The sequence below is a fragment of the Neobacillus sp. S1227 genome (assembly GCF_055385255.1).
Genome location: NZ_AP038276.1, coordinates 5,447,501 through 5,678,186, shown reverse-complemented (window position 1 = coordinate 5,678,186; position 230,686 = coordinate 5,447,501). Strand labels below are relative to the sequence as shown.

The following is a 230,686-nucleotide window of genomic DNA, read 5'->3' as shown; positions in this document are numbered from 1 at the left end:
TGTCCTCACCTTTTTGCAGGGCTGGCTGATGGCGGGGGTAGCCCAACGGATAGTGAAAGGATTACGAGATTCTCTTTTTCAAAAGCTGCAAAAGCTTCCTGTTGCCTTTTTTGATACTCGGACACATGGGGAATTGATGAGCAGGCTCTCAAATGATGTTGATAATATCAGTAATACGATATCACAATCGACGACACAGTTAATGTCCGGAGTCATCGTCATCCTAGGCTCGCTCATTATGATGCTGATTCTCAGCCCGATTCTCACGCTGGCCAGCCTGATTACCGTACCGCTTGTATTTTTGCTGACAAAAACGATTGCTAAAAGAACGAGCGTCCTGTTTAAAAATCAGCAAATCCAGCTGGGAAAATTAAATGGGCATATAGAAGAAACCATTTCTGGCATCGAGGTCGTCAAAGCTTTTAATCATGAAGAAAACGTTATCGAGGAATTTGAAAAGGTTAATACTAAGCTCCGCGAAGTCGGCCTCAAGGCGCAGATTTGGTCCGGTTTCTTGATGCCGATTATGAACGTTATCAATAACCTTGGCTTTGCGGTCGTCGCTATTGTCGGCGGCATTCTGGCTGTCAAAGGGCATATCACGGTGGGAGCGATTGCCAGCTTCATCACCTATTCGAGACAGTTTGTCCGGCCGCTCAATGACCTTGCCAATATTTTTAACATTCTTCAATCAGGTGTCGCCGGAGCAGAGCGGGTCTTTGAAGTCATTGATGAAGAGGAGGAACCTGCCGATTCCTCTAACGCAGTGCCGCTTAAGAATCCGAAAGGCCAAGTTGTGTTTGAAAATGTCAGCTTTGGGTACCGCACAGATGTGCCGATTTTAAAAAACATCAGCTTTGAGGCGGCGGCAGGAACCAGCACCGCCCTCATTGGCCCAACTGGTGCGGGAAAAACAACAATTGTTAATCTTTTGACGAGATTTTATGATGTGACTGGCGGAAGAATTCTTCTGGATGGCCGCGATATTCGCGACTACACAAGGGACAGCCTGCGGCGCAGCTTTGGCTTTGTGCTGCAGGATACCTACCTTTTTTCAGGGACAATCAAAGAAAATATCATGTACGGGAATCCGGCCGCAAACCAGGAAGAAGTGGAAACAGCGGCACGGATGGCGGGTGCCGAAGGGTTCATCAAACGTCTGCCTAAGCAATATGACACCCTCCTATCGGAAAACGGCGGTAACCTCAGTCAGGGAGAACGCCAGCTGCTGGCCATCGCCAGGGTTATTTTGGCAAGACCATCATTGCTGATTTTGGATGAAGCGACGAGCAGCATTGATACTAGAACAGAACTGCACATTCAGCGGGCTTTGTTATCTTTAATGGAAAATCGCACTAGTTTTATTATTGCTCACCGCCTAAACACCATTCGTGATGCCGACACCATCATGGTCATTGAACACGGAGAAATTGTAGAATCAGGCAGCCATGCTAAATTGATGGCGAATAAAGAGAGATATTTTACCTTATTTTCTAATCAATTTAAAAATGACGATGCCAATGAAGCGCAGCTTTGAGAAAATTTCAAACTGAGATTTTCTCTTTTTTTTGCTGACTGGTGTAAAGACATCTGTTAGAATTATGTCAGGACAGGTGCTAAAATAGTTCTTTCTTAAAAAGAAACATATTGGGGAATATTATCAGAAACTCTGAAAATAGAGGGGGGCTTATGATGGCTAACACAAATAGTGTTTCTGGCAGTGATTATCTTAAGATGAAAGCAGGAAAGAAACAGGAATTATCCAACACGAAACTGCTCGGCATTGCCGGGATGGGCTGGATGTTTGATGCCATGGATGTAGGAATGCTTTCCTTCATCATTGCAGCATTGGCGGCAGAATGGAGTTTAACTCCCGGACAAATGGGCTGGATTGGCAGCATCAACTCGATTGGAATGGCAGTCGGCGCACTTATTTTCGGCTTAATGGCTGACCGAATCGGACGGAAAAATGTTTTTATCATTACCTTATTATTATTTTCGGTAGGAAGCGGTGCATCGGCATTTGCAGGCTCTTTGACGGTCTTTCTAATTCTCCGGTTCTTAGTCGGAATGGGCTTAGGAGGAGAACTGCCGGTTGCTTCAACGCTTGTCTCCGAAAGTGTCCCGGCTGAAAAGCGCGGCCGGATCGTTGTTCTATTGGAAAGCTTTTGGGCCGGCGGGTGGCTGATTGCGGCGGTCATTTCCTATTTCGTCATCCCATCGATTGGCTGGCAGGCTGCGCTGCTTATCAGTGCGATTCCTGCCCTATATGCTTTATATTTGCGGATGGGGCTTCCTGACTCACCACGTTTTGCAGCAGTTAAAACGAAGGAAAAGAGTTCCGTCCTCGATAACCTCACTCAGCTATGGTCAAAAGAGTATAGCAGAAAGACAGCGATGCTTTGGGTTGTCTGGTTCTGTGTCGTGTTCTCCTATTACGGCATGTTCCTATGGCTGCCTAGTGTCATGGTGATGAAGGGCTTCAGTTTGATTAAAAGCTTTGAATATGTGCTGATAATGACGCTAGCTCAGTTACCTGGTTATTTTACGGCGGCGTGGTGCATTGAAAGGTTTGGAAGGAAGTTTGTCTTGGTTGTCTATTTAACCGGAACGGCTGCAAGTGCTTATTTCTTTGGAACCGCAGAATCTACGGCACTGTTAATGACAGCAGGAATTCTATTATCATTTTTCAACCTGGGCGCTTGGGGCGGGCTCTATGCCTATACCCCGGAGCAGTATCCAACGGTAATCCGCGGTACGGGTGCCGGAATGGCTGCTGCCATCGGCCGTATCGGCGGTGTGCTCGGCCCATTATTGGTTGGCTACTTAGTGGCTCAAAAGTATTCTGTTTCTACCATTTTTACAATATTTTGTATATCAGTTTTAATTGGTGCATTGGCAGTGTTTCTTTTGGGAAAAGAAACGAAAAAACAAGAATTGATATAATGATTTATCGGAAGGCCCTATTGAAGGGTCTTTTGCTTTTGGAAAATCGAGGAAACCATCCATATTTAGACAAAATAATTTATAAATAGTTTGCTTTTTAAAGTAAAAACAAATACTGTTATGCTTTAGTGGAATAACGCGTAAAAACGCCTAGAAATCAACTTTTGTTGTTATTTTCGAAATTATTTTGAAATAGTGGATATAGGTACTAGACGAACCCCTAATTATTATGTACAATGTTTTCAGAATATTATATGTTTTGGAAAGAATTGCACAATGGATTGGGGAACTTTTTAAAAAATGGGGGGTATTGTCATGAGAAAAAGAAAATTAGCAGGCGTGTTTGCTTCATTTATGCTTGCAGCAGGCGTAATGGCCGGCTGTGGATCATCCACATCCACTAGTTCAGGCGGCGGGGATGAAAAGGGCGGCGAAATCAAAATCGGTGCCAACCTTGAGCTTTCCGGCGGGGTAGCATCCTATGGCCAGTCTATTAAGGAAGGTATTGACCTGGCGCTAGAGGAAATCAATAAAGAGGGAATTGACGGCAAGAAATTGAAGCTGGTTGTCGTTGATAATAAGTCTGAAGCACCTGAAGCGATTAATGGTGCGACAAAGCTGATCAGCCAAGACAAGGTTTCAGCAATTATCGGGGCAGCAACAAGCGGAAATACAAAAGCGCAGATTGAAATTGCGCAAAGCAACAATGTACCACTCATCACGCCGACTGGTACGGCTGCTGACGTAACGGTAAAAGACGGAAAATTAAATGATTTTGTTTTCCGTACATGCTTCATTGACCCATTCCAGGGTACTGTCGCAGCGAACTTTGCGGCTAAAGAATTAAAAGTAAAAACAGCTGCTGTATTCATTGACAGCTCCAGTGATTATTCAAAAGGCTTAGCGGCTTCTTTTAAAGAAAAGTTTGAAAAGGAAGGCGGCAAGGTTGTCACTCAAGAAGCATATGTGGCAAAGGATACAGACTTCCATGCCCAATTAACAAATATTAAAGGGAAAAACCCAGAATTCGTTTTCATCCCTGGCTATTATGAAGAAGTTGGCTTAATTGTGAAGCAGGCTCGTGAATTAGGTCTTAACGCGCCAATGATGGGTGCTGACGGCTGGGATTCTCCTAAACTAGTAGAACTTGCCGGCAAGGATGCTTTGAATAACACATTTATTACAAACCACTATTCTTCTGGCGATTCTGACCAAAAGGTTCAAGAGTTTGTAAAAGCCTTTAAAGCAAAATACAAGGACAAGTCTCCAGATGCGTTTAATGCTTTAGGTTATGATTCTGCTTATTTCCTTGCTGATGCTATCAAACGTGCTGGCGGCGGAGATTCTAAGAAAATTCAAAAGGCTCTTGCAGAGACAGATGGTCTTGATCTAGTAACAGGCCAAATGAAGCTTGATAAAGACCACAACCCAATCAAATCAGCTGTTATCTTAGAGTACAAGGACGGCGAGCAGACATTTAAGACAAAGGTCAATCCGTAGTTGGAAAAGCAGAAGTGCCTTGACCAGGGGCACGAGCCTAGAAGGGCCGGCATGAAGGTTGCTGCTTTTTAACCTTCAGGACGGATTGGCTGTAGACCTGCGAGCCCCTAGGCGCTGGAGCTGGACAAATTTTATAATGATCAAAATGAATAGGGAGCATGTTGATGTTCCCTATTCCAATTTATAAGGATTAGGAAAAATTTCCTATTCCCACTGGAAGGAGTTGCGACATGGAACAACTAATACAGCAGCTAGTCAACGGCATTTCATTGGGAAGTATTTACGCATTGATTGCCCTTGGGTACACAATGGTTTATGGCATCGTCAAGTTAATTAACTTCGCCCATGGGGATGTCTTCATGGTCGGCGCATTTATCGGTTTTTATTCGATTACAGTTCTCCACTTAGGATTTTTCCCGGCATTATTGATTTCAATGGTAGCCTGCGCAATTTTCGGCGTATTGATTGAGCGGATTGCCTACAAGCCGCTTCGAAACGCTACCAGGATTGCGGCATTGATTACCGCTATCGGGGTCTCGCTTTTAATTGAATACGGCACCATTTATATCCGCGGCGCCCAGCCTGAGGCCTATCCATCCAATATCGTTCCATTAAAAAGTCTGGAGGTCTTCGGAGTAAAAATTAGCGGTCAGTCCATTCTAATTTTGGCTGTTTCCCTATGTTTAATGATTGTTCTTCAATTTATTGTTCATAAAACTAAGATTGGTAAGGCGATGCGCGCCGTTTCCCACGACCAGGATGCAGCCAAATTGATGGGAATTAACGTTAATAACACCATCTCTGCCACCTTTGCAATCGGTTCTGCTCTTGCCGGAGCAGCTGGAGTGGTATTTGGAATGTACTATACAAAAATTGAGCCATTAATGGGAATCATTCCGGGCCTTAAGGCTTTCGTTGCCGCTGTTCTAGGAGGAATTGGCATTATCCCTGGAGCAATGGCCGGGGGATTATTATTGGGTGTCATTGAAGCTCTTGTCAGCGCCGCCGGAGGTTCTCTATTCCGCGACGCCGTAGCCTTTGTTGTCTTAATTCTAATCCTAATTTTCCGCCCTGCTGGTCTTTTTGGCAAAAATGTCAGGGAAAAGGTCTAGGGGGTGCTTGGTGAAATGAATAAGTTAAATAACGCAAAAGGTTTTTGGGGTTCTATTATATTAGCAATCATTTTTGCAGTCGTTGTGCAGTTCTTGATTAATGGCGGGACATTAAACCCCTTTTATGTAAATGCTTTGTTTTCCATCGGCATTAATATCATTCTTGCCGCTTCGCTTCATCTGATTATTGGGATTACTGGGCAGTTTTCGATTGGCCATTCTGGATTTCTTGCCGTTGGGGCGTATGTATCGGCAATCATCACGATGAAATTAGCCCTTCCCTTCCCTGTGGCGATCCTTGCTGCCGGTGCTGCGGCTGCTGTTGCAGGGTTAGTCATCGGGGTTCCTACCCTGAGATTACGAGGCGACTATCTTGCTATTGCTACGTTGGGCTTTGCCGAAATCATGCGAATTGTGTTTTTGAACATTGATTATGTCGGCGGTGCTTCCGGGATGACGGTTTCCCACCTGATTACTTGGCCATGGCTGATTGCCTGTGTGCTAATCACAATTATCGTCATCGTTAACTTTACGAATTCCACCCACGGACGAGCCTGCATTTCGATTCGCGAAAATGAAATCGCTGCCGATGCGATGGGTATAAATACGACCTATTACAAAGTAATGGCGTTTATTATCGGTGCCTTTTTTGCCGGTGTCGCAGGTGCCCTGCATGCCCATAACTTTTACATTATCCAACCGACCAACTTTGGCTTTTTGAAGTCCTTTGATATTTTAATTTTCGTCGTACTTGGCGGATTAGGAAGTATGTCTGGTGCTGTACTGGCGGCGATTTTATTAACAATCATTTCAACGTTCCTAGCCAATTATCCGGAAGTCCGGATGGTCATCTACAGCCTTGTACTAATTGCGATGATGCTGTTCCGTCCGCAAGGATTGATGGGCACAAAGGAAATTACGTCTTTCTTCAAGTTGGGGAAATCCGCGCAAGGAGGGTCTCATGATGCGAACAAAAACACAGTTGCTTAAAGTAGAAAACGCAGGAATCCGATTTGGCGGTTTAAAGGCTGTATCCGAAGTCAACCTGGAGCTTATGCAGGGAGAACTCGTCGGATTGATCGGCCCAAATGGTGCTGGCAAGACGACCTTCTTCAACCTGTTAACTGGTGTTTATGTTCCAACCGAGGGGACGATTTCTTTGGCCGGTGAAAAATTAAACGGGCACGCCCCATATAAGATTACCAAAAAGGGGATCAGCCGGACATTTCAAAACATCCGCTTGTTTGGGGAATTATCGGTACTCGATAATGTTAAGGTTGCGTATCATTCACTTGCCAAGCATTCAATTCTCAGTTCGATCTTCCGCCTTCCTTCCCATTTTTCCGGGGAGAGAGAAATGGAAGAAAAGGCAATTGAGTTTTTAAAAATCTTTAAGCTGGATAACGTGATGCACGAAATGGCGAAGAACCTGCCATATGGACAGCAGCGCCGCTTGGAGATTGCCCGGGCATTAGCAGCAAATCCTAAGCTATTGCTTTTGGACGAGCCGGCAGCAGGGATGAATCCACAGGAAACAGATGAACTGATGAATTTGATTGCGTTAATTCGCGAAAAATTTTCGTTAACCATTCTTTTAATTGAGCATGATATGAATCTTGTCATGGGTGTTTGTGAAAGAATCTATGTATTGGACCATGGCCAGCTAATTGCCGATGGTACTCCGGAGGAAATCCGCAACAATCCAAAAGTCATCGAAGCGTACCTTGGCGAGGAGGTCTCTTAGTATGCTAAAAGTAAATGATATCAATGTCTATTACGGAAATATCCATGCATTAAAAGGAGTATCTCTCGACATCAACGAGGGTGAAGTTGTGACGCTGATTGGTGCGAACGGTGCCGGTAAAAGTACGCTGTTAAAGACCCTTTCCGGGCTTTTGAAACCGAAGACTGGCGAGATTGTGTTTGAAGGCGAGCATGTTGCCGGCAAGGTGCCGCAATCGATCGTAAAGCGAGGGATTTCGCAGGTTCCGGAAGGCCGCCGTGTGTTTGCTAATATGTCCGTTGAGGAAAATCTGGAGCTGGGCGCCTATTTGCGCACGGATAAGAAGGGCATCCAGGAAGATTTCGAAAAAATCTATCAGCTCTTCCCGCGCCTGTTAGAGCGCAAAAAGCAGCTGTCTGGTACGCTTTCAGGCGGTGAGCAGCAGATGCTGGCGATGGGCCGAGCGCTGATGGCGCGACCCAGGCTGCTTTTATTAGACGAGCCTTCTATGGGTCTTGCGCCGCTGCTGGTTAAAACAATCTTCCAGATTATTGAGGAAATCAATAAGACGGGAACAACGATCCTGCTGGTTGAACAGAATGCGAATATGGCGTTATCGATTGCTGATCGCGCCTACGTTATTGAGACTGGAAAAATTGTCGCTTCCGGTTCTGCTGAAGAATTGAGTGCAAGTGACCAAATTCGTAAAGCCTACCTCGGGGGCCATTAAAAAAGGTATCGGAGAGACTCCGGTACCTTTAAATTTTTTGCTGGTCGGAATCGGGCTTTAATTGAAAACGATGTTTAGGCTGTAAAGAATGCTTGATTTTGCTTTTGTATTCGACATACAATTGCTCGAACCCCACTAACGTTCCAAGCGTGAAGAAATTAGCAAAATTCTTTTGGACTTCCCGCTTTAACACGTTCTTGCCGCAAATGCTGTAATAGTTTAGTTCCTCAATTTCTTTTTACTATTATCGCTGTTTAATTTAGTTTACTATAATAGTCGTTCGCTAGAGTGGTATACAGGTGACAAATTTTGGTTGGTTTTGTGCCGGACAAATTTAATACAAAGGTAGTAGACAAGATTAATCCTTTAGCCAAATAGAAAACGCATTGCAGTTTATGACATAATAGTGAATATCAAACCAATCCGGTTTGCCGAGGATCTAGTCCGGTCAGTGTGATTCATTAGACCGGGTTGGGTCCTTATTTTTTACGGACGTTCAGCTGGCTGAACAGGCATTCATATTGTTTTCAATCTATAAATACATTAAACTGGAATAAACAGAAAATTATGTAAACCATCACAGATTTGGAGGAGAAGCTTTGGGCGATATCGGCATTTTGCAAAGAAAAGAGCAGCTATCAAGGCAATTCCTACTATTTATCACTGGCATTGGAGTGTTTATTTATTTTCAATTTGGTTTGTTTAATTTAACGGTACCACACGAGCCAATGATTTTGGCGCTGTTGGTGTTGTTCCTCTTTATTGTGGAGCTGTTTCCTGTTCCTGTCTGGAAAGGGCATATTACCATCTCTTTTCCATTGGTCTATGCCATATATCTCATGGATGGATTAGCCTATACAATTGTTTTTTATGGAATTATTGTTGCAGCAGTCAACATAATGAATAGGCGTCCGCTCCGAATTATTTTCTTTAATCCGGCCATGCAGGTCATTAGCTTTTTTATTGCCTATCTACTTTGCCAGTGGCTGTATCCGCAGATGCCAATCGAAGGGCAGTCAAGGGTGCTGCACGGGATTATCCATTTTAATTTGCTTATCATCCCTTTTTATTTCATGAATATTCTTATTGTAGATCTTGTTTTAGCTATCAGGCCACAAACCTATAATCTGAAAATCTGGAGGATGAAAGCCCTTTTTGAGGTTTATAGTTTTCTTATTTCCTATGGTTATCTTGTTTTGTTGCATGTTTTGGGAAATCAAAAGCGGGGAACGATTGATTTCTTTTCTTTTTTCTTCTTTTTTATCCCGTTAGTCTGTGTTGCGCTGCTTAGCTCAATTATTGCCAATTTAAAAAAGGAAAAGGCAAAGCTGAAGGCACTGTTCAGCATTTCATCAGAACTGAATAAAAAAATTGCCAGGTCTGATTGGTTAACTTTCTTAAAAAATAATCTTCAAGAATTTATCGATGTTGATGCATGGATTTTATGGAAACGTCCGCCGGAAGGATGGTTGTTCCGTTTTGCCACAGGCCCTGTTAAGGGGGATTTTACGATGTCAGCGGAAACGGCGGCCGCTCTTGATAAAATGAAAAATTTGACCGTTTATCATAATGCCAAAAGAGATCCTAGTCCGGCCGGAATCTTTTTTACAGAGGAAATAGGATCATTGCTGTATGCCCCGTGTATTCTGGAAAATGAGTTGGTGGGAATGTTTGTGTTTGGCAGAAGCCGGGCCCACAGTTTTAGCGAGGAAGACATGCGCTCTGCGGCTACCCTTGCCAATCAGCTAGCGGTTCTGATTAAAACAAGATGGCTGTTTGCCGAGCAGGAGAAACGGTTGATTTTGGAAGAACGGAACCGGATCGCCCGTGATATTCATGATGGGGTTGCCCAGTCACTCGCCGGTGCAATTATGAATCTTGAAACGGCGCAGCGGAAATTTGCGAAAATGCCGGAGGATTCTCTTCGGTTAATGGGCGAAAGTACCGAGAAACTGAGGAGGAGCCTGAAAGAGGTGCGGGAATCGATATATGCCCTAAGGCCATATCCAACGGAGAGGGTAGGCTTATTGTTGGCCATTACCGCAAAAATTGATGCAGTCAAGCGGGAACATAAGCTGGATATTCATTTGGAGACAAGAGGTCAGGAATTCCACCTGAGCTCGATGGTTGAAAAAATAATTTTCGATATTTGTCAGGAAAGTGTGCAGAATGTCGTAAAACATGCAGAAGCCTCAAAAATTGACATTATGTTAAGCTATCAAAAAGAAAATGTGCTTTTGAAGGTGAAGGATAATGGCAAGGGGTTTTCGCTTTTCCAGGCCATGATCAAGGCCCGGGAGCACCCGCATTTTGGAATATTACATATGAATGAATCGGCTGATAAAATTCAGGCTTCGCTGCAGGTAGACAGCCGAGAAGGTGCTGGAACAGAGATAACCTTAACGGTGCCAAAAATGGGGATTGAAGGGAGTGATTTGCGTGATCAAGCTTATGCTGGTCGATGATCATGCCGTGTTGCGGGATGGATTAAAGAATATTTTGGAGATGGAAACTGATATTGAGGTAGTAGCCGAGGCGATTAATGGCGATGAAGCAATCGAAAAAGTAAAGGATGCCCTGCCGGATGTGATTTTGATGGATATTAACATTCCTGAGAAAAACGGCATTCAAGCAACGAGTATAATAAAAAAAATGTACCCGTCTATTAAAGTTCTAATGCTTACGATGTTTGACCATGATGAGTATTTTATGTCGGCGATTCGCGAAGGGGCAGACGGTTACCTTTTGAAGGATGCCCCTTCACAGCATGTGGTTGATGCGATTCGCGCAGTGGCAAACGGGCAGTCGGTCATCCATCAATCGATGACGAAGAAGTTTTTGGGTTTTTCCCAGCCTTCGTCTAAACCGGAGCCAGCTGAGGAACAAAAGCCTGCGGATTCGACACTGACAGAGCGGGAGAAGGAAGTGCTTCTCTGCTTGGTTAAGGGCATGAATAACAAGGAGATCGCCCAAACCTTGTTCATCAGCGACAAAACGGTTAAAATCCATGTGTCCAACATTTTCAAAAAACTCGGCGTCAAAAGCCGCTCCCAGGTCGTCATTTATGCTGTACAGAATCAGCTGGTGCCGTTGACGTAGTGGTATAATTTATTTTTTCTGAGAACCAAGCCGGGGTGGCTTTGTTCTCTTTTTTTCGAAAAATCCGGTTGGAAAGTAAAGTGGTATTTTTGGAAAGTATTTTATAAGGTGTGGATAGTAAATTCGAAATATATGTAAGAATTTTAATAAAAAAGGAAAGTAATTCGAGCAAAAGTGTAAGTATTTCCAGAAAACTGGAGAACGAATCTTGTTTTTTTAAAATTTCCATCTTTTTTTGCTAAAATAAAAGAAAAATCAGAAGGATGATTAGGATGGCACAGGCCAAAACCAATGCAATGCGCATTTTGGACGCGCAAAAGATACATTATGAGGTGCTTACATACGAAAATAAGGATGGAAAAATTGATGGGGTGTCGGTTGCTGAGAAAATTGGCAGGAATCTGAAAGAGGTCTATAAGACACTCGTCACGCAAGGGGCAAGCAAAAACCTTTATGTGTTCGTTATTCCTGTTGCTGAGGAATTAAACCTGAAAAAGGCGGCTAAGGCGGCCGGGGAGAAAAACGTCGAAATGATTCCGGTCAAGGATATTCAAAAATGGACCGGCTATATACGCGGAGGCTGCTCGCCTGTCGGTATGAAAAAGCATTACAGAACTTTTATCGACCAAAGCTGCTCAGAAATTGACACAATCATTGTTAGTGCCGGAAAAATCGGCAAGCAAATCGTACTCACGCCCAACCAATTAAAAGAAATCACCAGTGCCGAGTTGGCTGATGTTATAAAGTAATCTTCCCTTTTTAAACATTCCTTTTTGTAACATTGTTGATTGGAGCGGAAGGGGCGAGACTCCTGCGGGAGTACGGGGCAGGGGAGACCCCGCAGGAGCTTTAGCGACGAGGCTCCCCGTACCGCTCGCGGAAAGTGAGCCCCTCGGGACAGGCAAAGGGCAGCCTGACCCTGCGATGATTATTCAAAGGAGCTTTCCTTAGTGGAGCGGAAATCAACACCCCATATTAAAAAAATCAGTTTTTTCCATAGGCATTCACCTATAAACAACAAAAGCATAAGATATGGTGATCTTAATCTTTGTGATTGAATTTGCCTAATGGCAATGTTGATTTTTTAAAAGGGAGTGTTAATGAATGGCAGGGAAAATTAAAAATTATTTTGCCGGCGGTAACACAGCCAGGGGATTTCATAATTTGTACGATTCCAACCTGCAGGGACTTGACCGTTTATTTATTTTAAAAGGCGGGCCTGGAACGGGCAAATCGTCGCTCATGAAAAAAATCGGCCAGGAATGGGTGGAAAAAGGCTATGATATCGAGCTGCTCCACTGTTCATCTGATAATAATTCCATAGACGGCGTAATAATTCCCGCTTTAAAGGTAGGGATTGTTGACGGAACTGCTCCCCATGTCATTGAGCCAAAAGCGCCGGGTGCGGTGGAAGAATATATTAATCTAGGTGAGGCGTGGGATGCTAAGGCGCTAAGTGCGCAAAAAAACACAATCAAAAAGCTGACCAATCAAATTAGTGAGGCCTTTGAGACAGCCTACGCTACTTTTAAGGAAGCACTTGAGATTCATGATGATTGGGAAAAAATCTATATAAACAGCATGAACTTCCAAAAAGCGGACCAATTGACCAAAAAGCTGATTGAAACTTTCTTTGGAAAAATGAGGTTAAGCAAACAAGCCGATGTTCGCCACCGTTTTCTTGGGGCCGCCACACCAAAAGGTGCGGTTGATTTTGTCCCTAATTTAACGGAGGACATTCAAAAACGCTATTTTATAAAGGGGCGCCCAGGCTCCGGCAAGTCCACGATGCTGAAAAAGCTGGCTGCAGCAGCAGAGGAGCGCGGCGTCGATGTAGAAATCTATCATTGCGGATTTGACCCTCATAGCCTCGATATGTGTATTTTTAGGGAGCTGGGGATTGCCATTTTTGATAGTACTGCACCGCACGAGTACTTCCCTAGCCGCGACGGTGATGAAATCATTGATATGTATGAAATTTTAATCGAGCAGGGAACGGATGAAATCTTTGCCGATTTTATCAGCAAAATATCCACCAAGTATAGAGCCAAAATGACAGAGGCCACTAGCTGGCTTGCCAAAGCGAAAGAGCTCCACGACGAGCTTGAAGCTATTTATATTTCCGCAATGGACTTCACAGTGGTCGAAAAAATCCAAACTAAAATTGCTGCTGAAATTAATGCATTAGCAGGGGTAAACGCTTAAAACCGAGGGCCTGATCCCTTACCTTAATAAGAGTTAAGGCGGCGGGGCCAGGCCCCCGCTGTGTTAATGCATTAACGACGGGGGTCAGGCCCTATTTCCGTTATGGGTGTGGTTTTGTTTTGTTTTGCTTTTCTGGTCTTTGTTACGCTTGTTTCCTTTGCTGTTATCGCCGCTTACGAATTCGGCGGCGAATTCAGCTTCAGCGTGACCAGCACGCGCTGAATTTTGGTTGCTGCTGCCTTTATTAAATTTCTTCGTCATCATCATCCCTCCTTCTGCACATGTTAGTTTGTCACTGCCTGCTAGTTTATACACGAGTTTCTTCGCCAAAAATAAGGTGAAAAGAAAGGATGACGTTTATTGAAAGAAATCGCACTCTTAACTGAGCTTTTTGAGAAGAACATAAATGAAGAAAATTCAGGGCCGATGGAAAAATATATGAAGGGGCATTTCCCTTTCCTAGGCATTAAGAAACCATTACGTTCAGAACTGGAAAAGCAATTTTTTAAAGAAACCGGTATTTTAAAGGAACCATTCAATCAAGAGTTTGTTTGGGGATTGTGGGAAAAGGAAGAACGGGAATATCAGTATACTGCGCTTGTTTATATGGAAAAGTCGCTAAATAAATTGGACAAGACGGATTTGCCATTTATGGAGCGCCTGATCATGACAAAATCGTGGTGGGATACGGTCGATGCGATTGCCCCAAAGCCAGTTGGAACAATTGCACAGGTCTTTCCAGAGGTGGTTGAAGAAACAATTAACGGCTGGGCAGTCCATGAGTACCTCTGGCTAAGAAGAGCAGCGATTCTTTTTCAATTAAAATATAAAGAGAAAACGGATAAGGAGCTGCTTTATCAATACATACGTGAGAACGCCTCAAGTAAGGAATTTTTTATTCAAAAAGCAATTGGCTGGGCGTTACGGGAATACTCGAAGACAAATCCGGAATCGGTAAGGCAATTTATTGGTGACTCCCAATTAGCACCGCTTAGCGTAAAGGAAGGCAGTAAGTATTTAAACTGAGCCTATTAGGAGAAAATACCAGTTGTTCATGGTAGAATGGCGATAATGAAAGTATTAAGGAGAACATCATGATAAAATGTATTGCGACAGATATGGATGGCACATTATTGAATTCTATGCAGGTTATTACCGAGGAAAATAAACAGGCCATTTTAAAGGCACAGGAAGCAGGGGTTGAGGTGGTGGTTGCCACCGGCAGATCCTATCAGGAAGCCACTTATGTGTTGAATGCGGCCGGGTTGAAATGTCCAGTCATTTGTGTGAACGGGGCAGAGATCCGCTCAATCGATGGTGAGATTATTTCTGCTGCACCGATTGCCAAACAAATGGCCAAGGATGCGGCAACAGTCCTGTACGAAAAGGATATCTATTTCGAGGTATATACGAATAAGGGAGCTTTTTCCGTCGATACCAACAAGGCTGTTTCGATTCTCGTGGATATCGTTATGAGTGCGAACCCTGAAGCAGACCGAGACTATGTCGTTCACGCGGCAGAAGGAAGAATAAGAGATGGATTGATTCATCCAATCGAAAATTATGAAATTCTGTTTGCAAGTGATGAGTATGAGATATATAAGTTCTTAGTATTCTCTTTTGATTTAGATAAACTTGGCGAAGCAGCCAGCGCCATAAAAGAGTTTAGCGAGCTTGAGGTCACGAAATCGGGAATTGAAAATATTGAAATTACCCATAAAGATGCGCAAAAAGGGATTGCCCTTGAGGCTTTTGTCGAGGCAAAAGGGATTGATTTGTCGGAAACAATGGCGATTGGTGATAATTTTAATGATGTGTCAATGTTTGAAAAGGCCGGCCGCGCGGTCGCGATGGGCAATGCCAGCCCGCACATTAAATCGCTGTGCGATATGATTACCGATACAAATGAAAATAGCGGTGTAGGAAAGGCGATATTGGAAGTTTTATAAAAGGAGGTTCCAGATGTACAAAGCTAGGTCCTTCGTGTTAGTTTTGATTTTGCTGCTTTCAGGATGTTCCTTTTTTGAAAAAAAAGAGGAGGAACAAGCGGGCGATGAAGCCATTGTCCGTCTGCCTGTTGTGGAGGTTGTCGCTGAGAATTTGTCTGTCCCATGGTCAATTGATAAAGCGAATGGAACTTTCTACATCAGTGAGCGAACAGGAAGCATTGCGAAAATTGAAAACGGCAAAATGGAACGGCAGCTGGTGGTTTTACGGAAACCGCTGGCTGAGGCGGCTGAAGCAGGGCTGCTTGGCTTTGTATTGGATCCGCAGTTTACTAAGAACCAACAGGCGTTTGCTTATTACACATACGCCGAAGCGGGACAGGGCCAGTTTAATCGGGTCGTCGTGTTAACTTGGAACGGTGCTGAATGGATTGAGGGGCGGATCCTGTTGGACCATATCCCGAGTGCAGCCTACCATCATGGCGGACGTCTGAAAATAGGCCCAGATGGCAAGCTTTATATTACTACGGGAGATGCCACTGTTCCGGAATCGGCGCAGAACAGGGCTTCCATCAACGGGAAAATTTTACGGATGAACCTGGATGGTTCTATACCGGCGGACAATCCGTTTCCGAATTCTTATGTCTACAGCTACGGCCACAGGAATCCGCAGGGGCTGGCCTGGATTGGTAAGACGCTTTATGCGAGTGAACATGGGCAGTCTGCGCACGATGAAATCAATCTTATTAAACCTGGGGAGAATTATGGCTGGCCGGTCATTCAAGGGACAGAAAAAAAGGCGGGGATGGTGACGCCGCTCTTTCAATCTGGTAATGAAACATGGGCGCCATCAGGGATAGCTGCTTCTGGCGGGAAGCTTTATGCGGCCGCTTTGAGCGGCAATGCAGTTCGTGAGTTCGACCTCGAGGCCGGCCGCACCACGGCGGTCATCACCGGATTGGGCCGTATCCGCGATGTGTTTGCAGATGGAGAAAGCCTTTATTTCGTCAGCAACAACACCGACGGCCGCGGTAAGCCGGACGAACAGGATGATAAATTGTACCGTGTTTTGTTGAGGGATTTGAAATAAATGGGGTAGTGTCAAGCACCATGTGGAAATTCCGGATGAAGGACATTTTTGATGATTCCGGGGCTGGAAATGTCCTTCATAGCTGTGATGAAGACCATTTTGAATGAATCTAGGGCGAGAAATGTCCTTCATAGCCGTGATGAAGACCATTTCGGATGATTCCAGAGCGAGAAATGTCCGTCATAAACCGATTGAAGGACATTTTCATGGCTCTCAACCATGAAATGTCCTTCATAAAACTCGTAGTGTCGGCGCCTTATAATATTTCAATCTTCAGCGAGTTAATTTGCGAGACAAGCAGGTCTTCATATTGTTTTTGTGCTTGATAGTAGATTTCCTGATCCCCCGCTTTTGGGTTTTCCTTTTTGGCTTGGTCAACTAGATCCTTTTGGACTTTCTGTGCCAAGACGATTAACTTATACTGCTGCTTTTCAGTTGCCCAGAATTTTTCTTCCCCATATTGTTGGATTAAAGCTTGCGCTGAGGCAAATTGCGCATATTGTCCGCGCACCTTTGCTACTGCCGCATCGACCTCTGCGGCCTCAGCCTTATGTCCTTTTTCCTCAGCGAGCAGGGCCATCGAGCGGAGTCGGATAATTTGCGTTAGCAATTTGTTTTGGTCATCAAGCACTTTTTCCTGTGAATTTAAATAGGCGAGTTCTTCCTCCAGCTGCGTGCCGCTATAATTCTTCCGGGCTGCATCGCGATTGATTTCCAGCTGCAGTTGATTAATAAATTTGTAAAAAGAAACATCTTGATCCGTGATCCACTGTCCATTTATTTTGGCAACACCTTCAGGCTTTGCCACATCGAACTCAATGACTTTTTCGGTTTTATCGCCATCCTTTTTCAAAAGGAATGCTGCCTCATACTTGCCGTTCATCGGCACCTTCACATCTGCAGCGTAAGTACCGTCTTTCCCTTCAGAAAACTTCACCTTCACCGTGCCGTGGTTCATAGTGACCATCGACAGGTCAGCTGTCACCGTAAGCCCTGTAACCGCCTTGCCAGCCTCAGTTACTTTAATTTCAAACGGCGATGCTTTATCCTTTTGATAATAAAGCTCCTTGGTGATGTCAATTTTATAATCAGACCCCGAGCTGCAGGCGGTCATGACAGCGGCGAAGACCATCATCATTAGCAGCAGCACTGCATGTCTCCAACGATTTCTCATGCCTCAATACCTCCTAATTGCTGTGTTGTTAAAAATTCATCTACCGTATATTTTTCAATCTTCCCTTCATCTAAAAAAGCAACGTGTGTACAAACCTGGCGGATTTCATCCAAATGGTGTGATGAGAGCAGGATGGTTTTGTTTTTTAACCCTCTCAAAACCTCCAAAATTTCCTTGCGGCCCATTGGGTCAATCCCGCTCGTTGGCTCATCGAGTATCAAAATACTTGAATCCTGATAAAGTGTAATTGCCAGCCCCAAACGCTGCAGCATTCCCTTTGAATATTTTTTCACGGGCTCACCACGGTCATCCCAAAGCCGGACAGACCGCAAAACCTGCTCCACCCGCTTTGCATCTGCCTTCCCCGAAACAGCCTCTGCAAAAAAGGTCAAATTCTCCAGTCCGGTCAGCATTGGATAAAGCATAAATTTTTCCGGCAAATAGGCAATCGCCTTTTTCCAGCCATGATTTTTCTTGGAGAACGCCACACCATTAATGGCAATCGACCCCCGTTTAACGGGAAGCAGCCCCAGCAAACTATTAATAAACGTCGATTTCCCGGCGCCATTCCGCCCGACAAGAGCGCAGATTTCATTCCGGCCGATATTTAGATCGACTGAGTCAAGCACTTGCTTCTTCCCGAAGGATTGGCATAAACCTTCCACTTTAATCATTCATAACCCTCCTTACGGTTGAACAGCACCGCCGCCCCAAATGATACAGCCAGCCAGAACACCCCATTACCAAGCATAAAGAATGAGGGCTTCGTCCACATAAACGACTGCAGCATCCGTGACATATGGCCGAACGAGTACACGCCCATGCCTGTTTCTAAAAACATCCGGACTGCTTGAAGCGGATTTAAAAAGTAGACAAGCGAAAATAATTTCACATTTTCATAGGTGACATCCGGCAAAAACGACAGCAGGATGAAATCGTGTAAGAAGAAAAAGTAAAACCAGACAAATATCGTATAGCCGATAATTTGCATCCGTGAGCGGCTAAAGCTGCCGATGGCTGCCCCCATTTGCAGGAAAATCACAGCCATTACGAGAATGCTTACCGTAAAAATGAGATACCCTTTAAAATCGAGGGCAAATTGAAACTTCAGCATTAATAAATATAGGAAAAACCAGGCAAGCAGCGGCAATAGAACAACAGCATAAAGCCCGGCGCTTTTTCGCATCAGAAAGCTCGGATAACTATCCCTTTTCGTTAACAGCATAATCAATGTCTTTTGCTCTTTTTCCTGGAAAACGGAAAACGCTCCGATAAATAAACACAAAATCGGGATAAAGTAAATAATCGTATCAAACAGATTGATTAATAGAATATAAAAGCCTTTTTCAAAAGTCAGGGAGGCGGAACGAACCAAAATACTGATTGAAATGAGTGCAATGATGCTTAGCGCGAGCCAGAGCCCTTTACCTCTAATATTTTCTTTCCATTCCTTCCAAATATAATGCATAGTATTTGTCTCCCCTTTATCAATATCAGCACCGCGATGATCCCGAGGGCAGCAAATAGAATGGAAGAATGGCTGCCGCCTTTATGCACCAATGGATGCGGATCGTTAAACATGATTTCGTCGTCGTTCAATGTGGCATTGATTTTTTCATAGATGCCCACTGCTGGGCTTTTTAAAAATAAATTCGTTAACTCCTGGTCCTCCAGCAGCTGGTGGAGGGAGGAGTGATAGGTTATTGGAAAATCCCCGATGCTGTCCTGGTTTAAATCGGTGAGCGGAAAGGCGCTGCCCCAGTCGTTGCCTTTGCCATGCTGACTCCAGGCATTGCCCTCGCCATTGCCGCCGATCGTGACAGCAGGGATGGTATTGTCGGATATTCGGTTTGATGTAAAGATCTGATCATTGGAACTGGCCCAAAGTTCAATACCAATTTGGTTTTGGATGATTCGGTTATGGCGAATCACATTGCGGGTCGCCTGATCGATGTACAAGCCCCGCTGGTTCATATAAAAAAGATTGTCTTGAATCGAGTTGTCATTTGCTTGTAAGAGTAATAATCCGAAAGATTGGTTTCCGTAGTTGACGATAAATTGATTGTCTTCTAGTGTTAGTCCGTTTGAATTCATGATGGCAGCGCCGCCCTGATTCATCGTAAAGGTATTTCTTTTAAAAATATTTTCATCGGAATACATATAGTGTAGACCGTACCGGGTATTGGCGATGGTATTGTCATAGCTTTTGTTATTGTTGGCATAGTCGAAAAACATCCCGTCGCGGGTGTCTTCGATTTTGTTGTGTGCCAATAGGTTGTCATTGGCGTAATAAACATGGAGCCCGTTCCCTTGGTCGGCAATTTCTCCCTCGCCCAATCCTTTAATGTCAGCATACTCAATTGTGTTGTGGTGGGCCTGGCTTAAATAAATGCCGTGAAAGGAGTTGCGGATCTTGACGTGTTCGATGATGTTATCGTTCGTATAAATTTTAATCGCCGCATATTCCTCAGCCGAGTTGCGGTCCATACTGCTTCCCGTTACCGTAAGATTTTTTAAATGAACGTTTGATGCCTTAACAGATATCACGTTTCCAGTTTTGTCTCCTTTGATCACGGTCTGTCCTGAGCCAATCATCGTCAACGGTTTGGTGATGACGAGATTGCCTTCATACGTTTTATTTTCAAGCTTCAATACCGCTCCCTCTTTCATGGAGTCGATCTTCGCTTGCAGACTTCCGTGTTCGGCTGCCATATATTCCTCAGGTTTGATAAACAACAAGAGAGAAAAGATGAAAGATAGGAGCGTTAATTTTTTCATTTTACTTTTCGGTCCTTCCATAACGGAATTAATAATAAAATAAACGCTGCAATAACAAAGTAGACACCTGTTCCCAAGATACTGTGGGTAATAAAGTTCGCCACAGTGTTTTCACCGATAATGGGTGGAACAAATGGATCCATATGAATCGGCGCCTTGGGGTCTAGATTCGAGCCGTATCTTTTAAGGGCGGAATAAAGATCCAAAATGCCTGCCGCACCGCCAATCATAAAGATGCCAATCAGTCCATAAAGGACTTTTTTATTGCGGAGGAGGGCTGTTATCAGGGTGAGCGCCGCCAAACCGCTGATAATGTAAATTAGGTAGCCCAGCTCAGGGAAATTTTCTTCACTGAAATTAGCCATGCCGATGTAGTGATTAAGCCCGTTAATGATATCAATTTCGCCTTCAAGTTTGTTTGGATAGACAATGATATTTAACCCTTCCGGATATTGTGGTGCGATAAATAGCATTTTCCACCAAGGGAAAAACATCGACACCACGATGAGGACGCCCGAAATACCAATCAGCAGTGCGGAGATAAGAGATAATCTATTTCCTTTCTTACTGTCATTCAAGTTAACCACACCTTTTATAGTAATTATTAAGTAAAAGGGGATGGGTACCAATATTCATTGATACCCACCACCAACTTTAAGCGCTATTGCTTTGGTTTGACTAGGAAGTAGCCGGTCATTTCTTGATGCAGGGCAGAACAGAAGTTTGTACAGTAAATCGGGTAGGTACCCGCTTTCTTCGCTGTGAACTTAACCGTGTTTGTCTGTCCAGGCTGCACTTCCATGTTCAGGTTGTAGCTGTTAATCGCAAAGCCGTGGGTGATGTCCTCATCGAAGTCGAGGTTGGTCAGGTGGATAGTCACCTCGTCACCTTCATTCACTTCAATGACGTCTGGGCGTTTTGCTTTGGAATCAAAAATAAACTTCGAGCGCATCGCGATGCCATAGACATCTACCTTATTGCCGTTACGGACAATTTTGGCTTCGTCCTTTTTATAAGTCGCCTCTTTATTGCTTTCATCCTTAGGATAAACTTCAATGGTTTTAATTTTATCGGCCTTAATCATCTGCGCATAGTGCGGCTCAGGGTTCACCGGCGATGATTGGATGACCTTCATTTTGCCGCTGATATCAATTAACTGCATCGATTCAGGGTGAGAAGGTCCGACAGATAAGTAGCTGTCTTTGGCAATTTTGTTTAAAGCAACAAGATATTTTCCATCAGGTGATACTGTGTCCCCTTCGGCAGCGACAGAGTGTCCTGGTGAATACTGGACTGGTACGCGGTCTAGCGTTTTACCAGTCTTCGGATCCCATTTCACAATTTCCGAAGAAATAAACATCGTTGTATAGGCCATACCTTTGTCGTCAAACTGAGTATGAAGCGGTCCAAGTGCGTTTTCTGGGTTCACTTCACGTTCCATCACAGATTTGTAGTTAATGATAGGAATGCCGTTTCTTTCACCAGCAAAGTCTTTGTTTTCAATTGCTTTAAATGCTTTTTCAAAAGAGAATACGGTCATCGCAGGAGCCAGCTTGCCGGAAGCGATGAAATACTTACCGTCTGGCGTAACGTCTACACCATGCGGTGATTTGGCAACAGGGACAAGATAAATGCCGCCCTTTTGTTTTTCAGGATAAATCATCTTTTGGCCGCCAACATCCTCGTACTTTCCTTCCTGTACCATTTTCTCAAGCTCTTTCCAGTTAAACAGGACGATGAAATCGCGGTCAGCCTGTGATGCGTTGATTTCAAGATTAGTGGTTGCTTCTTCGGTATTATAGGTGGTCATAACAGCCCAGTCTTTGGAGCTCTTTTTACCAGCATCGGAAAGGTCATAGGACCAAGGCGGCAGGGCTACCTGATAGGCAATGTTTAGCTTTGTATTTTTTTCATCAAAGGTAACGGCTGACATGACGCCGCGGTATTTCGTGCTGTAGTCATCAAGGGATTCATAGGCCTGCCCGAGTGGAACAGCAAAGCGGGTTGGCAGGAACATGTATTCCGTATTTTCGGTAACGAACGCCGCACAGTGCGGGCCGCTAGTATTAGGAACGTTCAAGATGTCTTTTACAGTAAAGGTTTTTAAATCCATGACGGCGGCGCGGCTGTTCCCGACGTCGGTGGCAAACATGTATTTACCGTCATAGTCACCATTTGTTTCAGAGAATGCCGGGTGGTGCAGGTCGCCCCACGTATAATCACCCATCATTTTCTTGGAGTGCTCATCAAAGCCGTAACCGGTTGCGGAATCCTGTGAGAAGACCGGAACGGTACGAATTTGGCGCATTGAAGGCACGCCGTAAATAAACATTTGGCCGGAGTGGCCGCCGGATGCAAATAGATAGTAGTCATCCTTTTTGCCAAAAGGAACATACACTTTTTCGGCATCGCTCTTGTTGTTTGAGGATGCCGTTTCCGTCGTCTTTGCGTTCGACGAGAAATCGGCGAATGAGATTGTTGCTGCGGCGAATCCGGCTAGTAGTCCGGACGCGATTGGTACCCATTTTTTCATTCGGTTAGCACCACCTTATTTTTCAGATGCCTGCTTGAGCAGGTCTAGTACTTGCTTTTCTTCTTCATCAGTTAATGGATTTTTGCCGATAACGCCTGACATGACGGCCGATGTCGGTGCTTTTAGAAATTCCTCAATTGGTTTGCCGTGCTTGCCCTCAACGTTTACAAAGGCTTGGGAAAGATCCGGTCCGACTGCACCGCCTTTTAGGTTGAGCGCTTCCACGCTATGGCAGCCAAGGCATCCCTTTTTATTGAGGATATTATCGTCATTTGCGCTGGAAGTGGCTGCTGTTTCTTTTGGCTTGCTGGAATCATCCGCTGCTTTTTCCTCTGAAGCAGCCTGGGCTGTTTCCGGCGCTTTCCCGGTGTCACTGGAGTTCCCCATGATGACATCAAATACTAGGTATCCAAGCCCGAAGCCGAGCACCAAGCTAATGGCAAAACTGATAAGAGCTTTTTTCAAATTTGTTCCCCCTCCTTTTTGTCAATTGAACAGCTTCATCCTAATCCATTAAATTTTGTGAAAATGTGACGCTCGTCACACGGAATGAAGGGTTTTTGAACGTTCTGTGAAAGGGCTCCAAAAGCTTATATTTAAAGCGTTTTTTTAAAAATGAACGTTCTGTGAAAACGAATTTCCCGTGTCGTTTTAGCGATTTAACTTTTTGTGAACATTGTCACTTCAATACTTAGGGAAATGACTTACAATTAGAGGAAAAAAATCGAGTAAAGGTGGTGGGGAGGTTGGAACGAGTCAGAAAAGTAGTGGAACCGAATTTAACTGTGATTCAGGAGGTACAAAAAGAGAGCTTGCTCCGCAAGATTGTCATTTTTAGGGATTTATCGCCAAAATCACTGAGCATTATTGAACAGAGGATCCTAACGCTAGAGGTGAAAAAAGGAGAGCGGATTATTAAAGAGGATGAACCGGCAAGAGGAGTCTTTTTTGTTCATACCGGGTCGGTAAAGCTCGCCAAGCAGGATGAGAACGGGAATGAAATGATTGTTTGTGTAAAGCAAAGAGGGGATATATTTGCTGAAGCATGTCTATTCACACAGAAGACAGAATGTTATCCGGCAACAGCAACGATGCTTGAGGATGGCAGATTGTTCTTTTTGGATAAGCAGGTACTCGAACAGGACCTTTACCAATATCCTGAGCTTTCTATGCAAATGATCCGCTATATGAGTGATGCCTTGAGGGAAATGACTGGTCAGTTAAGGGATGTGGCCCTGCTTGATGTGTATGCGAAAACCGTAAAGACACTGGAGCGGCTCGGGCGGAAATTTAACACGGACTTTAAACGCTGGGAGATTGAAATCCCTTTAACTGTACAGGAATTCGCCACCGTTGTTGGCACATCGCGCGAAAGCATCAGTCGTGTTTTCTCAAAACTAAAAAGGGAAGAAATGATTGATTTGAAATCAAGGAAAATCATTATTCTTGATTGGTGCAAGTTTTGTACGCTTTTGCATAAGGACTACTAACAACAAAGGGTTTGGCAAAAAATATGCCAAACCCTGTTTTATTAATGCGAATAGTTTGACTCTTTTAAATAATATTGACTGTATTCTAATATAATTATAAAATAGTACTGAAATAGATGATGGTTGGGTAAAGGATCAACTTAACCAGCTTGTTATTTCACTTTCAATGGAATGGTGTAACATTCTGCGTTTAATTAGTAAGATAAAAATTGCGTGAGTAATTATTGTAATATAATTACTTTATTTTCGAGTGTTTTTGAAAACGCTTCCATTTGATTGGAATTTAGGATGGAAAAACCACAATTGGGGATTTGTGGAGATCAAGACGGCGGATGTTTAGGCATTTTGAATGAAATTAGACTGCGCAGAGGGGGAAATAAGGTGTCAAACAAGGAATTGAATAGGGGTTTAAGTTCCCGCCATATTCAAATGATTGCTTTAGGCGGAACGATTGGTGTAGGTCTGTTTATGGGATCTTCCAGCACAATCGGCTGGACGGGCCCATCCGTCATGCTTGCTTATGGGATTACCGGTATTTTTCTATATTTGATTATGCGTGCCATGGGCGAAATGCTCTATTTAGAACCAAGTACAGGTTCATTCGCAACATTTGGCTATAAGTATATCCATCCTCTCGCAGGATATATGACGGCTTGGAGCAACTGGTTCCAGTGGGTAGTTGTCGGTATGTCTGAAGTTATCGCGATCGGCGCCTATATGCAGTATTGGTATCCGGATCTTCCTGCATGGATTCCAGGTCTTATCGCTATGGTAATTCTTGGAACAGCGAACTTTATTTCTGTTAAATCATTTGGTGAATTCGAATTTTGGTTTGCCTTGATTAAAGTAGTTACGATTGTATTAATGATTGTTGCAGGTTTCGGCTTGATTTTCTTCGGCTTTGGAAACGGAGGAGAAGCAATCGGCTTATCAAACCTTTGGAAAAATGGCGGCTTCTTTACTGGCGGCTTGAAAGGTTTCCTCTTTGCCTTAGCGCTTGTTGTTGGTGCATATCAGGGCGTAGAGCTGATCGGTATTACAGCTGGTGAAGCAAAAGACCCGCAAAAAACTTTAAGAAACGCGATTCAAAATACAATTTGGCGTATTCTTGTATTCTATATCGGTGCCATTTTTGTTATCGTTACTGTTTATCCTTGGGATAAATTGACGACAATTGGAAGCCCGTTCGTAGCAACTTTTGCAAAAATCGGGATTACGGCTGCGGCTGGAATCATTAACTTTGTTGTCATCACGGCAGCGATGTCTGGCTGTAACAGCGGAATCTACAGTGCAGGACGCATGCTGTATACGCTTGGAGTCAATGGACAGGCTCCAAAATCGTTTGCGAAGGTTTCTAAAAACGGAGTGCCTTTAGTCGGAACAATCGGCGTATTAATCGGTCTTGGCATTGGCGTTATCTTAAGCTATCTTGCACCAGAAAAGCTGTTCGTGTATGTATATGCGGCAAGTGTTCTTCCTGGGATGGTTCCTTGGTTTGTCATCCTGATCAGCCAAATCAAGTTCAGAAAGGTTCATGCTGATAAAATGGCCAGCCATCCATTTAAAATGCCTTTTGCACCTGTCACCAATTATCTAACGATTGCCTATTTGGTTGCGGTACTTGTCGGTATGTGGTTCAATGAGGACACTCGTGTCTCACTAGTTGCCGGTATTGTATTCCTAGCTATTGTGGCCATCAGCTATTATGCCTTTGGAATAAATAAGCGTGTTCCTGTGGATCTTCAAGAAGCTGAAAGGAAAGTAGGCTAAATCCACAATTAAAATAAGAAACAAAAACAGGGACATTTTTCATAAATGGTCCCTGTTTTTCTTTAGTTGGCAAACTTATATGTCCAGAACCGTTCGTTGTTGATCCAGACCATGATTTGCGGGTCTTGGTTTTTTAGTTTTTCAGACACGTCGGCAAACATTTGCTCCGTTTGCGAGCGGTGGGCCTTGATGGCGGCAAGCTTTATTTCAGCGACAGGGCTGATATTATTGATGATGTCAGCTTCACCTAGTTTTTCAATACAATCGTTCGAGAACGCAACGCAGTGTAAGGTTGGCCGTGCGGCTTCAGGCAGCCTTTCGACAGCGCGGACGACGGCCGCACCGGTGGCGTCATGGTCTGGATGCACTGCATAGCCGGGATAAAAGGTGATAATCAAGGAAGGATTCAGTTCGTCAATCAAGGCGGACATGACGTCAGCAAGCTTTTCTTCATCCTCAAATTCAACTGTTTTATCGCGATAGCCGAGCATGCGTAAATCTTGGATCCCTAAAGCGCGGGCAGCTGCCTTTAGTTCCTCTTTTCTGATTTTCGGGAGATTTTCCCGATTGGTAAATGGCGGATTGCCCATATTGCGGCCCATCTCCCCAAGGGTTAAGCAGGCGTAAGTAACAGGGGTGCCATTTTTGATATGGGTGGCGATTGTCCCGGATACTCCAAATGCCTCATCATCCGGATGCGGAAAGACAACTAGGACATGGCGTTCTTTTTCCATTTTACATTCTCCTTTCAGGACTGACGCATGAACCGCTATTCAAATGGGGTCGGGCTGATTTCCAATGCGACAGCTAGTTTCCCATCATTGTCATGGCCGGCAAGCAGCAGCCGTCCCAATTCATCGATTTCAAAATGAGTGATGCCTTCAGCGTAAATCCAGCCAAGGTTAATTTTTAAGCCCACCCGGTAAGGGCCTTTTCCGGTAATTTTCCCTATTTCATATTGGACTTTGGCATTGCGAATATATGCACCTGCCGAAAAAAATGATTGATCGCGATGTGAGGCGTAGGCACCGTTTGTGGTTTCAAGGTGAATATATACTTCTTTATTTACGAAGCTATTAATGGCTTCCTGTACTTGTTTGGTGTTCACTAGTTCCAAGCTGAGTCCTCCCTTCCCGTTATTTCTTATAAAAAATTGGATTTAGTCTACGAGATATTTTTCTTTAAGAATGTAACTATCATACTAAAATTGGATAAAAAATGCGAAATGAATGCTCGGTTAAAATATATGTTGATTTCCGCTCCACTAAGGAAAGCTTCCTTTGAATAATCATCGCAGGGACAGGCTGCTCTTTGCCTGTCCCGAGGGGCTCGCTTTCCGCGGGCGGTTCGGGGAGCCTCCTTTAGCGCCTCTGGCGCCTGCGGGGTCTACCCTGTCCCGTACTCCCGCAGGAGTCTCGCCCCTTCCGCTCCAATCAACTTGGTTGAACAACATTCAGCTTATTTATGAAAAAAGAGCTGAACGTTATGTTCAGCCCTTTATATTCCTTTATAAGTTACTCAGCGCAGTCATCACAATATTCGGTTTTGCTTTGTGAACCGCGGTAGGCGCCGTGCCAGGTTGGTCCCACGTATTCGTTTAGGCGGAAGCCCTGTTCGATCGCAGCTGCGATAAAGTCCTTCGCCACTTCGACTGCTTCAAAGACCGATTTTCCTTTCGCAAGTTCAGCTGTGACCGCGGATGAGTAGGTGCAGCCTGCGCCGTGCGTAAAGGTTGTATTATATTTTGGCGATTCATAAATTCTGAATTCCTTGCCATCATAAAGAAGATCAACAGCATTTTCTTCGGATTGAAGCTTGCTGCCGCCCTTGATGAGAACATTTTTTGCCCCCTGGTCGAAAATTTTTACAGCGGCTTCCTTCATTTCCTCTACTGTTCTCGGCGTTTTCATGCCGGCAAGCTGTCCGGCCTCGAACAGATTTGGTGTCACCACTAAACAGCGCGGCAATAAAAGCTCACGCATCGCATCGGTCGTTTCCGGATTTAACACCTCGTCTTCGCCTTTACATACCATGACAGGATCAATTACGACACGCTCTAGCTTGTGCGCATCAATGGTTTTTGCGGCAAGTTCAATTAACTCAACCGTTCCCAGCATACCTGTTTTCATGGCATCGATACCGACGGATAGAATGGTTTCCAGCTGCTTATCAAGAATATCCGATGCAATTGGGAACACGTTATGATGCCAATTGTCTTTAGGATCCATCGTGACGATGCATGTCAGGGCGCTCATACCATATACGCCAAGCTCCTGAAACGTCTTCAAGTCCGCCTGAAGCCCGGCCCCGCCGCTTGAATCCGAACCGGCGATTGTCATTACTTTCTTGATGCTCATTATGTACTCCTCCTAAGATACGCTGAATTTCACCCTATTATTATAATTCACCAGCACAAAAACAACCAAAAATTTCAATTGCACATCTACAACAAGTCCTTTTCGCCTATCGAAAGTGTTTGACAAACTAGTGAAATATCCGTCCTTTTTACTATTCTTGCGGATTTATTGTGATAAAAATTACTTTCTAAAAATTCATCCAAAAGTACGATTATTTATGAGAAATACTCTCCTAAAGGTGGTGGGAAACCAATGAACCACAAAAGTTGTCCCGACGAATATCCCATTTCATTAATGATTAACGGATACGAAATGGCAGTTTTCCAATTGACAAAATTTGACCTCGAGGATTGGACATACGGGTATTTGTTTTCTGAAGGATTTATTCAGGCTGCAAATGATATTGAGTCCATCGTCATCAATGAAGATATGGGAAGCATCCATGTCACATTAAGCGCAGACTTTAATGAAGAGCAGGTCTTTTTAAAGAAGAAGCATTACACAGCAGGCTGCGGCAGGGGCGTCACATTTTTTTCAATGACGGATGTTAAGAACTTCGAAAAGGTTACATCAAATCAAACCTATCAGCTTAGCTATCTTTTAAAAAAACGCAGCGAATTTGCTCAAAACTCCCGCTTTTATTTGGAAACAGGCGGCATGCATGGCGCCTGCATTGTGGATGAAGAGGGGAATATCACCATTCGTGAGGATATCGGCCGCCATAATGCCGTCGATAAGATTATCGGACACGCTTTGAGAAATCGCTTACAGCCTGACAGGCTTGTACTTCTTACAACCGGCAGGGTTTCATATGAAATGCTCTCAAAAGCAGCTAAATTTGGCTTTCCTGTTATCGGCTCGCGCACGGCTGCCACTAAGCAGGCCATTCAGCTGGCGCGGTACTTAAATATAGAAGTCATCGGCTATTTAAGGGGAAAAATGGCGATGGTCTATACTGCTGCAGGCAGGGTCGAAAATGATGTAAATCCAGAGCCGCTCTTGGATAGAAGCTTTGAAGGGGGGAATCAGCCGGTAGAACTATATAGATAAACATAAAAAATGGGATGTTCTATTCATTACTCTTGGGAAGGAGATTGGAAATGGTTGAAATGAACCTAAATCGCCGGCAATTTTTAAAGCTTTCCGGTGCAACCGCTGCCACACTAGCGATTGTTGAACTGGGCTTTAATGAGCAAAAAGCCTATGCGAAATCAAAAGAATTCAAAATTGCCAAAGCTGCTGTAACACCAACCATTTGCTGTTTTTGCGGCGTCGGCTGCGGAATTTTGGTCCATACAAAGGACAACACAGTGGTTTATACGGAGGGGGACCCGGATAACCCAATTAATGAAGGCAAGCTATGCAGCAAAGGAACAACACTCAGACAGTTATACACTTCCGAAAAGCGGATGACGAAACCGCTTTATCGTGCTCCTGGCAGCGATAAATGGGAAGAAAAAGACTGGGAATGGATGCTCGATACCATTGCCAAACGTACAAAAGAAAGCCGAGATAAGTCATTTATCGTTTCCGAAAATGGCGTCACTGTCAACCGGACAGAAAAGATCGCCAGCCTTGGCGGTGCGGCACTCGATAACGAAGAAACATATTTGGTTTCAAAATTGATGAGAGGGCTTGGCGTTGTCTATTTGGAACACCAGGCACGAATATGACACAGTTCAACGGTTGCCGGTCTGGCACCATCGTTTGGACGTGGAGCAATGACAAACCACTGGAATGACCTGCAGCATACAGATTGCGCGTTAATTATGGGCGCAAACCCTGCAGAGAATCATCCAATCAGCTTCAGATGGCTGACAAAAGCAAAAGAAAACGGCGGAAAAATCATCAGTGTTGACCCGCGTTATACTCGGACATCAGCGGTATCTGATATTTACGCCCCGCTTCGTTCCGGAACAGATATTGCGTTTCTTGGCGGAATGATTAAATATGCACTCGAAAATAATCTTATTCACAAAGAATATGTTGTTAACTATACAAACGCTTCCTTTATCGTTGCGGATGGCTACGATTTCAAAGATGGCCTATTCTCTGGTTATGACCAAACAAAACGCACTTATGATAAAACAAAATGGGCTCTTGCTGCAGGACCGGATGGAAAACCGGTAACGGATCCAACCTTGGAGAACCCTCGTACTGTTTTCCAATTACTGAAGAAGCATTATTCACGCTATGATTTGGATACGGTTTCATCTGTTACAGGAACACCAAAAGAAGATTTATTAAAGGTTTACAAGTCATTCTGTGAAACTAGCAAAGTCGGCAAAGCAGGAACCATTCTATATGCAATGGGTACAACCCAGCATACAGTCGGTTCGCAAAACGTCCGTGCTTATGCGATTATCCAGATGCTGTTGGGTAACATTGGCCTGCCAGGGGGCGGAATTAACGCGATGCGCGGGGAATCGAACGTCCAAGGCTCCACAGATTTTGGGTTATTATGGGATAACCTGACCGGTTACCTAGCCATTCCGAAAGCATCAGTACCTGAGCACGCGACACTTGACGGCTACTTGAAAAAAGAAACACCCCCTTCAGGCTATTGGAGCAACAGACCTAAATTCGTGGTCAGCCTGCTAAAGTCTTGGTACGCGCAAAATGCTACAGCCGAGAACGAATTTGGCTATCAATATTTACCTAAACCGGGGGCAAAGAACTACTCGCACATTTTCTTATTCAAAGCAATGTACAATAAAGAGCTTGACGGTGCATTCCTATGGGGGACAAATCCGGTTGTCGGCGGACCGAATGCCGGCAAGGAAAAAGAAGCACTTGGCAACTTAAAATGGCTGGTTGCTGTTGACCTTTGGGAAACAGAAACAGCGGCCTTTTGGAAAAAAGAAGCGGGCAGCGACCCATCGAAAATCAATACCGAGGTATTCCTGCTTCCAGCATCGGCATCATTTGAAAAGGAAGGGAGCATCTCCAACAGTTCACGTTGGATGCAGTACCGTTGGAAAGCCATTCAGTCAAAAGGAGAAGCCAGACCAGACCTTGATATCATTCACGAGCTCGCGCTTAAACTGAAAAAACTCTATGCCGGCGACACAAGTGCTGCGGCAGCGCCATTTTTGGCTCTTGATTGGAATTTTGGAACCGGTCCTGAATGTGACATAGACCTGGTTGCCAAGGAAATCAATGGTTGCGACCTGACAACTGGCAAGCTGCTTCCTGGTTTTGGGGCCTTAAAAGCCGATGGAACAACTACCAGCGGAAACTGGATTTATAGCGGCTTCTATCCTGAAGAAGGCAAGAACAAATCAAAAAGCCGTGACAATAAAGATACTGGCGGACACCACTATCTTAACTGGTCATTTGCTTGGCCAATGAACCGCCGTGTTCTATATAACCGTGCTGCTGCGGATCCGAGCGGTAATCCGTGGAGCAAGGAAAAGGCCATCATTTGGTGGGATGCCATCCAGAATAAATGGGTCGGCAACGACGTTCCAGACTTTAATGCAACATTAGCACCAACAGCACCAGGCGGTACTGGCGCAATCATGATGAATAAAGACGGTGTAGGGCTGATTTATGCACCAACGATGAATGAAGGTCCCTTCCCTGAACATTATGAGCCGTTTGAAAGCCCGGTTCCAAATGCCTTCTCATCTGTGGAATTAAACCCTGCCGTTGTGATTCATGATGGCGAATTCAACAAGAAAGGTTCAAAAGGAACTTACCCAATCATAGCGACAACCTACCGGGTATCTGAACACTGGCAGTCCGGTTCGATGACCCGAAATCAAGAATGGCTGTCAGAAATCTCCGGTTACATGTTTGTTGAAATAAGTGAAGAACTCGCAAAAGAAAAAGGCATCAACAACAAAGATAAAATCATTGTCAGCTCAGCACGCGGTGAAATCACTGCCTACGCAATGGTTACGAAACGGTATAAGCCTTTCAAAGTAAGAGGCAAAGTAGTGCACCAAGTGGGAATGCCATGGCATTTTGGCTATAAAGGATTTGTTACGGGAGATACAGCTAACCGCCTGACTCCGCACATTGGAGATGCTAACACGCAAATTCCAGAATACAAAGCATTCCTCTGTGATGTAAGGAGGGCTGACTAATGGCTAAAGAATATGTGAAATTCGTTGATGTGACCAAATGTGACGGCTGCAAAGCCTGCATGGTGGCCTGTAAAAACTGGAACGACCTGCCTGTTGAAGAGACAGCATTCCAGGGCAGTGCCCAGTCCCATCCAAAAACAACAGCCGATACCTGGAACGTCCTCCAGTACATCGAGCATGAGAATGCGGGAGGCGGTCTGGATTACTTGTTCCGCCACTCCTCCTGCTTCCATTGTACGGATGCGGCGTGTGAAAAGGTATGCCCTGAGAATGCCATTAGCTATACCGATTTTGGTTCCGTTGTCATCGACCATGACAAGTGTGTAGGCTGCGGCTATTGCGTCCAAAACTGTCCGTTCGAAGTAATTTCTCTAAAGGAATACAAAGATAAAAATGGTAAAGAGTACCGTAAAGCCCAAAAATGTACAATGTGTACCGACCGTTTGGAAGAGGGGTTGCAGCCTGCCTGTGTAACCACCTGCCATACGGGAGCAATGGAATTTGGCGATAAAGAGGCCATGATCAGAAAGGCTGAAAAGCGCGTCCAAGAAATCAAAAATCGATATCCAAATGCCCAGGTATACAATCCGCAAGGCGTTGGCGGCACACACACCGTTTATGTTTTAGCAGAAAAACCGTCTGTATACGGGCTTCCAGAAAATCCGAAAGTTCCAACCTCCGCAGTTGCCTGGAAGGATTACGCACAGCCAATTGGCAAGATGATGCTCGGTGCCACCACGATGGCTCTTGTCGGTGCGTTTGTGACAAACAAGTTGTTCAATAAAGAAGGCAAAGGTCACGAGGATGACGGAGGTGGAAGCCATGAGTAATCAGATAAAAGCTGATGTTAAAGTACGCCGCTTTCCAAAGGCGTTTGTATGGGCCCATGCAATCAATGGGATTTCCTTCTTTGCTTTGTACATTACGGCACTGCCGATGTATACCGAATTCTTTGACTGGCTGTATCCGGTGTTTGGCGGCCCGGCAAATGCACGGCTCCTGCACCGAATTTTTGCGGTCACATTCATTACGCCTACCTTCATCCTGTTGATTTTCAGCCCGCAGTTCCTGATGCTTTGGCTGAAGGAATTAATCACTTGGAAAAAACGCGATCTTGAATTTTTCAGCAGTTTCGTTAAAGAATTGTTCGGCTTTAAGTTTAAGCATATAAAACAAACCTTCTTCAACGCTGGGGAAAAAATCAACTCAATTCTGCAGATGTTCTGTGCAATTTTGGTTATTTGTTCAGGCTTCACGATGTGGTTCCCTGAGTATTTCCCGAGAGCTCTTGTGCAATGGGGCTACTTCTTCCACAACGTCGGCTTCGCTCTTGGTATGGCCGTTATTGTCGGTCACATTTACTTGAGCGTGATTCATAAAAACTCAAGACCAGGCTACTCCGGCGTCGTTACCGGTGAGGTTCCTGCTTGGTGGGCAAAGGATCACTACACTGAATGGTATGAAGAAGAAGTCAACAAGGGTAACTTCCCTGAGTTGGATGATCCGAAACATAAAAAAGGTGCGTAATTTTATGAGGAAAGGGGCTGGCTGTCTTTTATAAGGCAGCCATTCCCCTTTAAAAATGAGGAGAGGACTCGCCTTTTACAAGTAAGAGTGTGTCATCCGCAAGTTGTGGCGCGCCATCCGCAAGTTGTGGCAGGTTATGCGCAAGTAGGAGTGCCATCCGCAAGTTAGGGCAGGTTATGCGCAAGTAGGAGCGTGGCATCCACAAGTTAGGACCCATCATGCGCAAGTAGGAGCTCGTTATCCGCAAGTTGCTATTCGCAAATCCAAAAATCATTTTAAAAGAGGTGCAACAACAATGATTAAATCCGTTGTTTCAAAGGAATACCAGAACCTATGGAAGGAAATCGTTCAGCTTCAGGAAAAATGGAAGACGGGGATTGACCCAGACACGGTCATGCCCGATCTGGACAAGGCAGCGATGGCTGCAGGGGTGCCTGTTATTGATCTAACGGCTATTGACCTTGATATTTCATTATTCCAACAGTGGGTAGAGGATATAAATTCCGTACTCATAAAAGCAAGACCGGATCTTGAATCAATGCTTTCCGGCATCAGTAGTCTCCTTGACAAAGAGACGGTAATTCGCTGGATCGAAAATGCACAACTTTTAAATATGGATTATTTTCGTAGCTTTGCAGAGGAACATGGATTAGAAGAGTGGATTCCGCAATTCCTGGCTGAAATGATTTTCCGCCCCTACCTTCAAATGATTGCGGGAAAGGTCCAGGATTCTATTGAACATACCGTACCGTGGTCCGGCTGCCCAGTCTGCGGTGAGCCAGTTAGAATGGCAGTTTTAGAGGAAGATGGCAAGAAAGTTTGTCAGTGCCCGCGCTGTCTCGCTCAGTGGAAGGCGAAACGCCTGGAATGTTCGCATTGCGGCAATGAAGACTACCAAAAAATCAAATTTTTTTCGATTGAAGGGGACGCCGTTTCGCAAATACAGGTTTGCGAGGAGTGCAACGGCTATATTAAAATTATTGATACAAGGCAATATATAGAAAAACCGTCTGCTGCCATGATCGATTTAATATCAATCCATCTCGATTTTGTCGCGCAGGAAAACGGATTTAGCGCAGTGGGCGAGAAAAAAGTTACGAATTAAGAGGTACTGTCGATGAACGCTTCAGCAATTATTTTATCAGGCGGAAAATCCAGCCGAATGGGTACCAACAAGGCTCTATTAAAAATAAATGAGAAAACTAATATTGAAAGAATTAGAGACATACTTAAGCACTGTTTTAATGGTATAATTCTGGTAACCAATCATTTTGATGATTATGAATTTTTAGAACTGGAAATGGTTTCAGATGACTATCCCGGCATGGGGCCGCTCGCCGGACTTCATGCCGGTTTGAAAGCTTCCGAAAGCGATGTTAATTTTGTCGTCGCTTGCGACATGCCGTTTGTGTCCGGTGAGCTTGCCGAGACCATGGCGAAACTATGCGGCGATTATGATGCGGTCATCCCCGTAATCAACGGGAACCAGCATCCATTATTTGCTGTTTTTAAAAAATCAGCGGCGGCTGTGGCGGAAAGCTGTATTAGGGCGGGGAATCTCCGCATGAAACAGCTGCTAGACCGTCTAAATGTCCTTTATGTAACAGAAAAAGAGCTTGCAGGCTTTAGCCAAACAGAATTGGAGCGGGTCTTCTTTAACATGAACCACCCGGAGGAATACGAAGACGCGAAAAAGTGGGCCGAAAGCGAACTTTAGGGGGAAAAGAGAACCATGCAATTTTTCAAAGTAAAAACAGTGGAAGAAACATTTGCCTTGATAGACGAAATGATTCTGGCAACCCAACAAACAGAAGTAAGGGAGCTTTCCGAAGCCCTTCATTATATACTAGCCGAGCCGGTGACCGCGAAGGAGAATGTTCCCGGCTTTGACCGCTCGACCGTTGACGGGTATGCTGTCCGCGCGAAAGATACGTATGGTTCTTCCGAGTCCATGCCAGGCTTCCTGAACATTGCCGGGGAAGTCAAAATGGGCGAGGTCCCTGATGCAGCTGTCGGCTTGGGACAAGCTGTTTATATTCCAACCGGCGGGATGCTTCCCGCCGGCAGCGACAGCGTGTTGATGATTGAACATTGTGAGGATGTCGAGGGACTCCTCAATACATATAAACAAGTGGCGCCCGGAGAAAATGTTATCCGGGCAGGCGAGGATATCCGTGAAGGCGAGATTCTCCTTGAAAAAGGGATGAAACTCCGCGCACAGGAATTGGGCGCACTTGCCTCCTTGGGGATTACCCATGTCACCGTTTTTCGAAAAATTAAAGCCGGCTATCTGTCTTCAGGGGATGAAATTGTTCCCTATCAAACCGAAGCCTTAGCGGTTGGACAAATTCGCGATATTAACGGGTTGACGATTGCCGGACTGGCAAGCGATTGGAATGTCGAGGTTGTGTACGGCGGTATTGTCCGCGACGACTATGAGGAATTCAGCCAAAAAGCACGCGAGCTTTATGAGCAGGTGGACTGTTTGATTATGTCAGGCGGCAGTTCGGTTGGTGCGAAGGATTATACGACGGAGGTCATTCAGTCTTTGGGTGAGCCCGGCGTGTTTGTGCACGGTATTTCGATCAAGCCCGGCAAACCAACGATTTTAGCGGTGGCGGACGGCAAACCGGTGATTGGACTGCCTGGTCATCCAGCGTCGGCGATGATTATCTTCAAACTTTTTGGCGAGCGGATTTTAAAGAGGTTGTCTGGTGAAACTCTCGTGCCGAAGCCAGGGCATATTTTTGCAAAAATAACAAAAAACATCCCGTCGAGCCCGGGACGGTCAGATTATATCCGGGTCTGCTTGGAGGAAAGGGACGGCGAATGGTGGGCGGAGCCGATTATCGGCAAGTCCGGCTTGATTACGACGCTGGTGAAGAGTGACGGCATCGTGGAGATTAGTTCAGAAAAAGAAGGAGTTTCGCAGGGCGAGTATGTTCCTGTGATTCTATCCAGGTAAGGGGAGGACAGTCATGTACAAACGGAAAATTTACTTGGAAGATAAACCGCGCTTCGAGGCGCGAGATGAGATTCTTGCGGCTTTTGAGGCAACTCCGGAAGTTGAACTTGTTCCAACAGTTGAAGCCTTGGGCCGAGCAACGGCTGAACCGATTTTTGCGCCGGTATCGACGCCGCATTATCATGCTTCGGCCATGGACGGGGTGGCGGTTGTGGCGGAAAGCACGTACACGGCTCACGAGCAAAACCCCCTGCATTTAAAACTTGGTAAGCAGTTTGTTCACGTCGATACGGGAAATGCAATTCCGTCGCCGTTTAATGCGGTGATTATGATTGAGCATGTGCAGGTGTTGGACGAGGAGACGATTGAAATCATCGAGCCGGCGACACCGTGGCAGCATATCCGGCCGATTGGCGAGGATATCGTTCAGGAGGAAATGCTGTTTCCACAAGGGCATATTTTGCGGCCTGCAGATTTAGGGGTGCTCTTGGCATCAGGGCTGCTCGAGGTTCCAGTCGTGAAAAAACCGGTGGTAGCAGTGATTCCAACGGGAAATGAGTTAGTTGAGCCTGGCTTGGAAATGGCGCCTGGGAAAATAGTTGAATTTAACGGTACTGTGTTTGCTAACTTTATTAAAGAATGGGGCGGCGAACCGCGTTTGCATCGGATTGTCAAGGATGAGCCGGAGAAGATTAAGGCAGCGCTGCTTGAGGCAACTGAAACTTCGGACTTCATTGTCATCAATGCGGGGTCGTCGGCGGGACGGAGGGATTACACCGTCCATATAATTCAGGAGCTTGGTACGGTTTATACCCATGGCGTTGCGGCGCGTCCGGGCAAACCGGTTATTTTGGGTAAGATTAATGGTACGGTTGTGATTGGCGTACCGGGCTACCCGGTATCTGCGTATCTGGCGCTGGAATGGTTCGCGCGGCCGCTTGTCTGCAGGTACTTAGGTGTGCCGGAGCCAGAGCGGCAGAAGGTTACCGTCAGGCTTGGCCGGCGCATTGTTTCGTCAATGGGGGCTGAGGATTTTGTGCGAATGAATATCGGCTATGTGAATGGCCAATTTGTCGCTAATCCCCTGACAAGAGCAGCTGGGGTGACAATGTCTTATGTGCGGGCGGACGGATTATTGGTGGTGCCGCCGGATGTGATTGGCTATGAACAGGGCGAGCTGACGGAAGTGGAGCTGCTGCGGCCGCTGGAGGAAATTCGGAATGCCATTATGTTTACAGGCAGCCACGATTTGACGATTGACCTGCTATCATCGGCCTTGAAGCGGCTGCGGACGGAGATGAAAATCGTCTCCTCGCATGTCGGCAGCATGGCCGGGATTATGGCGATTAGAAAAGGCGAGGCCCATGTAGCGGGGATTCATTTGCTTGACCCTGAGACAAAACAATATAATATATCATATGTACGCCGGCTGTTGGCCGGGCAGGATGTTGTCTTGTATCCATTTTTGAAGCGCAAGCAGGGCTGGATATTGCCGAAGGGCAATCCGCTGGAAATAGGCGGCGTTCTTGATTTGGTGGAAAAGGGCGCGAACTTCGTCAACCGCCAGAAAGGCGCTGGCACGAGGATTTTGTTTGATATGCTGTTGGAGGAAGCGGGGCTTGAACCCGACGAGATAGCTGGCTATGACCGGGAGATGTTCTCTCATTTGGCGGTAGCGGCTGAAGTGAAAGGTGATGCCCGCGGCGCCGGCCTCGGCATTTATCCGGCGGCCAAAGCAATGGGCTTGGAGTTTGTTCCGGTTGCTGATGAGGAATACGATTTAGTTATGTCCAGAAGCTTTTACGAAAGTGAACAGTTCAAGCTGCTTGAGGAAATCATCCATTCTCCTGCCTTTAAGGCACAGGTGGAGAACATCGGCGGCTATCAAGTGGTGGAAAACGCCGAGCCAAAGGGCTTGGCTGAAGAGGTGATATAATTGAAGCTTTTCGAGATTTCTAAAGAACCGATTAATATACAGGAGGTCATTGACAAGGTGGTCCAGCGCGAAGCCGGCGCAATCACCACCTTTATCGGCACTGTCCGGGAATTGACCTATGGCAAAAAGACGTTATTTTTAATCTATGACGCATATGAGGCGATGGCTGTGAAAAAGCTGGAGCAGATTGGCCGCGAGATTGAAGAGCGCTGGGCGGGCTCTCGAGTGGCGATTACGCACCGGGTCGGACGCTTGGATATTACCGATGTTGCGGTTGTAATCGCGGTTTCTACTCCGCATCGGGCTGATGCCTATGAGGCGAACCGCTACGCAATTGAGCGGATTAAAGAGATTGTCCCCATTTGGAAAAAAGAGCACTGGGAGGATGGCGAGGAATGGGTCGGCAACCAGCTTGAAACAAAGGCCTATCCGAGCGGGAAGCCTGAGGAGGGTGATTTAAGTGAATAAAGTTTTGTTTTTCGCTCATTTGCGGGATGCGGTTGGCGAGGAGTTTCTGCAACTGGATGCCAGCGGAAAAACGGTGGCGCAGCTGAAGGCGGAGCTCGCTGAGAAGTACGACTTGCCGCGGATGGAAACGGTCATGACGGCCATTAATGAAGAGTTTGCTTCTAACGAAGAAGTGATTCAGGATGGTGACGAGATCGCGTTTATTCCGCCCGTTAGCGGGGGCTGAAATTAGATTCGCTAATAGAAGGCTTGAATTCGCTAATAGAACAGTGAAATTCGCTAATAAATAAAAAAATTTGTATGGGATAATAGCAAAATATAAATTAATGCCCTAAAAGCTCGCCCAAAAGGCGAGTTTTCTTCTAGAAAGGGGATCTTTATGAACGAACGCTACTCAAGGCAAGTCCTTTTTCCCGGCATCGGTAAGGAAGGCCAAGAAAAGATAAGAAATAAGCATGTGTTGATCATCGGCGCTGGGGCCCTTGGTTCGGGAAATGCGGAAATCCTGACCCGCGCCGGCATAGGCAGATTAACCATCGTCGATCGGGACTATGTAGAAACCAGTAATCTGCAGCGCCAGCAGCTTTATACGGAAGAGGATGTGGCTGAGAAATTACCTAAAGCTGCTGCTGCAAAAAAACGTCTTCAGGCAATTAATTCAGAGGTTGAAATCAATGCCATAATTGGTGACGCCACACCGGAACTCCTTGAAGCGCTAGCAACTGGTGTCGATTTGATGCTTGATGCGACCGATAATTTTGAAACGCGGATGGCGATGAACGATGTTTCCCAGAAATACAACATTCCTTGGATTTACGGGGCATGCGTCGGCAGCTATGGGATGAGTTTTTCCATCATTCCGGGGAAAACGCCGTGCTTAAATTGCCTGCTTAGGACCATTCCACTTCAGGGGATGACCTGTGATACGGGCGGCATCATTTCTCCGGCCGTGCAAATGGTCATCGCCCACCAGACTGCTGAAGCGTTAAAGATGCTGGCCGAGGATTGGGATGCAGTCCGCCAGACGTTTGTCAGCTTCGATCTATGGAGAAATCAATATACGAGTCTGAAAATGTCGAAGGCCAAACACACAGGCTGCCTATCCTGCGGAGAGGAGCGGACATATCCTTATCTCGACCGTGAGAATATGACAAAGACCACCGTTCTATGCGGGCGCGATACCGTGCAGATCCGCCCTGCCACACCTGGGGAAATTTCGCTGGAACAGCTCGCCAGCCAGCTTAGCTCGCTCGGCTATACGGTAAAAGGCAATCCATATTTAGTGTCAGTTGAAATGGGCGAGGAACGGATGGTCATTTTCCAGGACGGCCGCGCACTTATTCACGGGACAAAAGACTTGACTCACGCAAAATCAATTTATCAAAGAATATTAGGATAATATAAGGAACCCGCCCGTACCATGATTGGTGCGGGTTTACATATTTCAACAAGTTTCACGTGAAACATTTGAAATATGTCGAAAGGATGTGAAAGACTATTTTTTCGAAAAAAAGCCGATACTCATGTAGAATAGAACAGAGACCGAAAATGAGGAGTATTTGAACGTGAATATATCTGTCCAAAAATTATTAGCCAAAATGGAAGAAGAATTGAAGCAGGCACGGGCAAGCCATAAAGAAGAAAGCTTGCGGGAAAGGGTTTACTCTATTAAAATATTATGCGAATTGATATTGGAGGAGAATCAGTCCGGACGGAATGTACAGCCTGCAACGGCCGCTATTCAACAAGCGGCAGCAGCTCAAGTATTGCAGCAGGCAGCCTATCAGCCGGCCATTCCGGAGCCAATTTTTCAACAGCCGGCCATTGCTGCACCACAGCCGAAAAAATTGGAACTAGACGATGAGGCCAACGGCGATTCGCTGTTTGATTTTTAAATAGAAAAGCGGAAGCGCCTTGACCAGCCCCGACAAACATAAGACAAGCCTTCTTGACGGATTGGCTGTAGACCACAGAGGGGCTAGGCGCTGCAGCTAGACAAAAGGGGAGAATAACATGAAAACTTTTATTATCATCGGCGCCATTAATGCCTTTTTGGCAGTCGCACTTGGTGCCTTTGGGGCACACGGGCTAAAGGACAAATTAGATGCTCATTATCTTGAGATTTGGAAAACCGGCGTTACCTATCAAATGTTTCATGCAACCGGTATTTTAATCATTGCCCTGCTTCTTGGAAAAGCTGCGACCAGCTCTTTATTTACTTGGTCAGGCTGGCTGATGCTTGCGGGCATCATTTTATTCAGCGGAAGCTTGTATGTATTAAGCTTAACAAAAATTGGACCGCTTGGCGCCATCACCCCAATTGGCGGCGTTTGCTTCTTGGCTGCTTGGGTATTGATGATTCTCGGGGCAGTTAAAAACTTTTAAGCAGGAAAAAAGCATTGAGACATGAGCTCAATGCTTTTTTCCTCCGCCTAGCTCCAGCGCCCGCCTGGGGGCTTGCAGTTCATAAGCCCAATCCGCGTCAAGAAGGCTAAAGACAAGCCTTCTCGCCGGCTGGTCTGCAGCCTTGCGCCCCTGGACAAGGTGCTTTTCGCTTTTAATAGTTACCTCGGTGGGAAAGTACTTAATTGCTGTCCTCCGCCGAACGGATATTCATACTCGATTTCTTCAGAGAATGTGATGTAATCCACGGCCACCATCGGAATCAAGAAGCGGGTCCCTTGTTGCGGATCGCTTAAGATGACATGGTCACGGCCGGCTGCCTCGATAATTCCTCTAAATTCTTTCGCATTCCACTGTGAGTTGCCTTCAAATGTAGCAAATACAGATACAAGCTTGCCTTTGTTTAAGCGTAAAATATTCTCAATATACGATTGTTCAATTGGCAGCATGCCTGGAGCGGCACCTCCACCGACTGGCGGTGTTGACGGAACAGCTCCTCCTGGCGGAAATCCTCCCGGCGGAAATCCTCCGGACTGAGTGGGAATAAATCCCTGCCCGCCAGCGATTGGCTGGGCCCCTTGCATCCCGGCTCCACCAGTATAGGGCTGAAATCCTTGAGGATTGTAATATTGGCTCATTTTTTTCCCTCCTAAAATAAATAAATCAATAGCCCAACAATCTATACATACTCGGAAACCTATAATTGGTTCCTACTTCTCGCTGTTTTATTAGTATGAGGGAAAGTTAAGAGATATGACTTTAGGACGAGGCGCAAATGAAAAAAGCTCCCAGCTTTGAGTTGGGAGCTTTTAAACGAGTTATACGTGTAAGAAATTTGGAATGCGCTCTTCCTCTAACAGGCTGCCGACAAAGAATGCGCCAAATTCGCCGTAGCGTGCGCTGACTTCGTCAAAACGCATTTCATAAACAAGCTTTTTAAATTGCAGCACATCGTCCGCAAACAGGGTTACGCCCCATTCGTAATCATCGAAACCAACGGAACCGGTGATGATTTGGCGCACCTTGCCTGCATACTGGCGGCCGATCATGCCGTGACTGCGCATCAGATTGCGGCGCTCCTCCATCGGCAGCATGTACCAGTTATCATTGCCCTGGCGCCGCTTATCCATTGGATAAAAGCAGACATACTGTGTTTTTGGCAGAGTAGGATATAGGCGTGCCAAAATTTGCGGGTTCTGGTACGGATCCTCACCGGCTGGCAGGTAGTTGCTGAGCTCGACAACGGACACGTAAGAATGAGCCGGCACGAGGAATTCAGCAAATTTGGTTTTGTTGAATTCGGTTTCAATTTGGTTCAGTTCTTCCATCGTCGGACGCAAAATCATCATCATGAAATCTGCCTTTTGGCCTACGATTGTATATAAAGCATGGCTGCCTTCTTTTCGTTCTTGGGTGGTGTTCCATTTTTCAATCAGACTTAAAAACTCGTGAATCGCCGCTTGGCGCTCATCTTCAGAAAGCATCTTCCAGGTGGTCCAGTCCACAGTGCGGAAATCATGCAGGCAGTACCAGCCATCAAGCGTTTGTGCTGCTTCACTCATTAAAATCACTCCTATGTAATCATTCTACTTAAACAACCATAACTATACCATAGTTTGACCAAGGTTTCCCCAAATAAACCTTTTAAGGATATTTTTATGAAAAAAAGAGAATAGTAAAAAGTAGAGTGTCATTTTTTGAAAAAATAAATTTTTTTCGTGGAAACGCTGTCTGTGATTTACTTCGCTTGAAAAATATAATTGGTCAAGTATGCTGATTTTAAGGAGTTTTTTTAAAGGAGTGTTAGGTGTGGATTTGTTTGAAGGACTAAAGAAAAAAATTTCCGGACGCGGCTTGAAAATTGTTTTTCCAGAAGGGTTGGATGAGCGGATTGTCAGAGCGGCCGGCCGCTTAGCGGAGGAAAATCTGCTTTCACCCATCTTGGTTGGGAATATAGAGCAGGTTCAGGCAAAAGCGCAGGAGCTTAGCGTATCCTTGGATGCTGTCGAAATTTATGACCCGGCGAACTACGCGGGGATGGATGAGCTTGTGGCTGCGTTTGTGGAACGCCGCAATGGCAAAGAAACCGAAGAGGATGCCCGCAAGATTTTATTAGATGAAAACTACTTCGGCACGATGCTGGTATATACAAATAAAGCACATGGACTTGTCAGCGGTGCGGCCCACTCGACTGCCGATACCGTCCGCCCTGCCTTGCAAATCATTAAGACCAAGGCTGGCGTGAATAAAACCTCTGGCGTGTTTATCATGGTCCGCGAGGATGAGAAATATGTTTTTGCGGATTGCGCTATTAATATCTCACCTGACAGTATGGATTTAGCGGAAATCGCGATTGAAAGCGCGAAAACGGCGGAAAAGTTTGATCTCGAGCCGCGCGTTGCGATGCTTAGTTTTTCCACTAAGGGTTCGGCGAAATCAGAGGAAACGGAACGGGTTGTGGCTGCTGTAGAAGAAGCAAAACGCCGCGAACCGTCGCTGGTGCTGGACGGAGAATTCCAGTTTGACGCTGCGTTTGTCCCTTCTGTGGCAAAAAGCAAGGCACCTGGCTCCGTACTGCAGGGTGATGCAAATGTATTTATCTTTCCTAGTTTGGAAGCAGGAAATATCGGCTACAAAATTGCCCAGCGCTTAGGCGGGTTTGAAGCAGTCGGCCCGATTCTTCAAGGCTTGAATGCACCGGTGAACGACCTTTCCCGCGGCTGCAACGAAGAGGATGTCTATAAGCTGGCGTTGATAACTGCGGCACAGGGATTGTAATGGTGTTTTGCGGGCTGGTCCGAGGGTGGGCTGGCTCTTTTTTGGGGTCTGATTTGTGATTTGTAGATATATGGCGGAAATCTGTAGATATAATTGAATTTGTGTAGATATCTCTTAGAAATTTGTCGATAAGTTTCAAAAATACGTAGATATATCTCAACAATGTGTCGATATCCTGCTTAGAGATATCCCAAACTATTTTTTCCTGAAGCATTTTGATAAAATAACTCCATCATACCGTATAAGGAGCAACCAAAATGGAGGGTTTATTGCGACAGCCACAGTGGCGGATTATTGACCAGTCCTCGGTCGGGCCGCATTTTCAGGCAGTACAGTCATTTGGCATTGACGATACGCTGTGCGCCTCGGTCGGGTCGGGCCAGGCCCCGGCAACGGCACGCACGTGGGTGCATCACAACACGATCGTCCTCGGCATACAAGATACAAAACTGCCATTCTTACAGGAGGGCATTCAATTTTTACAAGAAAAGGGCTATCAGTCTATCGTCAGGAATTCCGGCGGACTTGCCGTGGTTCTCGATGAAGGGGTCCTTAACATCTCGTTGATTCTTCCGGAGGCGGAAAAAGGAATCGACATTAACCGCGGCTATGACGCGATGTGGGTGCTAATCCAGCGAATGTTTGCTGATTTCCCGCACCAGATTGAAGCGAGGGAAATCGTTGGTTCCTACTGCCCGGGCAGCTATGACCTCAGCATCGGCGGAAAAAAATTTGCCGGCATCTCGCAGCGGCGTTTGAGAAAAGGTGTCGCAGTCCAAATTTATCTTTGTGTAAACGGCAGTGGGTCGGAGCGTGCCGAACTTGTTCGCGAATTTTACAGGATTGCCAAACGGAATGAGCAAACCAGGTTCTCGTACCCGGAAATCGTTCCCGATGTGATGGCGTCCCTTTCAGAGCTTCTCGGTGTCCAGTTTAGCGTTAGTGATGTAATGCTCAGGCTGTTAACGGAGTTGAAAAATAACAGTGACCGGCTGTTTGCCGGCCCGTTAAATGAATACGAGCTAGAGCTTTTGCCGGGCTACTGCCAGAGAATTGTCGAGCGGAATGAAAAGCTGGCGGAGCTGTAGTGAATCCGGCAAAGCCTGCTGCCGTTACAGCTTTCGCCAATTGGCGGGCCTTATCCGCAAGTCAGGGCTGGCGTGGGGTGTATTAAAGAAGCTAATTTATCAAACCAAGCAAAAAGGCCGTCACATCCTTTATTAAGGATGTACGGCCTTTTTTGAATAAAGATGCTGTGCGTCTCTCTCCCTGTGCTTTCTGTCTAGAGATTTATTCGGCTACCTTTTCGAGGTTCCCGTTGCGGTCCATTTTGAACTTTGTTGCCGGACGTTCCTCTTCCTCAAAAAGAACAAGCTTGCGGGCGCGGTTCATAATTTTCATGAGGGTCTCGTAATCTTCCTGCATCGTTTCGCGGTTATCCTCGAGATCCCTGACTTTTGAGCTCAATTCTTCATTCTGCTGTCTCAGGTCAGCAATTTCTCTTTTCAATCTTTCATTCTCAGTTTTTAATACATCATTTTGCAGATTGGAATGTTTAAAGTTTTCCAAGAAAGCAATGATGGTATCCATTGTGAGACCTGATGCGGATGCTGTCACGGCTGGCCTGTAGGTTTGTACCGGCGCTGTTTGTGGCTGCGTCTGCACCAGTGATTCTACTGCCATTTCAACCGTCATGTCCTGCATTTCAGCAGAGGCTTCAGGCGCTGCATCACTCTGAACGTTTAAAACTCCTAAATCTTCGGAGACTGGAACCGGCGGATTATAGAGAAGCTTTTTCTTGCCGCCTTGATCTTTTCCTAGGATTCTTTGTCTTTGTTTGCGCTGTTTTTTCGCTAACTGCAACGCTTTTTCATAGCGATGGCGGACAACGGCGTTCCATCTGAAACCGCAGGCTGCTGAGGTCCGGTTCAATTTGTCACCTACCTCTTCAAATGCATTCAGTTGGGTGCTGCCCTCCCTCACGTGTCTGAGGACGGTTTCGGCCAAAAGCAAATCGTCTTCATCTGTCCATGCATCTTGACGAACTTTCATATTTTTCATCTCCCTAACATAATTTCCACATGATTTGCCGGGCAAATTCCGGCGAAATTATAAAAAGTTCTAGTCTTATGATGGACAAGTTTTCTAGGCTTTATACCAAAATGGTTAAAAGGATAATAGATTTTTTTGCTAATAGGTTAAATGAAAACTCGCCGATTGGCGGTTGTTGTGCGGCGGTTTTATTGAGAAGTAGAACCATGATTGCTAAACTTTGCAACTTGCATTGAAAACAGAGAAAATGTAAAATACGTTAGTAGTTCATTGTACGGACCAAGGATTTATAAAATTTTTTTCATTGTAATTTCAATATGGTAGTTGGTTAAACTATTATTTATAGATTGTTTATGTAGAAAGGGTTGTAAAAGATGTCCAATGAATTTCGCGTGTGCGACGATTGTCAGGCCGTAAATTTAAAGACATTGATCCCTCGTCTGAAAGAGATTGATCCGAATGCCGAAATCAAAGTCGGCTGCCAGTCCTATTGCGGGCCCGGCCGAAAAAAGACGTTCGCCTTCGTCAACAACCGCCCGCTCGCGGCCCTGACAGAAGAGGAATTAATGGAGAAAATCAATAAAAAGCTAAAATAATCACCTTCTAACACTGGGCCAAGGTGATTTTTCTTTTGTATCGAAGGGCGGGTGTCCACCTCAGGCTTCCAGTGCAGTGCCTGGACATTGTAGTTGTTGCCACAGATAACAACTTAGTGATACTTAATATTGTTACGACGCTAATGTCGAAAAATACTGAGGAAAATTGCTGAATTTTGGATGATTTTGCCTTTTGATGGGGATATAATAGAATCAAATGAAAACTCGCCGATTGGCGAGTCAGATAGGACGAAGACAGAGGCGTAATGAATTTATGCGTTTAGAAATATGCAGGAAGAGGGAAGCGAATGGTGTATTCGGCGGAGAAATTGAGCGAAGAAAAAGTGTTTAAGGACCCCGTCCACCGCTATGTCCATGTCCGTGACCGGGTGATTTGGGATTTGGTCGGAACGAAGGAGTTTCAGCGTCTGCGCCGCATTAAGCAGCTGGGTACGACTTTTTTGACCTTTCACGGCGCGGAGCACAGCCGATTTAATCATTCCCTCGGTGTTTATGAAATTGTCCGCCGCATCATTGATGACGTGTTTGAAGGCAGGCCTGAATGGAGCGACGGTGACCGCCTGCTGACGCTTTGTGCTGCCTTGCTTCACGACCTCGGCCATGGGCCATTTTCCCATGCCTTTGAAAAAGTGTTCGGCTTTGATCATGAAGACTTCACTAGGGCCATCGTTCTCGGTGATACGGAGGTCAACAGGGTTCTCCTGAAGGTCAGCCCTGATTTTCCAGAAAAAGTAGCGGAGGTTATCGCCAAAACCTCAGAAAAGAAAATGGTCGTCAGCCTGATTTCCAGCCAGATTGACGCTGACCGGATGGATTATCTCCAGCGCGATGCCTATTTTACCGGGGTAAGCTACGGACAGTTTGACATGGAGCGGATCTTAAGAGTGATGCGCCCGCGCGAGGAACAGGTTGTGATTAAAAAGAGCGGCATGCACGCGGTTGAAGACTATATCATGAGCCGTTATCAAATGTATTGGCAGGTTTACTTCCACCCGGTATCCCGCAGTGCAGAAGTGATTCTGACGAAAATCCTTCATCGTGCCAAGGAATTGTACAAGAAAAACTATTCTTTTAACCATGAACCGCTTCATTTCATTTCGTGTTTCCGGGAGCAAGTGACATTAGAAGACTACTTAAAATTAGATGAATCAGTGATTATGTTTTATTTTCAAATTTGGCAGGATGAGGCCGATCCAATTTTGAGCGACCTCTGCCGGCGTTTTGTGAATAGAAATCTATTTAAATATGCGGAATTTGATCCAGCAAAGGAATACAAAAAGCTTGCTGAATTAACGGTGCTTTTTGAAAAAGCAGGCATAGACCCTGAATACTACTTGGTGGTTGATTCCTCCTCCGACTTGCCATATGACTTCTACCGGCCGGGTGAAGAAGAGGAGCGGCTGCCGATTCATCTGTTGATGAAAAATGGCGATTTGCGGGAGCTTTCCCGTGAATCGGAAATTGTCGATGCGATTTCGGGGAAACGAAGAACGGACCATAAGCTGTATTATCCAGCCGATTTTATTGAGGATACTGCCAGCGGGGCAGAGTGGAAACAGAAAATCCGCGCCCTTTTACAATAAATATTGTTAAATGGAGTAGGAGTTGACGAACATTGCTTAAAGATCATGCCAAGCTGATGCAGGCAATTCTAGTTTCCGGTGAAATTATCGGAAGAAAAAAGCTGCAGAAGATGATATATATTGCCAAAAAAATTGATTTCCCATTTCAGGACCGTTTCCAATTTCATTTTTACGGGCCATATTCTGAAGAATTGACCACCCGTGTGGAGGAGCTTTGCAATATGGGCTTTCTCAATGAAGTGAAGGAGAAAAAAGGCGGCTATTTTCAATATCGTTATACGCTGACCGATGCGGGCAGGGAATTCCTCAGCCTGAACGAGGTAGACATGCCGCATCTAGCGGATTGCATGGGCGATATGAATGACCAGAATGCTAGATTCCTTGAGCTCGTCTCCACGGTTTTATATTTTGATAATCTTCCAAAGGAAGAAGTGGCCCAGAAGGTGTTTACGCTTAAAAGCAGCCAGCGCTATACAGAAGCAGAAATTGATGAGGCCTATCAGTACATTGAAGCATTGAAAGTGAAAGTAATACAGCAAGTGTAGAGATAGATTGAGCGCCCGCGCCCGTAAAGAGGACAGGGCGCTTTTTTGTTGTGATTTTTCTTTGTGCAATATATCCATTTTTTATAAAATTTGTTATGATTTGTATAACAAAGCAGGCGATGGAGGTTTAGTTATATGGGGGAATTTGCAGGATTGGTAGCCATTGTCATGGTATTTACAATTCCGATAATTGCGATTGTAGGCGGATTATCACTTCAAAAGACAAAATTGCAAGGCAAAATGGTAAAGGACCAGTTGGAACTTGAAAAGTTAAAGCACCAAAACTACTTAATTGAAACGGAAAAAATGAGACTCGAGCTCGAAAAAAAACAGCTAGAAAGCCCCAAAAACGACTTTAAACTATAAATATAAAAAATAAAGTGTGAATCCCATGCAAGACCTAGCGGATTCACACTTTATTTACTTTATTCGGGATAGTGCCGGTCCAAGGCGGACAAAAGTCAGCAAGCGGTGCTTGACACCCTATTTGTCGCTGAAGCGAACTCCTGCTTGTGCGTAGTGGTTCTTGCTCATTTCTTCGATGAAAATGGTGATGTTTTCTTTTGGTGCGCCGGTGGTTTCGCTAACGGCGTCGGTTACTTTTTCAACAAGCGCCTTCTTTTGCTCATCAGTGCGCCCTTCTAGCATTTTTACGGTTACGTATGGCATGATTTTTTCCTCCTTTTAATGGGTCATGATTGTAGTGTTCCACAAACGGCCAAAATGTGCAAGAATCGTCGGCACATTTGGTTTTCTTTTTCATTGCGGTTTCATGTATACTTATAGGAAACTAGAGAGATACCAAGCTGTTTTTTCACGAGAGAGGAGAAATCCATTTGGAAGGTTTTAGTCGCTTTTTCGCATACCCGCCTGCGTTGATTCCCTACGTCGCGATTACGCTCGTGTTTGCCTTTACGTTTCACGAATTTGCCCATGCTTATGTTGCCTATAAATTCGGCGACCACACTGCCCAAAAGCAAGGCCGCCTGACGCTAAACCCGCTGCAGCATCTTGATCCATTCGGGACCATTTTAATTTTTATCGCTGGCTTTGGCTGGGCCCGTCCTGTTCCGGTCAACCGCTTTTTCTTTAAAAAGCCGCGCCTTGCTGGAGTGCTTGTGTCCGCTGCCGGACCCCTGAGCAATTTGGTGCTGGCCTGCCTCGGCTTTATTATCGCCTATGGACTGAACCGGTTTGGGGTTAATGCACCAGATCGTTTATATGATTTTTTTGAAATCTTTATTCAGCTCAATGTGGTACTGTTCATTTTCAATCTGCTTCCCCTGCCGCCGCTCGACGGCTACCGGATTGTCGAAGATTTGGCGCCTAATGATGTCCGGGCCAAAATGACACAATATGAACAGTATGGGATCTTAATTTTTCTGATTTTAGTCATCACACCGCTTGATAACTATACGATTCAGCCGATTTTCAGCGCTGTTATTCCATGGGTTACTGGGGGATTAAGCAATTTCTTTTATGGTTTGTTTTTTTAAAAGGAGGTCTATAGCATCAATGGAAGAAAACAAGAAAAAACTAGGTTTTAATATTATTAAAAGCGACCCGACGGACGGGCACAAGGGCTATGGCAAGGGGGCATTGAGTCTTGATAATGTTTCGCCGGTCATTATTGACGTCGATGCCGGAGAAGCAGAGATTGATGTCGGCGCGATGCATGCTCGCAGCGTCGTCGAAAAAGGGATCAAATTCCTTCCGAATCAGGACGAGGTGCCAAACGGCAAGCCGTATTGGCTTGTGTGGGTGACGATTGACCGCAAGCCGGAAGGTCCTTATTATGCGGGAGTGACGGCCTGCTATATGACTGTTGACCGGGAAATCCGCCGCGGTTACAAGTCGCTGCCGGAGCACGTTAACCGTATGGATAAATCGCTGAAGCGTCATATTATTGTTGACCATATGGATGATAAATCGAAAAAGGTGCTAGCCGATTTCTTGCGCAGCCATAACGAAGAGTTATGGAATAATTCGACCGATGAACTGAAAAACGGTTTGCAGGCTGAGTAGAACATTTTGGAAAAATCAAGCCTCATTTAACGCTAGTTATGAACATTTTTTTACAAAATTAAATGATGTGAATCTCTTGTAGTTTTTTTCAAAAATGGGTAGTATTATAAGAAGTGTGAAAACACTGTAAGATTAGGACAGGAAAAAGCTCCGGGGCTGACCCGGGGCTTTTTCCGTTATGTTAGCTAATCGGACTCGCCAATCGGCGGGTTTTCATTTAACTCCATGGAAGGATGCGTTTGTACCATGGGGTTTTTTGGCCGCCGCCATCCTTATCATGCTTTTTCGAACCGTCTTTGCCGATATGCTCGGTGCAATATTCGGTTGGTTCAGTGCCAGTCACGTAGTAGGTGAAGCGGCGGACTGGACAATCCCTGGTCGCCAGCTTACCGTTCGCCGGGTCGACGTAAAGCCCGATGACACCCTCCTTTGGCGGCTTGAAGGCCTTGACAGGCTTGCCGTCTAAAGCCTCCTCCATGAAGTTCGCCCAAACGTTTTTCGCATACGTTTTTTCGGCAGTTACATCAAGCGGTTTGCCGATATCATAGCCTGCCCAAACGGCTGTCACCAGCTGGGGTGAGAAGCCGATCATCCAGCTATCCGTTTCCGTCGAACCCGATTTTCCGGCATAGGGGCGGGTCAAGTCTTTGATGATAGTGCTTCCTGTAACCCTGGCATAGCCGCTAAGCTTAGGGTCGAACACACCGGTCATCATCTGCGTCATGACGAACGCTTTGGCAGGGTCCAACACCTTTTCCTCTTTATTTTCCTTTTCAAAAATGACATTGCCATTAAAGTCTTCCACTCTTGTAATCAAGTTCGGGCTGACCTTTTTGCCGCCATTGGCGAACATACTATAGGCGTTTGCCATTTCAATCACTCGCACCCCTGAGGTGCCCAGCGCAAGTGATGGCACCTTCGACATTTTGGTGGACAGGCCGAATTTCTTCGCTGTATCAATTAATGTTTCTTCCCCTAAAAAGAGGTGAGTTTTTACGGCAAAAATATTATCTGAAACCGCAAGGGCCTGGGCAAGGGTAATCTCGCCGTCAGCATACTTGTTGTTAAAATTATGCGGCGTATAATCGGCCTGGCCGTCGTCAAATTGGAAGGTCGTAAACTCGCTCCGCATCGTCGATGATGGCGTGAAGCCGTGCTCGAGTGCCGCATAGTACAGGAGCGGCTTGATGGTTGAGCCCGGCTGGCGGACCGCTTGGACAGCCCGGTTGAACGGACTTTTTTCATAGTCCCGGCCGCCGACCATTGCCTTGACATTGCCGTTTTTCGGATCCATTGCAACAAGTCCGACCTGAATTTCTGAGGACTTTGAGACATATCGATTGACCTGCTGCTCTGCCGCCTCCTGCTGTTTCATGTTCAGCGTCGTATAGACCTTTAGGCCGCCAAGGGCGATCGTCCGGTCATCGAGATGCAGCTGATTTTTTAAGGCCTTTTTGACCGCATCCTGAAAATAAGGGGCAGTCCTAGCTTTGTGTGTCGGGTATTCGCCCACGAAGACAAGGCGCTGCCCGGCAGCAATTTGGGCGGCATCTTTCTTGATGTATCCGTTTTTCACCATGCTTTGCAAAATGATGTTTTGTCGTGCTTTCGCGTTTTCGATCGACCGAAGCGGCGAATAAATGCCCGGCCCCTTCGGAATGCCGGCAAGCAGGCTTGCTTCTGCCAGCGTGAGGTCGGCCGCTTTTTTACCATAATAATATTGGCTGGCTGCTTCAACCCCATATGCGCCATTGCCATAATAAATTGTATTTAAATAGCCTTCGAGAATTTGTTGTTTAGAATAGTTCATCTCGAGGCGGATGGCATAAAAGGCTTCGGTCAGCTTTCGCGTCCATGTTTTGTCATGTTCGAGGAAAAGGTTCCTTGCATACTGCTGGGTGATGGTGCTTGCCCCCTGAACCTTGGCGAAGGCCTGGATATCGGCGAGAACAGCCCCGGCAATCCGCTTATAATCAAACCCATGATGCTCGTAAAAATTCTTATCCTCAATCGCGATGGTCGCATTGACGAGGTCCGGAGAGATATCATCAAGCTTCGCCCAGTAACGCTTCTGTCCGTTATTGCTTTCGCCGATCAGCGTTCCGTCGTCAGCGAAAAATAACGTCGACTGCGGGACGGCGAGCGGCGGCGGTCCTAGTATTTTCGCATAGGCGAGGACGCCGAGGAAAAGCACAAGCATACAAATCATGCCAATCAAACTGATGATGATTAGGGCACGCAAATATTTAACTGTTTTTCGAAAGCCGTGATTTGTCATGATTTCCATGCTAACTTCACCCCCTGTTTTTTTGTAAGTTTTCTAACGGGAAATTTTGGATTTTGAAAAAAACCGATAGTAATAGTATTGAAAAAATAGACTCTTTTTAAACAATTTTTTGCAAGAATTTGAAACATTTTTGCTAGACTTTTTCCTGTGTTTGTAATTCAATAGTTTGGGTAGTATAAGTTTGAAGTGTTTATTTAGAAAAAAGAGGAAAGGAAGTTGGTTAGATGGGCGGACTTTGGTTTACGGAAAAGCAGACCGAGAACTTTGGGATCACGATGAAAGTGAATCAAACTTTACATACAGAACAAACCGAGTTTCAAATGCTGGAAATGGTAGAAACAGCCGAATGGGGCAACATGCTCTTGCTAGACGGCATGGTCATGACTTCGGTAAAAGACGAGTTCGTTTACCATGAGATGGTCGCACATGTACCGTTATTTACGCATCCCAATCCGGAGAATGTGCTGGTTGTCGGCGGCGGTGATGGCGGCGTCATCCGCGAGGTGTTGAAGCACCCTAGTGTGAAAAAGGCGAAGCTTGTCGATATCGACGGGAAGGTCATCGAATATTCGAAAAAGTTTCTGCCTGAGATTGCCGGCTGGCTTGACGATCCGCGTGTCGATGTCCGCGTTGATGACGGGTTTATGCATATTGCCAATAGTGACAATGAGTATGATGTTATTATGGTAGATTCCACTGAACCGGTTGGACCAGCAGTGAACCTGTTTACAAAAGGTTTCTATGCCGGAATTTCCAAAGCGTTGAAGGAAGATGGGATTTTCGTGGCCCAGTCTGACAACCCGTGGTTTAAAGCGGATTTGATTCGCAACGTGCAGCGCGACGTTCGTGAAATTTTTCCAATTACCAACCTCTATGTTGCCAATATCCCAACCTATCCAAGCGGCCTGTGGGCGTTTACGATCGGCTCGAAGAAATACGACCCGCTTGTTGTCAGCGATGACCATTTTCATGACATTGAAACACGATACTACACTAAGGATCTCCACAAAGCGGCTTTCGTACTGCCGAAGTTTGTGGGAGATTTGTTGAAATAGGCTATTTCTTTTTTAGTTTGTAATCCTATGTGCATGATTGAGTAAGAAAAAGTGGAAAACAGGCACGTAGAGAGGTCATACGAGCCCGAACAGGGTGGAAACCAGGGAAACCGGTAAAGTAGAGAAGTTATACGAGCCCGAACTGAGTGAAAACCAGGGAAACCGGTCGCGTAGAGAGGGTATACGAGCCCGAACTGAGTGAAAACCAGGGAAACCGGTCGCGTAGAGAGGGTATACGAGCCCGAACTGAGTGAAAATCAGGGAAACCGGTCGCGTAGAGAGGGTATACGAGCCCGAACTGAGTGAAAACCAGGGAAACCGGTCGCGTAGAGAGGGTATACGAGCCCGAACTGAGTGAAAACCAGGGAAACCGGTCGCGTAGAGAGGTTATACGAGCCCGAACTGAGTGGAAACCAGGGAAACCGGTCGCGTAGAGGGGTTATACGAGCCCGAACTGGGTGGAAACCAGGGAAACCGGTCGCGTAGAGAGGTTATACGAGCCCGAACTGAGTGAAAACCAGGGAAACCGGTCGCGTAGAGAGGGTATACGAGCCCGAACTGAGTGAAAACCAGGGAAACCGGTCGCGTAGAGAGGGTATACGAGCCCGAACAGGGTGGAAACCAGGGGAACTGGTCAAGTAGATAGTGGCTTGGGATACATATGTTTTGGAGTAACTAAACTAATAATTTAAACATAAAAAGTGAGGAATGTTTGATGCGTTTTGATGAAGCGTATTCGGGGAATGTGTACATTAAAAGCAACCCGAATTTTGAGGAGAGTCAGGTTGTATTATATGGAATGCCAATGGATTGGACGGTCAGCTACCGCCCGGGTTCCCGTTTCGGCCCGGCGCGGATCCGCGAGGTGTCGATTGGGCTTGAGGAATACAGCCCATACCTCGATCGCGAGCTTGAAGAAGTAAAATATTTCGATGCCGGAGATATCCCGCTTCCGTTTGGGAATGCGCAAAAGAGCCTGGATTTAATTGAAGATTTCGTTGACCAGGTGCTTGCTGCTGGCAAGTTTCCATTTGGCATGGGCGGGGAGCACCTTGTTTCCTGGCCGGTTATGAAGGCTGTTTTTAAAAAATATCCGGATTTGGCGATTATCCATATGGATGCCCATACCGACCTGCGTGAAAATTATGAGGGTGAGCCGTTATCGCACTCTACACCCATTCGAAAAATCGCAGAGCACATTGGACCGGAAAACGTGTATTCGTTCGGCATTCGTTCTGGAATGAAGGAAGAATTCGAGTGGGCCAAGCAGAATGGCATGCATATTTCCAAGTTTGAAGTGCTTGAGCCGTTAAAGGAAATTCTGCCAAAGCTGGCCGGACGCCCTGTATATGTCACAATCGATATTGATGTCCTTGATCCGGCCCACGCACCTGGAACCGGTACGGTTGATGCAGGCGGAATCACTTCCAAAGAGCTGCTTGCTTCGATTCATGCCATTGCCCATTCTGAGGTCAATGTGGTCGGCTGCGACCTTGTTGAAGTTGCGCCAATCTATGATCCATCCGAACAGACAGCCAATACCGCGAGCAAGCTAATTCGTGAAATGATGCTGGGATGGGTGAAATAAGTAGTGGGGGCCATTTGGTTCCGATGAAGGAATGCGCAAAAATAAAGGGGAACTGACCCCCAACAGGATGCCTGCCCTTGTTTTGGGTAGGCTTCTTTTGATTTGCAGGCTTTCCATGTTTATAATAGGAAAAGTATGCGAAACGGCGTGTAAGTCAATGTTATAGACAAGGACAGAGAAAAATGAGCTTACCAAAGTTCCTTTTTTCAAAGAGGGAAGTGCAGCATGGAGATTCCGGTAAAGATTAACGTGAAGACGACGATTGATGAACAGGAAACGTTTGAACTGACGGTGTTTGGCCGCTACTTTCAAAAAGATCAGGCTTCCTATCTGCAGTATGAAGAAGTGATGGAGGAGGGAGCTGTCCGCACAATTGTGAAGGCAGCGCCAACCCAGGACGAGGCCCTGATTTTAAGGAGCGGCGCGGTGAAGATGCGGCTGCCTTTTCAGCTGGGAAGAAAGCTTCGAGGCAGTTATGAGATGCCGTTTGGAACGTTCGAGACAACGACGAAGGCACGGAAACTGGACCATTCATTCAAAAATGGCAGCGGACAAATTAGTATCCTATATGATTTTGCCATGCAGGGGACGCCTGCCGGTACATACCATTTAGAAATAAGTTTTCAGGAGGAACAAAAATGAATATTGTGGGACAAGTGCAGCAAAAGATTAAGGAGGAAATTCGGGCGGCGGTGCTGAAGGCAGGGCTTGCGTCCGAAGAGCAGATTCCAGATGTGATTCTCGAAACTCCGAAGGAGAAGGCGCACGGCGACTATTCGACGAATATGGCGATGCAGCTGGCGCGGGTGGCGAAGAAGGCGCCGCGGATGATTGCAGATGCTCTTGTGGAAAACTTCGATCGTTCCAAGGCTTCGATTGAAAAAATGGAAATTGCCGGGCCGGGGTTTATTAATTTTTACATGAATAATTCGTATTTGACTGAGCTGATTCCAACGATTTTGCAGGCTGGCGACAAGTATGGCGAGACGACAGTTGGCGGCGGCCAGAAAATCCAGGTGGAGTTCGTATCGGCGAACCCAACCGGCGACCTTCATTTAGGACATGCTCGCGGTGCGGCGGTCGGTGATTCTTTAAGCAACATTTTAGCCAAGGCGGGCTATGACGTATCCCGCGAGTATTACATTAATGATGCGGGAAATCAGATTAATAACCTGGCGCTATCTGTTGAAGCGCGCTATTTCCAAGCGTTGGGAATGGAAAAAGAAATGCCGGAGGACGGCTACCATGGAGCGGACATTGTTGGGATCGGCAAGCAGCTTGCGGAAGAGTTTGGCGATAAATATGTAAATGTCTCCGAAGAAGAGCGGTTCGAATTTTTCCGGGAGTATGGCTTGAAATACGAAATGGAAAAATTGCAGAGGGACCTTGAGGACTTCCGTGTCCGCTTTGATGTATGGTATTCGGAAACATCTCTTTATAAAAATGGGAAAATTGACACGGCGCTGGCGGCATTGCGGGAGAGCGGCTATATCTATGAGCAGGACGGGGCAACCTGGCTGCGTTCCACCGACCTTGGTGACGACAAGGACCGCGTGTTGATTAAGCAGGACGGCTCATATACCTATCTAACGCCGGATATCGCGTATCACAAGGACAAGCTCGAGCGCGGCTTTGAAAAATTAATCAATATTTGGGGAGCGGACCATCACGGTTATATCCCGCGTATGAAGGCGGCCATTCAGGCGCTCGGTTATGACCGCGAGGCGCTCGAGGTCGAGATCATTCAGCTTGTTCATTTGTATAAAAACGGTGAGAAGATGAAGATGTCGAAGCGGACCGGAAAGGCTGTCACGATGCGGGATTTGGTCGATGAGGTCGGCCTTGATGCGACTCGTTACTTCTTTGCGATGCGCAGCTCGGATACACATTTGGACTTCGATTTGGATCTGGCGGTGTCCCAGTCCAATGAAAACCCGGTGTATTATGCGCAGTATGCTCATGCGCGGATTTGTTCGATTTTGCGTTCTGGTGAGGAGCAGGGCTTTGCTGTGGATGCCGGCGTTGATTTTTCAAAAGTCGCTTCTGAAAAGGAAATTGATTTGTTGAAAAAATTGGGCGAGTTCCCGCATGCGGTTGGCGAAGCAGCGTTGAAGCGTGTACCGCACCGGATTACTAATTACATTTTTGAATTGGCATCGACGTTCCATAGCTTTTACAATGCTGAGAAGGTGCTTGATCAAGGCGCGCCTGAGCGGACCAAGGCGCGTCTCGGATTGGTGAAGGCTGTGCAGATTACATTAAAGAATGCGCTGGCGTTGATTGGGGTTTCGGCACCGGAAAAAATGTAATTTTTGAATAGGTTTTGGTAATGAGGTTCCTTCAATTTGAGGGGACCTTTTTAGAATTATTTTAATGGGTAAGTAAAATTGAAAAAGTGGAAAGTAAAGTCCGCAAGTTGGAAAGTATTTTTGAAAAGTGGAAAGTATTTTTCCGGAATTGGAAAATAAACACCTTAAAACGGAAAGTAAATGAATCGGGGACATGTTACCGGGGGTAATTTTTCCATAAGAATGCCAAAAAATATGAATACCCTCCAAAAAAATGCAAATAGTATTAGTGTACTTATTTGTGAGGAGTGAACCGAACGCATGAATGTAGGAAGAGCGAAGGAAATCATGGAATCCGCTGATATGATTAATGTGACCTATGAGGGAACGCCGGTCATCATCCAGCATGTGGACGAGGCATCGAAAATAGCGCGGATATATTCCAGGACAAAACCTGAACATGAGCAGGACGTTCCTGTCTTAAATTTAATTGAAGAATAAAAGAGTCTCCGGGGTCGGGGACTCTTTTTGCTGGCGTTATTTAATATCAAGGGCACCTCCGCTAATCCGGTTAAAGCCGCGAACCTTGCTTAAATCCTCCACCAATTTCAAACAGGCCTGATCCTTGGCTTTCGCCTCAATCATGAAGTCAACATCCTGCCCAGCCTCTTTTAGCAATGTTAAAAATGGCATGATAAACTCTGGGTCCACGAAATCCGCATGGGAGCGGTATTCTTTTTCCGACTTTGGGGAGGAGATATGCACTTTCGGCAAGAGACTTGGCTTATGAGACCATGTTTGAAAAATGCGCGGCAGCAGTTCCTCAAGCGGCCTAGTGCAAGGATTGGCCATATGGTGATGGTAATCAAAAACGAACGGGATCGCCTCTTCTTCGCAAACAGCCAGCGTTTCTTCCGCTGTATATGTTTTGTCGTCATTTTCTAAGGTCATGATCGTTTTGATATGAGCAGGCAAGGTTCTCAGATTTTGGTGGAAACGGGAAAGGGCCTGTTGTTTGTCACCATAAGCACCACCGATATGGATGTTAATCAGGCTATCTGCCGCAACTCCCATGGCATCCAGCATTTGAAAATGGTAGGTCATGTCGATAACTGCGTTCTCTGTAATTTGCGGCTTTGGCGAGGTAAACAAGGTAAATTGGTTCGGGTGAAAGCTGACTCTTAGGTTGTGCTTTTTCACAAGGCTGCCAATTTCCAGCCACTCGCTGCGGAATGGGGCGACGAAGTCCCAGCGCACCTCCGGGTGGGTGGCAAGCGGAACAATGGAGCTGGAGAAACGGTACAGCTCCAGCTCATGAGCCACATTATAATGGAGCATCCGCAGTGTATGGTTCAGATTTTGTTTCGTAACCTCGCGGAGCTTGGCCGCCCGCTCCTCAGAGTTCAACTGTTGATACCGCGCAAACGTAAGCGTCTTGGCAGGGGAAGCATCCCACAAACTAATCGCATGCGAAACATACCCAAAGCGAATTCTCATTAGTCCCACCTCCCATCAAAATAGTTCATCCCCACTGCAGTGCCTGAAACCTTATAAAAAGTAAGAAACCACTCCAGCAACAGCTTCTTTCATAGATCTGGCCAAGTTTGGTTTGTTCAGCTGCTCAAGTGTGAGCCGAGTGGAGTCGTGGATGTCTTTATCCAATATGTCTTTGATTCGGTCAATAAAGTTTGGGTCGTAGATGTAGCAGTTGATTTCTTGGTTTAAAAAGAGGCTGCGTTTGTCAAAGTTAGCGGTACCGATGTCGGCAACTTTGTCGTCGATGACGATGGTTTTAGCATGGTAAAACCCTTTATTATATTGATATACCAAAGCGCCTTCCCGAAGCAGCGTCCGTAAATAGCGGAATGACGCCTCCTTCACGAGTGCATGGTCAGAAATTGATGGAACAATGATTGTCAGACAGACGCCGCGCTGCACAGCCTTCTGCAGCTCTGCGATAATCTTCCTGCTAGGAATAAAGTAAGGTGTGCCGATGGTAATCGATTTTTCGGCCAATTGGATAAGGCTGATGAACATCCTTTCCAGCTGATTGGCTTCTGTTGGAATAAATTGCAGGCGGACGGAGCCCTTAGGAAATTTCGGGAAATATTTCGCCTCATTCTGCAAGTTAACACCCGTGCACCGCTCCCAATCCATCAGAAATTCACTTTGTAAAAAATTGACACTTTCATTGCTGATTTTTAGATGATAATCGCGCCATGGGCCAAGGCGCGGCTCTTCATCAATATACTCCTTTCCAATATTAAAGCCGCCCAAATAGCCTATACGACCATCTATAATCGAAACCTTGCGGTGATTCCGGACCTGCATCGAATAAAAGAGATAGGGGAACTTCACCGGATTGCTGAAGGCAAATTCGACGCCCGCCTCACGCAGCTCTTCAATGGCAGCACTATTTACTTTCCAGCTGCCAAGACGATCCAGCAGCAAGCGGACCTCAACACCTGCTCGTGCTTTTTCTTTTAAGATGGAAAAAAAATCCTGACTAAAGGCATCATCCTTTACAATATAAAACAACACATGGATATGTTTTTCTGCATCAAGAAGGACGGAGAAATAATCGTGAAATAACTTTTTGCCATGAGTAAAAATGTCCAAATCACCATGCAGGATGGGAGTTTCCATTTTTCTTACAGAAGAATGATGCTTCTGTCGCCCTAGACAAAAGTCCAGAACAACCCATATAATGAAAAATGAGACAATTCCGAAAAAAATGACGAAAAAATTCATTGGAAAACCTTCCTCCAATCAGTTTCGTTAGTTTTTCCAACAACAAACATTTCTATAAGTTAGTAAAAATGGATTGACTGAATGCTCATTCATATTATAATAGAGTTAAGGTAAGTTCAGAAAATTTGTTATTTTGAACAACAAGTAAAAAAATTAGGGGAGAAATCAACGAAAGGGGCTTATTTCATGAATGGACTTCTATGGGTCAACCTTATTGCCTTCTTGGCCGTAACCGCTTACGCTCTCAGCCTGTTCGTCTATGTTGTCAAAACACGGATCGAATATATGAAGCTCGGCAAAAAGGCAGAGTTTGACAACAATGTCAAAGAACGACTGCAAAAAATCTGGGTTATGGTATTCGGGCAGAAGAAGCTTTTAAAGGATAAAAAGAGTGGTGCCATCCACGTTATGTTCTTTTACGGCTTCATTCTTGTTCAATTTGGAGCAATCGATTTTATTTGGAAAGGAATTGCACCAGGCTCACACCTTCCGCTTGGGCCGCTTTACCCAGCATTTACATTCTTCCAGGAAATCGTCACTTTAGTCATTTTGGTGGCAACTTTCTGGGCATTTCATCGCCGTTATGTTGAGAAACTTGTCCGCTTAAAGCGAGGCTTTAAATCAGGACTTGTCTTAATCTTTATCGGCGGCTTAATGATTTGGGTGCTGTTAGGAAACGGAATGGACTTGATCTGGCATGGCGAGGAACCTTCTTGGTCAGAACCGGTTGCATCTCTCATTTCGATCATCTTCGCCGGTATCGGCAAAACAGCAGCAGTATCCATCCTTTATGTTGCATGGTGGCTGCACTTGATTTTCTTATTGGCATTCTTAGTCTATGTACCGCAGGGGAAACACGCCCACTTAATCGCCGGCCCTGCAAACGTTTACCTGAATCGTTTGGATAAGGCGGGAAAATTGAAAAAGATTGACTTTGAAGACGAATCCGCTGAATCATTTGGCGTAGGAAAGATTGAAGACTTTACACAACTGCAAATGGTTGACTTCTATGCTTGTGTAGAATGCGGCCGCTGTACTAATATGTGTCCGGCAACCGGCACAGGCAAAATGCTGTCGCCAATGGATTTAATCGTGAAAATGCGTGATCACCTCACCAACTACGGTGCAGCTGTAACGCAAAAGCAGCCATGGGTGCCAACCTTCGCATTTGCGAATACAAAGGGCAACCAAATTGCACTTGCAGCAGCTGGTCAAGGCGCGTCTGAAACAGCTGCAACTTCCGTCTACAGCCCTAGCCTGATCGGCGATGTCATCACGGAAGAAGAAATTTGGGCTTGTACAACCTGCCGTAACTGTGAAGACCAATGTCCGGTTATGAACGAGCACGTTGAAAAAATTATTGACCTTCGCCGTTACCTAGTTTTAACTGAAGGGAAATTGGACGCTGATGCACAGCGCGCGATCACGAACATCGAGCGTCAGGGCAACCCTTGGGGCTTGAACAGAAAAGAGCGCGAAACATGGCGCGAAGCTCGTGAAGACGTTGAAGTGAAAACAGTAAAAGAAATGAACAAAGCTGGCGAAGAGTTCGAGTACCTGTTCTGGGTTGGCTCAATGGGCTCTTACGACAACCGCAGCCAGAAGATTGCGTTGTCCTTCGCGAAGCTATTAAATGAAGCAGGCGTGAAGTTCGCTATCTTAGGAAACAAAGAAAAGAACTCTGGCGACACGGTCCGCCGTCTTGGAAACGAGTTCTTGTTCCAAGAGCTTGCAAACAATAATATTGCAGAAATTGAAAAGGCAGAAGCGAAGAAAATCGTTACGATTGACCCGCACGCCTACAATATTTTCAAAAATGAATATCCTGATTTCGGGCTGCAAGCTGAGGTTTACCACCATACGGAGGTTCTTTTCGAACTAGTCCGCGATGGCCGTTTGAAGCCAAAACATGCAGTAAACGAAACGATTACGTTCCACGATTCTTGTTATCTGGGCCGCTACAACGACGTTTATGATCCGCCGCGTGAAATCTTGAAGGCCATTCCTGGCGTAAAGCTGGTGGAAATGGAACGGAACCGCGAGAAGGGAATGTGCTGCGGTGCCGGCGGAGGCTTGATGTGGATGGAGGAAGAAACTGGACACCGTATCAACGTGGCACGGACCGAGCAGGCATTATCGGTAAACCCATCGGTCATCAGCTCCGGCTGTCCATACTGCTTAACAATGCTTTCCGATGGTACGAAGGCGAAAGAGGTTGAAGATAAGGTTGCAACCTATGATGTGGCAGAGCTTCTTGAAAAAGCTGTCTGCGGTGAACCTGCAGCAGTGGCATCGTAACACCGAAAATTGAATTTTATAATAGCAGAGGTTGATTGTATACGCGCAGAAAAATTTTAGGAATTTTGTGTAAAACAATTCAACTTCTGCTTTTTATTTTGTACAATAGAATATGTAGATAAAAACGCTTACATTTCCTTTTTTATTATGCGCGGGCAGGGAGGCCCCCTGGACCTGCGTTAGTTTTTGCAGCAGCGTTGAGCGAGCGTTCAGTCGATGGTGAAATCAGCACGCTCCCATTTTTTATGTGCCAGTGACTGAAAATTAGGAAAAGGCAAAATTGTTTTTTTGTAGAAAAACAGGGGAAAGGAATGTTTCGAATGAGCAGAACGGTTATTTTAAGTGGAGTCAGAACGCCCTTTGGTAAATTAGGCGGGGCATTGAGCAGCTTTAGCGCTTCCCAGTTAGGCGGCATTGTCATTAAAGAAGCGTTGCAACGTGCCAATGTGAAGCCGGAAGACGTGCAGGAAGTGATTTTTGGATCAGTCCTGCAGGGTGGACAAGGGCAAATCCCATCCCGCCAGGCAGCAAGGGCCGCCGGACTTCCGTGGGAGGTTAAGACAGAAACAATCAACAAGGTCTGCGCATCAGGCCTGCGCAGTGTCACGTTAGCGGACCAAATCATCCGCGCCGGCGACGAGGAACTCATCGTAGCGGGCGGTATGGAATCAATGTCAAATGCTCCATACATTTTGCCCAAAGCAAGATGGGGCCTACGAATGGGCGATGCGGCTGTTCAGGATTTGATGATTCATGATGGGCTGAGCTGCAGCTTTACTGGAGTGCATATGGGGACGTATGGAAACTCGACCGCTGAAGAAATGTCCCTTAGTCGCGAAGCACAAGATGAGTGGGCATTAAGAAGCCACCAACGGGCAATCGAAGCAATTGAGAGCGGCAAGTTTGCCGAAGAGATCGTGAAGGTGGAGGTGCCGCAGCGCAAAGGAGCGCCGGTTGTCGTCGAGCATGATGAAGCGCCGCGGAAAGATACCTCTTTGGAAAAATTAGCGAAGCTTGGACCGGCGTTTAATGGCGAAGGTACCATCACAGCCGGAAACGCACCAGGGGTCAATGATGGGGCTGGTGCTCTCGTGTTGATGAGCGAGGAACGTGCGGAGCGTGAAGGCCGGCGGGTCGAAGCGGTCATTATCGGCCAGGCAGCGATAGCGGTTGAAGCCAAGGACTTCCCGCAAACACCGGGACTTGTCATCAATGAAATTTTACGAAAAACAGGCCGAAGCCTTGAGGAAATCGACTTGTTTGAAATCAACGAAGCGTTCGCGGCCGTAGCGCTTGCGAGCGGCCAAATCGCCGGCTTGGACCCGGAGAAGGTCAATGTTAACGGCGGTGCGGTTGCCCTTGGCCATCCAATTGGCGCAAGCGGAGCGCGCATCATCATTACCTTGATGCACGAGTTAAAGCGCCGCGGAGGCGGGATCGGAATCGCGGCCATCTGCAGCGGCGGCGGTCAGGGCGATGCGGTTATGATTGAGGTACCGAAAGCATAGTGGTTCATTGCTAAATAGGATGTATCGCATGGCGATTCGGTTACTGTCGTATGGGGAACTGCAACTGTCGGATAAGCCGCCCATACTGTCGGATAACTTCTTCTAACTGTCGACTTATAAAATTTATATAAAAATTGGCCGGGACCACTCAGTTCTGGCCCGAAAAATCGGAGGGGAAAACATGAAGGTTGAAAAAGTAATGGTAATTGGGGCCGGGCAAATGGGCTCGGGGATTGCCCAAGTTTGTGCACAAGCTGGTTATAAAGTTATTTTAAATGATTTGAAATCGGAATTTATTGAGCGCGGACTCGGGGTTATTAACAAAAACCTATCCCGCAACGTGGAAAAAGGACGCCTGACCGAGGAGCAAAAGCAAGAGGTGCTTAGCAACCTGACTCCATCAACAGACCTGCAAGACGCATCCGGCGTGGATCTGGTCATCGAAGCAGCTGTTGAAAACATGGAAATCAAAACAAAAATCTTTGCGCAGTTAGACGAAATTGCACCGGCGCATGCAATCTTGGCAAGCAATACCTCCTCACTGCCGATCACGGAAATCGCGGCAGCAACGAAGCGCCCGGAAAAGGTCATCGGTATGCACTTCATGAATCCGGTGCCTGTCATGAGGCTGGTGGAAATCATCCGGGGGTTGGCAACGGCTGATGAAGTGTATCAGGTCATCGAGGACATGACTAAAACGTTATCAAAGGTGCCTGTAGAAGTAAACGACTTCCCTGGCTTTGTTGCCAACCGCGTGCTGATGCCGATGATTAACGAAGCGATCTATACATTGTACGAGGGCGTGGCCACGAAAGAAGCCATCGATGAAGTAATGAAGCTTGGCATGAATCATCCAATGGGGCCGTTAACGCTCGCTGACTTTATTGGTTTGGATACCTGCCTTTACATCATGGAAACATTGCACGAAGGCTTTGGTGATGACAAGTACCGCCCATGCCCGCTCCTGCGTAAATATGTAAAAGCAGGCTGGCTGGGTAAGAAAACTGGACGCGGATTTTATGTATACGAATAAGCTTTGAAATCGCCAAATTTCACAAAAATTGAAAGATAGAGATAACGAATTGGTCTACTCGGGAGAGAATTTTTTCAGGGAATAGCAGTAGGGGTCTTAAAAATAGAAGTAGCAAGATTCAAGCAAAGAATACAGTATCCTCGAGAAAGGGGCTTTAATAATGAGTTCGGTCACACTACTTTCTCCAAAAGGGGAGTTCACCATGAATCTACACTTCACAGAAGAGCAAGAAATGATGCGCAAAATGGTGCGCGACTTTGCGGCCAATGATGTTGCGCCGTTTATAGAAAAAATGGAACAAGGGGAATTTCCGCGTGAGATTCTCCGCAAAATGGGCGGGCTTGGCCTGATGGGCATCCCGGTTCCAGAGCAATACGGCGGCGCTGAGATGGATTTCACCTCCTATATCATCGCGATCAACGAGCTTTCCAAAGTCAGCGCGACGATGGGCGTGATTTTGTCGGTGCATACCTCTGTCGGCACGAACCCGATTCTATACTTTGGAACGGAGGAGCAGAAGCAAAAGTACGTACCGAAGCTCGCTTCAGGCGAGTATCTGGGGGCTTTTTGCTTAACTGAACCGAGCGCCGGCTCGGATGCGGCGAGCATGAAGTCGAGGGCGGTCCGTGACGGTGACCATTATGTCATCAACGGCTCCAAGGTCTTCATCACCAATGGCGGTGAGGCCGACGTTTACATTGTTTTCGCTAAAACAAACCTGGAATTGAGCGCCAAAGGGGTATCTGCTTTTATCGTTGAAAAAAATACCCCTGGACTTGTGATTGGCAAGGACGAGAAGAAAATGGGCCTGCATGGCTCGAGAACGGTGCAGCTTACGTTTGAGGATATGCGCGTTCCGGTTGAGAACCTGCTAGGTGCTGAGGGTGAGGGTTTCAAGATTGCGATGGCGAACCTCGATGCCGGCCGCATCGGAATTGCAGCCCAGGCGCTCGGGATTGCGGAGGCCGCACTGTCGGCCGCAACCGAGTATGCCAAGCAGCGCCACCAGTTCGGCAAGCCGATTGCCGCCCAGCAGGGGATTGCTTTCAAGCTTGCTGACATGGCGACGAATGTGGAGGCTGCTAGATTACTAGTTTATCGGGCTGCTAATTTGCGTGGACAGGGCATGAAATGCGGCATGGAAGCCTCGATGGCGAAGCTTTTTGCCACAAGGACAGCAGTTGAGGTGGCGACTGAGGCGATTCAAGTCTTTGGCGGCTACGGCTATACGGAGGATTACCCGGTTGAGCGCTACTTCCGCGATGCTAAAGTGACGGAAATTTATGAGGGCACAAGCGAGATTCAGAGGATTGTGATTAGCAAGCATCTGTAACCACCTTATATTTCCAATAATTGATGTGAGACAGCTAATTTTTGTAGTTAAATCTTTAAAGTAAGTCGTGTGAGGTCCGAATACGTCGTGAGGATCTTACATTTGTAAGTATTATCCAAATTTTGTTTTGAACCACATCAAATTTGTAGTGAGGCAGTTAAATTATGTTTTGAGACGCTCCAAATTTGTCGTGAACATCCAAAATTTTGTCGTGAACCTAGCAAAGTTTGTCCTAGAATACTATCTAATTTTTATAAACAGGGAGGATACCCAAAATGAACTTCAAATTAACCGAAGAACATGAAATGATTCGAAAAATGGTGCGCGATTTTGCGCAAAACGAGATTGCCCCTACGGCTGCTGAGCGTGATGAAGATGAGCGCTTTGACCGGGAGATTTTTGACAAAATGGCGGAGCTTGGCTTAACCGGGATTCCATGGCCGGAAGAGTACGGCGGCATCGGCAGTGATTATCTTGCTTACTGTATCGCAGTTGAAGAGCTATCCCGTGTTGATTCGTCTGTCGGGGTTACCCTTTCCGCACACACTTCTCTTGCCAGCTGGCCAATTTACAAGTTCGGTAATGAAGAACAAAAGCAAAAATACCTTCGTCCACTCGCTGAAGGCTCAAAAATCGGTGCTTATGGCTTGACCGAGCCAGGCAGCGGCTCTGATGCAGGCGGAATGAGAACGACAGCACGCCTCGAGGGCGACCACTACGTGCTGAATGGTTCAAAAATTTTCATTACGAATGGCGGCGAGGCTGACATTTATGTGGTATTTGCGTTAACAGACCCAGCCAGCAAGCAGCGCGGTACAACAGCATTTATCGTTGAGAAAGACTTCGCAGGCTTCTCTGTCGGCAAAAAAGAAAAGAAATTGGGCATTCGTTCATCACCTACCACTGAAATCATTTTTGAAGAATGCAGAGTTCCAGTGGAAAATAGACTCGGCGAAGAGGGTGAAGGCTTTAAAGTGGCGATGATGACGCTTGATGGCGGCCGTAATGGCATCGCCGCACAGGCAGTGGGTATCGCTCAAGGTGCGCTTGATGCAGCGGTTGACTATGCGAAGGAACGCGTTCAATTCGGCAAGCCAATCGCAGCGAACCAAGGCATCAGCTTCAAGCTTGCCGATATGGCGACTAACATCGAAGCGGCTAGACTATTAACCTATCAGGCAGCATGGCTTGAGTCCAACGGGCTTCCTTATGGAAAAGAGTCCGCTATGTCCAAACTATTTGCCGGCGACACCGCGATGAAGGTGACGACCGAAGCGGTTCAGGTGTTTGGCGGCTACGGCTATACGAAGGATTATCCGGTGGAACGCTTCATGCGCGATGCTAAAATTACGCAAATCTATGAAGGCACACAGGAAATTCAGCGCCTCGTTATCTCAAGAATGCTAACGAAGTAAGGCGGTCATTATGGGGATGGATAAACGGGAGGTTCAGGCCTCGGTCAAAGATGAGCGCCTCGTGCAAAAGAGGCGCGACCAAATGATCAAAGGGGCCGTTGCACTTTTTAAAGAGAAGGGGTTTCACCGGACAACTACCCGGGAAATTGCCAGAGCGGCGGGCTTTAGCATCGGGACGTTGTACGAATATATTCGGACGAAGGAAGATATTTTATATCTGGTCTGCGACAGCATCTATGATCATGTCAAGGAGCAGCTTGAGGAGAACCTTGATCACAAGCAAGGGACATTAGAGAGTCTAAAAGTGGGAATCTCAAACTTTTTCCATGTTATGGATGAATTGCAGGACGAAATCCTTGTCATGTATCAGGAAGTAAAATCCTTAACCAAGGACGCGCTTCCATATGTGTTAAAAAAGGAGTTAGCGATGGTCGCTATGTTTGAAAATATGCTCCGTGAATGTGTGGAGAACGGCGAACTTGAACTGCCGGAAAAACAAATCAAAATCATCGCGCACGATATTTTTGTCCAAGGGCAAATGTGGGGCTTCCGCCGCTGGGCGCTCAGGAAGCTGTTTACTCTGGACGAATACATTGAACTGCAGACAAAGTTTATTTTTAATGGACTTGGGGTAAAAAGAGACGGTTAAAAAGATTTGAGGATTAATAGAAAAAGTTGGAAATAGCCAACCAGAGTTTCTTCGGACAAAACCGCTTGGAAAAGGGGCGGAAATGTCCGAACGAGAGCAAACTTCGGACAAAACCGCTTGAAAAAGAGGAAAAAGTGTCCGAAGCGAAGTAACCTTCGGACAAAATGGATATAAAGCTAGGCGTAAATGTCCTTAAGAGAGCTGATAAAAGACAAAACCGCGTAAAATTCAGCTCAAAATGTCCTTAATAACCGCTTTCCACAAAATACATTAAGAAGGTATCTTCACGATTTTAAAAAAACAAGGGGGCCAAATTGAGATGAGTACAACTGGAAAATACCAGCCGAAGCATCATATTCGCTTTGTGACCGCGTCGAGTTTGTTTGACGGCCATGATGCTTCCATCAACATCATGCGGCGTATCCTTCAATCAAGCGGGGCCGAGGTCATTCACCTTGGCCACAACCGCTCGGTGGAAGAGGTTGTCAACGCCGCCATTCAGGAAGATGCCCAGGGCATTGCAATTTCTTCTTATCAAGGCGGGCACGTTGAATACTTTAAATACATGTACGACCTGTTAAAAGAAAAAGGCGCATCGCATATCCGCATTTATGGCGGCGGCGGGGGCGTAATCATTCCAAGAGAAATCAATGAACTCCAAGAGTACGGCATTGCCGGGATCTTCTCGCCGGAAGACGGCAGAAAGCTCGGCTTGCAGGGCATGATCGACCTCATGATTCAAGAATGTGATTTTTCAACGGTTGCATCAGAAAATATCGCAGAGCAAATCGAAAAGCTGCCTACGGGTGACACGAGGGCGGTCGCCAAGCTGATTACGATTGCGGAAAATCACGTTGACCAAAAGAATGAGGCAGCCGCCGCGGCTGAGCAGGTTCTTGAAAAAGTAAAGGAGCTTGAAAAGGCGATTCCGGTTATCGGGATCACCGGTACGGGCGGGGCTGGAAAAAGCTCACTGACGGACGAGTTGATTCGCCGGTTTATTAACGAGTTTCCAAATAAAAAGGTCGCTATCCTATCCGTTGACCCGACTAAACAAAAAACGGGCGGCGCCCTTCTTGGCGACCGCATCCGCATGAATGCGATTTTTTCACCGACAGTTTATATGCGAAGCCTTGCAACACGGGCATCGAAATCAGAACTGTCGCTGGCGATTAAAGATGCCGTAGCGGTCACGAAGGCAGCCGGATTTGACCTGGTGATCGTCGAAACGAGCGGAATCGGCCAGGGCGATGCCGGCATCACGGAAATTTGCGATGTCGCGATGTACGTCATGACCAGCGAATTCGGGGCACCGTCCCAGTTGGAAAAAATCGACATGATTGACTTTGCTGACCTGATTGTCATCAATAAATTCGAGCGCAAGGGCTCCGAGGACGCGAAGCGCCAGGTACAGAAGCAGTATCAGCGCAGCCATATGCTTTTTGAAAAGGATCCATCCGAAATGCCGGTGTACGGTACAATCGCCAGCCAGTTCAATGACCCTGGCACGAATGCCCTATTCGCAGCCCTCATTGAAAAAATCAATGAAAAAGCAGCAACTGATTGGGTGACATCGTACAGCAAAGAGGAGAAGGTCGAAAAGCAAAACATCATCATCCCGACCGACCGCCGTTATTACTTACGGGAAATTTCCGAGACCGTTCGCGGTTATCATAAAAAAGCGGAGCAGCAGGCGAATATTTCCCGGAAATTATTCCAGCTGGAAGGCGCCATTGAAGCTGTCAAGGACCAGCCGGAAGTCGTAGCGGCTCTTGTAGCGGTTAAACAGCAGACCGAAGCGCAGCTGACACCTGAGTCGAAGAGCATCCTCGACGGCTGGGAAAAAACAAAAGCAGCTTACACAGCTGACAAATTCGTTACCAGAATCCGCGACAAAGAAATCATTACAATTTTAAAAACAAAAAGCTTATCGGGGCTCGATATTCCAAAAGTGGCCCTGCCGAAATACAAGGATTACGGTGAAATCCTGCGCTGGGTGTATCGTGAGAACTTGCCGGGCTCCTTCCCATACACAGCAGGCGTATTCCCATTCAAGCGTGAAGGGGAGGATCCAAAACGCCAGTTTGCCGGCGAAGGCACACCAGAACGGACGAACCGCCGTTTCCACTATTTATCGAAGGACGATTCGGCAAAACGCCTCAGCACCGCCTTTGACTCGGTGACCCTATACGGCGAAGACCCGGATTACCGCCCCGATATTTACGGTAAAGTCGGCGAAAGCGGTGTAAGCGTTTGTACGTTAGACGACATGAAAAAACTGTACGATGGCTTTGACCTCTGTCATCCGTCGACATCTGTATCGATGACGATCAACGGTCCAGCGCCAATCATCCTTGCGATGTTCATGAATACCGCCATTGACCAGCAGGTGAAACGGAAAGAAGCTGAACTAGGCCGTGTCCTGACTGTCGAAGAATTTGCTGAAGTCCGGGCCTACACGCTGAAAACCGTCCGCGGTACGGTTCAGGCTGATATTTTAAAAGAAGACCAAGGCCAAAATACATGTATTTTTTCAACAGAATTTGCTTTAAGGATGATGGGCGATATCCAGCAATATTTCATCGACAACCAGGTTCGTAACTATTATTCCGTGTCGATTTCTGGGTACCATATTGCCGAAGCGGGCGCGAACCCGATTTCACAGCTGGCATTCACCTTGTCAAATGGCTTCACGTACGTTGAATATTATTTGAGCCGCGGTATGAACATTGATGATTTTGCGCCAAACCTGTCGTTCTTCTTCTCAAATGGATTGGATCCGGAGTACACCGTGATTGGGCGGGTGGCGCGCCGCATTTGGGCGACTGTGATGCGCGATAAGTATGGTGCGAACGAGCGCAGCCAAAAGCTGAAGTATCATGTGCAGACATCAGGCCGTTCGCTGCACGCCCAGGAAATCGATTTTAACGATATCCGGACTACGCTTCAGGCATTGATGGCGCTGCATGATAACTGTAACTCGCTCCATACGAATGCCTACGATGAGGCGATTACGACGCCGACCGAGGAATCGGTACGTCGGGCAATGGCGATTCAGATGATTATTACTAAGGAGCATGGCTTGACGAAGAATGAAAATCCGCTTCAGGGCGCGTTTATCGTCGAAGAGCTGACTGATTTAGTTGAAGAAGCGGTGCTTCAAGAATTCGAACGGCTCAATGACCGCGGCGGCGTGCTTGGGGCAATGGAAACCCAGTACCAGCGCGGCAAGATTCAGGATGAATCAATGCACTATGAAATGTTAAAGCATACGGGCGAACTGCCGATTATCGGGGTGAATACGTATTTGAATCCAAATCCTCCTTCCGAGGAAGAGATTGATAATATGGAATTGGCCCGGGCAACGACGGAGGAGAAAGAGCTGCAAATCCACAATTTGCGAGCTTTCCAAGAAGCGCATGCAGCAGAATCCGCTGCAGCACTGAAGCGGTTAAAGAACGCGGCCACAAGCGGCGGCAACATCTTTGCTGAGCTTATGGAAACCGTCAAAGTCGCCAGTCTCGGCCAAATCACACGTGCCCTATACGAAGTAGGCGGACAGTATCGCCGAAATATGTAAAACAATTAGTAAAGGCCCCGCGAATTTCCGATTAATTCGTGGGGCCTTTCACCTGTTTTTATAGTTTTTTAAAATATTTCCCAATATGATTATATATCCTATATAATCAATATATTATTTAACCTACTAGGTTATGGGCAGGTGTCATCATATGAAAGTAAGTCACATTATCATCATACTAATTGTTGTAGCCTGGCCATTGTATTATCTTTATGAGCGCCAATTGGGAGCGATATCCTTCCTGCTGCTGGCGATTTTTTTTCTGGTGATAACTATTAAAGAGCTAAAAATAGCCAAAGCACAGAATAAAAAGGACAATGAACAGTCCAAACAGGAAAAAATCAAGTAAAACCACAGCTAGAACTAGCATAAACCTATGTAATTTGTTTATAATGAAGAATATGTATTTTTTTACATAGTAGAAAAAGTCCGTTATTCACTCTACTAAGAGTGTTAAATAGAGAAAGGAAGTGCCGATATTGAGTTTAGCACAGTACTCAAAAGAGGAGCTGCAAGAGTTTTCACTCATTGAAATGGCTTTTGAATTTATGAAAAATAGTAAGCAGCCAATTGCCTTTAACGAATTGGTGAAGGAAATTTCCAATGCTGCGGGCATTTCTGAATCGGAATTGCGTAGCCGCCTGGCACAGTTTTATACTGATCTGAATATCGATGGCCGATTCCTGGCTTTAGGTGAAAACCGCTGGGGACTTCGCGTTTGGTATCCGGTTGACACCCAGGAGGAAGAAGTTGTCGCAGTCGTCAAATCGAAGAAGAAGAAGAAGAAGGTTGTCGAAGACGAGGATATCGATGAAATCGACGAATTTGAAGAAATCGAGGACGAAGACTACGACGATGTCGATGACTTTGAAGAAGAAGATGATCTCCTTGACGATGAGGAGGAAAACTTTGACGAAATTGATGAAGTTGACGACGAATTCGAAGATGATGATGTTATTGAGGATGAAGAAGAACTTGAATTCGAAGATGAGGAAGAACTTGAAGATGATCTAGAAGAGGAAGAAGATCTTGAACTCGAAGATGAGGAAGAGGACGAGGATCTCTAATCTTAAACATCTCATATTAGGATGAAAGAGGCTTGACTTTTTCATCAGCCCCTTGTATCATCTTTTTTGGGCTCCTTAAAAAGGACCATTCGTTTTGGAATGTATACGCGCTCCCTTACACTGCGTAAGCGGAGCGCTTTTTATTTGTATATAAACCCGCCTTTTGTGGGGTTTTTTATTTTTGGAGCAGCAGAAAAATAATTTTTGCAAAAATACCCTTTAACAATCTGAATAATGCACAAACTGTATCTGAGGGGGAATATTTACATGACAAAGTATATTTTTGTAACCGGCGGTGTCGTTTCATCGCTTGGAAAAGGAATTACCGCCGCATCTTTAGGACGCTTATTGAAAAATCGCGGCTTAAGCGTGACCACTCAAAAATTAGACCCGTACATCAACGTCGACCCGGGAACGATGAGTCCGTATCAGCACGGAGAAGTATTCGTAACTGATGATGGTGCGGAAACGGATTTGGATTTGGGCCACTATGAGCGTTTTATCGACATTAACGTAAACAAGTACAGCAACGTGACAACTGGAAAAATTTATTCCACTGTCCTTCGCAAAGAGCGCCGCGGCGACTATCTGGGCGCAACCGTGCAGGTTATCCCGCACATTACGAACGAAATTAAGGACCGTGTCTTCCGTGCCGGCAAAGAAACCAATGCTGATGTGGTGATTACGGAAATCGGCGGTACTGTCGGTGATATCGAGTCCTTGCCGTTTTTAGAAGCAATCCGCCAAATTAAGAGTGATATAGGCAGTGAAAACGTCATGTATATTCACTGTTCACTTGTTCCTTATATTAAAGCAGCGGGCGAAATGAAGACAAAGCCAACCCAGCACAGCGTAAAAGAGCTGCGCAGCCTTGGCATTCAGCCTAATATTATTGTAGTTCGTACTGAAATGGAAATTTCGCAGGATATGAAAGATAAATTAGCGTTATTCTGTGATATTGATGCAAAAGCAGTCATCGAGTGCCGTGATGCCGATACGCTATACTCGATTCCGCTTGCATTACAGGAGCAGAACATGGACCAAATCGTCTGCGACCATCTGAAGTTACAAACCGGGGAAGCGGATATGACTGAGTGGAAAGCGTTGGTTGACCGCGTACTTAACCTTTCCAACACAACTCGCATCGGACTTGTCGGCAAGTACGTAGAGCTTCAGGATGCTTATATTTCCGTTGTCGAAGCAATGAAGCATGCCGGTTATGCATTTGATGCTGATGTAGATATTAAATGGATCAATGCGGAAGAAGTGAACGGCGAAAATGTTGACGAACTGCTTCAAGATGTGGATGGAGTGCTGATTCCAGGCGGCTTCGGCGACCGCGGTGTCGAGGGAAAAATCGAAGCAATCCGCTATGCACGTGAATCGAAAAAGCCGTTGCTTGGCATTTGCTTAGGCATGCAATTGGCAACCATTGAATTCGCCCGCAATGTCCTTGGTTACAAAAATGCTCATTCTTCTGAGTTCGTACCGGAAACACAGCATCCGATCATTGACCTGCTTCCAGAGCAGAAGGATGTTGAGGATCTTGGAGGAACGTTACGTCTTGGTCTGTACCCTTGCCGTGTGATTGAGGGAACAAAAGCCCATGAAGCGTACGAAAATAATGTCGTTTATGAGCGCCATCGCCATCGTTATGAATTCAACAATCATTATCGTCAAGAAATGGAAGAGGCTGGCTTTGTTTTCTCAGGGACAAGCCCAGACGGCCGCCTTGTCGAAATCATTGAATTGAAAGATCACCCATGGTTCGTGGCATCTCAATTCCATCCGGAATTCATCTCACGGCCAAACCGCCCACAGCCCTTGTTCCGTGACTTTATTAAGGCTACTTTAAAGAAATAATTTTTTTGAAAAAATAAGACCAGTTTCCGGGTTTGCGGAACTGGTCTTTGTTTATTGGGTTGAAAAATCGGCGGTTGGCGAGTAAATCGGGAATTTAGACGAGTAAAAGTCAAAGATGGGCGAGTAAATCATGAATTCTGACGAGTAAATTTCAACTATAGGCGAGTAAATCAAAACGGCCCTCATTACAAAGGCCGTTTCGATTACATTTCGTATTCCGCTAATATTTCTTCGATCGTAAATTTCAATCCATAGTATACAAACAAGGCAGCCATTGAGGATGGATACCCAATTCGGTTCCCGAACTCGTCCGGCAGCAAGCCTTTTGTCAGCCGCAAATCAATATGAACATCAGCCATTTCGGCTAGCCCGCTCGTAGAATCATCCATCACAGTCGAAACTGCTACAAACGGAATTCCTTTTTCCTGAAGCTGTGCCGCGATTGACAGGGCAGCCTCATCCGCAGAAGTCCGCGCGAAAATCAACACACGGTCAGCGATATCCAGTTCAGCTGCAGATTCCATAGACAAAGCTTCCGCTGATTTTAAAGGCTCAGCACCATTCACGGCTTCCGCTGCCACAGCCTGCATTTCCTTCTCGCCATAAATATAAATAGAGCCGTCGCCGACAGGGGCCTGGGCAAGCAGGCGGGCCGCATCCTCAAACGCAAACTCTTCTTTTTCCTCTATTCTTTTAAATAAACCCATTAATTGAGTAGTGAACATTTTTAACATAGAAACCCTCCTCATTTGCACTAATATTATAGACTTTTTTAAGAAAATGACCAAAATAAATAAATTTCCATAAAATAACATGATCGGTTTCTAAAAATAAAGCAGGATTTTTTCTTCAAGGGGGAGAATTTAATAATGATATATACATAATGAGTCTATTAAATGAGGGAAGAGGTGGTAGAATGAAGGAGAAAATTTTAATCGTTGACGACCAGTTTGGAATCCGCATTTTATTGAACGAGGTTTTTCAAAAAGAAGGGTATCAGACCTTTCAGGCTGCCAACGGAGTGCAGGCACTGGAGATTGTGAAAACACATGACCCGGACCTCGTGCTGTTGGATATGAAAATTCCAGGCATGGACGGGATTGAAATTTTAAAAAGAATGAAAGTGATCGACCCGGACATTCGCGTCATTATCATGACCGCCTACGGTGAACTTGATATGATTCAGGAAGCAAAAGACCTTGGCGCCATCACCCACTTTGCCAAGCCGTTTGACATTGACGACATCCGCGCTGCCGTCAGAAAACATATCCCGCAAAAAGCGAATTAATATATTTTTATGAAAAGAAGCAACGTTATCGTTTGCTTTTTTTCGTATAGTGGAATGACGGCGTTTTCATTATGACACTTTTACAAAACGCTGTTAGATTAATAGCAATTCTTACGTTCTTTTGATATGATACATAGTGAAATTTGATTGGCTGTTATCTTTTGGCAAGGATACATATTCAGCCATATGATGGGAAAAATTTATATGGATTACTCATTTCCAAAAGATACCGACCGAATTTAAGGAGGAAGAGATATGCCATTAGTTTCCATGACAGAAATGCTCAACAAAGGGAAAGCAGAAGGCTATGCTGTTGGGCAATTTAACATCAATAACTTAGAATTCACTCAAGCTATTCTACTAGCTGCTGAAGCTGAAAAATCTCCAGTTATTCTTGGCGTTTCTGAAGGTGCTGGCCGCTATATCGGCGGATTCAAGACCGTTGTGAAAATGGTAGAAGGATTAATGGAAGATTATAAAATTACGGTTCCAGTGGCAATCCACCTTGACCACGGTTCAAGCTTTGAAAAATGTAAAGAAGCAATTGACGCCGGCTTCACTTCTGTTATGATCGACGCTTCCCACCATCCATTTGAAGAAAACATTGAAATCACTTCTAAAGTAGTAGAATATGCCCATGCTAGAGGTGTTTCTGTTGAGGCAGAATTGGGAACTGTTGGCGGACAAGAAGACGATGTTTCCGGCAGTATTATCTATGCTGACGCCCAGGAATGTGTGGAGCTTGTAAAACGTACTGGTATTGATACACTTGCACCAGCACTTGGATCTGTACACGGACCATACAAAGGCGAACCAAACCTTGGTTTTAAGGAAATGGAAGAAATCGGCAACCTGACTGGGGTGCCATTAGTGCTTCACGGCGGTACTGGAATCCCAACAAAGGATATCCAAAGAGCAGTTTCTCTTGGTACTGCAAAAATTAACGTGAATACTGAGAACCAAATCGCTTCTGCGAAAGTCGTTCGTCAAGTATTAGCGGAAAAACCAAATGAATATGACCCACGCAAATACTTAGGCCCTGCTCGCGATGCCATCAAAGAAACCGTAATTGGCAAAATGCGGGAATTCGGTTCTTCAGGCAAAGCCTAAGAGCGCTTTTTTGTAGTTTTTTGCAGTTATGATAAAATAGAACCGCCCTAACAGTAGGGCGGTTTCAGTGTGTTCAAAGTATATCGAAAATTTAGGCGAAAATGGAGGAAAGGCAACATGAAATTTTTTATTGATACAGCCAACTTGGAAGAAATCCGCGAAGCGCATGACCTTGGTTTATTAGCAGGGGTAACGACAAACCCATCCCTTGTAGCAAAAGAAAAAGGCGTTTCTTTTCACGATCGTTTAAAAGAAATTACCGCTCTTGTTCCTGGTTCTGTTAGCGCAGAAGTAATCGCTCTTGATGCAGAAGGCATGATTAAAGAAGGTCGTGAGCTTGCTGCAATTGCCCCAAATATCACCGTTAAAGTGCCAATGACAATGGACGGCCTGAAAGCAGTCCATGCTTTTTCAAAAGAAGGCATCAAAACAAACGTAACGTTAATCTTCAACGCGAACCAAGCCCTGCTTGCTGCCCGCGCCGGCGCAACCTATGTATCTCCATTCTTGGGAAGACTAGATGATATCGGCCAGAACGGCTTAGATTTAATTTCCACGATTGCTGAAATTTTTGCCGTTCATGACATTAAAACAGAAATCATCGCGGCATCTATTCGCCACCCGCTGCATGTTACGGAGGCAGCATTAAGAGGTGCACATATCGCGACCATTCCTTACAAAGTATTGATGGGACTTACCCAGCACCCACTAACAGATAAAGGGATTGAAGCTTTCTTGAAGGATTGGAATAACCGCCAAGAAGCGTAAGATTTTTGAGGGAATTTCTGCCACTAGAGGATGCTGGAATCCCTGTAAACAGGCATAATCGTTCTGTGGTTTTTCCATTTTCGTGTAAATTTTTTTATTTGTCATACATGAAAATATAATTTTCGTGTAAACTATAAATTAGACAATCTGTCGGAATTTGACTTATAATGTTGGAAAAATATACCTGAAGCCTAATTTTGGTTTAAAGGTGCTTTTTTTCGGGCAGTCTGCTAGAAAAGCTCGGTATGAAAAATCAAAAAAACAGATTTGCGTCTCGGTTAAAAAAGTACCATCCATTCAATCGATAAATCAATTTTTACATAGGCTTAGAAGGGAGTCGAAAATGGAAAAACTTAAAATTGCGGGCGGATATCCATTAAAGGGCAGTGTAAGGGTCAGCGGTGCTAAAAATAGCGCCGTTGCCCTGATACCTGCGACGATTTTAGCAGAATCACCCGTTACAATCGAAGGACTGCCTGATATTTCTGATGTTGAAATTTTAAAGGACTTGCTGGAGGAAATCGGCGGCAAAGTTCATATTACAGACGACGAAATGACAGTTGACCCATCGAGGATGATTTCGATGCCGCTGCCAAACGGCAAGGTTAAGAAGTTGCGTGCTTCCTATTATTTAATGGGCGCGATGCTCGGCCGTTTCAAAAAGGCAGTAATTGGTCTGCCTGGCGGCTGTCACTTGGGTCCAAGACCGATTGACCAGCATATCAAAGGCTTTGAAGCGCTTGGTGCTCAAATCACCAACGAGCAGGGAGCTATTTATCTGCGCGCGGACGAGCTTCGCGGCGCCCGGATTTATCTGGACGTGGTCAGTGTCGGAGCAACAATCAATATCATGCTGGCAGCGGTAAGGGCAAAAGGCAGGACGATAATTGAAAACGCCGCCAAAGAGCCGGAAATCATTGATGTTGCGACCCTGCTCACGAATATGGGTGCGAAAATCAAAGGGGCCGGAACCGATGTCATCCGGATTGACGGGGTGGACAGCCTCCACGGCTGCCGCCATACGATCATTCCAGACCGGATTGAGGCCGGTACCTATATGATTCTTGGTGCGGCAATGGGCGAGGGCGTGTTGATTGATAACGTGATTCCCCAGCACTTGGAATCGTTGATTGCCAAGCTGCGCGAAATGGGTGTGAAAATTGAATCCGGTGATGATCAGGTGTTTGTCGATGGCCCTTCGAACCTGAAAGCTGTCGATATCAAAACACTTGTTTATCCGGGCTTTCCAACCGATCTGCAGCAGCCGTTTACGGCGCTGTTAACAAAGGCAGCGGGCTCAAGTGTGGTAACTGACACTATTTATGGTGCCCGGTTTAAGCATATTGATGAGTTAAGAAGAATGAACGCCAACATTAAAGTGGAAGGACGTTCTGCTATTATTAACGGACCTATTCAGCTCCACGGCGCCAAAGTCAAGGCAAGCGACCTCCGTGCCGGAGCGGCGCTGTTCATTGCCGGTCTGATGGCGGAAGGAATCACCGAAGTAACCGGTCTCGACCACATCGACCGCGGCTACAGCAATCTAGTTGAGAAATTAAACGGCCTCGGAGCCACCGTTTGGCGGGAGGCATTGACACAGGAAGAATTAGAGCATCTTAAAAACACCTAATGAGATCTACTTAAGAATGAACGAAGTCTCATCAGAAAAAAATGGGGGATGGAGAACAATGGAAAGAAGTTTAACGATGGAGCTTGTCCGTGTAACTGAAGCAGCAGCGCTTGCTTCCGCACGATGGATGGGCCGCGGCAAAAAAGACGAAGCAGACGGAGCAGCCACTTCGGCGATGCGCGATGTGTTTGATACGATTCCGATGAAAGGAACCGTTGTCATCGGTGAAGGAGAAATGGACGAAGCACCAATGCTTTATATTGGCGAAAAGCTTGGGAATGGCTACGGACCTCGTGTCGATGTCGCCGTTGACCCGCTTGAAGGAACCAATATTTTGGCATCAGGCGGCTGGAATGCCTTAGCTGTTCTCGCTGTGGCTGACCATGGCTGCCTGCTCCATGCTCCGGATATGTATATGGAAAAAATTGCAGTTGGGCCAGAAGCAGTTGGCTTAATTGATATCGATGCTCCTGTCATTGATAACCTGAAGGCTGTAGCAAAAGCAAAGAATAAAGATATTCAAGACGTGGTTGCAACTGTTCTAAACCGTAAGCGCCACGAGCATATCATTGCCCAGATTCGTGAAGCAGGTGCCCGCATTAAACTAATTAATGACGGTGATGTGGCTGGGGCCATCAATACTGCTTTTGATAATACTGGTGTGGATATTTTATTCGGCTCAGGCGGTGCACCGGAGGGTGTTATTTCAGCTGTTGCCTTGAAATGCCTCGGCGGTGAACTGATCGGCAAATTGCTGCCGCAAAATGATGCTGAGCTTGAACGCTGCAAAAAAATGGGCTTAGACGTAAGCCGCATTCTCCGCATGGAGGATTTGGTCAAAGGCGACGACGCTATTTTTACAGCAACAGGCGTAACGGATGGGGAACTGTTGCGCGGTGTCCAGTTCAAGGGCTCACACGCATCGACCCATTCAGTTGTTATGCGGGCAAAGTCTGGAACTGTTCGTTTCATCGACGGCCGGCATAGCCTAAACAAAAAACCAAATTTAGTATTATAGGTAGCGAACATCGGGTGGTGCCTTCCACCACCCGAAATTTGCAGAAAACTCCCCATTCTCCATGAGGATTCCTTCCAGAAAATATTTCCATTAAGGGATGTTTGAAAAATAAGTTGATTAACTTTTTGCTGAGAGGGTAAAATAGAAATTGTTTTATCATGCAAGTTTTCTGCCAATCTATTCATTTCTACCAACTTCTATTCATTTCCTCAAATCTATTATCTTACTATCATTTCTCGCTCGAACTGTTAAGCGGTGATGAAGGAAAAATTTAAAAGAGTGGTGTACACATTGGATTTAACGATTTCAAGTTTAGAAAATATGAAGCTGAAGGAGCTTTATGAGCTTGCGCGCGAATATAAAGTGACCTATTACAGCAAATTAACGAAAAAAGAATTAATTTTCGCAATATTAAAATCCCGTGCTGAGCAGCAGGGCTATTTCTTCATGGAAGGCGTGCTGGAAATCATTCAGTCAGAAGGCTTCGGCTTTCTGCGTCCGATTAACTATTCGCCAAGCTCGGAAGATATTTATATTTCAGCATCGCAAATTCGCCGCTTTGACCTTCGCAACGGGGACAAGGTGTCCGGAAAGGTTCGTCCGCCAAAGGAAAATGAGCGTTATTTCGGTCTCCTGCACGTAGAAGCAGTGAACGGTGAAGACCCTGAATCTGCGAAGGAACGCGTTTACTTCCCGGCGTTAACGCCTTTATATCCGAATCGGATGATGAATCTCGAAACAACGCAGAAGCATTTATCAACCCGGATTATGGACCTTGTGGCACCAGTTGGTTTTGGCCAGCGTGGTCTGATTGTTGCGCCTCCGAAAGCTGGTAAGACAATGCTGTTAAAAGAAATCGCCAACAGCGTTACCACAAACCACCCTGATGTCGAGTTGATCGTGCTGTTGATCGACGAGCGTCCGGAAGAGGTTACTGATATTGAGCGTTCCGTTGCTGGTGATGTAGTCAGCTCGACGTTTGATGAGGTGCCCGAAAACCACATCAAGGTCGCTGAGCTTGTGCTGGACCGGGCAATGCGTTTAGTTGAGCACAAACGCGATGTTGTCATTTTGATGGATAGTATCACGCGTTTGGCGCGTGCTTACAACCTGGTGATTCCGCCAAGCGGCCGGACGTTGTCCGGTGGTATTGACCCAGCTGCATTCCACCGTCCGAAGCGTTTCTTCGGGGCAGCCCGTAACATTGAAGAGGGCGGCAGCTTGACGATCCTTGCAACGGCACTGGTTGATACTGGTTCACGTATGGATGATGTCATTTATGAAGAATTTAAAGGTACAGGTAACATGGAATTGCACCTGGACAGACAGCTTGCTGAACGTCGTGTGTTTCCTGCGCTTGATATCCGCCGTTCCGGTACTCGTAAGGAAGAGCTGCTTATTCCGAAGGATCATTTGGATAAGCTATGGGCGATTCGCAAATCAATGTCAGATTCCCCAGATTTTGCCGAGCGCTTCTTGAAAAAGCTGCGTCAGACGAAGTCCAATCAGGAGTTCTTTGAACAGCTTGGTGAGGAGCTTAAGGCGCGCCGCTCGTAGGTATTTGACGGTTGCGAGGTTTCGAGTGAACCCGATATTTTGGTTTTGTTTTTTCAAAAAGGCTGAAAATCCCAGCTTGCAAACAATTAGTCTGGCTGTTATAATGTGGTCAGTGTGTTTTTTGTAATTCTGTGACTTGTTAAGACAAGCACTGTATATAACTCTGTTTCGAATGATTCAGGGCGGAAGGAGATGAAAAGAATGAAAGCAGGAATTCATCCAAATTATAAATTAGTAAAGGTGACGTGTGCATGCGGCAACACTTTCGAGAGCGGTTCTGTAAAGAACGAGATCCGCGTTGAAACTTGCTCTGAGTGCCACCCATTCTACACTGGTCGTCAAAAATTCGCTGAAGCTGGCGGACGTGTTGACCGTTTCAACAAAAAATACGGTCTTAAGACACAACAATAATGTGAAACTTCCATCAGTGGAAACTTCGCTTGATCGTGCTTCGTAGTTTCCACTGATGGTTAGTTGAACTTATCGGGCTTTTACGTGCAGTTGCGACCGAAGGGAGTTACTGCGCGTTAAAGCGGGATAATAATTTGATATTTGCGCAAAAGACAGGCAAGATGCAACATTGGCTTGCCTGTTTTTTATTGGCTAATTATAACTTTCAACTGCGCCAAATGGGCCAGTTTTCTTTAAAAAATATGATTTTGTAAATGATAAATATTGATGGTTTCGTGATTAGGAAGGAGACGCCGTTTATGTATGTTATGACGCAAAGCGGATGGGTTGAGGTTATCTGCGGCAGTATGTTTTCTGGAAAATCAGAGGAGTTAATTCGGCGCGTGCGGCGTGCTCAGTTTGCTAAACAAAAAATAGCTGTATTTAAACCGAAAATCGACAATCGCTATCATGACCAGTCTGTTGTTTCCCATAATGGCACTTCTTTTGAGGCGAAGCCGATTTCCCATTCGATTGAAATTTTGCATCATGTGGAAGCGGATATGGATATTGTCGCGATCGATGAGGCGCAGTTTTTTGATGAAGGCATTGTACGGGTTGTGCAGCAGCTGGCGGATTCCGGCCACCGTGTAATTGTCGCGGGGCTTGATCAGGATTTCCGCGGCGAGGCGTTCGGCCAGATGCCGAAGTTGATGGCGATTGCCGAGTCAGTGACGAAGCTGCAGGCTGTCTGTGCGGTATGCGGTTCTCCTGCAAGCCGTACGCAGCGGTTGATTGATGGACGTCCGGCTTCTTACCATGATCCGGTTATTTTGGTGGGGGCTGCTGAGGCTTATGAACCGCGCTGCCGTCATCATCATGAGGTGCCGAAAACGGCGTCGGTGCGTTCGGTGGTTGAAGAGGGCGTTTAAGTTTTTGTATTAGGTTTGGTTTTAGGTTTGGAGGGTGTCAGGGTTGCCATGTTCGCATGGTGCCTGGCACCCTTTTGTTGTTTTGGTTGGAAAGAATTCACTCGGGGGCCGGTGCGTGTGGCAGGGCATGCTAGTACCATGGAGGTGTAATTCGATGAAAAAGTGGATGTTTGCAGCGGTTATCATGCTTTTGTTGGCAACGGGCTGCCAAAATGGCCGCAGTGCTGATGATGATGCGGCTAATGACTTGCGCGGCGACCGGCAGACGAGGAATCTGGTGTCCAATCACGATATCAACGACCAGCATATGGTGGAGGACGATGTGACCAACCAAAACCCGAACTTCCTTGACCTGACGGGGACTGGAAGCGGCAGCGAAGCCGGCGCCAATAATCAGGGCAACGATATTGCTAAGGCCAAGCAGGTGATTGCCGACACGCATGAATTTGTGACCGATTCTGTTTGGATTAACGGCGACAGAATGTGGGTAAAGGTTTACAAAAAAGGGATGCTTTCCAGCGGGGACAAACGGGATGCGGAAGCTAGACTTCATAAGAAGCTAATGCGTGCGCTGCCGCGCTATAATATTGAAGTTCGTGTACAGGAAGATAGGAGATAACGGGCATGCTCTGGGGACAGGGCATGTTTTTTTGATGGAATGTGTGGATATTTAGAGATTTTAGAGGGATTTTATTGAGTTAAAAATGGAACTAATCTTTATTGGTATTAAATAGGGTTACTATGTACCTCTTTGAGTCATTTTGAGACATGAGAACCGTCCCCGTGTATCGTGCCCGTGTATCTTAATTTCCAGCTATTTGGATATACTTTCCGATATGGGGTGTTTACTTTCCAATTCAGGGCGGATACTTTCCAATTTGGCAAATTTACTTACGTTTTTGGGGCAATTACTTTCCAAATTTCCTATTTTACTTTCCTGGAGTATCCATTCTGATCATATCACTGGATAATTTTGATGCACGAGAACCGTCCCCATGCATCACATTGACGCGGATTTTTACCTATACTATAATTAGAATGTTATGGACAATTTTCGGCCCGGTGTTGCGGGTGTTTAGATAGAAGTTTTGAATTTAATTTGAGGTGAATGACTGTGTTTGATCGTCTACAATCGGTTGAGGACCGCTATGAAAGGCTCAATGAGCTGTTAAGTGATCCGGAAATTATAAATGATTCCAAAAAGCTTCGTGATTACTCGAAGGAACAGGCGGACCTGCATGAGACTGTGCAAACGTACCGTCAGTACAAGGATGCAAAATCCCAGCTTCAGGACGCGAAAGCCATGCTTGAGGACAAGTTGGATGCGGAAATGCGTGAAATGGTTAAGGAAGAGGTCAGCGAGCTGGAGGCACAGGTTGAGGAGCTTGAAGGCAAGCTGAAAATCTTGCTCGTTCCGAAGGACCCGAACGATGACAAGAACGTTATCATGGAAATCCGCGGGGCAGCGGGCGGCGAAGAGGCGGCTTTGTTTGCCGGAACACTATACCGCATGTACAGCCGCTATGCGGAAGCGCAGGGCTGGAAGACAGAAGTCATTGATGCCAACGAAACGGGTCTTGGCGGCTTTAAAGAGATTATTTTCATGATTACTGGACAAGGCGCTTATTCCAAATTGAAATTTGAAAATGGTGCACACCGGGTGCAGCGGGTGCCGGAAACGGAGTCTGGCGGCCGGATTCACACATCTACGGCTACGGTTGCTGCGCTTCCAGAAGTTGAGGAATTTGATATCGAAATTAACGATAAAGATATCCGTTTTGATACGTTCGCATCGAGCGGTGCGGGCGGACAGAGCGTTAACACCACGATGTCAGCGGTTCGTTTAACACATATTCCGACTGGTATTGTGGCAACTTCTCAGGACGAGCGTTCCCAGCACAAGAACAAAGACAAGGCCATGAAAATCCTGCGGGCCCGTATTTATGATAAGTTCCAGCAGGAAGCTCAGGCTGAGTATGATCAGGTTCGGAAATCGGCGGTTGGTTCTGGTGATCGTTCCGAGCGGATCCGCACATACAACTATCCGCAAAACCGGGTGACTGACCACCGGATTGGTTTAACGATCCAAAAGCTTGATCAGATTATTGAGGGCAAGCTGGATGAAATCATCGAGGCATTGGTGCTGGATGACCAAGCAAGAAGATTGGAAAATGCAGCAAATGAGTAAAAAAGTATTCGAAGCTCTGAAATGGGCTTCTTCTTTTTTAGTTGAGGCAGGCCGGGATGAGAATGCAGGGGAGCTGCTGCTTCGTCATTTCACCGGGATGACCCGGTCGCAGCTGTTTGCGAATGTACGCGAGGAGCTGGAGCCTGAAGTGTGGGGGCTTTTTGAAAAAGCAGTCCACGAGCACGCTGCGGGGATTCCGGTGCAATATATTATTGGCACGGAGGAGTTCTACGGCAGGACCTTTGTCGTTACGCCGGAGGTTCTGATTCCAAGGCCGGAGACAGAGGAGCTGGTCTATGGGACATTGCAGCGGATCCACCGGCTATTTGACGGGCGTGAGGAAATTAAGCTTGCTGATATTGGAACGGGCAGCGGAGCCATTGCGATTAGCTTAAAACTGGAACAGCCGTCTTTAAAAGTAACTGCTACCGATATTGCTGAAGCCTCTCTAGAGGTGGCGAAAGAGAATGCCCGCCAGCTTGAGGCGGATGTCCAATTTATCCAGGGTGACCTCCTGCAGCCGTTTATGGCGAGTGGTGAGAAGCTGGATGTGGTGGTGTCGAATCCGCCGTATATCCCGGTTGCTGATATGGAGGAGATGTCCGAAGTGGTGACGGAGCATGAGCCGCACCGGGCCTTGTTTGCAGGCGAAGACGGGCTGGATTTTTACCGCCGCTTTATGGTGGAGCTGCCGAAGGTGCTCGCTTCGCGCTTGCTGGTGTGTTTCGAAATTGGGGCCGGTCAGGGCGAAGCGGTAGCGGAGCTTTTTCGAAAAGCATTTGAGAATGTTTTGGTTGAAGTAGTGAATGATATTAACGGCAAGGACCGAATGGTGTTTGCGGAGATTGGCTTCGGGGGCTAAGGACCCGAGGCCTTTTTTAAAACTTAAAAATAGTAAAATTTAATAGTTTAAGATTCTGGCATTTTGTCCACAATGGTAAGGCAAAGGGAAGGGACGGTGCTAGAGATGAGAGGGAAACTATTAGTTTGGGGATATTTAGTGGTTTTATCGTTAGCGACAGTGCTAAATTTATATATGCCAAAAACAGAAGCAGCGCAGAAGGAGTCGATTGTCATTCCGGGGGAGGCGATTCGCTTAAGGATTCTGGCGAACAGCGATTTTGAAGAGGATCAGGCGATTAAGCGCAAGGTTCGTGATGCGGTCAATGCCCAGATTACACTGTGGGTACAGGATTTAACCTCGATGGAAGAGGCTCGCAAGGTGATCAAGGGTCATCTGCCGGAGATTCAAGGGATTGCGGAAAAAGTGGTCCGTGAGTCTGGTTCGGACCAGTCGGTCAAGGTTGAGTTCGGAAAAGTGCAGTTCCCGACGAAGCTGTACGGGCAGTTTTTGTATCCTGCAGGACAGTATCAGGCAGTGTTAATTACGCTGGGGGCCGGTGAAGGGGCAAACTGGTGGTGCGTGCTGTACCCGCCGTTATGCTTCTTAGATTTTTCAAATGGGGTTGCGGTCAGTGAGGGCTTTGAGGAGAAAGAAACGGCAGCTGTTGCTGAAGCGAAAGAGAAAAAGAAAGAGAAAGAGGAAGCTCCTGTAGCCGACCGGGTGGAAGAAAAGCGGTCTGATGTGAAAACAAAGTCTGTGGAAGAAAAAAAGGAAGCAGCTATTCGAAAAGAAAATGCTGAGGTAAAAAAGGTGCCAAAGCCGGACTTTGAAAAGGCGAGCATTGACGATACTGATGAAGAGGATATACCTGTGATGAAGAGCCAGGATTTTGAAAAAACGGAAACGGCTGTGGTGAAGAAGCAGGATTCAGAAAAAGCTGAAGCCATTGTGGTTAAGAAACCGGTAAAGAAGGACAAGCCAGTTTACGTTTCAGAGGATGAGCAGCCAGTTAAGGTGAAATTCTTTGTGGTTGAGATGTTCCATAAACTTTTTAACTAACAGCTCTTTGAGTAACAGTTATACTTGTCCAGGTGCAATACGGTAAATCACAACCCTAACCGCATAGGAAGTCACATAACCTTTCACAACACAAAGGCTTTGAGATGAAAATATCTCTAAGCCTTATTTTCTTTATTGGACTAAAGCAACCGTAAGTGTACAAGTTCATTAAACAGAGTTTGATAAATAAGGGGAGAAATTTCCCTTAATTAGCAATTAAGATCAAGAATAACTTAAATAAGCGGAGAAATTTCCCCTATTGACTCAAAAAACTTCAGTATTGGGGCTTTTGCTTTGTTTAAGCGAAAAACCTTCCCTTATTTACGCCGGAATGAGCTCTATTCTCCATTTAGCGGAAAAATATTCGCTTATTTTATTGCCACTAGTTACTCAATTAAGGATAAGACTTCTTATGTTTCAATGCGTTGGGGGAGTTTAAAAATTCACACACCCTCCACTATGTGAATTAGAAAATGATAAGTAATTAAAATTCTCTAAAATGGTGATAAATCAATAAAAATCGCACTGTGAATCATATTGTGAATTCAAGTGTGTTTTGCTGCACCTCTAAAGTGAACCCGTTACTCTTTGAGGGGGGCTGGATACCCTGGTTGGAAAATTAAGAGGAAATGTTCTCCTAGAAGGTTCATCAGGACAGGCCGGCTGGAAAAACGGAGGGAAGTGTCTTCATAGAAAGTTCAGCAGGGCATTCCTGACTAAAAATAGAAAGGAGTTGTCCCCATACTCTCTCACCAGGGTCTGCCTGATCAAAAAGATGCTAGAAATAATCCCTAAGCTGTTCTACTTTTTCTATTTTTTCATATTCATAGAGTAGAATCTGAAAAAATGGGGTGGATGGGATGCAGGCGTTGATTCGCAAGGCGACTAAAGGGGATTTGGACAGGCTGATAAGCTTTCTTACGAGGGCTAATCTTGGGACAGATGGACTCACTGAAGAAACGATAGAATGGTTTTTGCTGCTAGAGGACGAGCAGGGAGTGCTGGTTGGATCTTTGGGAATAGAGGTTTGTGAGCAGTTTGGGCTGCTGCGCTCGCTGGTGGTCTCAGCGGGGCAGGCCGAAAAGGAAATTTTTGTCCTGTTTGACCAAATGGTGCAGCTTGCCAAGGAAAAGGGAATGGACAGTTTATTTTTGGCTACAAATAAAGGGGCGGCGTTGCCGTTTTTTGAACTGATGGGGTTTGAGAAGATTGGACGCGGGGAGCTGCCGGTCGGGTTTTATCAATCTGAACACATTCGACACGTTTTAAATGTGGATAACTCATTGTTTTTGAGACTAACGATATAATATTGTGGATATATCGCCAAAGTTATCCACTTTTTCGGGTAAGTTATGCACAAATTGTGGATATCACTTGTGTTTAGGTCTGCCTTCTTTTATACTTTCAAACGTATCATGCGAAAAATGTGAGTATATACGCCGAAATTCGTCAAAATTCGATAAAAAACGAGATAGGTTTTGAAGGTGGATAACATGAACACAAAAGTCTGGAAAGTGGATAAGTATGTGGATAATTTGGAAAGTAATCCACATATTGTGGATGCCGCGCATTTTTTAAGGGAAAATGAAGTCGTTGCGATGCCGACGGAGACGGTTTATGGATTGGCCGGGAATGCCGAGAATGATGAGGCTGTCGCGAAAATTTTTGCTGCAAAGGGGCGGCCGGCGGATAATCCCCTGATTATCCACATTGCTGAAAAAGAACAGCTGAACCGTTTTGTGGCGGAGGTTCCTGAGAAGGCGGCCGTCCTGATGGAAAAGTTTTGGCCAGGTCCGTTGACGATTATTTTTAAAATGAAGGAAGGCGTGCTGTCGGAAAAAGCGACCGCGGGCCTCGGGACGGTTGGAGTGAGGATGCCGGACCACCCGGTGGCACTGGCGCTGCTCAGAACTTGCGGGCTGCCGATTGCCGCGCCGAGTGCGAACTCCTCGGGGAAACCAAGCCCGACATCAGCCGGGCACGTGCTGGATGATCTCGAAGGAAAAATTGCCGGGGTGGTGGACGGAGGGCCGACCGGAGTCGGTGTCGAATCAACTGTCATTGACTGTACGGAAACAGTACCGGTCATATTAAGACCGGGCGGCGTGACCAAGGAGCAGCTGGAGGCGGTGATCGGCGAGATCCAAATCGACCCGGCCTTAAAAAATGAAGCGGCCAAACCGAAGGCACCGGGCATGAAGTATCGCCACTATGCGCCAAATGCTCCGCTCTATTTGGTGTCTGGCACCCGGGAATTTTTGCAGGGGCTTGCTGCCGAAAAACGGGCGGAAGGCTTGCGGGTCGGGGTGCTGACAACAGAGGAGCATGCGGACGAGTACCAAGCTGATGTCGTTCTCACCTGTGGAAGACGCGCTGAACTCGAGACCGTCGCTACAGCGCTCTACGATGTGCTGCGCCGTTTCAATGAGCAGCAGGTTGATGTGATTTTTAGCGAAATGTTTCCGTATGAAGGCGTGGGATATGCCATTATGAACCGGTTGGAAAAAGCAGCCGGGAATAAAGTGATTAAGGAATAAAAGAATAGCCATTAAAAGCATCTGGACCAGTTCTCCTTATGGAGGGCTGGTCTTTTTTTAAAAAGGCTTTCCTCGCGATTTCCCTGCTTGGCTTCTAAACGGATTTGGACGTGCATATGCTGAAATAGTTAGTCCAAGGGGGAGAAGTCAGAATGTCTGAAATGGTTGGGGAAATTATAACACTCATGTTGATGGCAGCTGCACTAGGAATGGATGCTTTCTCAGTCGGCCTTGGCATGGGGATGTACAAACTTGCGTATAGAAAAATATTTGAAATAGGAATGATCATTGGAATCTTTCATGTGTTGATGCCGCTCGCAGGCATGACGGCGGGAAGATTTTTATCAGAACAATTTGGAGCGCTTGCCTCGTTTGTCGGCGGCCTGCTTTTAATCATTTTAGGGGTGCAGATGATTTGGTCGAGCCTTAAAGACGATGATGAAAAGGTGATTTCGCCGGTCGGCTTCGGCCTTTTATTTTTTGCGCTGAGCGTAAGTCTGGACAGCTTTTCCGTCGGTTTGACACTGGGGATTTATGGCGCGAAAACCGTTTTAGTCCTGGTCTGTTTTGGTGTCATAGCCACCCTGCAGACATGGGCTGGCCTGCTTTTGGGCAAAAAGGTCCGGGGCTGGCTCGGTGCGTACAGCGAAGCACTAGGGGGAGCGATTTTGCTGGCGTTTGGCATTAAGCTGATGGCTGTATTTTTTTAAGAAATTTTTAGAAAAGGGACATTTGAAACGGTTTGAACGTAGAAAATTGTTCTATAATAGGTGGGGAAGGGGGCGTACATATGCAGCGAATATTATTTGTGTGTACAGGAAATACCTGCAGGAGTCCGATGGCGGAGGCCATTTTGAAAAATAAACAGCTGGACGGAATCGAGGTCAAGTCTGCTGGAATATACGCCGCAAGCGGCAGCGATGCCTCTGCGAATGCGAAAGAGGTACTCGCGAACAATCAGATTTCGAATAACCATCGCTCCACCTTGCTGTCTGCTGAGGAGGTCGACTGGGCAGATTTGATTCTTACCATGACCGCCTCCCATAAGTTCGCCATCCAGCAGCAATACCAAAAGGCAATTGAAAAAGTGTTTACGTTAAAAGAATTTACCGGCGAAGAGTTTGATCACGACGTCACCGATCCGTACGGCGGCAGCCTCGCAATCTATGAAGCCACCTACAAGGAACTCGATAAGCTGATTGACAAAGCCATTGAAAAACTAAATCCATAGAAAAGGTCAGGAGTGTTTTTATACTCTTGGCCTTTTTTCTATGGATTTTATCTGAAGTCTATCATCTGACAAACTTAGCCATGTTGCAGAAAAATGCTGTCGTTCTTTTACGATGAGAACTTGTTTCAAATGGATATTGATAGATTTAAAATTGAAAATGTTAGGACAAATATAGGGAGGTTTTGCTTTTGAAGAAGAAAAAAAGAATGATGGCTATAGCGGCCAGCAGTGTTTTAGCGATGTCTCTAGTAACTTTCTCTACAAACCTGCATACATCTGCCAGTACAAAGGTAGAAAGTAAAAATTACCTGATTGCATTTAATCAATCATTACCGAAAAACTATCTTTCTGAAATTAAGAGTGCTGGGGGAGAGGTCATCAGGGCGATGCCGGAAGTAGGCGGGTTGGAAGTCCGCTCGGCAAATCCTGCTTTTCTCAGCCAGTTGAAATCTAGCGGAAAAATTGCCGCGGCAAATGTTGAGAGGACTTATAAGCTCGAAAATGGAAATCCTGAAGGGGCGGATGGACTGCCGGTGGATATTACTCCAGATGCGGATGGTACATATTGGAGCTCGCAGTGGGATATTCGCCATTTAACGAATGATGGGAAATCGTTTGCTGTAGAATCAGGCGGTATAAAAATGGCAGCTGGCGTTACCCATAAGGCTGTTGTCGGCATCATTGACTCCGGGATTGATCCTGAGCATCCTGATTTAATGGAGAACTTTATGGGAGGGGTGAACTTTGTCCCTGAAGGCGGTTATGGTGGAACGGTTATAGATGAAACCAAAGTGAAAGATACAAACGGGCACGGCACACATGTGGCAGGTTCCATCGCTGGGAACGGAAAAGTAAAAGGGGTCGGGCCGAATTTAGGAATCCGTGCATACCGTATTTTTGATGCCTCGGGCAGTGCACCTACTGCACCGATTGTTGCGGCCATCGTTCAAGCGGCCGATGATGATGTCGATGTTATTAATATGTCACTTGGCGGATTCGACAATTTGAAATATACCTATCAAGACACTCGATATTCCGATATCGCGGATATCCTTCTTTGGAAGCGCGCCGTTCAGTATGCTGTTAAGAAAAATGTTACGATCGTTGCTGCTGCGGGGAATGATTCTGTAAATTATGCTGACAAAAAGTCGCTTACAGATTATATGAATGCAAATTATGGGGATGAAAACCTTGTTTTTAAAGGGGTAACATTTGAGGTTCCAGGCGGTACTCCTGGCGTTATTACTGTTTCTTCCTCCAACAAGTGGTCAACGGATAAGTTGGCATTCTATTCAAACTATGGCAATAGTTTTATTGATGTAGCAGCACCTGGAGGGGACAACGGCCCTGTGTATGATGGTTCACGCGATTTAGCTCAACGTGATTTTACTTATCGTGCGCTGTCAACTTGGCCAACATACTTGGCTCCATATGTTACCATGGTCGATAACAAGGGCTATGCTTACCTGCACGGCACTTCCATGGCCGCACCAAAGGTCGCTGGTATTGCTGGTGTAATCAAGGCAGCCCATCCTGAGTATAATCCAGCCCAAGTGCAGGCTCTGATTGAAAAAACTGCCATTGATTATGGCAAAAAAGGCCATGACGAGCTATTCGGATCCGGCGAAGCAAACGCATATACTGCGTTAACTGCAAAATAACAATCTTATTAGTTAAAAAAGTCTTGCCTATTAGGTAAGACTTTTTTCTATGCAACTGACGGTTAATAGGTCTTTTCAACTTGTCAGAAAGTATACCGCTTTCTCGCTTTATATTTTTTGCACAGTATGTCAAAATTAAAAGCAAATTGAAGTTTTTGATTAGGGGGTTTTTGAGATGAGAGTTGCATTAGCTTCTGACCATGGCGGCGTGAATATTCGTAAGGAAATTGCCAGCCTGCTGGAGGAATTAAAGATTGAGTATGTGGATTTTGGCTGCGAATGCGCGTCGTCTGTTGATTATCCGGATTATGCCCTGCCTGTAGCGGAAAAGGTAGCGAGCGGCGAGTTTGACCGCGGGATTTTAATTTGCGGGACGGGCATCGGCATGAGCATTGCTGCCAACAAAGTGAAGGGTGTCCGCTGTGCACTTGTCCACGATACCTTTAGTGCAAAAGCAACACGTGCCCATAATGACAGCAATATCCTGGCGATGGGCGAGCGCGTCATTGGTCCTGGACTGGCCCGTGATATTGCCCAAATCTGGCTCACTGGCGAATTCGAAGGCGGCCGTCACGCCAACCGCGTCGGTAAAATTACGGATTATGAAGAAAAGCATCTTTAAGCAATAGCAGGGGCTGAAGCCCTGGATCATGAACGATGGGAGGTTGCGGGTTATGATTCAGCAATGGGAGAACGAACTTGAAGCAATTTTAACTGAATTTAAGGAGCAGGCTTCCTTGAAGCCGGGGCATCTTCTCGTAATCGGCTGCAGTACAAGCGAGGTAATCGGCGAGCGCATCGGAACGGCAGGAACGATTGAAGTAGCCGAAATGATTTTTCGCCAAATGCAAAAATTCCAAACAGAAACTGGAGTTCATCTAGCCTTTCAATGCTGCGAGCACTTGAACCGGGCACTCGTGGTGGAACGGTCGGCTGCCGCCGGGCGCGGCTTCGAAGAGGTTTCGGTCGTCCCAGTCCGGAAGGCGGGCGGGGCGATGGCAACATATGCTTTTGAAAAAATGAATGATGCTGTTGTAGTTGAGTTCGTGAAGGCGGAGGCAGGCATTGACATTGGCAGCACCCTTATCGGCATGCATCTGAAACATGTTGCTGTCCCCGTCCGCGTTAAACAGAAGTTCTTGGGACATGCCCATGTGACACTGGCTAAAACAAGACCAAAACTCATCGGCGGGGCCCGCGCGGTTTACGAACGGACCGACGCTAATTCGAGCTGTAGTTAGAAGTCTGTGGATAAACACGAACGATTTTTGGTTTTCTTATCATTATTATTACGTGAAACACGAACGATAAAATTTTTAAAAATAGAATCTTACGTGTTTACATAACTGAAAAACATGTTACAATAAAGAAGGAATTTTCTAACGTTACTTTATTTACGTATGAGGGGGAATGAATCATGAAGCATTTACCTAAAGCCGATGAACAGGTTTTTCAAGCAATCCAGCAAGAATTGGGCCGTCAACGTTCTAAAATTGAACTGATTGCCTCCGAAAACTTTGTCAGTGAAGCTGTTATGGAAGCCCAAGGCTCCGTTTTAACGAATAAATACGCAGAAGGCTACCCTGGACGCCGTTATTATGGCGGCTGCGAATATGTCGATGTTGTTGAAGATTTAGCTCGCGAACGCGCTAAGCAAATTTTTGGAGCGGAATATGTCAACGTTCAGCCGCACTCTGGTGCACAGGCAAACATGGCCGTTTACTTCACTGTTCTTCAGCAAGGTGACACCGTGCTTGGCATGAATTTATCCCACGGCGGCCACTTAACACACGGAAGCCCAGTTAACTTCAGTGGAATTCAATATAACTTCGTTGAATATGGTGTCGACCAAGAAACACACCGCATCGATTATGATGATGTTCGTGCAAAAGCCCTTGAGCACAAGCCAAAGATGATTGTTGCTGGTGCCAGTGCTTACCCTCGTGAAATCGATTTTGCGAAGTTCCGTGAAATCGCTGATGAAGTTGGCGCGTACCTAATGGTCGACATGGCGCACATCGCTGGTCTTGTTGCGGCAGGTCTGCACCAAAACCCAGTGCCATATGCTGATTTCGTTACAACAACTACTCATAAAACTCTTCGCGGTCCACGCGGCGGGATGATTCTAACCTCTGAGGAATGGGGCAAGAAAATCGATAAGTCGATCTTCCCTGGAATCCAAGGCGGTCCGCTTATGCACGTCATCGCTGCAAAAGCTGTTGCTTTTGGCGAAGCACTGCAGGACAGCTTTAAGGAATATGCTCGTCAAATCATTGCAAACGCTCAGCGTTTAGCAGAAAGCCTGCAAAAAGAAGGCTTGAAGCTGGTTTCCGGCGGTACGGACAACCATTTAATGCTTGTCGATGTGACAAGCCTTGGTTTAACTGGAAAAGTGGCTGAAAAAGTGCTTGACGAAGTCGGCATTACCGTTAACAAAAATACGATTCCGTTCGATCAGAATAGCCCGTTCGTGACAAGCGGCGTCCGCATTGGTACAGCTGCAGTCACAAGCCGCGGCTTCGGGTTGGAAGATATGGACGAAATTGCTTCCATCATCGCCTTCACGTTGAAAAATCATGAAGATGAAGCGAAGCTAGAGGAAGCTCGTGGACGCGTTGACGCGTTAACAAGCAAATTTACCCTTTATCCAGAATACTAAAATATGATGCATGGGGACGGTTCTTCTACCTCACTTTTGTGAGGACAGAGAGCCGTCCCTTTGTGTCTTTTTTTGAATAATCAAACATCGCGCTCTGAGTTGCTCACAGGCTTTTTTTTCTGTAAAATGAGACGACTGCTAAAATTAATTTTTTATAAAGGGGCGATCATTGTGGCGAAGGTATACGTTTTTGACCATCCACTGATTCAGCATAAACTTACTTACATACGCGATAAACATACGGGAACAAAGGAATTCCGCGAGCTGGTCGACGAGGTGGCAACCCTGATGGCGTTTGAAATCACAAGAGACATGCCGCTTGAAGATACTGACATCGAAACACCTGTGTGTCCGGCTAAATCAAAAATTCTTTCTGGTAAAAAAATCGGCCTTGTGCCAATTTTGCGCGCTGGTATTGGCATGGTAGACGGAATCTTGAAGTTAATCCCGGCTGCGAAAGTGGGCCATATCGGTCTGTACCGCGATCCAGAAACCCTAAAGCCGGTTGAATATTACGTCAAGCTTCCTAGCGACGTCGAAGAGCGCGACTTCATCGTAGTTGACCCAATGCTTGCAACTGGCGGATCAGCCGTTGAAGCGATTCACGGCTTGAAAAAGCGGGGAGCTAAAAATATCAAATTTATGTGTTTGATTGCCGCACCAGAAGGCGTCGAAGCTCTGAAAGAGGCGCACCCTGACGTTGACATTTACATCGCTGCTCTTGACGAGAAGTTAAACGACCACGGCTATATCGTACCAGGACTTGGCGATGCCGGAGACCGGTTGTTTGGGACGAAGTAATTCTATAAAATTACCTGAGCCAGGCTGAACGCCTGGCTTTTTGTATGGAATTTCACGTGAAAAATGGGGGTGGAAAGTAAAATAGGGATTTTGGAAAGTATTTCGCGTAAATGTGAAAGTAAATCGTTCAAAGTGGAAAGTATCCGATCTAATTTGGAAAGTAAATGCCCCGATTCGGAAAGTATATCCAAATAAATGGTAATCACCCCAAAGAGGTAATTGAAAAGCTACCTTTTTTGGGGTGGTTTAGTAGCTCGAGATGGGACTTGGCGGGTAGATCATGAAAGTTGACGAGTAATTGACCAAAGTTGGCGAGTAAATCCTATCCTTTGACGAGTAAAAACCCAAATCCAGCGAGTATGTTACCTGAGCCAGGCTGAACGCCTGGCTTTTTGTATGGAATTCCACGTGTAAAATGAGGTTGGAAAGTAAAATAGGGATTTTGGAAAGTATTTCGCGTAAATGTGAAAGTAAATCGTTCAAAGTGGAAAGTATCTAATCTGATATAGAAAGTAAATGCCCTAATTCGGAAAGTATATCCAAATAAATGGTAATCACTCCAAAGAAGTAATTGAAAAGCTACCTTTTTTGGGGTGGTTTAGTAGCTCGAGATGGGACTTGGCGGGTAGATCATGAAAGTTGACGAGTAATTGACCAAAGTTGGCGAGTAAATCCTATCCTTTGACGAGTAAAAACCCAAATCCAGCGAGTATGTTACCTGAGCCAGGCTGAACGCCTGGCTTTTTGTATGGAATTTCACGTGAAAAATGGGGGTGGAAAGTAAAATAGGGATTTTGGAAAGTATTTCGCGTAAATGTGAAAGTAAATCGTTCAAAGTGGAAAGTATCCGATCTAATTTGGAAAGTAAATGCCCCGATTCGGAAAGTATATCCAAATAAATGGTAATCATTCCAAAGAGGTAATTGAAAAGTTACCTTTTTTGGGGTGGTTTAGTATCTCGAGATGGGGCTTGGCGAGTAAATCATGAAAGTTGACGAGTAATAGACAAAAGTTGGCGAGTAAATCCTATCCTTTGATGAGTAAAAACCCAAATCCAGCGAGTAAATTTTAAAAGGTAGTATTATGTTACCTGAGCCAGGCTGAACGCCTGGCTTTTTGTATGGAATTCCACGTGAAAAATGGGGTTGGAAAGTAAAAAGAAAGTAAGTCGCTAAAATGTGTAAGTGAAACGTTAAAAGTGGAAAGTATTCCATCTAATTCGAAAAGTAAATCCAAAAATTGTAAATACACAACAAAAATAACGGGTCTCAATCCTAGTCAACCTGCATACTTTCCCCTCCCAAGGAACACGATATGGAAAAAAGGGGGATTTTGACATGAAATTGGCACTCGCACTGCTCCTCACGCTAGGAACGATTAATGTTGGGACCACAGGCATCCCGGCCATACCGAAAATTCTAATCCATCCCCCGATCCAAAAATCAACAAAGGAGACTGTCGCCATCGTCATGCTTGACCATCCGAAAACAGAACAGGAAATCAAGCGGCTGCTTGCCCCCTATAAGGATATTAAGCTACGCCGCGTATACGAGAAGGCCATTGATGGATTTTCGATTCAGGGGCCGCCAAACTCAATCGCCCGGCTGACCAAGGACCAGGCCCGGAACAGCCTGCAAACCCAAATCCAGCATATCTCCCCGGTAACCGAGTATCGGGTTGAGACCGAAGAAAGCGTGAAAATCATTGGCGGCGAGGAGGCACGCGGTTTTTTTTCAAAAAAAAATGAACGTCTGACCGGCCGCGGCGTGACGGTCGGAGTCATCGATACCGGGGTGGACTACACCCATCCCGACCTTGCCCGGAATTACGCCGGCGGCCATGACCTTGTCGATAATGACCAAGATCCGATGGAAACGCTCATGCAAGGCCGGGCGACCATCCACGGCACCCATGTTGCCGGCATTATTGCCGCAAATGGAAAAATTAGAGGTGTAGCCCCTGAGGCCAAAATTGTTGCGTATCGGGCGCTTGGTCCAGGCGGCGGGGGGACGACCGAGCAGGTGCTGGCAGCGATTGATCAGGCCATCAAGGACAAAGTCGACATCATGAATCTCTCGCTTGGAAACAGCATCAACGGTCCAGACCTGCCGATCAGTCTGGCGCTCGACCGTGCCGTCGAGAATGGGATCGTCGCTGTCGCTGCATCGGGCAACTCCGGACCAAATGTGTGGACGGTCGGTTCCCCAGGAACATCGGCGAAAGCCATTTCGGTTGGGGCCTCAACGCCTACAATGGAAATTCCCCAATTATTAATAGAAGGAATGCAAAACCCGCTCCGGGTCCAGCCAATGGAGGGGTCGGGGGATTGGTCGCTTGACCGGACACTCCCAATCGTCGACGGCGGCATCGGCCAACCCAACGAACTCGAGAACGTTCAGGGGAAAATTGTTCTAATGAAGCGCGGCGAGTTAACTTTTTCGGAAAAAGCAAAAAATGCCCATGAAGCGGGGGCAAAGGCGGTCGTGGTCGCAAACAATCTCAAAGGCACCTTCATTGGCAATCTCGATGCACCCGTGGATATTCCGATTGGGTCGATCACTAAAAGCGAGGGAGAATTTTTACGAAAAAAATTAACAAACAACAGATTGACGGCAAGGCTCAAAATAAATGAAGAAATTGACCGGCTTGCTGACTTCAGCTCCAGGGGGCCAGTCACAGAAACATGGGATATCAAGCCGGACCTCGTCGCTCCGGGGGTGGCCATCAACTCGACCATTCCCGGCGGCTACTTAAGCCTGCAGGGGACGAGCATGGCAGCACCACATGTGGCAGGTGCCTGCGCTTTGATCAAGCAGGCCCACCCGGACTGGACGCCGGAGCAGATTAAAGCGGCGTTGATGAATACCGCCAAACCGTTGGTAAAAGAGCCAAGCGAGCCAAGCAGCACGAGCCCGGGAGAAACAACCAGCAAACCAATCAGAATTGACCCAATCGGCGGCATCAATAAAGGTAAACCCCAACTTACCCCCGGACCCTATTACCGCACGTACGAGCAGGGGGCTGGCCGCATCCGGGTAGATGACGCGATCCAAACAGAATCGCTGGTCATGCCGGGCAGTATCAGGTTCGGAAAGTTTAGCAGCCTGAAAAATGTACATAAAGCGCAATTAAAAATCGAAAATATCAGCGACAATCCAAAACGCTACACGTTTGATATTCCGCAGCACATCGACGGCCTCGAGTGGCGCTTTCCGCTGGCAGTTACACTGGAACCGGCAGAAACGCGCGAAATTACCGTAGAGCTCTCAGTCGACCCGGAGATTTTTAAAGGGAAAATTCACGATGGCTTTCTAACATTACATGCCGGGAGCCAGTCCATTCAAATCCCGTTTTTGTATGTTCTTGAGGAGCCGGGATATCCAAGGATAATGGGCTTTGATTTTGCGGAAGGGGATGAGCCGGGCACTTACCAGTATGAGGTCTACGTCCCGGGGGGCGCGGAGGAGTTTGGAATTGCCCTATTCAACCCTGATGATTACCGCTTTGTCGGCTTTCTCGACACAAGCACGGATGTAAAGAAGGGACTAATCCGTAAAGCCTTCAAAGCTGAAGACCTCCCATATGAAGGAACTTACCGAGCCAAAGTCTTCGCCAAAAAGTCTGGGAAAGAGGATTTTATTGAAACGATGATTTCAATTTATAAAAATTAAGACAAAAAATTAGGGCGGTAAACGAAGTGAGAATGCCGCCCGAAATCCTGATTAACCTTCGGGAAATTTTTCAAAAATCAGAATAAAACGTTCACAAAATGGACACAAAATTGCCAAAAAAACTTCAAGAATTACAATACAATAAGAGTGTGACTTGGACTTCCAAGATATATGAAAAATTGGGAAATTGTTTGTGGAATAATTCACGTAAATTCATTGACAACGCAAGGTGCCTATTGTATGCTAACAAAGGGTGTGGGTGGTAGGGTTTTCATCAAAAATTAATTTGACAAAAGCCCACTCATGATTTATCATTATCACCTTTTTGTTTTTCATTCTCTGCCAAGTGAGGATGATTTTATTATGAAAAAGAACCGCAATCCATTTCAAGCCATGGCTTTAATGTCTGCCATTGTTTCCCAGCTGGTCGGTTCCATCCTCATCGGCATCTTTGCCGGAAGATGGCTGGACGAGAAATGGGATACAGAACCAATTTTCTTGATAATTGGACTGCTTCTAGGCCTTGCGGCGGGGGTTTATTCCATGCTTGTGTCAATCCGCCATTTCTATTCAGGAGATAAATAAACATGCCAGATTTCAGAGAAATGTACAACAGGCAGAGGAAATGGATGTTTTACTTGTTGTCCATCTATGTTCTTGGCTGGGGCTTCACTACATACAAAACGACTTTCCTTGGGTTGATCCTTGGGACATGCTTTAGTTTCTTTATGCTTTGGATGTTAGTGAGAAAAACAGAGAAATTTGACAAAGCCGTTTCGGCAGGAAAAAAGGTCAAATCATTGGGCTCGCTGCAAAGAATGGCGATCGCGGCAATTGCGGTAATGATTGCGCTAGAATACCCTGATTATTTTCAAATTGTTAGTGTTGTTTTGGGCCTAATGACAGCCTACATTGTCATTATGATAGATTATTTTTATCATGCTTTGCATGGTTAAATCAAAAATGCCGACTGGACAAATCCTATAGGGGGGTTCAACAGGCGCAGTTAGCTTTAAGCGTTCGGAATTTCGCAATAAAATTCCGGTTAACTATGGTAATGAAGGGAAGCGAGGTGAGTTTATATGCATCATGGGGCTCCTGAATTTGAATTGTTTGGCCTGTGGTTTAATGCAGCGAACATTCTGATGATCACAATTGCTAGTGCGATTGTCTTTCTTATTGCCGTATTAGCAACCCGCAAACTGGCAATGAAACCTACGGGGATGCAAAACTTTATGGAATGGGTGATGGACTTTGTTAAGGGCATCATCAACAGCACGATGGATTGGAAAGAAGGCGGGCGTTTCCACATCCTAGGTATAACATTAATTATGTATATTTTTGTATCAAACATGCTGGGTCTTCCTTTCGCAATTGTCGTTGACGAAAAGCTTTGGTGGAAATCACCGACAGCTGACCCGATGATTACGTTAACTTTGGCGGTCATGATTTTGGGTCTTACCCACTATTATGGCATCAAGTTGAAGGGTGCAAAGGGATATGCAGAAGGCTTTTTCAGTCCAATGAAATTCTTATTCCCATTAAAGATTATCGAGGAATTTGCGAACACATTGACGCTTGGTCTGCGTCTTTACGGTAACATTTACGCTGGTGAATTGCTTCTATCGCTCTTAGCAGCGGGATTAGCACACCAAGGAATCGCCGGTACAATCGCCGCCATTCCGCTAACACTTGTATGGCAAGGCTTCTCGATCTTCGTCGGATCGATCCAAGCGTACATCTTTACTATGTTAACGATGGTTTATATGGCACACAAAGTGAGTCATGACCATTAATATATTTTTTTTATAAAAAATAAAACTTATTTATACATTTTAAGGAGGAACAAAATAATGAATCTTATAGCAGCAGCAATTGCAATTGGTCTAGCAGCAGTAGGCGCAGGTATTGGTAACGGTCTTATCGTAGGACGTACAGTTGAAGGTATCGCTCGTCAGCCAGAAGCACGTGGATTACTACAAACTACAATGTTCATCGGGGTTGCGTTAGTAGAAGCATTACCGATCATCGGCGTTGTTATCGCGTTCATGGTCTTAAACCGATAAAATTTAAAAACTCCAGATGGCGAAGAGACATTCATCTAACTTCGCCATTCTATTATCCCGCTTTAACGGGCAGTAAGCTTTAGTGCGTGGGGAAACTCAGTGTAGTTAAACTGCCCGTAAAAGCCCGATAAGTTCAACTAGCAATCAGTGGGGGATGAAAAGAACCCCCACTGATTGAGTTTCACTTATGTTCGTTTATGCATTTCTAGTGTGAGCAACTCTTGAAAGGAGTGAACCCAGGGTGTTAACAAGCAGTTTAGTATTAGGTGCTGCCGAGCAAGCGGGCGGCCACGTTAATTTTGGAGATATCTTCTTCCAGCTGATCGTATTTATTGTCCTCTTGGCATTGCTGAAAAAGTTTGCGTGGGGTCCATTAATGGGCATCATGAAACAGCGCGAAGAGCATATTGCAAGTGAAATCAACGCAGCTGAGGAAAGCCGCGGAGAAGCGAAGAAGCTTTTAGAAGAACAAAGAAATCTTTTAAAAGAAGCCCGTGCAGAAGCACAGAGCTTAATTGAAAATGCGAAAAAGCAAGGCGATATCCAGCGCGAAGAAATCATCGCAGCGGCTCGACAAGAAGCGGAACGCCAAAAGGATGCTGCCAAGCTTGAAATCGAACAGCAGAAAGAAAAGGCTGTTGCCGCTATTCGTGAACAAGTGGCTTCGTTGTCTGTGTTAATTGCTTCTAAAGTAATTGAAAGAGAATTAACTCAAGCGGACCAAGATGCGCTTATTAACGAATATATTAAAGAGGCAGGAGAAGGGCGATGAGCAACCAACTAGTAGCAAAACGCTACGCGTCGGCTCTTTTTCAAATTGCAAAGGAACAGCAGATTCTAAGTACAGTGGAAGAAGAACTTCGTGTAGTCAAGGAAGTTTTACAATACAATCCTGATTTAAAAGCTGTTCTCAAATCTTCGAAGCTTCCTATTGAAAAGAAAAAAGAGATTGTGAAAAACGCTTTTACATCTGTTAATCAATATGTATTAAATACAGTATTGATCCTAATCGAACGTCATCGCGAAGGCGAAATCGTTGAAGTTGTGAATCAATTCACGGAGCTGACAAATGATGAACTCGGCATTGCTGATGCGCAAGTTACCAGCATTCGCCCGCTTTCAGACGCGGAACGTGAAGCTATTTCTGCCACATTTGCCGCTAAGATTGGGAAGAAATCACTACGAATTGAAAATATCGTGGATTCCGATTTGCTCGGAGGCGTTATGCTTCGCATCGGAAACCGTATATATGATGGATCATTACGCGGCAAGTTGAGCCGTTTAGAACGTAAATTGTTAAGCTAAAAGCGGAAGCGACCGTTTAGCGGCGTATGGCCTGGAGCGCTTCGGCTGAGATAAAGGAAACACGAAGAGCGATAGCGCATTCGTGCTTGACTTATCGTAGGGAGAAGAGCGAAGGACACTAGCCGCTGGGAGCTGGAGCTGGACAATTCTCTAAGTAGAATGTTGTAAAAAGTATACGCAAAGTATAAGGGGTGAAACTCATGAGCATCAAAGCTGAAGAAATTAGTGCCCTGATAAAACAGCAGATTGAAAACTATCAGGCAGAAATTCAAGTGACCGATGTTGGTACTGTTATCTCCGTTGGTGACGGTATCGCACGTATCCATGGTCTTGACAATGTCATGGCCGGAGAACTTGTTGAATTTGCAAACGGCGTTATGGGTATGGCACAAAACCTTGAAGAAAATAACGTCGGTATCATTATTCTTGGACCTTTCACTGACATCAAAGAAGGTGACGAGGTTCGCCGCACTGGACGCATCATGGAGGTTCCGGTTGGTGAGGAACTAATTGGTCGTGTAGTTAACTCATTAGGACAACCAATCGATGGCATGGGTCCAATCAATGCAAAGAAAACCCGCCCTGTTGAGCAAGTAGCAACTGGCGTTATGGCTCGTAAATCCGTTCATGAGCCGCTGCAAACTGGTATTAAAGCGATTGACGCACTAGTGCCAATCGGACGCGGACAGCGTGAGTTAATCATCGGTGACCGTCAAACAGGTAAAACATCCGTTGCAATCGATACAATCATCAACCAAAAAGGTCAAAACATGATCTGTATCTATGTTGCGATTGGACAAAAAGAATCTACAGTACGTAACGCCGTTGAATCACTTCGTAAAAATGGCGCATTAGAATACACGATCGTTGTTTCTGCATCTGCATCACAGCCTGCTCCAATGCTATTCTTAGCACCATATGCAGGGGTTGCAATGGGTGAAGAATTTATGTTCAGCGGTAAGCACGTATTAATCGTATATGATGATTTAACAAAGCAGGCATCTGCCTATCGTGAGCTTTCCTTGTTACTTCGCCGTCCTCCAGGCCGTGAAGCATATCCAGGGGATGTATTCTACTTACACTCACGCTTACTTGAGCGCGCAGCAAAATTAAATGACGAGCTTGGTGCAGGTTCTATCACAGCATTGCCATTTATTGAAACTCAAGCAGGTGACGTTTCTGCTTATATTCCAACAAACGTTATCTCCATCACTGATGGACAGATTTTCTTACAATCAGACCTATTCTTCTCCGGTGTTCGTCCGGCAATCAACGCAGGTCTTTCTGTATCCCGTGTAGGTGGTTCTGCGCAAATCAAAGCAATGAAAAAGGTTGCTGGTACATTGCGTCTTGACCTTGCATCCTACCGTGAATTAGAAGCATTTGCTCAGTTCGGTTCTGACCTTGATAAGGCAACTCAAGCAAAACTTAACCGTGGTGCGCGTACAGTTGAGGTTCTAAAGCAGGATCTTAACAAACCGCTATCTGTTGAAAAGCAAGTTATGATTCTTTATGCATTAACTCGCGGTTTCCTTGACGACATTCCAGTACAGGATATTCGCCGTTTTGAAGGAGAATTCCATAGCTGGTTAGACCACAACCGTAAAGATTTGTTAGACCACATCACGACTACAAAGGATCTTCCTAAAGACGATGATATGGCAAAAGCAATCAACGACTTCAAAAAGACGTTTGCTGCTTCTGAACAATAAGGTCTGGCAATTTGAACGGCGGCGATGGTTTCAAGCTGGTGCTTGAGCCATCGCCTGACATTCTTTGAATGAGGGTGGTGAGAACCTAATGGCTTCATTACGCGATATAAAAACGCGGATTAATTCGACAAAAAAGACAAGTCAAATTACAAAGGCAATGGAAATGACTTCTGCTGCGAAGTGGAATCGCGGCGTTATGAACGCAAAATCATTCGTGCCTTATATGGAAAAAATTCAGGAAGTGACTGCATCGATTGCCCTTGGTGCAGGCGGCGTGAGTCATCCGATGTTGACCCATCGTCCTGTAAAAAAGACAGGCTACATCGTGATTACATCCGACCGCGGTCTTGCTGGTGCGTTTAACAGTAACGTAATCCGCCGTGTCCATCAAACAATCAAAAGCCGTCATACATCCAATGATGAGTTTGCGATTATTGCGATTGGCCGAGTGGGGCGTGACTTTTTTGTGAAGCGGGGTTACAACGTTGTCCTTGATATCGTCGGGGTTAACGATCAGCCGAGCTTCCAAGATATTAAAGACATTGCAAGCACAACTGTCGGCATGTTCTCTGATGGAACATTCGATGAATTATTTGTTTATTACAGCCACTATATCAGTGCAATTTCGCAGGAAGTAACCGAGAAAAAGCTGCTACCGTTAACGGATATAAAAGCTTCTCACAAGCTCACTTCCTATGAGTTTGAGCCGAGTGCAGAAGAGATTCTTGAGGTCCTCCTTCCACAATACGCGGAGAGCTTGATTTATGGCGCACTGTTAGACAGTAAAGCAAGTGAACACGCTGCGCGGATGACCGCAATGCGCAACGCAACCGACAATGCGGGCGAACTGATCCGCAGCCTGACATTAAGCTTCAACCGTGCCCGCCAAGCGGCGATCACGCAGGAAATCACGGAAATCGTCGGCGGTGCCGCAGCGTTAGAATAGTAACAAAATGCCGCAGGCCATTTGGCGTTGCAGCTTGATAATTAATAGTTTGGTGCTTGTCACCATTTTGATATGATTCAGCAAAGAGTAAGTTAGGAGGGAAAAATGATGAGCAAAGGACATGTTCTTCAGGTTATGGGTCCGGTTGTTGACGTTAAGTTCGAAAATGGTCATCTTCCTGAGATCTATAATGCGCTTAGAGTCGTAAGGAAAGCGCAAAATGCATCTGAAGTAGATATTAACTTAACCCTTGAAGTAGCCCTTCATTTAGGTGATGATACAGTTCGTACAATCGCGATGGCATCCACTGATGGTGTAACCCGCGGTTTAGAAGTAGAAGATACTGGTAAGCCAATTTCCGTACCAGTTGGTGAGCCAACACTTGGCCGTGTATTTAACGTATTAGGTGAAGCTATCGACTTAAAAGGTGAAATTCCAGCAAGTGCACGCCGTGATTCCATTCACCGCGAAGCACCAACATATGAAAATCTTTCAACTGAAGTTGAAATTCTTGAAACTGGTATTAAGGTAGTTGACCTTCTTGCTCCATATATTAAGGGTGGTAAGATCGGTCTATTCGGTGGTGCCGGTGTAGGTAAAACCGTATTAATCCAGGAATTAATCAATAACATCGCGCAAGAGCACAGCGGTATTTCTGTATTCGCGGGTGTAGGTGAGCGTACTCGTGAAGGTAACGACCTTTACCATGAAATGACAGATTCCGGCGTTATCAAGCAAACAGCGATGGTATTCGGACAAATGAACGAGCCGCCAGGAGCACGTATGCGTGTTGCCTTGACTGGTTTGACAATGGCTGAATATTTCCGTGATGAGCAAGGACAAGACGTGTTATTGTTCATCGACAACATCTTCCGTTTCACACAAGCTGGTTCAGAGGTTTCCGCGCTGCTTGGCCGTATGCCATCTGCCGTTGGTTACCAGCCGACACTTGCTACTGAAATGGGTAAATTGCAAGAGCGTATTACTTCAACTACTAAAGGTTCTGTTACATCGATCCAAGCGATTTACGTACCAGCCGATGACTATACTGACCCGGCTCCAGCTACAACTTTCGCTCACTTAGATGCAACAACAAACCTTGAGCGTAAACTTTCTGAAATGGGTATCTACCCTGCGGTGGACCCACTTGCTTCCACTTCTCGTGCATTATCTCCTGATATTGTTGGAGAAGAGCATTACAATGTTGCTCGTCAAGTACAGCAAACATTACAAAAATATCGTGAATTACAGGATATCATCGCGATCCTTGGTATGGACGAACTTTCTGATGATGATAAGTTAGTCGTTGCCCGTGCGCGTCGTATCCAGTTCTTCTTATCACAAAACTTCCACGTTGCTGAACAGTTTACTGGTCAGCCAGGTTCATATGTACCTGTTAAAGAAACAGTTAAAGGATTCAAAGAAATCCTTGAAGGTAAATATGACCATCTTCCAGAGGATGCATTCCGTCTTGTCGGCCGCATTGAAGAAGTGGTTGAGGCCGCAAAACGCATGGGCGTAGAGGTCTAACCTTTCAGGGAGGGGTAAAATATGAAGACGATTAAAGTCAGTGTTGTAACTCCCGATGGTCCGGTTTATGAATCAGATGTGGAAATGGTGAGTACAAAAGCAAAAAGCGGCGAGCTAGGCATTTTGCCAGGCCACATTCCATTGGTGGCACCACTGGAAATCGGTGCTGTCCGTTTGAAATTGGCTGGCGGCAAACAAGAACAAATTGCGGTCAGCGGCGGCTTTTTAGAAGTCCGTCCTGAACAGGTAACTGTTCTTGCCCAAGCTGCAGAAAAAGCATCGGATATCGATGTGGAACGTGCGCAGCGTGCAAAGGAACGTGCCGAACAGCGTCTCCAGCAGGCGCAGCAGGAGCATGTCGACTTCAAACGTGCTGAATCGGCATTACGCCGTGCGGTTAACCGTATCAATGTTGCGGGAAATCGATAATTTATAATACGGGTTGTAAACTACGGTTCTCGTACTTATATCTAAAAACAATGAATCCAACCCCTTTGGCCGGCCTTAGATGCCGGTCAGAGGGGTTTTTATTTTTGTTGGGGTTTACGGTGATGCATGGGGACGGTTCTTGTGCATCAAAAGAATATGGTGATTTTTGTAAAGAGGAAAGTAAATTGATTAAACTGGAAAGTAAACTGCTATAAATGGAAGTAAATGCCCCAATCAGGAAAGTAATGATCCATAAGGTGAAAGTAAATGCTCGAAACCGGAAAGTATTGTAAATTGGCTGGAAATTACACACTGTAAAAGTCTGCTTTCCAACCTAAAATGAATGAATTTTGATTTTAAGAATATGAATGTATGGAGCGGAAAGTACAAACTGCGAAGCCTGGACCACTTTTTATGTGAAAAACCAATCAAATAACAATTTTTCAAAAAGGATTGTGTCAAAAATGACAAACCTCACTGACATGGCCGGGATTTTGGTTTTTAATAGGGGTAGTTGTCGAATTAAGAGGCATTTTGGGTGGAAAAAGAGGTCCAAATACCCAAAAATAACCCAATCGTAAACTTTATTGTAGAGTTATTTTCTAGCATCCTAAATATGGAAATCGAGATTGTGAATAGATTTCCAATTTACAGGATTGGCTTGTCGACATGGGTTTGTAACAATGCTATAATGAATTCGGTTACAATCTAATTAATGAAAATTTACAACATTGGAGGGGATAGGCATGGAACTTTTGAATGTATATCAGAATAATTATCTGATAGTTTTCGTGTTCCTATGTCTCGGGGTGTTGCTGCCGGTGGTGGCATTATATTTAGGTAAACTTTTGCGTCCGCACAAACCTAGCGAAGCAAAGTTGACCACATATGAGAGCGGTGTTGAGCCATTTCACGATTCCCGTGTACAGTTCAATGTCCGCTATTATATTTTTGCCCTAATGTTTGTTATTTTTGATGTGGAAACGGTGTTTTTATATCCATGGGCGGTTGCCTATGATAAGCTAGGCGTTTTCGCATTGATTGAAATGTTAATTTTCGTATTCTTGCTATTATTAGGCCTAGTGTATGCTTGGAAAAAGAAGGTGCTACGATGGATCTAAAACTAGATGGCATTTCCGATTTGGAGATGCAGGAGTTAAAACAAAATGTGTTTATGACTTCGCTGGAGCAAGTGAAGGCCTGGGCGCGAAGCAGTTCGCTGTACCCGGTGACATTTGGTCTGGCTTGTTGTGCGATAGAAATGATGGGTGTGGGTGCGGCCCACTATGACTTGGACCGGTTTGGATCGTTTTTCCGTCCGTCACCGCGTCAGTCTGACTGTATGATCGTGTCTGGGACGGTTACGAAAAAAATGGCGCCGATTTTGCGCCGTTTGTATGACCAGATGCCGGAGCCAAAATGGGTAATCGCGATGGGTTCCTGTGCAACGGCAGGTGGACCGTACATAAAATCGTATTCTGTCGTCAAGGGTGTTGACCAGATTGTGCCGGTTGACGTGTACATCCCAGGCTGCCCGCCAAACCCAGCTGCTTTAATTTATGGAATCAATAAATTAAAGGAAAAAATTCGGTACGAAGCGAAGACTGGGAAGAAGGTGACCTGATAAATGAGCGGGGAAAAAGATCTCGAACAATTAAAGCGAGAGGCCGTGGCAAAGGCAAAGGCTGAAGCGGCAGCGAAACGAGCAGCCCGTGCAGCCGGGGAATCTCCAGGTCAAAAGACAGCTGAGTCCGCTGCATCAAAGCAAGAAGTTGAGCCGAAGCCTGTAGAACCGGAAAAGGCACCAGCTGCATCAGAAGCAGGCGATGCTGACGATTTAGCAAAGAAGAAAGCAGCCGCCGCTGCCAAAGCGAAAGCCGCAGCGTTAGCGAAAAAGAAACGCGAAGGCATTTCGGATGAGGAGCCAGCAGCAGAGGCTGCAGCACCGGAAGCGGGAGCAGGTGGAGACTCCGACGACTTAGCGAAGAAAAAGGCCGCAGCCGCCGCGAAAGCGAAAGCCGCAGCGTTAGCGAAAAAGAAACGTGAAGGCATTGCAGATGAGGAGCCGGCAGCAGAGGCTGCAGCACCGGAAGCGGGAGCAGGTGGAGACTCCGACGACCTAGCGAAGAAAAAGGCCGCAGCCGCCGCGAAGGCGAAAGCGGCAGCGTTAGCGAAAAAGAAACGTGAAGGCATCGTGGACGAGGAGCCGGCAGCAGAGGCCGCAACACCGGAAGCATCCGGTGCTGGAGCAGGGGACGCAGATGACCTAGCGAAGAAGAAAGCCGCAGCGGTAGCAAAAGCAAAAGCGGCCGCTGCAGCGAAACGGAAAGCAATGGAGCTAGCGGGTGGCGCGGACCAAGCCGCAGAACCTGCAGCAGGAGCTGGCGGAGACGACGCCAAAGCAAAAGCCGCAGCAGCGGCAAAAGCTAAGGCGGCCGCAGCAGCGAAGGCTAAAGCAGCGTCAGCAGCCAAAGCAAAACGTGAAGGCGGTGCGGGAGATGCACCAGCAGGTGATGATGAAAAAGCAAAAGCCATCGCCGCCGCGAAAGCAAAAGCAGCCGCAGTAGCAGCCGCCAAGGCAAAAGCAGCCGCAGCAAAAGGCGGGGCAGGAGCTGCCGAACCAGCAACCGAAGCAAAACCATCTCCGAACCAGCCATACCTTGATAAATACGTCAAAGTCATCGAAGAAAACCTGGGTTCAGAGGTTTTAGAAGATTTTTATATTAATAAACTGTCGAAGGATGTTCCAACCCTTGTGGTGAAGCGGGAAGCCTACTTTAAGCTTGCACAATTTTTAAAGTATAATGAGCTGTTAGGTTTCGACTACTTATCAGAGCTGCACGGAACTGACTTTGAAACACATATGGAAATTTATGTTCACTTATACTCATACAAGAACCGTCAATCCGTCGCCTTCAAGGTGAAAATTGACCGCAATGAGCCGGTCATCGAATCGTTGCAGCCAGTGTGGGCGGGTGCTGACTGGCCTGAGTGTGAGGCATACGACTTATTGGGAATTAAGTTTACCGGACATCCAAACCTGCACCGGATTATGCTTGGCGAAGAATGGGTTGGCTATCCACTGAGAAAAGACTATGAGCCGTATGATGTGGAGGTGTAACCAGTGATCAAAACAGAAGAAATGATGCTTAACGTAGGTCCTCAGCATCCAAGTACGCACGGCGTATTCCGGCTTGTTGTAAAACTAGACGGGGAAATCATTACCGAAGCACAGCCTGTCATCGGTTACCTGCACCGCGGGACGGAGAAATTGGCTGAGAACCTGCAATATACACAAATTATTCCGTACACCGACCGGATGGACTACCTGTCGGCGATGACCAACAACTACGTGATCTGTCACGCAGTAGAAACAATGATGGGCATCCAGGTTCCGGAACGGGCGGATTTCCTGCGCGTGATTGCGATGGAATTGGGCCGTGTGGCGAGCCACCTGGTTTGGTGGGGTACATACCTGCTTGACCTTGGCGCAACATCACCGTTTATCTACGCCTTCCGCGAACGGGAAATGATCATTAATATGCTAAACGAGCTTTCAGGCGGACGGTTGACGTTCAACTACATGCGTGTCGGCGGCGTCAAGTGGGATGCGCCAGAAGGCTGGATTCAAAAAGTGAAAGAATTTATTCCGTATATGCGCGAGCAGCTTGCCGGCTACCACAGCCTGGTAACCGGGAACGAAATTTTCCTAAACCGGGTAAAAGGAATTGGCAAGTATACGAAAGAAGAGGCGTTGCAATACAGCTTGAGCGGTGTTAACCTGCGCTGTACCGGCGTGAAATGGGATCTGCGCAAAGACGAGCCGTATTCCATCTACAACCGCTTCGACTTTGATGTGCCGGTTCGCGAATCCGGCGATGCTTGGGCGCGTTACCAATGCCGCATGGCGGAAATCGAAGAATCGTTGAAAATTTTAGAGCAGGCTGCTGAGCAGTTCCCTGAGGAAGGCGAAATCCTCGCAAAGGTGCCAAAAATCATTAAGGCGCCTAAAGGAGAAGCTTTTGTCAGAATTGAATCGCCGCGCGGAGAAATTGGCTGCTATATCTACAGCGACGGAAAAAAAGAACCGTACCGCTTAAAGTTTAGAAGACCATCCTTCTACAATCTGCAAATTCTTCCAAAGCTGTTAAAGGGAGAAAACATTGCCAACATGATTGCCATTTTAGGCGCGATTGATATTGTCCTGGGAGAGGTGGACGGCTGATGATACAAGAGATGCTCCAGTCAAGTCCAGGTTGGTTTAACTTTATCTTCTTCTTTATCTTTGGACTTGTCTTACTATTAGTCGTATTAGGGTTCGTTACGTACTCAATCTTAGCGGAACGGAAGGTCATGGGTTACATTCAGCTCCGTCACGGTCCGAACCAGCTCGGCGGACGCTTTGGACTATTGCAGACCGTTGCCGACGTGTTAAAGCTTTTATTAAAAGAAGATATCATCCCGAAACTGGCTGACCGTCCAATGTTTATCTTGGCACCGGTCATCGCCTTTGCACCATCGTTCATGGTACTGGCAACGATTCCGTTTACCGACCGTTTTCAGTTTGGAGACCTTGGCGTCGGCCTTCTCTATTATGTGGCTGTATCTGGGTTGACGGTTTTCGGCATTCTGCTTGGGGGCTGGGCTTCCAACAACAAATACTCCTTGCTCGGGGGAGCACGGGCAACAGCACAGATGATTTCTTATGAAATCCCGCTTGTTATGTCTGTCCTTGGTGTCATTTTATTATCGGGCAGCTTGAACTTAAATGATATCGTGCATGCTCAAAAGCACGGCTGGTTTATTTTACTGCAGCCAATCGGGTTTATCGTGTTTTTAATCGCATCGACTGCGGAACTGTCCCGGACGCCGTTTGACCTTCCGGAATCAGAATCCGAGCTCGTTGCCGGTTATCACACCGAGTATACCGGTTTCCGCTGGGCATTCTTCATGCTAGCAGAATATGTGTATTTATTCGCAATGACTGCCTTAATTACCGTATTATTCTTTGGCGGCTGGATGGCCCCATTCGGATTCCTTGACTTTATCCCGGGTGCTGTTTGGTTCTCGTTAAAGTTCTGTGTGATCTTGTTCCTCTATCTGTGGTTCCGAAGTACATTCCCACGGATGCGCGCCGACAAACTCATGGAATTCGCTTGGAAAGTCCTAATGCCAGTGGCGCTCGCTAACATCATGCTGACCGCCGTTATCAAATCATTATTTTTCTAAAAAAAGAAATGGGTGTCAGGCATCGCTTATGGGCACCACATATTAATAGAAGTAAAAATTTTTTAAAGGGGTGAAAAACGTGCTTGGATTAGCTAAAGGCTTGAAGTATACCCTGAAGCAGTTGTCTCGTGAGAAGGTTACTTATGATTATCCGAATGAGCCGCTGCCGCTTCCGGACCGGTTCCGCGGGATTCAGAAATTTTATCCAGAAAAATGTATCGTGTGTAATCAGTGTGCGAATATTTGCCCGACGGATTGCATTCAGTTAACGGGTAAGAAGCATCCGGACCCGACGAAGAAAGGGAAAATCATCGACACATACGATATTAACTTTGAAATCTGTATCCTTTGCGACCTTTGTACCGAGGTCTGCCCGACAGAGGCCATTGTTATGACCAACAACTTTGAGCTGGCGGAATACAGCCGGGACATGTTATTTAAGAACCTTGAATATTTGGATGAAAACGATGAAAACGTACGGCAGGTGAATAAAGCATGACATTAACTGGCGAGTTTTTCGCATTTATGGCCCTTGCGCTTGTGGCGATCATCGGCGGCGTGCTGTTACTCAACCTGAATAAAGTCGTACACATGGTCGTGGCCTTAATCTTCACATTCGTGGCCATTGCCGGAATCTACATTTTGCTCTCAGCCGAATTCGTGGCGGCTGTGCAGGTGTTAATTTACTCCGGTGCGATTACTATCATCATGCTGTTCGGGATCATGTTAACGAAGCCATATGATGATGAAAGTGAGTCAAAAGGCAGCAAGTGGAGAAAAATCTTCTTATTCCTTGGTGTTTTGGGCTTTGCCTTTGCCGTTTACGTCGGCATTTACAATTTCCCAATCGAGCAGGTTCCATCAACCTTGCATGAAAACAACACGATGGAAGTTGGTAAAGCATTATACAGCAAATATATTATTCCATTTGAGTTTGTATCTGTTTTACTATTAGCGTCTCTAATCGGAGCGATTATTTTAGCAAAACGAGAGGATAAGGAGGGGGATAGCAAATGAGTTCAGTCCCCGCTTCAGCGTTCCTGGCACTAGCACTCATTTTATTTTGCATCGGCTTGTACGGTGCGCTTACAAAAAGAAATACCGTAATCGTATTGATTTCCATTGAGTTGATGCTGAATGCTGTGAATATCAATCTCGTCACCTTCAGCAAATACGGTTTGAGCCCGTCTATCACCGGACAGGTTTTCGCATTGTTCGCAATGGCCGTCGCTGCTGCCGAAGCAGCCGTAGGTCTGGCTATCCTAATGTCGCTTTACCGTAACAGGAAAACGGTTAATATTGACGAAATGGACCAAATGAAACACTAAAAAGTGGCAGATAGGCCCGGTCAGGCGGGCATTGCCACTGTAACAATAGTGCACAAGCACACAAAGGGCGTCGGGCATGGACATTTGTCTGCCCACGGTGGATATGACGCCAATTTCGACAAATTCCGGGTGGGGCAATCAACCACCCAGACAAAGGATGATAATGATGGAAAATGCATGGCTTATCCCGCTTTTCCCGCTATTATCGTTTTTGATCCTTCTTCTCATCGGTAAGCGGCTGAGGGAGGCGAGTGCGTATGTGGGAATTCTGCTTACGCTGGCATCGCTTGTTTTCTCAATTCTCGTGTTATTCGAGCGCTTTTCAGAGCCAACCTATATCAATACGTTTGACTGGCTCACGATAGGAGATCTGCATCTAACAGCGGGCTTTGAAGTGAATCAATTAAATGCATTAATGCTGTTTATCGTATCGCTTGTCAGCTTTCTTGTACATACCTACTCCAAAGGGTACATGCATGGGGACGAGCGCTTTCCAGTGTTCTATGCATACTTAGGACTATTTACGTTTGCAATGCTTGGTCTCGTTATTTCGCCGAACCTCTTGCAAACTTATATCTTCTGGGAACTTGTCGGTGTCGGTTCGTTCCTATTAATCGGTTTTTATTTTTACAAAGAAGAAGCGAAGGCGGCCGCTAAGAAAGCCTTCATCATGACCCGGATCGGGGACGTTGGTCTGTTTATCGGGATGATCTTAATCTTCTGGCAAACTAAAAGCTTTGAATACAGCCAAATTTTCCAAGCTGTCGAAGCTGGCGCTATGTCGCAAACGATGATTACGTTAACAGCCATCTTAATCTTTATCGGAGCGGTTGGTAAATCGGGTCAGTTCCCGCTTCATACATGGCTTCCGGACGCGATGGAAGGTCCGACACCAGTTTCGGCGTTAATCCACGCCGCCACAATGGTTGCCGCCGGGGTCTACTTGGTTGCTGCGCTTTTCCCGCTTTTCGAAGCGAGCCAAACAGCGCTGCTTACCGTTGCCACAATCGGTGCGTTCACAGCGATTTTCGCTGCAAGTATCGGCCTAGTGCAAACGGACATTAAACGTGTTCTTGCGTATTCAACGGTTTCACAGCTTGGCTACATGATGCTGGCGCTCGGTTCTGCCGGTTATGTAGCTGGTGTATTCCACTTAATGACACATGCATTTTTTAAAGCATTGCTATTCTTGGCAGCCGGTTCCGTGATTCACGCGGTTCATACTCAGAACATCGAGGAAATGGGCGGCCTTTGGAAAAAATTAAAATTTACAGGTCCGTTATTCTTAATCGGAACTCTCGCCATCAGCGGGGTGCCGGGACTATCCGGATTCTTCAGTAAAGATGAAATTTTAATCGCTGCATGGGAAGGCGGCCATCCGGTGCTATTTCTATTAGCGTTGATTGCGGCATTCTTTACCGCATTCTATATGTTCCGCTTGTTCTTCCTGGTGTTCACTGGCGAAGCACGCGGCGAACAAAAGCATGTTCACGAGTCACCATCTGTGATGACCCTGCCAATGCTTGTGCTTGGCGTCTTGGCCATCATCGGCGGTTACGTGAACACACCATGGTTCGGTTCATTCCTTGGCGACTGGCTCGTTGACGGCAACGAAGCACTCGGTCACGGCCATATCGAAGGTCCAGCCTGGATCATGATTGCTGCTACTGTCGTTTCCTTACTAGGAATCTTCCTGGCTTGGTTAATGTACAGCAAGCGGAGTGTTGCCCGCGACTGGCTCAGCGGCGCAGGCGGCACCTTGCATACGATTTTACTGAACAAATATTATGTGGACGAATTCTATCAATTAATCGTCGTTAATTTAGTTAGAGGCTTCAGCTACTTCCTGCGCTTCATTGACGTCTTCCTTGTTGAAGGCATCGTCAAGGGTGTGGCCGGGTTCGTGCAAGGGCTTGGCAGAACAGGCTCGAAAATGCAGAACGGTCAGGTGCAAACCTACGGAGCAGTGGCCTTTATTGGACTTGCGGTGCTCGCAGTCATCTTTGCATTAACAGGGGGGTACTTGAAATGAATTTATCTTGGGTTCTGACAACACTAGTATTCTCCCCTTTACTAGGTATTGTCGTGTTAGCTTTTATGCCAAAAACACAGGAAAAAGCGATCAAGTTCGTCGGCTTCCTGGCAACACTGCCGGCACTGGCCTTAGCGCTTGCTGCGTACGCTCATTATCTTGCCGGAAAAAAATTATCGGACTTCTCGATTGGGCATGAATGGATTCAATTCCGCGGCATGAGCGGCGATGCGCCACTTTTTTCAGTCTATTATGAGCTTGGCTTAAGTGGCTTCCAATTGTTGCTAGTGGTTTTAACCGCGGTTGTCGCAACATTAGCGGCCATTGCTGCACGTTTTGTAAAAAAAGAATGGAAAGGCTACTTCATGCTGTTCCTTCTTTTAGAAGTTGGCATGCTCGGCGTATTCACAGCGGAAAACTTAATTCTGTTCTTTATCTTTTTCGAAATTACGCTTATCCCAACATTCTTCCTGATTGGAAAATGGGGTTATTTTGAAAAAGAAAAAGCAGCTTACAGCTTCTTAATCTATAACGGATTAGGATCGGCGGTTCTGTTGATTGTCATCATGATTCTTTTTGCCAAAACAGGCACGACCAACATCGACCTGTTAACAAAAATCATGGCGGACCCAAGTGCGCCGCTGTCAGATGACTTAAAACTTGGTTTATTGATTTCCTTATTAATAGCGTTCGGTGTGAAATTACCAATTTTCCCACTGCACAGCTGGATGCTGAAAGTTCACGTGCAGGCACCGCCATCTGTAGTTATGATTCACTCTGGGATTCTACTAAAAATCGGTGCATACGGTTTAATCCGCTTTGGGATGGGAATTTTTCCAAAGCAATTCGAAACACTTGCGACTTTGATAGCGATTCTTGGCGTGATTAACCTGCTTTACGGTGCGTTCCTGGCGTTCATTCAATCTGACTTTAAAATGGTCTTGGCTTACTCGTCGATTTCCCACATGGGTATCGTGCTAATCGGCCTTGCGGCGATGAATGAGGCCGGCATCCAAGGTGCGATTTTCCAAGTGGTATCGCACGGTTTGATTTCAGCTTTATTGTTCTTCTTAGTGGGAGTTTTATACGAGCGGACCGATACGTCGCTCATCGAAAATCTTGGCGGTATAGCAAAGGGCATGCCGATTGCAGCCGGTTTCTTATTGGCTGGTGCAATGGCGTCACTTGGCTTGCCAGGCATGTCCGGATTCGTCAGCGAATTCATGGCTTTCCTTGGATTGTTCAAAGAACTACCATGGCTTGCCGCAGTCGGTACGATCGGCATCATCATGACCGCAGCGTACCTGCTTCGTGCTGTACTTGGCATGACGTTTGGTAAGGCGCACCGCGAGTTCATTGGCTTCGTTGATTTGAAGGGCGTGGAATTCGTGCCGGTTGTGGTTTTGACCGCGTTAATTGTGTTAATTGGTGTTTACCCAAGTGTTCTAAGCTCACCGCTTCAAGCCACACTTGAGACTATCATGCTTGGGTTAGGAGGGTGATGAAGGATGAGCTTTGAGCAATTTCAATCGTTAAACTGGAGCATCATGACACCGGAATTCATCATCCTTGCTGTGATTGCAATCTTGGTGATTATGGATCTATTTATGCCAAAACATATGGACCGGAAAATCCTTGGCTATATTGGCATTGCGGCCATCCTTGCGGCGATGGTTTCGGTCTTCGGCATGGCGGGCGATCAGGTTGAGTCGATCCTGCACGACACGTTCCGTCTTGACAGCTTTGCAATCGCGTTTAAGCTGCTAATTCTAGGCGGCGGCGCGCTGGTATTGTTCCTGGCTACTAGCTACAAAGCTAATGGCGGCTTGGAAAGATATACGGGCGAGTTTTATTACCTGTTATTATCAGCGTTATTGGGCGCCATGGTCATGACCTCAAGCGGTGATTTAATCACGCTATACATCGGCCTTGAGCTGTTATCGATTCCATCTTATATTTTGGCGGGCATCCAGAAGGATCGGTTAAGCTCCAACGAGTCCGCCATGAAATACGTCATCAACGGCGGTATTTCCTCCGCAATTGCGTTGTTCGGGATGAGCTATGTGTATGGACTGACTGGTTCAACGAACTTGCTGGATATCGCGGGCCAGCTGTCAATGCTAATGGACGGGCAGCAGGCGTACCTGCTTGGCATATCGTTTTTGATGATTTTGGTAGGTTTATCGTTTAAATTGGCGGCTGCACCATACCACATGTGGGCACCAGACGTGTACCAAGGTGCGCCTACACCTGTTACATCGTTCTTGAGCGTCGTTTCGAAGACAGCCGGTTTTGTAATTGTCGTTCGGATTTTGTTAACGGTATTTGGTTCCGCGGCAACAAACGGTCCAGGGTCTATTCCAATCTTGCTGGATATGCAAAACTATCTTGCAGTGATTGCGGCCGCTACGATGATTATCGGTAACGTGGTGGCATTGCGGCAGTCCGATATTAAGCGGATGTTCGCATATTCGAGTATCGCGCACGCAGGGTATCTGTTAGTGGCTGTTACAACGTTAACATCGAATATGTTCTACTCCATCTGGTTCTATTTGCTGGCATACTTGTTCATGAACATGGGCGCATTCGCAGTGATCCAGGTGGTGTCGGAAAAAACAGGGTCTACGAAGATTGCGGACTTTGCCGGCTTGTACCGCCGCTCACCGTGGCTGGCCGTGGCAATGGGAATTTTGTTGATTTCCTTGGCCGGCTTCCCGGGAACAGCAGGCTTCATTGGTAAATTAAACATCTTTGTGGGGGCCTTCGCGGGCGAACCGCATTACGTGCTGGCGTCGATTATGATTGCCACGACGGTTGTGTCGTACTTCTATTATTTTGGCGTTATGACCCAAATCTTCTTCCGTCCGGCTCCGGCCGCATCTGAAGGAGAAGGTGAGGGCAGCAAATTCAACATGCCGTTCGGAATCGTGGTTGTGTTGATTGTGGCGGTGGTTGGTTCGGTGTTGTTCGGTATCATGCCAAACATCGCGCTCGACTTTATGCATAATAACCTGGATATTGTTCAGGATTTCTTTAGTTAGATTCTTGGGAAAGAGGCTTGGGGTACTCCTGGGCCTCTTTCATTTTTTTAAAAAAACATGAGTCAGGCTGACCGCCTGGCTTTTTTCATGTTTAGATCATAGTGAAAAGGGGGGTGGCGAGAAATCCTGATTTGGGTGAGTAAATCCTGCCTTTTGCCGAGTAAATTTTAAAAAGGTAATATTAAGATTTCATATGCTGCCTGAGCCAGGCTCGCCGCCTGGCTTTTTGAGTGAATACCCACTGAAAAATAAGTTTGGAAAGTAAATCAGGAATTCTGGTAAGTATTTAGCTTAAAGTGTAAGTAAAATCATGCATGTGGAAAGTATTTCTTCCTAATTGGAAAGTAACCGCACAAAATCGGAAAGTATATCCAAATAAATGGTAATCTCCCCAAAAAGGGTAATTGAAAAGTTACCTTTTTTGGATGGGTCAGTCGCTCTAGATGGGGGATGGCGAGTAATTCCTGCCTTTTGCCGAGTAAAACCTCATATTCAGCGAGTAAATTTTAAAAAGGTATTATTAAGATTCATATGTTACCTGAGCCAGGCTCGCCGCCGCTGGCTTTTTGAGTGAATACCCACTGAAAAATAAGTTTGGAAAGTAAATTAGGTATTCTAGTAAGTATTTAGCTAAAAAGTGTAAGTAAAATCATGCATGTGGAAAGTATTTCTTCCTAATTGGAAAGTAACCGCACAAAATCGGAAAGTATATCCAAATAAATGGTAATCTTCCCAAAAAGGGTAACTAAGAAGTTACATTTTTTGGATGGGTCGGTTGCTCTAGATGGGATTTGGCGAGTAAACCCGGAAAAGTGGCGAGTAAATGGAAAAAGGTAATCTTAAAAGTAACTAATCTGATGTAAAATAATCAGTTTTCCACCATCACCACAATCCAAATTAAATAAGATCCCTTATCACACCAATGATACATAATACTAGTCCAATCAAAGTCAAAAAAGAAAAGATAATAAGTTCTTTTATTTCTTTATTTCTCAATAACTTTGAGGTTTCCCAGATGAAAATGGTAACAAAAATGAGGGTGATGATGAGATACTTGAGCATGTTGTGTCCTTTTTAAAATTATTTGGTTAGGCCGATTCTTCTTATAATAGAATGGGTTTGGATGGTGACCGCCAACCTTGGAAATTCTTGATCCCAGTTCTTTTGATAGTTGGTTTTCCATTGTTTTGGATATTTCTGGTAGACCGCTTGGCCGAATCCTAGAATGTCCGACTGATACTCCTGTTGGGCCTTATTAACCGTCAATTTAATACGTTTATTTATTTCTTTATCCACTTTGTTTTGTAACTCTGAGATTACCTTTGTATCAAATAAATTCAACTTCGAATCATTTTCTATTACATTCAATTTGGGGGAGACAGTCAGGTTCATTTGTAAATGGCCATTGATTAGTTTTGGTTCCAATTTTGTATCTGTTACGAGGATTTCCATACTGATATTTCCGCCGCCCTGTTCCTTAGGAATTTTAATGGTAACAACCCCCGTTTCTATTTCATTCTTGAGCCATAAAAGACCCCGGGTTTCCAATTGGTCCATCCAGCCAATCAGCTTATCCCCTTTAAACACAGCCGTTCCCTCGATGCTCTGGACGTGCTCGGATTTACTTTTCGTATTTACCTCCAATGCTTCTGATGTAAACATTGGTGCAAATGGCTCCAAACCATCTGTAAGCAGCATGTTGAGGAAATCCCTTATGTAAACTTTTAGCCCTATGTTTAACTTGTTAAGTTCTTTGATTTCTTCAGCGGAAATATTCTCAAACTTCGGCATGCTTTTGATGACTTTAGAAGCATCGCCTTTTGTAAACATAATAAAACTGTTGATCCGTGTTTTACTGTACCTTGTATGGAAATTGATAATAGGGGTGACCCCTTGTTTGGCCAAATCTTCGCCAATTAGCAACACCCGGCTTTGGGAAAAGAAAATCCGCCTTGGCAGCTTTCCTTGAATATTTCGGAATGCTTCAGAAATCGTGACGCCGGTATCGGATATAACCAGTGACCCTTTACTGCTTTCTCCGCCGGTTCCGCTTGTCGAACCAAGTTTAGACGGAATGGCTACTTGAAGGGAAAGAAGGATCTTTTCATCTTCAACGAGGTCCAGTCCAATCGCCGTAACGATGGCAATATCATTAATTTCAATACGGTTCCAGCAGCCTGTAAGAAACACGGGTATGACCAATAGGAAAAACAGTCTCATCCTGTTCATTAATATCCCTGTCCTTTTAAAAAAAAACACTAGTATTTACGAGGTTTATAATTCATCCTCTTCAAATTTCTTTTTCCTGTTTCATGCGGCCGTTCATTCATTTTCCACCAAGGAACGCGAATAATGATATCTTTCAAGTTGTTAAAATGAAACGGAGCAATCGGCGCCAGATAGGGTATACCGAACGAGCGGAGCTGCACAAGGTGAACCAAGATAAAGAAAACACCGAGAAGAATTCCATAGAATCCAAGTGTCCCAGCCATAAAAATCATAAAGAACCGAAGCAGCCGGATAGCTCCCGTCAACGGATAACTAGGAAACATAAAAGAGGCAATCCCAGTCGTTGAGACTACAATGACTAATGGAGCGGAAACAATTCCTGCTTCAACGGCAGCCTGGCCAATGACCAACGCACCAACAATACTGACCGTCGAGCCGATCGGTCGTGGCAATCGCAGACCGGCCTCCCGCAGCGCCTCGAAGGTGATTTCCATCAATAACGCTTCGACAACCGCCGGAAAAGGTACCTTATCCCTTGAGGCTGCGACACTGAACAAGAGATTGGTAGGCAGCAATTCCTGATGGAACGTGGTCACCGCAATATAAATAGAGGGAAATAATAAGGCGATTAATAAAAATAAGTACCGTAGTAAGCGAATAAACGTGGTCATGATAAACCTTCCATAATAGTCCTCTGGAGAGTTCATCATTTGAAAAAAAGTGACCGGAACAATCAGGGCAAACGGGCTGTTGTCCACAATGATACCGATTCTTCCCTCAAGCAGGTTGCCAGCCAGCCGGTCAGGCCGTTCTGTTTGCAACACCTGGGGAAACACGGAGAACGGTTCATCCTCTATAAACTCAACCAGATAGCTGCTGTCCTCAATCGCATCAATGTCAATTTTGTTTAATCGGCTGCGCACCTCTTCCACAATCGAAGCCTGTGCGATTCCTTCAAGATAGACGATGGCCACATCCGTTTTCGAGAGATTTCCTAACTTCATCATTTCCAATTTCAGTTTCGTTGTTTTTAAACGTCTGCGAATCATGCTGACATTCGTGCGGATATTTTCCGTAAACCCTTCACGCGGGCCCAACACAATAGCCTCAGAAACAGGTTCATCAACCGAGCGCTGCTCCCATTTCTGTTCGCTGATAATCAGTCCTTTTTTAAACGTATTAATTAAGATGATGGTGCTGCCTGCTAAAAGTTGATCCACGATGGCTTGGAACGCTTCTTCCTGAATCACTTGAGACGAATGCAGAACGCCCTTAAAATGGTCAAGGGACGGCTCAGGGTATTGGAACAGAACTTGGCTTCCGCTTATCAAAGGCTGGATGACATTGAGTTCCATTCTTTCCATATCGACCAATCCATTCAGGTATAAAACAATGGCTGAATAGTTAGAACCTATTTGCAGCTCCCGATAACTGAAATCAGCAGCTCCTGCAAAAAGCTCCTTAAACCGGTTAAAATCTTCCTCGAGATTACCTGATAGAGGAGCGTTTTCACTTTGCTCCTGAAGAGAAGCTTGAAATTTTTTTTTGCGATTGAAAAATTTCAAAGGCGGCACCACCTAAATAGACCCTAGTTTTTTTCGAATGAAGGCAATACATAAAAACAGAATTGGCAGGATAATTTGCACAACGGTAAGGAAATAGGGAACATAATATTTAAAGCCAAATTCTATATGTTCAACATAACTTGAAGCGCTGATCATCGATAAAGGAACAATGATGGTACCAAGTCCGAGCACAACAGATCGGGTTTGCTTTAATTTGAATAAATGAGAAACGGCTATGGATGCCGCTAAAAGGAAACCGCCAACCTTAAAAAATACGCCAGACACCATCATTAAAATGACAAGTGCATCAAATCGCTCGAGGAAATCGGCGACCGAAACCATTTGCGTTGCAGCGAGCAAAGAAAAAAGGTCGACGCTGTAAATTTCCGGTCCCAATATTGCAATCAGCATGATGCAATTGATCGTTAACAAGATCCCTCCCACAAGAAGGAAGGACAGGCTAATTTTTCGAACCTGCTGGTTGTTGGTCAGAAACGGGAAAAACATCAAGACAACAATGGTTTCGCCAAATGGAAAGTTGATTCCGGTAGGGACAGCTTTTCTCAAAACATGTGTAATGCCATTTCCAAGAATAGGAGTGAGATTTTTTAAACTAAATTGGTCGACACTAAATAGAAGAGTCCAAATCAGAACGAGAGAAATTATGTAAATGGGAAAAACTATCTCGGCCATGCGGCCAAGCGTCTCCACTCCGCCCCGCAGGCAATACACCATCAGTACCATAAAGGTTCCAATAATAACGACAAGTGGGGTTTCACTCAAAATAGTCGTGTCAATTAAATCGCCCAATTCCCTGCAAGCTCTAGCAGCCGAATAGGTAAAATGTAAAATATACAGGAGGATGATTGGATAAGAAAGAAACTTCCCGAACAGCTTAGGAAGCATTTGGACCAGTGAATCACCCGGAAAATAGGCAGCCAATTGAGTATATATGAGCATTAATATCAGGCTGGATGACATCCCGATAAGAATAAAAATCCACGCATCCTGTTTTAATTCAATACCTAGCCCTAAAATAATCGCAGTCCCTAATACATACCCAGTCATCAAATAAAAAAGCTGGAGTCCGCTGATTTTTTCAACTCTCATCCGTATCACCCTTAAAAGGAAAAGCACATTTGGAAATAAATACACGCATGTTTACTATTTTCCATTAAGCGGCTGCTTATGCATGGGGGGCAGGAGCATGTACAGCAAAAATGATGAATGAGAGAGGTCCTATGCATCACCAAATATTAACAATTAAGCAGCCATTTTTGTTTGCTGTGTGGTACAATGGTCTTTGTATGTATATTGGAGGAGGCTGTGGTCATGAGTGATTTTGGACAAATTGCGTTGGTTAGCATTCTGTCCCATATTGTGTTTATTGCGGTTTCTTGGTGGGCGCTGCAGGCGATTCGCCTAGAAAAGCTGCTGAAGCCGAACCATGTGTTTCAGGCACGGTTATTGTATATATTATTGGCCATTTTTATTGGCTCGTCGGTCAGTAACTTTTTCCTGGATTATCTGCAATGGTCGCGTCAGCTGCCGTTAATCTTTCAATAAATCGAATTGGAAAAAAATGAATGGTTCCAAAATGGTTATAGATTGAGTACAATCAAATTTATGTGGAAAAATAAGCTGAAACTTGTCAGACGTTTTACCACCTATAGATGAAAAACGGGATTTTGTCTAAAAGTGACGAGAATTCCCAAGTATGCTCTCTCCCTCCTTGGAAACAATGGTAGTAAGGGGGAGAAGAGAGAATGAACAGAAATAGATTCACTTATATATGCCTGATTACATGTTTTTGTATTATTCTGGTTGTGATGGGGAACCGAACTACTGAGGCAAACGGCGGCTTGGATTGGAATATCGCATCGTTTTTTAAGGGAGAAACGAGCGTTGGAAAGACGAGCGTCCGGGACGTATTTTTCCAAAAGGATCTTGGAAAAATGGCCGAAGTTTTTCAGGCCGAAGATATTATGCTACAGGATTGGTCTTTTTATGCAAGGGAGCAGGCGGCTGGTATTGACGTGAAGGAATACGCGAATGTTTTACGGAAAAGGTTTCCCGACTGGCGTTGGACCGAAAAGGTCACAGGCGAAGCTTGGGAAATGACAGCAGTATCCACAGCATCTAACCACCACACGGAAAAGCTTCAATTCTTGGCAACCCGCACAAAACAACCTACGACTGCGTATATAGTATATAGTGTAAGGGGCAATGAGTGGAACAAGGCCTCTAAATCCTTTTTCACGAGCGGTCAATTTGAAAATAGGCTAAATGACATATTTCGTGGTAAACCAACAGTTTTTTCTTGTATGAAAGGCGTTGTGAGTGATAAGATTGATAAGGCTTTAGAAAATACGGCGCACAAGCTGCTGTCGGGTTTTCAAGCAAAAGAGATCGAGGCGTTAAAAGAGGAGAATTTCATGTCTGTTTCGGCCATGTCGCCGTTGTTTGCAGATGCGATTGACTTGAAGAATAATAACATGAATTTACAAATTGGCTTACGCTCCGAAGGATTGGGCGGTCCAACTACGGTTGTAGTAGGAACCCCTATCATTACGATTGAATATTAATATAGAGAAAATGGACGCGGAGGGGAATACTCTTGGAAAAGATCATCGTCCGCGGCGGACAAAGGCTATATGGAACGGTTAAAGTTGAAGGTGCAAAGAATGCCGTTCTGCCTGTTATCGCTGCAACATTATTAGCAAGTGATGGAAAAAGTGTGATACGTGATGTACCGACACTCTCCGATGTATTCACAATTAATGAAGTGCTACGTAACCTAAATGCTGAAGTGGCTTTTGATCATAATACAGTTGTTGTTGATGCATCTAGAGTGTTAAAAGAGGAAGCGCCATTTGAGTATGTTCGCAAAATGCGCGCGTCTGTGCTTGTCATGGGATCACTTCTTGCACGTAATGGCCGTGCCCGGGTGGCTTTGCCTGGCGGTTGTGCGATTGGATCTCGGCCGATTGACCAGCATTTGAAGGGCTTTGAAGCCATGGGTGCGAAGGTCAAGGTAGGCAATGGCTTTATCGAGGCGGAGGTTGAAGGCCGTCTGCGTGGAGCGAAGGTTTATTTGGATTTCCCAAGTGTTGGCGCTACTGAAAACATTATGATGGCGGCTTCGCTTGCGGTGGGTACAACCACGATTGAAAATGCAGCAAAAGAACCAGAAATCGTTGATTTAGCGAACTTTTTAAATAAAATGGGTGCACGCGTGAAGGGTGCTGGCACTGGTACGCTTCGCATCGAAGGTGTCGATGTGTTGTTTGGCGCAGACCATAATATTATTCCAGACCGGATCGAGGCAGGCACGTTCATGACGGCAGCTGCGATTACGGGCGGAAATGTGCTTGTAAAGGGTGCAGTTCCGGAACATCTTTCTTCATTGATTGCGAAAATGGAGGAGATGGGTGTGACGATTATCGAGGAAGAGGATGGCGTTCGCGTGATTGGACCAGAGCGCTTGAAGGCGGTCGACATCAAGACGATGCCGCATCCAGGCTTCCCGACTGATATGCAGTCACAAATGATGGCTTTGCTGCTATGTGCAGATGGCACGTCAATGATTACGGAAACTGTGTTTGAAAATCGTTTTATGCATGTTGAGGAATTCCGCCGCATGAATGCCGATGTTAAAATTGAAGGCCGTTCTGTGATTTTAAATGGCCCTTCTAACTTACAAGGCGCCGAAGTGGCGGCAACAGACCTTCGTGCTGCAGCTGCATTGATTTTAACCGGGCTGGTTGCTGAAGGGGTAACACGTGTGACTGAATTGAAGCATTTAGACCGTGGCTACGTGAATTTCCACGAGAAGCTAGCCAGTTTAGGTGCTGACATCGAGCGTGTGAAAGAAGCAGATGAAACCTTTATCGAACTTGGAAACTATGTTACGGATCTAAATGCCTAAAGGCGAGCAAAGTTCCTTCTAGTTTGGACTAAATGCTGCGGGTATTTAGTTCTATACTCAGCTTAATATCCTGTTTAAAGGGTACAACTGAAAACAACCAAAGCAACGGGGCCTGGAATAACGGGTCCTGTTTTTTGTGTTTATTTGTGAGTATTGCGCTTTTGAGGGGGCTTATCCACAAGAGATCCTATTTTTTATTTTAGAAATTGCGGTTATTAACAAGAGGTTCCGATTTACATTATAAATACCGTGGAATTATACCCAATTGTGCCTGAAGTTTTTGTGGATAAGTCGAATAACTTTGTGTTTTGTGGATAACTTTTTGCAGTGATGGAGGCCTTGTTGGTTTTTATAAAAAAAGGTAATAAATGCTTGTCCGCACCCATATGTTGTAATGTGACGCATCCCGCGAGCAAGGGGCTGTGAATTTACAAACTGGAGGCACAATCATGAAAAATATCAAACCACTCATCGCACTAGCATCATTCCTTATTGCCTTGACACTGATTATCCCCGCTGTGTTGGTATTGCCTTTTTCGAGCGAGAAGGCGAGCGGCAAGCTTGGTGAAGATCTATCCAAGAAGCCAGCGGCGGCAAAGGAAACCACCTCTCCATCCTCTGACGCGGCAATTGAAGTGGCCGTGTTCCGCACTGCTAAATCTGCGATTGAAGAAACCCCGCTGGAGGATTACCTTGTTGGAGTAGTCGCTGCCGAGATGCCGGCGGATTTCAATGAGGAGGCACTCAAGGCTCAGGCGCTGACAGCGAGGACATATATTGTTAATCGGTTGGTTAAAGGGGATACAATTGGTGCCCCAAAAGGTTCGCAAGTAACGGACACCCCGCAGCTCCACCAAGCCTACATAGATGACTCGCAGCAAAGGAAGAACTGGGGAAATGATTATGAATGGAAAAAGAAAAAGATTTTGGAGGCTGTTCGGTCAACAAGCGGACAGATTTTGACTTATAATGGCGAGCCTATTGATGCGTTGTTTTTCTCCACTAGCAACGGCTATACAGAGAACTCGGAGGACTACTGGTCTGGAAGTATTCCGTATTTGCGGAGTGTGTCAAGTCCTTGGGATAAGGATTCCCCTAAATTTACGAATCAAAAGGTGATTACTGTAAAAGAATTTGAATCAAGGCTAGGGGTGAAAATCGGGTCAAGTAATGCCCTTGGAAAAATTGTCGCCCGGACCGAGGGCAAGCGCGTGGCCAAGGTTGACTTTAATGGGAAGGTCTTGACCGGAAGAAACATCCGCGACAAGTTGGACTTGAAGTCATCCGACTTTTCGTGGGAGCGTAAGGGGAATAATATTGTGATCACCACACGCGGCAATGGCCACGGCGTGGGCATGAGCCAGTACGGCGCGAACGGAATGGCTGCGGAGGGCAAGAACTACAAAGATATCGTCAAGTACTACTACCAGGGTGTCGAGGTGACATCGGCGGAGAACATGATGGCAACGATAACGGCGAAGAAATAGGGTGTGTGTGGAAGCCAGGCGTGTGGGTGCGCCTGGCTTTTTTTGTGTGGGGCTAGGTGTTAATAGGGTTTGGAAAGTAAAAGAGGAAAATTGGAAAGTATTTGATCAAAATGTGTAAGTAAAATCGTCTATTTGGGAAGTAAGGGCTCCAAATTGGAAAGTAAATGCACTAAATCGGAAAGTATATCCAAATAAATGGAAATTTTCCCGAAAAAGTAGTTGAAAAGATACCTGGGCCAGGCTCACCGCCTGGCTTTTTGGCTGTTTTGGGTTGTCGCTTGGAAGGGGAATCCTGCTCAATAAAGTGCTTGGAAAGTAAATGGGGGAAATTGGAAAGTATTTGATCAAAAAGTGTAAGTAAAATCGATAAAGTGGAAAGTAAGTGCGCTAAATCAGTAAGTATTCACACCATTTCGGAAAGTATGTCCAAATAAATGGAAAATTCCCCAAAAAAGTAATTGAAAAGATACCTGGGCCAGGCTCACCGCCTGGCTTTTTAGCTGTCTCGAGTTGGCGCTTGGAAGGGGAATACTGCACTTTAAAGTGCTTGGAAAGTAAAAGAGGAAAATTGGAAAGTATTTGATCAAAAAGTGTAAGTAAAACGATAAAGTGGAAAGTAAGTGCGCTAAATCAGTAAGTATTCACACCATTTCGGAAAGTATGTCCAAATAAATGGAAATTTTCCCGAAAAAGTAGTTGAAAAGATACCTGGGCCAGGCTCACCGCCTGGCTTTTTAGCTTTCTCGGGTTGGCGCTTGGAAGGGGAATACTGCTCTATAAAGTGCTTGGAAAGTAAAAGAGGAAATTTGGAAAGTATTTGATCAAAAAGTGTAAGTAAAATCGATAATGTGGAAAGTAAGTGCGCTAAACCGGTAAGTATTCACACCATTTCGGAAAGTATATCCAAATAAATGGAAATTTTCCCAAAATAGTAATTGAAAAGATACCTGGCCAGGCTCACCGCCTGGCTTTTTGGCTGTTTTGGGTTGGCGCTTGGAAGGGGAATACTGCTCTATAAAGTGCTTGGAAAGTAAAAGAGGAAATTTGGAAAGTATTTGATCAAAAAGTGTAAGTAAAATCGATAATGTGGAAAGTAAGTGCGCTAAACCGGTAAGTATTCACACCATTTTGGAAAGTATATCCAAATAAATGGAAATTTCCTAAAAAAGTAATTGAAAAGATACTTGGGCCAGGCTCGCCGCCTGGCTTTTTAGCTGTCTCGGGTTGTCGCTTGGAAGGGGGAATACTGCTCTATAAAGTGCTTGGAAAGTAAAAGAGGAATTTTGGAAAGTATTTAATCAAAAAGTGTAAGTAAAACGATAAAGTGGAAAGTAAGTGCGCTAAACCGGTAAGTATTCACACCAAATCGGAAAGTATATCCAAATAAATGGAAACTTTCCCGAAAAAGTAATTGAAAAGATACCTGGCCAGGCTCGCCGCCTGGCTTTTTAGCTGTCTCGGGTTGGTGCTTGGAAGGGGAATGCTGCTCAATAAAGTGCTTGGAAAGTAAAAGAGGAAATTTGGAAAGTATTTTACCAAAAGTGTAAGTAAAATCGAAAAAGAGAAAGTAAGTGCGCTAAATCAGTAAGTATTCACACCATTTCGGAAAGTATGTCCAAATAAATGGAAACTTTCCCAAAAAAGTAATAGAAAAGATACCTAGGCCAGGCTCACCGCCTGGCTTTTTAGCTGTCTCGGGTTGGCGCTTGGAAGGGGGAATACTGCTCTATAAAGTGCTTGGAAAGTAAAAGAGGAAAATTGGAAAGTAATTGATCAAAAATTGTAAGTAAAACGATAAAGTGGAAAGTAAGTGCGCCAAATCGGTAAGTATTCACACCAAATCGGAAAGTATATCCAAATAAATGGAAATTTACCAAAAAAGGTAATTGAAAAGATACCTTGGCCAGGCTCGCCGCCTGGCTTTTTAGCTGTCTCGGGTTGGCGCTTGGAAGGGGAATGCTGCTCTATAAAGTGCTTGGAAAGTAAAAGAGGAAAATTGGAAAGTATTTGATCAAAAAGTGTAAGTAAAACGATAAAGTGGAAAGTAAGTGCACTAAAACAGTAAGTATTCACACCATTTCGGAAAGTATATCCAAATAAATGGAAAAGGCCCGAAAAAGGATCAATAATAAATACCTCGGGGCCAGACTTAATCGGTTAAAACGCCATAAAAAGTTCAAAAGTTCGTGTCGATTTTTGCAGGAAATTGGCAAGCAAAGGAGGAAATGTAAGTGCAAATTGAAAGGAGTGGTCCGATTGTTTGCAAAACCTTGTGAAATGTCATTGCGAATCAAGAAATTACTAGCACTTTATGAGGGAAGGATGGATCCAAATCATCCCGATTGGCCGGATATGGTTCACGAATATAAAAATAGGATGGCTGGGTATCATGGCGAGAAATCCGTGGACTTTTATTTGAGCATGCTTCCCGAGGCCGACTATCAAATATACCACGATATTCGCTTGCTTTATGGAAAGTATTACTTTCAAATTGACATCTTACTACTGTGTGCGATGTTTGGCCTGGCACTGGAAGTGAAAAACAGGAGCGGGGAGATTCATTTTAAAAGAGAGTTAAATCAAGCTTTTTGGCGAAAAAATGGCCAGGAGGAACGCATAAAGAATCCGGTGCTGCAGGCTAAGCTCCAGGCGCGAAAGCTAAACGGGTGGCTGCTAGAGCGCCATTTTCCAAACTTTCCAATCCATTATCTTTTTGTAAACAGTAATGAAAAAACGCTGATTACAGCGGAGCACGGGAACGAAGAGATTCTCCGGAATGTATGTAATAGTGAATTTTTAATAGAAAAAATAGAACAAATTAAAGAATTTCATAAGATAGAGAAGCTAAGCTCTAAGGATTTAAAAAAGGTAAATAAATTACTACTATCGAAGCACACTCCCGATAATCCCGATATATTAAAACAATTTCACCTGTCTCCTAAAGAAATCCTCACTGGTGTGAAGTGCCCCGATTGCCGCTTTCTGCCGATGATTTATCATTCCGGAACCTGGTGTTGCCCAAAGTGTAACGCTAAATCGAAAACTGCCCATATTCAAGCTATCTACGATTATTTCTTATTAATAAAACCGACCATCACAAATTCTGAGCTAAGAGAGTTTCTCCAAATTGATTCCATAAGAGTGGCCAGCCATTTTCTAACGACCGCAGATTTCCCCCATAGTGGTACATTTAAAGACCGAGTTTACCATCATCCGGTATTACAATAAAAAAACCACCGCCAACCAGCAGTGGTTTTAAGAAACAGACCGAACGCGGGCGAGAAGCTTCGCCAGCCCCGCAAACTTACCCTTAAACAGCGCGCCGCGAATAAAGTAATAACAGACGCTGATGCCGAGGAAGTCCTTAAACAGGTCAAAAAACGACGCGGACCGGTAGGGGTAGAAGGATTGGTGGATTTCGTCACTGATGCCGTAGAAGGCCGCAAACAGGGCACAGGACAAGTTCCAGCCTGGCGTAAAACGGAAACCGGCAACCGCATTGCTGCGCTGGTCAGCGTCACCGCGCCTAAACGTCAAACACGCGAGGACGAGTAATACATATAAAATCGCAAACTCTATTAAATGCAGTGATTCTTTAATAGTATGGTCAATTTCCGAATCAGGCAGGCGCACGAAGTGGTCCGACGGCAGGCTCGATTGAATAAAGATGGCTGCCATATAAAGCACGGGCAGGACCCGCAGCACCCATTTTAAGACGTTCATGAAACAATTCCCCCTAAAAATTTTTCAAAAAGATGCATAAAAACCCAGACAGTTACAAAAAATAAAATTTTTTTCAGACTAGTGTATATAATTCTAGTTATCTGTTCAGAATGATTGCTGAGGTGATGAAAATGAGAGAGGAAGAAAACAAACGATCTTCTCAAAGTTCCAGCGTTAAACGCTTTTTCAAGAAGCGTTGGGTATTTCCAGCCATCTATATCGCAAGTGCAGCAATCATTTTAACAGGTGTTCTTTGGTACCAATCCAGTGCAGGAGACTCAGACAAATACGATTACAAGTCTACTGATATCACTGGCAAGAAGACCAACCCGCCTGCAGTTGAAGTTAACACTGCTTTAGAAAACGTCAAAATGCCGGTGAAGGATGCAGCATCAGCCGTGATCAAGACAAAGTTCTATGATTTCAATGCGAAAGCTGAAGACCAGGAAGCCGCATTAGTATTCTACGAAAACACATACAACCCAAATACAGGTGTCGACATCACCACGAAGGACGGCGAAACGTTTGATGTATTAGCATCACTCAGCGGAACTGTCACTCGTGTTGAAGAGGACGCGGTGCTTGGAAATGTCATCGAAATTGAACACGACAAAGGTATTGTAACACAATATCAGTCCGTGAAAGACATTAATGTTGAAGTTGGCGACAAGGTGAAACAGGGAGATGTTCTTGCCAAGGCTGGGCAAAGCATGTTCAATGAAAAAGCTGGAACACACGTCCATTTTGAAATTCGTAAAGATGGCGTCGCGGTTAACCCTAGTAAGTATATTGACAAACCAGTAAGCACTTTAGAAGAAGCGACTCCTTCAAACAGCAAGGAATCCATTCAAACTCCTAGTGAAAAAAAGCAGCAGGAGTTGGAGGACCCAGCTGGCACAGGCGACCAGTCTTCCGATGATAAAACGGACGACGGCAAGACCAAAGAAGACGAGTCCACTAACTCAAAAGAAAAGACAAATTCTTAATATAGCAACTGTAAGTTAAGGGGAAGGGGAATGCTTCCTCTTTTTTTTTGCGTTTTTTTTCAAAAAAAAAAGAATCCGGCTGCCTGCCAGATTCAAAAAAATAGGACCCGGCCGATTGCCGGATCCAACACGATATATTAAAAGGGGGGGTTATGAAAAAGTATGACTAAGATTGTCCTTTTCACACTCTTATCTTACCCCGGAGATATGAACAAATTATGAATAAAGCGTTAATGTTTTATAAAAAAATCTGGGAGATTTGTCACGATTAAGAGGCTTGGACGGCTTTTTTGTGCTAGATTTAGGGTCCAAGCATATAGGTTAGAATGGCGCCGGTGTTATGTTAAAATGGGAAAAAAAGGAGGGCTTTACCTTGAAAAAAGTTGCCATGCTTTTGCTTGCGGTGGTGCTGGGGATTCTTTTGGCCAGCTGCAGCAAGGAGCCGACCCCGCAGGATCGACTCTCGGAGTACATAGCGTTATGGAATAAGCAAAAGTTTGCTGACATGTATAATTACCTTTCCAATGATGCCAAAAAGAAAATCTCCAAAGAAGACTTTACGAACCGCTACAAGAAAATCTACGATGATTTGCAGATTACGGACCTCAAGATTGACTTTAAGAAACCGAAAGAAGATAAACAGAAGGATAAGGAACAAGCCAAGTATTCTTTTAGTGCCAAAATGAATAGTGTTGCGGGACCGATTAATTTCACCCAGGAAGCCCTGTTGAAAAAGGAAAGCAGGGATGATAAGGAAAACTGGTTTGTGGACTGGAATCCGGGATTCATTTTTCCAAAAATGCAGGAGGGCGACAAGCTGAGCTTGAGCACGGTGCCGGCGAAACGGGGCGAAATCGTTGACCGGAACGGCACGGGGCTGGCTGTGAACGGACAGGTGTACGAGGTGGGCGTATCGGCCGGCGATATATCAGCGCCAGTGATGGAGCAGCTGGCTTCTTTGTTGAAAATGACGCCGGATTCCATTGATAAGGCGTTGAAGGCGAGTTGGGTACAACCAGGGATGTTTGTGCCTTTGAAGAAAGTGTCGATGGACGATTCTGAGCGGATTGCCCAGTTGGTGGCGCTTGAGCCGGTGAAGACGCGCAAGGTGGATGCACGGATCTATCCGTACAAGGAGGCCGCGGCGCAGCTGATTGGCTATGTCGGGCAGATTACCGCGGATGAGCTGGAAAAGCGGAAGGACAAGGGCTACACGAGCCGCGATGTGATTGGAAAGCGCGGACTGGAGCAGGTGCTGGATGAGCAGTTAAAGGGCCAGAGCGGCGTGAAGATCGTGATTAAGAAGCAGGCCGGGGGCGAGGAAGTGCTCGCTGAAAAGCCGGTTGTTGATGGAAAAAATGTTAAGCTGACCATTGATGCGGATTTGCAGGCGGTGGTGTATGCCGAGATGGCCGGTGGAGCAGGTGCTAGTGGCTCTGGGACGGCTGGAGCTGGTGTTCCGGCTGGCGAGGTCGGAACAGCGGCTGCGATGAACCCGGTGACAGGGGAAACGCTGGCACTCGTCAGCAGCCCGTCATTTGACCCGAATCAGGCCGCGCTAGGTTTCTCGGCGGACGAATGGAAGGCGCTTCAGGATGACGCCCGCCAGCCGCTGTTAACGCGCTTTAAACAGGCATTTGCGCCTGGTTCGGTGATGAAGCCGATTACGGCAGCTGTGGGGCTCGCAAACGGCGCAATTAAGCCGGACGAGGGCGTACAGATCCTAGGGCCGAAATGGCAGAAGGATGCGTCCTGGGGCGGCTATTTCGTGACCCGGGTGCACGAGGGCAGCCCAATCAATTTGGAAAAAGCGTTGGTGTTCTCGGATAACATTTATTTTGCACAAGCAGCATTAAAAATGGGGAAAGATAGCTTTTCAGATGGCTTGAAAAAGTTCGGCTTTGAGGAACAGCTGCCGTTCGCTTATCCGCTTGAAACTTCAAAAATTGGTGCTCTGGACAGCGACATTGCACTTGCTGACTCAGGCTACGGCCAGGGGCAGGTGCAGATGAGCATCGTTCATTTGCTGAGCACCTATACGCCATTTATCAATAATGGCAATATGATTAAGCCGATTTTGCTCGATGAAGAGAAGCGTGGACAGGTGTTGAAGGAAGGCGTGGTTTCTCCAGAAAACGCCGGACTGATTGCAGCGGACCTGCGCAAGGTCGTCGGTGATGCAAGCGGGACTGCACACGCTGCGGAAATGGCCGATAAGCCGCTAGCCGGAAAAACGGGAACAGCGGAATTCAAGCAGAAACAGGGCGAAACCGGTCTCGAGAATGGCTGGTTTATCGGCTGGAATGTCAATTCGCCGAATCTGATGGTAGCCATGATGGTCGAGAACGTAAAAGACCGGGGCGGCTCGGGAATTCCGGTGAAAATGGTGAAGAATATATATATGAAATGGAAATAAGATTGTGTTTGGAACACCTGGCCTGGGGGCTGGGTGTTTTTTTGTGGGAGAAATCCTCGTTTGGGAGCGCTGTGGCCATTGAAAATTACCTTTTTTTAAAATTTACTGGCTTTGTTTGTTGGTTTACTCGCGGAAAATTAGGATTTTCTCGCCACCTTTTGAGGTTTACTCGCCAGATTTCAAGATTTACTCGCCAATCCCCATCCCGAGCGGCTGAACCATCCCAAAAAAGGTACCTTTTCTATGACCTTTTTGGTGTGATTACCATTTATTTGGATATACTTTCCGATTTGGTGTGGTTACTTTCCAAATGGGGAGAAATACTTTCCACAATCATGATTTTACTTACACTTATTAGCCAAATACTTACCATAATGCCTGATTTACTTTCCTAACTTATTTTTCAAATAAAAAAGCCAGGCGGCGAGTCTGGCTCAGATAACATAATAATCCTTTTTAAAATTTACTCGCCGGATTTGGGTTTTTACTCGTCAAAAGATAGGATTTACTCGCCACCTTTTGAAGTTTACTCGCCAGATTTCAAGATTTACTCGCCATGCCCCATCCCGAGCTGCTGAACCAACCAAAAAGGTACCTTTTAAAATTACCTTTTTGGTGTGATTACCATTTATTTGGATATACTTACCGATTTGGTGCGGTTACTTTCCAAATGGGGAGAAATACTTTCCACAATCATGATTTTACTTACACTTTTTAGCCAAATACTTACCATAAAGCCTGATTTACTTTCCAAACTTATTTTTAGAGGGAATTCATCTTAAAAAGCCAGGCGGCGAGCCTGGCTTAGGTAATATTTAAAATTTACTCGCAGGATTTGGGTTTTTACTCGTCAAAAGATAGGATTTACTCGCACCCTTTTGAAGTTTACTCGCCAGATTTCAAGATTTACTCGCCAAGCCCCATCTCAAGCTGCTGAACCAACCAAAAAAGGTACCTTTTCAATTACCTTTTTTGGTGTGATTACCATTTATTTGGATATACTTTCCGATTTGGTGCGGTTACTTTCCAAATGGGGAGAAATACTTTCCGATTTGGTGCGGTTACTTTCCAAATGGGGAGAAATACTTTCAACAATCATGATTTTACTTACATTATTAATCAGATACTTACCTTAATAGCTGAATTACTTTCCAAACTTATTTTTCATATAAAAAGCCAGGCGGCGAGCCTGGCTCAGGTAACATAATAATCCTTTTTAAAATTTACTCGCCGGATCTAGGTTTTTACTCGTCAAAAGATAGGATTTACTCGCACCCTTTTGAAGTTTACTCGCCTGATATCAAGATTTACTCGCCAATCCCCATCTCGAGCAACTAAGCCACCCCAAAAAAGGTAACTTTCCAAAATACCTAATTTACTTTCCAACCCCATTTTTCACGAAGAATTCGCGCGCTAGAAGGTCTCCGGATGCCACTGATATTTTTCCAAATCAATAACTCCATTTAAACCCACTGCCACGTCCTCGGCCTCGAGCGACAGCCATTGTTCATTGTACCCCTCGTCATCCTGCAGGGCGATTTTCCCTTGGGCGTTGACGACCCTGTGCCAGGGCAAGCGGTGTTTCCTGCTCATCGAGTGGAGGATGCGGACGACCTGACGAGCAGCACGGGGACTTCCTGCGAGCCTCGCAATTTGTCCATAGGTCATGACCCTCCCCGTGGGGATATTTTTTATAATCGAAATAACTCTTTCCGTAAAAGGTGTCACCGTTGTAAAAATCCTTTCTTAAATAACATACCCACATTATATAATATTAAAAAAAGGGAAACGCCCCAATATATCGGACACTACCTGAAAACTTAAAACAGCCTACATATTTTTCAATTTCACCTACCACATTTCAATGTTTTCTTACCAAAAACCCGTATTTTCACAACACAAACAATAAAACACATATATTTTTCATCCGACAAATTTCTCGGGAAATAACGAGCGGATCACGATTATTTCCACAAAGACTGTTGACGTGGCGCGGCTTTGGGGCTTTTTGCATAAATGTCGAAAAAACACCAAGTTTTTGAATTTTCTAAAAATAATTCATTACCTTGTCCCGTTTGTGTATTTTGTGCATAAACCCGTATCCAAGCTAATACAATGTTACAAACCTTTATACAAAGAGAGTGTTTGAGGTGAGGTGTCGTTTGAAGTTAGCGGGTATCCAGCCGGGGACATGATTATTCATCGTATGAACAGAAAGTGATAACTTTAACTTTCTGCCGTGTGACAGGCAGGGGCGAAATTTGGTGCCTGACGCCATCCGTGGACGCTGTTCACGTTTGTGGTCATTTCAAATTTCACGTAAGCGCAAACATGTGCCAGTCAGCAGCTCGCACGGAAGCAGTATTCAGTCATAGTGATAAGCGGGTCTCATTTCACACGTCTCACATCCAATTTAGGGAGGGCGAGAGTGTGCACGATTACATCAAAGAGAGGACTATCAAGATTGGGAAGTATATCGTGGAGACGAGGAAAACAGTTCGCGTCATTGCGAAGGAGTTTGGCGTATCCAAATCTACAGTCCATAAGGATCTAACAGAGAGACTACCTGAAATTAATCCTGAGCTTGCAAACGAAGTGAAAGAAATTCTAGATTATCATAAATCCATTCGTCACTTAAGGGGCGGCGAGGCGACCAAAATGAAGTATCAGAAAGAAGAAAAAGAAGGGGAGGCTGTTAAATAAGCAGAGATTTTTTCAAAAAATGAATGCCCATTAAAGAACTGGTGCCAGACACCATTTCTTTTTTTTACAAAAAAATGGCACACCTTCTCAAAGAATTTCCGATTCCGACAGCATTCAGCAAAAAAATACATTGATTGTTTTAAAATGTTATGGATATTTTAATGAATGTGATAGAATAGACAATTAGGTAGAAGGAATCCGTCTTGAGGAGGAAAGGAAAGAGAATGTTTGCAAGGGATATTGGGATTGATTTAGGAACAGCAAACGTGCTGATCCACGTGAAGGGCCGCGGCATCGTATTAAACGAGCCTTCCGTAGTTGCAATCGACAGAAACACTAACCGGGTTTTGGCGGTCGGCGAAGAAGCGCGCCGCATGGTTGGACGTACACCAGGTAACATCGTCGCAATTCGCCCGTTAAAGGACGGCGTAATTGCAGACTTTGATGTAACAGAAGCAATGCTGAAGCATTTTATTAATAAACTAAACGTAAAAGGCTTTTTATCAAAGCCGCGCATTCTGATTTGCTGCCCGACGAACATCACGAGCGTTGAGCAAAAGGCAATCAAGGAAGCTGCCGAAAAAAGCGGCGGGAAAAAGATTTATCTTGAAGAAGAGCCAAAAGTGGCCGCGATTGGCGCGGGCATGGATATCTTCCAGCCAAGCGGGAACATGGTAGTGGATATCGGGGGAGGAACGACGGATGTGGCCGTTCTGTCAATGGGCGATATCGTGACTTCTTCCTCCATCAAAATGGCCGGCGACAAGTTCGACATGGAAATCTTGAATCACATCAAGCGCGAGTACAAGCTGTTGATCGGTGAACGTACAGCTGAGAATATCAAAATCAACATCGGTACGGTCTTCCCAGGCTCTCGTTCAGAGGAAATGGAAATTCGCGGCCGTGACATGGTCAGTGGTCTGCCGCGCACGATCACCGTTCGTTCGGAAGAAATCGAGCAATCATTGCGCGAATCTGTGTCCGTTATTGTTCAGGCTGCAAAAAGCGTTCTTGAGCGCACACCACCTGAGCTTTCAGCAGATATCATCGACCGTGGCGTGATTTTAACAGGCGGCGGCGCACTTCTTCACGGCATCGACATGCTGCTTGCAGAAGAGCTGAAGGTACCTGTTTTAGTAGCCGAAAATCCAATGGACTGCGTTGCCATCGGAACAGGCATCATGCTTGATAACATCGACCGAATTCCAGGCCGTAAGCTAGGATAATAATTTCAAATGTGGTAAGACTTCTTACCAGTATCCAAAAGTCTAATGATAAGGGCTGGACAAGCCTCGGTCATTGGGCTTTTTTGATGCATGGGAACGGTTCATCGTGTGTCACCCATTGTGAGGCATGGGGACGGTCCTCGTACCTCACTCATTTAAAAATTGATAGGAAAGTAATGGGGGCAAAAATGGAAGTAAACCTCAAAAATAGGGAAGAAATATATCAAAAATGGAAAGTAAATTCCCATATCGGAAAGTAAATCCTCAAAATCAGAAAGTATTGGAAATCCCCTTCCAAAAAACACCCTCAGTACCGTAGCATGTCCCCATTTTCTGCGCCTTTTTTACATCAATTTACTTTTTCTTGCAAAAAGTTAATGTATAATCATGAATAATTTTTTATAATAGAATAAAATGAGCATCGTGTGTGGCTTTAAAATGGTTATAATATGTATTAACTCTAATCCTGTGTTGGCTGTTTGGCAAAATCCTTCAAAAAGGATCGGCGGGATTCAAAGGGGAATTTAAAATGTCATTAAATAATGTAGAACAACAGCAATTTCAATCGCGAGAGGAATATAAAAAGACAAATACAGATACCCTGCAAAAGGCGGACGGAGCCGCGTCTAAAGAAAAGAAAACAACGGAAGCAGATCCGCAGAGCCATGCCCGCGTCAGAGTGCGGCTTATTCCAATCTGGCTTCGTCTCGTACTCTTGGTGGTGTTTATATTTGTCAGCCTTATAGCTGGGGCGGCAGTCGGTTATGGAATTCTTGGCGGCGGCAATGCAGCAGATGTTTTTAAGCAATCCACTTGGACACATATTCAAGATTTAATTGATAAAAAATAAAGCGGGAAGGGCATAGCCCTTCCCTTTTACATATCACAAATAGTACAATAGAAAATAAATATCTGTTCCTAGTAGGAGGTACTAATACAAAATGCTTGATATTAATGAAATCAAAGAAATTATCCCGCACCGCTATCCGTTTTTGTTGGTGGATCGAATTTTAGAGGTGGAAGAGGGAAAAAGAGCGGTCGGCATTAAAAATGTTTCCGCCAATGAAGAGTTTTTCAACGGCCATTTTCCGGATTATCCAGTCATGCCTGGGGTTTTAATTGTTGAAGCACTCGCGCAGGTCGGGGCTGTTGCCGTTTTGAAAAAAGAAGAAAACCGTGGCCGGTTGGCATTTTTTGCAGGGATAGATAACTGCCGCTTCAAAAAGCAAGTAAAGCCGGGCGACCAACTGCGCCTTGAGGTGGAAATGGTGCGTTTACGCGGGCCAATTGGCAAGGGGAAAGCCGTGGCAACCGTTGATGGCGAAATCGCTTGCGAAGCGGAAATTACCTTTGCGCTTGGGGAAAAGAAGGAATAAATTGGGGGCGTGAGTGGGGTTTGGCGAGTAGATTTTAGGCGAGTAAATCCCGCAATTAGACGAGTAAAAGTCAAAAAGAGGCGAGTAAATCTTTAAAGTTGGCGAGTAAAACCGCAGAACTGACGAGTAAAGGCAGAGGGTCGCCCCTCTGCCTTTTTTGCATGCAAAAAAATGCCATTCAAATTTTAATAAACAACGGGAAAGCTATAAGTGTTAGGCAATAACATGAAAGTTGAAAGGAGTTTTTTGCTTGAAGAAGAAGCTGTTTACGCTGCTCACCGGTTCTGTTCTGTCGGCGATGATGCTGGTTGGCTGTAATACTGATAATGACAGAAATGACATCAATCCGCCGCCGCCGAGGGTTGATAACGATTTGAATGACAATATGGATCGGAACGACCTGGACAATCGAAATGACTTGAACGATCGCGGTAACAGGCTGAACAACCGGTTGAACAACGATTTAAATGACAATCCGTTGGATCGAAGCAACCATTACCCTGAGTCTGAGGACAAGAACACACCGCATGACAAGGACTTGATTAAGGACAACAACACGAAGCAGGAAGATATTATCGAGGATGATATCGACCGCCGCGACAGAGACAACAAAGACGAATAAAGGAAAAGGGGACAGGCGGCAGCGCGGGCCTTGTCCCCTTTTTTTAGCTAATAAGAAGGCACAAAATTTTTCCAAATTTTATACTTTCTTAACGCATAAATTCAACTACGCCTCTGTCTTCGTCCTAACGGACTCGCCAATCGGCGAGTTTTCATTTAAGAAAATCCCGTCATCATTAAAGCTGCTGCGAGAAAAGCAAAAATGATCACCAAAATATAAACAAAGATGGCCAAAATTGTGATAATCCAGCCAAGCACCTTTCGGCCAGTTTGAATTAAATAAATTCCAAGCGCGATGGCCCCAAATAAAAATCCCAAAATCGCCCACAGCCACGGCCGCTTGCCGCGCTTTGGCGCGTCCACAGCTAAAAAAATCGCAATTATGACATTAACAATCCAACTAGTCCAACCCATCTCTTTCTTCCGCCCCTCCTTCCAAATTTCCCCATCTACCAATAGTATGGAGAGGATTTGTCGAGAAAGCAAGAAATTTTTCCAAGAAAAAACCAGCCCGAAGACTGGTATAAGTTTTACGTATTCTTGACCTTCAGCTTTGGCTTGCTCTTCATTTTATCCTTAAATTCGGCAAGAAGGGCTTCGCCTGACAAGCCTTTTTGGATGAGGCTGTCGAGCAGAAGCTCAGAATAGTCGCTTTTGTTGCGGCGCAGGTGGCCTAAAAACAGAACGCTTGCGTGTTTTTCGAATTTCGTCAGTTTTGCGATTTTCGTTTGAAAATAGGCGGGGGTGTTTTCTTTCTTCGTAATAACAGCCTCGACAATGACTTCGCGGTTTTGCTCAGAGATTTTTTTAAAATAATCATACAGGGAGAGATCAGAGGTGTAGGCCTCAATCAGCCAAGTGGAGCGTTCATCTTCTTTGTTGAGAATCAGGCCGTCCTCGAGCGGAACTTCAACCGATTTGTCATTTTCCACAACTTCCAGCGAGAATAATTTAAACGTCTTCATCCATAACCTCCTGTTTCTTTTTTACCTAATTATAACATACGCAAAAAAGAAGCAAATGTCGAAAAATATTTGACCGAAATAGGATTTTTAATTTATTTGTAAAAAATTGACCCCATCCGTGACAAAAATCCCCTAAAAAATGGCTTTTTCGAGAAAAAGCGACCTCGATACGGGTCGTATCGTAATTTTACTTTGCTTTGGCCCGGGTCTAAGATGAAATCATCAAACGTTGGAGGAGATGATACCTTGATTAATCAAGTAACGTTAGTCGGCCGCTTGACGAGGGACCCGGATTTGAATCAAACGGCGGAGGGAACGCCGGTGGCACACATTACCCTGGCGGTAAACCGAAACTTCCGCAACCACAATGGCGAATTTGATACAGACTTTGTTCAGTGCACCCTATGGCGGAATGCCGCAGAAAACACGTACAAATATTGTCGAAAAGGGGCGGTCGTCGGGATCACCGGCCGGCTGCAAACCCGCAATTATGAAGGGCGGGATGGAAAAAGGGTATATGTAACGGAGGTTGTGGCGGAAACGATTCGATTTTTGAGTACGAAGCCACAAGGGGCCGGGGCTGGGGAATCTAGAGCTGGATCTTCGATGTCTGGTTCGGGTCAGGGAAATGGGCAAGGGGGGAATCCCTCTGGACAAAGCTCCGCCGCGGCATCCGGAACTTCGGGGGCAGCAGGCCAGTCCCAAGCTGCTGCACCTGGGCCTGCCCCAACAGCAGAATCGGTTGCTGCAGCATTACCATTTTAAGGTGGAAAAAAGGAGGAGCTCACCTTGGGTGCTCATGAAGAAGAATACGTCCACAACCTTGAACAGTTACTCGAAACGTTAATAAAAATGGTTGGTAAGGCCAATCAAAAGGTCGACAGCCTGCAGGTGCGGGTCAGCCAGCTTGAATGGCTGATCAAGGAACAGCAGGAGGAAAAAAGGGAGCGCAGCCCAATTCGGATTTACTCGTAGGCGGCACAATTTGGCGGAGATTTTGATACAAGTAAATGCAGGCAGCGGCGCCACTGCCTGCTTCTCAAGAAAAGTTTGTCGGTCACGATTCTCAACCAATTTCCTCGAACTGCCCCCGTTGAAAAAGAGAATCAAACATTTCTCCTGAACCGCCTCATTTTTGGGATTCCGGCATTGTTTTGCCGGAATTTTTTTGTGTGATGGAAATTGGTATAAAAACCTATAATTTGGCCATACTAATAGCAAAACCCCCTGTTTTTTTAAATAGAAGCCGCTGACCTCGTGTCAGCGGCTTCTTCGATTTTATTAAATCCTTCCTTTATGATTACGAAAAAAAGCCCCCCTAGTCTAAATGTACGTATCCTTTACATGGAGTGACGTGAAAAGAAAGCTTCCACTGTGGTTAAAAAATGTGATTTTCTCAGCTTTGCTGAAAAGGAAAATCAATATTATTGTCGAATAATATGAAACGATGTAGATATATGTCAAATCTGGAGGTCATTCATGGAAAAAACATTTTTAGTAATAGTGGGTGAACAAATTAGCTGCAAGGAGTGGCGATTAAAAAGAAAACCTAATTTTACTGACGTATTTATGCTTTCATTTCAGTTATCTCACACAACTATGAACCCCTTATACCAATATATCCCCCTTGAAAACGGTGGGAAAATGACCATTGATTTCTGTGATCAAGACTTCCAAATAATATACAACGAAAGTAAAATACAGATTCTATTAGGTGAAAATGAAATCCTAGAGGAGGAAATCTATGAGATTCTTAGTCACTTTGTTTTGGTTAAAGGAACGAAAGTGGCAGCCCTTCAGTATTTCCCGTTTGAAAAAACAAGTCTATTAATAAGGAAAAAATGGCGCACTGAGTCGGTGAAAAAGAAATTGGGAGAAGAAAACGTGCGAGGTGATGGTTTTAAACTACAAGCAATAATACTTAGAAAGTTGTAGTTTATGGTTGGACCACCTATAGTGATTCCTGATAAAGCCAGGCTGGACGCCTGGCTTTTTGAGGTGGGTCCCCTCTGAAAATTAAGTTTAGAAAGTAAATCAAATTTATTGGTAAGTATTTGACAAGAAGTCAGAAGAAAAATGATAAAAGTGGAAAGTAATCACCTCCATTTGGAAAGTAAACTCATCAAGTCGGAAAGTATATCCAAATAAATGGTAATCACCCCAAAAAGGTAATTGGAAAAATACCTGAGCCAGGCTGGACGCCTGGCTTTTTGAGGTGGGTCCCCTCTGAAAAGTAAGTTTGGAAAGTAAATCAAATTTATTGGTAAGTATTTGACCAGAAATCAGAAGGAAAATGATGAAAGTGGAAAGTAATCACCCTCATTTGGAAAGTAAACTTATCAAATCGGAAAGTATATCCAAATAAATGGAAACTACTCCAAAAAGGTAATTGAAAAAATACCTGAGCCAGGCTGGACGCCTGGCTTTTTGAGGTGGGTTCCCTCTGAAAATTAAGTTTAGAAAGTAAATCAAATTTATTGGTAAGTATTTGGCCAAAAAGCAGAAGAAAAATGATAAAAGTGGAAAGTAATCACCTCCATTTGGAAAGTAAACGTATTAAATCGGAAAGTATATCCAAATAAATGGAAACTACTCCAAAAAGGTAATTGAAAAAATACCTGAGCCAGGCTGGACGCCTGGCTTTTTGAGGTGGGGTTCCCTCTGAAAATTATGTTTGGAAAGTAAATCAAATGTTTTGGTAAGTATTTGGCCAAAAAGCAGAAGAAAAATGATAAAAGTGGAAAGTAATCACCTCCATTTGGAAAGTAAACGTATTAAATCGGAAAGTATATCCAAATAAATGGTAATCGCTCCAAAAAGGTAATTGAAAAAATACCTGAGCCAGGCTGGACGCCTGGCTTTTTAGGTAGTGAGATAGGGGGCGGCGAGTAAATCTTGAAATTCGGCGAGTAAAAGTTAAAAGTTGGCGAGTAAAACCTTATCTTTGACGAGTAAACTCACGAAATCGACGGGTAAATTTTTAAAAAAGGTAATTTTCAACCCCGATACAGAGCTTACACCTCAACGGAAGTGTCCACCCTCCACGGACAAATGTCCACGCGCGGTGCCTGACATCAACATCTTGACACCGCTATCCACCATTTACCAAATAATATCCATTTTATAGATCCCTGGCACTTTTTTGCCACAAAACATCCATTTTTATCCATTTTAAGTCGATTTGTGACATTCTTTTAATATTTTTGTAACATAACTGGTAAGTTTGTCTGTTATAAATAGATTAATAGGAGGGGAGTATATGCAATCCACGATCAAGCGTATTTTGCTAGTAGTACTTACAATCGCTACATACGCATCAGGCACAATGGTTACATATGCACAAACAAGCAGTGAAGCACTTCGCAATGCTCAACAGCAGCTCCAGGAAAAACAACAAATTGTAAATCAGCAGAAACAAGAACAGCAAGCTGTTAATAATGAAATACAAGGAATTCAGAAAGAACTCGATTCAATATATGCTTTTATTACAAAAAACAAAGATGAAATGGCCCAAACTCAAGCCAAAATCGACGAAGTGAACAAGCTGATTGAACAAAAGAAAGAAGAAATTGTTGCATTGGAGGATAAAATCCTCGGCCGTAAAGAAATTATGAAAAAACGGGCCGTGGCCATGCAGCAAACTGACAATTTCAATATCGTCATGAACGTATTCTTAGAATCTGACAGCATCTCTGATTTCATTAAGCGTGCGAGCGCTGTCTCAACATTGATGGATGCTGACAAGGATATTTTAAACGCCCAAAAGGCAGACCTTCAGAAAATTGAAGACGATAAAAAGGAAATCGATAAGCAGGAACAGGTTTTAATGGAGCAGCAAACCGTTCTTGCCAATAAGCAAGCTGAATTAGACCAAAACCTGCAGAAGCGTCAGGAAGTTCTAACTGCCATGCAGGATAAATATAATCAAATCACGCAACAATTGGCCCTTGCTGAGCAAGACAAAGCAAAAGTCCAATCACAAATGGCTGGTATTCAAGCGGCAATTGCCCAGGAGCAGGCGAACGCCCGCGCGGCATCAGCACCAGCACCAGCTCAGAATACCTCAAGTGCAGGTATTAGCGGTAAAGAACTTTACGTAACAGCAACTGCTTACAGCCATGAAGATTCAGGCTCAATAACGAAATTGGGTTACAACATCGAGGCCAATCCAAATATGAAATTGATTGCAGTCGATCCGTCTGTTATCCCGCTTGGTTCGCGCGTATGGGTGGAGGGCTACGGTGAAGCGATTGCCGGAGACACTGGCGGCGCCATCAAAGGCCACCGCATCGACGTTCTTAAGCCAAACAGTGCAGAAGCAAGACTTTGGGGCAGAAGAACCGTTAAGGTTATCATTTTAAATTAATTTTTGAAAAATAAATTTCTTGTAGTGTGGAGACCCGGTACTGGAGCGTGCCGGGTCTTTGTCGAACTAAACTTAATAATGATTTTTCGGTTATAAAATCTGAATATTTCGATGCTTAATAAAGACCTAGATGGACTTGGAGTTTCATAACCATATGGATGAAAGATCTGCTTTGTGTTTTGTATCGCTGGGCGATATGACTTAAAAAAGCATCCAAAAACCTTCGTAAATATTAAAAAATGAGTTGTAAATACGTTATGTAGCGTCACGCGATACGGATAAACGCCTAGACGATGCTGCAAAAGGCTTGGCGTTTTAACAAAAAGAAAAATAGTGGAGATCTATCTCAGCGATATGCATTTAAACAAAATACACGACTTGAATAAGGTTAAAAAGATGTTCTGTAGATAAAGGGTGCTGAAGCGTTAGAGAACTCAATCAAAGACAAGTGTCTTCCTTAATAGAGTTCCTCTAGAAAGGAGTATATTGTGTTTTGTATCGCTGGGCGATATACTTGAAATAAACCAAAAAACTTTCATAATGTAATAGAATAGGAGGGCCGATATGAGACGTGATATACAACCGAATGAAAGAGCTTTCTCTTCTAAGGAAGTGGCAGAAGAAGTGGGGATTGCAACACCCACGGTTCGAAAGTATGGCCAAATCTTAGAGCGAAATGGATATGAGTTTTTAAAAGATGGCGATCGGCGTATCTTTGTTCAATCCGACCTTGAAGCGCTTATATCGTTGCGCGATACAGACAAGCCCCTAGACGATACAGCTAAAGAACTTGTATATCAACAAAAAGAAAGATTAGAGCGATTCAATGAAACACAAATAGCGGTATCCGATACATATGAAAATTTACCCGAAGACCCCAATCAATTAAAAGAGGTATTAAGGTTTTTAGTCAATGAACTCGCAGCCACACGTGAAATGAACGTTCAACTGACAAACGATATGTCACAACTTAAAACGGCGGTTTCTCGGTTACAACAAGATCATCATAGTATAAGTTCTAATATTGCAAATTCGGCGCAAAAAACTCAAGTTAAAATTGAAAAATTAGCGGAACAACAAAGGACCGATTATGAAACATTACTTCAACAAGAAAAACAAATGAACGAATTCTTACAAATAGAAATACAAAATATGCGTGATGAACAGAAAAAAGAATGGCATTCACAAAATGATTTTAATAAACGTTTAGAGGAAGCGATTCAAAAACCTAAAGGGATATTGGAGAGGCTTTTTTTCATATTCCAAAAATAAGGTGACTATTTAAGTTTTTTATTTAACAGTGTTATGTGAAAGCAAATTTTTGATGAAGGTGCATGTGATACATCTTCCTTAAAATACTTAATGAACGATTAAAGCGTAAGGATGTATCTGATCTTATTCTTGTTTCGTATCGCGGGGCGATACACGAATAATTAAATTTAGGACCTTCATAATTTAATAATATAAGGGTCCAATATGCGACATGATATCCATCGAATAAACAGGTTTTCTCTACAAGCAAGTGAAAAAAGAGTATGGATGAAACATTAGCTATTTAAAAGGATGACCAAAACTTTGATCTAAATGTGTATACGATTTAATAAAAAGGCAAACCCCGTATTCTTTTCAATCCGAAATTGCTACATCTTCCTCAAAATAGTTAATGAACAGTATGCGTAAGGATCTATCGGCACTTATTCTTGTTTCGTATCGCTGGGCGATACAGGAACAAATCAGATTTAGGCCCTTTATAATTTAATAAGATAGGGGTCCGATATGCGTATTGATCACTATCGAATAAACAGTTTTTCTCTATCAAACAAGTGAAAAATGAGTATGGATGCAACACTAGCTGTTCGAGAGGATGACCAAATCTTTGAGCTAAATGTGTATGTGATTAAATAAAAAGGCATTCCCCGTATCTTTTTCAATCCGAAATTGTTACATCTTCCTCAAAATACTTAATGAACAGTAATGCGTAAGGATCTATCGGTTCTTATTCTTGTTTCGTATCGCCGGGCGATATAGGTACAATTATATTTAATACCTTCATACTTTAATAAGGTAGGGGTCCGATATGCGACATGATATCCATCGAATAAACAGGTTTTCTCTACTAAGCAAGTAAAAAAAGGAGTATGGATGAAATATAGCTGTTTGAAAGGAAAGCCAAAATCTTGTGTATGCGATTTAAAAAAACAGCAATCCCCGTATCATTATCAATCCGAAATCGGGGCTTTATAGCGGCACCCGATATAGACATGCCCCTAGACGATATCACAAAGATATTCCTTTGTTTCGAATAGTCGGATTCATTATTCTTCAAATTTCAACAAATTCCCGGGAAATATCTGAAATTTTGCTAATGGGTGTTAAAGCTTACCACTTCGCCAAAAAACGCTCAGAAAGTCTGAGCGTTTTTACGTATCATGTATATTGTTAATTTACAGTTTAAACATATGGTGTCTTAAATCGACATTTTTTCTGCAGAATCAACTGTATGTTTCAACAAGGTCGCAATGGTGATAGGTCCGATCCCGCCAGGAACAGGAGTGATGGCACTTGCCGCTTCGAAACATGTGTCATAATCAATATCCCCAACATTGCCTTTGTTATAACCTGCGTCTAATACAACTGAACCCTGCTTTAACCAGCTTCCCTGAATAAATTTAGGCCGGCCAACCGCCGCAACAACAATATCCGCCTGCTTTAAGATTTCAGGTAAATTGGCTGTTTTTGAATGGCATGTCGTAACGGTCGCATTGGCATTAAGAAGCAGCGCGGAAACAGGTTTTCCTAAGATAGGGCTCCTGCCCACTACCACCGCATGTTTACCCTCAATTGGAATCTGGTAGAATTCTAACATTTTCATAATGGCAGCGGGAGTACAGGAGGGATATTCTCCAAACCCTAATGCCGTCTGTCCAAACCCTGCACTTGTGACACCGTCTACATCTTTGCGAATATCAATGGCTTCAAACGCGGCACGTTCATCAATATGCGACGGAACCGGATGCTGCAAAAGAATGCCATGAACAGCGGGATCGTTATTTAACTCTTTAATTTTTTCGATCAGCTCTAATGTCCGTGTTTCTTCGGGTAATTGCACGCGAATGGACTCCATGCCCAGTCTTTTGCAAGCATTTCCTTTCATTCTTACATAGGTTTCTGAAGCGGGATTATCACCAACTAAAATCGTTGCGAGGCATGGTGTAATACCATTATTTTTTAAAACTTCAATTCGAGCTTTCAAGCCTTCCTTAATTTCTGCCGCAACTACATTTCCATCCAAAATGATTTTTTCCATAACAAGCCCTCCTGAAAAAATGTAATAAAAAAGAGATAAGGATGATAATCCTTATCTCTGCCCAGACGACCCGACATATATAAAACACAGCTTCCTTGTGGTCATTTCCACATTTGTCGTCAGTAACTGTGTCCATTTCGTTGTTATAAGTAAAAGATAACATATAGGGATTGAATGTCAATGGATATAAGACCCAAAATATTCATTTGGAAATGTCCTAGTGATTTAGTAATCTGTTAAAGGGTAATAGAAGACCCAGTCAAGTGAAATCATATTTTCATCACAAGAATCTCGCTTAAGTTTTTTGATATGTTTAGCGGCGGAGTAATATCAGTGCGAAAACAGTTTCCAATGCCCTTCGGTGACAACTTCGACCTCTCCGTCGATCACTTTGATGGCGGTTTGATCATCAATTGCATACGCCAACCCCTGCATTCCGGCTGCCCATCTCTCTGCATTAACCATTGTGTTATACGGCAGCATCTCGTGATCCAAATGCGGGAATATGGCAAAATCGACAAGTCCCAGCGTTTCATCACCACCGTTGGGTGGAGTCCAGCCAACGAAGAAGTCCCCGATGTTAGGTGCCATCACCATGCTCCCAGCACTCATTCCCACATAGACTGCGTGCAGCGACGGCAAGAGGTCTGCCAGCCCGGATTGCCGCATCCAATGGCACAGGTAGAGGGCGTCGCCGCCCGAAACCAACAGGACGTCCGTCTCCCGGACCAGCGGCACCCAGCGGTCTTTGTCGATGCTTGGCAGTGCTGTGAGCTCCAACACGCCGACGGACTTCCAGCCCAGGTCGACCATGGGATTTTCTTCTTTCCCGCTGATGAACTCCCAGGCTTTGACGCCGGGGCCGACCCAGGGGTGTCCGTACATCGCTGTGGGGATGCACAGAGCGTTGGATTCGGCGATTGGCTTGTCCAGCATGTCAACCAGCGCGTCACGTATGCTTTTGTTATTGATGCCTGCAGATGTAAGTAGTAATTTCATAATCTCAACTCCTTGTCGTTACAAGCTACTATTTTTTAGTGTATTCTGAAAGGCAAGAACTTTTAAGTAAACATATACCCGATAGCACACTGCCTAAACCTTTTTGGTCAGCAGCTAAATGCGAAATGATCATAATGGTGTACCAACTGCATTTTAACCTATTTTTCCATATTCTCAACGGTAACCTTTTTTCTGTGTGCGGAAATCTTATAAACAATTTTCGCCTCAACCAGATTGATATTATTTTTAAACTTATCCTCTAAAAATTTCAGATGATTTTATTTAATATTCTTCACTTTCAATCAAGAATCCTTTTTATATTAACCTGCCCCGTTAGTGAAGCAAGGATAACTTTAGAAATGTGCAATAAATATTAGCTTATATACATTTTTCTTAAGAGTAGCGATTCATAATTATAATGCTGAAACATACATTAATTAATTTCAGAAATAGCAAAACAAGAGGCTAACCGTCCAAAAATGCAATTGAAAATGTAGCCTAATTTGTACAGCTTTTTGTATCTGTTGTTGCATCCAAAACATAAAACGGTTCAGTTCACATACTGAGCCGTTTTTTAATATCCATTTTTTGTAGCTTGTTGAACTAACGCACCCCGTTTGTTAAGTGAAGTCCTTCACAAACTAGTCCTTATACAATAAAAATAAACTGATTAGTTTGTTACTATTTATTATTAAAAATTTCGCCCGCCCATTTATAGATTAAATTGGCAACAGACGTCAAGGAATCAGAGGTAGGGAAATGAACTGGGCATTCACCCAAACATAGATATTCGTCATACATACTATATAAGGATTTTTAATCAGACTTTTTGGACTTTGAAAGGAATGATGTAATGTTTCCGAAGAATACCTTTGATTATATTGTAATCGGGGCTGGAACTGCTGGTGGAGTAATTGCAAAAAAATTATCGGATGACATAACAAACTCTGTAATTGTCCTTGAACCAGGAACAAATATGGTTAAAGAGCTAAGCAGTCCTTCTGGTGCGGTATCAGGGATTTTGGCTTCCGATAATAGGCATTCCTTTAATATGCTTACAAATGTACAGCCAGCTATTGGGAATCAGCAGCTAAGAATATCAAGCGGCAGAACTATTGGGGGAAGCTCTGAGCATAATGCCATGTATGCAGTACGGGGAAGCAGTGAACTTTATGATGAGTGGGCGCGCTTAGTTGGAACTCAATGGAGTTATAACAATGTCAGTTCTTTATTCATAAAAAATGAAACATATAGAGGAGAAACCCAAGAACCCGAAGAACGCGGAAGAAGCGGACCCATTTTTGTCAGACAGCAAACTATTCCCGAAGATGGGCTAACCATAACGTTAGCAAAAGCAGCATCAGATGTATTAGATATTCCCATAGTTGAGGATTACAATACTGGCATAAGGGATTGTACATTTTTTAAATCACAATTTTTAAATAAGGAAGTGAATGGACACTTCGTTCGCTCATCTACTGCCACAGGATATTTAAATAGAAAAATTGTAACACCAGGAAATGAGTTCCATCCAGATGAAGTTGGAGTTGGAAGTAGGAATTTGGTTATTTTCACCAAAACAACAGTGAATAAAATTCTATTAGAGCAAGATGGAACAATTCAAGTTGCCGTGGGTGTTGAATTTGTCAGAAACGGTAAAACAAATACAGCATACGCTAAAAAGGGGATTATTATTAGTGCAGGTAATTTTTCCTCTGTTATTTTACAACGTTCTGGAATTGGGAACCCAGATGACCTGGCTAGAGCGGGTATTGAAACAGTTATAAACAGCCCCAATGTAGGGCACAACTTTCAAGCCCATTTTACAATCGGAATGGGAGTGGAAGTTAATACCAAGCGAATTTTAGACCTCATGTCTGCAGATCCAGACAATCCATTTCCACTGGGTGCTTTTAAAGGAGACGGAAGAAGTGGAGGTCGCCGCCTACAAATATATGGATCCTCAACACCAACGTTTCTCCCTACTCAAGATGTACTTGCTAATAATTGGGGTTTTGATCCTAAAAAGAAGAGCAATATTATGAGCATTGGACTTTTTGACCTAAATCCAAAAAGCAGAGGGACTATATTGGCTGCACACAGCGATCCTGAAGCTTATCCTACCATCGACCTTAATCCGCTTGGAGACCCGGATGACTTAGATTTCATGGTTGATCAGTATATTGAGAGCTATAACATTATGAAGAAAGCACGTGAACTAGACCCTGAAGGCATTTACAAAATTGTTTACCCACCTGAAAAGATCTTTGAGATAAGCAATAAAGAAGAACAGCGTAAAAAATTAGAAAGTTACGTAAGGGCTTCATATCGCAATATCTTCCACTTCGGAGGTCAATGCAGGATGGGCAGAAGTATTCGTGACGGCGTTGTAGATGGATATCTAAATGTCTTTGGTACCAAGAACCTGAAAGTCGCCGATCTTTCTATTTCCCCCATTTTACCTGATGGCAATACTGCTATTCCGGCACAAATGATTGGATTAAATGCTGTTAAATTTATTCGGGACCAAAAATGAGTAAATGAAATCAAGCATAATTTAAGAATAAGCTAAATAACAAGAAATCCATTTGTTATTAATAATGAAAAAGGTCGTTTATTAGAAATAAAGAGTTCCGTTTTAAGTTGCTTCTCTCTATATTTTTATCAAAAATCTCATTCTTTTTATTATAGCTATTTAAAAAAAGCAAAACTCGCCATAGTTTGGCGAGTTTTTTTATTCCGTAATTCTTGAACCTTTTTCCACTAACCTGGCAGTTATACACATTATCAGCAAAAAAACGTTAATGTGATGCACCTTTTATCCATGTTTATCTTCTTCAACAAACCTGGCCCGTCACTTAAATAAGAAAAAGCGTCTCCGCATATTACAGAAACGCTACAGTAATTTGATAAGCATATAATTGATAAGTGTTTTTCCCTTTCTTCTAAGCCTGATACATAGCCATATCGGCGTGTTTCCATCTTGGTGGAAAAATTGGTATAACAATAACTTCATTATTTTTAATCATGAAATGAGAACTTACTGTTTAAAAAAGGACAGCAGCACGATCGCCGCTGTCCTCCCCAGGCGCACAAATGTCTACGCGCGCTGCCTGGAACCATTATCCTAGATGCACCAAATCCCTCAATTCATCCGTAGAAAGCTCAGTAATCCAGTTTTCACTCTGGATAATCTGGTCATTCAAAAATTGCTTTTTCTCCAGCATGGCGTCGATTTTCTCCTCGAGCGTGCCGGTACAGATGAGTTTGTGCACATGCACGAAGCGTGATTGGCCGATACGGTAAGCCCGGTCGGTTGCTTGGTTCTCGACAGCAGGGTTCCACCAGCGGTCGTAGTGGATGACATGGTTCGCCGCCGTCAGGTTCAACCCGGTTCCGCCCGCTTTTAACGACAGCAGGAACACAGGGAACTCCCCGTTCTGGAACCGCTCAATCATCGTATCACGCTGCGTCTTTGGCACACTTCCATTCAAGAATGGCACCTCGATGCCAAATTTCTTCTTCAGCGCACTCCGAATCATTTCGCCCATTTCGATATATTGGGTGAAAATCAGACAACTTTCTCCCGAGTCCAAAACCGCATCAATCAGTTCGACAAGCTTCTCCAATTTGTTGGAACGCTCGAGGAGCTCTCGACCCGCTGATTTTTCCTTCAAGTAGAGGGCAGGGTGGTTGCACAGCTGCTTCAAACGGCTCAGCATTTGCAGCACTAACCCCTTGCGTTCAAAGCCAGTCAGCTTTTCAATCTGATCAAACGTATCGTGAATGAGCTGCTCATAAAGGGAAGCTTGCTCAGCTGTAAGCGGGATGTATTCCTTCTGCTCTAGCTTATCAGGCAGGTTCAGCGCGACTTCCTCATCTTTCTTTGTCCGCCGCAACAGGAACGGCCGAATCAACGACTGCAGCTGCTGGATTTTATCTTTCTTTTCATCCTTTTCAATCGGGATGATGTACCGTTTCTGGAACTGGCCTAAGCTGCCAAGATAGCCGTGATTGGTAAAATCAAAAATCGACCACAGTTCGGACAGGCGGTTTTCCATCGGTGTCCCGGTCAGGGCCACATGATGGCGGCCGCGCAGTCTGCGAACCGCTTTCGACTGCTTTGTTTGGGCATTCTTTATGTTCTGCGCCTCATCGATGGCAATCGTGCTCCATTGAACGGACTCGAATTCCTCGAAATCAAGATGGCTGATCCCGTAGGAGGTGAGTACGACATCTACATCCTGTATTTTTTCGGAAAAAGCCGCCTCTTTTAGGCGGTTCGAACCGTAGTGGAGGTACACCTCCATCTCTGGGGCGAATCGCTCAAGTTCTTTCTGCCAGTTTCCAAGTACCGATGTTGGGCAGATGATTAGCGCAGCGTTCGTCGGTACCATAGCAGGAGCGGCATCCGCTTTTTTCTTCCGGCGCGGTTTTGGATCCGCAGCCGCAATAGGGAGGGAGGAGGCGGTGGTTTCCGTTTCCTGGGTAGAAACAGTATTCACACCACCATCGGTATCAAGCGCTGCAGCTTGGCTATCATCCAGCGTATCAGCCGCGACCGGCGCTTCCACAACATCTCCGGGAACCACTTTCACCACGTCCCCAGCCTCATCCTTCACTTTCAACAAATAAGAAATCAACTGAACCGTCTTCCCAAGTCCCATATCATCCGCCAACACAGCACCAAACCCATACTGGCGCAAAAACCACAGCCAGCTCATCCCAAGCTGCTGATACGGTCTCAATTCTCCGTTCAAACCTACAGGCACATCCACGAGCGGAATTTCATTTGTCTCCGCCAGCTGTTTCACCATCTGCTTCCACTGCCGGTTCAGCTCAATCTGAATCTTCGCGAATGCCTTCGGGTTTTCTAGTTCCTCTTCGCCGCCCGCGCCTGAATCCACTAGCTCCTGCTCGATCAAATCGCGAACTTGCAAACCCTCTTTTTCAGCACGTTTCATTAAATCCTGAATTTGTCGAATAAACTGCGGGTCGAGCTTCACCCAGCGGCCACGGATATAGACGAGCCGCCGCTTTTCCTCGACAAGCTGATGGAACTCATCCTCAGACAAATCAACCCCATTCATCGAAAAACGCCAATTGAAATCGAGCATCGCATCCAGCCCGACAAACGACGGCCGGTGACTCGATGTTCCCTTAAGCGACGCCTTCACGCGCAAATTGGCATTTTTCATCGCCTGCCACCAGGAAGGGAGGAGGATTTCGACATCCAGCGCCAGCAGCGTTTCGCTCACGTCCGTCAAAAACATCCACGCTTCTTCCTCGGTCAACTCCGTTTTCAAGGCCGCAGGGCTACGCTCGTCATCCGCATCCTCTGAACCGTCGCCCAGCCATGGAAACAGCCGCACCCAGCGGGCCTGCTCGCGGTCAACCTTATCTAAAAACGGCCGCCATTTCGCCGGAATCCGTTTCACATCTTCGACATCGACAATCTCATCGACATTTTTCTTTCCTCGCAAAAATACATCCAGGCTCCAGTCGCCTTCGCCGTCTTCAGGCTCATCAAGCCGCAAGCCAATCGTAAACGGCGCCTCGCTTTCCTTGATGCCGACCCACTCCAGCCAGCTTTCTTCATCAAAATAGCGCGCCAGCTCCAAGCCCGACAATTTCTGTTTCTTCAACAAATCAAGCTTCGGACCAAACAGCTCCTTCGCCGCATTATTCCTAGTTAAAAAAGAATCCAGCGCACTGTTATACAAATTTGAAATATAGTTGAGAGCGGTGGGGGCCGGTGCATCCAGTTCTTGCTCGCCAGCATCCGGCTCAGATGATGCATGAGAACCGTCCCCATGTACCGTTTGCTCCCAAAACTCCGGATGGAATTCATCTTTAACCCGCTCTGGCAGTTTCCAGCGGAACTCGCCGTCGGGGCCCCATACGGAGAAGTCCGGGAGCCAGTCTTTTTCGACGATGCCCTCGTACATGGAGTTGGCGGCGGCCAAGCAAATCTCGGACTCCTCGTTCCAGTCCCATTCGATAAAGCGGTTGAACGACTCCTTGGCAAAAAGCGACACAAGCTGCCAGCCATTCACCACTACACCTTCGACACCATCGACTGTTGCCTCCTCCAGCACCGTCCCGAAAAAACTTTCCTCGTGGTTGCTGAAGACAAGATTCTTCCACCTTGAAGGAATCAAAATCCTGCCGCGCTCATCCTGGGCAGTCAGCAGAAACCGATCATCACCTAATTTAGTTGTCAGCAATTTCAAAAACCTGGTCTTAAGCATGGAAAACGTGCTCCTTTATAGGAGGGCCGCTTAAAGTTAGACCCTCAAATACCTTTTTCTTTTTTAAAAAGGTAATTTAAAAAGTAATGTATGTATATAATTTAATATTGCCTGAAAAAAAGCCTTATAAATTACCTGTTTCCAGTAAAAAAGTCTTTCGTCCGCAAAAAGGGTACATCCTATTGGCGAATTTTCGCACTCTATTGGCGAATTCGCGAGTTCTATTGGCGAATTCCCACGTTCTATTGGCGAAACGAAATCCTCATCATATTCGCACAGTCTTAAAATCGTAAAAAGTATCAGGCACCGCTCCCAACAAACCATTCAAGAACCCAAATCCCCAAACTGTCCACCTCACACGGACAAATGTCCACGCGCGGTGCCTGACATCACGCTTATATCAACTTACTCCGCTGACACTCCTCATGAAACGCCCGCAGCCGCTTCGTTCGCTCGAGCAGCCCTTCGAGAAAGTACTCCCAGTCATCAACGCGCTTCAGCTTCTTATACAGTGTCCGCAGCTTCTTCAAATGCCGTACAGCGGCCCGATAGCTCCCGCGGTTTTTCTGGTCAATCTCGCGCTGAGCCGTTTGATGCAGCATTCCCAGCAGTACCTCGGGCTGTTCCTTTTCGACGACTTTCACCCGATCCTTCGGCAATTCATAGTAATCGAAGCCGACAAAAGCCTGGAGTTCGCCCCAGCGGTCATAATCGCCGCGCTCAAACAACAAATACTCATAATCTGCAAAGCTGTAGGGGAGTGCCATTAGCAGCGCCCGCTCATACAAATCCATCCGGCCATTCTCCGAGCAAAACGGTGCAATCGACCGCATCACACTTCTTACAAAGGCGGTGCAGCTTTGATAGGAATCAATCCAATCCAAATACTCCTTCAACCTTCCCAAAAACATCTCAATCACAGGCTCCGCCCGGCGCCACAGCTTTGCACCCGTAAAATTATCAATCCAGTACACCAGATACGGTACAAACCGAACATCAGGCACACCGCCAGCAAGCTTCAACGCTAAATCATCATTCCCCAGTAGGAAATATAAATGAATCATTGTCGCTAAGAAAGGCAGGGGATTTTCCGATTCCTCAAGCGCCTTCAGCCGTGCGCCAATCCTTATGGCTTCCTCCTGCCGCCACTCCTTTTTCCGGAATAGCTCCGTCCACAGCATTCGGTGCATATAAACCCGCTCAATATCAAACCCAGCCACACATGTCAGCACCGCATGGGATTCATCGCGCAGCCGATCAATAAATTCATCAAACGCAAACGGCATGGTCTGCACGGCCAAACGCTCCACAAGATCTTCCGCATCCTCGAGCAGATTTTCAAAAATATGTCCATAAGCTTTCCGTACGGCATGCCCCTCAAACCCAAGCTCTTCACTCAATACCAGCAGCTTCCGAAACGACACAACTGAAGCCACCAGATCATACAGCAGGCGCCATTCCTTCTCAACCGGCGCACTCGCTCCGACCCGCTTCATATGAATCCCGAAAAGCTCTGAGACCACATACGGGTTCGAATGTTTTTTAGACGCCACCAAAGCATCAAAACTAGACTCAAAAGATTGTACCCAGCGATCATAATCGGGCTTCAACAGCCCGGCCGCCTTCACCAAGTCCTTCGCCGCCTGCAGGCCCCAGCTTGCCACCGACTTCGTCTCTCGCACCGGCTCTCGCCACTCTGCAAGCCAATCTGACACACTCGCCTCACGCGAATACGCTGCAAAAAACACTGCCAACTGATGCCGGCACAGCTCCTCACCAGGGCAAGAACAATCGCTCATCCCCAAAAACTCAGGATCAAGCCGCACCTTTGCCGGCGACACATCCTGCACCACCGCCGTATATTCCCCGTTCTGAAACGTAAGCTGTTTCACCAGACCCTGCCGGAACAGCATCATCCCTTTCTGAACAAGGCGTGCATCTTCCGATGCATTCGCATTCAACAAATCCTTCAACTCATCCGCAAGCCCCTGTAACACCTCGTTCACAGGCATCGCTCCCTTTACCCAAAAAATCCATATTCCTTTATTATACCCAAAAATCCGCCCAGCGAGGAGCATATGCTCAAGCCCTTGATAAAAACATTTAAAATGGGTGTCAGGAAATGCACGAAGATATAGTGGAGGGCAATCCAAGCACATAGCGCCAAGTCTGTTGCCACATGCATAATTCTAATAAATATCTCCTTTACACCTTAGGTACTACTTCCTAAGCAGTAAAAAGTAGTATGTCGAAATTACCAAAATTTGTGAACTTGGAAGGAGATTTCAACCCCTGTGCTGAAATTATATAAATATACTTCTTTTGGGAGGAAGGCCTAATGAGAGCTACCCGCCAATATAGATCTCCTTATGCTGCGATGTTGTGGTCAACAGTGATGCCGGGGTTCGGGCAGTTTTACAACCGCGATTATATAATGGGATTTACGTTACTTATATTGGAATTCGTCATCAATGTGAAATCAAAATTGAATTTTGCCCTCATCTTTTCATTTAATAAGGGCTTGTCGGGGGCACATCCACCGATTGATTACAGCTGGGGATTGTTTTATCCGTCCCTTTATGGCTTCGCCATTTGGCACGCCTATAACACGGCCAAGACGAATAATCAGAAGCTGGAAGGGAACGAGGCGGAGAACAGGACCTATCTGTCCGGCTTTTTCCTCGGAATCGTCCTTGGGATGGATTTCGGTCTGTTCTGGCATGACGGCCCTATATTGAAAAATCTGCCGCTTTTCGACGCTCCCGTGTTCAACGGAATCTTCTTCGGCCTGGTGATGGGATTAGTCGGGCAACTGATGGAAAATAACGTATATCGAAAAAACAAAAAGCGGAAACTTGAAGTAAATTAATATAGGTAGAGAATGTACATAAAGGGGAAGTTACCAGAGCCAGGCTGCCAGCCTGGCTTTTTAGCTGTCTGGTTTTAGAGGAAAAATAGGGTAGGCGAGTAAAATGCAAATTTCGATGAGTAAATCCCGAAATCAGGCGAGTAAATTTAAAATATTGAACAGTAAACTGAACAAAGTGACGAGTAAATTCCCAAAAAGGTAATTGTAATCAAGAAAAAACTTAATAAAATTCCCCAAATTAAAAGCCGGCCCCTTCAAGATAGAAGAGAACCGGCTTTTTTCATGAATCTTAGCCTATAAATTGGTACCTTTTCGCTGAAGTTTCATAGCAACAAATCCTGCTGCAACTAAAGCTAGTCCAAAAATCAGGTAGTTATACATAGATGTTGCCGTATTCGGCAGTGCATGGCCAGTAGTGGCTGCAGCGGTAGTGGTGGCTGTTGATACAGGTGTTGTAGTGGTAGGTGTAGTCGTAGTTGTATTTGTATTCCCTTGTGGTGCTGGATTCTGAGTATCCGTGCTGCCAGGGTTTGGTGTAGGATCCACGACAACTGGCTTTTCGATGTTCTTGATTTCAATGGTTGCGACTGCTTCTCTGTCACATGCATCTTTGACATAAACAGTGTAGACGCCATTTTCAGTTACTTGGAAGGCCGCGTCTTTAACATCGGTGCCTGCAGCTTGGAAATCCTGAGCAACTTTTGTACCAGGAAGCCATTTAAGGGCTTGTACTGGTTCAGCGTTGGTTTGAACCGTAACGGTTACTGGGTCCTTAGTTGTTTCCACGGTTGATGGAGTCAACTGGACAGTTAGCACCTTTTCAGGGAACAGCGGTTTCAGAATTGCGTCCGCTAATTTTGCAAGCGCCTGATGGCCTGCAGCAGTTGGGTGAACCCCGATACCTAATTGAGGAACTTCACCAGTTAAAACATATTGAGCTTGGTGTCCAGCAAAGGCATTAAACGCATTTGCCAAATAGACTCCATTTCCATCGTTGGCAACCGGATTGATTAAAGTTCCGTTAACCAAAGAAATTAACTGATCTCCAAGTTGATGGAAGATAGCAAGTTGTGGGGTATCCGGAATTGGATTATAAAGATTGTAAAGAACGATTGGAGCTGAGCTGTTGACGGCTCTGATTTTTCCGACAATTTGAACTAAGTTTGTACGTAACTGAGGTGCACCTGTAGCTGCTTCTGTAACAAGGGCTGCAAGTTGTTCCTCTGTCATGGACTCAACACTTTCAGGATTTTCTAGAAGTTTTGTAATACCTGTAGTCTGCAAAAGGTCATTGCCGCCTATGTACAATGTAATCGCATCTGCATGTTTAACAGCATCTAAAGTGTTCGCATTGCCTAAGCTGGCTAGCAATTGAGTAGATGTTTGGCCTGATTTTCCAAGATTCGTAACATCGTTTGGTTTAGCGCCTAATTTTCCTATTAAACTAGGAAAAGGCGTGATTCCTGCGGTCCCTTCAGTAATCGAATCTCCCAATGCTACGATACTGCACTGACACTTGTTTTCGTCATTGTTCGCAAAAGCAAATGCCGAAAAGAAGGTGTTCAGCGCGAGCATAAGGATGAAAAGAATAGAAATGCGTCTAAATTTCACTTTCATACCCCCAATATTTTTTATAACGAACAATTTAATTATAATTGTCATATTTTCCAGAATTCAACAAATACAATTCATCAAATAGGGTCAAAATGCCCGTTATTTTGTTGTGTTTTTACAATATTTAATAAATTTCGACAATGTTTGATGAGTGGATATTCCTATATTCATATTTTTGTATTAAGACAACGGGACTAAATTTATAATTTGAAGGAACTAATAATAGATAATGGGGGGAGCATCGAGTAAATCCCAAAGTAGGTAATTGAAGAGTTGAAAAGTATCAAAATCTTTATAAGTTTGTGCTATTAATCTAATAAAGATACCATTTTCTGGATATACTTTCCTGTTTTATAAAAATACTTTCCAAAATAAACGAATACTTTCCGTTTTTGAAAAAATACTTTCCAAGTTTAATGGTTTACTCACCAAAAAGTCCATCTTACTTTCCAAACTAAAAAAACCAGCCCCATCAAAAGGGGCTGGTTTAATAATTCAATAGTTTAATAGAATCGTTTAAATGCTTCAAAGTGCGAAGCGTAGTACGTGTTGCTTAAATTGGAAATCTTCACGCCGCCGTCGTTGGCGTCGATGAATTGGTTATTGCCCAAGTAAATGCCGACATGGGAGATTCCTGGCTTATAGGTGTTAGAGAAAAACACCAGGTCGCCCGGCTTAGGCTGGTCGACATAATACGAACGGTCGTAGTAGCCGGCAGCGGAAGTGCGGCTGATTTTCTTTCCGGCCTGATTGAACACGTAATAAATGAAGCCGCTGCAGTCGAATCCGGATGGGGTGCTGCCGCCCCAAAGATACGGCACACCGATTAAGCTCTTGGCAACAGAAATCACCTGTGTACTAAAATCACCAGAAGGCGCCGGAACCGACGTCTGGCCTGGCACCTTAATCGTCTGGCCGGCATAAATCATATCATAAGTTAAATTGTTCAGTGCCTTCAGGTTTTGGACAGTGGTATTATGTCTAGCGGCAATGGAACCGAGGGTATCACCGCTTTTGATCACATAATCGGAAACGTCCGATGCTGCTGGAGGCGGAGTCACTTGCGCTGGCGGTGCAGGAGTCGCCGGCTGAACCGTTCCACCCTGCCCAGGTACCTTCAGCGTCTGGCCAGCATAAATCCGATCGGAACTCAGGCCATTCAATGATTTTAATTGTTGTACGGTCGTTCCGAATTTAAGAGCAATCTTGCTCAGGCTGTCGCCTGAGACAATCTTGTAATCCTGTGTCCCAGCCACAGATGGCGCAGGTGCAGGAGTCGATGGTGCAGGCGGTATAACGACTACAGGACCAGGAGCACTCCCAGCATTAGGGGCAGAAACCTTCAATACCTGTCCTGGAAAAATTAACGTGCCGCTAAGACCGTTCCACTGCTGCAGCTCGCCGACCGTCACCCCAAAGCGGTTGGCAATCTTAATCAGGGCATCCCCCTTCACAACAGTATAGGAAGCTGCTGGCTGTGCAGACGGAGCGGGGGCAGGAGCTGCACTTGCACCAGTTCCCGGAATCTGCAGGGATTGTCCAGCGTAGATTAAGTCCGAAGTTAACCCATTTGCTGTCTTTAAATCATGTACGGTTGTTTTATATGTATTGGCAATTTTCGATAAGGTGTCGCCTTTTTGCACCTTATATGTATCCGCATGGGCAGCGCCCGCGTAGGCGATGGACAGAAGAGCGGTTGTCGATAAGGCTCGAACAACGGTTTTACTCACGAGAATGTCACCTCTTTTATTCTATTTTTCTATGTATTTTACCATAGATTGCTAATTTGTAGTTCGAAAGTCGAAAAATTTGAGAGAAATTCACAAAAAACCACATAATCAGCAGAGGATTCTACAAAATTCACAAAATTGTTACAAAAAATTAACTGGAAATCTATTTACATTCGACTCTTTTTCTATTATTATCAAAAGCATGAAATGATGGAGGGACAGGTCGGGATGGAAAAGAAGGAAGAGAATCTCAGCACGAATGCTGAATTTTCAGAGATTGTCAAAAGAACATACGACAGAGTCATGCAAGAAAATGAAATTTCCTTTGATCAATTAATCAAGGATTTAAAAGCGGACCTCAAACATTTAGTGGCGCACTATTAATAGTTAAACTGCTGGAATCATTTCTAGCAGTTTTTTTGTACCCTTTTTTGGAGAGAGCCGCTCCACTATTAACAGCATCGAACCTCACCAACGCCTGATTTTGAGGCGGCAGAACCGTCCCCATGCATCAAAAAAGGCGAACCCGCCAACTGGTCCGCCAACTGCCATTACTTACTTATCAAATACGCAGCCAAAGCCTCGCCCCATACTTGGACACCTTTGTCACTTGGTCCGCTTTGGTCTGGTAATAAATAATCCTTCATCGCATCCGTATTCGGATCCGGCCATGCTGCCCAGTGATCCAAATAGGGAAGCTTATTTTGCTCGGCATAGTCCTTCAGCTTTGCAACCTGCAGCGGGTAATTTTTCGCCTTGTAAAGCGGGTAGGATGGCTGCAAGATAAAGGCTGTCTCCGGCTTCACAGCTTTGATATTCCCGATAATCTTTGTCAGATCGTTTAGGGTATTATCCATCCCAACAACCCCGTTATTTTGCAAAATAAACGGTTCGAAAATAATCAAATCAGCCCCAGCCTCGGCAATTTCCTTCTGTTTATTGTCCTTCAAAAATTGGGTCGAGGTGGAGGAATATGTATGGACATTCACTTCTATGTTTTTTGCCCCAAACGTATCAAGCAGCTTCTTTTCTACAATAGGATAAGCCCCTTCGTTTTCAGAACCAATCGCAGCAGAACCGACGAACAAAATTTTAAATGGAGTTTGATCGGCCAGTGCTTGCTTCAATCGTTCTACCGATTCAGCCGGCCAATTTTTCGTAAACTGGAGCAGATCGGATTCCTTTTTTTCGCTTTTAGCTGGCATCAAGCCAGATTTCTTCGCCAGATTGGTAGATTTAGTATCGGCCTTAGCGGAAGCTTCAGAAATTTTGTCGCTCCAATGGGATTGACCTAAATACATGACAAGGATAAAAGCAATTCCTAAAAATACAATTAGAACTTTCTGCATTTCAATCTATAACCCCCAATTCATAGTGCAATCCAATTATATCAGAAATAATCTGAAAATATTCCAATTCCTCCTTTATTCTACAGAAAAAGACAAACATATTACAAAAAGATTACATGAGTTAAAAAGAAATTACTTCCAAATCATCATTTCCTCTTCAAAAATCTTACAAAAAGGTGTTTAATAGAATATGTGAGTTTCTAAATTGACAAATTTCGCATAAACATGACAAATTATGCTATAATGCTCTATTGTATTCAGATATTTAGGAGGACGAAATGGAAGAGACTATAAGTTTAAAAGAGCTGCTTGAAACCCTGAAAAAACGATTAGCGTTAATCATATCCATTACACTCATCGCAGCAATTATCAGCGGTGCGGTCAGTTACTTTTTCTTAACCCCGATTTACCAGGCTTCTACACAAATTCTTGTCAACCAAACGAAGAATGATCAAACTGTGTACAGTCCAAGCGAAGTACAGACAAACCTGCAATTAATTAATACCTATAATGTCATCATCAAAAGCCCGGCGATTTTAGATATCGTAGCAGAAGACCTGAATTTAGGGTTGAATGCGAAACAATTAAATGCAAAAATCACCGTCGGCAGTGAAAAGGATTCCCAGGTGGTAAACGTATCAGTTCAAGATTCAAATCCTGATACGGCGGCCCTGATTGCCAATAAAACAGCAGAAGTATTCAAAAAAGAAATCGCCAATATTATGAAGGTAGATAATGTCAGCATTTTGGCGAAAGCAGAAACAGGTGAAAAGTCTTCTCCGATTAAACCGAGACCATTATTAAATGTTGCCATTGCATTGGTAGTCGGCTTAATGGCGGGTGTTGGACTTGCCTTCTTACTTGAGTATTTTGATAACACGGTTAAAAACGAACAAGATGTTGAAAAAGTACTAGGGCTTCCAATTTTAGGCGTCATCTCTCAAATTGAAGATCAAAAGTTAGAAGAATTGAAAGCACGCAGAGCAGCAAGAAATTCTACGGTAAGAGGTGAGACGGTTGGCTCTTAAAAAGAAAAGACAACAAATCAATAAGGACTCCGCTCGTAAACTCGTTACAGCGATTGCCCCAAAGTCACCTATTTCAGAGCAATTCAGAACAATACGGACGAATATCCAATATTCCTCCATTGATGAAGAAATAAGAACGATTATGGTGACATCATCTGGACCCGGAGAAGGGAAATCAACAACAGCAGCGAATCTAGCCGTCACATTTGCCCAGCTCGGAAAAAAAGTCTTATTAGTCGATGCCGACCTTCGCAAACCGACAGTACATCATACGTTTGAAGTAAACAATTTATTCGGATTTACGACGGTATTGACCAAGCAAAGGAAACTGGAAAAAACCGTTCTGGAGACTGAGGAACAGGATTTGTATATTTTAACAAGCGGCCCGATTCCGCCTAACCCTGCAGAGCTCTTGAGCTCAAAATCAATGGAGCTATTCATCGATGAGGCGAAGAGTGAATTTGACTATATCATCTTTGATACGCCGCCATTATTAGCGGTTGCGGATCCGCAAATTCTTGCGAATCAGTGTGACGGCACCATTCTTGTTGTCTATAGTGAAAAGACAGAAATCGAGCAGGCCAAGAAGGCAAAAGAATTGTTAGAAAATGCCCAAAGCAAGCTGCTAGGTGCCGTATTAAATCATAAAGAACTGCAAAAGGGCGATTATTACTATTATTATGGTTCGAAATAATAAATTTCGACAAGATTTAGCCCTTTTCTGTGATTTTTTAAAAGGAAAAATGAATAAAGATTACAGGAAATGACACTTTTGTTGAAAAGTGGTGTTAATAATGATTGATTTGCATTGTCATATTTTGCCTGGGGTGGATGATGGGGCGAAGGACTTGTCAGAGAGTATCGAAATGGCCAAAATGGCTGTAGAACAAGGAATTCGTACCATTGTTGCTACCCCGCATCATTTAAATAATCAATATGAAAATCCAAAGCAAAGTATTTTGGCTAAAGTAGACGAATTAAACCGAGTATTTCAAGAGGAAAACATCGATTTAAAAATACTACCTGGCCAAGAGGTCCGAATCCACGGAGAACTGCTGGACGGCTATGAAAAAGGAGAGATTCTGCCAGTACATCATACCCAGTATGTGTTAGTAGAATTTCCCTCTAGCCATGTTCCGAGATATGCAGGACAGCTGTTTTATGACCTACAGTTGGCGGGACTTCTGCCTATTATCGTGCATCCCGAACGGAATCAGCAAATCATCGAACACCCCGATACCCTTTATAAGTTTGTGGAAAAAGGTGTGTTAACCCAGATAACGGCTGGCAGTATTTGCGGGGATTTTGGGAAAAAGATCAAAACCTTTTCATTGCAGCTGCTAGAGGCGAATCTAACGCATTTCATTGCCTCTGATGCACATAACACAAAGACCCGTTCTTTTAGGATGGGGAGTGCCTTCAAGATTATTAAAGAAAAGTACGGAAAAGAAATGGTATACCTATTACAAGAAAATGCTGCACATGTCATTGAAGGTTATCATGTGTCTACAGGAGCACCTTGTCAGATTAAAAAGAAGAAATTCTTAGGAATCTTTTAGTTAACAGGCTTCTAGGAAAAAAACTTCTAAGTTAAATATTTTGATTCAGGCGCTATGATAACCTGAACGGTGAGGCTTCCCTGTCCGTTATCCATGGGGGCACTCGGTCATGCTGTGGGCCCGCTCTTTTGTAAAGAGTAGGACCTTAGATGCAGGTCGTCAGGAGCATGATGTGAGGTCGGGTTAGATGCCCATTTAAAAAAACAAACAGAAAACAATAAATATCTAATGAAAGGATAAGCGCATGAAAGCACTTGCATTTTCATTAGGTATTTATTTTTTGGGCGAAAAAAAAAGTATAAGGGCAACTATGACTCTGTCTTCGCTCTTAAGGGCTCGCCAATCGGCGAGTTTTCTTTATCCAAACGATATTCAAATATACATAGAAAAAGGGGGAAAATATCGGTGACATATGGGAAGAGACTGACGACACTAGCGCTATTGGATTCGGCGATCATCCTGACAGCAATCTACATCAGCTACTGGACGCTTAATCCGATGATTCAAATTCTCGAGAGCCCGATTGTGCTCGTGACCGCGCTGACATTATTAATTTGCCATCATCTATTTGCTTTTTATTACAAGCTTTATAACAAAGCGTGGCAATACGCGAGTGTGGGTGAACTTATCGCGATTGTAAAGGCCGTGACGCTGACAATTGCGGCTGCAGCCGTCATGCAGGAGGTTGTGTTTGACAATATTTATGTCCGGGTATTGATGATCACCTGGATGATCCATGTTCTGTTTATCGGCGGTTCACGTTTTTCATGGAGAATGTTCCGAGATAACATCATGAACAAACAAAAGGATATCAAAAAAACGCTCATTATCGGGGCAGGTTCAGGCGGAACGATGGTGGCACGTCAGCTGCTTCATAATCATGACATTGATTTAAAACCGGTGGCGTTTATCGACGATGATCCAAAAAAGTTTAAATTGGATATCCTAGGAATTCCGGTGGTTGGGAATTCCAACGATATCGTAAATGCCGTTGAAAAATACAAAATTGACAACATCATTATCGCAATTCCTTCGTTAAGCAAAAAGGAAATCAACCGCATCTTCGATGAGTGCTCCAAAACAAAGGCAAAAACACAAATAATTCCCAAATTGGAAGATTTAATGACCGGTAAACTATCTGTAAATGAATTCCGCGATGTCCAGGTAGAAGATTTGCTAGGCAGGGAACCGATAGAGTTGGATATTAATAGTATTTCTGAATATGTATCGGGAAAAACAGTTCTGGTCACTGGAGCAGGCGGCTCAATCGGTTCAGAAATCTGCCGGCAGATTTGTAAGTTCAATCCTCGAAAAATTGTCCTGGTAGGACATGGCGAAAACAGTATCTACCTAATTGATATGGAACTTCGCCGCAAATACGGAGAGCAGATTGAAATTGTCCCTGTGATTGGTGATATTCAGGATCGGAACCGGATGTTTGAAGTGATGGAGGAACATCGGCCGTTTGTGGTTTATCATGCGGCTGCGCATAAGCATGTGCCTCTTATGGAATATAACCCTAGGGAAGCCGTGAAAAATAACATTTTCGGAACTAAAAATGTTGCAGACGCGGCTGACACCTTCGGTGTTCATACTTTTGTGTTGATTTCTTCGGATAAGGCGGTTAATCCTCCTAATGTTATGGGAGCGACGAAGCGGTTTGCGGAGTTGATTATTCAGAGTCTGGCGCAACACAGTTCGACAAAATTTGTGGCTGTTCGGTTTGGGAACGTACTTGGCAGCCGTGGCAGTGTGATTCCGTTGTTTAAGAAGCAGATTCAGGCTGGCGGGCCAGTTACGGTTACCCATGAAGATATGACACGTTACTTTATGACGATTCCTGAAGCCTCAAGGCTTGTCATTCAGGCAGGCACCCTTGCGCGTGGCGGGGAAGTATTTGTGCTGGATATGGGGGAGCCGGTTAAGATTGTCGATTTGGCGAAGAATTTAGTCAAGCTTTCAGGGTTTTCAATTGAAGAAATCGGAATTAAATTTACGGGACTTCGACCTGGCGAGAAGATGTATGAAGAGCTGCTCAATGCAAATGAAATACATCAAGAGCAGGTTTTCCCTAAGATTCATATTGGTAAAGCCAATGTGATTAATGCGGACGTATTGAGTCGATTAATTAACCAGCTATTAAATATGTCCGAATTGGAAATGCACGATACTTTGATAGCGGTGGCTAACAATAAGTGTGATGCTACTGCATTATTGACAGTAACAAATTAGAAACTTGATAACCTTCGGTTATCTATTAATGTGTGATAAGGATTGAATAGAATGAAAAATGTTCGTAAAGCGATTATTCCAGCAGCAGGCTTAGGAACACGGTTCCTACCTGCTACAAAAGCGATGCCAAAAGAAATGCTGCCGATTGTTGATAAACCCACGATTCAATATATTGTTGAAGAAGCGGTAGCTTCTGGTATTGAAGATATTATCATTGTTACGGGTAAAGGGAAGCGGGCTATAGAAGACCATTTCGATTTTGCACCTGAACTTGAACAAAACTTAAAAGAAAAAGGAAAAACTGACTTACTCGACAAGGTCCACTATTCCACAAATTTAGCTGATATACATTATATACGGCAGAAAGAGCCAAAAGGTTTAGGGCATGCGGTGTGGTGTGCGAGAAATTTTATTGGTGATGAGCCGTTTGCGGTTTTGCTTGGTGATGATATTGTTCAAAGCGAAACTCCTTGCCTTAGACAGCTTATAAATATATATGAAGAAACTCTTTCATCAGTTATTGGGGTTCAGACCGTTCCTAATAATGAAACACACCGGTATGGAATTGTTGACCCATCAATACAAGAGGGTAGAAGATACCAAGTTAATAACTTTGTAGAAAAACCAAAGCAAGGGACTGCTCCTTCAAATTTAGCGATTATAGGTCGGTATATTCTCACTCCGGAGATATTTATGTTTTTAGAGGAGCAGGAAACTGGTGCGGGCGGAGAGATTCAGTTGACGGATGCGATTCAGAAGTTGAATCAAATACAACGGGTATTTGCTTATGATTTTGAAGGAAAACGGTATGATGTTGGGGAGAAGTTCGGGTTTGTGAAGACTACCATTGAAATGGCTTTAAAAAATCCTGAGTTAAGATCAGATTTGATTCACTATCTTGATAAGATCGTAGATGAAATCAAAGTGAAATAAGTCAAGTGGTCCCTGTTCATTAGTGCTTCAATATGACCATGGGCCATATACTTGACTAATTTAGTGGTTAGTAGTGGATTGGAGATTATGAACACCCAATTAAGTCCTAATTAACTAAATAATAACCAAGAAGAATAATAAACAAGTGAGGTATTTTTTATGTCTTATTTAGTAGTTGTTGCTCATCCTGATGATGAAGTTTTAGGCGCAGGGGCCACAATGTATAAGCTTGCACAAGAAGGCCATTCGGTTAATGTCTGTATTCTTTCAGGAGAAGTGAATGCTAGAAACTTCCGTCCAACGGTTGATGAGCTTAATGAAGATGTAAACAACTCTATGAAAATATTAGGAGTTGATCACGTCATCACCGGCAATTTTCCAAACATAGAGTTTAATAAGTCTGGACATTTAAAACTTGTTCAGTTTATTGAGGCAGCTATTCTTGAAACAAATGCGGAAGTAGTATTTACTCACCACCCGGCGGATTTAAATAATGATCATCTTCACACCTCAATGGCCTGTCAGGCAGCGGTGAGACTGTTTCAAAGAAGAAATGATATAACACCATTAAAAGAACTGTTATTCATGGAAGTGCCATCCTCAACTGAGTGGGGTTTGAATAGAGCGATGAATCCATTTTCACCAAATACCTTTATTGAGGTTGGTGAATTGAGTGTAGATAAAAAAATTGAAGCTCTCGCACAATATCGTGGAGTAATGAGAGATTATCCTCATCCTAGAAGTAAAGAAGCGATTAAGGGTCTTGCTGCTTACCGTGGAGGGCAATCGGGCATGATTTATGCCGAGGCGTTTGAGAGTGTATTTAGACGCGGATTATAAATATGGGGGATGACTTGCGTTGAAGAAGCGAATAGCATTTGCAACTTGTGTTCAATTGGGACTAAGTTGTATTGAAGAAATATACCGAATTGGCGGCACACTTGACTTACTAATTACACTCAAAGATGAAAAAGCGAAAAACAAATCTGGAAGGGTATATCTGGATGATATCGCGACAAAACAAACTACTCCGCTTTTAAAGATTAATAATATAAATGACCCGGAAGTTGTGAATGCATTAAAGGAACGCCATATTGATTGGTTATTTATTATTGGCTGGTCACAGATTGCTAGGAAAGAAGTTCTTGAAACACCGACTTATGGATGTATTGGGATGCATCCTACCTTATTACCTTTAGGCAGGGGAAGAGCTGCAATTCCATGGGCAATTATTAAAGGATTAGAAGAAACTGGTGTAACGATGTTTAAATTAGATGAGGGCGTTGATACAGGTGATATTATTGGTCAAGGTGTGATTCCTCTTGATAAAAAAACAACAGCTACTGATCTTTATCAAAAAGTAGATCAGATGCATATTACTCTAATTTCAATGTATTGGAATAATATCGTAAATAATGATATTTCATTAACCAAACAAGATGAATCAAAAGCAACAGAATGGCCAGGAAGGAAGCCGGAAGATGGAAAGATATCAAGTACAATGACAATGGATGAGGCTGATAAGTTGGTGCGAGCTGTTACACGGCCATATCCAGGTGCTTTCTATAGTAATGGAAATAAAACATACAGAATCTGGTCAGCAAAAACAAATAAATATGAAGGTGAAATACAACTTAGCGATGGGTATTTGATTCCCATTGATTTTGAGTTAGAGGGATAGTTATGCAGGAAAAAGGAATTCAAAAATTAATCAAACGGATATTTGACATTATTGTTTCTTTAATTGTACTTATTCCATTTCTTCCACTATGGATAGTAATTGCAATATTGATTAAGGTTACATCTCCCGGTCCGGTTTTTTTCCTACAGGACAGGCCAGGACTTCATAGGAAAATATTCAAGGTATACAAATTTCGGACCATGAAGCCAGGTTCAGAAAAAATGGTTAAAGGGCAAGAGGTTATGAAGGAAGACGATCGGATAACCTCGATTGGAAAGTTCTTAAGAAGAAGTAAACTTGATGAGATTCCCCAAGTATTAAATGTGTTAAAGGGAGAAATGAGTTTAGTAGGACCTAGACCTGAACGAGTAGCATCCCTGGCAGATTATACAGATGAGATTTCTAAAAGACTTAATATGACTCCTGGTATGACAGGATTGGCACAAGTAAGTGGGAATATCTATCTCTCTTTACAGGATAGGTACAAATTTGACGTTTATTATGTAGAGCATTTTAGCTTGTTGCTTGATTTAAAGATTATTATGCGAACTATTGGTGTTGTTTTGTTTGGGGAAGACAGGTATGTAAATATGCGTTTAGTTAACCTACCACAAGGTACTAAAGAGGCAGCAGCTTCCAAAGAGGAGACAAATTAAAATGAAAAAGATACTTATTACAGGTACAAACAGTTTTATCGGAACCTCCTTTAAAGAATGGGTTTCCTCATATCCTGATAAGTATTCTGTAGATAATATAAGTCTAAGAAGTGATGACTGGAAAGAAAAATCATTTCAAGGATATGATGTGGTATTTCACACTGCTGCCATTGTACATGTTAAAGAAAATGAAGAATCTAAGTATTTTAAAATAAATAGAGATTTAACTCTTGAGCTTGCAAAAAAAGCAAAGCTAGAAGGTGTTAAGCAATTCATTTTTCTTAGTACTATGGGGGTATATGGAACTGAAACGGGATATATTACACAAGAAACTATTCCTACTCCTAAAACCCCTTATGCAAAGTCTAAATATGAAGCTGAACAACTCTTGTTAGAAGAAAGCTATGAGGATTTTAACATAGCAATTCTCCGGCCACCGATTGTTTATGGTAAAGGGTGTCCTGGAAATTACACTAGACTAGCAAGTATGGCTTTAAAGCTACCGTTTTTCCCTAGTATAGAAAATAAGCGTAGTATGATTCACGTTGATAACTTATCAGAATTTATAAGGTTATTAATTGACCATAGTGCTAATGGTTTGTTCTTTCCACAGAATAAGGATTATGTGAACACATATGAATTAGTGAGAGTTATTGGAAAGGCTCATGGCAAAGATATTAAATCAACAAAGCTATTTAACTGGGCGGTTGCAATAGGTCTTAAACAATCTGAGACCATAAGGAAAGTATTTGGCTCATTTATTTATGATCAAAATATGCCGGGCGGTCCCGGGTCATTAATAAATGGTAAGAAAATAGAATACGAGATGACATCTTTTAGAGAAACAATTACAAGTACTGAAAGGAGGGAGTGACTGTAGTGAAAAATAAGAAAGATATTTTATTTTTATGTCAATATTTTTACCCTGAATACGTTTCATCTGCTACTCTCCCTTTTGATACAGCAGTAGCTTTAAGAGAGGCAGGTTTTACTGTAGATGCGTTAACAGGCTATCCTAAGGAATATAGCCAAAAAGAAGACGTACCATTGAAGGAAACCTTTAGAAATATTGAAATCAAAAGGTTAAAATATATCCAATTAAAGCGAAGTAATTTCATCGGCAGGCTTATCAACTATTTTTCATTTACATTTTCTGTTGCCTTAAGAATTAAGGAACTAAGTAAGTATAAAGCGGTAATTGTATATTCTAACCCTCCTGTATTGCCTTTTGTTGCTGCACTTGCTAACAAATTTTATAAAACAAAAATAGTTTTTGTTAGTTACGATGTTTATCCAGAAATGGCTTATATTACAAACTCTATATCAGAAGACAGTTTCATTAGCAAAATGATGAAGGTTATTAATAAAACAGTATTTAATCATGTAAACAAAGTAGTTGCTTTATCAAATGAAATGAAAGAGTACCTACTTAACCATAGATTATCGTTGACTTCTAACCAGATTGAAGTTATCCCCAATTGGTATAAAGACCAAGGAGTTACTATTGCTTCTGAGTCAACAAAAAATAAGCTTTTCCGTGAAATTAAAAGGGATGGGAATCTTGTTGTTTCTTATTTTGGCAATATGGGGATTTGTCAGGACCTTGATACTTTAATTGAAGCGATTCGACAATTGAAGGATGTCAATAAAGTTCAGTTTGTCTTTGCGGGTCATGGAAATAAGATGGATTTATTGAAGACTGTTGTAAAGGAAGAACAATTAAACAATGTAACTATTTTTGATTTCTTACATGGCCAAGACTTTCAGGATGCACTTAATATTAGTGATTGTTTCATCGTAAGTCTTGCTGAGGGTTTAACTGGACTTGCTGTTCCTAGTAAAACATATAGTTACATGATGGCTGGAAAACCTGTAATTGCTATTATGGGAGAAAATTCAGATATTGCAAGAGATTTAAAGGATAATAATGCAGGTTATTCAGTTGAGGTTGGAAATGGTCAAAAGTTAGTTTTATCAATACAAGAACTGCTTAACAATAGAACAAAACGTGAACATATGGGTGCAAATTGTAGAGAAGTTTATCTGAAGAAATATACAACAGAAGAATGCACAAATCAATATGTTAATCTAATGAAAAAAGTACTGGAGGATTAATAACATGTTTAAAGATAAAACCTTACTTATAACTGGTGGTACTGGATCCTTCGGAAACGCAGTAATGAAAAGATTCCTAGATACAGACCTTAAGGAAATTCGTATTTTTTCCCGCGATGAAAAAAAGCAGGATGACATGAGAAAACAATACAAAAGTGAAAAGCTGAAGTTCTACCTAGGAGATGTTCGGGATTTAGCAAGTGTTAAAAATGCGATGCATGGGGTAGATTATATATTTCATGCTGCAGCATTAAAGCAAGTTCCTTCTTGTGAGTTTTTCCCTCTAGAGGCTGTAAAAACAAATGTGTTAGGAACGGATAATGTTCTTACAGCTGCTATTGAGTATGGCGTTAATAAGGTTATTTGTCTATCCACAGATAAGGCAGCATACCCAATTAATGCTATGGGAATTTCAAAGGCAATGATGGAAAAGGTTTTTGTTGCTAAATCAAAAACAGTAGCTCCTGAAAAGACCCTTATCTGTGGTACAAGATACGGGAATGTAATGGCTTCACGTGGATCTGTTATCCCATTATTCATTGAACAAATTAAGAGCGGACAGTCATTAACAGTAACAGATCCAAATATGACCCGGTATCTTATGAGTTTGGAAGAAGCTGTTGAGTTAGTAGTATTTGCGTTCCACAATGCAGAGGCTGGAGACATTATGGTGCAAAAAGCGCCAGCCAGCACGATTGGGGAGCTTGCTCAAGCTGTAAAAGAGCTATTTAATGCTGATAATGAGATTAAAATCATTGGAACTAGACATGGTGAAAAAATGTATGAAACTCTTCTAACAAGAGAGGAATATGTGGTTGCGGAAGATATGGGCGGTTTTTATAGAGTCCCAGCGGATCAGCGAGATCTTAACTATGATAAGTATTTTGTTGAGGGAAATCAAAGACTTTCAACAGTTGATGAATATAACTCTCAAAATACTGAACTTTTAAATATAGAACAGATAAAGGAAAAACTTCTTGCTTTAGATTATGTTCAAGAAGAGCTTAAGAAATGGAACGAAAATAAAATAGCTGTGAATTAAAGGGCGGAGCAGTAAAATGAAAATTTTAGTTACAGGATCAAAAGGATTTGTTGGTAAAAATCTTATTGCTGAACTTAAGAATAAAGGATACAACGATATTTATGAATTTAATAGGGAATCTGACATTTCTTTACTAGAAACATTCACAAAAGATTGCAATTTCGTTTTCCATCTTGCTGGTGTAAATAGACCAAAAGATGAAGAGGAGTTTATGGAAGGCAACCTTGGCTTAACTTCCAAATTAATAGAACTACTCCAAAAAGCCTGCAATAAAGCTCCTGTGCTGATTACATCTTCTATTCAAGCCGAAAAGGATAATCCTTATGGAAGAAGTAAAAAGGCCGGAGAGGAATTACTATTAAATTATTATAAAGAAACTGATGCAAAAGTTTATGTATATAGATTACCGAACTTATTTGGTAAATGGAGTAAGCCTAATTATAATACAGTGGTGGCAACTTATTGTCATAATATAGCAAGAGGCTTAGATATTCAGATAAATAATCCAGATGCGGAACTTACTCTTAGTTATATTGACGATGTTCTGAGCGAGTTTTTAAGAGCACTGGAAGGAAATCCTACTATTGAGGGTGATTACTGTATTGTGCCAGTATCACACAATATAAAACTTGGTGAATTAGCACATACGATAACGAGTTTTAAAGAAAGCAGAGAAAATTTAGCTATTCCTAATATGGAAAATGATTTAACCAAAAAGCTTTACAGCACTTATTTAAGCTTTTTACCAGAGAGTGAATTTTCTTATGATCTTAAAATGAATTGTGATCATAGGGGTTCTTTTACTGAATTTCTTAGAACCCCAGAAAGAGGGCAAGTTTCGATTAATGTATCAAAGCCGGGAATTACAAAAGGAAATCACTGGCATCATACAAAGAATGAAAAATTCTTAGTAGTAAGTGGAGAAGGATTAGTTAGATTTAGAAAGATTGGTACTGACGAAATTATCGAATACAGGGTCAGCGGAGAAAAACTTCAAGTAGTCGATATTCCTACGGGATATTCGCACTCTATTGTGAATGTTGGAGAAACTGAAATGGTCACAGTAATGTGGGCAAATGAGTGTTTTGACCCTGAAAAGCCTGATACTTACTTCGTGGAGGTATAACATATGAAGAGATTAAAAGTCATGACAGTGGTTGGAACAAGACCTGAAATAATCAGACTGTCGTCTGTAATAAATAAATTAGAAGAGTCAGAGGCTATTGAACATATCTTAGTCCATACTGGACAGAATTATGATTATGAATTAAATGAAGTGTTTTTTAAAGATTTTAAATTAAAAAAGCCTGACTATTTCCTTAATGCTGCAACCGGAGCTGCAGTAGAAACCATTGGAAATATTCTGGTGAAAATTGATCCAATTATGGAAGAAGTAAAGCCAGATGCTTTTTTAGTCTTGGGCGATACAAATAGTTGCTTAACTGCCATTGCTGCAAAAAGAAGACAAATTCCTATCTTTCATATGGAAGCAGGTAACAGATGTTTTGATCAAAGAGTACCTGAAGAAACAAATAGAAAAATTGTTGATCATACAGCAGATATCAATTTAACTTATAGTGATATTGCCAGAGAGTATCTTCTTCGGGAGGGATTTCCTTCTGATAGGATTATTAAGACTGGTAGTCCAATGTTTGAAGTGCTTAACTCAAGAAAAGAAGATATTGAGATGGCGGATATTTTGGAGAGATTGTTCCTTGAAGAAGGAAGGTATTTTGTTGTATCGGCGCACAGAGAAGAAAATATTAATTCAGAGACTAACTTTTTTGATCTTGTTGATAGTTTAAATGCAATTGCAGAAAAGTATAATATGCCTGTAATTGTGAGCACTCATCCAAGAACTAGAAAAATGATTGAAGCTAAAGGAATAGAGTTTAATCCTTTGGTTAAAACCATGAAGCCATTAGGATTCAATGATTATGTTAAACTTCAACTTAAGGCTAAAGCTGTGCTAAGTGATAGCGGGACGATAAGTGAGGAATCTTCTATTCTTGGATTTAAAGCACTTAATATTAGACAAGCTCACGAGAGGCCGGAGGCAATGGAAGAAGCTTCAGTAATGATGGTGGGTCTAAAGAAGAATAGAATTTTACAAGGATTAAGTGTCATTGAGACTCAAGAAAAGGGAAATCTAAGACTTGTAGCTGATTATAGTATGCCAAATGTATCAGCTAAAGTTTTGAGAATAATTATATCTTATACAGATTATGTAAATAAAGTTGTTTGGGGAAAAATTAATGGATAAAAAGAAAATATGTTTTGTATCCTTGAATAATTTGTATCTTTGTCCATATATCCATAAATATATTTCTTTATTAAACTGCGACTTCGACATAATTTACTGGGATAGACATGGAATGGAGGAGCATCTTAATGAAAGCTCAATATTTCCATTCAGATATAAAATGGAAGAAGGAAAAGGAAGGTTAAATAAAGCACTAGGCTATATTAAATTTAAAAGATTTGCATCAAAGATTATAAAGAATAATAACTATAATTGCGTTATTTTGTTGCAAACTAGTGCTGCATTTCTTTTACAAACAAGCTTAAAGATGCAATATAAGAAAAGGTATATTGTAGATATACGTGATTATACTATGGAAAGAAATCCATTGTTCTTTTCACTTCTAAAAAGCCTTATTAAGAAATCTGGATTAACAGTTATTTCATCAAAAGGATTTGAGAACTTTTTACCGTACCATGAATATATTTATGTTCACAATGATGCCCAAATTGACGATTTGACAATAAGGAAATTCAAGGAGAGAGAAAGAAGGAAGGATAAAATTGTTATCTCTTATATTGGTCTTATAAGGTTTCATGAACAAAATAAGAGAGCTATTCTTAAATTCAAAAATGATGGTAGGTTTCTCTTGAGATTTATCGGTAAAGATGCTTTTGCACTCCGTGAATTTTGTATAAAAAATGAAGTATCTAATGTTGAATTAATTGATCAGTTTCCAACTGAAAAAACCCTCGATTTTTATTATGAAACTGATATTATATATAACCTTTACGGAAATAACACCCCATTGCTAGATCATGCACTGTCAAATAAATTATACTTTGCAGCAAAGCTAAGGACTCCTATTTTAGTTTGTCCGGGTACTTATATGGAAAAAGTAAGTGTAGAAAATGGTTTTGGATATGTATTTAATATAGATGATATAAATGCTTGTGATAAATTATTTAATTATTATATTACAATAGACTGGAGGAAATTCAATAAAAATTGTGAGACATTTATCAATGTTGTTAATGAAGATAATTTAAAATTCAACAATAAAGTACGTGAATTTATAAAAGCTACTTAAAGCCTAAATGCAATTTACAACAAAGTAGAAGCAATTACCTATTGTATTGCTCCTTTATAATGGCTTCAAAAGGAGAAGATTATTATCAAACAAATGAAAATATTATACGTTCTTGGAGCATTTGGCTCTGGTGGTGTTGAAAGTGTTGTTGCAAATATCTTAGTAAATATTGACCATTCAAAATTTAAAATTGATTTTGTTCTATTTAATGGGTTAGATCATAGTCGTAAAAATCTAATTGAAAAGTATGGTTCAGACATTTTCTATATCGAAAGAAGTGGAAAAGGAATTATAAGGAATATTTTTCAAATATACAAGATACTAAAAACAAATAAGTATGATATTATTCATGCTCATACAAATGAAACTTCAATCTTATCTGCTATAGCTGGCAAAATCGCTGGTACACCATCAATTATTTGTCATTCACATAACACAAATTTTCGGAAGAACGAAAGACTTGTTCCTTTCATTAGATTTTTATTTAAAGTTTTACCAAATAAATTACTAGCATGTTCAGAGGAAGCAGGTAAAAAACTGTTTGGTAAAACTTCAGATTTTAAAATTTTTAAAAATGGTATAAACATAGACAAGTTTATTTATAATGAGGATGTTAGACTGAAGGTTAGAAAAAATTTGGGTTTAGAGGATAAATTTGTAATAGGAAATGTGGGTAGGCTAAATCCACAAAAAAACCATAAATTTTTGCTAGATACATTTAAATTAATTTCGAATAAAAAGAAGAATGTTATGCTTCTAATAGTAGGAGATGGAGAATTAGAAGCTGAGTTAAAATCCCAAATAATTGATTTAGGAATAGAAAATAATGTTATTTTATTAGGGGCAAGAGATGATATAAATGAATTATTACAGGCTATTGATTTATTTGTATTCCCCTCAATCTTTGAAGGGTTAGGAATTTCGTTAATTGAGGCGCAATGTTCAGGATTAAAATGTGTAGCATCAGATGCTATCCCAAGAGAGGTAGAAGTGACAAATTTAGTTGAGTTTTTACCGCTAGAAAAAGGACCCGAGTATTGGTGTAAAAGAATATTAGATTATACGTCTAAATATGACAGGGAAAATACAAGAAATTATATCGTTAAAGCAGGCTATGATATTAAGAGTTCTACAGAGGAACTAGAAAATATATATATTGGGTTATTAAATGGTAATAGATAATAAGAGGTTACATTAAATGAACACAAAAATTTCTAATAAAAGTAGAACGATATTCCTTGTTATTTCAATCTGTTTAATTAGTATTATTACATCTTTATTAATAGCAATAGATGCCTCAAGACCACAATATTATGCCTATTTACCCTTATTGCCATTATCTTTTGGGTTAATAAGCTTAATGTTTTTTAGGCTTTATAGACAGTGGAGTAATAATTTAGCTGTTTGTTTTATTATGGGTGGGTATTTTATTAGAAACGTTATTGGGCCATTAACTTTAAAATTTGGTAATTACAAGTCGATGTTTTTTATGAATTCTGAAGGAAATGTTAATTTATCTATAGCGTTAATGATATATGAAGTGCTTTTTGTATATACAGTTTTATTACTATATATGAACACCAGAGGAAAACATTTTGAAATAAAAAGGCCTAAAGATTTGAAAATTGAAAATCGTATATCAAGCAGAACATTTAAATTTATTTTTTGGATAATAATAGGATACTTGGTGTTTGTTGTTTTATATATACCCGAAATTAAGTCTTTATATACTACTGTATTTAGTAATGAAGGGAATATTGTTGAGGTTTCATATGATTACGATAGTATAGTGCAGCGTGGTGGTATAAAAAGACCACTTATGACACTCTTTGTAATAGCAGTTGGCTTTATGAGGTATTTTGTACCAACTTATTTTATGGTAAAGATTCGAAATAAGGTAGGGGAAAGAACTGTGGGATTAGTATATTCTATCCCCTTTATCCTGTTAAATCTTTTGGTAGTGAGTGCTACTAATGCTGAGTCTATATTTGGTATAGTTGTCTCCGCAATAATACTATCAATTTTGTATCCAACAAAGAGAAGTATAATATTTAATTTTTTTGCACTAATTGGTATAGCAGCATTTATCTACATTATGATATTAAAAATTGATGCATTTTCGAATTGGACTGGTTCGAAGGGATTTGAATCTATTTCCGAAGCTATCCAAGCATATTTTCCGGGTTTAGCCAATATAGCTGCAGCATTTAATGTAGTTAATCCAAATAAACTGAAAACCTTATTTTTTGACATATACTCATCAATTCCATTTAGAGGTAGTTTTTTTAGTTTAGAAGATCTAAGATTGGTAATTATTTATAATCAACAAAATTCAGTTTCAGGCCAAATAATACCTTTTATTAGCCAATCTCAACATTATTTAGGCTCCTTGTTTGCACCAATTCTTCCTGCAATATTTGCATGTTTAGCAATAAAAATCAACAATAAAATAAAAATTGAAAACGATATTTGGAAAATAGTTTCTTTTTCATTTTTATTATTATTACTTTCAATTACACCAATAATGTATAATTTAACGATATTTTTGAGCCAATTTTTTAACATTTTCATACCATTAATCATAATTTCAAAATTCTCTAGGAAATTAAAAATATAATAGTACTTGAATTTATTATCTATAATATAATAATTTGTACCTATTTTGTATTTATCACATTCAAAAAACACATTAAATGTTTCCTGAATTAGCTTTTAGTTCATTTTAAGGAGTGCGAAGATGAATAAAGTTAGTAAGATTATTTCAGTTTTAATAAGGATTTTAATTCAAAAAATTATGTATATTAACGCAGACCTTTATATGAAACTTTATGTAAAATATTTAATTAAAATAGGAATAAATATTCATGGAACACCTAATTTTATATCTAATGATGTGTATCTTGATGGAAAGGATTATTCTAAAATTACAATCGGAGATAATGTTACAATATCTAGAGAAGTTATGCTCTTGACACACGATTATTCAATGCACACTGTGTATAAGGGCCTGGATCTTAGATATAAAAGGAAATTAGAAGAAATAGATAAAGATGATAATTTATTAATTCTTGAAGGAATTACTATAGGAAAGAATAGTTTTATAGGAGCAAGGTCTTCATTATTGCCAGGTACAATTATTGGAGAAAATGTACTTGTGGGTGCTTGTAGTGTGGTTAAAGGAAATATCCCGGACAATTCAATTGTGGTAGGTAACCCTGCTAGGATAATTGGTGAAACAAGTGATTGGCTGGACAAGAAAATGGATAAAAAGTAATTATTTTAGGGATTAATTTATTTTAGGAAAACTATGCAAATTAAAATAGTACAAATAATAATCAAGCGGAATTATAAAATAAATCTTGTTTTTAGGATATTTGATTAAATTCCAGTTCTGGAGGAATAGTATGCTTTCATCTAAGATTAGGATATTGGAACAAAATTATAGTGTTATAAAACTCCTATTCCGATATATGAGAAGGATTCAGACATATACTAAAACTTTATCTTTTGAATCCCTAGCTTTCCTGAGAAGATTAGGGCTTGCAAGTAATAGGTATAAAAAGATTAAACAATATAAAGATGTTCATAAAGGAGAACGTTGTTTTATTATTGCTACAGGTCCAAGCCTTACCCTTGAAGATGTTGAAAAACTAAAAAATGAATATACCATTGGAATGAACTCATTATGTTTGGCTTTCGACAAAACAGATTTTCGCCCTACGTATTTTGGAATACAAGATGAACATGTTTATGAGAAGGTGAAAGGAAGTTTAAGAAAGTATCTTAAGAAGAATGTTTTTGTTAGTAGTAATATTTATAATAAATATGATTTGCCCAAAGAGTGGGGGATATTTCCTCTAAATTTAAGTTACCACTCATATCATTCTAGATATAATCTTGGTTACTTCTCAAAGTTTAGTGATGATTGTTATTATAAAGTTTATGATGGATATACAATTACCTATTCATTAATTCAAATTGCTATTTATATGGGCTTTAAAGAAATATATCTTCTAGGTGCTGATACTAACTATTCTAGTGATAAAAACAAACAACACTTTATTGAATCGGGTCATTTTGATCCGACATATAAAAGTGCGGGAGAACGTATGATAACAGCGTACAAAGTGGCTAAATCTTATGCTGATAATAAAGATATAGAAATTTATAATGCTACTCGGGGTGGAATGTTAGAAGTATTTCCTCGTGTTGATTTAGATGAAGTGTTAGGCCTTAAGGAGAAAAAATGAAACCAATAGATAGTTTAATAAAAAATAAAAATACATTGGCTGGTGTATTTTACCTATTTGGAAATATCTTTGACAAGGCAATAGTTTTTTTTACTATCCCTATTTTCACAAGATTAATGTCTTCTTCAGATTATGGAATAGTAAATACTTATATGTCTTGGGTCTCAATACTATCATTGATAGTAGGGCTTTCGTTAGGTAGTTCATTACGAAATGCCTATATGGATTTTAAAAATCATTTAGAAGAATATATTTCTTCAATTCTTTTTTTATCACTTCTAAACTTTTTAGTTACTTCAGCAATAATTATTTTTATTTGCTTTTACTTTTTTGAACAACTAGATATTTCACTAGTAATTTTATGTTTAATTCAATCTTTTATGACGTTTATTATTAATACTGTAACTATTAAATATATGATGTCTTTGGACTTTATTAAAAGAACGTTATTATTAGCCATACCAAATACTTTAGTTGCAATTTTATCAATTGTTCTTCTAATGAATATGGGAAATAATTTATTTCTTGGGAGAATTATACCTTACGTTCTTATTACTTCATTAATAGGAACTTTTTACTTAATACAATATTTTGCAAAAGGTAAAAAGTTTATTAATAAAAAGTTCTGGAAGTATGCACTATCATTATCTGTGCCGTTAATATTCCATGGCCTATCTATGAATGTTTTAAATGCTTCTGATAGAACTATGATAACGGTATATCGCAATGCTTCGGAAACGGGTATATACAGTCTTGTTTATAGTTTTAGCATGATTGCCTTAGTGGTAACATCATCACTTGGTAGTGTTTGGATTCCTTGGTTTAATAAAAAATTGCAAAGTGGAGAAACAGATCTAATTAATAAATTTGTAAAATTATATATTGAGATAATAATGATAGTGATGATAGTCTTGCTTGTAATAGGACCAGAAATCCTTGAAATAATGTCCCCACCTGAGTATTGGAGTGGCAAAATTCTAATAGCACCTATCTTACTTGCATCTTTCTTTATATTTTTGTATTCAATTTCAGTTGATTTGGAATACTATTATAAATCTACAAAAATAATAGCAATCAATACAGTAATAGCTGCAGCGATAAATTTAATACTGAACTTTATATTTATACCACGATATGGATATATTGCAGCAGCCTATACAACAGTAGTAGCATATATTATATCTTTTCTCATTCATTATCATTCAGCTCGCAAGCTAAATAATCAGTTATTTCCCTTTAAAATATACCTAAAACCAATTGTTATAATGTTCTTTGCAGTATGTATATCTTATATATTAATGGATAATGTTATTGTTAGATGGAGTCTTGCAATTATTGGTATGGTTTTGTACACAATAATTTCACTAAAAAGTAAAAGATTCTTCACCTTTTTCAATAATCATTAATAATCATTGTTGTAAAATATTATATAAGAATAAGAAGAGGAGTTTACCATGAATAATAAAAAGGTTGTAGCTTTAGTTCCTATAAAATTAAATAACGAAAGATTACCAGGCAAGAACACAAAAGTTTTGGGTGAGCAACCATTAATTCAATATATTCTAAATTCATTAGATAAATCAAATATTATATCTGATGTATTCGTTTATTGCAGTGACCATGAAATAAATGATTACTTAATAGGTAAAGCTCAATTTTTAAAAAGAGATAAAGTTCTGGACGAACCTACATCAAATTTTACACAAATCTTTGAAAGCTTTTCTGGAGAAATAGATGCAGATGTCTATGTCTTAGCTCATGCAACAGCTCCTTTTATTACAACTGAGATTATTAATGATTGCATCAAAAGTGTAATTTCTGGTGATTATGATTCCTCCTTTACCGCTGCCAAGATCCAAGATTATTTATGGCAGGATAATCAACCAATAAATTTTGACGCTACAAACCTTCCACGAAGTCAAGATCTTATACCTATATATCGTGAAACTTCTGGCATTTATGTATTCAATAAGGAGGTGTTTGTAGAGTTAAGAAGAAGGATTGGTAATAAGCCGTATATCAGAGAAGTTACAATAAAGGAAGCTGTTGATATAAATAATCCTGAAGATTTTAGTTTAGCTGAATTAATGCTTAATGCAAAATTTTAAATAACAAGGAGAAGATAAATATGGATAAGTTTAACTTATTAGATTGTACTTTAAGGGATGGAGGTTATATAACAAATTGGCAATTTGAGGATTCTGTAATTAAAGATATGGTGAAAAATCTAATAGAAGCAAATCTTGACTTTGTAGAAATCGGTTATTTAAATAATAAAGAATATGAAGCAAATAAAGCAATTTTTAATAATATTGAACAAATAGCTGAATTTATTCCAAAGGAAAGAAAAGAAACATTAATTTTAGCTATGGCTGACATCCAGCAGTTTAAACCAGAGGATATAACACCATTCACCGGAAGTTCTATTGACGGTATTCGAGTGGTTTTCTATAAGCATCAAATTGAAGAAGCCCTAGAATTGTGTAAGACAGTAAAAGAAAATGGATATAAATTATTTGTACAGCCGATGGTTACAATAGATTATTCGCTTGATGAATATGCCCTATTATCAAAAAAAATTGCCAAGTTAGAACCATATGCGGTTGCTATTGTTGATAGTTTTGGATATATGATTAAAGAGGACTTTAGAAGGTATTTTAGAATTCTCAACAATACTCTCGATAATGATGTTAAGGTTGGCTTTCATTCACATAATAATATGCAACTAGCATTTATTACTGCCCAAGATATTCTAGAATATGAAACGAATAGGAATTTGATAATTGATGCATCCCTATATGGAATGGGAAGAGGTGCAGGTAATTTAAATACAGAGTTAATTGCTAATTATTATAATAAGTTTTTAGGTGATAAGTATGATTTAGGAATTATTTTAGATTTAATTAGTAATTTTATTATGCCAATTAAAATGCAAAAGGAATGGGGCTATTCACCATACTTTTATATTACTGCTTTATATCATTGCCATCCAAATTTTGCAACATACTTGTTAGAAGAACATGATCTATCGGTTTCTGAGTTTGAAGATTATATTAAGATGATCCCTACAGAAATGAGGACAAAGTGCCGAAAGCCATATGTGGAAGAGTTATATCAAAAGTTTTTAAGTGAGTACAAATAATGAAAAACGTTAAACTGTTAGTTTTGGATGTAGATGGAACACTTACTGATGGTAAAATATACTTAGGTCCTCTGGAAGAATCTATGAAGGCCTTTAATGTTAAGGATGGGTTAGGTATTTCAAAGTTGCATGAAAATGAAATAATACCTGTTATTATTACCGGTCGCAATTCGGATATTGTTTCTATTAGAGCTAAGGAGCTTAATATAACTGAAGTGTATCAAGGGGTACATGATAAATTATCCTGTATGAAAAATGTTAGTCAAAAATACCAGTGTACATTTGATGAAATAGCTTATATAGGTGACGATGAAAATGATTTAGAATGTATTGTGTTATGTGGATTAACGGGGTGCCCTGCAGATGCAGTAAATAAGGTGCAAACTGAAGTAGACTTTATTAGTGAATATAAAGGAGGAGAAGGAGCCGTAAGAGACTTTATAGAATATATATTAGATTAAATTTAAGATTAAATTTAAATTTCGGTGCCTGTCACGCCCCGGATTTTGTCGAAGGTTGTTAGTTTGTTAGATGGGGATACAATGATACGATTGAGTTGTATCTGAATATTGATGGGGTGGTTGGTTGTCGCTTTTCTTCCGTTTTGGAAGGGAAGTGATAATCATGGAACTCTTCTTGAAATATACTAGAATTCCTAAAGGAGATCGTGCGAGAAACTGCTGCAATCTTATAAAGGGAAAACGTCTTAGATTGCGAGATACACCCCTCATGCGCGGGGCTATGGGGTCAGACCCCCACTAGGCTAAAGTTTAAAGCGTTAAAGTGTAAGGGTGTGCATAGGGCATAGCCCAATTTTTTGGTAAGCCCCCAATCAAAGAACGCATATAAACACGCACGCCTCCTGGCACTATGAATGTATCAATTTAAGGGAGGCGTCTTTTCCTTTCTCCAGAATTATAAATGCCGAAATGTTTCGAATTATGTATACATAGACTTTATAACCGTCTAATTCTGGACAGGCAATACCGTCAACTTTCGGTCATTTTAGGATGGCAATAACATTAAAGGTATCTCACTATCAGAATTTAATGAAATAAAAAATAATGTAATTAAATAATTTGAACAAAACATATAGTAAATTAAAGTACATTATATATAATGATAATCCCTCACTAAACTGGTAAACGAGCCTATTGTTAAGGATAATATGAAAAGAATATCCCTTGAAAGATAAAGAAGATGAATATCTATTTCCTTTTGTTTAATTGCAATCATATACGGATAATAAATTTATAAGTATTTTTTGGGGGAATGATAAAGTGTATAAGGAAAGTTGATAAAAGATATTTAAATTTTGATATTTATGATATCATAGTTATAAAGACATTGATATCTCGTGATACGTATAGTATCATTTTGATCGGAGGAGATACTATGAAAAAGATATCAGCCGAAAAACTCGGCAGCTTAATTGAAGAGAAACGAACCGAAAAAGGGTATACTCAAGAAGAATTAGGTGAAAAAACAAAAATCAACCGACTGATAATAGGACGAATAGAAAATAAAAAGCATATTCCATCAATCAGCCAACTAAATAGCCTCATGGAAGTATTGAATTTCGATTTAAATGATATTTCAGAGGAAAAAGAAGAAAGAAATGTATTTGTTGCTATGATGGGAGAAGCCCAAACATCTAATGAAAAAGAATGGCTAGAAGACATGATATCGATGATGTTATGTCTCAGAAAACATACAAGAATAAGGAATGCGATGAATAATGAAGCTTCTACTGAACTCTAAGGAACGGTACGAACTAGAAAAGTTAGTCGAGCAAAAACGGAATATGTATGATTTAGGAACAGGTCCCCTTGGTGATGGGATATTACAGTTAGTAGCACAATTAAATATAAATATGCTCTATTTACCAAAGGATCCTAAAACAGATGAGGAACCTCTTTCTGCGATTTATTTATCCTCGAAGGAGAAGAATGGAAATAATCTTTCCTTTATTGGTGTTAATACTGCACAGCATTATGATTCACAACTATTTTCAATAGCTCATGAATTATATCACCATTTTGAAAATACAAATGAAGTTTATCTTTGCCGTGGAATAGAGAATGCAGACGGTTTAAGAGAGCTAAAGGCAAACCACTTTGCAGCATCTTTTTTACTTCCTTCAAAGTCTCTTATAGAAGAGATCTATGAAAAAAACAATTATGAATTAAATATAGACAAATGGAGTTTCCCAACTTTGTTACGTTTTATAGCAAGACTTCATTTAGATTATAAATTGCCTTATAAAGCAATTGTTCGTCGACTAACAGAAGTAAATGCTTTAACAGATGAAAAGCTATTTCAATCGTTATGGTCACAAGATGTTAGGGATGAAGCTAGTATTTACTATAGAATTGCTATGAGTTATGACTCAGACCTTTTTATATTACTGAACAAGAAGACAAGGAAAATTGGAGCAGATGCTCGCTTTTTAGAGCTTATGTTGCAAAACTTTGAGGGCGCTTTTGTTGGGGTAGATGAATTAGCAGACGATTTATCGCTTTTTGGAAAGAGATTAGGAGAGTTTGGCTTTGCCGAAGAAGGGCATGTAAATGTTATGGATGAACTAATGAGGGAGTTAGAAGAAGACGATGAAGGTTGATTTGGTAAATCGAAATGAAGCATTACTTTCATTAATTAACGATTATTATCAAATACTTCCTCTTGATGCTAACCTGCTAGTACCATCAGATAGATCCAAAGTCACTTCAAGTGCAGTCTTAGATTTTCCTTTCTACAAAAGAATTTGGTTAGAGCCCTTGTTTAAGACTTTTCCTTACTTAGCGATTCACCAAGCTGTGTATGATGAAGTTTCTGTTAAACCTAGCCTTGGAAATTATATTGATCAAAAGATACAGCAACAAGTATTAATGGTTTTAAAAGATGAAGATCTGACAACTGAAGAAGAATCTCTTCGTAAAAGTGTAGAGCGGAAAATTGCAGCACCAACTAATTACGAACCTGAAATAGATAATAAAGATGATCGCGGGGAAGTAAAATCACTTGCCCATATCTATGTAAAAGACATGCTTTATTTTTGTTCGAATGATTCTAATGCTTTAAGATTAGTAGAACATGCAGACAGCCTAGAAACTAACCTAGATTCATTGATTACTATAAAGCTATACGAAATTATATATTATTTGTATAAAATGCGAATGGCAGATGCAAAAGAGATGCGATTACTTTATAGGTTCCATTACTTTTTGACAAATCATGAGAAGAGCTCTAATCCTAATTGGAATGATTTTAAAAATGGAATGGATAAATTGTATGACAATGCGGTGAATGAAAGTACTGGGAAACCTACTCCAATACTTTAAAGTCCAATTTTTAATTTGAAGTTTTCCTTTATTTTAAGAGTGAGCTAATCTTTGTGGAAGTAGTAAAAAAATATAAACAGCTTCAATTAATTGAGATAATTAGAATAAGGCCAAGGATTTAGTTTCCTAGGCCTTCGAATTTATTCCTGAATTTAATTCTATAATTAATTTATAACAAACCATAGCGCTTAAATAATCTATGAAAGAAATTATTTAGATTTTCCTTTACTTCTTGGAATTCCCTTTCATTGTTACCACAGAATTCAACTCCGCCGAATCTAAAAACTTCATACCCCATTAATTTATCTTCCCTATCTTCTTTAACCATTTCAGCATACAGCTTTGGTGATGCTTCTCCATTATCTCCCTCTCTAAATCTTTAATACCATTCCGCTCTTTAAATGTATAGGGGTCATATTTCAAATATGGTTGTGGGATATAGGCAGGCATACTATTTCTAAGATGCTTCTTTCCAAAATCTAGATATGTTCGGAACATAAGCTTTTCTGGATCATTCATGGACTGTTCTAGTCTATCGATTAGTTTTTCCTCAGCCAGTTTAAAATCACTTGGAGAATCTGGGGTCAGATCCCCACTCAGCTAAAGTTTAAAGCGTTAAAGTGTGAGGGTTGTGGAAAAGGGCATGACTTTATTTTGTTCGTGAAATTGTCAAATTTGGCGGTTAGATTGGGGAGGGGATTGGAGGATTTTGTTGAATTATGTATTTTGTCAATTTATATTACAAGAGAGGTGCGATGTCAGTTGTCGAGAGATCACCGTATTTGGTTTCCCAGAGCCAAGTATCATATTACGAATCGGGGAAATCGGAGGGCTGCTATTTTTTATGATGATTTTGACCGAGAAGAGTACTTAAAGATTTTAGAAGAAACCCGCAAATATTTTCCTTTTCATCTCCACACCTACTGTCTTATGACCAATCACATTCACCTTCAAATCGAAACGATCAACCATCATCCAAAAGATTTCATGAAAATGCTAAATTCTCGCTATGCCATGTATTTTAATAAGCGCCATCACCTGGTTGGCCATGTTTTTCAGGGGAGGTATGGTGCGGAATTGATTGATACTGCAGAATATTTACTTGAAGTTAGCAGATATATTCATTTGAATCCTGTCGAAGCAAACATGGTCAAGTTTCCTGAAGAATACCGCTGGAGCAGCTACAATGCCTATGTGACGGAAATCAAAGATCCTCATGTGACTACCACGAAAATATTATCGCATTTTCCAGATCCACAGAAAGAGAATTACCGCCGCTTTGTTGAAGGAACTTAACCTTTTTTCGGAAAATTCGGGGGTCAGACCCCCACTCAGCTAAAGTTTAAAGCGTTAAAGTGTGAGGGTTATGCATAGGGAATGGCCCTATTTTTTTGTTCGTGAATTTGTCAAATTTGGTGGTTAAATTAGGAAGGGGATCGGAGGATTTTGTTGAATTATGTATTTTGTCATTTTATTTTTCAAGAAAGAGGTGCGATGTCAGTTGTCGAGAGATCACCGCGTTTGGTTCCCCGGGGCCAGGTATCATATTACGAATCGGGGAAATCGGAGGGCTTCTATTTTTTATGATGATTTTGACCGTGAGGAGTACTTAAAGATTTTAGAAGAATCCCGCAAATATTTTCCTTTTCATCTCCACGCCTACTGTCTTATGACCAATCACATTCATCTTCAAATCGAAACGATTAACCATCATCCCAAAGATTTTATGAAAATGCTAAATTCCCGTTATGCCATGTATTTTAATAAACGTCATCACCTGGTTGGCCATGTTTTTCAGGGAAGGTATGGAGCGGAACTGATTGATACTGCAGAATATTTACTTGAAGTAAGTAGATATATTCATTTGAATCCGGTCGAAGCGAACATGGTCAAGTTTCCTGAAGAATACCGCTGGAGCAGCTACCATGCTTATGTTACGGAAATTCAAGATCCTCATGTTACCACCACGAAAATACTATCGCATTTTTCGGAGCCACAGAAAGAACACTACCGCCGTTTTATTGAAGGATCGGCAACCGTTCTTCCAAACCAAATCCAAATAAACAGGCTAGTGGGGTCAGACCCCCACTCAGCTAAAGTTTAAAGCGTTAAAGTGTGAGGGCTATGCATAGGGCATGGCCCTATTTTTTTGTTCGTGAATTTGTCAAATTTGGTGGTTAAATTAGGAAGGGGATCGGAGGATTTTGTTGAATTATGTATTTTGTCATTTTATTTTTCAAGAAAGAGGTGCGATGTCAGTTGTCGAGAGATCACCGCGTTTGGTTCCCCGGGGCCAGGTATCATATTACGAATCGGGGAAATCGGAGGGCTTCTATTTTTTATGATGATTTTGACCGTGAGGAGTACTTAAAGATTTTAGAAGAATCCCGCAAATATTTTCCTTTTCATCTCCACGCCTACTGTCTTATGACCAATCACATTCATCTTCAAATCGAAACGATTAACCATCATCCCAAAGATTTTATGAAAATGCTAAATTCCCGTTATGCCATGTATTTTAATAAACGTCATCATCTGGTTGGCCATGTTTTTCAGGGGAGGTATGGTGCGGAATTGATTGATACTGCAGAATATTTACTTGAAGTTAGCAGATATATTCATTTGAATCCTGTCGAAGCAAACATGGTCAAGTTCCCTAATGATTACCGCTGGAGCAGCTATAATGCTTATGTTACGGAAATCGAAGATCCTCACGTTACCACCACGAAAATACTATCACATTTTTCGAATCCGCAGAAAGAGCACTACCGCCGTTTTGTTGAAGGAGCACAGCCTTTCTTCCAAACTACATCCCAGTAAACATGAGTTATCTATAGGAAATCAAATAAAGCAGGGAGTTAATCTTTTATGACAGTAAAAGCATATAGTATTGGTTTAAAGGGACTTTGTTATTGCCATCCCAATATGACCGAAAGTTGACGGTGTTGCCTGTCCAGAATTAGACGGTTATAATGTCCATGTATACATAATTCGAAACATTTCAACATTAATAATTCTGGAGAAAGGAAAAGACGCCTCCCATAATGTATATCTGCGCCAACAGATATACAGGAGACGTCCCCTAAAAAACCCATATGATTATTGTATCAGATTATAAAATAATTGAAAACAATGGAGTTTTTGGTTAGAGGTGCGGGGAGGATTCCTTCGCCCTGTTGTGGGAAAAGCATGAGCGTAATTGGTACTAGAGAAAGAAAATCAAGAGAATGTTCTGGAGAGACAATAGTATATAATATTCGGCGATTAGGGTGTGATCAATGCGGCCGGATTCATCATGAATTACCAGATTTCTTAGTTCCATATAAAAGATATAAGGCAGAGTGTATAGAGTCGGTTCTCACGAACCCTTCTACACATGATGTTCCAGCTGATGAATCTACTTTATTTCGTTGGTATGATTGGTTTAATTATTTCGTAGATTACTGGGCTAATTGTCTCTTATCAATTGTGCTTCGAACTAGTCAGGATAAGGTCCCTTTGAATTTGACGTCCGCAAATTCAGAGACTGCACTTCATAGAATAGGACGACTGGTAGGGAATGCCCCCAGATGGCTGGAGAGAATTGTCCGTCCGATTGTGAATATTAATTTGTGGGAACATACCCGTTCTGCATTCTTGTCCGAGGATAGCTGATTTACACTCATGATAAACACATATTAGAGGAGTGTTATCATGAGAGATCGTAAAAAGGCAGAAGAAATCGCAGCACAAAGGTTCCAGCTCATTGCCCCTCTTTTGGCGGAAGGGCTAGATGCTGGAAAAGCAAAGGAATTGAAAAACCATATATGTAAGACCAGCGGTCTTTCTGAAAGGACCATTAGACGTTATCTTGAGCAGTACCGTAATGAAAGTTTTGAAGGGCTAAAACCAAAAGGAATCTCGGGAAAAATGAAAAAAGAGATTATTCCCTCGCATTTATTGGAACAAGCGATTCTCCTTCGAAATGAGGCCCCTACTAGAAGTGTTGCACAAATTATTCAAATACTTGAGTGGGAAGGCTTGGCTACACCAGGGCAGCTAAAGCGTTCAACTCTTCAAGAAAAGTTAACTGAAAGAGGCTACAGTTCACGACAAATGAGGCTCTACTCTCAAACTGGAGTAGCAGCTAGACGATTTCAAAAGCGTCACCGGAATCAGCTGTGGCAATCCGATATTAAGTTTGGCCCTTATTTACCCATTGGACCAAATGGCACGAAGAAGCAGGTCTACTTAGTCGCTATAATAGACGACGCGACTCGATTTATTTTACATGGAGCCTTCTATCCTACTCTTGATTCTAGGATTATTGAAGATGCTTTTCGAAACGCCATACAAAAATACGGTGTCCCCGATGCCGTTTATTTTGATAACGGTAAACAATATCGAACCAAGTGGATGTCACGTACATGTTCCAAATTGGGGACAAGATTAATCTATGCAAAACCCTATGCGGCTGAGTCAAAAGGTAAAGTTGAACGCTTCAATAGAGTCGTTGATTCCTTCTTAAGTGAAGCAGCCCTTGAAAAGCCCAATTCTTTAGATCGATTGAATGAGCTTTTTCAAGTATGGTTATCAGAGTGTTATCAGAATAAATCCCATTCCGGTCTTGGGGAGAACATTAGCCCTGAAACTGCTTTTCGAAGCGATAAAAAAGCACTTCGATTTATTGATCCTGATAAACTAGCGAATGCTTTCTTGCATTGTGAGACGAGGAAAGTAGATAAGTCGGGATGCATTAGTTTTATGGATCAGAAATATGAAGTTGGTCTTTCTTTTATTGGTCGTCAAGTAGATGTTGTATATGATCCTGCGGATTTTGAGGAGCTAACAATTGAATACGAGGGTTATTCCCCTTGGAGAGCAAAAAAGCTTGTGATTGGAGAAAGAGCCGGAAGGCGTCCAACTTTGCCTTCACACCTTCAATCACTTGAAGTTGATTCTTCCAGATTACTTAAAGCAGCCGAACAGAAGCATCAAGAAAGAAAAATTGAACAAGCTCCAGCCGTTTCTTTCCGTGCTGTTTGGAAGGAGGACGGCGAAGATGTTTGAGTCTTTTTATGGGATGAAGCATACCCCTTTTACAAGAGATGTGCCTACTACTCAACTTTATGATTCCATTACGATGCAAGAGGTTTTAGGTCGCTTAAAGTATACCGCAGAAAGGCAGCTATTTGCCGTTTTAACTGGGGATTGCGGTACTGGGAAAACGACCACCATCCGGAAATTTGTAGATGGACTTGATCAAGGGAAATTTCAAATACTATATTTATCCGATTCAAAACTAACTCCTAGACATTTTTATAAAGGCTTGTTAGAACAGCTAGGATCGGAATCGAAGTTTTATAGAGGCGATGCCAAACGACAGCTTCATCGAGAAATTGAATTAATGAGAGGTATTCATGGGATTCAGCCTGTCGTCGTGGTGGATGAGTCACACCTATTAGATCGTGAAATGCTTGAGGAAGTTAGATTTTTACTCAACTTTAAGATGGATGCACAAAGCCCAATGGCCCTTATCCTTGTGGGCCAAAGTGAATTATGGGATCGTCTGCGTCTTCAATCATACGCTGCCATACGTCAAAGAATCGATATTCAGTTCAAATTAAGTCACTATGATCGTGCACAAGTAGATGCGTATGTCTCACGACATCTAGAATATGCAGGAATTGACCAACAAATCTTTTCAGATGGTGCTTTGGAGGAAATACATCGATTTTCTGGCGGAACCCCAAGGCTTATTAATAAAGTATGTACACACAGCCTTCTTTATGGAGCTCAAAATGGCCGTCGGATTATTGATGATCATATGATTAAGCATGTCATTCAGGGTGAACTGTCATGAAGAGCCGCTGGAAAGAAATGAAGTATAATGAGGATTTCAATTGTTGGGTGGTCTTCTGGGGTGATAATACAGGCTACAAGGTACGCTGTGACGATTGGTTTGATCTTCACCTCGGAGATGGAAGGAAGCTTTCTTGCCGTATGGAACTCGGAAGAGATTGGTATATTATCGCCGGTAGGAATGATACAAAATTTTATTTGAAACAAAACGAAACCTATCAGGTTGATATTTAATTGAAGGGGAAGCTAAGGTCTTCCCCTTTCTTTCGGTCAAAATCTTCGTCAGATTTAGGACAAATGATACCGTCAATTTCTTGCCAAAATAGAACGTCAGTAACAGGACTTGAAGGATATTTGGTTCAAGCAGAAGTAAGAATTAAGCCAGGCACGGAATCAATAGTGATTGTCGGGTTACCAGATCAATCCGTAAAAGAGTCAAGGGAACGAGTCGTTGCCGCACTTGGACATTTTGATGTGGATTTTGCGGACCAAAAGATCATCGTTAATCTATCACCAGCTGAACAAAAGAAAAATGGCCCGCTGTTTGATTTGTCAATCGCCATTGCCATTTTAAAAGAGCTTAATATGGTAAAGGTGCCGATTCCAAAGGATACGGCATTTATCGGCGCTTTGTCGCTTGATGGAACGGTAGTAAAAGCAGAGGGCATGCTGCCGGCATTAATTTCTGCAAAAGGGCTCGGCCTGAAGAAAGTTTATCTGCCATACGATCCGTCAATTCCGATTCAAATGTTAAAAGATTTGGACTGTATTGTTGTCCAGCATATCGAAGACGTGGTCCAGCACCTAGAAGGGCAAGAATTGCTACCGATGATTCCCCAGTTACCTTCAAATCATATACTGATTCTTTCTGATGTACAACAAAGGGATTTTCGCTACGTCATTGGTCATGAACAGGCGAAAAGGGCGCTTGAAATTGCCGCTGCCGGTGAGCATAATGTGCTTATGAGCGGCCCGCCTGGGTGTGGGAAAAGCCTGCTAGCGGAAACCTTTCCTTCGATATTGCCAACCTTAACAGACCAAGCCCAATTAGAAGTCATGTCATTATATCAATTAGCAGGTGAGAAGATAGACACGAAACAACATCCACCCTATCGGCACCCTCACCACTCCGCATCCTCAGTTGCGATTATTGGCGGCGGCTCGACCCCAAGACCAGGGGAAATTTCACTTGCTCATAGAGGAGTATTGTTTCTTGATGAAATAGCAGAGTTCACAAAGAAGACCCTTGATATGTTGCGTCAGCCCCTTGAGACTGGCCAAGTGACCATCAGCAGAGCACATTCAACGGTAACCTATCCATCTACTTTTATCCTTATTGGTGCGATGAACCCATGTCCATGTGGTTATCTCGAATCAAATAGCCACTATTGTACATGCTCCCCAAGGCAAATTCAAAGCTATCAAAACCGTTTATCGGGCCCAGTGAATGACCGAATAGATATCTTGTTATCCTTAACATCCGTAAATCTTGATCAGCCAACCCTAATCCGAGAATCCTCCATTGAGATTAGGAAGCGTGTTGAAATGGCTCGGCAATTCCAGTATCAACGTTACCAAAAGGAAATAACAAACGCCAAAGTACCATTTGAAGTCATCGCGGAAAAAAGTCCTTTAACCAGTGAGCAGAGTAGGATGCTTACGAATGTCACAGCGAAACAAAATTGGAGCAACCGGGTGCAAATTAAAATCATCCGGCTTGCAAGAACCATCTCAGACCTGGCTGGAGAAAACAACATAACAGACTCTGCCCTCTGGGAAGCCATGACACTAAGAAGGTGCGGATATTATAAACAGCAAGCAGTTGCGAGGGAAACATAGAAGATTGCCTAGATTTATCCAAATCTACTCATATGTCTTGTTGCTGAATCCCGAAAAGGAATTATCATTCATACAATTGGAATTGGCCAACATGAAACATCGAACATATCCTATCTCTTCTTTGTATATTAAAGAAGCCAACGTTCATGGTAAAATAAAGTCAAAAATGGTGGTGTATATATGATATTGTGTGAACACTGTGAAAGTAATGAAGTGAAATTTCATTTAACGATGGGGCACTCTACTTTGCATTTATGTTCTAATTGCTATAACCAACTTATGGCAGAGGAACTTGAAGTGGATTTAGATGAGTTGATAGAAACCTTTTCAATGAAGGATGGCCAAGGTGTCAGTCGCACTTTTCATGTGGAGCGGCGATTGAGCCCAATGGGGATTTATTTGGAAGCAGCAGAAAACATAGAATTTGGTTATAAGTTTGCTGTACACGGTGAATTAAATTGTAACCAACCAGAACTTCTTACTAAATTAATGGAAAAGGTGCGAAAAGGGATCAGAGAGCAGCACGTTAAAACAGGCGCTTTTCCAAATGGGCAGGCATATAATTCCGTGATTAATAATCAACTCAAAGGTCTTATAGAGCATGATGAAACTTCTGAAGGAACCCCACTAGTGATTATTGATGGGAAGCCCTATTCATGGGAAGAAGTTGGCAATATGATTATGTCGTTCGAAGGCTTTCAGATAAAAATAGAAATGTATGATGTGACAGATGATTTGGAGTGAGGTCCGGGGCAAGGGGGAAGACTCATCTGGCATACGGGACAGGTGCCATCCGAATTAGATTTTGACATTTTTCTGCTGTCAAAATCATTATAAATACAGTTGCTGAAAGGTTCAGGCCGATACTAAACAATCGTTTAGTTAAATGACAAAATTCTTGGTGGAAAATGTAGGGGAAATCGATTAAATCAATATTTTTATAGCTTTTATACAAACGTTTGTTAGGAAATCGGTAGTAGATTTTGATGAAATTTTTCGGATTACTGAGTAAACACCAACCAGTAATAAATCATCGCATTCTGGCAGCATTCATCAAAATCTCCACGAGAATAAGAATAGAAACGTTGATCTATCAACATTTTGGTCCATTTTACATAAACGTTTGTCTGACCGACAAGCATTATAGTGTTAGCGGAAGAAAAAATCTGAAAGCGGCAAGGCTTTATAGTTTTGGTGCCTGTCACCACCCGAATAATTTGTTTCACAGGGTTGTTCCACACTAGATTCCGGACGGTTTGTTTGCCACGTATACGTTGAGTATTACTGCCCGAACCCATACTAGCCTGGATACTTGTATCTTCGCAATTTGGGCTAATTTTGACTGCAAATTCAGGGAATCTGTTAAAGGGGGGAAGTTGCAATTTAGGTTTTATTCGTGGCATTTTCCTCCAAATGTGTAACTAAAAAGCCCCGTTTGTAATATAAAAAGAGCCCTGGAAGGACTCTGTTAAAATAAGCGTTCAAATTTAATATTTTGATTACATGTTCTCGGGTACCTACGTGCTGCTCTTTTTAGGTATGTTGTTGCTGCCATTCTAATACCAAGTCTATTATGACTGTGATTTACTCGTTCCAAAAATTCTTCAGAGAGATCATTATCATCTGGATCTTTAATACTACCCGCAAAAATGGTTTTCATACTACCGATATCGGGTTCAATAATCTCAGAGTAAGCATTTAAAAAATCTGATTTCTTGACACTTATAGAGGCAATCTTAGGCATCGAATTTTGACAACTACCTAACAAAACATGACATTTAGCATCATCACGTTCCTCGTTGGAAATATATCCCTTCACAAATTCAAAACATAAATTAGCTAACTCAGAAATTTCGCAGTCATTTTCACTTATGAATTCAATAAAAGCATCATGGAAATTCATATCCACTCGCCCTGCATAACCAACTAACTTATCACCTATTACGAAGATTTTATCAGCATTTTCGTCCCTTGAAATTTCTTCGCCACTAACTTTATCTAAATTCACTTTTAATGAATCTGAACCCATTAATATATATGGCTTTGAATCCTCTGGGGGTTTTACAGCGATAGCAATTAAAACAGTCAAAATAATCATCCTCCCTAACATTTAATTACATTATTCGCCGTTAAGGAGTAAAATCCTTCCTCGCATTACCTCTTAGCATACAGCACCCGTTTCAGAGCTTTCAGCAACTTCCCAGGCTTGCCGACTATGACGGCTTCTTTTCCGTCTAGTTGGTATAGATCTGTGGACGGATGAAGTCGAACGAGCCTGCTGTAGATTATCGTACCTAGTCACCACCCGAAACCACTCTAATTTCGTGAAGATGGATAGAATTTTTTATGAATAGCAAATGGTAGAATAGTTGCAACTGAATATTGTGAGGGTGGCCGGTTGTTGATCTCTTTTCCTTTTAAAGGGAAGGAGGTGATCGATCTGGAAAATGTTCTTGAAATCTTACGAGAAATTCTTAAGGGAATAATGCGTGAAACTATCGCTTATTTCTTTCGGAAAAACGTTCTAGAGTACCAGTGATTACGGCCATAGGATTTTACCACCTCTGCCAACTTTTTTACCACTCAATGACAGAGAATTTACCGGCAAGTGCCAGGCTCTTTACCAAATTATATCTTATTGAAATTCCCCTGCCTATTCGACCAATAGCAGGGGAATTCTATTAAATGTAAGATTGTTTACTTCATCGAGGATAACTCTTGTCTTAGTTTTTTGTTTTCCTTCTCTAACTGTACTTTTCTTTGCTTAATTTCTTTTTTTTCCTGGATTAGCCTACTTATCTTGGTTTCATCATTTATTCCAATTTCATATGAGCTGCCTTTCCACAGTAATTCGAGGAATTCATAAACATCATCTTGATCTATTCTGTAAACTCTATCTTCGTGTATTGCTTTTATTTTCCCCTCTATAGCCCATTTCTTCACATCATGCCAATGTCTTTAAGCTTCTTTATTGTATTTAAAAAAACAATTGCATCGCAATTTTAATCCAACCGAAAAACGCAAGCCATAATGGAACGCTAAGTGAAGTTCCCCATAATAACCCAACTAAAAGATTCCCTTGCTCATCCATTGAAATCCACTCCTATTGTGAAGTTGGTATGTACTTTTTTGTTTTTCAATTGGTGGTAATATAAATGTAGTCACTTACAGTGACAATAGTTAAAATTGACGAATTTTTCCTTGGGTAATCAGAAGTAGTAGTTTTTAAATGATATCAAATGTAGTGGGCGAAAGATGTGGAATGGTGACTGCTAGCCCGGGGATTTTTTCGACATTTCTAATTGGTATATGAGTCTAAAGAACCATTCCTGTGCTTTATAGAACTTAATATTACCCCCTGTTTATAAACAAAAATTTCCACTAGCTCATATTAAGTAATTTATCTAATACACGAAATAATATGCTAGACTTTCTGTAACGGATATTTTTCCTAGGTTATTATAACTAGAAAATTGTTTATATTATCCTGAGAAACAAGTGATTTTTAATAGAATGAGGGAGTAAGTAGAATGAACGACACCGTCATTTCAGTAAACTTAACAAATGCATTTATTCATTCAATTGGAGAGGTTATAGATAAGTATAATTCCTCCTTTGATATTGACAATTATCAGTTTTACGAACTTAGGGACTATGTAAGGGAGCTCCTTGAAGAAGATAATCCGCATTATCTTTATGTAGAGAATGCTGGCCATGGAGATACCGGTGAATTGTATGTAAATTTATTATTCGCAACCGATACCGGAAATTTCAGCTCCATTGTTGAATTGATTGGAATGAGAACGCTCCTGATCCGCAGCGTTTTGAAGCCAGATGGACTTTTATTACTCGGCTGTTATGACTTACATAGAAATGCTGGTGCTAAGAATAATCGCAGAAAGCTACTTAAGCTTGAGTTTGAATTTGACTCTTACGGGGCACCGACTCTGTTCCATCCAGCCCTCATTTCTGAAATATCGGCATTGCCGGATGCACGTCTCCAATCCAGAATTGTACAACAAAGGATTCGCAATTGGGATATCTTTTTACAGCTATTGGAGACAAAGGCTAAGGAGCAGAATGTCTTATTGAAGTATGACGGCTATCGGATTTCTGACACGAAGCGCTTCTTGCATCTTACGATTAAAGGTTCTATCGAAGGGGTAAAAGGGAAGAGTCTTAAACATGCAACTGCCCGAATTGGTAAGATGGCTGAATACCAGGATGAAGATGAACGGGTTGATTCTCTTGAAACGATAGGGATGCTCCAGAACGTGAGTAATTCGACCCATGAAGCCAGAATCGAGCTTTCCGATGAACAGCAGGAACTTATCATGCTAAATCAATTCTGGATCCCCCAGCAGGGAATGCTTCACCTGTCTAAAATGGGGGATTTGGTCCAAACACGGCGACTACGGTCAGGCTTAAAGAAGTTAGTTAGGGGAAAAGCGAAGAATCCTAACATTGAGAACATCTTATTTGACGATGACATTCTGTTGAATAATCAGGGCAATTACTACCGTTTCAATCCTGATGATATGCTCAGGAATGATTTAAATCGATATCAACAGGAAGCGGTAAGAAAGGCATTAGCTGCACAGGATGTCTTCTTGATTCAGGGACCGCCTGGAACAGGAAAGACGACTGTGATTGCAGAGCTTTGCTACCAAAATGCCATTCGTGGTCTTAGGACATTGATTGCGTCACAGTCCAATCTAGCTGTCGATAATGCTTTAAGCAAGCTTGTGCATCACCCAAAAATCCGCGCGCTTCGCAAGGGGAATGCCAGCCGTGTAGAAGAAGAGGGTAAGCCTTTTACGGAAGAACTTGTCATTGATACGTGGATGGATAGCACGGCCAAAGCTTGCCGTTCGGAGGTCGATCATCTCACATCAAATTATGAAAGAATCAAGAATAAGAAACACGAAATGGAACAACAATCCAATCAATTAAAACAAAGCTATGAAAACTCTCAAGAGGAAAAGAAACAGCTGGAGTCACAAATCATCCAATTAGAGCAGCAGATGGCGGAAATCACCAAACGAATATCGCAAAAGAAAGTGGAATATCAGGAATTGACCGCGCTGCATAAAAAACAACAGAAACAGCAGCGTGATGTGGACTCTCTACTTGAGAAGTTGTCCTTGCAACAGGAAACCGCTTTTGACGATGTTTATTCTTTGCAATCGGAATTAGATAGACAAATGCAGATACAAAAGGAAACGGAGTCCTACTTAGAGAAATTAAAAGCTGACATTCAGGCTGAGGAAGAAACAGCCCTGCAAAGAAAAGCAGCGAAAGAGGAATTGGACAAGCTTCGAAAGCAAGCGAACGATATTGAACTCTCATTGAATCGATTGAAGCTGAAAATTGGGAAACCCACCCGTCAGGTAGAAACCTTACGTCTGCTCTTGCATCGTTCGAGGGAAGTACAAAATACTGAGCAACAATTTAAGCTGGTAATGGAAATAGTTCAAACCGTTCCATCTGTTGATCAATCCATCTCGGAAAGGCTTTCTTTTCTGAAGAAAACGATAACGGAATCGCACGCCAATACAACGGGAAGTCAGTACTACCAATCCCTGTTGTCATCTATTCAAGGGCTGCAACAGACAGCGAACGAAGAATTGACGAAACTATCGATTCAAGTCGGCAAGATGGTTGGTGAAGAAAAAAGTGCTTACGAGCCGACTCTTTTGACCGTCAACAGGTTCAGGGATGAGTTAAGTGGACTCCTGCTTAATCGGCCGTCCGCATTCTTAAAGTTGTTCGGTGCTGAAAAAAAGTGGAGAACTGAACTTTTCAACCTTTCAGTGGAAATCTATCGTACGGCAAACACCTTGAAGGATTTAATAGCAAAGCAAACGGTCATTGAAGCAGAGTCGGATATCAACCGTAAAGAGTTTTCGAGATATCTTCAACAAATATACCCTGGTCTTGTATCTCAATTAAGAGATCAGTTCGAGGAACTGTCTTCTGAGACGAGGGATTTAAATAAGGAATTTGCTCAAAAAGTAAAGGAACGAAATAAGATTGAATCACTCTTAGCATCCCACGAAAGGGACCTGAATAAATACCGCGGAAAATCATTGGAAGAACTCCAAAGGGAACATGATGAGAGGCAAAAACAAAGAGATAAGTGCTTAAAAACCATCCAATGGCTTACTGGTCAAATTACCGAACAAACCGATAAGGCACAACGTCAAAAAGAGCAGGCTAGGATGGAATATGAGGCACAAGAGAAGGAGTTTGATAGAATTCAATCCGAAATGGATGAACAGGAAAAACAAATCCAAAAGGTAATGAGCTCTATTGAACGGTTACAAATAGAAAAGAGTGATTTGCAGGATTCTTTGACACAACTTAAACAAATGTTTGCTGGTTACCCAAAAAGGAAGATGGTGTTAGAGTCCCAGTTGGATCAGTTGGAAGTGCGCCAAAAGGAATTGCTGCAAGAAAGACAGGTCCTAGAAACAAAAGAGGGAATTCTGCAAGAATGGGTGACACGTCTTGAACAGAAAACGGAACGGGATAAAAGCGGGTTGAAGCAAATCTATATTGACTCTGCCAACGTCATCGGAATTACCTGCGTACAATCAGGTTCCCGGGAATTTTCTGAAGAATACCCAGACTTCGATGTTGTCATAGTCGATGAGGTTTCAAAGGCCACGCCACCCGAAATCCTCCTTCCGATCTTAAAGGGGAAGAAAGTCATCCTCGTTGGGGACCATAATCAGCTGCCGCCGATGGTCGGGGATGATACCTTGAATGAAGTGGTCGAAAATGGTGACTATACGGACGAGGAAAAGGACGAGATGAAGGAGTATTTGAAAGAATCGCTGTTCGAGCGCCTTTTCAATGTCTTTGATGATAAATATAAGGAAACACTCCGTATTCAATACAGGATGCATCCTCATATCATGAACACGATCAATCAATTTTACAAGAATCATGATGGCATCGGCCTGATCTGTGGGTTGAAAGCCCCCGACAAGGAGCGGAACCACGGCATTGAGGGGAAACTTATCCGCAGTGGCCGGCACATTCTATGGCTGGATATGCCGCTCCATCCTAGCCATTTAGAGAAACAGGCAGAAGGCGGGACCAGCTTCTATAACGAGACGGAGATCCAGACGATTGTAGGGGCGCTTACCGAGATTAATGAGTCTATGAATGAGCGCAAGAACCAGGGATTAATGGATCAGGATGCCCTAAAAGAGGTCGGAATCATCAGCTTTTACGGGGAGCAAGTAAAACGCCTGAATCAATTGATCCTTGGAGACAAGGAAAACTACAAACACCTCTCCATTCGTATTGGAACGGTCGACCGCTTCCAAGGAATGGAGCGGGACATTATCCTGGCCAGTTTCGTCCGTAACAATCCACGAGGGGACATTGGCTTTGCGAAGGAGTATAAGCGAATTAACGTGGCCATGTCCCGTGCAAAAGAATTGCTGATCGTCACAGGGTGCAGTGAACTCTTCTGTAACAAGGCTCAGAAACGCTATCCGGCAGCCGCTGCCATGTACAAAAATATAGTAAATGAAATTGATAAAGTGGATGGTCATGTCGATCTTCTTGGGCGTTCACTTGTTATCAAGTAAGGAAAGGAGGGGATTCTTCTGAATCAGGTTTTGGAAACAACAGAGTCTACAGAAAAAGTCATTTCAAAAGAGCTGGAGCAAGAGATCGACAAATACCTGAATGGCAAAGTCGGGATTCGGATCCTGGATGCCTCCGAATGGCATTTGCCTGTCTATGAACTCTCCGTACAATTTTCAATTGCGAAGAACCGAAAGTTTAATATTGTGGAAGAGTTTATTTTTAAATGTATAGACACCGGATTGCCTGAACTTTCCAATTTGGAGGGCATCAAATCGATCCTTAAAATTGACGAAATCTTTATTGAAAATCGTATTCATGAATTATCCCAAAACGGGTTATTGAAGAAGGAAAACAATCAGCTTGTCTTTACACCACTAGGAAGGGAAAGTTACCAGAATGGGATTGTCCCCTCTTCTCCTCGGCAAGAAGAGCTTACTTTCTTTTATGAGCCCATGTTTCAAAAAGTTCGTAAAGAGGACCGCATAGCTTCTGTGGAAACAGACCAATTGTTTAAGTATTGTGATTTTCAAAAGGATCGTAAAGCTGCCCAGGACCTTAGGGTAACGGAAAAAGAGATCGTGGAGATCGGAAATCGGCTTGGCGGCGTGTATCTTACAGAAAGCATTGAAAGCATCATCCGTGACATTCAATTACCCGAGATAACCCTTCGTACGTATCTCAAATTTGGCGAGTTTTGGGTTTATGATATGATCGAAGATAAGGTCTATTCCTGTGTCTGGGACCAGACTGAAAAAAGATTTCGAGAAGATATACAAAGCTTTTTGGATAATCAAGAGTCCGAAGCCCGACTACAGACCGTTCATCAGGAGATGGAAGAACGAAACGAATATTACAATCTCATTCGCGATGCATTGAAAAAGCAAAAGGATGCCCCACCGCAAAACAAAAAGAATAAAAAACAGGCAGGTCCAAAAACGAATGACGAAGTCTCTATTCTACGGGGTATGCAAATTCGTGATGCGTTTTTAAGGAGTTTTGCAGATGCAAAGCAGAAAATCATGATCATCAGTCCCTGGATTTCCGAGACAGTGATCGACGAGCCCATGCTTCAGCGATTTAAGCAAGCAGCTGAACGGAATGTGGTCATCTATATTGGGTGGGGGATTGCTAAAAGCCAGGCACTTGAAGACCGCGCGCCATCTAAAAGGCTGTTGAAGAAAATGAGGAGCATCCGGGATAAACAAGGCAATCCTGCCGTATTTGTGAATTGGATTGGAAACCATCACGACAAGGAAATCATTGTCGACAACAGCTATCATATGCTTGGTTCGTTCAATTGGCTTTCCTATCGTGGAGATCATAATATACGCAGTGAATCTGTCTATAAAATCAAAAACGAGAACATGATTTCAGATGCTATCCATCATACAGAATCCTTGTTCCTGGAATTGCAGGAGAAACGGATAAAAGCATTGCAAACTGAAATCGAATACCTTACCGTGATTAGTGAAATCATTCATCTGGATACACATGAGGAGCAAAAACAAGCCCTTATTGGGCAAGCTACAGACAAACTCAAAGCCAATCAACAGTTCGATGTACTGTTTTCTATATGTAATTTGTTCATTCAAAAAAATAAATTTAAATTTGGCTTCCAAGAGATTTTTAATTTGCTCTTGGATTCAGGCAGTGAATTTGGCTATTATAAAAGCGTATTGGATGTACTATATAAGCAAAACAGAATTCTGTTTGACCAATTGTTAAGGGAGCATTCGCCCCGTCTTCAAGCGCTTCAGTATAAGGTACCGGTCGAGGAGAAAAAGACGACTAATAAAGCAAAGCCTGCACCGGTGTCAAAAAAGGCGAATGAAAACAAAAAAGGGGATTCCTCGAAACCTAACAATCAGGCAGGAACTAAAAAGGTGGAGAAATCAGTTAACAAGCAAAATCCTGTAAAAGCAAAAAAAGAACCAGTACCTGCCAAGACTGTTAAGAAAAATAAACCAAGTAGTGCCAAAAAGGGAGACAAGCCATCAGAAAAGTCCGTTCAGACCCATTCGAAAAAGAGTAATGGGAAACAAAATAAGACGAAATGATAGGCGTGATTCTACTTATATGTGACTGTTAATTAATTTCGTCATTTCAACCCCTATTCCTTAATGAATAGGGGTCTCTTTAATTTGGCTTTTTAAAACAATCCTTCCCAATTATAAATTTAGTATGGCTAATAATTATTTAATTATAAATTTAGTATGGCTAATAATTATTTACTTATGTATAAGAAAGCCCTTTAATCAGTTTCCTTTAACTTCCACTATAAAGGAAAAAACTTTTGAAAAGACTAGTGGATGAAAACAGCTGTAAACGCTTCAAAACGAGGATGTAAATCAAGATTAATGAAGAATTTGGCCTCAAAAGTCTGAATTAATAATTGCGTACTAACACAGTTTTATAAAAGGAGATGGCTAAACATGAAAAGTAAGAACAGGAATAGAAATACTGAGCCTTATATCGCTCCGGGAATGGATGACAGCGAAGAGCTGGAGCTGGATGCTACCAAAGCTGATATTGAAAAAGGCGAATATACGAGTGTGACTACACTTTCATTTGACGAAGTAGATCCAAGTTGAGAATGATAAGTGCTCAAGCATAGTTATAATTATGGAGGAATAGTGAATGACTGAGCAAAATCAATCTGCCATTGATCAGGGGTGTAACAAAATTGAATCCAAAGTTGTTGTTATAAACCCCTTAAAGACAATAAAGGAAAATATTAATCATTAATTTTATCCATCCAAAGAAAGAAATCCATAAAGGTATGCTCAAAACAGTACCTATCAAAAAACCCCTAAAAAAATATCCATTTTGATTAGATAACAAAATACACACCGTCCTTAAATAAGAACATAATATTAATTATTCGTTCTCAATTAAAGAAAACCTTTATTTTTATATTTTATTGTGATTTCTTCCGAATGTGCATAAAGCTAAATAACTTTTAATCAAAGGATCGTGCCTGTGCGTAGCGGTCTATAAAGTAGACAATTAGTTCAGGTGCCATGGTGAACTAAATAGTAACCAACCAGAACTGCTTAACAAATTAATAGAAAAGGTACGAAAAGGCATCAAAGAGCAGCACGTTAAAACAGGTGTTTTTCCTAATGGACAGGCATACAACTCCGTGATTAATGATCAACTCAAAGGGCTTATAGAGTATGATGAAACATCCGAAGGCACTCCGCTTGTGATTATTGATGGGAAGCCCTTTTCATGGGAAGAGGTCGGCAAAATGATTATGTCATACGAAGGCTTTCAGATAAAAATAGAAATGTTTGATATGACAGATGACATAGACTAGGTACAGGGGAGCCGGGGGAAAGACTCCCGCTGGCAAACAGTGAAAGGTACCATCATAATTTCGACATTCTTCTGCTATCAAAATCAATATAAATTCAGTTGCAGAAAAGGCTCAGGCCAATACTAAACAGTCGTTTGGTTAAATGACAAAACTTTCTGCGGAAAAGGAATGGGAAATCGATTAAATCAATACTTTTTTTGCTTTTATCCAAACGTTTGATTGGAAAATCGGCAGTAGATTTTGATAGAATTTAGCGGATTACTGAGTTTGGGATACACCAGCCAGAATTGAATCACCGTATTCTGGCAGCATTCATCAAAATTCCCACGAGAATAAGAATAGAAACGTTGCTCTATCAACATTTTGGACCAATTTGCATAAACGTTTGTTTGACCGACAAGCATTTTAGTGGAAGCGGAAGAAAAAATCAGCCAGCGGCAAGGCTTTAAACCGGTTTACACAAACGTTTAGTTAGGTTGTACAGGAGCAACAATATGTTGAAATACATCGAACGTTTGTAGTTGTGACCGATTGCTTCCGATATCGACTGTGGTGCATGGGGGAGGGTTCTGCCGTCATTCTTGAACAGGAAATGTAAAGTAACAGACCATTAGAATCGCCTCTGTCGAGCCAGGGAGAAACGAAGAAAGACCAAGCCAGTGTGACGGCTTGGTCTTTCAATGTAGATGAATAGGGAGTTTCCTTATTTGAAAATCGTGTTAATGGAATACTCTCAAAGAATGGTTCCCAAATTTAGGTCTCCCTCTAAGAGAGCATGTTCAATTTCCGAAAGAACCATAGTGGACGAAAACGTCTTTCCTTGCTTATCAGGGTAAGAAACAAAAGAGTATGTATGAACAACTCCGATATTTTTTAGAGCATCATCCGTTAATGGCTGAAACCGCAATCGATCTCTTTTTGGTTCTATCATAAAAGAGTGGGGATTGGTTGCTAATTCTGTTGTAATCCTTCTTAATTGCTCTGCTTTTTGCTTCTTCGTATTAAAGGAAAATAGTCTGCACGGAACGGTTAGGACGAGCCCATTCGTAAGTTTCACTTTTGTATAAAGATAATAGGGATCAGTCCAGACAATATGGCAAGGGTTAAACCAAATCGTTTTCTCATGTTTAGACGATTTGGTTGGAAATACACAAATCCCTTGAATCGGATTGACTACGAACGGGCACATCGGGATATCACCCAGGATCCATTTGGCGGTAGAAATCGCTCCTTTTAAATCAAAACCGCTGCACCTAATGCTGTCTGCCAAGATTTCTAAAGGGGATCTGTCAACAATAATCGTCCTATACAGTTCATTTACAAGAGAACAAAGCTTGCCATTTCGATCGTAGATGCCAGTCATATACTGCATATGTGGATGGATAATATAATATTTTTCGATCAAGTACCCTCGCCCCTTACCAATTTGGTTTAAATTTCTTACGAAAAAAGATATACTATCAATAAGTTAGTTTTCCTAACTTGCTAACCAAGAGTACTGTCTTCCCGGACACCGGCTCTTGGTTATTTTATTTTTTTCCCTCACATCTGGCTCACCTCCTTTTCAAGTCTTTATACTGATGCCTTAAAACGCTTACAATAATAAATGTTGTTTTATAAGAACTGGAAATGTTAACAGTACCAAGCTTGAAAATATATCTTTAAGAGTGAAGTGATCAGCAATCTGATGATTCATTTGTTTGTTGAATAGTGAACAAAACTAGGAAGGTTTGACTGACAATGAGGTATATGGATTTCAGATTTCCACAGGTAGTTGAAACATTAGATGCGGATTATTTGCACTATTTGTTATTTTGAAATAGCTTTACATAAATAATAACACAAAAAATTACATAATTGGGATAATCAAGTGGGTGAAATCGTAATTTTTTGTGTCAAAAGTGGTCGAATGATGTCGTATGTGATTTATTTAGATTTTTCATTTTTGGCTTTAATCTCTTCTATGATGCCTATGTCTTCCAATCTTTTAAAAATATCAGAAGGTTTCCAATCGAGGTTCTCGGCTATTTTTACAAAAAGGTCTAAGCTTGGCAGATGTTTGCCGACTTCAATATTGCTGATGGTTTGCATATCCACGCCGCAGTATTCTGCCAGTTCCGCCTGGGAATATCGTTTAGCCCTCCTTAATCCCTCCATGAATTCACCGAAATGATAGGCTCTAAATTCTGTCTTTTTCCCCACAAGGTAGTCTCCTTTTTATCTTCATTAGATAAAAAGAAGGGAAAATGAACTATCGAGTTAACTTATAATTTGTTGGTTTGAGGAAACAATGTTGTGTTTAATCATATTTCGCTCTATTAATCGGCTGATTTTTCACTTTAGAGTTAAATCGGATATCAGCTTACCGTGACAAATTCTCTTAGTGTAATGCCCTTTTTAGAAAAAATAGCACCCAAGTCTTTTTGAAAAACGTTCCTCTAGGGCAACCAGGTAGATAAAAGAAGGTTCTTGAAAAAGATTGTCTTAATAAGAGCTCATCCATTTCCTCAATTTCTCCCGCGCTCCTGCTCGCCATTGCTTAACTGCTGATACCGTTACCCCTTCTCTTTCGGCAATTTCCTTGATGGATAGGCCGGAGTGGACGGTGTACGTTAACCATTTCTGTTGATTCGGCGTCAGCAGGTGGAAAGAGGATAACATGATTTCTTTTTCTATTGATTCGATAGGTTGGGAATCGGCGACGGCTGTCTCCCAGAATTCCTCTACAGGACAAAAACTTCGTTCATTGACCTTAGTCATTTTCTTAATCTCGACAAGCAGACTGCCTCTAATATAGGTATAAGCATAGTTGGTGAATTTCCCTTTTTCGGGGTTGAATCTTTGGCTGGCCTCCCAAAGGGCGATAAGAGCTTGTTGATAGAATTCATCCTTGTTAGTGTAAAGATGAAGAGAGTGGATGATCTTATGGATCATCGGATTATATTGTGCTGCTAACTGATCAAAGCTTTCCAATGGTGGGTCCTTTCAGGAAAGCGCGCTTAACCTCTGTATTCCCGGGTATCTCTACCATAACGGGAGTCGCTAAGTTCATCGAATGGCCCTAATTCAAATTTAGTGCGGAAAAAAGCTCCAAAACGATTTATTTGGCTTCTGAAAATCAAATAGGAGGTCGATTTTTAGAATTTGGAACAAATCTTATAAGAATTAGAGAATCAAAGGGGCATTATTGTTGGACTTCACCTAAAACAGTGAAAGTAGTCATTGGCTGAAGGGAAAACAAAAAAATATAGCCAACTATCTAAAAAAATTAGTAGTTGGCTTTCATCGTGTATGGGTATTAGATGGCTGCATTACCTCATCCCTTCATCCGCTCTGGCAGACTCTGTATCGATTCGACGACTAAATCAAGCTTGGATTCTATTCGATAGAGCAGATAGAGGGTCACAACGATAGGGAAACCGACCTCATTGATAAATGAGATGATTTGTTCCACGGCAAATTCTCTCCTTTCCGAATCATATAGGAAGAGGCCGGTTTCGTTTAAGAATCCGGCCTCCCCCTTAAACCTACTGATTTGACTGCAAATTCGATACTGATCTATTAAACCATTTCATACTCTACTACATTGCGGTCGATCACCCTTGCACCTTTTGAGGATACATATCTGCCGCTTCCCGATGTAAATACATCTGCAGCAATGATCTGTTCCATTGCTTGTTTAACAGCAGCCTCATCAATCGGTTCCTTCGGATTATCCACCGCAATGCGGGCAGTCTTGCCAAACTCCGTACCAAACATTAACTCCAATGACTTTGCCATTCTATTCACCTCCTTTCATTGAGGCATGGGGACGGTTCTTTTGCCTCATTTTTATATACTATTTAGGTTTGTAGCTTCGTTCATTTATAAACTAAGCCATTTTGATGCATTAGAACCGTCCCTCTGCATCACGTTACGCAGTAAGTTCAGTACTGTCGCTTCGTTCTACTTTGTTTAACGGGTCGTTGCATAAAGCAGAAATAGCTGTTGCCACTTGGAATAACTGGTCAACAGTTGATTCCTTTTTGATGTTGCTAAATGTTTTGGTTTTTAGAACAGGATTTCCCTTCTCGTCCAGATCCACCTGGAAAGCCAATCGAAGCTTTGAACCTTCTAATAATGCTTGAGCCATTGTCTCTCACCTCCTTTCACCCTTTATTTATAATTTTTTGGGGGAAAAGGACAGGATGGGGAAATATTTTTTTTGAAAGTCAACTGGTAGGAACAATTAACAAAATGGGGCGGAAATTCAAGATAAATGATTGAAATTACCCATAATATTGGCTGTTAACCAATCAAACACAGGTTTCATACTATCTGCAACTCCCTGAGAGTTGTACGTTAATCCACTATCCTCAGACTCCATTTCATTTAAATCCTCATAAAAAATGTTTCTTTGTTTTTGAAAGGCAATCCCATAGAAATAGGCAAACGGATTTTTGATGGACTGTGTGAACTTTAGCTTCCTAATCAGTTGTTTAAAGGATTGGATAGCAACGTCCAAATTGCGTTCCGTTTTATCTTCGCTGTTATTGCGATAAGCAGCAATTTGAGCCATTTTCCAGTACTCTTCAATAGCCCTTGCCTCTGGAAAAAAACACCTAACCAGCTGAACAAATGCTTGAGGAACATGATCGCCTACAAAAGCATGGTCCAATACCTGCAGATTTTTGGAGCATGGGGCAGGTTCTCTTGCCTCATTTTTTTGTTGTAATTCAGACGCGTCTTTACGTTTATTAATCTTTTGATTATTGGTTTTTAAAAGATTAATGGTTTCTTTATGGTGGTTCATTTTTTCAACAGTAGGTGGTTCATTTATTGGAAAACGGTTAAAGACATAAAGGTTGCTCGACTGGGAACCGTTTTTGCGTTCAGTTTCATAAACAGTAAGGATGCCGAGTTTGATGGCTTTTTGGATCATCCGTTTAAACGTAGAGCGGGATATGCCGTTATTGTTGTATTTTTCATTTATGACCATTAACATTGTCCCAATTTTGGCATTGGCAACCCCTGGGACCTTAGCTGCAAAGCGCGCTAACTGCTTTAGGCCGACCAATTCCCCTTTTGAGAAGTCATGCTTGTGTTCCAACAGCCACATTTCGAAATGAGTATTAAACTCCTTCAGACTACCAAACTGAGAATATCCTTCAAAATGAGCAATTTCGCCAGATTTTAAATTCATATAATTGCACCACCCTTTCAACCTCTATTTAGGAAAAAAGGGAGGGAAAGGACAGGGGTAGGTGTGACAGGTTTGTGAAGTATGGATGTGATGCACGGGGCCGGTTCTTAAAGGGGACAATCGGAAGTTTTGCACGTAAAAAGGCCGGGTTCATCAACTGAATCTGGCCCTGTTCATTAGATAATCTCATATTCGACGATGTTGCGGTCAATCACGCTGGCACCTTTGGCACCACGTAGCTGCTGTACTATTTTATTTATGGTTTTGGCCGTTTTATTTAGGATTTCTAAATTTCGTGCGGGGCCCCAAGCATTTTATTTGCGGATTTTTAGAGTTTATTTGCGAAACACTACTAATCTTCCGAGTTCCGAATTAAACCTGTTTTGGTTCGAAATAGGGTAAGCGGATACGCTTCTCGTGGAGCTAGAGAGAATTTTTTGTTATTTCTTGTCAAAAAAACCAACATAGTTAATAATTAGGTAGAGAAAGAGTGAAATTTGTCGCACTACGTTAGTACTAGTTTGATTGACGATGGAGCTTTTTTCTATTTGTTTTTAAAGGGGGAACGGCTTTTGAAGATTAAAAGTTTCAAAGGATTAGTTGCTTTTGTCCTTTTTTTACAGCTTGTCATTGCGGGGCCGATTGGTGCCACGCAGCGTAGCTATGCGGCCAGCGGTACGTTGGTAGAAGGACTTGTCCATCAATTTACGGAAAATGCCTGGGCCAATGGAAATTTATTTACTAGTCCCAGCGGGGATCTCTATCTATCTCATGTGAAAGGGACGGATGAGATTGCAATCAAAAAATGGGAGAATAACCAATGGAAGGAAGTCACCGCGATAACCGCTGCTGCAACAGGAGATAGTGGATTTAATAGCGGAGTTTCGGATGTGGCGATTGATGGCAACAATACCATTTATGCGACCTTTCTTTTTTACAGGGGTTCCGGTACGACCAGTGAGCGAGGCGTAAAGTATGGCATTTATAAAAATGGCAGCTGGACGTTTGAGAAGGTGGAAAGCGCTCAAGATCCTAATGGATGGAAAAATATGTACAAACCTAAGATCGCTTTTGATACAAATGGCAAGGCCCATATTGTTTATGTGTACAATGATGCCAATGATCCAAGGAAGTATGAGGTCCGCTATGCGACCAACCAATCTGGATCTTGGGTGATTAAACCACTTGTCAGTGGGGCAAGTGCAATTGATGAAGTAAAGGACCCGCAAATAAAGGTGGATCAAACTAACACGATTCACATCACGTATGTCAAAGAAGATAATCAAAATAGTTATTATGGAAATGTCTATTATACGCACAAGAAAGTGAGCGATCCGAACTTTCCTGCTGTGCATGAGAAAATTATTGATTCGATTACAGACCAGAAAAACTACTATTCAACACCCTTCACCTTAGATTCCTCTGGAAAAATATACATCGCCTACTATGATAGAAAAGCGTATACATCGTATTTTCTTTCAAACAATTCAGGCGGGTGGACAAATGAAGTCTTATCCACTGACGGGATGAGTCGTCCTTTCAAAACTAGCATCATCAACAACATGCCTTATGTCATCATGTACAAAAATGCATCCAGCCCTGTGACTTTTTACGCAATGGTGAAAGAGGCCGGAATATGGAAAAAAGGAACGCAGGAAGTACCCTCCCAGTCTATGAGTGGAACTCCGCAGGAACTAATCGCTGAAATGGATACAGCTGGGAATATCATGATTGTCATAGAAGAAACGGGCTTAAGGAACGTGAAGTATTTGTACGGAACTAGTACCGACTTCGGCTTAAACTTTGCCCCGCCGCTTTCCAGTAATGCCGATTTAATCAATTTGTTTGTTAGTCCCGGAGCATTGGTCCCAGGATTTATGCCCAATACAACAAACTACTCTGTATCGGTAGGCTATGATACTCCATCCATTCAAGTCACCCCGTTGGCTGTCCACCCGGGTGCTGCGATCACGGTAGATAATCAACTCGTGCCGAATGGAATAGGACGAGCGGTTCCCTTACAGACAGGGTTTAATTTCATTCCAGTAAAGGTGACAGCACAGGATGGAACCGTCAAGACCTATACGATTACGGTTCAAAAAGCAGCGCCATCCAATAATGCTTTATTGGCCAATTTAACGGCCAGCACCGGGACGTTGAATCCTGTTTTTTCACCATGGGTTAAGGATTATTCCATTGATGTTCCGAATAGCACAAGCCAAATTAAGTTTACTCCAACAACTGCCGATGCTAATGCCACTGTAACGGTTGGCCTGAATCCGGTGATAAGCGGACAGGAATCGCCGTTCATCGAGCTTGTTGCTAGTGTGCATGTGATTCCGATTGTGGTAACGGCTCAGAACGGGAGCACGGAAATCTATAACGTGAAGGTCACTCGAAATCGTCTGCCTATCGCAGCGGATCGCCAATTTTCCGTGGATGAAAATGCCGCGATTGGGACAGTCGTGGGGAATGTGGGAGCCAGTGATCCAGATGGACAAGCGCTGACCTACCGGATCCTGTCCGGAAATGAGGAGGGCATTTTTACCATCAATAGCGCTAATGGCGAAATCACGGTTGCGAATGGAAGTTTACTAGATTTTGAAAAAAGGCAGAACTATTCGTTAACGGTTGAAGTCAATGATGGGTTTGATCCTGTCACGTTGACGGCTGCGATTCAGGTCAATGACTTGAATGATCACCACCCAGTCGCTCAAGGATTTACAAAAAGCATTGACGAAAATCTGGCAAATGGAACGGTGGTAGGCCAAGTAACGGCAACCGACGTGGATGCCAACAGCTCTTTTTCCTACAAGATTACAGCGGGAAATGGGGACGGGGCGTTTGCTATTGACCAAAGCAATGGCAAAGTGACTGTCGCCGATTCTCTTAAACTTGATTATGAAACCGTCAAGACCTTTGTCTTAACGATTCAAGTCAGCGATGGTGTCCATACAACTGAAACAACGGCGACGATTCATTTACATAACCTAAATGACAATCAACCGGTTGCCGAGGATGCTGTATTTAACGTCGATGAGAATGCACCGATTTTGACAGTGGTTGGCAAGGTGAATGCAACGGATGCTGATGGCGATGTCCTTCGGTACCAAATTCTTTCCGGCAATGAGGACGGCGCATTCCGCATCAATGCTGCAACTGGTGAAATTATGGTTGCGGATAGCCTTCAACTGGATTTTGAAAAGAAAACCATTTATCAATTAAGGGTGCAAGCCTTAGATAGTGAGGTCACCCAGGCATACGATTTATATAAGGCCTTGCTTCGTAGTGCGGAATCCGATATTGCGACGATCACCATCAATGTAAATGATGTGAACGATCACCAGCCTGTGCCGCAAGGATTTACGACCAATATAGATGAGAACACGGCAGCAGGTACTTCGGTTGGGTTCGTTACGGCAACGGACGGTGATCAGGGTAGTGTGTTTTCCTATAAGCTCGCAGCTGGCAATGAAGCTGGTGCGTTTGCGATTGATAAAGTCACTGGTGAAGTGACGGTCGCAGATTTTCGCAAACTGGATTTTGAAAAAATCTCAGGCTTCACCTTAATTGTGGAGGTAAGCGACGGCGACCATACAGCAGCGACGACAGTGACGATTGGACTCATTAATTTGAATGACAATCAGCCGGTTGTCGATGATGCGGTGTTCACCCTTGATGAAAATGCTGCAGCTGGTACGGCAGTCGGAACTGTATCTGGTGATGATGCCGATGGCGATGTGCTTCATTACGCGATTACCGCTGGCAATGAGTCTGGTGCCTTCGGGATCAATCGTGAAACAGGCACAATCACGGTTGCGGATCCAGGAAAAGTAGATTTTGAAAAAGTTCAAAACTTTACACTTACTGTTCAGGTAAGTGACGGCCTCCATACAGCAGATGCCGCGGTTGTGATTAACCTGAATAATGTCAATGACAATACACCGATTGGCGAGGACGCTGCTTTTTCAATTGATGAAAATAGTGCGAATGGAACGGTTGTCGGGACCGTGACGGGTTCTGATGCAGATGGGGATACGTTGACATACAAAATCACTGCTGGAAACGAAGCCGGTGCGTTTGCGATGGATGAACATTCTGGTAAAGTGACGGTGGCGGATTCCACCAAGCTCGACTATGAAAAAGTCTCAGGCTTTACCTTAACTGTGGAGGTAAGCGACGGCGGCCATACAGCTGTCATAACCGTAACGATTGGGGTCAATAATCTGAATGACAATCAGCCGGTTATCAATAATGCGACCTTTACTATTGATGAAAATAGTACTGACGGATCGCTTGTCGGGACCGTGACGGGTTCTGATGCAGATGGAGATCCATTGCAATACAAAATCACCGCTGGGAACGAAGCGGGTGCGTTTGCCATTAATAAGAACACAGGTAAAGTGACAGTGGCGGATTCCACCAAACTGGACTTTGAAAAGGTTCAAAGCTTTACCCTGACTGTTCAAGTAAGTGACGGCCTCCATACAGCGGACGCTGCCGTTAAGGTGAATCTGAAAAATGTCAATGACAATACACCGGTTGGTGAGGACGCTGATTTTTCCATTGATGAAAATAGTGCAAACGGAACGGTTGTCGGGACCGTGACGGGCTCCGATGCAGATGGAGATACCTTGCAATACAACATCACCGCTGGAAACGAAGCGGGTGCGTTTGCGATGGATGAACATACGGGTAAAGTGACGGTGGCGGATTCTGCCAAACTGGACTATGAAAAAGTAACGGGCTTTGCCTTAACCGTTGAGATCAGTGACGGCCTGCATACTGGGGAAGCTGCGCTGGCAATCAACCTGAATAATGTCAATGACAATGCACCGGTTGGTGAGGACGTAGCTTTTTCTATTGATGAAAATAGTGCTGCCGGAACGGTTGTCGGGGCCGTGACGGGTTCCGATGCAGATGGGGATACGTTGACATACAAAATCACCGCTGGAAACGAAGCGGGTGCGTTTGCGATGGATGAAAGCACGGGTGAAGTGACGGTAACTGATTCTGCTAAACTGGACTATGAAGAAGGATCGGTCTTTGCCTTAACCGTTGAGATCAGTGACGGCGACCATACAGCAGAAGCGGCGCTGGCAATCCATCTAAACAATGTCAATGACAATGCACCGGTTGGCAAGGACGCTGATTTTACCATTGAAGAAACAGCCAAAACGGGCACAAAAGTGGGGATGGTTGAGGCAAGTGATGTGGATGGTGCTGGGCTCACGTTTACCATTCAGTCCGGCAACGACGATGGCATTTTCACCGTGAATGAAGCAACGGGGGACATTTCTGTAGCCGATTCTTCAAAGTTAAGCGCACAGGACAAGCCACATCACGTCCTATCGATTGGTATAAATGACGGGTTGCATACAAGTGTGGTGACGGCTACCGTTTATATCCTCTCAAGTGACGCTACACTTAGCGGATTAGCAAGCAGCGTCGGGAATTTGACGCCTTCGTTTACACCAGGAAACACGCAATATACCCTTTATGTTGCCAACAAGGTGGAAAAAATGACCTTCACACCAACAACGGCGCATTCAAAAGCAACGGTGAAAATAAATGGGAAACCGCTTGATAGTGGCGATGAAAGTGAAGAGGTATTACTGAAAGAGGGAAGAAATGTTCAGACCATTGAAGTTACTTCGGAAAATGGGCTAACCGCTACCTATACCATTACCGTGATTCGTCTAAAACCAGTCGTTAAGGTGATACCTGAGGTGGCGGACAAGATCGTAACGGTTCCTGATGAGGCAGTGGAGCTTCTGGATGATAAGGGAACACTGGCGATCGATGTGAAAGGGACCAAGGCTAAGGATATAGTGGTCAAACTTACTGCTGAGCAGCTGGCTGCTTTAATTAACAAGCAGGCCAGCATTCAGATTTTTGGCAAGGATGTTCAGCTGCTCATCCCGGCCGTTAACTTTGCTAAAGAGGAAGACATGACCATCAGCATAACAGAGCTTGATAAAAATTCTGTTAAAATTCCTTTTTCGAAGCTGGCAGTAGGGGAAATCTATGAGCTGACGATTAAACAGGGTAATCGTATTATCCATCAGTTTGCTCATGAGATTGAACTTAGTTTTGCTGTTAATGGATCTGCCCATCCGGAGCAATTAAAGGTACACTATTTCAATGAAGATAAGAAGGCATGGGAATTGGTCGGCGGGACATTTGAGGGCGATCAAGTAAGGGCTAAGACAAACCACTTTAGTACCTTTGCTCTTTTCCAGCCTACTGACCTCGTGCAAAAACCGGATTTGAAGCCAACAACCGAAGAGACATTACCAGCAACCGCCACAGACATGTACAACTGGCTGCTTGCGGGACTGATCATCCTGATTCTTGGAGGAGCCATGCTCCGGGTTCAGCGGGCAGGAAGGAAATAATCTAGCTAGATCGAAAGATTCTGGGGCCATAATAGGACCCCGGAATTTTTTTTTATAGGCTTTCAGCTACAGCCATTAAATAATAGGCTAATCCCAAATAGTGGGTGACAGGCATCATCCAGGGGATTTCCAGTTTAGGTTTGGGTGCCTGTCACCACCAGAAATCTCCCGAATTTTGTCGAAGATTGAGGCAGGCTTATTCTTTATTTTTTCCCGCTAAAGGTATCAAATAAAATTCATTATTTAAAATGTCCACTGCATCATTATATTCATCTATTGATTAAGGTCCTCAATAGTCTTTAGTTCTTTAAAGGATGGTGCCTGTCATTCAATGTCCTTATTTGACGGAATTATTCCACTGTGAATATTAACTTTTGTATGTTAATATCGTTATAACGTTAGTACAAAATATTCATTATAACGGTTATAAACCACCCGGAAAGTGTATATAAATAGTAAGGAGGAATAGTTATGACCCAAACGGTGGTGAGAGAAGTGGAAAGAAAAGTAACAAGAATCGGGAATAGTTTAGGGGTTACCTTACCACAGGAAGTGTTGGAACACTTGGGAATCGGTCAAGGGGATGAAGTACGTTTTGATATAGTGAATGGTCAAGTAACGATTAAGAAAAAACCAAATTTAAAGCTGCCAAAGGGAATTGATGAAGAATTCTTGGAGCAAATGAACGATATGATTAATGAATACGACCAAACTTTCAGAAACCTAGTTGATAGGTAGTTCATCATGGATGAAGTAAAATATTTAACAGAGCACCAGGTTATTTTTTTAAATATTCACCAAATAAGATTGTATTCCCCAAAAGAACAGCAAGGTGTGAAAGATGAAGGTCTTTTAAGCAGTGCAGTTAATCGTCCAAAACAGAGTGCATTTGGGGAAGATGCCTATCCTAGAATTGAAGAAAAAGCAGCGGCCTTGTTTGAAAGTTTATTAAAGAATCATTGCTTTCACAATGCCAACAAGCGTACAGCATTTGCTAGTTTATATATGTTTCTTCGACAAAACCGATACCGATTAATCGTCCCTCCGAAAAAGGCAGAGGATTTCTGCGTTCAAATCGTGGATCCAGACCAGCCGGAAGTGTCCTTTCCTGAAATTGCAGCTTGGATTGGAGAACATATGGAGCCAGATTTTTAAAGGTGTACCATTTGGTGCATCTTTTTTGCATTTAACGTGACTACTGCCCTTTCTTATCAAAAACTTTCCAATGTATACTAGAAATATTGATATACGTGAATTCGGGGGTCAGACCCTCTCTAGATATAGTTTCAACAATCGGATGCTATCGTTGAAGATTATATGCCTAATTTCTCGCTAAAAAATAAGGAGGGATTAGGCTTTTTATTTTTCAAAATCCTTAACGTTGTATTCCCGTACTCTTTTGACGTGACCACCAATGGTAAAATCAAATTCATCGGTGAACACTGGTAAAAAACTTGGCATAGGTGGTAATTTCCCTTGCCGTAATCACCATGGACAGCGTGGATTTATGTTCCTTAAACCAAGGTTCCTTTTTTTAGGAAAACTCTCTTGGCTCAAAGGTCCAACTCTTGCAAACTTCACTTCACAATATTTGGACTTTCTTTTGGCTCTGCAAATAGTATATTAATAGTAGATAGACATTAATTGGACAAACCAGTCCAAACGTTGCAAAAAACAATGAACTTTCTCCGTAGGAAAGGGCCCTAGTAAAGTTACGGAAGGAAGGGAGCGCGCTTCATGATATTGGACCAACGTTGTATTGCCATACTGAATAAAGTTGTTTACGCCTCAGCCTATGTATCTCCTTCTGAATTGATGGAGGAGCTGAAGATTTCGAAGCGGACTGTCTATTATGACATCGACAAGATTAATAGCTGGCTGAAGGATAATGGATTAGAATTGTTGAGCTATGTAAGGTCTGCTGGCTTTTATCTAAGTGATGACGGGAAGCAGCTGGTTAAGGAAAAACTGGCTTATTTTGATAAGAAAAAGAGCTATGAATTTTCTCCAAGAGAAAGGGTTTCCTGGGCGACCATTTTGATTCTTACTCGTGAGAATGAGATCTTTCTACAGGATTTGATGGACCGATTGAATGTGAGCCGCAGTACATTGCTGGCAGACATTAAACAGCTGAAAGAGCAGCTCCTGCCATTTCATGTACAGTTGAAATTTCACAAAAGCTCAGGTTATTTTATTGAGGGGCAAGAACAGGATAAAAGAAAACTGCTCCTATTCTTTTTGTCACAGGTAATGACCAATGGAAGGTGGAATGACCTTTTATCGGAAATTCAAATGACGATGAATCAAAAAGACGCGTTACCTCTGGACTTGCTTAAACAGTCAGACCTTGAGCAAATCTACAAAATTATTAATGAGTGCGAGCGTTTTACAGGTGTTCAGTATACAGATGAAGTGATGCAAGCCTTAAGCGCCCACCTATTTTTACTGATCAAGCGGTTTACCCAAGGGAAATACATCCATATGGATCCGGTTGAGAAGGAAGTCATCAAGGAAACGAAGGAATACCTGGCAGCGCGTTTTATTTGTGAAAGAGTTGAAAGCGTATTCGAGGTTCTCGTGCCGGAGGATGAAAGTTTCTATATGACCACCTATCTTTTGGGGGCGAAAATAAGTGATTACCATCCTAGTGATGTTGAAAATCAACAGCTAGTCAATCTGAAGCAATTGATCAAGTTGATGGTGGATGATTTTCAAAAACTGGCTTGTGTCTTTTTTCAAAATCGTCAGGAGCTCGAGAGGAACCTGCTGATTCATTTGAAGCCAGCTTATTTTCGTCTCAAATATGGAATTGAATATGATAATCCCTTATCCGAATCTGTACAGAATGCGTATCCCGACTTATTTGTGTTAACCAAAAAGGTCGTCCACCATTTTGAATTTGCGCTTGGCAAACACATTTCAGACGATGAAATTGCCTATATTGCCATGCATTTTGGCGGATGGCTGGATAAAGAGGGAGTGAAGGTCGCCTCCAGAAAAAAGGCGATGGTCGTTTGTGCAAGTGGAATTGGGACTTCCCGGATCCTGCAAAAGCAAATTGAAGACCTGCTTCCAACCGTGGATGTGGTCAATGCCCTGACTGTTCGAGAGTATGAAAGGGCAGACTTGACCGGGATTGATTTTGTCATTACGACTACGCCGCTCGAAGAAAAGGGACTGCCGGTGTTTGTGGTCCATCCCATTTTAAATCATGCGGAGAAGACCTTGTTGTTAAAGCAAATCCAGTCTGCGACCGATTTGGAAGGATCTGAGAGCATAGAGGCTTTACTTACCATCATCCGGAGGCATGCTGATATCCATAATGAAGAATCCCTTTATCAGGAGCTTAAGAGCTTTTACTATATGAAGAAAGAAAAAGTGGAGGTGAAAAGAAAACCGATGCTAAACGAACTGCTTACTGTCGATAAAATTAGATTTGCTGACCGCGTGGAGAGCTGGGAGGATGCTATTCGAATGGCAGCTGAACCGCTGGTCGCCGACCAATCGATTAGAACAAGTTATGTGGATGCCATGATTGAAAATGTAAAGGAAATTGGCCCCTATATTGTCATTGCCCCTGGAATTGCCCTGCCGCATGCCCGCCCTGAAGCAGGAGTGAACAAGCTGGGAATGAGTTTTCTGCGCTTGAAGGAAAGCTGCTCATTTTCTGACAAACCAGAGCATCAGGCCAATCTGTTCTTTGTCCTTGCGGCAATTGATAACGAGACCCATTTAAAAGCGTTGTCGCAGCTGTCAAACATGTTAACTGATGGAACCACTCTTGAAAAATTAAAAACGGCCCAAACAGAGGCCGATGTTGAAAACATTATCAATCAATTTTCAAAAGAATAGAGGAGGAAATAATCATGAAAAAAATTCTTGTTGTTTGCGGAAACGGATTAGGAAGCAGCTTTATTGTAGAGATGAATGTAAAAACAGTATTAGGTCAGTTAGGTGTCCAAGCAGATGTATCGCATACGGATTTGACCACTGCTAAGTCCGAAAAGGCTGATTTGTATCTTGGCTCAAAGGATCTAATTGCTGCTTTGGATGATGGCACAAGAACCATTGTGGGTCTGACCAACATTTTGGATCAGAACGAATTAAAGAGCGCACTTGAGAAGCACGTATTGTAACTTTTATAAAAAAAGGCCGACTCAAGAAGAAAAGGCGGCAGGTCTTCCATGTGATATCCTGGCAGATAGTGCGGAAGACAGCCTTTCCTCGAGTCAGCTATGAAAAAATATAATAGTCCATTATAGTATAACCTGAAAATCGTCAAACCACTAGATAGAAAGCTAGAGTGTACATAGAAACGTTTAAGGGAGGGAAATGTTATGTTCGATTTTATTATGAATGATATATTAGGAACCCCTGCCATCCTCGTAGGATTATTTGCCCTGCTGGGTCTGGTCCTTCAGAAAAAAGGGATTGCGGATGTTATTTCCGGTACGTTAAAGACCATTATGGGATTTCTTATTTTAGGAGGAGGGGCTTCCATCTTAACAGGGTCTCTCGATATTTTTGGAAAGATGTTTGAAAGGGCTTTCCATATTCAGGGAATCATCCCGAATAATGAGGCGATTGTCGCCATTGCCCAGCAGACATTTGGTAGAGAAACAGCTATGATCATGCTGTTTGGGATGGTCATGAACATTGTCATTGCTCGTTTTACCCCATTTAAATATATTTTCTTAACCGGGCATCATACCTTATTTATGGCTTGTTTAATTTCGGCTGTTTTCGCAACTGGCGGGGTTACGGGTATCCCATTGATTGTGATTGGTTCAATTATTCTAGGATTATTAATGGTCTTCATGCCTGCTTTGCTGCAGCCTTATGTACGCCAAATTACTGGCAACGACAGCATCGCCGTCGGCCACTTTGGCTCGTTTGGTTATTTTGTTTCCGGTACCATTGGAAAGTTTGTCGGTGACAAGTCCAAATCAACAGAGGATATAAAGGTTCCAAAGTCACTTGGGTTTTTGCGTGATACTTCAGTCGCGATGTCCTTAACGATGGCCATCCTGTTCCTGGTAGTTGCACCGATTGCTGGACAGGACTTTGTTGAATCAAAATTAAGCGGCGGCGTTAACTTCCTTGTCTTTTCGCTTATGCAGGCGATTACCTTTGCGGCCGGTGTATATGTTGTTCTTGCTGGTGTACGCATGCTGATCGCTGAGATTGTTCCAGCCTTTAAAGGGATTGCCGACAAGGTCGTCAAAGATGCTAAGCCTGCTTTGGACTGTCCTGCGGTGTTCCCGTTTGCGCCAAATGCGGTGATTATCGGTTTCTTATTCAGCTTTATTGCCGGTCTTATTTCTATGTTCTTACTTCCGGCAGTTGGATTAAAAGTGATTGTTCCAGGATTAATCCCGCACTTCTTTACAGGTGCGGCAGCAGGGGTATTTGGAAATGCCACTGGCGGCAGACGGGGTGCCATGATCGGTTCGTTTGCTAATGGTCTATTAATCTCTTTCTTGCCTGCCTTATTACTTCCAGTCCTTGGTTCTCTTGGATTCGAAGGAACCACATTCGGCGACTCAGACTTCGGAGTAGTTGGAATTCTGTTGAGTCTATTAGCTAAGTTGTTTTAAGGTGGATGTATAGTTATTAAATAAAGGCTCTGTTATTATTTATTGTTGATTTTCGTGTAGGTATGAACATTAATAGGCGGAGAATTTCCGGCTAATGTATAAAGAGGAAGCTTAAGAAGCAGAGATAAGCGAAGATTTTCCGATTAACTGCTCTAAATAACACAAAATCCAACGATTTAGATGATATAACCGGAAAAACTTCCTTTATTTTTAAGGAAATAGGAGTATTTCCCGAAATAAACGGAATTCTTTCGCTTATTTTTCAAACTCAGTAAAATCAACATTCCGTTTTAACAGAGCCAAATAAAAATACTATCAAGGCTGCCCCTAAGGTCTTTGGAATAAGACTCTTTTGGGGAAGCCTTTCTTTCTTCAATACAGCGTTTTCGCCCTGAAATCAAGTCCTCAACTCCTTCCTGGCCAAACACCTCCATTTCACGCACACCTGCCCGCCAATAATGGATACACCTTTTCGTTCGCAAGTTCTTCCCGAAAACGATATAGATGAGTTATGGAATTTTTTGACTCCGTTCCAAAGTAAGATGGGTACAATGATTATTTATAAAATAATGAGTTTTATGCAGGGTAAAATTACCAGTTGAAATCTATGCGTAAAAAGGATATATTATTAATCCGGTCACTTTTTCGGGTGACGTAATGCATTATGATATAAACTATCATGTTTTTGTTTCACTTAAATGAAAAAAATTTTTAGTTGACTCTTAGTGCTTATGGTGTTACGATATTAAAGTCGCTTTTGAAAAGAGCGGTCGGGTCAATCACAGTTGAAAAAATAATGGTTGATAGATTGCGGTAAATATGATATAATATTTTTTGTGTCACTTTTACAAGCGACAAAGATAGTTCTTTGAAAACTAAACAAACAAAAACGTCAACAAACAATAATGATCATGTTTCTTCTATATAAATAGAAAACATGAGCCAACGTAACATTTTTGAGCTAATCAACTCAACTTTATTGGAGAGTTTGATCCTGGCTCAGGACGAACGCTGGCGGCGTGCCTAATACATGCAAGTCGAGCGAATCACTGGGAGCTTGCTCCCGGTGGTTAGCGGCGGACGGGTGAGTAACACGTGGGCAACCTGCCTGTAAGACTGGGATAACTTCGGGAAACCGGAGCTAATACCGGATAATTTCTTCCCTCGCATGAGGGAAGGTTGAAAGTCGGTTTCGGCTGACACTTACAGATGGGCCCGCGGCGCATTAGCTAGTTGGTGAGGTAACGGCTCACCAAGGCAACGATGCGTAGCCGACCTGAGAGGGTGATCGGCCACACTGGGACTGAGACACGGCCCAGACTCCTACGGGAGGCAGCAGTAGGGAATCTTCCACAATGGACGAAAGTCTGATGGAGCAACGCCGCGTGAGCGATGAAGGCCTTCGGGTCGTAAAGCTCTGTTGTCAGGGAAGAACAAGTATCGGAGTAACTGCCGGTACCTTGACGGTACCTGACCAGAAAGCCACGGCTAACTACGTGCCAGCAGCCGCGGTAATACGTAGGTGGCAAGCGTTGTCCGGAATTATTGGGCGTAAAGCGCGCGCAGGCGGTCCTTTAAGTCTGATGTGAAAGCCCACGGCTCAACCGTGGAGGGTCATTGGAAACTGGGGGACTTGAGTGCAGAAGAGGAAAGCGGAATTCCACGTGTAGCGGTGAAATGCGTAGAGATGTGGAGGAACACCAGTGGCGAAGGCGGCTTTCTGGTCTGTAACTGACGCTGAGGCGCGAAAGCGTGGGGAGCAAACAGGATTAGATACCCTGGTAGTCCACGCCGTAAACGATGAGTGCTAAGTGTTAGAGGGTTTCCGCCCTTTAGTGCTGCAGCTAACGCATTAAGCACTCCGCCTGGGGAGTACGGCCGCAAGGCTGAAACTCAAAGGAATTGACGGGGGCCCGCACAAGCGGTGGAGCATGTGGTTTAATTCGAAGCAACGCGAAGAACCTTACCAGGTCTTGACATCCTCTGACACTCCTAGAGATAGGAATTTCCCCTTCGGGGGACAGAGTGACAGGTGGTGCATGGTTGTCGTCAGCTCGTGTCGTGAGATGTTGGGTTAAGTCCCGCAACGAGCGCAACCCTTGATCTTAGTTGCCAGCATTCAGTTGGGCACTCTAAGGTGACTGCCGGTGACAAACCGGAGGAAGGTGGGGATGACGTCAAATCATCATGCCCCTTATGACCTGGGCTACACACGTGCTACAATGGATGGTACAAAGGGCAGCGAAGCCGCGAGGTGGAGCCAATCCCATAAAACCATTCTCAGTTCGGATTGCAGGCTGCAACTCGCCTGCATGAAGCCGGAATCGCTAGTAATCGCGGATCAGCATGCCGCGGTGAATACGTTCCCGGGCCTTGTACACACCGCCCGTCACACCACGAGAGTTTGTAACACCCGAAGTCGGTGGGGTAACCGTAAGGAGCCAGCCGCCTAAGGTGGGACAGATGATTGGGGTGAAGTCGTAACAAGGTAGCCGTATCGGAAGGTGCGGCTGGATCACCTCCTTTCTAAGGATATAAGCTGGACCCATGAGCCAGACAATACATGTTTGTTTGATTGTTTCTTGTTTGTTTAGTTTTGAGAGAATTATCTCTCAGAACTTTCGTTCTTTGAAAACTAGATAATCGTAAAAGAAGAAGTAACCAAGTAAGAACCGAGTAATCGCCATTTTAGTTTTTCTCTCTTATTTTTAAGAGTAAAAACCTTTTAGGTTAAGTTAGAAAGGGCGCACGGTGAATGCCTTGG

General features: G+C 43.3%; 203 protein-coding genes, 2 rRNA genes, 1 pseudogene and 1 riboswitch (2 of these 207 cut by a window edge). Of the genes and pseudogenes, 163 read left to right on the top strand and 43 right to left on the bottom strand.

The window, feature by feature from the left end; translation table 11 throughout:
- From ACZ5AE_RS28160 to ACZ5AE_RS28110, 11 genes are all read left to right on the top strand, one after another.
- Positions 1-1,537: the 3' portion of an ABC transporter ATP-binding protein gene (locus ACZ5AE_RS28160; protein WP_464568216.1), read on the top strand. Its footprint begins 329 nt before the window's first position; the window shows 1,537 of its 1,866 coding nt (coding positions 330-1,866); its start codon lies off the left edge, out of view; it ends in the stop codon at positions 1,535-1,537.
- Between the two features lie 197 nt (positions 1,538-1,734).
- Positions 1,735-2,946, top strand: a complete 1,212-nt coding sequence (locus tag ACZ5AE_RS28155; protein WP_464573753.1) for an MFS transporter — start codon at positions 1,735-1,737, stop codon at positions 2,944-2,946.
- 315 nt (positions 2,947-3,261) lie between these two features.
- Entirely contained in the window at positions 3,262-4,446 is a 1,185-nt protein-coding gene (locus ACZ5AE_RS28150) for an ABC transporter substrate-binding protein (protein ID WP_464568214.1), read from the top strand.
- Between the two features lie 230 nt (positions 4,447-4,676).
- On the top strand, positions 4,677-5,558 hold the full coding sequence (locus tag ACZ5AE_RS28145; protein ID WP_464568212.1) for a branched-chain amino acid ABC transporter permease: 882 nt from the start codon (positions 4,677-4,679) through the stop codon (positions 5,556-5,558).
- Positions 5,559-5,573: 15 nt separating this feature from the next.
- Positions 5,574-6,548 (top strand): branched-chain amino acid ABC transporter permease, encoded by a 975-nt coding sequence (locus ACZ5AE_RS28140; protein ID WP_464568210.1) that lies wholly within the window; start codon positions 5,574-5,576, stop codon positions 6,546-6,548.
- Positions 6,523-7,302 (top strand): ABC transporter ATP-binding protein, encoded by a 780-nt coding sequence (locus tag ACZ5AE_RS28135; protein WP_464573752.1) that lies wholly within the window; start codon positions 6,523-6,525, stop codon positions 7,300-7,302. Before ACZ5AE_RS28140 ends, ACZ5AE_RS28135 begins: the two co-directional genes overlap by 26 nt.
- 1 nt (position 7,303) lies before the next feature.
- A complete protein-coding gene (locus ACZ5AE_RS28130; RefSeq protein ID WP_464568208.1) occupies positions 7,304-8,011 on the top strand; it encodes an ABC transporter ATP-binding protein in 708 nt (235 codons plus the stop codon).
- A 599-nt stretch (positions 8,012-8,610) separates the two neighbouring features.
- Positions 8,611-10,476, top strand: a complete 1,866-nt coding sequence (locus ACZ5AE_RS28125; protein ID WP_464568206.1) for a GAF domain-containing sensor histidine kinase — start codon at positions 8,611-8,613, stop codon at positions 10,474-10,476.
- Positions 10,451-11,110 carry a response regulator gene (locus ACZ5AE_RS28120; RefSeq protein WP_464568204.1) on the top strand — a complete coding sequence of 220 codons (660 nt, stop codon included), beginning with the start codon at positions 10,451-10,453 and terminating at the stop codon, positions 11,108-11,110. Before ACZ5AE_RS28125 ends, ACZ5AE_RS28120 begins: the two co-directional genes overlap by 26 nt.
- A 272-nt stretch (positions 11,111-11,382) precedes the next feature.
- The gene (ybaK, locus tag ACZ5AE_RS28115) at positions 11,383-11,859 is read left to right on the top strand and encodes a Cys-tRNA(Pro) deacylase (protein WP_464568202.1); all 477 of its coding nucleotides are present in this window, start codon (positions 11,383-11,385) and stop codon (positions 11,857-11,859) included.
- Between the two features lie 355 nt (positions 11,860-12,214).
- A complete protein-coding gene (locus ACZ5AE_RS28110) occupies positions 12,215-13,315 on the top strand; it encodes a PRK06851 family protein (RefSeq protein WP_464568200.1) in 1,101 nt (366 codons plus the stop codon).
- An 84-nt stretch (positions 13,316-13,399) separates the two neighbouring features.
- Here the strand turns inward: ACZ5AE_RS28110 and ACZ5AE_RS28105 are convergent, their stop codons facing one another.
- Positions 13,400-13,645 (bottom strand): hypothetical protein, encoded by a 246-nt coding sequence (locus ACZ5AE_RS28105; RefSeq protein ID WP_464573759.1) that lies wholly within the window; start codon positions 13,643-13,645, stop codon positions 13,400-13,402.
- A 30-nt stretch (positions 13,646-13,675) separates the two neighbouring features.
- Between ACZ5AE_RS28105 and ACZ5AE_RS28100 the strand changes: the two genes are divergently transcribed.
- The 3 genes from ACZ5AE_RS28100 to ACZ5AE_RS28090 all read left to right on the top strand — a co-directional run bounded on the left by ACZ5AE_RS28100 (position 13,676) and on the right by ACZ5AE_RS28090 (position 16,351).
- Complete coding sequence (locus ACZ5AE_RS28100) at positions 13,676-14,341, top strand: DNA alkylation repair protein (RefSeq protein ID WP_464568198.1); 666 nt, start codon at positions 13,676-13,678, stop codon at positions 14,339-14,341.
- Between the two features lie 68 nt (positions 14,342-14,409).
- Positions 14,410-15,264, top strand: coding sequence for a Cof-type HAD-IIB family hydrolase (locus ACZ5AE_RS28095; protein ID WP_464568196.1), 855 nt, complete (start codon positions 14,410-14,412; stop codon positions 15,262-15,264).
- A gap of 13 nt (positions 15,265-15,277) precedes the next feature.
- On the top strand, positions 15,278-16,351 hold the full coding sequence (locus tag ACZ5AE_RS28090) for a PQQ-dependent sugar dehydrogenase (protein WP_464568194.1): 1,074 nt from the start codon (positions 15,278-15,280) through the stop codon (positions 16,349-16,351).
- A gap of 256 nt (positions 16,352-16,607) precedes the next feature.
- Here ACZ5AE_RS28090 and ACZ5AE_RS28085 read toward each other — a convergent pair whose 3' ends face one another.
- The 7 genes from ACZ5AE_RS28085 to ACZ5AE_RS28055 form a co-directional block, all read right to left on the bottom strand.
- Positions 16,608-17,525 (bottom strand): FixH family protein, encoded by a 918-nt coding sequence (locus ACZ5AE_RS28085; RefSeq protein WP_464568192.1) that lies wholly within the window; start codon positions 17,523-17,525, stop codon positions 16,608-16,610.
- Entirely contained in the window at positions 17,522-18,199 is a 678-nt protein-coding gene (locus ACZ5AE_RS28080) for an ABC transporter ATP-binding protein (RefSeq protein ID WP_464568190.1), read from the bottom strand. Before ACZ5AE_RS28080 ends, ACZ5AE_RS28085 begins: the two co-directional genes overlap by 4 nt.
- A complete protein-coding gene (locus tag ACZ5AE_RS28075) occupies positions 18,196-18,993 on the bottom strand; it encodes an ABC transporter permease (protein WP_464568188.1) in 798 nt (265 codons plus the stop codon). The genes ACZ5AE_RS28080 and ACZ5AE_RS28075 overlap by 4 nt, the downstream gene beginning before the upstream one ends.
- Positions 18,930-20,303 (bottom strand): nitrous oxide reductase family maturation protein NosD, encoded by a 1,374-nt coding sequence (nosD, locus tag ACZ5AE_RS28070; protein ID WP_464568186.1) that lies wholly within the window; start codon positions 20,301-20,303, stop codon positions 18,930-18,932. The genes ACZ5AE_RS28075 and nosD overlap by 64 nt, the downstream gene beginning before the upstream one ends.
- On the bottom strand, positions 20,300-20,881 hold the full coding sequence (locus tag ACZ5AE_RS28065; RefSeq protein WP_464568184.1) for a hypothetical protein: 582 nt from the start codon (positions 20,879-20,881) through the stop codon (positions 20,300-20,302). The genes nosD and ACZ5AE_RS28065 overlap by 4 nt, the downstream gene beginning before the upstream one ends.
- 83 nt (positions 20,882-20,964) lie before the next feature.
- A complete protein-coding gene (gene nosZ, locus ACZ5AE_RS28060; RefSeq protein WP_464568182.1) occupies positions 20,965-22,836 on the bottom strand; it encodes a Sec-dependent nitrous-oxide reductase in 1,872 nt (623 codons plus the stop codon).
- Positions 22,837-22,851: 15 nt separating this feature from the next.
- Positions 22,852-23,301, bottom strand: coding sequence for a cytochrome C (locus ACZ5AE_RS28055; RefSeq protein WP_464568180.1), 450 nt, complete (start codon positions 23,299-23,301; stop codon positions 22,852-22,854).
- 281 nt (positions 23,302-23,582) lie between these two features.
- Between ACZ5AE_RS28055 and ACZ5AE_RS28050 the strand changes: the two genes are divergently transcribed.
- Entirely contained in the window at positions 23,583-24,326 is a 744-nt protein-coding gene (locus ACZ5AE_RS28050) for a Crp/Fnr family transcriptional regulator (RefSeq protein ID WP_464568178.1), read from the top strand.
- 381 nt (positions 24,327-24,707) lie between these two features.
- Positions 24,708-26,096 carry an amino acid permease gene (locus ACZ5AE_RS28045; protein ID WP_464568176.1) on the top strand — a complete coding sequence of 463 codons (1,389 nt, stop codon included), beginning with the start codon at positions 24,708-24,710 and terminating at the stop codon, positions 26,094-26,096.
- A 62-nt stretch (positions 26,097-26,158) separates the two neighbouring features.
- Here the strand turns inward: ACZ5AE_RS28045 and bshB2 are convergent, their stop codons facing one another.
- The 3 genes from bshB2 to pdxK all read right to left on the bottom strand — a co-directional run bounded on the left by bshB2 (position 26,159) and on the right by pdxK (position 28,453).
- Positions 26,159-26,830 (bottom strand): bacillithiol biosynthesis deacetylase BshB2, encoded by a 672-nt coding sequence (gene bshB2 / locus ACZ5AE_RS28040; protein WP_464568174.1) that lies wholly within the window; start codon positions 26,828-26,830, stop codon positions 26,159-26,161.
- A 35-nt stretch (positions 26,831-26,865) separates the two neighbouring features.
- Positions 26,866-27,213, bottom strand: coding sequence for a YojF family protein (locus tag ACZ5AE_RS28035; protein WP_464568172.1), 348 nt, complete (start codon positions 27,211-27,213; stop codon positions 26,866-26,868).
- A gap of 397 nt (positions 27,214-27,610) precedes the next feature.
- Positions 27,611-28,453 (bottom strand): pyridoxine/pyridoxal/pyridoxamine kinase, encoded by an 843-nt coding sequence (gene pdxK / locus ACZ5AE_RS28030; protein ID WP_464568170.1) that lies wholly within the window; start codon positions 28,451-28,453, stop codon positions 27,611-27,613.
- 252 nt (positions 28,454-28,705) lie between these two features.
- Here pdxK and fdhD point away from each other — a divergent pair, with 252 nt between their 5' ends.
- The 14 genes and pseudogenes from fdhD to ACZ5AE_RS27960 all read left to right on the top strand — a co-directional run bounded on the left by fdhD (position 28,706) and on the right by ACZ5AE_RS27960 (position 41,825).
- Complete coding sequence (gene fdhD / locus ACZ5AE_RS28025) at positions 28,706-29,503, top strand: formate dehydrogenase accessory sulfurtransferase FdhD (RefSeq protein ID WP_464568168.1); 798 nt, start codon at positions 28,706-28,708, stop codon at positions 29,501-29,503.
- A gap of 50 nt (positions 29,504-29,553) precedes the next feature.
- Positions 29,554-30,126: a twin-arginine translocation signal domain-containing protein gene (locus ACZ5AE_RS28020; RefSeq protein ID WP_464568166.1), complete on the top strand. Its 573-nt coding sequence runs from the start codon at positions 29,554-29,556 to the stop codon at positions 30,124-30,126.
- Between the two features lie 12 nt (positions 30,127-30,138).
- Positions 30,139-32,544 (top strand): annotated as a pseudogene (fdnG, locus tag ACZ5AE_RS28015) (formate dehydrogenase-N subunit alpha); the annotation flags it as partial.
- Positions 32,544-33,374 carry a 4Fe-4S dicluster domain-containing protein gene (locus tag ACZ5AE_RS28010; protein ID WP_464568164.1) on the top strand — a complete coding sequence of 277 codons (831 nt, stop codon included), beginning with the start codon at positions 32,544-32,546 and terminating at the stop codon, positions 33,372-33,374. The pseudogene fdnG and the gene ACZ5AE_RS28010, both read left to right, overlap by 1 nt.
- Positions 33,367-34,071, top strand: coding sequence for a formate dehydrogenase subunit gamma (locus tag ACZ5AE_RS28005; protein WP_464568162.1), 705 nt, complete (start codon positions 33,367-33,369; stop codon positions 34,069-34,071). The genes ACZ5AE_RS28010 and ACZ5AE_RS28005 overlap by 8 nt, the downstream gene beginning before the upstream one ends.
- 295 nt (positions 34,072-34,366) lie before the next feature.
- Positions 34,367-35,176, top strand: coding sequence for a formate dehydrogenase accessory protein FdhE (locus ACZ5AE_RS28000; protein ID WP_464568160.1), 810 nt, complete (start codon positions 34,367-34,369; stop codon positions 35,174-35,176).
- A gap of 12 nt (positions 35,177-35,188) precedes the next feature.
- Positions 35,189-35,788: a molybdenum cofactor guanylyltransferase gene (mobA, locus tag ACZ5AE_RS27995; RefSeq protein WP_464568158.1), complete on the top strand. Its 600-nt coding sequence runs from the start codon at positions 35,189-35,191 to the stop codon at positions 35,786-35,788.
- Positions 35,789-35,803: 15 nt separating this feature from the next.
- The gene (locus tag ACZ5AE_RS27990) at positions 35,804-37,036 is read left to right on the top strand and encodes a molybdopterin molybdotransferase MoeA (RefSeq protein WP_464568156.1); all 1,233 of its coding nucleotides are present in this window, start codon (positions 35,804-35,806) and stop codon (positions 37,034-37,036) included.
- A gap of 13 nt (positions 37,037-37,049) precedes the next feature.
- Positions 37,050-38,972 (top strand): molybdopterin biosynthesis protein, encoded by a 1,923-nt coding sequence (locus ACZ5AE_RS27985; RefSeq protein WP_464568154.1) that lies wholly within the window; start codon positions 37,050-37,052, stop codon positions 38,970-38,972.
- On the top strand, positions 38,973-39,440 hold the full coding sequence (locus ACZ5AE_RS27980) for a molybdenum cofactor biosynthesis protein MoaE (RefSeq protein WP_464568152.1): 468 nt from the start codon (positions 38,973-38,975) through the stop codon (positions 39,438-39,440).
- Positions 39,433-39,666, top strand: a complete 234-nt coding sequence (gene moaD, locus ACZ5AE_RS27975; protein ID WP_464568150.1) for a molybdopterin converting factor subunit 1 — start codon at positions 39,433-39,435, stop codon at positions 39,664-39,666. The genes ACZ5AE_RS27980 and moaD overlap by 8 nt, the downstream gene beginning before the upstream one ends.
- Before the next feature lie 153 nt (positions 39,667-39,819).
- Positions 39,820-40,839 carry a thiazole biosynthesis adenylyltransferase ThiF gene (locus ACZ5AE_RS27970; RefSeq protein ID WP_464568148.1) on the top strand — a complete coding sequence of 340 codons (1,020 nt, stop codon included), beginning with the start codon at positions 39,820-39,822 and terminating at the stop codon, positions 40,837-40,839.
- A gap of 166 nt (positions 40,840-41,005) precedes the next feature.
- Entirely contained in the window at positions 41,006-41,335 is a 330-nt protein-coding gene (locus tag ACZ5AE_RS27965; protein WP_464568146.1) for a YwdI family protein, read from the top strand.
- A 118-nt stretch (positions 41,336-41,453) separates the two neighbouring features.
- Positions 41,454-41,825 carry a DUF423 domain-containing protein gene (locus tag ACZ5AE_RS27960; RefSeq protein ID WP_464568144.1) on the top strand — a complete coding sequence of 124 codons (372 nt, stop codon included), beginning with the start codon at positions 41,454-41,456 and terminating at the stop codon, positions 41,823-41,825.
- 179 nt (positions 41,826-42,004) lie between these two features.
- On the opposite strand, the gene gerQ is transcribed toward ACZ5AE_RS27960, so the two are convergent.
- A complete protein-coding gene (gene gerQ, locus ACZ5AE_RS27955) occupies positions 42,005-42,481 on the bottom strand; it encodes a spore coat protein GerQ (protein ID WP_464568142.1) in 477 nt (158 codons plus the stop codon).
- Between the two features lie 180 nt (positions 42,482-42,661).
- Positions 42,662-43,405, bottom strand: a complete 744-nt coding sequence (hemQ, locus tag ACZ5AE_RS27950; RefSeq protein ID WP_464568140.1) for a hydrogen peroxide-dependent heme synthase — start codon at positions 43,403-43,405, stop codon at positions 42,662-42,664.
- Between the two features lie 247 nt (positions 43,406-43,652).
- Here hemQ and pta point away from each other — a divergent pair, with 247 nt between their 5' ends.
- Positions 43,653-44,621, top strand: coding sequence for a phosphate acetyltransferase (pta, locus tag ACZ5AE_RS27945; RefSeq protein ID WP_464568138.1), 969 nt, complete (start codon positions 43,653-43,655; stop codon positions 44,619-44,621).
- A 257-nt stretch (positions 44,622-44,878) separates the two neighbouring features.
- Complete coding sequence (lipL, locus tag ACZ5AE_RS27940; RefSeq protein WP_464568136.1) at positions 44,879-45,709, top strand: octanoyl-[GcvH]:protein N-octanoyltransferase; 831 nt, start codon at positions 44,879-44,881, stop codon at positions 45,707-45,709.
- Between the two features lie 202 nt (positions 45,710-45,911).
- On the opposite strand, the gene ACZ5AE_RS27935 is transcribed toward lipL, so the two are convergent.
- The gene (locus ACZ5AE_RS27935) at positions 45,912-46,673 is read right to left on the bottom strand and encodes an RsfA family transcriptional regulator (protein WP_464568134.1); all 762 of its coding nucleotides are present in this window, start codon (positions 46,671-46,673) and stop codon (positions 45,912-45,914) included.
- A 374-nt stretch (positions 46,674-47,047) separates the two neighbouring features.
- Between ACZ5AE_RS27935 and ACZ5AE_RS27930 the strand changes: the two genes are divergently transcribed.
- From ACZ5AE_RS27930 to ACZ5AE_RS27915, 4 genes are all read left to right on the top strand, one after another.
- Positions 47,048-47,269 (top strand): YuzB family protein, encoded by a 222-nt coding sequence (locus tag ACZ5AE_RS27930; RefSeq protein WP_464568132.1) that lies wholly within the window; start codon positions 47,048-47,050, stop codon positions 47,267-47,269.
- Between the two features lie 308 nt (positions 47,270-47,577).
- Positions 47,578-48,873 (top strand): HD domain-containing protein, encoded by a 1,296-nt coding sequence (locus tag ACZ5AE_RS27925; RefSeq protein ID WP_464568130.1) that lies wholly within the window; start codon positions 47,578-47,580, stop codon positions 48,871-48,873.
- A 32-nt stretch (positions 48,874-48,905) separates the two neighbouring features.
- Positions 48,906-49,418 (top strand): YwgA family protein, encoded by a 513-nt coding sequence (locus ACZ5AE_RS27920; protein WP_464568128.1) that lies wholly within the window; start codon positions 48,906-48,908, stop codon positions 49,416-49,418.
- Between the two features lie 135 nt (positions 49,419-49,553).
- Complete coding sequence (locus tag ACZ5AE_RS27915) at positions 49,554-49,784, top strand: hypothetical protein (protein WP_464568126.1); 231 nt, start codon at positions 49,554-49,556, stop codon at positions 49,782-49,784.
- Between the two features lie 117 nt (positions 49,785-49,901).
- Here the strand turns inward: ACZ5AE_RS27915 and ACZ5AE_RS27910 are convergent, their stop codons facing one another.
- A complete protein-coding gene (locus ACZ5AE_RS27910) occupies positions 49,902-50,087 on the bottom strand; it encodes a 2-hydroxymuconate tautomerase (protein ID WP_464568124.1) in 186 nt (61 codons plus the stop codon).
- Between the two features lie 167 nt (positions 50,088-50,254).
- Between ACZ5AE_RS27910 and ACZ5AE_RS27905 the strand changes: the two genes are divergently transcribed.
- Positions 50,255-50,914 (top strand): site-2 protease family protein, encoded by a 660-nt coding sequence (locus ACZ5AE_RS27905; protein WP_464568122.1) that lies wholly within the window; start codon positions 50,255-50,257, stop codon positions 50,912-50,914.
- Between the two features lie 19 nt (positions 50,915-50,933).
- Complete coding sequence (locus ACZ5AE_RS27900; RefSeq protein WP_464568120.1) at positions 50,934-51,443, top strand: YwhD family protein; 510 nt, start codon at positions 50,934-50,936, stop codon at positions 51,441-51,443.
- Positions 51,444-51,660: 217 nt separating this feature from the next.
- Here the strand turns inward: ACZ5AE_RS27900 and ACZ5AE_RS27895 are convergent, their stop codons facing one another.
- Complete coding sequence (locus ACZ5AE_RS27895) at positions 51,661-53,730, bottom strand: transglycosylase domain-containing protein (protein WP_464568118.1); 2,070 nt, start codon at positions 53,728-53,730, stop codon at positions 51,661-51,663.
- Positions 53,731-53,954: 224 nt separating this feature from the next.
- Here ACZ5AE_RS27895 and speE point away from each other — a divergent pair, with 224 nt between their 5' ends.
- From speE to ACZ5AE_RS27870, 5 genes are all read left to right on the top strand, one after another.
- Positions 53,955-54,785 carry a spermidine synthase gene (gene speE / locus ACZ5AE_RS27890; protein WP_464568116.1) on the top strand — a complete coding sequence of 277 codons (831 nt, stop codon included), beginning with the start codon at positions 53,955-53,957 and terminating at the stop codon, positions 54,783-54,785.
- 715 nt (positions 54,786-55,500) lie between these two features.
- Entirely contained in the window at positions 55,501-56,373 is an 873-nt protein-coding gene (speB, locus tag ACZ5AE_RS27885; protein ID WP_464568114.1) for an agmatinase, read from the top strand.
- Positions 56,374-56,598: 225 nt separating this feature from the next.
- Positions 56,599-57,015 (top strand): YwiB family protein, encoded by a 417-nt coding sequence (locus tag ACZ5AE_RS27880; protein ID WP_464568112.1) that lies wholly within the window; start codon positions 56,599-56,601, stop codon positions 57,013-57,015.
- Positions 57,012-58,682 (top strand): arginine--tRNA ligase, encoded by a 1,671-nt coding sequence (gene argS / locus ACZ5AE_RS27875; protein WP_464568110.1) that lies wholly within the window; start codon positions 57,012-57,014, stop codon positions 58,680-58,682. Before ACZ5AE_RS27880 ends, argS begins: the two co-directional genes overlap by 4 nt.
- Positions 58,683-58,982: 300 nt before the next feature.
- Positions 58,983-59,162, top strand: a complete 180-nt coding sequence (locus ACZ5AE_RS27870; RefSeq protein ID WP_464568108.1) for an H-type small acid-soluble spore protein — start codon at positions 58,983-58,985, stop codon at positions 59,160-59,162.
- Between the two features lie 36 nt (positions 59,163-59,198).
- Here ACZ5AE_RS27870 and uvsE read toward each other — a convergent pair whose 3' ends face one another.
- The gene (gene uvsE / locus ACZ5AE_RS27865) at positions 59,199-60,158 is read right to left on the bottom strand and encodes a UV DNA damage repair endonuclease UvsE (RefSeq protein WP_464568106.1); all 960 of its coding nucleotides are present in this window, start codon (positions 60,156-60,158) and stop codon (positions 59,199-59,201) included.
- 51 nt (positions 60,159-60,209) lie between these two features.
- Positions 60,210-61,412 (bottom strand): cardiolipin synthase, encoded by a 1,203-nt coding sequence (cls, locus tag ACZ5AE_RS27860; protein WP_464568104.1) that lies wholly within the window; start codon positions 61,410-61,412, stop codon positions 60,210-60,212.
- A 186-nt stretch (positions 61,413-61,598) separates the two neighbouring features.
- Between cls and ACZ5AE_RS27855 the strand changes: the two genes are divergently transcribed.
- From ACZ5AE_RS27855 to ACZ5AE_RS27810, 10 genes are all read left to right on the top strand, one after another.
- Positions 61,599-63,710 carry a (Fe-S)-binding protein gene (locus ACZ5AE_RS27855; RefSeq protein ID WP_464568102.1) on the top strand — a complete coding sequence of 704 codons (2,112 nt, stop codon included), beginning with the start codon at positions 61,599-61,601 and terminating at the stop codon, positions 63,708-63,710.
- A gap of 320 nt (positions 63,711-64,030) precedes the next feature.
- On the top strand, positions 64,031-65,218 hold the full coding sequence (locus ACZ5AE_RS27850; protein WP_464568100.1) for an acetyl-CoA C-acetyltransferase: 1,188 nt from the start codon (positions 64,031-64,033) through the stop codon (positions 65,216-65,218).
- Positions 65,219-65,399: 181 nt separating this feature from the next.
- The gene (locus ACZ5AE_RS27845) at positions 65,400-66,251 is read left to right on the top strand and encodes a 3-hydroxybutyryl-CoA dehydrogenase (protein WP_464568098.1); all 852 of its coding nucleotides are present in this window, start codon (positions 65,400-65,402) and stop codon (positions 66,249-66,251) included.
- Positions 66,252-66,453: 202 nt separating this feature from the next.
- Complete coding sequence (locus ACZ5AE_RS27840; protein WP_464573751.1) at positions 66,454-67,584, top strand: acyl-CoA dehydrogenase; 1,131 nt, start codon at positions 66,454-66,456, stop codon at positions 67,582-67,584.
- A 275-nt stretch (positions 67,585-67,859) separates the two neighbouring features.
- Positions 67,860-68,999, top strand: coding sequence for an acyl-CoA dehydrogenase (locus ACZ5AE_RS27835; RefSeq protein WP_464568096.1), 1,140 nt, complete (start codon positions 67,860-67,862; stop codon positions 68,997-68,999).
- A gap of 16 nt (positions 69,000-69,015) precedes the next feature.
- Positions 69,016-69,648 (top strand): TetR/AcrR family transcriptional regulator, encoded by a 633-nt coding sequence (locus tag ACZ5AE_RS27830; RefSeq protein WP_464568094.1) that lies wholly within the window; start codon positions 69,016-69,018, stop codon positions 69,646-69,648.
- A 319-nt stretch (positions 69,649-69,967) separates the two neighbouring features.
- Positions 69,968-73,228 (top strand): fused isobutyryl-CoA mutase/GTPase IcmF, encoded by a 3,261-nt coding sequence (gene icmF, locus ACZ5AE_RS27825; protein ID WP_464568092.1) that lies wholly within the window; start codon positions 69,968-69,970, stop codon positions 73,226-73,228.
- Between the two features lie 151 nt (positions 73,229-73,379).
- Entirely contained in the window at positions 73,380-73,577 is a 198-nt protein-coding gene (locus ACZ5AE_RS27820; RefSeq protein ID WP_464568090.1) for a hypothetical protein, read from the top strand.
- 130 nt (positions 73,578-73,707) lie between these two features.
- Positions 73,708-74,295, top strand: coding sequence for a DNA-directed RNA polymerase subunit delta (rpoE, locus tag ACZ5AE_RS27815; protein WP_464568088.1), 588 nt, complete (start codon positions 73,708-73,710; stop codon positions 74,293-74,295).
- Positions 74,296-74,562: 267 nt separating this feature from the next.
- The gene (locus tag ACZ5AE_RS27810; protein ID WP_464568086.1) at positions 74,563-76,158 is read left to right on the top strand and encodes a CTP synthase; all 1,596 of its coding nucleotides are present in this window, start codon (positions 74,563-74,565) and stop codon (positions 76,156-76,158) included.
- A 203-nt stretch (positions 76,159-76,361) separates the two neighbouring features.
- Here ACZ5AE_RS27810 and ACZ5AE_RS27805 read toward each other — a convergent pair whose 3' ends face one another.
- Positions 76,362-76,892: a DUF2529 domain-containing protein gene (locus ACZ5AE_RS27805; protein WP_464568084.1), complete on the bottom strand. Its 531-nt coding sequence runs from the start codon at positions 76,890-76,892 to the stop codon at positions 76,362-76,364.
- A gap of 182 nt (positions 76,893-77,074) precedes the next feature.
- On the opposite strand from ACZ5AE_RS27805, the gene ACZ5AE_RS27800 reads away from it, so the two are divergent.
- From ACZ5AE_RS27800 to nuoN, 43 genes are all read left to right on the top strand, one after another.
- Positions 77,075-77,446, top strand: a complete 372-nt coding sequence (locus ACZ5AE_RS27800) for a response regulator (protein WP_464568082.1) — start codon at positions 77,075-77,077, stop codon at positions 77,444-77,446.
- 255 nt (positions 77,447-77,701) lie between these two features.
- Entirely contained in the window at positions 77,702-78,556 is an 855-nt protein-coding gene (locus tag ACZ5AE_RS27795; RefSeq protein WP_464568080.1) for a class II fructose-bisphosphate aldolase, read from the top strand.
- Between the two features lie 117 nt (positions 78,557-78,673).
- Positions 78,674-79,324 carry a fructose-6-phosphate aldolase gene (fsa, locus tag ACZ5AE_RS27790; protein WP_464568078.1) on the top strand — a complete coding sequence of 217 codons (651 nt, stop codon included), beginning with the start codon at positions 78,674-78,676 and terminating at the stop codon, positions 79,322-79,324.
- A gap of 343 nt (positions 79,325-79,667) precedes the next feature.
- The gene (locus ACZ5AE_RS27785) at positions 79,668-80,954 is read left to right on the top strand and encodes a UDP-N-acetylglucosamine 1-carboxyvinyltransferase (RefSeq protein WP_464568076.1); all 1,287 of its coding nucleotides are present in this window, start codon (positions 79,668-79,670) and stop codon (positions 80,952-80,954) included.
- Between the two features lie 58 nt (positions 80,955-81,012).
- Positions 81,013-81,972 (top strand): class II fructose-bisphosphatase, encoded by a 960-nt coding sequence (gene glpX / locus ACZ5AE_RS27780; RefSeq protein ID WP_464568074.1) that lies wholly within the window; start codon positions 81,013-81,015, stop codon positions 81,970-81,972.
- A 291-nt stretch (positions 81,973-82,263) separates the two neighbouring features.
- Positions 82,264-83,529 (top strand): transcription termination factor Rho, encoded by a 1,266-nt coding sequence (gene rho, locus ACZ5AE_RS27775; RefSeq protein ID WP_464573750.1) that lies wholly within the window; start codon positions 82,264-82,266, stop codon positions 83,527-83,529.
- A gap of 201 nt (positions 83,530-83,730) precedes the next feature.
- Positions 83,731-83,940, top strand: coding sequence for a 50S ribosomal protein L31 (rpmE, locus tag ACZ5AE_RS27770; protein ID WP_464568072.1), 210 nt, complete (start codon positions 83,731-83,733; stop codon positions 83,938-83,940).
- Between the two features lie 299 nt (positions 83,941-84,239).
- Complete coding sequence (locus tag ACZ5AE_RS27765; RefSeq protein WP_464573749.1) at positions 84,240-84,851, top strand: thymidine kinase; 612 nt, start codon at positions 84,240-84,242, stop codon at positions 84,849-84,851.
- A 127-nt stretch (positions 84,852-84,978) separates the two neighbouring features.
- Positions 84,979-85,470, top strand: coding sequence for a hypothetical protein (locus ACZ5AE_RS27760; protein WP_464568070.1), 492 nt, complete (start codon positions 84,979-84,981; stop codon positions 85,468-85,470).
- 495 nt (positions 85,471-85,965) lie between these two features.
- Complete coding sequence (prfA, locus tag ACZ5AE_RS27755; protein WP_464568068.1) at positions 85,966-87,039, top strand: peptide chain release factor 1; 1,074 nt, start codon at positions 85,966-85,968, stop codon at positions 87,037-87,039.
- A complete protein-coding gene (gene prmC / locus ACZ5AE_RS27750) occupies positions 87,032-87,901 on the top strand; it encodes a peptide chain release factor N(5)-glutamine methyltransferase (RefSeq protein ID WP_464573748.1) in 870 nt (289 codons plus the stop codon). Before prfA ends, prmC begins: the two co-directional genes overlap by 8 nt.
- Before the next feature lie 105 nt (positions 87,902-88,006).
- Positions 88,007-88,942: a stage II sporulation protein R gene (spoIIR, locus tag ACZ5AE_RS27745; protein ID WP_464568066.1), complete on the top strand. Its 936-nt coding sequence runs from the start codon at positions 88,007-88,009 to the stop codon at positions 88,940-88,942.
- An 860-nt stretch (positions 88,943-89,802) separates the two neighbouring features.
- Complete coding sequence (locus ACZ5AE_RS27740) at positions 89,803-90,249, top strand: GNAT family N-acetyltransferase (RefSeq protein WP_464568064.1); 447 nt, start codon at positions 89,803-89,805, stop codon at positions 90,247-90,249.
- A gap of 186 nt (positions 90,250-90,435) precedes the next feature.
- Positions 90,436-91,479 carry an L-threonylcarbamoyladenylate synthase gene (locus ACZ5AE_RS27735; RefSeq protein WP_464568062.1) on the top strand — a complete coding sequence of 348 codons (1,044 nt, stop codon included), beginning with the start codon at positions 90,436-90,438 and terminating at the stop codon, positions 91,477-91,479.
- A 152-nt stretch (positions 91,480-91,631) separates the two neighbouring features.
- Positions 91,632-92,189 carry a manganese efflux pump MntP gene (locus tag ACZ5AE_RS27730; protein WP_464568060.1) on the top strand — a complete coding sequence of 186 codons (558 nt, stop codon included), beginning with the start codon at positions 91,632-91,634 and terminating at the stop codon, positions 92,187-92,189.
- 80 nt (positions 92,190-92,269) lie between these two features.
- Positions 92,270-92,710, top strand: a complete 441-nt coding sequence (locus ACZ5AE_RS27725) for a low molecular weight protein arginine phosphatase (RefSeq protein ID WP_464568058.1) — start codon at positions 92,270-92,272, stop codon at positions 92,708-92,710.
- A gap of 188 nt (positions 92,711-92,898) precedes the next feature.
- Positions 92,899-94,371 (top strand): S8 family peptidase, encoded by a 1,473-nt coding sequence (locus tag ACZ5AE_RS27720; protein WP_464568056.1) that lies wholly within the window; start codon positions 92,899-92,901, stop codon positions 94,369-94,371.
- Between the two features lie 175 nt (positions 94,372-94,546).
- Entirely contained in the window at positions 94,547-94,993 is a 447-nt protein-coding gene (rpiB, locus tag ACZ5AE_RS27715) for a ribose 5-phosphate isomerase B (RefSeq protein ID WP_464568054.1), read from the top strand.
- Positions 94,994-95,045: 52 nt separating this feature from the next.
- Complete coding sequence (locus ACZ5AE_RS27710; protein WP_464568052.1) at positions 95,046-95,612, top strand: TIGR01440 family protein; 567 nt, start codon at positions 95,046-95,048, stop codon at positions 95,610-95,612.
- Positions 95,613-95,788: 176 nt separating this feature from the next.
- Positions 95,789-97,030: a serine hydroxymethyltransferase gene (gene glyA / locus ACZ5AE_RS27705; RefSeq protein ID WP_464568050.1), complete on the top strand. Its 1,242-nt coding sequence runs from the start codon at positions 95,789-95,791 to the stop codon at positions 97,028-97,030.
- A gap of 171 nt (positions 97,031-97,201) precedes the next feature.
- Positions 97,202-97,831: a uracil phosphoribosyltransferase gene (upp, locus tag ACZ5AE_RS27700; RefSeq protein WP_464568048.1), complete on the top strand. Its 630-nt coding sequence runs from the start codon at positions 97,202-97,204 to the stop codon at positions 97,829-97,831.
- Between the two features lie 1,337 nt (positions 97,832-99,168).
- Complete coding sequence (locus ACZ5AE_RS27695) at positions 99,169-101,502, top strand: S8 family serine peptidase (protein ID WP_464568046.1); 2,334 nt, start codon at positions 99,169-99,171, stop codon at positions 101,500-101,502.
- 360 nt (positions 101,503-101,862) lie between these two features.
- Positions 101,863-102,087: an AtpZ/AtpI family protein gene (locus ACZ5AE_RS27690; RefSeq protein ID WP_464573747.1), complete on the top strand. Its 225-nt coding sequence runs from the start codon at positions 101,863-101,865 to the stop codon at positions 102,085-102,087.
- Positions 102,088-102,089: 2 nt separating this feature from the next.
- Complete coding sequence (locus ACZ5AE_RS27685; protein ID WP_464568044.1) at positions 102,090-102,458, top strand: ATP synthase subunit I; 369 nt, start codon at positions 102,090-102,092, stop codon at positions 102,456-102,458.
- 126 nt (positions 102,459-102,584) lie between these two features.
- Positions 102,585-103,298: a F0F1 ATP synthase subunit A gene (gene atpB / locus ACZ5AE_RS27680; protein ID WP_464568042.1), complete on the top strand. Its 714-nt coding sequence runs from the start codon at positions 102,585-102,587 to the stop codon at positions 103,296-103,298.
- A gap of 57 nt (positions 103,299-103,355) precedes the next feature.
- The gene (atpE, locus tag ACZ5AE_RS27675) at positions 103,356-103,568 is read left to right on the top strand and encodes a F0F1 ATP synthase subunit C (RefSeq protein ID WP_027323467.1); all 213 of its coding nucleotides are present in this window, start codon (positions 103,356-103,358) and stop codon (positions 103,566-103,568) included.
- A gap of 241 nt (positions 103,569-103,809) precedes the next feature.
- Positions 103,810-104,340, top strand: a complete 531-nt coding sequence (locus ACZ5AE_RS27670; protein WP_464568040.1) for a F0F1 ATP synthase subunit B — start codon at positions 103,810-103,812, stop codon at positions 104,338-104,340.
- Entirely contained in the window at positions 104,337-104,873 is a 537-nt protein-coding gene (locus ACZ5AE_RS27665; RefSeq protein WP_464568038.1) for a F0F1 ATP synthase subunit delta, read from the top strand. The genes ACZ5AE_RS27670 and ACZ5AE_RS27665 overlap by 4 nt, the downstream gene beginning before the upstream one ends.
- A gap of 200 nt (positions 104,874-105,073) precedes the next feature.
- Positions 105,074-106,585 carry a F0F1 ATP synthase subunit alpha gene (gene atpA, locus ACZ5AE_RS27660; RefSeq protein WP_464568036.1) on the top strand — a complete coding sequence of 504 codons (1,512 nt, stop codon included), beginning with the start codon at positions 105,074-105,076 and terminating at the stop codon, positions 106,583-106,585.
- An 88-nt stretch (positions 106,586-106,673) separates the two neighbouring features.
- Entirely contained in the window at positions 106,674-107,531 is an 858-nt protein-coding gene (gene atpG / locus ACZ5AE_RS27655; RefSeq protein ID WP_464568034.1) for an ATP synthase F1 subunit gamma, read from the top strand.
- A gap of 108 nt (positions 107,532-107,639) precedes the next feature.
- Complete coding sequence (gene atpD / locus ACZ5AE_RS27650) at positions 107,640-109,061, top strand: F0F1 ATP synthase subunit beta (protein ID WP_464573746.1); 1,422 nt, start codon at positions 107,640-107,642, stop codon at positions 109,059-109,061.
- Between the two features lie 21 nt (positions 109,062-109,082).
- On the top strand, positions 109,083-109,490 hold the full coding sequence (locus ACZ5AE_RS27645; RefSeq protein WP_464568032.1) for a F0F1 ATP synthase subunit epsilon: 408 nt from the start codon (positions 109,083-109,085) through the stop codon (positions 109,488-109,490).
- Between the two features lie 746 nt (positions 109,491-110,236).
- Positions 110,237-110,611 carry an NADH-quinone oxidoreductase subunit A gene (locus ACZ5AE_RS27640; RefSeq protein ID WP_213117141.1) on the top strand — a complete coding sequence of 125 codons (375 nt, stop codon included), beginning with the start codon at positions 110,237-110,239 and terminating at the stop codon, positions 110,609-110,611.
- On the top strand, positions 110,602-111,114 hold the full coding sequence (locus tag ACZ5AE_RS27635; RefSeq protein WP_464568029.1) for a NuoB/complex I 20 kDa subunit family protein: 513 nt from the start codon (positions 110,602-110,604) through the stop codon (positions 111,112-111,114). Before ACZ5AE_RS27640 ends, ACZ5AE_RS27635 begins: the two co-directional genes overlap by 10 nt.
- A 3-nt stretch (positions 111,115-111,117) precedes the next feature.
- The gene (locus ACZ5AE_RS27630; protein ID WP_464568027.1) at positions 111,118-112,611 is read left to right on the top strand and encodes an NADH-quinone oxidoreductase subunit C; all 1,494 of its coding nucleotides are present in this window, start codon (positions 111,118-111,120) and stop codon (positions 112,609-112,611) included.
- A 3-nt stretch (positions 112,612-112,614) separates the two neighbouring features.
- Positions 112,615-113,715, top strand: coding sequence for an NADH-quinone oxidoreductase subunit D (locus ACZ5AE_RS27625; RefSeq protein WP_464568025.1), 1,101 nt, complete (start codon positions 112,615-112,617; stop codon positions 113,713-113,715).
- A complete protein-coding gene (gene nuoH, locus ACZ5AE_RS27620; protein ID WP_464568023.1) occupies positions 113,715-114,719 on the top strand; it encodes an NADH-quinone oxidoreductase subunit NuoH in 1,005 nt (334 codons plus the stop codon). The genes ACZ5AE_RS27625 and nuoH overlap by 1 nt, the downstream gene beginning before the upstream one ends.
- Before the next feature lie 79 nt (positions 114,720-114,798).
- Positions 114,799-115,218: an NADH-quinone oxidoreductase subunit NuoI gene (gene nuoI, locus ACZ5AE_RS27615; RefSeq protein WP_213147983.1), complete on the top strand. Its 420-nt coding sequence runs from the start codon at positions 114,799-114,801 to the stop codon at positions 115,216-115,218.
- Positions 115,215-115,736 carry an NADH-quinone oxidoreductase subunit J gene (locus ACZ5AE_RS27610; protein ID WP_464568021.1) on the top strand — a complete coding sequence of 174 codons (522 nt, stop codon included), beginning with the start codon at positions 115,215-115,217 and terminating at the stop codon, positions 115,734-115,736. Before nuoI ends, ACZ5AE_RS27610 begins: the two co-directional genes overlap by 4 nt.
- On the top strand, positions 115,733-116,047 hold the full coding sequence (gene nuoK / locus ACZ5AE_RS27605; RefSeq protein WP_213147985.1) for an NADH-quinone oxidoreductase subunit NuoK: 315 nt from the start codon (positions 115,733-115,735) through the stop codon (positions 116,045-116,047). The genes ACZ5AE_RS27610 and nuoK overlap by 4 nt, the downstream gene beginning before the upstream one ends.
- Positions 116,048-116,210: 163 nt before the next feature.
- Positions 116,211-118,079, top strand: a complete 1,869-nt coding sequence (gene nuoL, locus ACZ5AE_RS27600) for an NADH-quinone oxidoreductase subunit L (protein ID WP_464568019.1) — start codon at positions 116,211-116,213, stop codon at positions 118,077-118,079.
- Entirely contained in the window at positions 118,076-119,581 is a 1,506-nt protein-coding gene (locus tag ACZ5AE_RS27595) for an NADH-quinone oxidoreductase subunit M (RefSeq protein WP_464568017.1), read from the top strand. The genes nuoL and ACZ5AE_RS27595 overlap by 4 nt, the downstream gene beginning before the upstream one ends.
- Before the next feature lie 6 nt (positions 119,582-119,587).
- Complete coding sequence (nuoN, locus tag ACZ5AE_RS27590) at positions 119,588-121,120, top strand: NADH-quinone oxidoreductase subunit NuoN (protein ID WP_464568015.1); 1,533 nt, start codon at positions 119,588-119,590, stop codon at positions 121,118-121,120.
- A gap of 1,080 nt (positions 121,121-122,200) precedes the next feature.
- On the opposite strand, the gene ACZ5AE_RS27585 is transcribed toward nuoN, so the two are convergent.
- Genes ACZ5AE_RS27585 through ACZ5AE_RS27575 form a run of 3 tightly spaced genes read right to left on the bottom strand, consistent with a single transcriptional unit; the run spans position 122,201 to position 126,024 of the window.
- Positions 122,201-123,379, bottom strand: a complete 1,179-nt coding sequence (locus ACZ5AE_RS27585) for a Ger(x)C family spore germination protein (RefSeq protein WP_464568013.1) — start codon at positions 123,377-123,379, stop codon at positions 122,201-122,203.
- Positions 123,379-124,914, bottom strand: a complete 1,536-nt coding sequence (locus tag ACZ5AE_RS27580) for a spore germination protein (protein WP_464568011.1) — start codon at positions 124,912-124,914, stop codon at positions 123,379-123,381. Before ACZ5AE_RS27580 ends, ACZ5AE_RS27585 begins: the two co-directional genes overlap by 1 nt.
- A 12-nt stretch (positions 124,915-124,926) precedes the next feature.
- The gene (locus ACZ5AE_RS27575) at positions 124,927-126,024 is read right to left on the bottom strand and encodes a GerAB/ArcD/ProY family transporter (protein ID WP_464568009.1); all 1,098 of its coding nucleotides are present in this window, start codon (positions 126,022-126,024) and stop codon (positions 124,927-124,929) included.
- 222 nt (positions 126,025-126,246) lie between these two features.
- On the opposite strand from ACZ5AE_RS27575, the gene ACZ5AE_RS27570 reads away from it, so the two are divergent.
- The 5 genes from ACZ5AE_RS27570 to ACZ5AE_RS27550 all read left to right on the top strand — a co-directional run bounded on the left by ACZ5AE_RS27570 (position 126,247) and on the right by ACZ5AE_RS27550 (position 133,557).
- Positions 126,247-126,480 (top strand): DUF1146 family protein, encoded by a 234-nt coding sequence (locus ACZ5AE_RS27570; protein ID WP_464568007.1) that lies wholly within the window; start codon positions 126,247-126,249, stop codon positions 126,478-126,480.
- Positions 126,481-126,680: 200 nt separating this feature from the next.
- Positions 126,681-127,499 carry a YwmB family TATA-box binding protein gene (locus ACZ5AE_RS27565; RefSeq protein WP_464568005.1) on the top strand — a complete coding sequence of 273 codons (819 nt, stop codon included), beginning with the start codon at positions 126,681-126,683 and terminating at the stop codon, positions 127,497-127,499.
- A gap of 32 nt (positions 127,500-127,531) precedes the next feature.
- Positions 127,532-128,842, top strand: coding sequence for a UDP-N-acetylglucosamine 1-carboxyvinyltransferase (gene murA, locus ACZ5AE_RS27560; protein WP_464568003.1), 1,311 nt, complete (start codon positions 127,532-127,534; stop codon positions 128,840-128,842).
- A gap of 449 nt (positions 128,843-129,291) precedes the next feature.
- On the top strand, positions 129,292-130,329 hold the full coding sequence (spoIID, locus tag ACZ5AE_RS27555; protein WP_464573745.1) for a stage II sporulation protein D: 1,038 nt from the start codon (positions 129,292-129,294) through the stop codon (positions 130,327-130,329).
- Positions 130,330-132,585: 2,256 nt separating this feature from the next.
- Entirely contained in the window at positions 132,586-133,557 is a 972-nt protein-coding gene (locus ACZ5AE_RS27550) for a nuclease-related domain-containing protein (protein WP_464568001.1), read from the top strand.
- A gap of 27 nt (positions 133,558-133,584) precedes the next feature.
- Here the strand turns inward: ACZ5AE_RS27550 and ACZ5AE_RS27545 are convergent, their stop codons facing one another.
- A complete protein-coding gene (locus ACZ5AE_RS27545) occupies positions 133,585-134,052 on the bottom strand; it encodes a VanZ family protein (protein ID WP_464567999.1) in 468 nt (155 codons plus the stop codon).
- A gap of 131 nt (positions 134,053-134,183) precedes the next feature.
- Between ACZ5AE_RS27545 and ACZ5AE_RS27540 the strand changes: the two genes are divergently transcribed.
- From ACZ5AE_RS27540 to ACZ5AE_RS27530, 3 genes are all read left to right on the top strand, one after another.
- Complete coding sequence (locus ACZ5AE_RS27540) at positions 134,184-135,038, top strand: peptidoglycan DD-metalloendopeptidase family protein (protein WP_464567997.1); 855 nt, start codon at positions 134,184-134,186, stop codon at positions 135,036-135,038.
- Positions 135,039-135,411: 373 nt separating this feature from the next.
- On the top strand, positions 135,412-137,454 hold the full coding sequence (locus ACZ5AE_RS27535) for a penicillin-binding transpeptidase domain-containing protein (RefSeq protein ID WP_464567995.1): 2,043 nt from the start codon (positions 135,412-135,414) through the stop codon (positions 137,452-137,454).
- Positions 137,455-137,525: 71 nt separating this feature from the next.
- Positions 137,526-137,849 carry a hypothetical protein gene (locus ACZ5AE_RS27530; RefSeq protein ID WP_464567993.1) on the top strand — a complete coding sequence of 108 codons (324 nt, stop codon included), beginning with the start codon at positions 137,526-137,528 and terminating at the stop codon, positions 137,847-137,849.
- Between the two features lie 1,018 nt (positions 137,850-138,867).
- Here the strand turns inward: ACZ5AE_RS27530 and ACZ5AE_RS27525 are convergent.
- Positions 138,868-139,182 (bottom strand): MGMT family protein, encoded by a 315-nt coding sequence (locus ACZ5AE_RS27525; protein ID WP_464567991.1) that lies wholly within the window; start codon positions 139,180-139,182, stop codon positions 138,868-138,870.
- Between the two features lie 702 nt (positions 139,183-139,884).
- On the opposite strand from ACZ5AE_RS27525, the gene spoIIID reads away from it, so the two are divergent.
- From spoIIID to ACZ5AE_RS27500, 5 genes are all read left to right on the top strand, one after another.
- Positions 139,885-140,157: a sporulation transcriptional regulator SpoIIID gene (gene spoIIID, locus ACZ5AE_RS27520; RefSeq protein ID WP_007086083.1), complete on the top strand. Its 273-nt coding sequence runs from the start codon at positions 139,885-139,887 to the stop codon at positions 140,155-140,157.
- Positions 140,158-140,381: 224 nt separating this feature from the next.
- Positions 140,382-141,383: a rod shape-determining protein MreB gene (gene mreB / locus ACZ5AE_RS27515; RefSeq protein WP_464567988.1), complete on the top strand. Its 1,002-nt coding sequence runs from the start codon at positions 140,382-140,384 to the stop codon at positions 141,381-141,383.
- 529 nt (positions 141,384-141,912) lie between these two features.
- Positions 141,913-142,233, top strand: a complete 321-nt coding sequence (locus tag ACZ5AE_RS27510) for a DNA-directed RNA polymerase subunit beta (protein ID WP_464567986.1) — start codon at positions 141,913-141,915, stop codon at positions 142,231-142,233.
- Positions 142,234-142,324: 91 nt separating this feature from the next.
- A complete protein-coding gene (fabZ, locus tag ACZ5AE_RS27505; RefSeq protein ID WP_213117189.1) occupies positions 142,325-142,759 on the top strand; it encodes a 3-hydroxyacyl-ACP dehydratase FabZ in 435 nt (144 codons plus the stop codon).
- Between the two features lie 298 nt (positions 142,760-143,057).
- Positions 143,058-143,381, top strand: coding sequence for a hypothetical protein (locus ACZ5AE_RS27500; RefSeq protein ID WP_464567984.1), 324 nt, complete (start codon positions 143,058-143,060; stop codon positions 143,379-143,381).
- A 155-nt stretch (positions 143,382-143,536) separates the two neighbouring features.
- Here ACZ5AE_RS27500 and ACZ5AE_RS27495 read toward each other — a convergent pair whose 3' ends face one another.
- Both ACZ5AE_RS27495 and ACZ5AE_RS27490 read right to left on the bottom strand, forming a co-directional pair.
- Positions 143,537-143,794, bottom strand: coding sequence for a hypothetical protein (locus ACZ5AE_RS27495; protein WP_464567982.1), 258 nt, complete (start codon positions 143,792-143,794; stop codon positions 143,537-143,539).
- A gap of 116 nt (positions 143,795-143,910) precedes the next feature.
- Complete coding sequence (locus tag ACZ5AE_RS27490) at positions 143,911-144,345, bottom strand: YwpF family protein (RefSeq protein ID WP_464567980.1); 435 nt, start codon at positions 144,343-144,345, stop codon at positions 143,911-143,913.
- Positions 144,346-144,591: 246 nt separating this feature from the next.
- Between ACZ5AE_RS27490 and ACZ5AE_RS27485 the strand changes: the two genes are divergently transcribed.
- The 5 genes from ACZ5AE_RS27485 to ACZ5AE_RS27465 all read left to right on the top strand — a co-directional run bounded on the left by ACZ5AE_RS27485 (position 144,592) and on the right by ACZ5AE_RS27465 (position 149,983).
- Positions 144,592-145,110: a single-stranded DNA-binding protein gene (locus ACZ5AE_RS27485; protein ID WP_464567978.1), complete on the top strand. Its 519-nt coding sequence runs from the start codon at positions 144,592-144,594 to the stop codon at positions 145,108-145,110.
- Positions 145,111-145,134: 24 nt separating this feature from the next.
- Positions 145,135-145,320: a hypothetical protein gene (locus ACZ5AE_RS27480; protein ID WP_464567976.1), complete on the top strand. Its 186-nt coding sequence runs from the start codon at positions 145,135-145,137 to the stop codon at positions 145,318-145,320.
- Between the two features lie 504 nt (positions 145,321-145,824).
- Positions 145,825-146,280: a hypothetical protein gene (locus ACZ5AE_RS27475; protein WP_464567974.1), complete on the top strand. Its 456-nt coding sequence runs from the start codon at positions 145,825-145,827 to the stop codon at positions 146,278-146,280.
- A gap of 1,324 nt (positions 146,281-147,604) precedes the next feature.
- Positions 147,605-148,711 (top strand): PcsB-like coiled-coil domain-containing protein, encoded by a 1,107-nt coding sequence (locus ACZ5AE_RS27470; protein WP_464567972.1) that lies wholly within the window; start codon positions 147,605-147,607, stop codon positions 148,709-148,711.
- Between the two features lie 564 nt (positions 148,712-149,275).
- On the top strand, positions 149,276-149,983 hold the full coding sequence (locus ACZ5AE_RS27465; protein WP_464567970.1) for a hypothetical protein: 708 nt from the start codon (positions 149,276-149,278) through the stop codon (positions 149,981-149,983).
- A gap of 1,195 nt (positions 149,984-151,178) precedes the next feature.
- Here ACZ5AE_RS27465 and ACZ5AE_RS27460 read toward each other — a convergent pair.
- Both ACZ5AE_RS27460 and ACZ5AE_RS27455 read right to left on the bottom strand, forming a co-directional pair.
- On the bottom strand, positions 151,179-152,018 hold the full coding sequence (locus tag ACZ5AE_RS27460; protein WP_464567968.1) for a bifunctional 5,10-methylenetetrahydrofolate dehydrogenase/5,10-methenyltetrahydrofolate cyclohydrolase: 840 nt from the start codon (positions 152,016-152,018) through the stop codon (positions 151,179-151,181).
- Between the two features lie 52 nt (positions 152,019-152,070).
- Positions 152,071-152,155, bottom strand: a riboswitch (ZMP/ZTP riboswitch).
- 193 nt (positions 152,156-152,348) lie between these two features.
- On the bottom strand, positions 152,349-153,017 hold the full coding sequence (locus ACZ5AE_RS27455; RefSeq protein WP_464567966.1) for a Type 1 glutamine amidotransferase-like domain-containing protein: 669 nt from the start codon (positions 153,015-153,017) through the stop codon (positions 152,349-152,351).
- A gap of 853 nt (positions 153,018-153,870) precedes the next feature.
- On the opposite strand from ACZ5AE_RS27455, the gene ACZ5AE_RS27450 reads away from it, so the two are divergent.
- Positions 153,871-155,553 (top strand): GMC family oxidoreductase, encoded by a 1,683-nt coding sequence (locus ACZ5AE_RS27450; RefSeq protein ID WP_464567964.1) that lies wholly within the window; start codon positions 153,871-153,873, stop codon positions 155,551-155,553.
- Positions 155,554-156,139: 586 nt separating this feature from the next.
- Here the strand turns inward: ACZ5AE_RS27450 and ACZ5AE_RS27445 are convergent.
- The gene (locus ACZ5AE_RS27445; protein WP_464567961.1) at positions 156,140-159,268 is read right to left on the bottom strand and encodes a DEAD/DEAH box helicase; all 3,129 of its coding nucleotides are present in this window, start codon (positions 159,266-159,268) and stop codon (positions 156,140-156,142) included.
- A gap of 395 nt (positions 159,269-159,663) precedes the next feature.
- Positions 159,664-161,280 carry an SWIM zinc finger family protein gene (locus ACZ5AE_RS27440; RefSeq protein ID WP_464567959.1) on the bottom strand — a complete coding sequence of 539 codons (1,617 nt, stop codon included), beginning with the start codon at positions 161,278-161,280 and terminating at the stop codon, positions 159,664-159,666.
- 326 nt (positions 161,281-161,606) lie between these two features.
- Here ACZ5AE_RS27440 and ACZ5AE_RS27435 point away from each other — a divergent pair, with 326 nt between their 5' ends.
- The gene (locus tag ACZ5AE_RS27435) at positions 161,607-162,137 is read left to right on the top strand and encodes a hypothetical protein (protein WP_464567957.1); all 531 of its coding nucleotides are present in this window, start codon (positions 161,607-161,609) and stop codon (positions 162,135-162,137) included.
- 294 nt (positions 162,138-162,431) lie between these two features.
- Here the strand turns inward: ACZ5AE_RS27435 and ACZ5AE_RS27430 are convergent, their stop codons facing one another.
- Together ACZ5AE_RS27430 and ACZ5AE_RS27425 are read right to left on the bottom strand one after the other, a co-directional pair.
- Positions 162,432-163,748: a GDSL-type esterase/lipase family protein gene (locus tag ACZ5AE_RS27430; RefSeq protein ID WP_464567955.1), complete on the bottom strand. Its 1,317-nt coding sequence runs from the start codon at positions 163,746-163,748 to the stop codon at positions 162,432-162,434.
- Between the two features lie 506 nt (positions 163,749-164,254).
- Complete coding sequence (locus ACZ5AE_RS27425; RefSeq protein WP_464567953.1) at positions 164,255-165,481, bottom strand: C40 family peptidase; 1,227 nt, start codon at positions 165,479-165,481, stop codon at positions 164,255-164,257.
- A gap of 138 nt (positions 165,482-165,619) precedes the next feature.
- Between ACZ5AE_RS27425 and ACZ5AE_RS27420 the strand changes: the two genes are divergently transcribed.
- The gene (locus ACZ5AE_RS27420; RefSeq protein ID WP_464567951.1) at positions 165,620-165,865 is read left to right on the top strand and encodes a hypothetical protein; all 246 of its coding nucleotides are present in this window, start codon (positions 165,620-165,622) and stop codon (positions 165,863-165,865) included.
- 167 nt (positions 165,866-166,032) lie between these two features.
- On the opposite strand, the gene ACZ5AE_RS27415 is transcribed toward ACZ5AE_RS27420, so the two are convergent.
- Positions 166,033-166,830: an SGNH/GDSL hydrolase family protein gene (locus tag ACZ5AE_RS27415; RefSeq protein ID WP_464567949.1), complete on the bottom strand. Its 798-nt coding sequence runs from the start codon at positions 166,828-166,830 to the stop codon at positions 166,033-166,035.
- 278 nt (positions 166,831-167,108) lie between these two features.
- Here ACZ5AE_RS27415 and ACZ5AE_RS27410 point away from each other — a divergent pair, with 278 nt between their 5' ends.
- From ACZ5AE_RS27410 to ACZ5AE_RS27290, 25 genes are all read left to right on the top strand, one after another.
- Positions 167,109-167,858 (top strand): YveK family protein, encoded by a 750-nt coding sequence (locus tag ACZ5AE_RS27410; protein WP_464567947.1) that lies wholly within the window; start codon positions 167,109-167,111, stop codon positions 167,856-167,858.
- Positions 167,848-168,552: a CpsD/CapB family tyrosine-protein kinase gene (locus tag ACZ5AE_RS27405; RefSeq protein ID WP_464567945.1), complete on the top strand. Its 705-nt coding sequence runs from the start codon at positions 167,848-167,850 to the stop codon at positions 168,550-168,552. Before ACZ5AE_RS27410 ends, ACZ5AE_RS27405 begins: the two co-directional genes overlap by 11 nt.
- Before the next feature lie 100 nt (positions 168,553-168,652).
- The gene (locus ACZ5AE_RS27400) at positions 168,653-169,417 is read left to right on the top strand and encodes a tyrosine-protein phosphatase (protein WP_464567943.1); all 765 of its coding nucleotides are present in this window, start codon (positions 168,653-168,655) and stop codon (positions 169,415-169,417) included.
- A 405-nt stretch (positions 169,418-169,822) separates the two neighbouring features.
- Positions 169,823-171,649 (top strand): polysaccharide biosynthesis protein, encoded by a 1,827-nt coding sequence (locus ACZ5AE_RS27395; RefSeq protein WP_464567941.1) that lies wholly within the window; start codon positions 169,823-169,825, stop codon positions 171,647-171,649.
- 51 nt (positions 171,650-171,700) lie between these two features.
- Positions 171,701-172,582, top strand: a complete 882-nt coding sequence (gene galU, locus ACZ5AE_RS27390) for a UTP--glucose-1-phosphate uridylyltransferase GalU (RefSeq protein ID WP_464567939.1) — start codon at positions 171,701-171,703, stop codon at positions 172,580-172,582.
- Positions 172,583-172,741: 159 nt separating this feature from the next.
- Positions 172,742-173,422, top strand: coding sequence for a PIG-L deacetylase family protein (locus tag ACZ5AE_RS27385; protein ID WP_464567937.1), 681 nt, complete (start codon positions 172,742-172,744; stop codon positions 173,420-173,422).
- Positions 173,423-173,441: 19 nt separating this feature from the next.
- A complete protein-coding gene (locus ACZ5AE_RS27380; protein WP_464567935.1) occupies positions 173,442-174,263 on the top strand; it encodes a formyltransferase family protein in 822 nt (273 codons plus the stop codon).
- A 2-nt stretch (positions 174,264-174,265) separates the two neighbouring features.
- The gene (locus ACZ5AE_RS27375; RefSeq protein ID WP_464567932.1) at positions 174,266-174,919 is read left to right on the top strand and encodes a sugar transferase; all 654 of its coding nucleotides are present in this window, start codon (positions 174,266-174,268) and stop codon (positions 174,917-174,919) included.
- 1 nt (position 174,920) lies between these two features.
- Positions 174,921-175,793, top strand: coding sequence for an NAD-dependent epimerase/dehydratase family protein (locus tag ACZ5AE_RS27370; protein WP_464567930.1), 873 nt, complete (start codon positions 174,921-174,923; stop codon positions 175,791-175,793).
- Between the two features lie 5 nt (positions 175,794-175,798).
- A complete protein-coding gene (locus tag ACZ5AE_RS27365; protein WP_464567928.1) occupies positions 175,799-177,034 on the top strand; it encodes a glycosyltransferase family 4 protein in 1,236 nt (411 codons plus the stop codon).
- Between the two features lie 4 nt (positions 177,035-177,038).
- Positions 177,039-178,076: a polysaccharide biosynthesis protein gene (locus ACZ5AE_RS27360; RefSeq protein WP_464567926.1), complete on the top strand. Its 1,038-nt coding sequence runs from the start codon at positions 177,039-177,041 to the stop codon at positions 178,074-178,076.
- Between the two features lie 16 nt (positions 178,077-178,092).
- Complete coding sequence (locus tag ACZ5AE_RS27355; RefSeq protein ID WP_464567924.1) at positions 178,093-179,202, top strand: capsular polysaccharide biosynthesis protein CapF; 1,110 nt, start codon at positions 178,093-178,095, stop codon at positions 179,200-179,202.
- Between the two features lie 3 nt (positions 179,203-179,205).
- Positions 179,206-180,339: a non-hydrolyzing UDP-N-acetylglucosamine 2-epimerase gene (gene wecB, locus ACZ5AE_RS27350; RefSeq protein WP_464567922.1), complete on the top strand. Its 1,134-nt coding sequence runs from the start codon at positions 179,206-179,208 to the stop codon at positions 180,337-180,339.
- Complete coding sequence (locus ACZ5AE_RS27345; RefSeq protein ID WP_464567920.1) at positions 180,332-181,408, top strand: glycosyltransferase family protein; 1,077 nt, start codon at positions 180,332-180,334, stop codon at positions 181,406-181,408. Before wecB ends, ACZ5AE_RS27345 begins: the two co-directional genes overlap by 8 nt.
- Before the next feature lie 93 nt (positions 181,409-181,501).
- A complete protein-coding gene (locus ACZ5AE_RS27340; protein WP_464567918.1) occupies positions 181,502-182,590 on the top strand; it encodes a glycosyltransferase family 1 protein in 1,089 nt (362 codons plus the stop codon).
- A gap of 16 nt (positions 182,591-182,606) precedes the next feature.
- The gene (locus tag ACZ5AE_RS27335; RefSeq protein ID WP_464567916.1) at positions 182,607-184,025 is read left to right on the top strand and encodes a hypothetical protein; all 1,419 of its coding nucleotides are present in this window, start codon (positions 182,607-182,609) and stop codon (positions 184,023-184,025) included.
- A gap of 120 nt (positions 184,026-184,145) precedes the next feature.
- The gene (locus ACZ5AE_RS27330) at positions 184,146-184,682 is read left to right on the top strand and encodes an acyltransferase (protein ID WP_464567914.1); all 537 of its coding nucleotides are present in this window, start codon (positions 184,146-184,148) and stop codon (positions 184,680-184,682) included.
- 196 nt (positions 184,683-184,878) lie between these two features.
- Positions 184,879-185,658, top strand: a complete 780-nt coding sequence (locus tag ACZ5AE_RS27325) for a 6-hydroxymethylpterin diphosphokinase MptE-like protein (RefSeq protein ID WP_464567912.1) — start codon at positions 184,879-184,881, stop codon at positions 185,656-185,658.
- Complete coding sequence (locus ACZ5AE_RS27320; RefSeq protein ID WP_464567910.1) at positions 185,655-187,064, top strand: lipopolysaccharide biosynthesis protein; 1,410 nt, start codon at positions 185,655-185,657, stop codon at positions 187,062-187,064. Before ACZ5AE_RS27325 ends, ACZ5AE_RS27320 begins: the two co-directional genes overlap by 4 nt.
- A 48-nt stretch (positions 187,065-187,112) precedes the next feature.
- Entirely contained in the window at positions 187,113-187,766 is a 654-nt protein-coding gene (locus ACZ5AE_RS27315) for an acylneuraminate cytidylyltransferase family protein (RefSeq protein WP_464567908.1), read from the top strand.
- 20 nt (positions 187,767-187,786) lie between these two features.
- Positions 187,787-188,800, top strand: coding sequence for an aldolase catalytic domain-containing protein (locus ACZ5AE_RS27310; RefSeq protein ID WP_464567906.1), 1,014 nt, complete (start codon positions 187,787-187,789; stop codon positions 188,798-188,800).
- Positions 188,800-189,261, top strand: a complete 462-nt coding sequence (locus ACZ5AE_RS27305) for a KdsC family phosphatase (RefSeq protein WP_464567904.1) — start codon at positions 188,800-188,802, stop codon at positions 189,259-189,261. The genes ACZ5AE_RS27310 and ACZ5AE_RS27305 overlap by 1 nt, the downstream gene beginning before the upstream one ends.
- A 934-nt stretch (positions 189,262-190,195) precedes the next feature.
- Positions 190,196-190,561: a helix-turn-helix domain-containing protein gene (locus ACZ5AE_RS27300; RefSeq protein WP_464567902.1), complete on the top strand. Its 366-nt coding sequence runs from the start codon at positions 190,196-190,198 to the stop codon at positions 190,559-190,561.
- Between the two features lie 43 nt (positions 190,562-190,604).
- The gene (locus tag ACZ5AE_RS27295; protein ID WP_464567900.1) at positions 190,605-191,420 is read left to right on the top strand and encodes an ImmA/IrrE family metallo-endopeptidase; all 816 of its coding nucleotides are present in this window, start codon (positions 190,605-190,607) and stop codon (positions 191,418-191,420) included.
- The gene (locus ACZ5AE_RS27290; protein ID WP_464567898.1) at positions 191,410-192,141 is read left to right on the top strand and encodes a hypothetical protein; all 732 of its coding nucleotides are present in this window, start codon (positions 191,410-191,412) and stop codon (positions 192,139-192,141) included. Before ACZ5AE_RS27295 ends, ACZ5AE_RS27290 begins: the two co-directional genes overlap by 11 nt.
- A gap of 169 nt (positions 192,142-192,310) precedes the next feature.
- On the opposite strand, the gene ACZ5AE_RS27285 is transcribed toward ACZ5AE_RS27290, so the two are convergent.
- Positions 192,311-192,469, bottom strand: a complete 159-nt coding sequence (locus ACZ5AE_RS27285; RefSeq protein ID WP_464567896.1) for a hypothetical protein — start codon at positions 192,467-192,469, stop codon at positions 192,311-192,313.
- Between the two features lie 332 nt (positions 192,470-192,801).
- Here ACZ5AE_RS27285 and ACZ5AE_RS27280 point away from each other — a divergent pair, with 332 nt between their 5' ends.
- The 9 genes from ACZ5AE_RS27280 to ACZ5AE_RS27240 all read left to right on the top strand — a co-directional run bounded on the left by ACZ5AE_RS27280 (position 192,802) and on the right by ACZ5AE_RS27240 (position 200,565).
- Positions 192,802-193,437 carry a transposase gene (locus ACZ5AE_RS27280; protein WP_464567894.1) on the top strand — a complete coding sequence of 212 codons (636 nt, stop codon included), beginning with the start codon at positions 192,802-192,804 and terminating at the stop codon, positions 193,435-193,437.
- A 160-nt stretch (positions 193,438-193,597) separates the two neighbouring features.
- Positions 193,598-194,245: a transposase gene (locus ACZ5AE_RS27275; protein WP_464567892.1), complete on the top strand. Its 648-nt coding sequence runs from the start codon at positions 193,598-193,600 to the stop codon at positions 194,243-194,245.
- 155 nt (positions 194,246-194,400) lie between these two features.
- Positions 194,401-194,961, top strand: a complete 561-nt coding sequence (locus ACZ5AE_RS27270) for a transposase (protein ID WP_464567890.1) — start codon at positions 194,401-194,403, stop codon at positions 194,959-194,961.
- A gap of 312 nt (positions 194,962-195,273) precedes the next feature.
- Positions 195,274-195,795, top strand: a complete 522-nt coding sequence (locus ACZ5AE_RS27265) for a DUF6431 domain-containing protein (protein WP_464565676.1) — start codon at positions 195,274-195,276, stop codon at positions 195,793-195,795.
- A gap of 39 nt (positions 195,796-195,834) precedes the next feature.
- Positions 195,835-197,190 (top strand): DDE-type integrase/transposase/recombinase, encoded by a 1,356-nt coding sequence (locus ACZ5AE_RS27260; RefSeq protein ID WP_464565674.1) that lies wholly within the window; start codon positions 195,835-195,837, stop codon positions 197,188-197,190.
- Positions 197,183-197,983 carry an ExeA family protein gene (locus ACZ5AE_RS27255; protein WP_464565672.1) on the top strand — a complete coding sequence of 267 codons (801 nt, stop codon included), beginning with the start codon at positions 197,183-197,185 and terminating at the stop codon, positions 197,981-197,983. Before ACZ5AE_RS27260 ends, ACZ5AE_RS27255 begins: the two co-directional genes overlap by 8 nt.
- The gene (locus ACZ5AE_RS27250) at positions 197,980-198,216 is read left to right on the top strand and encodes a DUF5348 domain-containing protein (RefSeq protein WP_464565670.1); all 237 of its coding nucleotides are present in this window, start codon (positions 197,980-197,982) and stop codon (positions 198,214-198,216) included. The genes ACZ5AE_RS27255 and ACZ5AE_RS27250 overlap by 4 nt, the downstream gene beginning before the upstream one ends.
- Positions 198,217-198,279: 63 nt before the next feature.
- A complete protein-coding gene (locus tag ACZ5AE_RS27245) occupies positions 198,280-199,821 on the top strand; it encodes a YifB family Mg chelatase-like AAA ATPase (RefSeq protein ID WP_464567888.1) in 1,542 nt (513 codons plus the stop codon).
- A gap of 180 nt (positions 199,822-200,001) precedes the next feature.
- Positions 200,002-200,565: a DUF7713 domain-containing protein gene (locus ACZ5AE_RS27240; protein ID WP_464567886.1), complete on the top strand. Its 564-nt coding sequence runs from the start codon at positions 200,002-200,004 to the stop codon at positions 200,563-200,565.
- Between the two features lie 724 nt (positions 200,566-201,289).
- Here ACZ5AE_RS27240 and ACZ5AE_RS27235 read toward each other — a convergent pair.
- Together ACZ5AE_RS27235 and ACZ5AE_RS27230 are read right to left on the bottom strand one after the other, a co-directional pair.
- Complete coding sequence (locus ACZ5AE_RS27235) at positions 201,290-201,910, bottom strand: hypothetical protein (protein WP_464567884.1); 621 nt, start codon at positions 201,908-201,910, stop codon at positions 201,290-201,292.
- Between the two features lie 608 nt (positions 201,911-202,518).
- Positions 202,519-202,764: a hypothetical protein gene (locus ACZ5AE_RS27230; RefSeq protein WP_464567882.1), complete on the bottom strand. Its 246-nt coding sequence runs from the start codon at positions 202,762-202,764 to the stop codon at positions 202,519-202,521.
- 587 nt (positions 202,765-203,351) lie between these two features.
- On the opposite strand from ACZ5AE_RS27230, the gene ACZ5AE_RS27225 reads away from it, so the two are divergent.
- The 4 genes from ACZ5AE_RS27225 to ACZ5AE_RS27210 all read left to right on the top strand — a co-directional run bounded on the left by ACZ5AE_RS27225 (position 203,352) and on the right by ACZ5AE_RS27210 (position 210,745).
- Positions 203,352-207,425 carry an AAA domain-containing protein gene (locus tag ACZ5AE_RS27225; RefSeq protein ID WP_464567880.1) on the top strand — a complete coding sequence of 1,358 codons (4,074 nt, stop codon included), beginning with the start codon at positions 203,352-203,354 and terminating at the stop codon, positions 207,423-207,425.
- Positions 207,426-207,455: 30 nt separating this feature from the next.
- Positions 207,456-209,483 (top strand): phospholipase D-like domain-containing protein, encoded by a 2,028-nt coding sequence (locus ACZ5AE_RS27220; protein WP_464567878.1) that lies wholly within the window; start codon positions 207,456-207,458, stop codon positions 209,481-209,483.
- A 375-nt stretch (positions 209,484-209,858) separates the two neighbouring features.
- Positions 209,859-210,017, top strand: a complete 159-nt coding sequence (locus ACZ5AE_RS27215) for a hypothetical protein (RefSeq protein ID WP_464567876.1) — start codon at positions 209,859-209,861, stop codon at positions 210,015-210,017.
- A gap of 458 nt (positions 210,018-210,475) precedes the next feature.
- Positions 210,476-210,745 (top strand): DUF7713 domain-containing protein, encoded by a 270-nt coding sequence (locus ACZ5AE_RS27210; RefSeq protein ID WP_464573744.1) that lies wholly within the window; start codon positions 210,476-210,478, stop codon positions 210,743-210,745.
- Positions 210,746-211,478: 733 nt separating this feature from the next.
- Here ACZ5AE_RS27210 and ACZ5AE_RS27205 read toward each other — a convergent pair.
- The 7 genes from ACZ5AE_RS27205 to ACZ5AE_RS27175 form a co-directional block, all read right to left on the bottom strand.
- Complete coding sequence (locus ACZ5AE_RS27205; RefSeq protein WP_464567874.1) at positions 211,479-212,150, bottom strand: competence protein ComK; 672 nt, start codon at positions 212,148-212,150, stop codon at positions 211,479-211,481.
- Positions 212,151-212,671: 521 nt separating this feature from the next.
- Positions 212,672-212,947, bottom strand: coding sequence for a helix-turn-helix transcriptional regulator (locus ACZ5AE_RS27200; protein WP_464567872.1), 276 nt, complete (start codon positions 212,945-212,947; stop codon positions 212,672-212,674).
- Between the two features lie 282 nt (positions 212,948-213,229).
- On the bottom strand, positions 213,230-213,718 hold the full coding sequence (locus ACZ5AE_RS27195; RefSeq protein ID WP_464567870.1) for a sigma-70 family RNA polymerase sigma factor: 489 nt from the start codon (positions 213,716-213,718) through the stop codon (positions 213,230-213,232).
- A 343-nt stretch (positions 213,719-214,061) separates the two neighbouring features.
- Positions 214,062-214,199, bottom strand: coding sequence for a YvrJ family protein (locus ACZ5AE_RS27190; protein WP_464567868.1), 138 nt, complete (start codon positions 214,197-214,199; stop codon positions 214,062-214,064).
- Between the two features lie 107 nt (positions 214,200-214,306).
- Positions 214,307-214,525 (bottom strand): DUF2922 domain-containing protein, encoded by a 219-nt coding sequence (locus ACZ5AE_RS27185; RefSeq protein WP_464567866.1) that lies wholly within the window; start codon positions 214,523-214,525, stop codon positions 214,307-214,309.
- 133 nt (positions 214,526-214,658) lie between these two features.
- Positions 214,659-214,877 (bottom strand): DUF1659 domain-containing protein, encoded by a 219-nt coding sequence (locus ACZ5AE_RS27180; protein ID WP_464567864.1) that lies wholly within the window; start codon positions 214,875-214,877, stop codon positions 214,659-214,661.
- Positions 214,878-214,994: 117 nt separating this feature from the next.
- Positions 214,995-215,927, bottom strand: coding sequence for a hypothetical protein (locus tag ACZ5AE_RS27175; RefSeq protein WP_464567862.1), 933 nt, complete (start codon positions 215,925-215,927; stop codon positions 214,995-214,997).
- A 572-nt stretch (positions 215,928-216,499) separates the two neighbouring features.
- Here ACZ5AE_RS27175 and ACZ5AE_RS27170 point away from each other — a divergent pair.
- The 8 genes from ACZ5AE_RS27170 to ACZ5AE_RS27135 form a co-directional block, all read left to right on the top strand.
- On the top strand, positions 216,500-222,325 hold the full coding sequence (locus ACZ5AE_RS27170) for a cadherin domain-containing protein (RefSeq protein WP_464567860.1): 5,826 nt from the start codon (positions 216,500-216,502) through the stop codon (positions 222,323-222,325).
- Positions 222,326-222,796: 471 nt separating this feature from the next.
- Positions 222,797-223,063 (top strand): AbrB/MazE/SpoVT family DNA-binding domain-containing protein, encoded by a 267-nt coding sequence (locus ACZ5AE_RS27165; protein WP_464567858.1) that lies wholly within the window; start codon positions 222,797-222,799, stop codon positions 223,061-223,063.
- Positions 223,064-223,069: 6 nt separating this feature from the next.
- On the top strand, positions 223,070-223,480 hold the full coding sequence (locus tag ACZ5AE_RS27160; RefSeq protein WP_464567856.1) for a type II toxin-antitoxin system death-on-curing family toxin: 411 nt from the start codon (positions 223,070-223,072) through the stop codon (positions 223,478-223,480).
- A gap of 582 nt (positions 223,481-224,062) precedes the next feature.
- On the top strand, positions 224,063-226,177 hold the full coding sequence (locus ACZ5AE_RS27155) for a BglG family transcription antiterminator (RefSeq protein WP_464567854.1): 2,115 nt from the start codon (positions 224,063-224,065) through the stop codon (positions 226,175-226,177).
- Positions 226,178-226,191: 14 nt separating this feature from the next.
- The gene (locus ACZ5AE_RS27150; RefSeq protein ID WP_464567852.1) at positions 226,192-226,461 is read left to right on the top strand and encodes a PTS sugar transporter subunit IIB; all 270 of its coding nucleotides are present in this window, start codon (positions 226,192-226,194) and stop codon (positions 226,459-226,461) included.
- Between the two features lie 201 nt (positions 226,462-226,662).
- Complete coding sequence (locus ACZ5AE_RS27145; RefSeq protein ID WP_464567850.1) at positions 226,663-227,922, top strand: PTS ascorbate transporter subunit IIC; 1,260 nt, start codon at positions 226,663-226,665, stop codon at positions 227,920-227,922.
- 976 nt (positions 227,923-228,898) lie between these two features.
- Positions 228,899-230,448 (top strand): 16S ribosomal RNA (locus ACZ5AE_RS27140).
- 202 nt (positions 230,449-230,650) lie between these two features.
- Positions 230,651-230,686: ribosomal RNA gene (locus ACZ5AE_RS27135) — 23S ribosomal RNA — on the top strand; it runs 2,900 nt beyond the window's last position.
- The 16S and 23S rRNA genes sit together here, the layout of an rRNA operon.

What these genes read in the sequence shown, in the direction of transcription:
- ACZ5AE_RS28155 (WP_464573753.1), top strand. Translation starts at nt 1,735, where the DNA reads ATGAAAGCAGGAAAGAAACAGGAATTATCCAACACGAAACTGCTCGGC.
- ACZ5AE_RS28150 (WP_464568214.1), top strand. Translation starts at nt 3,262, where the DNA reads ATGAGAAAAAGAAAATTAGCAGGCGTGTTTGCTTCATTTATGCTTGCA.
- ACZ5AE_RS28145 (WP_464568212.1), top strand. Translation starts at nt 4,677, where the DNA reads ATGGAACAACTAATACAGCAGCTAGTCAACGGCATTTCATTGGGAAGT.
- ACZ5AE_RS28140 (WP_464568210.1), top strand. Translation starts at nt 5,574, where the DNA reads ATGAATAAGTTAAATAACGCAAAAGGTTTTTGGGGTTCTATTATATTA.
- ACZ5AE_RS28135 (WP_464573752.1), top strand. Translation starts at nt 6,523, where the DNA reads ATGCGAACAAAAACACAGTTGCTTAAAGTAGAAAACGCAGGAATCCGA.
- ACZ5AE_RS28130 (WP_464568208.1), top strand. Translation starts at nt 7,304, where the DNA reads ATGCTAAAAGTAAATGATATCAATGTCTATTACGGAAATATCCATGCA.
- ybaK (WP_464568202.1), top strand. Translation starts at nt 11,383, where the DNA reads ATGGCACAGGCCAAAACCAATGCAATGCGCATTTTGGACGCGCAAAAG.
- ACZ5AE_RS28110 (WP_464568200.1), top strand. Translation starts at nt 12,215, where the DNA reads ATGGCAGGGAAAATTAAAAATTATTTTGCCGGCGGTAACACAGCCAGG.
- ACZ5AE_RS28095 (WP_464568196.1), top strand. Translation starts at nt 14,410, where the DNA reads ATGATAAAATGTATTGCGACAGATATGGATGGCACATTATTGAATTCT.
- ACZ5AE_RS28090 (WP_464568194.1), top strand. Translation starts at nt 15,278, where the DNA reads ATGTACAAAGCTAGGTCCTTCGTGTTAGTTTTGATTTTGCTGCTTTCA.
- ACZ5AE_RS28085 (WP_464568192.1), bottom strand. Translation starts at nt 17,525, where the DNA reads ATGAGAAATCGTTGGAGACATGCAGTGCTGCTGCTAATGATGATGGTC.
- ACZ5AE_RS28080 (WP_464568190.1), bottom strand. Translation starts at nt 18,199, where the DNA reads ATGATTAAAGTGGAAGGTTTATGCCAATCCTTCGGGAAGAAGCAAGTG.
- ACZ5AE_RS28075 (WP_464568188.1), bottom strand. Translation starts at nt 18,993, where the DNA reads ATGCATTATATTTGGAAGGAATGGAAAGAAAATATTAGAGGTAAAGGG.
- nosD (WP_464568186.1), bottom strand. Translation starts at nt 20,303, where the DNA reads ATGAAAAAATTAACGCTCCTATCTTTCATCTTTTCTCTCTTGTTGTTT.
- nosZ (WP_464568182.1), bottom strand. Translation starts at nt 22,836, where the DNA reads ATGAAAAAATGGGTACCAATCGCGTCCGGACTACTAGCCGGATTCGCC.
- bshB2 (WP_464568174.1), bottom strand. Translation starts at nt 26,830, where the DNA reads ATGGAAAAAGAACGCCATGTCCTAGTTGTCTTTCCGCATCCGGATGAT.
- pdxK (WP_464568170.1), bottom strand. Translation starts at nt 28,453, where the DNA reads ATGAGCATCAAGAAAGTAATGACAATCGCCGGTTCGGATTCAAGCGGC.
- fdhD (WP_464568168.1), top strand. Translation starts at nt 28,706, where the DNA reads ATGAACCACAAAAGTTGTCCCGACGAATATCCCATTTCATTAATGATT.
- ACZ5AE_RS28020 (WP_464568166.1), top strand. Translation starts at nt 29,554, where the DNA reads ATGGTTGAAATGAACCTAAATCGCCGGCAATTTTTAAAGCTTTCCGGT.
- ACZ5AE_RS28010 (WP_464568164.1), top strand. Translation starts at nt 32,544, where the DNA reads ATGGCTAAAGAATATGTGAAATTCGTTGATGTGACCAAATGTGACGGC.
- ACZ5AE_RS28005 (WP_464568162.1), top strand. Translation starts at nt 33,367, where the DNA reads ATGAGTAATCAGATAAAAGCTGATGTTAAAGTACGCCGCTTTCCAAAG.
- ACZ5AE_RS28000 (WP_464568160.1), top strand. Translation starts at nt 34,367, where the DNA reads ATGATTAAATCCGTTGTTTCAAAGGAATACCAGAACCTATGGAAGGAA.
- mobA (WP_464568158.1), top strand. Translation starts at nt 35,189, where the DNA reads ATGAACGCTTCAGCAATTATTTTATCAGGCGGAAAATCCAGCCGAATG.
- ACZ5AE_RS27990 (WP_464568156.1), top strand. Translation starts at nt 35,804, where the DNA reads ATGCAATTTTTCAAAGTAAAAACAGTGGAAGAAACATTTGCCTTGATA.
- ACZ5AE_RS27985 (WP_464568154.1), top strand. Translation starts at nt 37,050, where the DNA reads ATGTACAAACGGAAAATTTACTTGGAAGATAAACCGCGCTTCGAGGCG.
- ACZ5AE_RS27970 (WP_464568148.1), top strand. Translation starts at nt 39,820, where the DNA reads ATGAACGAACGCTACTCAAGGCAAGTCCTTTTTCCCGGCATCGGTAAG.
- ACZ5AE_RS27960 (WP_464568144.1), top strand. Translation starts at nt 41,454, where the DNA reads ATGAAAACTTTTATTATCATCGGCGCCATTAATGCCTTTTTGGCAGTC.
- gerQ (WP_464568142.1), bottom strand. Translation starts at nt 42,481, where the DNA reads ATGAGCCAATATTACAATCCTCAAGGATTTCAGCCCTATACTGGTGGA.
- hemQ (WP_464568140.1), bottom strand. Translation starts at nt 43,405, where the DNA reads ATGAGTGAAGCAGCACAAACGCTTGATGGCTGGTACTGCCTGCATGAT.
- lipL (WP_464568136.1), top strand. Translation starts at nt 44,879, where the DNA reads ATGGAGGGTTTATTGCGACAGCCACAGTGGCGGATTATTGACCAGTCC.
- ACZ5AE_RS27935 (WP_464568134.1), bottom strand. Translation starts at nt 46,673, where the DNA reads ATGAAAGTTCGTCAAGATGCATGGACAGATGAAGACGATTTGCTTTTG.
- ACZ5AE_RS27930 (WP_464568132.1), top strand. Translation starts at nt 47,048, where the DNA reads ATGTCCAATGAATTTCGCGTGTGCGACGATTGTCAGGCCGTAAATTTA.
- ACZ5AE_RS27925 (WP_464568130.1), top strand. Translation starts at nt 47,578, where the DNA reads ATGGTGTATTCGGCGGAGAAATTGAGCGAAGAAAAAGTGTTTAAGGAC.
- ACZ5AE_RS27915 (WP_464568126.1), top strand. Translation starts at nt 49,554, where the DNA reads ATGGGGGAATTTGCAGGATTGGTAGCCATTGTCATGGTATTTACAATT.
- ACZ5AE_RS27910 (WP_464568124.1), bottom strand. Translation starts at nt 50,087, where the DNA reads ATGCCATACGTAACCGTAAAAATGCTAGAAGGGCGCACTGATGAGCAA.
- ACZ5AE_RS27900 (WP_464568120.1), top strand. Translation starts at nt 50,934, where the DNA reads ATGGAAGAAAACAAGAAAAAACTAGGTTTTAATATTATTAAAAGCGAC.
- ACZ5AE_RS27895 (WP_464568118.1), bottom strand. Translation starts at nt 53,730, where the DNA reads ATGGAAATCATGACAAATCACGGCTTTCGAAAAACAGTTAAATATTTG.
- speE (WP_464568116.1), top strand. Translation starts at nt 53,955, where the DNA reads ATGGGCGGACTTTGGTTTACGGAAAAGCAGACCGAGAACTTTGGGATC.
- speB (WP_464568114.1), top strand. Translation starts at nt 55,501, where the DNA reads ATGCGTTTTGATGAAGCGTATTCGGGGAATGTGTACATTAAAAGCAAC.
- ACZ5AE_RS27880 (WP_464568112.1), top strand. Translation starts at nt 56,599, where the DNA reads ATGGAGATTCCGGTAAAGATTAACGTGAAGACGACGATTGATGAACAG.
- argS (WP_464568110.1), top strand. Translation starts at nt 57,012, where the DNA reads ATGAATATTGTGGGACAAGTGCAGCAAAAGATTAAGGAGGAAATTCGG.
- ACZ5AE_RS27870 (WP_464568108.1), top strand. Translation starts at nt 58,983, where the DNA reads ATGAATGTAGGAAGAGCGAAGGAAATCATGGAATCCGCTGATATGATT.
- uvsE (WP_464568106.1), bottom strand. Translation starts at nt 60,158, where the DNA reads ATGAGAATTCGCTTTGGGTATGTTTCGCATGCGATTAGTTTGTGGGAT.
- cls (WP_464568104.1), bottom strand. Translation starts at nt 61,412, where the DNA reads ATGAATTTTTTCGTCATTTTTTTCGGAATTGTCTCATTTTTCATTATA.
- ACZ5AE_RS27855 (WP_464568102.1), top strand. Translation starts at nt 61,599, where the DNA reads ATGAATGGACTTCTATGGGTCAACCTTATTGCCTTCTTGGCCGTAACC.
- ACZ5AE_RS27850 (WP_464568100.1), top strand. Translation starts at nt 64,031, where the DNA reads ATGAGCAGAACGGTTATTTTAAGTGGAGTCAGAACGCCCTTTGGTAAA.
- ACZ5AE_RS27845 (WP_464568098.1), top strand. Translation starts at nt 65,400, where the DNA reads ATGAAGGTTGAAAAAGTAATGGTAATTGGGGCCGGGCAAATGGGCTCG.
- ACZ5AE_RS27840 (WP_464573751.1), top strand. Translation starts at nt 66,454, where the DNA reads ATGAATCTACACTTCACAGAAGAGCAAGAAATGATGCGCAAAATGGTG.
- ACZ5AE_RS27835 (WP_464568096.1), top strand. Translation starts at nt 67,860, where the DNA reads ATGAACTTCAAATTAACCGAAGAACATGAAATGATTCGAAAAATGGTG.
- ACZ5AE_RS27830 (WP_464568094.1), top strand. Translation starts at nt 69,016, where the DNA reads ATGGATAAACGGGAGGTTCAGGCCTCGGTCAAAGATGAGCGCCTCGTG.
- icmF (WP_464568092.1), top strand. Translation starts at nt 69,968, where the DNA reads ATGAGTACAACTGGAAAATACCAGCCGAAGCATCATATTCGCTTTGTG.
- ACZ5AE_RS27820 (WP_464568090.1), top strand. Translation starts at nt 73,380, where the DNA reads ATGAAAGTAAGTCACATTATCATCATACTAATTGTTGTAGCCTGGCCA.
- ACZ5AE_RS27810 (WP_464568086.1), top strand. Translation starts at nt 74,563, where the DNA reads ATGACAAAGTATATTTTTGTAACCGGCGGTGTCGTTTCATCGCTTGGA.
- ACZ5AE_RS27805 (WP_464568084.1), bottom strand. Translation starts at nt 76,892, where the DNA reads ATGTTAAAAATGTTCACTACTCAATTAATGGGTTTATTTAAAAGAATA.
- ACZ5AE_RS27800 (WP_464568082.1), top strand. Translation starts at nt 77,075, where the DNA reads ATGAAGGAGAAAATTTTAATCGTTGACGACCAGTTTGGAATCCGCATT.
- ACZ5AE_RS27795 (WP_464568080.1), top strand. Translation starts at nt 77,702, where the DNA reads ATGCCATTAGTTTCCATGACAGAAATGCTCAACAAAGGGAAAGCAGAA.
- fsa (WP_464568078.1), top strand. Translation starts at nt 78,674, where the DNA reads ATGAAATTTTTTATTGATACAGCCAACTTGGAAGAAATCCGCGAAGCG.
- ACZ5AE_RS27785 (WP_464568076.1), top strand. Translation starts at nt 79,668, where the DNA reads ATGGAAAAACTTAAAATTGCGGGCGGATATCCATTAAAGGGCAGTGTA.
- glpX (WP_464568074.1), top strand. Translation starts at nt 81,013, where the DNA reads ATGGAAAGAAGTTTAACGATGGAGCTTGTCCGTGTAACTGAAGCAGCA.
- rpmE (WP_464568072.1), top strand. Translation starts at nt 83,731, where the DNA reads ATGAAAGCAGGAATTCATCCAAATTATAAATTAGTAAAGGTGACGTGT.
- ACZ5AE_RS27765 (WP_464573749.1), top strand. Translation starts at nt 84,240, where the DNA reads ATGTATGTTATGACGCAAAGCGGATGGGTTGAGGTTATCTGCGGCAGT.
- ACZ5AE_RS27760 (WP_464568070.1), top strand. Translation starts at nt 84,979, where the DNA reads ATGCTAGTACCATGGAGGTGTAATTCGATGAAAAAGTGGATGTTTGCA.
- prmC (WP_464573748.1), top strand. Translation starts at nt 87,032, where the DNA reads ATGAGTAAAAAAGTATTCGAAGCTCTGAAATGGGCTTCTTCTTTTTTA.
- spoIIR (WP_464568066.1), top strand. Translation starts at nt 88,007, where the DNA reads ATGAGAGGGAAACTATTAGTTTGGGGATATTTAGTGGTTTTATCGTTA.
- ACZ5AE_RS27740 (WP_464568064.1), top strand. Translation starts at nt 89,803, where the DNA reads ATGCAGGCGTTGATTCGCAAGGCGACTAAAGGGGATTTGGACAGGCTG.
- ACZ5AE_RS27735 (WP_464568062.1), top strand. Translation starts at nt 90,436, where the DNA reads ATGAACACAAAAGTCTGGAAAGTGGATAAGTATGTGGATAATTTGGAA.
- ACZ5AE_RS27730 (WP_464568060.1), top strand. Translation starts at nt 91,632, where the DNA reads ATGTCTGAAATGGTTGGGGAAATTATAACACTCATGTTGATGGCAGCT.
- ACZ5AE_RS27725 (WP_464568058.1), top strand. Translation starts at nt 92,270, where the DNA reads ATGCAGCGAATATTATTTGTGTGTACAGGAAATACCTGCAGGAGTCCG.
- rpiB (WP_464568054.1), top strand. Translation starts at nt 94,547, where the DNA reads ATGAGAGTTGCATTAGCTTCTGACCATGGCGGCGTGAATATTCGTAAG.
- ACZ5AE_RS27710 (WP_464568052.1), top strand. Translation starts at nt 95,046, where the DNA reads ATGATTCAGCAATGGGAGAACGAACTTGAAGCAATTTTAACTGAATTT.
- glyA (WP_464568050.1), top strand. Translation starts at nt 95,789, where the DNA reads ATGAAGCATTTACCTAAAGCCGATGAACAGGTTTTTCAAGCAATCCAG.
- ACZ5AE_RS27695 (WP_464568046.1), top strand. Translation starts at nt 99,169, where the DNA reads ATGAAATTGGCACTCGCACTGCTCCTCACGCTAGGAACGATTAATGTT.
- ACZ5AE_RS27685 (WP_464568044.1), top strand. Translation starts at nt 102,090, where the DNA reads ATGCCAGATTTCAGAGAAATGTACAACAGGCAGAGGAAATGGATGTTT.
- atpB (WP_464568042.1), top strand. Translation starts at nt 102,585, where the DNA reads ATGCATCATGGGGCTCCTGAATTTGAATTGTTTGGCCTGTGGTTTAAT.
- atpE (WP_027323467.1), top strand. Translation starts at nt 103,356, where the DNA reads ATGAATCTTATAGCAGCAGCAATTGCAATTGGTCTAGCAGCAGTAGGC.
- ACZ5AE_RS27665 (WP_464568038.1), top strand. Translation starts at nt 104,337, where the DNA reads ATGAGCAACCAACTAGTAGCAAAACGCTACGCGTCGGCTCTTTTTCAA.
- atpA (WP_464568036.1), top strand. Translation starts at nt 105,074, where the DNA reads ATGAGCATCAAAGCTGAAGAAATTAGTGCCCTGATAAAACAGCAGATT.
- atpG (WP_464568034.1), top strand. Translation starts at nt 106,674, where the DNA reads ATGGCTTCATTACGCGATATAAAAACGCGGATTAATTCGACAAAAAAG.
- atpD (WP_464573746.1), top strand. Translation starts at nt 107,640, where the DNA reads ATGAGCAAAGGACATGTTCTTCAGGTTATGGGTCCGGTTGTTGACGTT.
- ACZ5AE_RS27645 (WP_464568032.1), top strand. Translation starts at nt 109,083, where the DNA reads ATGAAGACGATTAAAGTCAGTGTTGTAACTCCCGATGGTCCGGTTTAT.
- ACZ5AE_RS27640 (WP_213117141.1), top strand. Translation starts at nt 110,237, where the DNA reads ATGGAACTTTTGAATGTATATCAGAATAATTATCTGATAGTTTTCGTG.
- ACZ5AE_RS27635 (WP_464568029.1), top strand. Translation starts at nt 110,602, where the DNA reads ATGGATCTAAAACTAGATGGCATTTCCGATTTGGAGATGCAGGAGTTA.
- ACZ5AE_RS27630 (WP_464568027.1), top strand. Translation starts at nt 111,118, where the DNA reads ATGAGCGGGGAAAAAGATCTCGAACAATTAAAGCGAGAGGCCGTGGCA.
- nuoH (WP_464568023.1), top strand. Translation starts at nt 113,715, where the DNA reads ATGATACAAGAGATGCTCCAGTCAAGTCCAGGTTGGTTTAACTTTATC.
- ACZ5AE_RS27610 (WP_464568021.1), top strand. Translation starts at nt 115,215, where the DNA reads ATGACATTAACTGGCGAGTTTTTCGCATTTATGGCCCTTGCGCTTGTG.
- nuoK (WP_213147985.1), top strand. Translation starts at nt 115,733, where the DNA reads ATGAGTTCAGTCCCCGCTTCAGCGTTCCTGGCACTAGCACTCATTTTA.
- nuoL (WP_464568019.1), top strand. Translation starts at nt 116,211, where the DNA reads ATGATGGAAAATGCATGGCTTATCCCGCTTTTCCCGCTATTATCGTTT.
- ACZ5AE_RS27595 (WP_464568017.1), top strand. Translation starts at nt 118,076, where the DNA reads ATGAATTTATCTTGGGTTCTGACAACACTAGTATTCTCCCCTTTACTA.
- nuoN (WP_464568015.1), top strand. Translation starts at nt 119,588, where the DNA reads ATGAGCTTTGAGCAATTTCAATCGTTAAACTGGAGCATCATGACACCG.
- ACZ5AE_RS27575 (WP_464568009.1), bottom strand. Translation starts at nt 126,024, where the DNA reads ATGAGAGTTGAAAAAATCAGCGGACTCCAGCTTTTTTATTTGATGACT.
- ACZ5AE_RS27570 (WP_464568007.1), top strand. Translation starts at nt 126,247, where the DNA reads ATGAGTGATTTTGGACAAATTGCGTTGGTTAGCATTCTGTCCCATATT.
- ACZ5AE_RS27565 (WP_464568005.1), top strand. Translation starts at nt 126,681, where the DNA reads ATGAACAGAAATAGATTCACTTATATATGCCTGATTACATGTTTTTGT.
- spoIID (WP_464573745.1), top strand. Translation starts at nt 129,292, where the DNA reads ATGAAAAATATCAAACCACTCATCGCACTAGCATCATTCCTTATTGCC.
- ACZ5AE_RS27545 (WP_464567999.1), bottom strand. Translation starts at nt 134,052, where the DNA reads ATGAACGTCTTAAAATGGGTGCTGCGGGTCCTGCCCGTGCTTTATATG.
- ACZ5AE_RS27540 (WP_464567997.1), top strand. Translation starts at nt 134,184, where the DNA reads ATGAGAGAGGAAGAAAACAAACGATCTTCTCAAAGTTCCAGCGTTAAA.
- mreB (WP_464567988.1), top strand. Translation starts at nt 140,382, where the DNA reads ATGTTTGCAAGGGATATTGGGATTGATTTAGGAACAGCAAACGTGCTG.
- ACZ5AE_RS27510 (WP_464567986.1), top strand. Translation starts at nt 141,913, where the DNA reads ATGTCATTAAATAATGTAGAACAACAGCAATTTCAATCGCGAGAGGAA.
- fabZ (WP_213117189.1), top strand. Translation starts at nt 142,325, where the DNA reads ATGCTTGATATTAATGAAATCAAAGAAATTATCCCGCACCGCTATCCG.
- ACZ5AE_RS27500 (WP_464567984.1), top strand. Translation starts at nt 143,058, where the DNA reads ATGATGCTGGTTGGCTGTAATACTGATAATGACAGAAATGACATCAAT.
- ACZ5AE_RS27495 (WP_464567982.1), bottom strand. Translation starts at nt 143,794, where the DNA reads ATGGGTTGGACTAGTTGGATTGTTAATGTCATAATTGCGATTTTTTTA.
- ACZ5AE_RS27490 (WP_464567980.1), bottom strand. Translation starts at nt 144,345, where the DNA reads ATGAAGACGTTTAAATTATTCTCGCTGGAAGTTGTGGAAAATGACAAA.
- ACZ5AE_RS27475 (WP_464567974.1), top strand. Translation starts at nt 145,825, where the DNA reads ATGGAAAAAACATTTTTAGTAATAGTGGGTGAACAAATTAGCTGCAAG.
- ACZ5AE_RS27470 (WP_464567972.1), top strand. Translation starts at nt 147,605, where the DNA reads ATGCAATCCACGATCAAGCGTATTTTGCTAGTAGTACTTACAATCGCT.
- ACZ5AE_RS27465 (WP_464567970.1), top strand. Translation starts at nt 149,276, where the DNA reads ATGAGACGTGATATACAACCGAATGAAAGAGCTTTCTCTTCTAAGGAA.
- ACZ5AE_RS27460 (WP_464567968.1), bottom strand. Translation starts at nt 152,018, where the DNA reads ATGGAAAAAATCATTTTGGATGGAAATGTAGTTGCGGCAGAAATTAAG.
- ACZ5AE_RS27455 (WP_464567966.1), bottom strand. Translation starts at nt 153,017, where the DNA reads ATGAAATTACTACTTACATCTGCAGGCATCAATAACAAAAGCATACGT.
- ACZ5AE_RS27450 (WP_464567964.1), top strand. Translation starts at nt 153,871, where the DNA reads ATGTTTCCGAAGAATACCTTTGATTATATTGTAATCGGGGCTGGAACT.
- ACZ5AE_RS27445 (WP_464567961.1), bottom strand. Translation starts at nt 159,268, where the DNA reads ATGCTTAAGACCAGGTTTTTGAAATTGCTGACAACTAAATTAGGTGAT.
- ACZ5AE_RS27440 (WP_464567959.1), bottom strand. Translation starts at nt 161,280, where the DNA reads ATGCCTGTGAACGAGGTGTTACAGGGGCTTGCGGATGAGTTGAAGGAT.
- ACZ5AE_RS27435 (WP_464567957.1), top strand. Translation starts at nt 161,607, where the DNA reads ATGAGAGCTACCCGCCAATATAGATCTCCTTATGCTGCGATGTTGTGG.
- ACZ5AE_RS27415 (WP_464567949.1), bottom strand. Translation starts at nt 166,830, where the DNA reads ATGCAGAAAGTTCTAATTGTATTTTTAGGAATTGCTTTTATCCTTGTC.
- ACZ5AE_RS27410 (WP_464567947.1), top strand. Translation starts at nt 167,109, where the DNA reads ATGGAAGAGACTATAAGTTTAAAAGAGCTGCTTGAAACCCTGAAAAAA.
- ACZ5AE_RS27400 (WP_464567943.1), top strand. Translation starts at nt 168,653, where the DNA reads ATGATTGATTTGCATTGTCATATTTTGCCTGGGGTGGATGATGGGGCG.
- galU (WP_464567939.1), top strand. Translation starts at nt 171,701, where the DNA reads ATGAAAAATGTTCGTAAAGCGATTATTCCAGCAGCAGGCTTAGGAACA.
- ACZ5AE_RS27385 (WP_464567937.1), top strand. Translation starts at nt 172,742, where the DNA reads ATGTCTTATTTAGTAGTTGTTGCTCATCCTGATGATGAAGTTTTAGGC.
- ACZ5AE_RS27375 (WP_464567932.1), top strand. Translation starts at nt 174,266, where the DNA reads ATGCAGGAAAAAGGAATTCAAAAATTAATCAAACGGATATTTGACATT.
- ACZ5AE_RS27370 (WP_464567930.1), top strand. Translation starts at nt 174,921, where the DNA reads ATGAAAAAGATACTTATTACAGGTACAAACAGTTTTATCGGAACCTCC.
- ACZ5AE_RS27360 (WP_464567926.1), top strand. Translation starts at nt 177,039, where the DNA reads ATGTTTAAAGATAAAACCTTACTTATAACTGGTGGTACTGGATCCTTC.
- ACZ5AE_RS27355 (WP_464567924.1), top strand. Translation starts at nt 178,093, where the DNA reads ATGAAAATTTTAGTTACAGGATCAAAAGGATTTGTTGGTAAAAATCTT.
- wecB (WP_464567922.1), top strand. Translation starts at nt 179,206, where the DNA reads ATGAAGAGATTAAAAGTCATGACAGTGGTTGGAACAAGACCTGAAATA.
- ACZ5AE_RS27345 (WP_464567920.1), top strand. Translation starts at nt 180,332, where the DNA reads ATGGATAAAAAGAAAATATGTTTTGTATCCTTGAATAATTTGTATCTT.
- ACZ5AE_RS27340 (WP_464567918.1), top strand. Translation starts at nt 181,502, where the DNA reads ATGAAAATATTATACGTTCTTGGAGCATTTGGCTCTGGTGGTGTTGAA.
- ACZ5AE_RS27335 (WP_464567916.1), top strand. Translation starts at nt 182,607, where the DNA reads ATGAACACAAAAATTTCTAATAAAAGTAGAACGATATTCCTTGTTATT.
- ACZ5AE_RS27330 (WP_464567914.1), top strand. Translation starts at nt 184,146, where the DNA reads ATGAATAAAGTTAGTAAGATTATTTCAGTTTTAATAAGGATTTTAATT.
- ACZ5AE_RS27325 (WP_464567912.1), top strand. Translation starts at nt 184,879, where the DNA reads ATGAGAAGGATTCAGACATATACTAAAACTTTATCTTTTGAATCCCTA.
- ACZ5AE_RS27320 (WP_464567910.1), top strand. Translation starts at nt 185,655, where the DNA reads ATGAAACCAATAGATAGTTTAATAAAAAATAAAAATACATTGGCTGGT.
- ACZ5AE_RS27315 (WP_464567908.1), top strand. Translation starts at nt 187,113, where the DNA reads ATGAATAATAAAAAGGTTGTAGCTTTAGTTCCTATAAAATTAAATAAC.
- ACZ5AE_RS27310 (WP_464567906.1), top strand. Translation starts at nt 187,787, where the DNA reads ATGGATAAGTTTAACTTATTAGATTGTACTTTAAGGGATGGAGGTTAT.
- ACZ5AE_RS27305 (WP_464567904.1), top strand. Translation starts at nt 188,800, where the DNA reads ATGAAAAACGTTAAACTGTTAGTTTTGGATGTAGATGGAACACTTACT.
- ACZ5AE_RS27300 (WP_464567902.1), top strand. Translation starts at nt 190,196, where the DNA reads ATGAAAAAGATATCAGCCGAAAAACTCGGCAGCTTAATTGAAGAGAAA.
- ACZ5AE_RS27295 (WP_464567900.1), top strand. Translation starts at nt 190,605, where the DNA reads ATGTATGATTTAGGAACAGGTCCCCTTGGTGATGGGATATTACAGTTA.
- ACZ5AE_RS27290 (WP_464567898.1), top strand. Translation starts at nt 191,410, where the DNA reads ATGAAGGTTGATTTGGTAAATCGAAATGAAGCATTACTTTCATTAATT.
- ACZ5AE_RS27285 (WP_464567896.1), bottom strand. Translation starts at nt 192,469, where the DNA reads ATGGTTAAAGAAGATAGGGAAGATAAATTAATGGGGTATGAAGTTTTT.
- ACZ5AE_RS27275 (WP_464567892.1), top strand. Translation starts at nt 193,598, where the DNA reads ATGTATTTTGTCATTTTATTTTTCAAGAAAGAGGTGCGATGTCAGTTG.
- ACZ5AE_RS27265 (WP_464565676.1), top strand. Translation starts at nt 195,274, where the DNA reads ATGGAGTTTTTGGTTAGAGGTGCGGGGAGGATTCCTTCGCCCTGTTGT.
- ACZ5AE_RS27260 (WP_464565674.1), top strand. Translation starts at nt 195,835, where the DNA reads ATGAGAGATCGTAAAAAGGCAGAAGAAATCGCAGCACAAAGGTTCCAG.
- ACZ5AE_RS27255 (WP_464565672.1), top strand. Translation starts at nt 197,183, where the DNA reads ATGTTTGAGTCTTTTTATGGGATGAAGCATACCCCTTTTACAAGAGAT.
- ACZ5AE_RS27250 (WP_464565670.1), top strand. Translation starts at nt 197,980, where the DNA reads ATGAAGAGCCGCTGGAAAGAAATGAAGTATAATGAGGATTTCAATTGT.
- ACZ5AE_RS27245 (WP_464567888.1), top strand. Translation starts at nt 198,280, where the DNA reads ATGATACCGTCAATTTCTTGCCAAAATAGAACGTCAGTAACAGGACTT.
- ACZ5AE_RS27240 (WP_464567886.1), top strand. Translation starts at nt 200,002, where the DNA reads ATGATATTGTGTGAACACTGTGAAAGTAATGAAGTGAAATTTCATTTA.
- ACZ5AE_RS27225 (WP_464567880.1), top strand. Translation starts at nt 203,352, where the DNA reads ATGAACGACACCGTCATTTCAGTAAACTTAACAAATGCATTTATTCAT.
- ACZ5AE_RS27215 (WP_464567876.1), top strand. Translation starts at nt 209,859, where the DNA reads ATGAAAAGTAAGAACAGGAATAGAAATACTGAGCCTTATATCGCTCCG.
- ACZ5AE_RS27185 (WP_464567866.1), bottom strand. Translation starts at nt 214,525, where the DNA reads ATGGCAAAGTCATTGGAGTTAATGTTTGGTACGGAGTTTGGCAAGACT.
- ACZ5AE_RS27180 (WP_464567864.1), bottom strand. Translation starts at nt 214,877, where the DNA reads ATGGCTCAAGCATTATTAGAAGGTTCAAAGCTTCGATTGGCTTTCCAG.
- ACZ5AE_RS27175 (WP_464567862.1), bottom strand. Translation starts at nt 215,927, where the DNA reads ATGAATTTAAAATCTGGCGAAATTGCTCATTTTGAAGGATATTCTCAG.
- ACZ5AE_RS27165 (WP_464567858.1), top strand. Translation starts at nt 222,797, where the DNA reads ATGACCCAAACGGTGGTGAGAGAAGTGGAAAGAAAAGTAACAAGAATC.
- ACZ5AE_RS27160 (WP_464567856.1), top strand. Translation starts at nt 223,070, where the DNA reads ATGGATGAAGTAAAATATTTAACAGAGCACCAGGTTATTTTTTTAAAT.
- ACZ5AE_RS27155 (WP_464567854.1), top strand. Translation starts at nt 224,063, where the DNA reads ATGATATTGGACCAACGTTGTATTGCCATACTGAATAAAGTTGTTTAC.
- ACZ5AE_RS27150 (WP_464567852.1), top strand. Translation starts at nt 226,192, where the DNA reads ATGAAAAAAATTCTTGTTGTTTGCGGAAACGGATTAGGAAGCAGCTTT.
- ACZ5AE_RS27145 (WP_464567850.1), top strand. Translation starts at nt 226,663, where the DNA reads ATGTTCGATTTTATTATGAATGATATATTAGGAACCCCTGCCATCCTC.